Annotated in this window: 199 protein-coding genes and 6 pseudogenes (1 of these 205 cut by a window edge); 100 read left to right on the plus strand and 105 right to left on the minus strand. The window is 62.9% G+C overall.

Going from position 1 to position 230,686, the window contains the following annotated elements; translation table 11 throughout:
* Positions 1-1,336 (minus strand): VCBS domain-containing protein (locus tag A3A9_RS38815; RefSeq protein ID WP_033838565.1); only part of this gene is annotated, 1,336 nt, incomplete at its 3' end.
* 322 nt (positions 1,337-1,658) lie between these two features.
* On the opposite strand from A3A9_RS38815, the gene A3A9_RS0114890 reads away from it, so the two are divergent.
* On the plus strand, positions 1,659-2,597 hold the full coding sequence (locus A3A9_RS0114890) for a transglutaminase-like cysteine peptidase (protein ID WP_027059491.1): 939 nt from the start codon (positions 1,659-1,661) through the stop codon (positions 2,595-2,597).
* Positions 2,598-2,652: 55 nt separating this feature from the next.
* On the opposite strand, the gene A3A9_RS0114895 is transcribed toward A3A9_RS0114890, so the two are convergent.
* The 4 genes from A3A9_RS0114895 to A3A9_RS0114910 are packed head-to-tail and all read right to left on the minus strand — an operon-like array spanning position 2,653 to position 8,233.
* Entirely contained in the window at positions 2,653-3,294 is a 642-nt protein-coding gene (locus tag A3A9_RS0114895) for a ribbon-helix-helix domain-containing protein (RefSeq protein WP_027059492.1), read from the minus strand.
* A complete protein-coding gene (locus A3A9_RS0114900; RefSeq protein WP_027059493.1) occupies positions 3,284-4,573 on the minus strand; it encodes an HlyD family type I secretion periplasmic adaptor subunit in 1,290 nt (429 codons plus the stop codon). Before A3A9_RS0114900 ends, A3A9_RS0114895 begins: the two co-directional genes overlap by 11 nt.
* A 41-nt stretch (positions 4,574-4,614) precedes the next feature.
* Positions 4,615-6,747, minus strand: a complete 2,133-nt coding sequence (locus A3A9_RS0114905; protein WP_027059494.1) for a type I secretion system permease/ATPase — start codon at positions 6,745-6,747, stop codon at positions 4,615-4,617.
* Positions 6,748-6,784: 37 nt separating this feature from the next.
* Positions 6,785-8,233 carry a TolC family outer membrane protein gene (locus tag A3A9_RS0114910; RefSeq protein ID WP_027059495.1) on the minus strand — a complete coding sequence of 483 codons (1,449 nt, stop codon included), beginning with the start codon at positions 8,231-8,233 and terminating at the stop codon, positions 6,785-6,787.
* A gap of 1,087 nt (positions 8,234-9,320) precedes the next feature.
* On the opposite strand from A3A9_RS0114910, the gene A3A9_RS0114920 reads away from it, so the two are divergent.
* The 4 genes from A3A9_RS0114920 (at position 9,321) to A3A9_RS0114935 (ending at position 14,696) form a co-directional block, all read left to right on the plus strand.
* Entirely contained in the window at positions 9,321-11,870 is a 2,550-nt protein-coding gene (locus A3A9_RS0114920; RefSeq protein WP_027059496.1) for a caspase family protein, read from the plus strand.
* Positions 11,871-11,959: 89 nt separating this feature from the next.
* The gene (locus A3A9_RS0114925) at positions 11,960-12,175 is read left to right on the plus strand and encodes a hypothetical protein (protein WP_051370919.1); all 216 of its coding nucleotides are present in this window, start codon (positions 11,960-11,962) and stop codon (positions 12,173-12,175) included.
* A 174-nt stretch (positions 12,176-12,349) separates the two neighbouring features.
* The gene (locus A3A9_RS0114930) at positions 12,350-13,444 is read left to right on the plus strand and encodes an OmpA family protein (RefSeq protein WP_027059498.1); all 1,095 of its coding nucleotides are present in this window, start codon (positions 12,350-12,352) and stop codon (positions 13,442-13,444) included.
* 7 nt (positions 13,445-13,451) lie between these two features.
* Positions 13,452-14,696 (plus strand): caspase family protein, encoded by a 1,245-nt coding sequence (locus A3A9_RS0114935; protein WP_027059499.1) that lies wholly within the window; start codon positions 13,452-13,454, stop codon positions 14,694-14,696.
* A 48-nt stretch (positions 14,697-14,744) separates the two neighbouring features.
* Here the strand turns inward: A3A9_RS0114935 and A3A9_RS0114940 are convergent, their stop codons facing one another.
* Positions 14,745-15,320: a DUF6931 family protein gene (locus A3A9_RS0114940; protein ID WP_202596376.1), complete on the minus strand. Its 576-nt coding sequence runs from the start codon at positions 15,318-15,320 to the stop codon at positions 14,745-14,747.
* Positions 15,321-15,509: 189 nt separating this feature from the next.
* Between A3A9_RS0114940 and A3A9_RS0114945 the strand changes: the two genes are divergently transcribed.
* Positions 15,510-16,046, plus strand: a complete 537-nt coding sequence (locus A3A9_RS0114945) for an OmpA family protein (protein WP_027059501.1) — start codon at positions 15,510-15,512, stop codon at positions 16,044-16,046.
* A gap of 75 nt (positions 16,047-16,121) precedes the next feature.
* Here the strand turns inward: A3A9_RS0114945 and A3A9_RS0114950 are convergent, their stop codons facing one another.
* The 8 genes from A3A9_RS0114950 to tagH (A3A9_RS0114990) all read right to left on the minus strand — a co-directional run bounded on the left by A3A9_RS0114950 (position 16,122) and on the right by tagH (A3A9_RS0114990) (position 30,755).
* Positions 16,122-17,723 carry a caspase family protein gene (locus tag A3A9_RS0114950; protein ID WP_027059502.1) on the minus strand — a complete coding sequence of 534 codons (1,602 nt, stop codon included), beginning with the start codon at positions 17,721-17,723 and terminating at the stop codon, positions 16,122-16,124.
* Between the two features lie 164 nt (positions 17,724-17,887).
* A complete protein-coding gene (locus tag A3A9_RS0114955) occupies positions 17,888-20,317 on the minus strand; it encodes a M23 family metallopeptidase (RefSeq protein WP_027059503.1) in 2,430 nt (809 codons plus the stop codon).
* Positions 20,314-20,724, minus strand: coding sequence for a DUF1036 domain-containing protein (locus A3A9_RS0114960; RefSeq protein ID WP_033838567.1), 411 nt, complete (start codon positions 20,722-20,724; stop codon positions 20,314-20,316). Before A3A9_RS0114960 ends, A3A9_RS0114955 begins: the two co-directional genes overlap by 4 nt.
* Before the next feature lie 108 nt (positions 20,725-20,832).
* Positions 20,833-23,376: a serine/threonine-protein kinase gene (locus A3A9_RS0114965; protein WP_027059505.1), complete on the minus strand. Its 2,544-nt coding sequence runs from the start codon at positions 23,374-23,376 to the stop codon at positions 20,833-20,835.
* Positions 23,376-24,155, minus strand: coding sequence for a PP2C family protein-serine/threonine phosphatase (locus A3A9_RS0114970; protein WP_027059506.1), 780 nt, complete (start codon positions 24,153-24,155; stop codon positions 23,376-23,378). Before A3A9_RS0114970 ends, A3A9_RS0114965 begins: the two co-directional genes overlap by 1 nt.
* Before the next feature lie 159 nt (positions 24,156-24,314).
* A complete protein-coding gene (tssM, locus tag A3A9_RS0114980) occupies positions 24,315-27,869 on the minus strand; it encodes a type VI secretion system membrane subunit TssM (RefSeq protein WP_027059507.1) in 3,555 nt (1,184 codons plus the stop codon).
* Positions 27,870-27,891: 22 nt separating this feature from the next.
* Positions 27,892-29,403: a type VI secretion system protein TssL, long form gene (gene tssL, locus A3A9_RS0114985; protein WP_027059508.1), complete on the minus strand. Its 1,512-nt coding sequence runs from the start codon at positions 29,401-29,403 to the stop codon at positions 27,892-27,894.
* A 299-nt stretch (positions 29,404-29,702) separates the two neighbouring features.
* Positions 29,703-30,755 (minus strand): type VI secretion system-associated FHA domain protein TagH, encoded by a 1,053-nt coding sequence (tagH, locus tag A3A9_RS0114990; protein ID WP_027059509.1) that lies wholly within the window; start codon positions 30,753-30,755, stop codon positions 29,703-29,705.
* A 249-nt stretch (positions 30,756-31,004) separates the two neighbouring features.
* On the opposite strand from tagH (A3A9_RS0114990), the gene tssI reads away from it, so the two are divergent.
* From tssI to A3A9_RS0115005, 3 genes are read left to right on the plus strand one after another with little or no spacing between them, the layout of a single operon-like run.
* Complete coding sequence (gene tssI, locus A3A9_RS0114995) at positions 31,005-33,329, plus strand: type VI secretion system tip protein VgrG (RefSeq protein ID WP_027059510.1); 2,325 nt, start codon at positions 31,005-31,007, stop codon at positions 33,327-33,329.
* 10 nt (positions 33,330-33,339) lie between these two features.
* On the plus strand, positions 33,340-33,762 hold the full coding sequence (locus tag A3A9_RS0115000; RefSeq protein ID WP_027059511.1) for a DUF6484 domain-containing protein: 423 nt from the start codon (positions 33,340-33,342) through the stop codon (positions 33,760-33,762).
* On the plus strand, positions 33,762-34,106 hold the full coding sequence (locus A3A9_RS0115005) for a hypothetical protein (protein ID WP_033838568.1): 345 nt from the start codon (positions 33,762-33,764) through the stop codon (positions 34,104-34,106). The genes A3A9_RS0115000 and A3A9_RS0115005 overlap by 1 nt, the downstream gene beginning before the upstream one ends.
* A 14-nt stretch (positions 34,107-34,120) precedes the next feature.
* Here A3A9_RS0115005 and A3A9_RS0115010 read toward each other — a convergent pair whose 3' ends face one another.
* From A3A9_RS0115010 to tssA, 17 genes are read right to left on the minus strand one after another with little or no spacing between them, the layout of a single operon-like run.
* Positions 34,121-35,044: a hypothetical protein gene (locus A3A9_RS0115010; protein WP_027059513.1), complete on the minus strand. Its 924-nt coding sequence runs from the start codon at positions 35,042-35,044 to the stop codon at positions 34,121-34,123.
* Positions 35,044-35,991 (minus strand): DUF4150 domain-containing protein, encoded by a 948-nt coding sequence (locus tag A3A9_RS0115015; RefSeq protein WP_027059514.1) that lies wholly within the window; start codon positions 35,989-35,991, stop codon positions 35,044-35,046. The genes A3A9_RS0115010 and A3A9_RS0115015 overlap by 1 nt, the downstream gene beginning before the upstream one ends.
* A complete protein-coding gene (locus A3A9_RS0115020) occupies positions 35,991-37,013 on the minus strand; it encodes a 3-oxoacyl-ACP synthase (RefSeq protein WP_027059515.1) in 1,023 nt (340 codons plus the stop codon). The genes A3A9_RS0115015 and A3A9_RS0115020 overlap by 1 nt, the downstream gene beginning before the upstream one ends.
* Positions 37,010-38,113, minus strand: coding sequence for a DUF2169 family type VI secretion system accessory protein (locus tag A3A9_RS0115025; RefSeq protein ID WP_027059516.1), 1,104 nt, complete (start codon positions 38,111-38,113; stop codon positions 37,010-37,012). Before A3A9_RS0115025 ends, A3A9_RS0115020 begins: the two co-directional genes overlap by 4 nt.
* The gene (gene tagF / locus A3A9_RS0115030; RefSeq protein ID WP_033838569.1) at positions 38,113-38,640 is read right to left on the minus strand and encodes a type VI secretion system-associated protein TagF; all 528 of its coding nucleotides are present in this window, start codon (positions 38,638-38,640) and stop codon (positions 38,113-38,115) included. Before tagF ends, A3A9_RS0115025 begins: the two co-directional genes overlap by 1 nt.
* A complete protein-coding gene (tssM, locus tag A3A9_RS0115035) occupies positions 38,637-42,173 on the minus strand; it encodes a type VI secretion system membrane subunit TssM (RefSeq protein ID WP_027059518.1) in 3,537 nt (1,178 codons plus the stop codon). The genes tagF and tssM (A3A9_RS0115035) overlap by 4 nt, the downstream gene beginning before the upstream one ends.
* A 1-nt stretch (position 42,174) precedes the next feature.
* Entirely contained in the window at positions 42,175-43,497 is a 1,323-nt protein-coding gene (gene icmH / locus A3A9_RS0115040) for a type IVB secretion system protein IcmH/DotU (RefSeq protein WP_027059519.1), read from the minus strand.
* Between the two features lie 4 nt (positions 43,498-43,501).
* A complete protein-coding gene (tssK, locus tag A3A9_RS0115045; RefSeq protein ID WP_027059520.1) occupies positions 43,502-44,836 on the minus strand; it encodes a type VI secretion system baseplate subunit TssK in 1,335 nt (444 codons plus the stop codon).
* A gap of 39 nt (positions 44,837-44,875) precedes the next feature.
* On the minus strand, positions 44,876-45,328 hold the full coding sequence (gene tssJ / locus A3A9_RS0115050; RefSeq protein WP_027059521.1) for a type VI secretion system lipoprotein TssJ: 453 nt from the start codon (positions 45,326-45,328) through the stop codon (positions 44,876-44,878).
* 3 nt (positions 45,329-45,331) lie between these two features.
* Positions 45,332-46,798 carry a type VI secretion system-associated FHA domain protein TagH gene (tagH, locus tag A3A9_RS0115055; protein WP_027059522.1) on the minus strand — a complete coding sequence of 489 codons (1,467 nt, stop codon included), beginning with the start codon at positions 46,796-46,798 and terminating at the stop codon, positions 45,332-45,334.
* Complete coding sequence (gene tssG, locus A3A9_RS0115060; RefSeq protein WP_027059523.1) at positions 46,795-47,880, minus strand: type VI secretion system baseplate subunit TssG; 1,086 nt, start codon at positions 47,878-47,880, stop codon at positions 46,795-46,797. The genes tagH (A3A9_RS0115055) and tssG overlap by 4 nt, the downstream gene beginning before the upstream one ends.
* Entirely contained in the window at positions 47,844-49,718 is a 1,875-nt protein-coding gene (tssF, locus tag A3A9_RS0115065; RefSeq protein WP_027059524.1) for a type VI secretion system baseplate subunit TssF, read from the minus strand. The genes tssG and tssF overlap by 37 nt, the downstream gene beginning before the upstream one ends.
* Before the next feature lies 1 nt (position 49,719).
* Complete coding sequence (gene tssE, locus A3A9_RS0115070; protein ID WP_027059525.1) at positions 49,720-50,475, minus strand: type VI secretion system baseplate subunit TssE; 756 nt, start codon at positions 50,473-50,475, stop codon at positions 49,720-49,722.
* A complete protein-coding gene (locus tag A3A9_RS0115075) occupies positions 50,462-50,923 on the minus strand; it encodes an Hcp family type VI secretion system effector (RefSeq protein WP_032926026.1) in 462 nt (153 codons plus the stop codon). The genes tssE and A3A9_RS0115075 overlap by 14 nt, the downstream gene beginning before the upstream one ends.
* A 46-nt stretch (positions 50,924-50,969) precedes the next feature.
* Positions 50,970-52,475, minus strand: coding sequence for a type VI secretion system contractile sheath large subunit (gene tssC / locus A3A9_RS0115080; protein ID WP_027059526.1), 1,506 nt, complete (start codon positions 52,473-52,475; stop codon positions 50,970-50,972).
* A gap of 3 nt (positions 52,476-52,478) precedes the next feature.
* Positions 52,479-53,018, minus strand: coding sequence for a type VI secretion system contractile sheath small subunit (tssB, locus tag A3A9_RS0115085; RefSeq protein ID WP_027059527.1), 540 nt, complete (start codon positions 53,016-53,018; stop codon positions 52,479-52,481).
* Positions 53,019-53,024: 6 nt separating this feature from the next.
* The gene (gene tssA / locus A3A9_RS0115090; RefSeq protein ID WP_027059528.1) at positions 53,025-54,197 is read right to left on the minus strand and encodes a type VI secretion system protein TssA; all 1,173 of its coding nucleotides are present in this window, start codon (positions 54,195-54,197) and stop codon (positions 53,025-53,027) included.
* Between the two features lie 337 nt (positions 54,198-54,534).
* Here tssA and tssH point away from each other — a divergent pair, with 337 nt between their 5' ends.
* On the plus strand, positions 54,535-57,339 hold the full coding sequence (gene tssH / locus A3A9_RS0115095) for a type VI secretion system ATPase TssH (protein WP_027059529.1): 2,805 nt from the start codon (positions 54,535-54,537) through the stop codon (positions 57,337-57,339).
* Between the two features lie 429 nt (positions 57,340-57,768).
* Here tssH and A3A9_RS0115100 read toward each other — a convergent pair whose 3' ends face one another.
* Positions 57,769-58,569 carry an IclR family transcriptional regulator gene (locus A3A9_RS0115100; protein ID WP_027059530.1) on the minus strand — a complete coding sequence of 267 codons (801 nt, stop codon included), beginning with the start codon at positions 58,567-58,569 and terminating at the stop codon, positions 57,769-57,771.
* 241 nt (positions 58,570-58,810) lie between these two features.
* On the opposite strand from A3A9_RS0115100, the gene A3A9_RS0115105 reads away from it, so the two are divergent.
* From A3A9_RS0115105 to A3A9_RS0115120, 4 genes are read left to right on the plus strand one after another with little or no spacing between them, the layout of a single operon-like run.
* Complete coding sequence (locus A3A9_RS0115105) at positions 58,811-59,863, plus strand: ABC transporter substrate-binding protein (RefSeq protein WP_027059531.1); 1,053 nt, start codon at positions 58,811-58,813, stop codon at positions 59,861-59,863.
* 27 nt (positions 59,864-59,890) lie between these two features.
* On the plus strand, positions 59,891-61,390 hold the full coding sequence (locus A3A9_RS0115110; RefSeq protein WP_202596377.1) for a sugar ABC transporter ATP-binding protein: 1,500 nt from the start codon (positions 59,891-59,893) through the stop codon (positions 61,388-61,390).
* A complete protein-coding gene (locus A3A9_RS0115115) occupies positions 61,387-62,352 on the plus strand; it encodes an ABC transporter permease (RefSeq protein WP_027059533.1) in 966 nt (321 codons plus the stop codon). The genes A3A9_RS0115110 and A3A9_RS0115115 overlap by 4 nt, the downstream gene beginning before the upstream one ends.
* Complete coding sequence (locus A3A9_RS0115120; RefSeq protein WP_152536106.1) at positions 62,349-63,320, plus strand: ABC transporter permease; 972 nt, start codon at positions 62,349-62,351, stop codon at positions 63,318-63,320. Before A3A9_RS0115115 ends, A3A9_RS0115120 begins: the two co-directional genes overlap by 4 nt.
* Here A3A9_RS0115120 and A3A9_RS0115125 read toward each other — a convergent pair.
* Positions 63,294-64,235 carry an amidohydrolase family protein gene (locus tag A3A9_RS0115125; protein ID WP_027059535.1) on the minus strand — a complete coding sequence of 314 codons (942 nt, stop codon included), beginning with the start codon at positions 64,233-64,235 and terminating at the stop codon, positions 63,294-63,296. The genes A3A9_RS0115120 and A3A9_RS0115125 overlap by 27 nt on opposite strands.
* Positions 64,236-64,306: 71 nt before the next feature.
* Between A3A9_RS0115125 and A3A9_RS0115130 the strand changes: the two genes are divergently transcribed.
* From A3A9_RS0115130 to A3A9_RS0115190, 13 genes are all read left to right on the plus strand, one after another.
* A complete protein-coding gene (locus A3A9_RS0115130; protein ID WP_033838570.1) occupies positions 64,307-65,632 on the plus strand; it encodes an alanine racemase in 1,326 nt (441 codons plus the stop codon).
* A 39-nt stretch (positions 65,633-65,671) separates the two neighbouring features.
* Positions 65,672-66,016: a RidA family protein gene (locus A3A9_RS0115135; RefSeq protein WP_027059537.1), complete on the plus strand. Its 345-nt coding sequence runs from the start codon at positions 65,672-65,674 to the stop codon at positions 66,014-66,016.
* Positions 66,017-66,018: 2 nt separating this feature from the next.
* A complete protein-coding gene (locus A3A9_RS0115140) occupies positions 66,019-67,029 on the plus strand; it encodes a succinylglutamate desuccinylase/aspartoacylase family protein (protein WP_027059538.1) in 1,011 nt (336 codons plus the stop codon).
* 32 nt (positions 67,030-67,061) lie between these two features.
* Positions 67,062-68,243, plus strand: a complete 1,182-nt coding sequence (locus tag A3A9_RS0115145; protein ID WP_027059539.1) for a hypothetical protein — start codon at positions 67,062-67,064, stop codon at positions 68,241-68,243.
* On the plus strand, positions 68,224-69,387 hold the full coding sequence (locus A3A9_RS0115150; RefSeq protein WP_245279041.1) for a helix-turn-helix domain-containing protein: 1,164 nt from the start codon (positions 68,224-68,226) through the stop codon (positions 69,385-69,387). Before A3A9_RS0115145 ends, A3A9_RS0115150 begins: the two co-directional genes overlap by 20 nt.
* Positions 69,388-69,491: 104 nt before the next feature.
* Positions 69,492-71,519 carry a hydantoinase/oxoprolinase family protein gene (locus tag A3A9_RS0115155; protein ID WP_027059541.1) on the plus strand — a complete coding sequence of 676 codons (2,028 nt, stop codon included), beginning with the start codon at positions 69,492-69,494 and terminating at the stop codon, positions 71,517-71,519.
* Positions 71,520-71,522: 3 nt separating this feature from the next.
* Positions 71,523-73,490: a hydantoinase B/oxoprolinase family protein gene (locus A3A9_RS0115160; protein ID WP_027059542.1), complete on the plus strand. Its 1,968-nt coding sequence runs from the start codon at positions 71,523-71,525 to the stop codon at positions 73,488-73,490.
* A 163-nt stretch (positions 73,491-73,653) separates the two neighbouring features.
* Complete coding sequence (locus tag A3A9_RS0115165) at positions 73,654-74,505, plus strand: FAD binding domain-containing protein (protein ID WP_027059543.1); 852 nt, start codon at positions 73,654-73,656, stop codon at positions 74,503-74,505.
* The gene (locus A3A9_RS0115170) at positions 74,502-74,999 is read left to right on the plus strand and encodes a (2Fe-2S)-binding protein (RefSeq protein ID WP_027059544.1); all 498 of its coding nucleotides are present in this window, start codon (positions 74,502-74,504) and stop codon (positions 74,997-74,999) included. Before A3A9_RS0115165 ends, A3A9_RS0115170 begins: the two co-directional genes overlap by 4 nt.
* Complete coding sequence (locus A3A9_RS0115175) at positions 74,992-77,340, plus strand: xanthine dehydrogenase family protein molybdopterin-binding subunit (protein WP_027059545.1); 2,349 nt, start codon at positions 74,992-74,994, stop codon at positions 77,338-77,340. Before A3A9_RS0115170 ends, A3A9_RS0115175 begins: the two co-directional genes overlap by 8 nt.
* A gap of 12 nt (positions 77,341-77,352) precedes the next feature.
* Positions 77,353-78,084: a LamB/YcsF family protein gene (locus A3A9_RS0115180; protein WP_027059546.1), complete on the plus strand. Its 732-nt coding sequence runs from the start codon at positions 77,353-77,355 to the stop codon at positions 78,082-78,084.
* Between the two features lie 95 nt (positions 78,085-78,179).
* Complete coding sequence (locus A3A9_RS0115185; RefSeq protein ID WP_027059547.1) at positions 78,180-79,562, plus strand: aspartate aminotransferase family protein; 1,383 nt, start codon at positions 78,180-78,182, stop codon at positions 79,560-79,562.
* Entirely contained in the window at positions 79,559-79,975 is a 417-nt protein-coding gene (locus tag A3A9_RS0115190) for a nuclear transport factor 2 family protein (RefSeq protein ID WP_082222094.1), read from the plus strand. Before A3A9_RS0115185 ends, A3A9_RS0115190 begins: the two co-directional genes overlap by 4 nt.
* A gap of 99 nt (positions 79,976-80,074) precedes the next feature.
* On the opposite strand, the gene A3A9_RS0115195 is transcribed toward A3A9_RS0115190, so the two are convergent.
* The 10 genes from A3A9_RS0115195 to A3A9_RS0115240 form a co-directional block, all read right to left on the minus strand.
* Positions 80,075-81,271 carry an ABC transporter substrate-binding protein gene (locus tag A3A9_RS0115195; protein ID WP_027059549.1) on the minus strand — a complete coding sequence of 399 codons (1,197 nt, stop codon included), beginning with the start codon at positions 81,269-81,271 and terminating at the stop codon, positions 80,075-80,077.
* 42 nt (positions 81,272-81,313) lie between these two features.
* Positions 81,314-82,402 (minus strand): branched-chain amino acid ABC transporter permease, encoded by a 1,089-nt coding sequence (locus tag A3A9_RS0115200; RefSeq protein WP_027059550.1) that lies wholly within the window; start codon positions 82,400-82,402, stop codon positions 81,314-81,316.
* A 3-nt stretch (positions 82,403-82,405) separates the two neighbouring features.
* Positions 82,406-83,311, minus strand: a complete 906-nt coding sequence (locus tag A3A9_RS0115205; protein WP_027059551.1) for a branched-chain amino acid ABC transporter permease — start codon at positions 83,309-83,311, stop codon at positions 82,406-82,408.
* Between the two features lies 1 nt (position 83,312).
* Positions 83,313-84,047: an ABC transporter ATP-binding protein gene (locus tag A3A9_RS0115210; protein WP_027059552.1), complete on the minus strand. Its 735-nt coding sequence runs from the start codon at positions 84,045-84,047 to the stop codon at positions 83,313-83,315.
* Positions 84,044-84,796 carry an ABC transporter ATP-binding protein gene (locus A3A9_RS0115215; protein WP_027059553.1) on the minus strand — a complete coding sequence of 251 codons (753 nt, stop codon included), beginning with the start codon at positions 84,794-84,796 and terminating at the stop codon, positions 84,044-84,046. Before A3A9_RS0115215 ends, A3A9_RS0115210 begins: the two co-directional genes overlap by 4 nt.
* A gap of 249 nt (positions 84,797-85,045) precedes the next feature.
* Positions 85,046-86,017, minus strand: coding sequence for a biotin-dependent carboxyltransferase family protein (locus tag A3A9_RS0115220; RefSeq protein ID WP_027059554.1), 972 nt, complete (start codon positions 86,015-86,017; stop codon positions 85,046-85,048).
* Complete coding sequence (locus tag A3A9_RS0115225) at positions 86,007-86,882, minus strand: 5-oxoprolinase subunit B family protein (protein WP_027059555.1); 876 nt, start codon at positions 86,880-86,882, stop codon at positions 86,007-86,009. The genes A3A9_RS0115220 and A3A9_RS0115225 overlap by 11 nt, the downstream gene beginning before the upstream one ends.
* Before the next feature lie 10 nt (positions 86,883-86,892).
* Positions 86,893-88,257, minus strand: a complete 1,365-nt coding sequence (locus tag A3A9_RS0115230) for an acetyl-CoA carboxylase biotin carboxylase subunit (protein WP_033838571.1) — start codon at positions 88,255-88,257, stop codon at positions 86,893-86,895.
* A complete protein-coding gene (locus A3A9_RS0115235) occupies positions 88,257-88,490 on the minus strand; it encodes an acetyl-CoA carboxylase (RefSeq protein WP_027059557.1) in 234 nt (77 codons plus the stop codon). The genes A3A9_RS0115230 and A3A9_RS0115235 overlap by 1 nt, the downstream gene beginning before the upstream one ends.
* Positions 88,491-88,557: 67 nt before the next feature.
* Positions 88,558-89,280 (minus strand): LamB/YcsF family protein, encoded by a 723-nt coding sequence (locus A3A9_RS0115240; RefSeq protein WP_027059558.1) that lies wholly within the window; start codon positions 89,278-89,280, stop codon positions 88,558-88,560.
* Positions 89,281-89,415: 135 nt separating this feature from the next.
* Between A3A9_RS0115240 and A3A9_RS0115245 the strand changes: the two genes are divergently transcribed.
* Entirely contained in the window at positions 89,416-90,321 is a 906-nt protein-coding gene (locus tag A3A9_RS0115245) for a LysR family transcriptional regulator (protein WP_027059559.1), read from the plus strand.
* Positions 90,322-90,360: 39 nt separating this feature from the next.
* Here the strand turns inward: A3A9_RS0115245 and A3A9_RS0115250 are convergent, their stop codons facing one another.
* Positions 90,361-91,107: an SDR family NAD(P)-dependent oxidoreductase gene (locus A3A9_RS0115250; protein WP_027059560.1), complete on the minus strand. Its 747-nt coding sequence runs from the start codon at positions 91,105-91,107 to the stop codon at positions 90,361-90,363.
* Between the two features lie 5 nt (positions 91,108-91,112).
* Positions 91,113-91,888, minus strand: a pseudogene (locus A3A9_RS42585) (SDR family NAD(P)-dependent oxidoreductase).
* A gap of 137 nt (positions 91,889-92,025) precedes the next feature.
* On the opposite strand from A3A9_RS42585, the gene A3A9_RS0115265 reads away from it, so the two are divergent.
* On the plus strand, positions 92,026-93,051 hold the full coding sequence (locus A3A9_RS0115265; protein WP_275451170.1) for an acyltransferase family protein: 1,026 nt from the start codon (positions 92,026-92,028) through the stop codon (positions 93,049-93,051).
* A gap of 52 nt (positions 93,052-93,103) precedes the next feature.
* Here the strand turns inward: A3A9_RS0115265 and A3A9_RS46300 are convergent, their stop codons facing one another.
* Positions 93,104-93,226 (minus strand): hypothetical protein, encoded by a 123-nt coding sequence (locus A3A9_RS46300; protein WP_275451171.1) that lies wholly within the window; start codon positions 93,224-93,226, stop codon positions 93,104-93,106.
* Positions 93,227-93,584: 358 nt separating this feature from the next.
* Between A3A9_RS46300 and A3A9_RS42595 the strand changes: the two genes are divergently transcribed.
* Entirely contained in the window at positions 93,585-93,737 is a 153-nt protein-coding gene (locus A3A9_RS42595) for a hypothetical protein (RefSeq protein WP_430515884.1), read from the plus strand.
* Between the two features lie 84 nt (positions 93,738-93,821).
* Here the strand turns inward: A3A9_RS42595 and A3A9_RS0115280 are convergent, their stop codons facing one another.
* Together A3A9_RS0115280 and oiaX are read right to left on the minus strand one after the other, a co-directional pair.
* Positions 93,822-95,156, minus strand: a complete 1,335-nt coding sequence (locus A3A9_RS0115280) for a four-carbon acid sugar kinase family protein (protein ID WP_027059564.1) — start codon at positions 95,154-95,156, stop codon at positions 93,822-93,824.
* Between the two features lie 8 nt (positions 95,157-95,164).
* Complete coding sequence (gene oiaX / locus A3A9_RS0115285) at positions 95,165-96,415, minus strand: 3-oxo-isoapionate-4-phosphate decarboxylase OiaX (RefSeq protein WP_027059565.1); 1,251 nt, start codon at positions 96,413-96,415, stop codon at positions 95,165-95,167.
* Between the two features lie 186 nt (positions 96,416-96,601).
* Between oiaX and A3A9_RS0115290 the strand changes: the two genes are divergently transcribed.
* On the plus strand, positions 96,602-97,315 hold the full coding sequence (locus A3A9_RS0115290) for a transcriptional regulator NanR (protein WP_027059566.1): 714 nt from the start codon (positions 96,602-96,604) through the stop codon (positions 97,313-97,315).
* A gap of 4 nt (positions 97,316-97,319) precedes the next feature.
* On the opposite strand, the gene apnL is transcribed toward A3A9_RS0115290, so the two are convergent.
* The 11 genes and pseudogenes from apnL to A3A9_RS0115345 form a co-directional block, all read right to left on the minus strand.
* Entirely contained in the window at positions 97,320-99,158 is a 1,839-nt protein-coding gene (apnL, locus tag A3A9_RS0115295; protein ID WP_027059567.1) for a D-apionate lactonase, read from the minus strand.
* Positions 99,155-100,189 (minus strand): Gfo/Idh/MocA family protein, encoded by a 1,035-nt coding sequence (locus tag A3A9_RS0115300; protein WP_027059568.1) that lies wholly within the window; start codon positions 100,187-100,189, stop codon positions 99,155-99,157. The genes apnL and A3A9_RS0115300 overlap by 4 nt, the downstream gene beginning before the upstream one ends.
* Positions 100,190-100,191: 2 nt before the next feature.
* On the minus strand, positions 100,192-101,256 hold the full coding sequence (locus A3A9_RS0115305; RefSeq protein ID WP_027059569.1) for an ABC transporter permease: 1,065 nt from the start codon (positions 101,254-101,256) through the stop codon (positions 100,192-100,194).
* On the minus strand, positions 101,253-102,815 hold the full coding sequence (locus tag A3A9_RS38825) for a sugar ABC transporter ATP-binding protein (protein ID WP_051370921.1): 1,563 nt from the start codon (positions 102,813-102,815) through the stop codon (positions 101,253-101,255). The genes A3A9_RS0115305 and A3A9_RS38825 overlap by 4 nt, the downstream gene beginning before the upstream one ends.
* A complete protein-coding gene (locus A3A9_RS0115315) occupies positions 102,812-103,456 on the minus strand; it encodes a DUF2291 family protein (RefSeq protein WP_051370923.1) in 645 nt (214 codons plus the stop codon). The genes A3A9_RS38825 and A3A9_RS0115315 overlap by 4 nt, the downstream gene beginning before the upstream one ends.
* A gap of 77 nt (positions 103,457-103,533) precedes the next feature.
* Positions 103,534-104,475: a D-ribose ABC transporter substrate-binding protein gene (locus A3A9_RS0115320; protein WP_027059571.1), complete on the minus strand. Its 942-nt coding sequence runs from the start codon at positions 104,473-104,475 to the stop codon at positions 103,534-103,536.
* Positions 104,476-104,777: 302 nt separating this feature from the next.
* Positions 104,778-105,605: a phosphogluconate dehydrogenase C-terminal domain-containing protein gene (locus A3A9_RS0115325; protein WP_027059572.1), complete on the minus strand. Its 828-nt coding sequence runs from the start codon at positions 105,603-105,605 to the stop codon at positions 104,778-104,780.
* Positions 105,606-105,668: 63 nt separating this feature from the next.
* Entirely contained in the window at positions 105,669-106,745 is a 1,077-nt protein-coding gene (locus A3A9_RS38830) for an ABC transporter permease (RefSeq protein WP_245279042.1), read from the minus strand.
* Entirely contained in the window at positions 106,742-109,210 is a 2,469-nt protein-coding gene (locus A3A9_RS0115335) for an ATP-binding cassette domain-containing protein (RefSeq protein WP_027059573.1), read from the minus strand. The genes A3A9_RS38830 and A3A9_RS0115335 overlap by 4 nt, the downstream gene beginning before the upstream one ends.
* Positions 109,211-109,278: 68 nt before the next feature.
* Positions 109,279-110,302: pseudogene (locus A3A9_RS41200) on the minus strand (ABC transporter substrate-binding protein).
* Between the two features lie 261 nt (positions 110,303-110,563).
* Positions 110,564-111,889: an NAD(P)/FAD-dependent oxidoreductase gene (locus tag A3A9_RS0115345; RefSeq protein ID WP_027059574.1), complete on the minus strand. Its 1,326-nt coding sequence runs from the start codon at positions 111,887-111,889 to the stop codon at positions 110,564-110,566.
* Positions 111,890-112,112: 223 nt separating this feature from the next.
* On the opposite strand from A3A9_RS0115345, the gene A3A9_RS0115350 reads away from it, so the two are divergent.
* Complete coding sequence (locus tag A3A9_RS0115350) at positions 112,113-112,589, plus strand: Lrp/AsnC family transcriptional regulator (RefSeq protein WP_027059575.1); 477 nt, start codon at positions 112,113-112,115, stop codon at positions 112,587-112,589.
* Between the two features lie 15 nt (positions 112,590-112,604).
* Here the strand turns inward: A3A9_RS0115350 and A3A9_RS0115355 are convergent, their stop codons facing one another.
* The 7 genes from A3A9_RS0115355 to A3A9_RS0115385 form a co-directional block, all read right to left on the minus strand.
* Positions 112,605-114,260, minus strand: coding sequence for an ABC transporter ATP-binding protein (locus A3A9_RS0115355; protein ID WP_027059576.1), 1,656 nt, complete (start codon positions 114,258-114,260; stop codon positions 112,605-112,607).
* Positions 114,257-115,102 carry an ABC transporter permease gene (locus A3A9_RS0115360; protein WP_051370925.1) on the minus strand — a complete coding sequence of 282 codons (846 nt, stop codon included), beginning with the start codon at positions 115,100-115,102 and terminating at the stop codon, positions 114,257-114,259. The genes A3A9_RS0115355 and A3A9_RS0115360 overlap by 4 nt, the downstream gene beginning before the upstream one ends.
* A 2-nt stretch (positions 115,103-115,104) precedes the next feature.
* Positions 115,105-116,055, minus strand: coding sequence for an ABC transporter permease (locus tag A3A9_RS0115365; RefSeq protein WP_027059577.1), 951 nt, complete (start codon positions 116,053-116,055; stop codon positions 115,105-115,107).
* Positions 116,056-116,142: 87 nt separating this feature from the next.
* The gene (locus A3A9_RS0115370; protein ID WP_027059578.1) at positions 116,143-117,753 is read right to left on the minus strand and encodes an ABC transporter substrate-binding protein; all 1,611 of its coding nucleotides are present in this window, start codon (positions 117,751-117,753) and stop codon (positions 116,143-116,145) included.
* Positions 117,754-117,817: 64 nt separating this feature from the next.
* Positions 117,818-118,510 (minus strand): HAD-IA family hydrolase, encoded by a 693-nt coding sequence (locus tag A3A9_RS0115375; RefSeq protein WP_430515887.1) that lies wholly within the window; start codon positions 118,508-118,510, stop codon positions 117,818-117,820.
* A 269-nt stretch (positions 118,511-118,779) separates the two neighbouring features.
* On the minus strand, positions 118,780-120,153 hold the full coding sequence (locus A3A9_RS0115380) for an aspartate aminotransferase family protein (protein WP_027059580.1): 1,374 nt from the start codon (positions 120,151-120,153) through the stop codon (positions 118,780-118,782).
* A 13-nt stretch (positions 120,154-120,166) separates the two neighbouring features.
* Entirely contained in the window at positions 120,167-121,006 is an 840-nt protein-coding gene (locus tag A3A9_RS0115385; RefSeq protein WP_027059581.1) for a GNAT family N-acetyltransferase, read from the minus strand.
* A gap of 321 nt (positions 121,007-121,327) precedes the next feature.
* On the opposite strand from A3A9_RS0115385, the gene A3A9_RS0115395 reads away from it, so the two are divergent.
* Entirely contained in the window at positions 121,328-121,996 is a 669-nt protein-coding gene (locus A3A9_RS0115395; RefSeq protein WP_027059582.1) for a haloacid dehalogenase type II, read from the plus strand.
* Between the two features lie 16 nt (positions 121,997-122,012).
* The gene (locus A3A9_RS0115400; RefSeq protein WP_027059583.1) at positions 122,013-123,287 is read left to right on the plus strand and encodes an NAD(P)/FAD-dependent oxidoreductase; all 1,275 of its coding nucleotides are present in this window, start codon (positions 122,013-122,015) and stop codon (positions 123,285-123,287) included.
* Positions 123,288-123,345: 58 nt separating this feature from the next.
* Here the strand turns inward: A3A9_RS0115400 and A3A9_RS0115405 are convergent, their stop codons facing one another.
* The 7 genes from A3A9_RS0115405 to A3A9_RS45200 form a co-directional block, all read right to left on the minus strand.
* On the minus strand, positions 123,346-124,806 hold the full coding sequence (locus A3A9_RS0115405) for an NAD-dependent succinate-semialdehyde dehydrogenase (protein WP_027059584.1): 1,461 nt from the start codon (positions 124,804-124,806) through the stop codon (positions 123,346-123,348).
* 17 nt (positions 124,807-124,823) lie between these two features.
* Positions 124,824-125,867, minus strand: coding sequence for a tartrate dehydrogenase (locus tag A3A9_RS0115410; protein ID WP_027059585.1), 1,044 nt, complete (start codon positions 125,865-125,867; stop codon positions 124,824-124,826).
* 10 nt (positions 125,868-125,877) lie between these two features.
* Positions 125,878-127,341 (minus strand): aldehyde dehydrogenase family protein, encoded by a 1,464-nt coding sequence (locus A3A9_RS0115415; RefSeq protein WP_027059586.1) that lies wholly within the window; start codon positions 127,339-127,341, stop codon positions 125,878-125,880.
* 147 nt (positions 127,342-127,488) lie between these two features.
* Positions 127,489-127,842, minus strand: a complete 354-nt coding sequence (locus A3A9_RS0115420; protein ID WP_027059587.1) for a cupin domain-containing protein — start codon at positions 127,840-127,842, stop codon at positions 127,489-127,491.
* A 23-nt stretch (positions 127,843-127,865) separates the two neighbouring features.
* Positions 127,866-128,789, minus strand: a complete 924-nt coding sequence (locus A3A9_RS0115425; RefSeq protein WP_027059588.1) for a 2-hydroxyacid dehydrogenase — start codon at positions 128,787-128,789, stop codon at positions 127,866-127,868.
* Positions 128,790-128,801: 12 nt separating this feature from the next.
* On the minus strand, positions 128,802-129,926 hold the full coding sequence (gene argE, locus A3A9_RS0115430; RefSeq protein WP_027059589.1) for an acetylornithine deacetylase: 1,125 nt from the start codon (positions 129,924-129,926) through the stop codon (positions 128,802-128,804).
* 8 nt (positions 129,927-129,934) lie between these two features.
* Positions 129,935-130,228, minus strand: a complete 294-nt coding sequence (locus tag A3A9_RS45200; RefSeq protein ID WP_202596378.1) for a hypothetical protein — start codon at positions 130,226-130,228, stop codon at positions 129,935-129,937.
* On the opposite strand from A3A9_RS45200, the gene A3A9_RS0115435 reads away from it, so the two are divergent.
* The gene (locus tag A3A9_RS0115435; protein WP_202596379.1) at positions 130,212-131,069 is read left to right on the plus strand and encodes a GNAT family N-acetyltransferase; all 858 of its coding nucleotides are present in this window, start codon (positions 130,212-130,214) and stop codon (positions 131,067-131,069) included. The genes A3A9_RS45200 and A3A9_RS0115435 overlap by 17 nt on opposite strands.
* Positions 131,070-131,451: 382 nt before the next feature.
* On the opposite strand, the gene A3A9_RS0115445 is transcribed toward A3A9_RS0115435, so the two are convergent.
* The 6 genes from A3A9_RS0115445 to A3A9_RS0115470 form a co-directional block, all read right to left on the minus strand.
* Positions 131,452-132,192: an SDR family oxidoreductase gene (locus A3A9_RS0115445; protein WP_027059591.1), complete on the minus strand. Its 741-nt coding sequence runs from the start codon at positions 132,190-132,192 to the stop codon at positions 131,452-131,454.
* Between the two features lie 92 nt (positions 132,193-132,284).
* A complete protein-coding gene (locus A3A9_RS38840; protein WP_033838572.1) occupies positions 132,285-133,292 on the minus strand; it encodes an amidohydrolase family protein in 1,008 nt (335 codons plus the stop codon).
* Positions 133,293-133,394: 102 nt separating this feature from the next.
* Positions 133,395-134,084 (minus strand): type 1 glutamine amidotransferase domain-containing protein, encoded by a 690-nt coding sequence (locus A3A9_RS0115455; protein ID WP_027059592.1) that lies wholly within the window; start codon positions 134,082-134,084, stop codon positions 133,395-133,397.
* An 11-nt stretch (positions 134,085-134,095) separates the two neighbouring features.
* Positions 134,096-135,145, minus strand: a complete 1,050-nt coding sequence (locus A3A9_RS0115460) for an NAD(P)-dependent alcohol dehydrogenase (RefSeq protein WP_027059593.1) — start codon at positions 135,143-135,145, stop codon at positions 134,096-134,098.
* A gap of 104 nt (positions 135,146-135,249) precedes the next feature.
* Positions 135,250-135,540 (minus strand): hypothetical protein, encoded by a 291-nt coding sequence (locus tag A3A9_RS0115465; RefSeq protein ID WP_027059594.1) that lies wholly within the window; start codon positions 135,538-135,540, stop codon positions 135,250-135,252.
* Positions 135,541-135,571: 31 nt separating this feature from the next.
* Positions 135,572-136,141: a flavodoxin family protein gene (locus A3A9_RS0115470; RefSeq protein ID WP_027059595.1), complete on the minus strand. Its 570-nt coding sequence runs from the start codon at positions 136,139-136,141 to the stop codon at positions 135,572-135,574.
* 207 nt (positions 136,142-136,348) lie between these two features.
* Here A3A9_RS0115470 and A3A9_RS42600 point away from each other — a divergent pair, with 207 nt between their 5' ends.
* Positions 136,349-137,254, plus strand: a complete 906-nt coding sequence (locus A3A9_RS42600; protein WP_027059596.1) for a LysR family transcriptional regulator — start codon at positions 136,349-136,351, stop codon at positions 137,252-137,254.
* On the opposite strand, the gene A3A9_RS38845 is transcribed toward A3A9_RS42600, so the two are convergent.
* Entirely contained in the window at positions 137,179-138,429 is a 1,251-nt protein-coding gene (locus A3A9_RS38845) for a serine hydrolase domain-containing protein (protein WP_063827776.1), read from the minus strand. The genes A3A9_RS42600 and A3A9_RS38845 overlap by 76 nt on opposite strands.
* 34 nt (positions 138,430-138,463) lie before the next feature.
* Here A3A9_RS38845 and A3A9_RS0115485 point away from each other — a divergent pair, with 34 nt between their 5' ends.
* Positions 138,464-139,414: a LysR substrate-binding domain-containing protein gene (locus tag A3A9_RS0115485; protein ID WP_082222098.1), complete on the plus strand. Its 951-nt coding sequence runs from the start codon at positions 138,464-138,466 to the stop codon at positions 139,412-139,414.
* Between the two features lie 100 nt (positions 139,415-139,514).
* Positions 139,515-139,988 carry a putative quinol monooxygenase gene (locus tag A3A9_RS41780; RefSeq protein WP_051370930.1) on the plus strand — a complete coding sequence of 158 codons (474 nt, stop codon included), beginning with the start codon at positions 139,515-139,517 and terminating at the stop codon, positions 139,986-139,988.
* 75 nt (positions 139,989-140,063) lie between these two features.
* On the opposite strand, the pseudogene A3A9_RS46485 reads toward A3A9_RS41780, so the two are convergent.
* Positions 140,064-140,162, minus strand: a pseudogene (locus A3A9_RS46485) (hypothetical protein); the annotation flags it as partial.
* On the opposite strand from A3A9_RS46485, the gene A3A9_RS45735 reads away from it, so the two are divergent.
* The 10 genes from A3A9_RS45735 (at position 140,115) to A3A9_RS0115540 (ending at position 150,342) form a co-directional block, all read left to right on the plus strand.
* Positions 140,115-140,363 (plus strand): hypothetical protein, encoded by a 249-nt coding sequence (locus A3A9_RS45735; protein WP_027059598.1) that lies wholly within the window; start codon positions 140,115-140,117, stop codon positions 140,361-140,363. The pseudogene A3A9_RS46485 and the gene A3A9_RS45735 sit on opposite strands and share 48 nt — an antisense overlap.
* A 406-nt stretch (positions 140,364-140,769) precedes the next feature.
* On the plus strand, positions 140,770-141,759 hold the full coding sequence (locus A3A9_RS0115500; protein ID WP_027059599.1) for an ABC transporter substrate-binding protein: 990 nt from the start codon (positions 140,770-140,772) through the stop codon (positions 141,757-141,759).
* Between the two features lie 134 nt (positions 141,760-141,893).
* Positions 141,894-142,706 (plus strand): ABC transporter permease, encoded by an 813-nt coding sequence (locus A3A9_RS0115505; RefSeq protein WP_245279043.1) that lies wholly within the window; start codon positions 141,894-141,896, stop codon positions 142,704-142,706.
* A 13-nt stretch (positions 142,707-142,719) separates the two neighbouring features.
* Positions 142,720-143,523 carry an ABC transporter ATP-binding protein gene (locus A3A9_RS0115510; protein WP_027059601.1) on the plus strand — a complete coding sequence of 268 codons (804 nt, stop codon included), beginning with the start codon at positions 142,720-142,722 and terminating at the stop codon, positions 143,521-143,523.
* Positions 143,524-143,567: 44 nt separating this feature from the next.
* Complete coding sequence (locus A3A9_RS0115515; protein WP_027059602.1) at positions 143,568-145,193, plus strand: GMC family oxidoreductase; 1,626 nt, start codon at positions 143,568-143,570, stop codon at positions 145,191-145,193.
* Between the two features lie 114 nt (positions 145,194-145,307).
* Positions 145,308-146,582 (plus strand): flavin-containing monooxygenase, encoded by a 1,275-nt coding sequence (locus A3A9_RS0115520; protein WP_027059603.1) that lies wholly within the window; start codon positions 145,308-145,310, stop codon positions 146,580-146,582.
* 49 nt (positions 146,583-146,631) lie between these two features.
* Positions 146,632-147,060: a RidA family protein gene (locus A3A9_RS0115525; protein WP_027059604.1), complete on the plus strand. Its 429-nt coding sequence runs from the start codon at positions 146,632-146,634 to the stop codon at positions 147,058-147,060.
* A gap of 5 nt (positions 147,061-147,065) precedes the next feature.
* Positions 147,066-147,740 carry a DUF1028 domain-containing protein gene (locus A3A9_RS0115530; RefSeq protein WP_027059605.1) on the plus strand — a complete coding sequence of 225 codons (675 nt, stop codon included), beginning with the start codon at positions 147,066-147,068 and terminating at the stop codon, positions 147,738-147,740.
* Positions 147,741-147,764: 24 nt separating this feature from the next.
* Positions 147,765-149,255, plus strand: a complete 1,491-nt coding sequence (locus A3A9_RS0115535) for an aldehyde dehydrogenase (RefSeq protein WP_027059606.1) — start codon at positions 147,765-147,767, stop codon at positions 149,253-149,255.
* A gap of 151 nt (positions 149,256-149,406) precedes the next feature.
* The gene (locus tag A3A9_RS0115540) at positions 149,407-150,342 is read left to right on the plus strand and encodes a LysR family transcriptional regulator (RefSeq protein ID WP_027033890.1); all 936 of its coding nucleotides are present in this window, start codon (positions 149,407-149,409) and stop codon (positions 150,340-150,342) included.
* On the opposite strand, the gene argE (A3A9_RS0115545) is transcribed toward A3A9_RS0115540, so the two are convergent.
* On the minus strand, positions 150,339-151,514 hold the full coding sequence (argE, locus tag A3A9_RS0115545) for an acetylornithine deacetylase (protein ID WP_027059607.1): 1,176 nt from the start codon (positions 151,512-151,514) through the stop codon (positions 150,339-150,341). The two genes, A3A9_RS0115540 and argE (A3A9_RS0115545), sit on opposite strands and share 4 nt — an antisense overlap.
* A gap of 275 nt (positions 151,515-151,789) precedes the next feature.
* Between argE (A3A9_RS0115545) and A3A9_RS0115550 the strand changes: the two genes are divergently transcribed.
* Complete coding sequence (locus tag A3A9_RS0115550; protein WP_027059608.1) at positions 151,790-153,859, plus strand: NAD(P)-binding protein; 2,070 nt, start codon at positions 151,790-151,792, stop codon at positions 153,857-153,859.
* 84 nt (positions 153,860-153,943) lie between these two features.
* On the opposite strand, the gene guaD is transcribed toward A3A9_RS0115550, so the two are convergent.
* The 4 genes from guaD to A3A9_RS0115570 are packed head-to-tail and all read right to left on the minus strand — an operon-like array spanning position 153,944 to position 158,731.
* Positions 153,944-155,347 (minus strand): guanine deaminase, encoded by a 1,404-nt coding sequence (gene guaD, locus A3A9_RS38855; RefSeq protein WP_051370932.1) that lies wholly within the window; start codon positions 155,345-155,347, stop codon positions 153,944-153,946.
* A 41-nt stretch (positions 155,348-155,388) separates the two neighbouring features.
* Positions 155,389-156,036 carry a glutathione S-transferase family protein gene (locus A3A9_RS0115560; protein ID WP_027059609.1) on the minus strand — a complete coding sequence of 216 codons (648 nt, stop codon included), beginning with the start codon at positions 156,034-156,036 and terminating at the stop codon, positions 155,389-155,391.
* A gap of 9 nt (positions 156,037-156,045) precedes the next feature.
* Positions 156,046-157,803 carry a Rieske 2Fe-2S domain-containing protein gene (locus A3A9_RS0115565; protein WP_430515885.1) on the minus strand — a complete coding sequence of 586 codons (1,758 nt, stop codon included), beginning with the start codon at positions 157,801-157,803 and terminating at the stop codon, positions 156,046-156,048.
* 22 nt (positions 157,804-157,825) lie between these two features.
* Positions 157,826-158,731, minus strand: coding sequence for an aromatic ring-hydroxylating oxygenase subunit alpha (locus A3A9_RS0115570; RefSeq protein ID WP_027059611.1), 906 nt, complete (start codon positions 158,729-158,731; stop codon positions 157,826-157,828).
* A 246-nt stretch (positions 158,732-158,977) separates the two neighbouring features.
* On the opposite strand from A3A9_RS0115570, the gene A3A9_RS38860 reads away from it, so the two are divergent.
* The 14 genes from A3A9_RS38860 (at position 158,978) to A3A9_RS0115640 (ending at position 174,185) form a co-directional block, all read left to right on the plus strand.
* Entirely contained in the window at positions 158,978-159,763 is a 786-nt protein-coding gene (locus tag A3A9_RS38860) for a GntR family transcriptional regulator (protein WP_082222100.1), read from the plus strand.
* A 48-nt stretch (positions 159,764-159,811) separates the two neighbouring features.
* A complete protein-coding gene (locus A3A9_RS0115580) occupies positions 159,812-160,903 on the plus strand; it encodes a BMP family ABC transporter substrate-binding protein (protein ID WP_027059612.1) in 1,092 nt (363 codons plus the stop codon).
* Positions 160,904-161,008: 105 nt separating this feature from the next.
* Positions 161,009-162,550 (plus strand): ABC transporter ATP-binding protein, encoded by a 1,542-nt coding sequence (locus A3A9_RS38865; protein WP_033838576.1) that lies wholly within the window; start codon positions 161,009-161,011, stop codon positions 162,548-162,550.
* Entirely contained in the window at positions 162,534-163,601 is a 1,068-nt protein-coding gene (locus A3A9_RS0115590) for an ABC transporter permease (RefSeq protein ID WP_027059613.1), read from the plus strand. Before A3A9_RS38865 ends, A3A9_RS0115590 begins: the two co-directional genes overlap by 17 nt.
* Positions 163,601-164,521, plus strand: a complete 921-nt coding sequence (locus tag A3A9_RS0115595; RefSeq protein WP_027059614.1) for an ABC transporter permease — start codon at positions 163,601-163,603, stop codon at positions 164,519-164,521. Before A3A9_RS0115590 ends, A3A9_RS0115595 begins: the two co-directional genes overlap by 1 nt.
* A gap of 347 nt (positions 164,522-164,868) precedes the next feature.
* Positions 164,869-166,290, plus strand: a complete 1,422-nt coding sequence (locus A3A9_RS0115600; protein ID WP_027059615.1) for an LLM class flavin-dependent oxidoreductase — start codon at positions 164,869-164,871, stop codon at positions 166,288-166,290.
* Entirely contained in the window at positions 166,290-167,057 is a 768-nt protein-coding gene (locus A3A9_RS0115605; RefSeq protein ID WP_027059616.1) for an ABC transporter ATP-binding protein, read from the plus strand. The genes A3A9_RS0115600 and A3A9_RS0115605 overlap by 1 nt, the downstream gene beginning before the upstream one ends.
* Positions 167,058-167,064: 7 nt before the next feature.
* A complete protein-coding gene (locus A3A9_RS0115610) occupies positions 167,065-167,946 on the plus strand; it encodes a branched-chain amino acid ABC transporter permease (RefSeq protein ID WP_027059617.1) in 882 nt (293 codons plus the stop codon).
* Between the two features lie 11 nt (positions 167,947-167,957).
* On the plus strand, positions 167,958-169,007 hold the full coding sequence (locus A3A9_RS38870; RefSeq protein ID WP_033838599.1) for an ABC transporter permease subunit: 1,050 nt from the start codon (positions 167,958-167,960) through the stop codon (positions 169,005-169,007).
* 95 nt (positions 169,008-169,102) lie between these two features.
* Positions 169,103-170,443 carry an ABC transporter substrate-binding protein gene (locus A3A9_RS0115620; protein ID WP_027059618.1) on the plus strand — a complete coding sequence of 447 codons (1,341 nt, stop codon included), beginning with the start codon at positions 169,103-169,105 and terminating at the stop codon, positions 170,441-170,443.
* A 27-nt stretch (positions 170,444-170,470) separates the two neighbouring features.
* A complete protein-coding gene (locus tag A3A9_RS0115625; RefSeq protein ID WP_027059619.1) occupies positions 170,471-171,241 on the plus strand; it encodes an ABC transporter ATP-binding protein in 771 nt (256 codons plus the stop codon).
* A gap of 48 nt (positions 171,242-171,289) precedes the next feature.
* Positions 171,290-172,519, plus strand: coding sequence for an acyl-CoA dehydrogenase family protein (locus A3A9_RS0115630; RefSeq protein ID WP_027059620.1), 1,230 nt, complete (start codon positions 171,290-171,292; stop codon positions 172,517-172,519).
* A 322-nt stretch (positions 172,520-172,841) separates the two neighbouring features.
* Positions 172,842-173,345 (plus strand): hypothetical protein, encoded by a 504-nt coding sequence (locus tag A3A9_RS45740; protein ID WP_245279044.1) that lies wholly within the window; start codon positions 172,842-172,844, stop codon positions 173,343-173,345.
* A 63-nt stretch (positions 173,346-173,408) separates the two neighbouring features.
* Complete coding sequence (locus A3A9_RS0115640) at positions 173,409-174,185, plus strand: SDR family NAD(P)-dependent oxidoreductase (RefSeq protein ID WP_027059622.1); 777 nt, start codon at positions 173,409-173,411, stop codon at positions 174,183-174,185.
* A gap of 16 nt (positions 174,186-174,201) precedes the next feature.
* Here A3A9_RS0115640 and A3A9_RS0115645 read toward each other — a convergent pair.
* Positions 174,202-174,438 (minus strand): annotated as a pseudogene (locus A3A9_RS0115645) (aldo/keto reductase); the annotation flags it as partial.
* A gap of 1 nt (position 174,439) precedes the next feature.
* Between A3A9_RS0115645 and glnQ the strand changes: the two are divergent.
* Positions 174,440-174,602 (plus strand): annotated as a pseudogene (glnQ, locus tag A3A9_RS46305) (glutamine ABC transporter ATP-binding protein GlnQ); the annotation flags it as partial.
* Positions 174,603-174,718: 116 nt separating this feature from the next.
* Here the strand turns inward: glnQ and A3A9_RS38875 are convergent.
* Positions 174,719-175,504 (minus strand): GntR family transcriptional regulator, encoded by a 786-nt coding sequence (locus A3A9_RS38875; protein WP_051370934.1) that lies wholly within the window; start codon positions 175,502-175,504, stop codon positions 174,719-174,721.
* A gap of 1 nt (position 175,505) precedes the next feature.
* The gene (locus tag A3A9_RS0115660; protein ID WP_027059625.1) at positions 175,506-176,543 is read right to left on the minus strand and encodes a Gfo/Idh/MocA family protein; all 1,038 of its coding nucleotides are present in this window, start codon (positions 176,541-176,543) and stop codon (positions 175,506-175,508) included.
* Between the two features lie 176 nt (positions 176,544-176,719).
* Between A3A9_RS0115660 and A3A9_RS0115665 the strand changes: the two genes are divergently transcribed.
* From A3A9_RS0115665 to A3A9_RS0115715, 10 genes are all read left to right on the plus strand, one after another.
* Positions 176,720-177,988: an ABC transporter substrate-binding protein gene (locus A3A9_RS0115665; RefSeq protein ID WP_033838577.1), complete on the plus strand. Its 1,269-nt coding sequence runs from the start codon at positions 176,720-176,722 to the stop codon at positions 177,986-177,988.
* A gap of 100 nt (positions 177,989-178,088) precedes the next feature.
* Entirely contained in the window at positions 178,089-178,976 is an 888-nt protein-coding gene (locus tag A3A9_RS0115670) for a carbohydrate ABC transporter permease (protein ID WP_051370935.1), read from the plus strand.
* An 8-nt stretch (positions 178,977-178,984) separates the two neighbouring features.
* Positions 178,985-179,860 carry a carbohydrate ABC transporter permease gene (locus A3A9_RS0115675; RefSeq protein ID WP_051370937.1) on the plus strand — a complete coding sequence of 292 codons (876 nt, stop codon included), beginning with the start codon at positions 178,985-178,987 and terminating at the stop codon, positions 179,858-179,860.
* A 58-nt stretch (positions 179,861-179,918) separates the two neighbouring features.
* A complete protein-coding gene (locus A3A9_RS0115680) occupies positions 179,919-180,962 on the plus strand; it encodes an SIS domain-containing protein (protein WP_027059629.1) in 1,044 nt (347 codons plus the stop codon).
* Positions 180,962-181,891: an ROK family protein gene (locus tag A3A9_RS0115685; protein ID WP_027059630.1), complete on the plus strand. Its 930-nt coding sequence runs from the start codon at positions 180,962-180,964 to the stop codon at positions 181,889-181,891. The genes A3A9_RS0115680 and A3A9_RS0115685 overlap by 1 nt, the downstream gene beginning before the upstream one ends.
* A 4-nt stretch (positions 181,892-181,895) precedes the next feature.
* Positions 181,896-182,987: an ABC transporter ATP-binding protein gene (locus A3A9_RS0115690; protein ID WP_027059631.1), complete on the plus strand. Its 1,092-nt coding sequence runs from the start codon at positions 181,896-181,898 to the stop codon at positions 182,985-182,987.
* Between the two features lie 150 nt (positions 182,988-183,137).
* Entirely contained in the window at positions 183,138-184,136 is a 999-nt protein-coding gene (locus tag A3A9_RS0115700) for an ABC transporter ATP-binding protein (protein WP_027059632.1), read from the plus strand.
* Between the two features lies 1 nt (position 184,137).
* Positions 184,138-185,007 (plus strand): ABC transporter permease, encoded by an 870-nt coding sequence (locus A3A9_RS0115705; protein WP_027059633.1) that lies wholly within the window; start codon positions 184,138-184,140, stop codon positions 185,005-185,007.
* Complete coding sequence (locus A3A9_RS0115710; protein ID WP_027059634.1) at positions 185,004-185,807, plus strand: ABC transporter permease; 804 nt, start codon at positions 185,004-185,006, stop codon at positions 185,805-185,807. The genes A3A9_RS0115705 and A3A9_RS0115710 overlap by 4 nt, the downstream gene beginning before the upstream one ends.
* Before the next feature lie 86 nt (positions 185,808-185,893).
* A complete protein-coding gene (locus tag A3A9_RS0115715; protein ID WP_063827780.1) occupies positions 185,894-186,940 on the plus strand; it encodes an extracellular solute-binding protein in 1,047 nt (348 codons plus the stop codon).
* A 71-nt stretch (positions 186,941-187,011) separates the two neighbouring features.
* Here the strand turns inward: A3A9_RS0115715 and A3A9_RS38880 are convergent, their stop codons facing one another.
* The gene (locus A3A9_RS38880) at positions 187,012-187,713 is read right to left on the minus strand and encodes a GntR family transcriptional regulator (RefSeq protein ID WP_033838578.1); all 702 of its coding nucleotides are present in this window, start codon (positions 187,711-187,713) and stop codon (positions 187,012-187,014) included.
* A gap of 145 nt (positions 187,714-187,858) precedes the next feature.
* Here A3A9_RS38880 and A3A9_RS38885 point away from each other — a divergent pair, with 145 nt between their 5' ends.
* From A3A9_RS38885 to A3A9_RS0115735, 3 genes are read left to right on the plus strand one after another with little or no spacing between them, the layout of a single operon-like run.
* The gene (locus A3A9_RS38885; RefSeq protein WP_033838579.1) at positions 187,859-188,743 is read left to right on the plus strand and encodes a fumarylacetoacetate hydrolase family protein; all 885 of its coding nucleotides are present in this window, start codon (positions 187,859-187,861) and stop codon (positions 188,741-188,743) included.
* 28 nt (positions 188,744-188,771) lie between these two features.
* Positions 188,772-190,046 carry a metal-dependent hydrolase family protein gene (locus A3A9_RS0115730; RefSeq protein WP_027059636.1) on the plus strand — a complete coding sequence of 425 codons (1,275 nt, stop codon included), beginning with the start codon at positions 188,772-188,774 and terminating at the stop codon, positions 190,044-190,046.
* 17 nt (positions 190,047-190,063) lie between these two features.
* The gene (locus A3A9_RS0115735; protein WP_027059637.1) at positions 190,064-190,588 is read left to right on the plus strand and encodes a 4-vinyl reductase; all 525 of its coding nucleotides are present in this window, start codon (positions 190,064-190,066) and stop codon (positions 190,586-190,588) included.
* A gap of 12 nt (positions 190,589-190,600) precedes the next feature.
* Here A3A9_RS0115735 and A3A9_RS0115740 read toward each other — a convergent pair whose 3' ends face one another.
* Positions 190,601-190,849: a hypothetical protein gene (locus A3A9_RS0115740; RefSeq protein WP_245279045.1), complete on the minus strand. Its 249-nt coding sequence runs from the start codon at positions 190,847-190,849 to the stop codon at positions 190,601-190,603.
* A 214-nt stretch (positions 190,850-191,063) separates the two neighbouring features.
* Between A3A9_RS0115740 and A3A9_RS0115745 the strand changes: the two genes are divergently transcribed.
* Both A3A9_RS0115745 and fghA read left to right on the plus strand, forming a co-directional pair.
* Entirely contained in the window at positions 191,064-192,590 is a 1,527-nt protein-coding gene (locus A3A9_RS0115745; protein WP_027059639.1) for an FAD-dependent oxidoreductase, read from the plus strand.
* A 139-nt stretch (positions 192,591-192,729) separates the two neighbouring features.
* Positions 192,730-193,584 (plus strand): S-formylglutathione hydrolase, encoded by an 855-nt coding sequence (gene fghA / locus A3A9_RS0115750; RefSeq protein WP_027059640.1) that lies wholly within the window; start codon positions 192,730-192,732, stop codon positions 193,582-193,584.
* 85 nt (positions 193,585-193,669) lie between these two features.
* On the opposite strand, the gene A3A9_RS0115755 is transcribed toward fghA, so the two are convergent.
* The 6 genes from A3A9_RS0115755 to A3A9_RS0115780 all read right to left on the minus strand — a co-directional run bounded on the left by A3A9_RS0115755 (position 193,670) and on the right by A3A9_RS0115780 (position 200,342).
* Positions 193,670-194,602, minus strand: coding sequence for a nucleoside hydrolase (locus A3A9_RS0115755; RefSeq protein ID WP_082222103.1), 933 nt, complete (start codon positions 194,600-194,602; stop codon positions 193,670-193,672).
* An 11-nt stretch (positions 194,603-194,613) separates the two neighbouring features.
* Positions 194,614-195,627, minus strand: a complete 1,014-nt coding sequence (locus A3A9_RS0115760; RefSeq protein WP_027059642.1) for a nucleoside hydrolase — start codon at positions 195,625-195,627, stop codon at positions 194,614-194,616.
* 11 nt (positions 195,628-195,638) lie between these two features.
* Positions 195,639-196,625: an ABC transporter permease gene (locus tag A3A9_RS0115765; protein WP_027059643.1), complete on the minus strand. Its 987-nt coding sequence runs from the start codon at positions 196,623-196,625 to the stop codon at positions 195,639-195,641.
* Complete coding sequence (locus A3A9_RS0115770) at positions 196,613-197,653, minus strand: ABC transporter permease (RefSeq protein ID WP_082222104.1); 1,041 nt, start codon at positions 197,651-197,653, stop codon at positions 196,613-196,615. Before A3A9_RS0115770 ends, A3A9_RS0115765 begins: the two co-directional genes overlap by 13 nt.
* Positions 197,653-199,218 carry an ABC transporter ATP-binding protein gene (locus A3A9_RS0115775; RefSeq protein WP_027059645.1) on the minus strand — a complete coding sequence of 522 codons (1,566 nt, stop codon included), beginning with the start codon at positions 199,216-199,218 and terminating at the stop codon, positions 197,653-197,655. The genes A3A9_RS0115770 and A3A9_RS0115775 overlap by 1 nt, the downstream gene beginning before the upstream one ends.
* A 119-nt stretch (positions 199,219-199,337) precedes the next feature.
* Complete coding sequence (locus A3A9_RS0115780) at positions 199,338-200,342, minus strand: BMP family lipoprotein (protein WP_027059646.1); 1,005 nt, start codon at positions 200,340-200,342, stop codon at positions 199,338-199,340.
* Between the two features lie 255 nt (positions 200,343-200,597).
* Here A3A9_RS0115780 and A3A9_RS0115785 point away from each other — a divergent pair, with 255 nt between their 5' ends.
* Together A3A9_RS0115785 and A3A9_RS0115790 are read left to right on the plus strand one after the other, a co-directional pair.
* A complete protein-coding gene (locus A3A9_RS0115785; RefSeq protein ID WP_027059647.1) occupies positions 200,598-201,182 on the plus strand; it encodes an amino acid synthesis family protein in 585 nt (194 codons plus the stop codon).
* Positions 201,179-201,763 (plus strand): amino acid synthesis family protein, encoded by a 585-nt coding sequence (locus A3A9_RS0115790; protein WP_027059648.1) that lies wholly within the window; start codon positions 201,179-201,181, stop codon positions 201,761-201,763. Before A3A9_RS0115785 ends, A3A9_RS0115790 begins: the two co-directional genes overlap by 4 nt.
* A gap of 3 nt (positions 201,764-201,766) precedes the next feature.
* Here the strand turns inward: A3A9_RS0115790 and A3A9_RS0115795 are convergent, their stop codons facing one another.
* Genes A3A9_RS0115795 through A3A9_RS0115805 form a run of 3 tightly spaced genes read right to left on the minus strand, consistent with a single transcriptional unit; the run spans position 201,767 to position 204,241 of the window.
* Positions 201,767-202,960: an amidohydrolase family protein gene (locus A3A9_RS0115795; RefSeq protein ID WP_027059649.1), complete on the minus strand. Its 1,194-nt coding sequence runs from the start codon at positions 202,958-202,960 to the stop codon at positions 201,767-201,769.
* A gap of 41 nt (positions 202,961-203,001) precedes the next feature.
* Positions 203,002-203,550 carry a MarR family winged helix-turn-helix transcriptional regulator gene (locus A3A9_RS0115800; protein ID WP_027059650.1) on the minus strand — a complete coding sequence of 183 codons (549 nt, stop codon included), beginning with the start codon at positions 203,548-203,550 and terminating at the stop codon, positions 203,002-203,004.
* Between the two features lie 46 nt (positions 203,551-203,596).
* Positions 203,597-204,241 carry a cysteine hydrolase family protein gene (locus A3A9_RS0115805; RefSeq protein WP_027059651.1) on the minus strand — a complete coding sequence of 215 codons (645 nt, stop codon included), beginning with the start codon at positions 204,239-204,241 and terminating at the stop codon, positions 203,597-203,599.
* 235 nt (positions 204,242-204,476) lie between these two features.
* Here A3A9_RS0115805 and A3A9_RS0115815 point away from each other — a divergent pair, with 235 nt between their 5' ends.
* Positions 204,477-205,331 (plus strand): NAD-dependent epimerase/dehydratase family protein, encoded by an 855-nt coding sequence (locus tag A3A9_RS0115815; protein ID WP_027059652.1) that lies wholly within the window; start codon positions 204,477-204,479, stop codon positions 205,329-205,331.
* Positions 205,328-206,134 (plus strand): SDR family NAD(P)-dependent oxidoreductase, encoded by an 807-nt coding sequence (locus A3A9_RS0115820; protein ID WP_027059653.1) that lies wholly within the window; start codon positions 205,328-205,330, stop codon positions 206,132-206,134. The genes A3A9_RS0115815 and A3A9_RS0115820 overlap by 4 nt, the downstream gene beginning before the upstream one ends.
* Positions 206,135-206,171: 37 nt before the next feature.
* On the opposite strand, the gene A3A9_RS0115825 is transcribed toward A3A9_RS0115820, so the two are convergent.
* Positions 206,172-207,449, minus strand: a complete 1,278-nt coding sequence (locus A3A9_RS0115825; RefSeq protein WP_027059654.1) for an NAD(P)/FAD-dependent oxidoreductase — start codon at positions 207,447-207,449, stop codon at positions 206,172-206,174.
* A gap of 296 nt (positions 207,450-207,745) precedes the next feature.
* Here A3A9_RS0115825 and A3A9_RS0115830 point away from each other — a divergent pair, with 296 nt between their 5' ends.
* From A3A9_RS0115830 to A3A9_RS0115860, 7 genes are all read left to right on the plus strand, one after another.
* Positions 207,746-208,519: an SDR family NAD(P)-dependent oxidoreductase gene (locus A3A9_RS0115830; protein ID WP_027059655.1), complete on the plus strand. Its 774-nt coding sequence runs from the start codon at positions 207,746-207,748 to the stop codon at positions 208,517-208,519.
* Positions 208,520-208,601: 82 nt separating this feature from the next.
* Positions 208,602-209,924: a histidinol dehydrogenase gene (gene hisD, locus A3A9_RS0115835; RefSeq protein WP_027059656.1), complete on the plus strand. Its 1,323-nt coding sequence runs from the start codon at positions 208,602-208,604 to the stop codon at positions 209,922-209,924.
* 15 nt (positions 209,925-209,939) lie between these two features.
* Complete coding sequence (locus tag A3A9_RS0115840; protein ID WP_027059657.1) at positions 209,940-210,965, plus strand: zinc-dependent alcohol dehydrogenase; 1,026 nt, start codon at positions 209,940-209,942, stop codon at positions 210,963-210,965.
* Between the two features lie 32 nt (positions 210,966-210,997).
* On the plus strand, positions 210,998-211,729 hold the full coding sequence (gene hutC / locus A3A9_RS0115845) for a histidine utilization repressor (RefSeq protein WP_027059658.1): 732 nt from the start codon (positions 210,998-211,000) through the stop codon (positions 211,727-211,729).
* A 260-nt stretch (positions 211,730-211,989) separates the two neighbouring features.
* Positions 211,990-212,997 (plus strand): ABC transporter substrate-binding protein, encoded by a 1,008-nt coding sequence (locus tag A3A9_RS0115850; RefSeq protein WP_027059659.1) that lies wholly within the window; start codon positions 211,990-211,992, stop codon positions 212,995-212,997.
* A 103-nt stretch (positions 212,998-213,100) separates the two neighbouring features.
* Entirely contained in the window at positions 213,101-213,868 is a 768-nt protein-coding gene (locus tag A3A9_RS0115855) for an ABC transporter permease (RefSeq protein ID WP_051370943.1), read from the plus strand.
* A gap of 10 nt (positions 213,869-213,878) precedes the next feature.
* Positions 213,879-214,661 carry an ABC transporter ATP-binding protein gene (locus A3A9_RS0115860; RefSeq protein WP_027059661.1) on the plus strand — a complete coding sequence of 261 codons (783 nt, stop codon included), beginning with the start codon at positions 213,879-213,881 and terminating at the stop codon, positions 214,659-214,661.
* A 75-nt stretch (positions 214,662-214,736) separates the two neighbouring features.
* Here A3A9_RS0115860 and A3A9_RS43980 read toward each other — a convergent pair whose 3' ends face one another.
* The gene (locus tag A3A9_RS43980) at positions 214,737-215,075 is read right to left on the minus strand and encodes a hypothetical protein (RefSeq protein WP_152536108.1); all 339 of its coding nucleotides are present in this window, start codon (positions 215,073-215,075) and stop codon (positions 214,737-214,739) included.
* 112 nt (positions 215,076-215,187) lie between these two features.
* Complete coding sequence (locus A3A9_RS0115870) at positions 215,188-215,523, minus strand: hypothetical protein (RefSeq protein ID WP_027059662.1); 336 nt, start codon at positions 215,521-215,523, stop codon at positions 215,188-215,190.
* Between the two features lie 329 nt (positions 215,524-215,852).
* On the opposite strand from A3A9_RS0115870, the gene A3A9_RS0115875 reads away from it, so the two are divergent.
* Complete coding sequence (locus A3A9_RS0115875; protein ID WP_027059663.1) at positions 215,853-217,298, plus strand: DHA2 family efflux MFS transporter permease subunit; 1,446 nt, start codon at positions 215,853-215,855, stop codon at positions 217,296-217,298.
* 54 nt (positions 217,299-217,352) lie between these two features.
* Here the strand turns inward: A3A9_RS0115875 and A3A9_RS0115880 are convergent, their stop codons facing one another.
* Together A3A9_RS0115880 and A3A9_RS0115885 are read right to left on the minus strand one after the other, a co-directional pair.
* Positions 217,353-219,245, minus strand: coding sequence for an ABC transporter ATP-binding protein (locus A3A9_RS0115880; RefSeq protein ID WP_082222110.1), 1,893 nt, complete (start codon positions 219,243-219,245; stop codon positions 217,353-217,355).
* Positions 219,245-221,128 (minus strand): ABC transporter ATP-binding protein, encoded by a 1,884-nt coding sequence (locus A3A9_RS0115885; protein WP_430515886.1) that lies wholly within the window; start codon positions 221,126-221,128, stop codon positions 219,245-219,247. Before A3A9_RS0115885 ends, A3A9_RS0115880 begins: the two co-directional genes overlap by 1 nt.
* Before the next feature lie 693 nt (positions 221,129-221,821).
* Here A3A9_RS0115885 and A3A9_RS45750 point away from each other — a divergent pair.
* The 9 genes and pseudogenes from A3A9_RS45750 to A3A9_RS0115930 all read left to right on the plus strand — a co-directional run.
* Positions 221,822-222,304: pseudogene (locus tag A3A9_RS45750) on the plus strand (NAD(P)-dependent oxidoreductase); the annotation flags it as partial.
* An 803-nt stretch (positions 222,305-223,107) separates the two neighbouring features.
* Positions 223,108-223,704 carry an HD domain-containing protein gene (locus tag A3A9_RS41205; RefSeq protein ID WP_051370946.1) on the plus strand — a complete coding sequence of 199 codons (597 nt, stop codon included), beginning with the start codon at positions 223,108-223,110 and terminating at the stop codon, positions 223,702-223,704.
* A gap of 203 nt (positions 223,705-223,907) precedes the next feature.
* Positions 223,908-225,029: an acyltransferase family protein gene (locus A3A9_RS0115900; RefSeq protein ID WP_027059666.1), complete on the plus strand. Its 1,122-nt coding sequence runs from the start codon at positions 223,908-223,910 to the stop codon at positions 225,027-225,029.
* Between the two features lie 184 nt (positions 225,030-225,213).
* Positions 225,214-225,894 (plus strand): GntR family transcriptional regulator, encoded by a 681-nt coding sequence (locus A3A9_RS0115905; RefSeq protein ID WP_033838582.1) that lies wholly within the window; start codon positions 225,214-225,216, stop codon positions 225,892-225,894.
* A gap of 290 nt (positions 225,895-226,184) precedes the next feature.
* Positions 226,185-226,463: a hypothetical protein gene (locus A3A9_RS43985; RefSeq protein WP_152536109.1), complete on the plus strand. Its 279-nt coding sequence runs from the start codon at positions 226,185-226,187 to the stop codon at positions 226,461-226,463.
* The gene (locus tag A3A9_RS0115915) at positions 226,447-227,007 is read left to right on the plus strand and encodes a hypothetical protein (RefSeq protein WP_027059668.1); all 561 of its coding nucleotides are present in this window, start codon (positions 226,447-226,449) and stop codon (positions 227,005-227,007) included. The genes A3A9_RS43985 and A3A9_RS0115915 overlap by 17 nt, the downstream gene beginning before the upstream one ends.
* 1 nt (position 227,008) lies before the next feature.
* Positions 227,009-227,590 carry a hypothetical protein gene (locus A3A9_RS0115920; RefSeq protein WP_027059669.1) on the plus strand — a complete coding sequence of 194 codons (582 nt, stop codon included), beginning with the start codon at positions 227,009-227,011 and terminating at the stop codon, positions 227,588-227,590.
* A gap of 125 nt (positions 227,591-227,715) precedes the next feature.
* A complete protein-coding gene (locus A3A9_RS0115925; protein WP_033838583.1) occupies positions 227,716-228,510 on the plus strand; it encodes a DeoR/GlpR family DNA-binding transcription regulator in 795 nt (264 codons plus the stop codon).
* Positions 228,511-228,586: 76 nt separating this feature from the next.
* A protein-coding gene (locus tag A3A9_RS0115930) for a GcvT family protein (RefSeq protein ID WP_027059671.1) crosses the window boundary here: on the plus strand, positions 228,587-230,686 show its 5' portion. The gene runs 378 nt beyond the window's last position; the window shows 2,100 of its 2,478 coding nt (coding positions 1-2,100); the start codon lies at positions 228,587-228,589; its stop codon lies off the right edge, out of view.

The raw sequence follows: 230,686 nt of genomic DNA on the forward strand, positions 1-230,686 counted from the left end.
TGATGGTGTAGGTGAAGACATCGTCATGGCCGCCCTGCGAGCCGGCGTCACGGCTATAGGAGTAGGAGCCGTCGGCGTTGAGGGTGAGCTTGCCGTAAAGACCCTGGATCTGGGTGCCGAGCGTCGCGGCATTGTCGACATCGGTGTTGGTGTTGCCGGCGCCAACGCCGACCACGACAGCGCCATCGGCGCCTTTGACGTCGATGCCGGCGGGATTGCTGTCCGATCCGGCGCCGGTAATGACGTTGCCGGCGATCGGCGCGAACGAACCTGCCGCGACAGCATCGGTGTCGGCGACCGCCGTCGGCGCATCGTCGATGATATTTATGACCAGGGTGCCGGGCGGTGAGCTGTCACCATCGGCATCGGTGACGACGACCGACAGGGAGGTGCTGGACGGGTCGGTCAGCGTGTTGTCGAGAAGCGTATAGGTGTAGTGAATCGTGCCGGTGCCCGTCGCCGGATCGAACGTGTAGCTGGCTGTCAACGTGCCTGTGGCGTCTGTAAAAGTCTGGTCCGTGGTGGTCAGCGTGTGTCCACCGAGCGAGACCTCCGACACGCCATCCGGCGAGGTGAAGCCGACGCTGCCGGATGTGGTTTCGGAGTTGGCGGCTGCGTTTGAGCCCTCCGGTTCGCCGCCGCGCGCGGGCAGGCCCGCCTCGTTGACCGTGGCGCCAGCTATGAAATCGATCGAGGGGACGGAGTTCTTTTCCTCCACGCCGATGAAGAGCTCGCGCCGATCGAGCAGCCCGAACTGCAGATCGGTCGGCGGCAGCAAGGCCGAAAGATTGAAGCCGTCACCGATCCCGCCAGGGGGGACCTCGAAATTGCCGCCGGCACTGCCCGGGGCCGAAGCCGATCCCGCCGAAATCGAACCGTCTGGGCCGAAGGCGACGTCGACATGGCTTGCCTCGAGCGCCGCCAGCAGCGCAACGCGCGGCACCTCGACGTCGCCGATGATGAAGGTCGGCACGTTGAGGGCGCCGTCCTTGATGACGATGACGGTGCCGTCGGCTTGTTCGAGCAACAGGTTGTGGCCGTCGACCTTGATGTTGTCGATAGAAATGCTGGCGGGCAGTCTGACGATGTTGCTGGCGTCGGCAACGTATTCATGCGGAGCGGTGGGCGCGTTCGCTGCCGCAGCATTTGCCGCCGGAGCTGCCGGCTGAACGGGCGCGCCGCTGCCGACATCGACCGGTACCGGCTCGGCGGGCGCCGGCTGGGCAGCCGCCGCGACCTGGATGCCCGCATGCGTCGGTGGGCTGTTGTGTTCATAAGAGACGGAATGCTCGTCCCAAGAACTCGATACGGTGTCCAACTCGTTACTGGTCGTCATTGCCAAACCCCTCCGGCATTTCCCGGAAAGAGACAGGGACCACCTTTTCTTTGCAACTATCCCGTAAGCATTTTCATATATTCTAATATGCCTGGTTCGGCATTTTTTACATGTGGTAAACCCCGAATATATAACCCTATATACATAGAGCCGAGGCCGGGTCGTCTGGGGGCAACCCGACGTGCCTGGTTGGTAAACAGAAGTATAAGTTTGAATAAAAGTTTACGAAAAAGATATGCTGTCCGTTGCGTGAAATTTATCCACCTTCCTTTCCAGTAATTTGAGACAAGATTGCTAGCGTCCACAGTCAAAGGTGGGCGTTATGAAAAAACAAAAATTTGCCCTGGGGACAACCGGGCTCAGACTGCTCCTGCTGGCAATCGGTATCACCGGCCTGCCGCAACCGTCATCGGCGAGCGCCTTTGCGCGCGGCTTCGAGCCTGTCGAGATGTCACCGGCGAAGGTCGAAATACCTTTCGCGCTCGGCGGTGTTTCGCTGCTGCGGCCCGAGCCCCGGCAGCCTGCCTCCGCTTACGCAATGGGCATGGCTTTCGACATTTACAGCATTGCCGCTATCGATCAGGAAGGCGGCCCTTCGCCGGCGCAAGGCAATGCCGGGATCGACCCAATCCAGACGGCGGCGATCATCCCCGGCGTGTTCGGCTCGGTCGCTCTGTCGATGAACAATTTTCCCGTCTCGGCGCGATGGGCGCCCGTCTACAGGGCAATTGTCGACTGCACCGCGGGCAGTGCCTGCGATCGCAAGAACAGCACCTTTGCCGCGATCGTCGATGTAGCCAAGGACAAGCGTTTCATCGACAAGCTGTCCTTCGTCAACGCGAGCATAAACCGTGCCATCGCCTACAAGAAGGACAGCGTCGTCTACGGCAAGCTCGACTACTGGGCCAAGCCTTCGGAAATTCTCGAGCACCGGGCGGGCGACTGCGAGGATTTCGCCATTCTCAAGATGGCGGCGCTGCTGCGTGCCGGCATTCCGGCGCAGAGCATGTCGCTTGTCGTCCTGCAGGATCGCAAGCGCGGTTTCTTCCACGCCGTATTGTCGGTCAGCACCGGTAGCGGCGTGTTCATTCTTGACAGCCTGAGCAATATCGTTTCGCGCGACTCCGATCTGCCTGACTACGTGCCGCTCTATTCATTCAGCACCGACCGTGCCTGGATTCACGGCGCCAAGGCCGGTGCTGCGCAAGTCGCCGATATCAAGGGCGGTCTTGCGACGGTCGCGCCGGGGGAAGGCCTGTAAGCGCGGTTTGGCAAGCGAGGCGCCTGATCGAGATTCCTAGAGTGGTTCGCCGTTTTCAGCCGCCGAAGACGAACGCCATCAAGAGTTCCGGCTCGACCACGGGCGCGCGCACGGCGCTCAATTGACCGCGATAGCGGCGGTCGCCGGCGCCGATGACGAACCCGGTTGCGACAGGTGTTTCGCCATTGGCATCGAGCCGCGCGAAGATATCGGCCACATTGAGGTCGAGCGCCAGCTTGAGATCGGGGCGCGTGTCATCGTTCGTTGCAACCGGCAACTGACGCCGGACCAGTTGCTGGAATGGCGCGTTGAAGGTCAGGATCTTCTTCGACGATGCCAGCGCGAAAGCCGGCGAAGGGCAGGCGAGAAGGATGGCATTGATCGTTTTGATCGACGCTAGCTTTCGTAGGGTCGAATTGTCGTCGGCCAAGCCGCGCATGCAGGCCACCCGGATTGCCGATGTCAGGTTCCCGGTATGAGCATGGCTCTCGGCGATCTCTTCGATCAATGAACCGATCGTGCATTTGCGGTTCTCGGCCATCTGTTTCAGTACTGTCCAAAAAGCCCGCTCCAGGCGGATGCCGCGCCGTAGGCCGCCACGCGCCACGACCCGGAACTCCTGCCCGAAATCCTCGGCAGCCAACGGCGGCAACAACCGCTCACGGGTGGCGGGAGGGGAGATTGCGCTATCGCTCACTCATCGCCTCCTCACGCGCCTTGTTGATCGGCTTCAGAAGGTAAGTAAGGATGGTCTTGCGTCCGGTTTTGATGTCGACCGAACAGATCATGCCGGGGATGATCGAATAGGTCTTGCCATCCCGCGTCAGCGTCGACCGCTCGGTGGCGACGCGCACCTGATAATAGGGCTCGCCCGTCTTCTGGTCGACGAGGCTGTCGGCGGTGATGTTGGAGACCTTGCCTGCGATGCCGCCGAAGATCGAGAAGTCATATGCGGTTATCTTGATCAGCGCGTCCTGACCTGGCCGGATGAAGGCGACATCGCGCGGCGAGACCCGCGCTTCGACCAGCAGTTTCTCGGAGGTCGGCACGATGCCGGCCACCACGGCACCCGGCTGCACGAAGGCGCCGAGCGTGTTGACGTCGAGCGTGTTGACGATGCCGTCGACGGGCGAGCGGATGTCGGTTCGCGCCACCTTGTCGGTGGCGCCGCGAATAGTCTCGTCGACGACCGAAAGATCGGCCAGCGCCTGGGTCAGATCGCCCAGCGCCTCTTGCTTCAGCTGCAGGCCGAGCTCGTCGACCTGAAGTTGCGCCTCGGTGATGGCCGACTTGCATTTCTTGATGGTCTCGCCGGCGAGGTTTAATTGCCCATGCAATTCAGTCTGCTCGCGTTCGACGCGGATCTGCTCGGTCCTTGCCATCAGACCTTTCTTGACCATGGCTTCGACCAATGCCGTTTCCTGGTCGCTGACCGCAAGGTTCTTGGTCAGGCGGTCCAGGTTGGCGTTGGCTTCGTCCAGTTCCTTCTCGCGCTGGTCGAGACGCGACTTCAGAACCGACAGCTTCACGTCAAAATTGCCACGGCGCGCCAGGAGTAGGTTCTGCTCATTGTCGCAGATTTCCGGCGCGACCTTCTGGATGTCGGAGGGGCAGGGAAATGCACCCTCGATATTGCCGCTCTGTTCGAATTTCAGTCGTGCGATACGTGCCTGCAAGGCGCGCGCCTTGGCCTGCTGCTCGCCAAGGCTGGACGTGTTCATCGTGTTGTCGAGGCGGATTATCAGATCGTTCTTCTTCACGATCTGTCCGATTTGCACGGCAATTTCCTGGACCACGCCTGGTTCGCTGGCCTGGATGACCTGCGTTTTCGACGCCGGTATGACCTTGCCGTCGCCGCGCGCGATCTCGTCGACCTCGGCAAAAGACGCCCACGCCACGGAGCTCGCAAAAAGCGCGCCGATGATGAATATGGAGGCCGACGCAAAAAGCGGCGGCCGGTCTTCCCTGGCAAGCATTTCCCAAGCCCCAACGCTTTGAATTCAATAAGTCTGCTTCGTCAGGCGCTTGTTTTCTGCAGCGCCTGTATCACTTGGTCCTTCGGTCCATCGGCGACGATCTTGCCTTGATCCACAACAATCAGACGGTCAGCGAGCTCCAACATGCTGAAGCGGTGCGTCGAAATGATCAGCGTCGTGTTGTGGTCGAAGGCTATTTTCAACTGCTTGATGAGCTGGCGTTCGGAAGCCAGATCCATGGAACCCGACGGCTCGTCGAGGAAAACGATCTTCGGCTTGGTAAGCAATAGACGGGCAATGGCCACGGCCTGTCTCTGGCCACCTGAGAGATTGGTACCGCGCTCGCCGACATTCATGTCGTAGCCACGCGGGTGGCGGGAGACGAAATCGTCGACGCCGGCGGCCTTGGCCGCTTCGACGATCTCCGCATCGCTCGCCTCTGGGCACGCCATCAGGAGATTTTCCTTGATGGTGCCGGAGAACAAATCGTTGGCCTGCGCGACGATACCGACAGCGGCGCGAACTTCCGAGGGATGGTATTGGCGGATGTCGATCCCGTCCAAAAGCAACTCGCCGGAAGTCGGCACGAAAAGGCGGCCGATAAGCCTGCCCATCGTCGTCTTTCCCGAGCCGATGCGGCCGATGATGCCGATGCGTTCACCCGGCTTCACGGAAAAACTCATCGCGGTCAGGACTTCGGTGTCGGTGCCCGGATAGACGAAACCGACATTCCTGAACACCATGGCGCCGTTTCGGATCGGGCGGTTGACGAAGCCGACCGTATCCGGCCGATCCTCCGGCTGCGCCATGATCGAGTTCACCATGCGCAGCGAAAGCATGGCCTGGCGATATCTGGACAGGGTCATCGCGATCTGGCCAAGCGGAGCGACGGCTCGGCTTGCCAGCATGACCGAGCCGATGATCGCTCCGGTGGAAACATGGCCTTCCGCGAACGCATAGGCGCCGGCCACGATCAGCGCGACGGTGACCATCTGCTGGATGGCGGAGGTTATGTTGCCGGCGGCTGCTGAAAGCTGCTTGATTTTCTCGGACGTGTTGGCTGCGTTTTTCGAATGCTCGCCCCATTTGCGCAGCAGATACGCCTCGGCCCGCAGCGACTTGATGGTCTCCAGCGTCGAGATGGTCTCGACCAGCAGGGCCTGGCGCTGCGAGGCCTCGTTCATGGAGGCCGCGACCCGCTTGCCGATGCGTCGTTGCGTGATCAATCCGACGATCACCGACGCGACAAAGGCCAGTGCCGGTATGATCACCAGCCAATCGCCTATCGCATAGATAACAAGCAGAAAGACGAAGACGAATGCCGTGTCGATCAACACGCTGATGGTGTTCGAGGTGAAGAATTCGCGCACGAACTCATACTGCGACACCCGGTTTGCGTATTCGCCGGTTGAGCCAGGCCGTGCCGACAGCGATGAGTTCAGCACTTTCTCGAACAGCATGTAAGAGATGCGCAGGTCTGCCTTGCGCCCGGCATAGTCGATGAGGGAGGCCCTGGCCGTCTTCAACAACAGATCGAAAATGATGACGGCGGAGATGCCGATCGACAGCACCCAGAGCGTCGATATTGCCTTGTTCGGCAAAATCCGGTCGTAAACGTTCATGGTGAAGATCGGCGAGGCGATCGCCAGCAGATTGATGAATAGCGCGGAAAGCACGACCTTCGAATAGGTGCGCCAGAACGGCCCCATCGTTCCCGTCAGCCAGTGCCGGCGTTCGATCCTGGCGGCTGAGCCGACATTCATCCCCTCGGTTGTATTGGCATAGGTTATAGAAAACGAAACGCCGCCACTGATATAGCTTCCGGCAAGCTCGGATTTGCTGACGGTCGTGCGCCCGTCTTCCTGGGGCGCGGTCGTGAACGCGCCGTCCTCGGTCTCGGCCAGCAATGCGACGGGAAGTCGGCTGACGCGGAACAGGATGGCGGGGAGATCGATGCGCCCGCGAACGAAGTCTCGATGGCTGAACTCGGTGATTTCAAGGCCGATGCGCTCGGCAAGGCGCCGGATGGCGTCGATATCGATGCGGGTGTCCGAAAGCGGCACGCCGGCAAACAGCACCGTTTCCGCGCTTGGCCGGCCGAGATATCCGGCCACGGCCGCGAAACAGCCCTTGAAGGCTTCCTTGGGGGAGAGAATGTTGGGTTGCTGGTTCACGATCCGCCCGCGGGCACTCTCGCTTCGCCCCGACCGCTCACTTCTTCCTTACCGGTGCAAGGATATCGAAAGGCAGGTCGTTCTTCTGCTCCGACGGCGTCCGTGCATAGGTTTCGGTGTCAGCCGTTTCAGGCGTGCCGAACTCGGACTGCGCGTAAGCGCTAGCCTGTTTCGGCGGCTGAATGTCCATTGTCTTCAGCAACTGCCCGGTTGCGGCGAGCAGCCGATATTCGGCGAAAAGCGACGCGTAGGCCGCCGTATCCGCCAGTGTCGCGGTGTTGAAGCGGGTGTTCTGCGCGTCGAGCACGTCGAGTAGCGAACGCTGCCCGACCTTGAATTGCTCGCGATAGGACGCCACCAGCTTTTCGTTGGTGGCGGCCTGCTGCCTCAGCGTCTTTGCCTGGTCGGCCTGCCGGAAGCGGCGATCCCACGATGTGCGCACCGCTTCCTCGATTTCGCGCAGGACCTGGTGCATAGCCAGCCGCTGCTCGCTGGTGCGGCGGATCTGCTCCTGCTCGTTGGCCTTGTCGATGCCGCCGCGATAAAGGTTCCAGCGCAGCACCACCCGCGCCTGAAGATCGCTGGTGTCGCCTGCACTGCCATCGATGTCGGACCCTGCCCGGGCAACACCCTCGGCAATGATGGAGGGGCCGTATTTTGCCCGTGCTGCATCCACAAGGGAGGCCGCGGCGTCGATGTCGCTATTGGCCATGTGTACGCGTGGATTGTTCTGTCGCGCCAGCCCAATCGCTTCGTCGAGCGACCTTGGCAATGCAGCGGAAACATCGCCCGGTTTGGCGGCGTTGGTCAGCGGCTTTCCGACGGTCTTGAAGAACCGAATCTTCGCGGCCTCCATCTCTTCGGCGGCTTCCTGGAAGCGCGCCTTGGCGGCAAACAGCCGCTCCTCCGCCTGTTGCCGGTCGGCCTCGTTCAGCGCGCCGCCGGCAATGCCTTGCCGGATGTCGCCGAGAATAGCCTGATGGAAGGCAAGGTTCTTCTTTGCTTCGGCAACAATCGAAGCCTGCAGCATGGCTTCGAGGTAATCCTGGACGACCGAGAGGCCGATGAATTCGGACCGCTCCAGAACCCGGAATGAGGCGCCATCGACCCGCGAGGCCTGGCGGTCGAGTTCCGCGCGCCTTGAACCGCTATCATAGAGCGTCTGCGAAACCGTGAGATCGGTTTCGGCCGGATAGAGCGTATCGTTCTCGATGCCTAGCGCGCGCCTGTCAGGATTGTCGAGGCGGCGAGCCCCTGCCGATGCTTCGAGGTCCACACTGGGCAGGTAGAGGCCCTTCGCCTGGCGCAACTCGAACTCGATGGCTTCACGGTTCTCGATCGCCTGGCCGATTTCAGGATTGGACTCCACCGCGACCGCCATGGCCTCTCGTAGAGTGAGACCATGCGCGTTGCCATAGCTTAACATCGTGGCAGTCATCATCAGGCCAACGCGCTTAGCCATGGCCGACATCGCTGTCTTATTCATTACCCCACACCCCACACACCCAACGCCATGAAGGCGCCACATCCCCGATGGGAGTGTCCACGAATTTACGGAATATGTGAGCACTTATTGATTTAGTGATCCCTAAAACCGCCTAATAAGTTTGCAGGATGTGGCAAAAATAGCACAAAAAATGCCCTTTTGCCGCAAACGAGGGCGATCCAACATCAAGATGACAGCCCAATTTGTCCCCAACCCGCCTGTATCGAGGGCTCAACCACTCGATCAAGGGCGTGAGAAGTCCCGATATGACGACAATTTCTGCGGTCGCATTATTGGTTCTTCCTATCCGTATTCGCCATCAAGTCGATCTGGGCGATGGAATCCGACAGCTTGTAGACGTCGCTGACGGCGGTCGGATGTTGCATTTACTCGACATAGCGCAAGATGCGGCGGGAACTTGCACATGTGCCCGGCCATTGGCCTGCCACGAGGGAGGTTTTGCTCTAATCGACATCGCGACCGTTGCGAGATCGTTGCCTTTGTCGAAGCAGCGGGATTGCTACCGGAGCCGGCGCCCGTCCACACCATGGTCAGGAGCGCTGCCATGCGGCCGGTTCTGTTCAAAGCAAGGCCGCGCCTGGTGGCCGTGGCCAAACCAGGCTTTTGGCTGGGTGGAGCGCGATGAGAGAAAGTGACGGTACTTTTTGAGCCAATTTCGGCAGATAGGTGAACGCTGTAAAACGCACGGAATCGTCCGATTGATCCCGATAGTTGGTGAAACCTCGAAATATTTTGCGCTGCAATTTTCCCTTTAAAATTGCCGCTCGTCTTGTCTTTGGCCATCGCATGACGAGGCCTTCCGACTTCACTGCACCCCGTCGCTGGGTTTAAGCTTGGCCAATGCGTCGGATCCGGACGGCAATGCCGGTGCGGTTAGTCACTCATTGCGGATGGTTCTGCTCTGAGGTACTTTGCACATTCGGATGAGGAAGGTGCCTACTGCCGCGACGGTTTTTCAGTCTTTTTCCTGTTGCTGTTTCGGCGGATTGTGAGTTCTTCAACAGACCTTGATACCGCAATCTGGGGAGCTTGTGGTCGTTAGGTCGCGGCGGTTGAGGCGGTTGCCATGCTCCGACTTTGCGGATTCATCGCGGTTTTCCTAGTGGCCGCCTTCACGACCTTCGATGCGTCGGCCGATCGAAGGGTCGCGCTGGTGATCGGTAATTCCGAGTACCGGGAAATCCCCGCCCTCAAGAATCCCGACAAGGATGCCGACGATGTATCCAAGACGTTTCGGCTGGCCGGCTTCGAAGTGTTCGTTGCCAAGGACCTCACAAAGCAGCAATTCGAGGAGCAGTTCCGCAACTACCTTGCGGCGGCGGACGGCGCCGATCTGTCGGTCGTCTACTATTCCGGTCATGGCTTTCAGATTGGTGGCGAGAATTTCCTGATCCCCGTCGATGCCTCGCTGAAGAATGCGGCCGACATAGAGGTCCAGGCGGTCAAGCTGGATGATGTCCTGCAGCAATTGCGCGCGAAATCGAAGATCCAGGTGATCATCCTCGACGCCTGTCGCAACAATCCGTTTCCGCGCAAGGATTATTGGCTGAGGGACCAGCTGATCACGGCCGGCAACACCGGTCTTGCACAGGTCAAAAGCTCGCTGAATACGCTGATCGCCTTTGCCACCGAGCCAGGGGCGGTCGCCTATGATGGAGGGGGAGACCTCAGCCCGTTTTCGTCCGCATTTTCGCGTCGGGCGCTGGCGCCGAACCAAGAGATACGCACGGTCATGGCCGCGGTGCGCCGGGATGTGGTCGAGGCCACCGACGGCAAGCAGGTTCCCTGGGAAAACTCCTCGCTCATCGACGAAGTTGTCCTGATGCGCCGTGCCAGCCGGCCTTCGCTGCCGCCGGTTCTTGAGAAAGTCGTGCCGTCGGGTGTCGGGCCGGTTGCTCTGGATCTGCCGGAACCGGTCGATGTCGATGGCGGATCGATCACCGTCAGCATCGAAAGGCCTCCCGCGCTCGGACGCCTGCTGCTGGACGGCAAGGCCGTAGCGGTCGGCGAAGAGATTCAGGGCGTGGACCTGCCGCGCTTGAAGATGGATGTGCCCAAGGGCGCCGGTGCGCCCGAAGAGGTGGACATGCTGGCCTACGCCACGCATGACAATTGGGGCGGCGAAGCTCAGGGCATCATGGTGTTCCGTGTGAAGAATGGCCAGGGCGCCGAGGGCGAACAGATTGTGGCTTCGCTTGAGACCGAGCAGAAACAGCAGGTGCTGGAACGCGGCATCCATATCACCGGCGCCGCCGAGGCGATCGAAAACCGCGAGATCAGCGTCCCGGTTGGCGTCGGCCCGGTTCCGCTGAAGCTGGACTTCCCGACAAACGATCCCGCGGTCAGCCTGAAACTCGCGAGCTATCCGGCAACAGGAACCCTGTCCCTGCCTGATCGTGCCCTGTCGCCGGAGTCGAGCCTGATGGCGGACGAGGTCGACCAACTGCGCTACGAACCCCAGATCGGTGCCGCCCAGCCGGTCGAGGTCGGCTTCGAGATCCGCGCCGACAGCAGTTCGTCCAAGCCCGCCACCATGAAGCTGTCGCCACGCGTCGATCCCTGCGACCAGGCCGCAGGCGAGCCTCTCGACCTGCAAGGCGTCGTCCCCGGCCTGCTGCCGAATGAAATCGGCACCGAGGCCGTGAAGGCCTGCGAGGCGGCGGTGACGGCCTATCCCGACGTCGCCCGTTTCCGCTACGAACTCGGGCGCGCGCTGCTCGCGGCCGGCAAGGTCGAGGACGCGAAGAAAGCCGTTCAGGCGGCAGCCGACAAAGGCCACGTCCGCGCCATGTTCGAGCTTGGCTACTTCAACGCGACAGGTACGGGAATGCCCATAGACCGCAAGCAGGCCAATCGCTTCTACGCGGCGGCATCCGACAAGGGCGATCCTTACGGAATGACTTCGTGGGGACGTGCCCTGTTCAATGGGTATGGCGTCGAGCGCGACACCGGCAAGGGGCTGGACCTGCTGCTCAAGGCGGCCGCCATGGGCCATACCTACGCGATGAATGACCTTGCCGCGATCTTCACGGAGGGCCGCAATGGCGTGCCCGCCGATCCAGCCCGCGCCGTGGCCTTTCTGAAAGCAGGCGTGGAGCGGCAGGACATGTATTCGATGAACCTGCTCGGCCGCAACTACCTGACCGGGGTCGGCGTCGAGAAGGATCCTGGGCAGGCACAAGGGCTGTTCCAGAAGGCCATGGATCTCGGCCAGCCCTATGCTCCGGGCAGCCTCGCCCGCATGTACCGGGACGGTGTCGGCGTAGGGCAGAACCTCGACGAAGCGCAGAGACTGTTCGAACTCGCCACGGCACGCGGCGATCAGTCCGGCGCATATGATCGCGCGGCTCTCGAAATGCAGAAGGGCGACAAGGCCGACCAGGCGATAGCGGTGAGTTATCTGGCCTTCGCGGTCGCACTTGACCTTCGCAACGAATTACCGGGCGCTCAAGCGACGCTGACAAAATTCGGAGTGAAGGCGAAAACCGCGGCGCTCAAGCAATTGCGTGGCGAACTCAAGTCGAAGATCCCGGCGAACGGCTCGCTGGACGACCAACTGGTCAAGACGGCCAGAGCAGTCTGGGAGCAAGCCAATCCGCGTCGGGACTTGTTTTGATCAATGAGGAGGCAATTGTGGGCAGGGCAGTGAAGCAGAGATTGATTGCGACAGTTGTAGCCGGTACTCTGGCAGCGCTGACGGGCTGCATGTCCGTCGCGCCCAAGCCAGAACCGGCGCTGATGACGACGAAGCACAGGCCGAAGCTGATTCGCACCACGTCCACGCCACAGATCAGCCAGCAGAAGAAGGTCATCGCCAAGAAGGTGGTCAAGCCGGTTGAGGAAACGGCACCTGTCGCCGTTCCAGCTTTGGGCGGTGGTGGTACCGGTGGCGCTGGCGGTGGTGGCGGCGGCTGGGGATGAGCGTTTGACAGCAGGTCAGGGTCCTCCCCGTCATCTGGCAGACCAATCCCGCGTCCTCGGCCTTGACTAGAGGACCAACTCCAACTGCTCGCCAAAAGACTGCAAGTGGCCTATGCTTCAATCGCGTTCGCGCGGTGTCGGTATTGATACGGTTGTCCTGGGCAGGGGCGTTCCATGTACGAAGTCGTGGCATTCTGGTGGAAGACTATGTCGAAAAGCCCTGCTGCAAGGGCTCTTGGCCCGATCGTCGCGGCATTGTTGCTGCTCGGACCGCAAGCTGCGAGCGCCGCGCCGAGCTGGACGCTCGATCCTGCTGCTTCGGTGATCACCTACCAGTCGGTCAAGAAGAACACGATCGTCGAGACCAACAAGATCAGGAACATCACCGGCACGCTTAGCGCGGCGGGCGATGCCAAGGTCACGTTCGACCTCAATTCGGTCGATACCGGCGTCGACCTGCGCAATGTCCGCATGCGCTTCCTGTTCTTCGAGACATTCAAATTCCCGACCGCCGAACTGACGGCGAAGGTGGATCCCGCCGCGTTCGCCGACCTCGCGACCAAGCGCAGGGTGAAGGCAACTCTGCCGTTCCGTCTCAATCTGCACGGCGTCGACAAGGATCTCGAGGCCAGCATTGTCGTCACCATGATCAGCGACACCATGGTGTCGGTTGCGTCAGAGGCTCCGGTCGCTGTCCATGTCGAGGATTTCGGGCTGCTGCCGAACGTCGACAAGCTGCAGCAGGCAGCCAATGTCACCAACATCGTGCCCACCGCGTCGGTGTCGTTCGACTTCGTCTTCACCGCCGACGGCAGCAAGCCGGCTGCCACCCAGACCGCCGCGGCGAGTTCGACCGATGTAGGTCCGGTTGCCACCGATGCCGCCAAGGCGAATTTCAGCGACGAGGAGTGCATGAACCGGTTCGCCGTGCTCTCGCGCACCGGCGCCATCTACTTTCGGCCCGCCAGCGCGCGGCTCGACGCCAAGAGCCGGCCGCTGCTTGAAGAGGTCGAAGGTGTCGTTGGCAAATGCCCGAGCCTCAAGGTCGAGGTTTCCGGATACACCGATTCCGATGGCTCGCCGGAGGCGAACAAGCAATTGTCGGAGCGGAGGGCTCAGGCGGTTGCCGACGCCATTGTTGCCGCGGGCATCCCTCGCACGCAGATCACGGCGACCGGCTATGGAGAAGAGCGGCCGGTTGCCGCCAACGATACGCCCAAGAACAAGGCGCTCAACCGGCGGATCGAGTTTTCCGCCACCAAGCTCTGAGGTTGCGTTGAGGTCCGATCTGATCGCCCGCTGCGGTGGCCTCTTTCGCGCCGCCGGTCTCGCGGTGCTCGCCTTGCTTTTGACTTTGACGGCCGCCAGCGCCGAGCGCCGCGTCGCGCTGGTCCTCGGCAACGCCCAGTACCAGCACGCGGCGCTTCTGGCCAATCCGGTGCGCGACGCCCAGGCCATGGCCGAACGCTTGAAGAAGCTCGACTTCGAGGTGGTTTCCGGCTTCGATCAGACCAAGCCGCAGACGCAGGCAACGATCGCCCAGTTCGCTAAACAGGTGCGCGGAGCCGATATCGCGCTGTTCTTCTACGCCGGCCACGGCTTGCAGGTTTCGGGCAAGAACTACCTGCTTCCGGTCGACGCCGCGCTGGAGGACGAGACTTCCCTCGACTTCGAGGCCGTGTCGGTTGATTTTGTTTTGCGCCAGATGTCACGCGAGACCAGCATCAGGCTGGTGTTCCTCGACGCTTGCCGCGACAATCCCCTCGCCGAAGTGCTGGCCAAGACTGCGGGCGTCCACGGTGCGATGAGCGGCCTGGCCGAGATTCCGATCGAGAACGGTGGCGCCGGCACGCTCGTCGCTTTCGCCGCCAGTCCCAATCAGCTCGCCTATGATGGGTCGGGCGAACATTCGCCGTTCACCTCGGCACTGCTTCAGCACATCGGCGAATCCAACATCTCCATCACCGAGGCGATGAACCGGGTGACCGGTGACGTCTTCAAGGCAACCGCCGGCAAGCAGCGCCCCTGGCTCAACGTTTCGCTGACCACGGAGGTCGTCCTGCATAAGGTCGATCTCGATGCGCCATTGATCGTGGGTGAGGCGAGCACACCTCAGGCTGAAGGCGGCTCCGATGCGCGCAACACCGGCGCGGCAAGTGCGTCAGGTCAAAGCGACGACCAGCTTGCGCTCGACGTGCTGCGCCAGAAGATCCCCAAACTGGCGTCGGATGCCCCGATCCTTTTCAACCATCCGATCGACTTCGGCGATGCGGCGATCGACGGCAAGAGCATCGCCGAACTGATCAAGGGTAAGCCCCTGTTCAGTCCGGTGGAGGGGTTGGACAAGTCGGTCTGGGAGGGCAAGCACTGCGACGGCTGCCATGAATGGAACGAGGTCCGGCTGTGCGATCAGGCGAAGAATTTCGCCGCCAACGACGTCTCTGTTTTGCGGCTGCAACATCCACTGGGAACACGCTTCAAGGTGGCGCTTGCCAAATGGGCGCAGGGTGGCTGCAAGTAGGCAGGAAGGCAGTCGTATCCATCCGATTTCTGTCGGGATGGCGCTGTTCTAATATGCATCCACCGATTGGCGCGCCTCGATTTCGGCCATCTGGATGCCCATTTCGACAAATGCCGAAAGAACGGTAAACCGGTCGGCGAGCGCGACACGGGCCAGCCCGGCCAGAATCCCGGCGTTGACTGCATGGGCAGCAGGAAATGATTGCAAGGCCGGTGCCATCGTCGCGGCCATGGCCGAACCGTTGTCCCGCCATCCGGCAGCCAGCGCAATCCAGCCGACCGGCGTTGTTGGCGGTGTCGCTGCCGCTGTGCCGACGGCTGCCCGATGCCGAGGATTGTCCGGTTCACCCACCCAGTCGCGAATATGCGCAAGCAATTCCTGATCGGTCCCATCGAACAGCTCGGTCAGATGGCTCAGGCATTCATGCGCCCACCAGACCGCGGCGCGCTCGGCAAGCAGGTAGGCACAGAAAGTAATCGCTTCTTCGGGAACGCGCCCGGCCAGCAGCTCGCGGCAAAACGCGATCGAGCCTTGTTCGGTTGGAAGGGTTTTCATGTCCCGGGCAATAGTGGGACAAGCCGTGAAAAGATCTCGTGCCGTCTTGAATCGGAGCCCATTGGCCATGACCGCCACGCTTTCATCGAAAAGCCTTGGCCACTCAAGCCTCAGGCGCGGCGCGGGTCAAGTCTCAACCGGCGATGCGGCAAAAACCATCGGCACTATCGCACGCCAGCGTTTATCGACATACAATTGCCGTGGAATTTGATATCATCGCGATCCTCGAAACCGGATGCTCAAACAGGAGTAACCGCTATGCAGTGGGGCAGTTCAGCCTTTGTGTTGGCGGTCGTGTTTTTCTCGACCCACGCTTCCGCCGATCCTGTTCAGAAATCAGAAGACATCGTTAAGTTCTTTGCCGGCGCGGCCGATCTCGGCAAGTCGCGGGGAATTTGCGTCGGCACCGAGGAGGAATGCAAGAGCAAGACCAAGGCAAAAGACGCGCCGGGAGGAAAGTCCAGTCTCGATATGCTGATCAATTTCGGCCTGGATTCGGCCGCACTCGACACCACTGCGCGCTCTGAACTCGACGAGTTCGCCAAGGCGCTGAAGGACAGCCGGCTGAGCACGTTCAGCTTCGTCGTCGAAGGTTACACCGACGCCACTGGCACGGTGCATTACAACGAAGGCCTGTCTCAACGACGAGCGAAATCGGTGGCAGCCTTCCTGACGGCTAGCGGCGTCGAGGCTTCTCGTATCAACGCGATTGGGATGGGTGAAAAGAATCCGCGCAGCCCCAACCCGTACGATCCGGTCAACCGCCGCGTGGAAATGCGGATAAAGACGCAGTAGCGTGCTAAAGCAATTCCAGGAAAAGTGAGAACGGTTTTCCGTCCGGAATTGCGTCAAAACAAAGAGGTAGAGCGGTCAGTGTTTGAGCACGCTGCCCACGGCCACACCAGCGCCGAAGATCAGTGCCCTGGCGAGGAAATTGTCCCGCGGCGGAGCAGGTTCATCCCGCCGCACCATGATCTCGCGGTCGCGCCACTTCTGAGCGACCTGCCGTTGTTTGCGGGGTCCTTGTGTCACCGGCTTCATCGTGCGGGCCTTCTGCACGACGGGCTTCTTCGGCTGTGCCGTACGGGCTTGATCGGCGGCATTTCCGGCGCGCACGGCTGCCATCATGGGATCTGACTGGATCACCAGGAACGCCAGTTGCTCGCGCGTCAGATAGGTGGTTTGCGGCAGTCCGTTATCGGCTTGCCAGATGCCGATCGCCTCACGGGTCTGAGAGCCCAGGGTTCCGTCGATGCGCCCAAGCTCGTTGCCCAACGCTTCGAGCCGCAACTGCAGGTCGATGCGGCCCTGGCGGTCGAGGCCCATCGCACTTTCCGTCAACTCGGTGCCCGGCGTCTGCTTCATCTCGTCCGGAACGCTGACAGAGCCGGAACCGGCGTTCGCCTGGTTCGTATCGGGTGCCGAGACCTGCCGGTTTTGAGCGTTCGGGCCGTTCAATTCGTCGATGTTCAGCCGCGCCACGGTGGCGAAGCGACCGTTCGGGAACTGGTCGAGATAGGCCTGGTAGAACGGCCCGGAATTGTGCTTCGAAGCCTCATCCCAAAGACGTTGCTCGACTTCCCAGGAAGGAGAGACACTGGCGACAGGGGCAGTGGCGGACGTCGCGGATGCGTCGGCTACCGGATTTACGGCCGGCGGCGCCGCAGCGGCGACGGGTTTACCCAGGAAAACCTCGCGTCCCAGCGATGCGTTATGCCACGGCCGCTGGCGGCCTTGCGTGGTTTCGGTCACTTCGCCGCGCACGCGCGTCAGCGCGCTCTGGATTTCGACGCCGGGTTCGGTCAGATGCTTGGCGAGCGCGGTGGAGTAAGGACTGTCGGCCCCGTCGCCGTCGAAAGCGATGGCGCCCGGATCCGTTGCATAGGCAATCAGCAGGCCGCCCGTACCGACGCCGTCCGATCTCGCTTCGATCGGCGCCAGGCCGGTACCCAGCGAGGTGGAGCGGCTTTTCGGCAGCGAGGCAGCCAGCGTTCTTGCCAGCGGATTGTCGCGGCAGGCATCGAGGATGATGACGCCAATCGCCGGGTCGGGCGGCAGCGCGGCCATGAAATCGTCGATCTGAACGGTGCGGGTCTTGAGATAGGCCGGCGACGTCAAATCAGCGTCGACAGGTATCAGGTAGTTCTTGCCGTCGACCTGCATGCCATGGCCGGCATAGAAAATGACCGCGAGGTCGGCGTCGTAGGCTTGCTCGGTGAACCGGCTGATGAGGCTGTGCATGCCGGCATTGTCCTGATCGACCCCTTCGATCACCTCGAAGCCGGCTTTGCGCAGCGTCGATGCGATGAGGCGGGCATCGTTGGCCGGGTTGGGCAAGGTAATCGCATGGACATAGTTGCTGTTGCCGATCACCAGCGCGACGCGCTTGGCGTCAGGCGCGGCGGCCTCCGCGCCTAAGGCGGCAAGGAAAACCAGGATAATCCCGCTCAGAAAGACTGTGATCGTTTTCATGGACCAGCCCTCTACCCACCAGGGTGCTAAATTTCGTCGGCGACTGGGTCGCCTGTGCCAAAAATGATTCCTGGACGTGTGTGGTCCTGACCGTGGCTTTGGTTCACAAAGGCCCGAGAAATAGTGACACCAATGGCCTGAGCGACTGATGCCGCACAGGCAGGTCAAAGCGCAGTCTGAATCGAGCTGATGAGGGCGGTGACGGCCTGCTTGTATTTTTCGAATTCCGGTGATGTCTGGCGGATCTCCGTAGTCGTCTGCGGGGGGGCATCGGTGGCCACACGGCTCAGCTTCTGGCCCATCTTCCTTTCGGCCCAGTCCACCACATAGCTGGCTGTCTTGCCCGTGAGAAACGGGTTGGCCTGGATGACGGCCGACCCCAGCACGGCGCTCAGTTGCGCCGAACCCGGCGCCGACAGCACCTGATGCGCGCCTTCCATTCCCAGGAAATGACAGAGGTAGAGCCGGCCGGCCGTGATCTGGTGACCGCGCGCCCGAAGATACGCTTCGCCCTCGCGCGCCAGGTTGCGAACCATCTCGCGCGAGATCGTGGCGTCGTAGCGCAGGGCGAGCAGGTCGGCGGTCGACAGCGAGCGCGCGAGGTCCGGGCGGTAGGTGTTCATCATCCGAATCCAGGTCTTCGTTATGAACTGGCCGGCGCCGGTCGCCGAGGAATTAGGGTTCTTGGCGCGGGCGCTGCCGCCACTCTCGACATGAACGATCCGCTCGGTCAGCGTTTCGACGGCGACATCGCCGGAATTGCCAGAATTGCCGGAATTGCCGGAATTGCCAGTGTCGTAGGTGGCGACCGTGGTGACGGTGCCCAGCGGGTCGATCGCCTCGCCATTCTGATAGAGTTCGAAATGCAGATGCGGGCCGGTCGACAGCCCGGTAGTGCCGATATAGCCAATGACGTCGCCGGCCCTCACCTTGGTGCCGACTCCGCTCGCAATGGCGAATTTTTGCATATGCGCGTAGCGCGTCTCGCGCCCGTTCTCATGCGAGATCTTCACCAGATTGCCATAGCTGCCGCCATCGCCCTGGAAGCTGATCTCGCCGTTGAAGGCCGCCATGATCGGCGTGCCGACAGGGGCTGCCCAATCGACGCCCTTGTGGATACGAACGACGCCGAGGATCGGGTGCTTGCGCGGGCCGAAGGTCGAGGTCATGACCCCGTTCACCGGCGTGACCATGCCGTTGGCGACAGTCAGCGAACGCACCTCGTCATTGCCGGTCACGCAGGCGAACTGGCCGTCGCTCTGCTGGAAGACGAAACAGTCGATGGTCTTCTCACCCCCCTGGACGCCGACATAAAGCACCCGCCCGGACGTCTCTTCCTTGCCCCGCGGCGTCTGCGAGTAGATCAGCACCAGGCGCTGGTCCTCGCTGGCGAAGGCGTCGAGGTCCTGTCCTCGCGACAGGTACATGATCGCCTCGCCGATGACGCCGGTTGGAACCTTGTTGCGCGCAGCCGTCGAATAGATCGCGTCGAGCAGGCGGTATTGCCGCTTGGGCCCGCCTTGATCGGCACCGGAATAGTTGAACAGGTCTTCGCGCACCCAGGGGTCGACGCCCGACACGAAGGCGCCCGCGGCGTTACGCGTCAGCGTGCCGACAAAGACATTCTTGGCGTAGATCGAGACCTGCATGAGCGACATCGTCGTCTTTTCTCGGTTCGGCCGGAATCCGCGCATGGCGACGACATAACCCGCTTCCAGGCCGTCCCGGTTGAAGAGCGCCTTCAGGGCTTCGCCGGCCAGCTTGGCATCGTCGGCGGAGAAATGCGCGTCGAGCGCAACGCTGTCCAGGCTGCGATCGTTGAGGATCTTCACGAACGTATCTTCGGTCGCCTCGAAGCGCTGGTACTCGCTGGTCACGGTTGCGACGGTCGTGTTGTTCTCGATCTGGGTCTTCTTGAAGGCGGGCAGCGCTGCCTCGCCCTGATCGATGGTCTCTCCCCAGCCGGCCTCCGGGTCGTCGGCATCCGGCTTGGGCGCCGAACCGGCCGGGGCCTCGCTCGCATCGGGTGCCGCCAGCTCGTTATCCAGGTCGCCCTGCTGGTCGTCCCGTGCCACCGGCGGGGCAGGCGGAGCGGCCTGCTCGGTGGGTGCGGCAGCTGGCGATGTCGGAGCGGTCCGCCGCTGTGCCTGGAAGAACGCGAAGTCCTCTTGCGTCGACGGGATCGTCGTCATGAATTTTTCGCTGGCACTCAGCATCACGTCGGAGAGGATCTCGATCTGCGGCGAGGCGCCGGAACTGTCGAGCTCGGCCGGGCGCGCTACCGCATGGCCCTTGCTTGCCGCGTCGGCATCGGGCGCTAGCGTGATCCACATCGGATCTCCCGCCAGGTCGATGATGGCAGGCACGTAGACGGATGCATCGGCCGGTACGTCGTCGGCGCCTTCGACCGCGTGCAGCTCCTCGTCCTCGTCGCCGAACGACCAATAGTCGGCGGTGAGGTAGAAACCGGCGGCGATCGAAATCAGGACAATTACGGCGAGGCCGGCAATGAGCCGGCGCCAAAGCGTGCGCCTGCGCAGCGCGGCGCGCGCCTGCTTTTTCTCTCTGAAGCTGGTGTCGATACTGTGCGTCACGGATTGCTTCCGGTCAGGAAGAAGGTCCACCGCACCTGTTCAAGCGTATCGACCTCGAGAAATTGCGCCGCGATATGGCCGCGCTGCCAACACTCGTCGATGCCGCGGATCGAAAACCGCCGCCGCTCGATGCACATCTCGGTCGATCCGGTCAGGATCGCATGCCCAAAGACATCAGTCGCATAGATGTAGATGTAGCGGTTCGTCAGTTCCTCGCGGATGACGTTGACGCATTGATTGGCGCCGATGGTCCACCAGCCGTCGGTCTGGTCCGCATTGTCGACCTTCTGGCCGACCGCCAGATTGACGACGTCGAGTGTCTGGTTGCAGACGGTGAATTCGGCGTGCGCTTCGCCGGACACCAGCACGGCCAGCAGTGCCGCTCCCGCCATGACCGCGAACTTCATGCGGCCCGTCAGGGTAGGCAGCGCTCGAGCCGGATCACGCTGCTCTATGGGCAGGTCGGCAGACGAGTGGGACAAACACGCGCGGCGGAGTTCCATCGGGCGCCCATGCTATCCGCCGAGCCGGAAATACTTGGCAGTGGCTGAAAATTGCGATCCGTCGGTCTCGATCTCTTCGAGAATTTTAGGCAGCAGCACCGAGGCCGGCGTCGGCGCGGAGAAGGCCGCCGCCTGGATATCCTTCGGGCCGGTGATCACCATTATGATCTGCGGCACGGCTTTCCCGGCGGACTTGTCAGCGGCGCCGAGCCCAATCGGGATGCTGAAGGTAGCCTTGTCGGATTGTGCGACGATGCGGTCGTCGAGATTGAACACCATGCCCTTGTGATCGATCAGCAGGACACTGGAAATGAGCCCGCCGCGCGTCACCAGCGTGCCGCTGATCGGCGTACCATCAGTCACCGATGTCCGGTCGAGAACAAGCTGCGGCTTGTCGGCCGTGGTCTGCCCGAGAAAGCGCAGAAAGTTGGTGACTTCGCATTGGCTCGGCTCGATGAGGCGGACGCTGATATCCGGCTCGACATGGAATTTTGCCTGGAAATCGCCGAGCATCCGTTCGAATGGCTGTACTGCCGTGCCAAATCCTTCGATCGCGGCGGCTTTGTCGGTCGACGACGTCATGGTCGCATAGAAACAGTCGCCGCCGCCGAAGTCGCGAACCCAGGAGACCCGTTGCGCACCGTCATCGACGACCGGGGGGATCGCCGGTTTGGGCACGTTCAGCGCGACGACTGGTTGGTCCGGCTGGCTGGCCGGCGGTGGCGAGGCGTTTTGGCCCTCGGCGTTCGCGGTATCCGCCTGGCTCGCAGTGGGCGCCGGCGGCTGGCTGATCTGCGGCTCGGGCTTTGGGGTCTCCACAACCTTTGGCAGGACCGGCGGCGGCGTTGCGACCTTCTCGGCTGGCGGGGCTGGAACGGCCGGTGGGGTTGGAGCTGCTTCAGGCGCCGGAGCCGACGTTTGATTGTTGCTGGCCATCGTATCCGGCTGGGGTGCCGGCGACGTCTTTGCGGACGGCCGCTGGGTATCCGCTATGGGCGGCTTCGGGGGTTCTTCAGTTTGCGCCGAGGCAGTGGGTTTCGCCGGCTCCGGCGCTTGCACTGGCTTGGCATCTGCCTGGCCTCCAGCCGGCGGCGCGCTCGCCTCTGTTTGTGGTTGCGCTTCCATTGCCGGCGGCTTCGCGGGTTCCTCGGCCTGCGCGGGGGGTTCGGCGGGCTTGGTCGGCTGCGGCTTTTGAGCCGCCGCGGCATCTGGCTGTTTTTCAGCCGGCGGGACGCTGGCCTCCGGCTGCGCGGATGGAACCGGCTTTGCCGGCTCGGGGGCGCTCGCGACTTTGTCCGTCGGCGCCGGCTTCGATGGTTCGGGCGCGGAAAGCGATGTCTTGCCGGCAGTCGGCGTCACAGGTGTCATGAAGCCGCTCAGGTAAAGGCCGGCGACCGAGACAACAGCCAGCGTCGCAAGAGCAGCGATCGCGATGGTTCGGGTCTTCGCGGGTTTCGCGGGGACATTGCTCGCGGCCGTACGCGGCGGGCTGGCGGCCGGCGAAGGCAACGATTTGGACAAATGCGCTGGCCGGACATGCGGAACGAAGCCCTGCTCGCCCGGACCCGTTGCCGCCGGCGCGTTGTACCCCGCGACATTGGATGGCTGGGGCTTTGGATCAGGAGCAAGGGTTTGCTCGGCTGGTGGCAAAGCCGGCCGTTCACGGGGTGTCCTGGATGGGGGCGGCGTTGTCGCTTCGTCTTCGCCGCGCGTCATCCTGGCGATGTCACCCATGCTGACCGGCCGGTCTTGCGGATCCGGTTGCAGCATGGCTTCGACAATGCCGCGAAAATCGTCGTCGATGTCAGAGAGATCAGGCACGGTTCGGCGCTTTTCGATGATCTCGTACTGCGATCCGCTCATGTCGATCGGCTTGCCGCGCAGGGCGGCGGCCAGCACCAGCCCAAGGCTGTAGATGTCGGACTGTTCGCTGACGTCGCCGCTGTACAGCCCGAGCTGTTCGGGTGAAACGTAGTTGTATTTTCCCGCGAACTTTCCGCCGATCAGCGTCTCGCCGCCCACGGTCGCCGATCGAGCGATGCCGAAATCGATGATCTTTGCGCGATCGACCCGGCCCCCCGGCAGGATGATGTTATCGGGCGACAGGTCGCGATGGATTGCTCCGGCCTGATGCACGGCGGCCAGGCCGGATGCGAGGCGATGGCAGAGCTTGCGCACCTCTTCCGTCGGCATCGGCCCCCTTCGCATGATGTCGAACAGCGACTCGCCGTCGACGAATTCCATGGCGAGGTAGGGACGGCCGATACCGGGATCGATGGTGAAGACGTGGTATCGCACGACCGCGTCATGCGACAAATGGTTGAGGATCGAGGCCTCCTTGCGGAACAAGGACAGGATCGTCTGGTCACGGGCAAACTCGGGCAGCACGATCTTGATCGCGACGTGGTCGCCGGTCTGGATGTTGTGGCCGCGATAGACCTCGCCCATGCCGCCGAATGCGATCCGCTCGTCAAGTTCGTAGATGCCGCTGAGCTGCGTGCCTACCGCGGTGTTGGCCACCTGCGGCGAAATTCGCGTCTTGTCGTCGGCGCTCATCAGCCTCGGCCCTCCGCTCTGGACAGATCAGGGTGGAGCGATTGTCCATTGCGCCCGGTTCCGATCTTCACCAGTACAATGGTGACATTGTCCGTTCCGCCCCGCGTCAGCACCGTTTGCAAAAGATTTTCGCAGGCCGCCTGAGGCGTTGCCGACACCACCGCAGCCTCGATCTCCGCATCGGTGACATGTGCCGTCAGCCCATCGGTGGCGAGCACGAAAATGTCGCCCGGCATCAGTTCGCCCTGCTGGAAATCGATGACGAAGTCGTCGCTGACGCCGACCGCATGCGTAATCACATTGCGGCGTGGCCAGGTCAGCGCCTCGGCCGCGCTGATCATGCCTCGATCCAGCAGCTCCTGCACTTCGGTGTGGTCCTTCGAAATCTGCGAGATCGCGGCGTTGCGGATCAGATAGACCCGGCTGTCGCCCGCCCACAGGCAGGCAAACCGTCCGTCCATCGCCAACAGGGCCGCGACCGTGGAGCCGATCGTGATGCCGCGCGATTCCGATATGCTGCGGATTTCGGCATTGGCCCGGCTCAGCCTGTCCTCGAAACGCGCCCGCAGATCCGGAGCTGAGCTTGCGATGCCGATCGTGGCCAGGTGGTCGACAATGCTGGCCGAGGCGACCTCTCCGGCATCATGTCCGCCCATTCCGTCGGCCACCACCCAAAGCCCGGTTCGTGGCTCGAGCAGATAGTTGTCTTCGTTGACCTCGCGGACACAGCCCTTGTGGCTCACGCCGAAACTGTCAAAGGGAAGGGCGACATCGCTCACCTTGCCACCAAACGCGTCTCACGCGTCCTCTGCGGCGCACTCCCGGGCGCCTGCTCACGCCAGTCTGCCACAGGCTCGGACATTAAAGTATCGAAATTAAGGTCTGGGCGCCTGTGGCTCATGCAGGGTGTCAACGCGTTGAAAAGCGCGAAGCTCATCTCAAAACGCCTTCGGACAGCTGAAATCGGAAAGTGCCTGAAGCAGGAACGGGCTGGGGCCGGAGCCGGTCTGGATCGTATAGGTGACGTCGCGCCCGCCGATCACGAAGCGCGCTTCGACATTGCTGTCGGTGCCGGTGATGGTCGCCTTGTCCATGAGCCGCTTCAACGCCCACGGCCCTTCGAACTTGATGCTGGAGTCGCGGCCCGGCATCTCCGGCGTCAGGCTCAGGCTGGCGGATCCCGAAGCCGCGCCGCTCGGCCAGGTCAAGGTGCTCGACGCGTTGCCCGCCTGGTTGCTCTGGACGGTCTGGCCATCGACATCGAGCACCGCGGCATCGGCATCGCCATGCAGTGAGAACGGCGTGAAGGTGATGCTGATCGAAGGCATCGAACCGCCCTGCGGAAAGAAGGCACTGCGGATTTCGGCCGCCCGCTGGAAGCTTTTCAGCGTCGACTTCGACAGGTCGCGCCCGAAGCGCGCATCCTGTTTCCAGCTCCAGTCCTGGCCGCTCATGTCGATCAGCGATGCGAGGTTTTGCGCGAAGAACCGGTCCAGCACCCCGCCTGGAGCGAACAGTTTCGCGAAATCCGCCATCGCCATGTCCTCGGCGCCATTGCCGGCGAAAGGATAACGGCCGTTGACCGCCGCCTCGCAAGGAGCCGTGACCGCCTGGTCGAGCATCTGGTTCAAATTCGCCACCGAGGTCTCCGTGACGTTGCCTTCAAATTCGTCCGCCGTCGCATTGACCATTCTGGCGAGCGGCTTGGGCAGGCGCGAGGAATTGGCGCGAAGGGTGGCTATCTGCAGCTGCAGATTGGCGTTGACGCGTTCCGTCTGTGACGGCACGTCGGTCGCCAGTTTCAGGCTCTGATAGATGTCGCGGAAATTCTGCGTCAAGGCATCGATCGGTCGGCGTCCGGCAGGACCGCTCACCAGGGCCTGGAACGACCTGAACTGCGCTTCGATGTTGGCCCCGGGGCTCTGGTTTTGCGCTGCTGCGGATCCTGCGCCGGCACGGCTTTGTGATTTTCCCGTGGCGATCTGTATGCCGATGCGCGCCAGCCCCTTGGCCATCTTTGCTGCGTCCGGAGACTGGCCTTGAACCGTGCCGGCCTCAACCCCGATGCCTGAGTCCTTGGCGTCCCGCGTCAGGGCTGTTTCGTCGGCGATCGCCGTAAACAGCTGTTCGATCGGCGAGGTTGGCGAGGCGACGGCGGAAAGCGCGATATAGTGTGGCTTGTCCTTCAGCATCGCTTTGAATTTCAACCCATCGAGAACGCTGTTCCAAGCTGTTGCGAACTCCTTGCCATAGCGATCGAGGAGCTCGGGGCCGAGCTTCAGCAGTTCTTGATCGATGCCGCCTTGTTCGCCGCCGCCGCCAAGCACCCACTGGTCGTCGACGAGCATCTGCGCAATGCGCGAGAGCTGTCCGAGATTAAAACGGTTGAAGCCGGCATAGGTATAGAGGCCGGGAACACGAAGGCCTGACAGGTCGCCGCCATCGACACGCTCGAATACCAGCTGCGCTTCCGGGCCGCCTCTGACGGAAACGGAAAAATCCTCCAGCGCTGCCGAATACACCGCCGACTTGATCAAGGCAGTGGCGCGGTCGGCAAGGCTCATACGCCCGAGCGAGCGTTGAGCGGCCTCGACGAGCGGCTGGTTGAGTTGGAAAACCGGATCATAGGCGTCGTCCAGGGCAAGCATGGCGCGCAAGTGCTTTTCGAGCTGCTCGCGTCCTGCGCGGTTGTTTTCGCCTGGATAGCGGTTCTGCTCCCAATCCTGCTTCATCCAGGAAACGATCAATGCGTCGTCGACCTTCGGCGCCTTGCCGCCAAGCATCAGATAGATTTTCAACGGCTCGTAGAGCGCGGCGGGATCGGCCATCTTGGCCTGGATCGTCCGTTCGGCTTGGATCAGCAGGCGCGATCGGAACATGCGTTCCAACGCTTGCCGGTAAGCCGTCCTGGACGCCGAAAGCAGTCTCTCCCGCTGGCTGAGGCCGAACGTCTCCTCGATCGGTGTCGGCATGTCGCCGGTTTCGAACCCGGCCGGCAGATCGCGCAACTGGTCGAGCGGACCGATGACGTTTTCGAGGTCGACATCGGTGACCTCGGTGCTTTTGAGCAGCGCGTCCGCCGTCGTGCGATACTGGCCCATGGCCTGCTTGGTGGAGGCGATCAGCGACCTGTTGGCGATGAAGCTTAGGGCCAGGATGCCGAGGGCCACCGCGGCGATCAACGCGATAGCGCCAAGCCCGGCAAATCTGGCGATTGCCGCCCGCCTTGCCGCCGATTTGTCGTACGAGACCCATCCGGATTCGGCAAAAATGACGCCTGTCAGCAGATCATGCAAAAAGAAGCTCTTGCCGCTTCCGGAAAGATGGGCGCTGGAACTGTTGCCGAAGCTGCGGCCGATCGCGCCCAGCACTTGATCGATCGGCGTCCCCTCCTGCGTGCCTGACGAAAAATAGAGCCCCCGCAGGCTGGCATTCACCTGGCTGCGGCCTGGATCGAACAGGCCGGCGATAAAATTCGCAATTCGGCCCTTCAGCGCGCCAAACTGCGCAGGAAAGCCAAAGACGGATATGCGCGCGGCCGGATCGACCTCTTCCTGAAGTCGGTCAGGCATCTCCTCGACCAGGCGTCTTGCCAGTGCATCGAATTCGGCCGGTGCCTCGGCGGCCATGTTCTTCGTGCGATCGCTGGTCTGGAATGTCGCGCCCCAGACCTTGCGCCGGCGCGGCTCGTCGAAACCGCCGAAATAGTCCATGAACCCGACGACAAGATCGGCCTTGGTGAACAGCAGATACACCGGAAACTGGATTTTCAGCGTCTCGTGGATTTCCCGCAGGCGGCTGCGTATCTCGACGACGTGAGCATCAAGCTGCTGATCGTCGAGGCCGATGAGATCGGCAAGGCTGATCGCCAGGATGACGCCGTTTATCGGTTGCCGTGTGCGGTATTTCTTAAGCAGCGACAGGAAGGCGAGCCAGCTCTTGCTGTCGCTCTGGGCATTGGAATCCTGCGTCGTGTAGCGTCCGGCGGTGTCGATCAGCACGGCCTCGTCGGTGAACCACCAGTCGCAGGCGCGGGTGCCGCCAACACCGGCGACTGGCTGCGCATCACCCGAACCGGCCAGCGGAAAATTCAGTCCAGAATTGATCAGTGCCGTTGTCTTGCCTGCGCCGGGCGGGCCGATGATGATGTACCAGGGGACCTCATAGAGGAAATTGCGCTTGCCGCTCGACCGTTTAAGCGCGGCGATCGCCTCGTTCATGCGCGCCTCGAGCACCTGCGAGTCGTCATCCCTGTCGTCGTTGCGGGCAACGGCCGTCTCCAGCGCCTTTTGCGCCTTGCGCATCCGCCAGAAACGCAATCCGTAGAAGAGCGCTACGGCCGCCACGATCACGCCGATGATTGCCGCACGCAGCCAGACAGGCCCGAGAGGACGGCTATCGGCGAAGCGGATCAATGGTCCGGCAAACCACACTGCCGCCGAAAAACCGGCCAGCGCGATCATGCTGAAGATCCGCAGCAGCCAACGTGTCATCGGCGCTTCCAACCGGCCGTGCTCACAGTGTTTCCTCCTTGGCGATCATCACATCGACACGGCGGTTCGTGGCGCGGCCTTCCGGTGTTGCATTGTCGGCGATCGGCTCGTCCTCGCCCTTGCCGTCGACGGTCAGTCGCGAGGGATCGCTGAACTTCGGCGCCATCATCGTTTCGACGGCCTTCGCCCTGGCGACGGACAGGTCGAAGTTGGACTTGAACGGGCTCGATTTTCGCGGCTTCACATTGTCCGTATGGCCGACGATCCTGATTGGCCCGCGTTCGGGTTCCAGGGCGGCCGCGATATCAGCGGCTATGGGCTGGAACTCCGGTTTCGCATCGGCTCGGCCGGACTGGAACAGCAGGAGATTGTTGATTTCCACGACGATGAAGTCGCCCTTCGTGCCGACGGTCAACCCGCCGGCTTCGACTTCCTTGGCCAGTGCCGAGCGGATGCGGTCGATCTGCGTGGTCGCGGCTACGGGTGCGGCGACTTTCACCGGCTCAGCCAACGGCGCCACGCTGGCGCGCTCGATGGCGATCGGCGTCGATGGGTTGAGTGCCAGCAATTCACCGGCGGCGGCGTCGCCTTCATTGGTGATGAAGACCCGCAGCGCGAAGAACGCCGCAGTCAGCAGTGCTGACGCCGCTGCCGCAACGGCCCAGATTGGCAGGCGTGTCGAAGACTGCGTCATCGTCGCTGCCAGGCCCTGCCAGCGAGGCGAGATGTCCTCGTCCGCGCCAGGCTTGAAATAGCGAAGCGTTTCGTAGACGTCGAGCCGAACACGTTCGAGACTGGTGTCTTCGCGTGTCAGGCCTCGATACTGCCCCTCGAACCCCAGCGACAGGCAGACATGCATCAGCTCGAGCAGGTCGTAGTGCGCCTCCGGGCTGGCCAGGATCTTGTTCAGCGCTTCGAAGAAGCCCATGCCATTGGGCTCTACGTGGAAGAACTGCGACAGCATGCTGTGCTGCGCCCAGGCGTCTTTGCGTGGCCAGGGCAGGTTGCCGATGAGATCGTCGGCTGTTTCGCACAGGACAAATTTCGCGATCCGCGCATCCTCTTCGGCAACGCCTGATTTCTCCAGAGCCCTGTCGAATCGATCAATCGCCTCAGTGACATATTCGGCCAACGGCTCCGCCTGTCTCTCGACGGGGATAAGCCTGAGTTGGCCGAACAGCATCAGCAACGGTGCGGCCGCGGCAAGGATCGGGTTTGCCGCGGAATATCGGACACTGTCGGTGACATTGAGCAGGGTCTCCTGCCGCAGAGCCGACGTCGGCGCCGCCGCGGAAGCGTCGCTTCCTGCCGCCACCGAAGGAGTTCCCTGATAAATCACGGTCCCGGACGTCCAGCCCGGCGGCGTGTGGCGGCCGACGCCGGGATCGAACACAGTCGATTCCTTGATCTGCGCGGGTTGTCCGCCATCCGCCGCAGGCTCCTGAGGGGCCGGCGTCGCTTTTCGCTCACGCCGTGGCGTGGCGCGAATGACGGTCTTGCCCGCCGGGCCGAAAGGATCGTCCTTCGAGCTCATCGCCGATCGTCCGTCCGCGCGCGGCGCCCGCCTTCTTGCCGGACAGGCACGAAGCCGTTCGCGGTCAGGTAAAGCAAACGCAAGCCCTGCGGGCCAGGGCAGTGTCCGCAGGAAGGTCGGCTACATCTTGCTATCCCGCCGTAAGATGACATTGTCGCAGACCCCCAGGTCGATCAGCCTTACCCGCTTAGCGAATTGTCGTATGCGATCGTAATCTCAGAAACTCTCGATTGGAACCGGATGCCGCGCACCGAAGAGGTTGTCTTCGTCGGCTGCAGCGCCACGGCTCCCTGAAGCGCCTATTTCTGCTTGTCGGCCTTGGCATAGGCTTCACTGAAATAGGCCAGGAATATGTCCAGCATGCCGTTCTCGTGCGCTTCCTCCATGGTTCGCCAGGTCGCGACAAAAGCGTCCCAGGCCTGGCTCTTTTTCGACGAGAACGACGTCGGCGGAAGCTTTCTTCCGATCGCTTCGGGTGACAGGTCGTCAAGCAGCCGCGACAGCGCGGCCTGCATGGCGGCATAGGTGGCGAATTCGTGCGTCTTGAGATCGCGGAATGCATCCTCGATGCTGCGCCTGGCATCGAGATAGCCGGCCCGGCGCCGCGCGAACATGATTTCGAGGATGTCGTCGGTTCCCGGAACGAACTTCAGGGGATTGTTGTCGGCGGCACTGATCATCGTTCGCTGTGTGCTCTTGGCCAGCATCTTCGCTGCCGCGCGCGCTTTCAGCAGCAGGGCCAGTTCCTCGACCACCGCCCGCAGCACCGCGCCGATTTCGGCGGCAACTTCATGCGGGTCGCGCGATTGCAGCAGTTCCGGCGAGATGCCGGCTCCGATCGCGATTTCCCGCAGCACTTCATCTCTTGTCGAGGGCAGGGGCGGTTGCGACGAGAACGTCGACGCTGGACCCCGCTGCCCGGACCGTTGCTCCACGGGATCGAAGAACGGCTCCTCTCGGAATTCCAGCGAGCGGCCTGCCGCGGCCGGCATTTCGCGCTGCGTCGAACCGTGGCTGGGATGGCCGGTCGCGACGTGCTCCTCGTCGATCGAGACGAAGATCACATAACGGCCGATCAGCATCCGGTCGCCGTTGGCCATCCGATGCGGGCCGGTCATGCGCTGGTTCGATCCGTTGATGTAAGTTCCGTTGCGCGAGACATCGTGCAGCCAGAACGCACCTGCCTCGTAGCGGACCTCGCAATGCCGGCTCGAGATGAACTTGTCGGGGTCCGACAAGGTCCAGTCGCAAGCATCGCGTCCGATTTCGAAGCTGCGATCCCGCGCCGCGTAGCCGGTCGAGATGCCCTGAGGCAAGGCGTCGACATTGTTGATTTGCAGACTGATGTACATCCAGGATCGCCGCCGAACACTGACCGATACTCCACATTCTAGCAGTTTGCACATACAACAGGACAGCAGCGTTTCGAGGCGATGCACCGACAGGGTAAGGTTTTTCAGCCATGCGTCCTCTTTGGTCGGCGAGACAACATGTGGTAGGCTCAACATGGCCTGGTGCGGCGGGTCGAAAAAGTTCCTGGGTATATGGCGGGAACTTCAAATCCACCGCGCCGGCGGCCGCGTCCAGGAGGGGCACGACCCATGCCGAACGAACGTGCCACGGTTGTGCAGACACCGGTCGGCGCCGAGCTGACCTTCACGCATCTTGTCGGGCGCGACGAGATCAGCCGCTGCTTTGCCTATACGGTCGGGTTCGTCGGGCCCAGTTCCGAGATCGATCCGCTGAAGATGCTGGGTGGCATGGTTTCGGTCGAAGGCGAATCCGATCCGAAACGGTGGTTCAGCGGCTTGGTGTCCGAATTTCGCCTGACCCGCATCGAGGACCGGCTGGCCTACTACGAAGCGGTCGTCAGGCCGTGGCTCTGGTTCCTCGGCAACGCGACCGATTGCCGGATCTTTCAAAACATGACCGCCGTCGAGATCGTCGAAAAGATCTTCTCGAAATACGGTACGGCGAAATTCGAGAAGCGGCTGCAAGGGTCGTACCCCTCGCGCGAATACTGCGTGCAGTACGACGAGAGCGATCTGGATTTCGTGCAGCGCCTGCTCGAGCACGAAGGCATCTTCTATTTCTTCGAGCATGACGAGGGCAAGCACACGCTCGTGCTGTGCGACGCGATGAGCAAGCTGAAGCCGGCGCCGGGCTACGAGAAGATACCCTATAATTTCGAGGGACAGGGCTCGCGGCGCGACGTCGAATACATCACCGAATGGATTCCGGGCAGTTCGGTGCGGCCGGGAGCCTATGCCCACACCGACTATGATTTCCAGAAGCCTGGCGCCGATCTGATGGCGAAGTCCGCCCAGCCGTTCAGCCATAAGGAAGCCTCCGGCGAGAATTATCGCCAGCCCGGCGCGCATCTCGATGTCGGGCGCGGCGACACCCTAGCCGGTATCCGGCGCGAGGAACTCCAGGCCGTGCACCAGCGCATCACTGCGGTCGGAACTGTGCGCGGCCTCCATTCCGGCTGTACTTTCAAGCTGGAAAGCTTTCCGCGCGATGACCAGAACCAGGAGTATCTGGTGGTCAGCGCCGAATACAGGCTGTTCGATCCGGGCTACCGAACCCAGAACGAGGCCCACATAGAGAATTACAAGATCGTGCTGGGTGTCGCGCCGACTGCCTTGCCCTACCGCCCGCCGCGGATCACGACGCGGCCGATCATGCGCGGGCCGCAGACGGCGACGGTGGTCGGCCCTTCCGGCGAGGAGATATTCACCGACAAATATGCCCGGGTGAAGGTGCAGTTCCACTGGGACCGCCTCGGCAAGAAGAACGAAAACAGTTCCTGCTTCGTCCGTGTTTCGCAGACCTGGGCCGGCAGCGGCTGGGGCTTCATCCAGATACCGCGCATTGGCCAGGAAGTGATCGTTGACTTTCTCGAAGGCGACCCTGACCTGCCGATCGTCACCGGCAGGGTCTACAATGCCTCGCAGATGCCGCCCTACGGTTTGCCGGGCAACGCAACGCAATCGGGCTGGAAATCCAACTCGTCGAAAGGTGGCGGCGGTTACAACGAGCTGATGTTCGAGGACAAGGCTGGCTCCGAACTGGTCAACTTCCAGGCGCAGAAGGACCACCACCTTCTGATCAAGCACGACCGCACCAAGCTGGTGCAGCACGACCAGTCCGACCGCATCGACCACGATGCCAAGCACTCCGTCGGCCACAACCTCGACGAGGACGTCGGCAACAACAAGACGGTCAAGGTCGGCGTCGACCAGACCACGAATATCGGCTCGAACGACACCGAGACGGTGGGCAAGAACCGCTCACTGACGGTGGGGGCGAATGAGACGATAGGCATCGGTTCGAACTCGACGGAGACGATCGGCTCCAACCACTCGCAGACGGTGGGGATTGTCCAGACGGTGACTGTTGGCGCTGCCCGCATCGATACGGTTGGGGCGTCCGAGACACGAAGCGTTGGCGGCCCGCAGACAAACACCATCGGCGCGTCACGATCGGTCACGGTTGGGGCTGGGCAAAGCCATGACATCGGCACGGATGACAGTTGGTCGGTGGGCGCGAACCAGAGCGTGCAAGTGGCGGCGGATCAAAGTTTCAACGTCGGCGGAGCGCATTCCTCGCAGGTCGGCAAAGGGCGAGATGCCAAGATCGCCGAGGACGACGCGACCGATGTCGGCGGCGCGCGCTCGCTGAAGATTGCCAAGGGAAGCCTTGTCGAGATTGGCGAGGACGGCGCCATCAAGATCGGCAAGGATTTGTTGATCGAGGCCGGTGACTCCATCGTGATCAAGTGTGGCTCGGCGGCGATCTCGATGAAGAAGGACGGCACCATCAATATCGAAGGCAAGGACATTTCCGTCAAAGGCTCGGGCAAGATCAACGTGAAGGCTTCAAGCGACATCACGATGAAAGGTTCGGAGATCAAACAGAATTGAGGGCGGCTGGATGACCAAGACCCGAAAGCGGATCGAAGGGGTTATAATTGGAGTTTTTCTAGGCTTCGATGACGAAGCACCGCTCGTCGTGTTCCCCGGTAATACACGGGAGACCGCAGTAAGAGCGCGAAGCCTGGCCGAGATGAGTTCGGATATGATCGGCTCCGAGGTCGCGCTCCTGTTTGAAGACGGTGATGTTGGTCGGCCACTGATTGTGGGACGCATAGTAGAGCCAAGCCGCAAGCCGAGGGCGCAGGTCATACGCGACGGCGAACAGGTAAGGATAGTGGGTGAAGAACGAATAGAATTACGCTGCGGCAAGGCCACCATCATCATGGAAAAAGACGGCCATATCACTATCCGCGGAACATACGTTACGAGCCACGCAAGCGCCACCAACCGTATCCGTGGCGGCTCGGTGAACCTGAACTGATGGCAGCGCCGGTCCTGCGCGAGATCGTCCGGCAGCATGCCGAAATGGCGGCGTTTCTATGGACGGTCTACGACCACCACCTGCTCCATCCCGAGGAAAATCCGGAGATGGACGAAGTACGCGTTGCCCGCTTGATTGAAAGATTGGAGGCGCATCTGGATGGTCTGCGGGTCGCCGGAGATCAGGGTCGAAAAATTGCGCAGCAGTGCTATGAGGAGTTCTCGGCGGCGGGAGAACTCTTCGTGTTACGGATGCTGGCTGCACCAAACCCGATCCGGGTCGTGGATTTGGACCTTGTCAAAGTGAGGGAATACCTGGCCGTGACGCTGGCACAGGATCGATGACCCGCCGTCCCAAATCACCGGTAGTTGTTCATGTCGACTGTTCGAAGAAAGATGTTGCCGTCATAGCCCATTTCGAAACCGGTCCATTCGGTTCCGTCGAACAGAAAGAATTCGTGCCACCCGGCAACAACAAGAAATTCCTCGGTCGCGGACATTGTAAAGCCCTGTTCCGTTTCCAGCAGCGGAACCAGTTCGCGTCCCTTCTGCACGGAAACGCCGTAGCTCATGTCCGACCAATAGCGTTTGCCGCGAAACTCGCAGATGTCGTAGTAGTCGACTTCGTCAGCCTTGAGGGCAATCAGCTCGCTGTCCCTCAACTCGTAGGCTGCTCCGTTTGCTCCGCCGATGTATACCTCGCTTTGAGGCCCGGCCAGGACAGTATTGAGGTTCTCTTCGACTCCCAGATCGATACGGCTCCAGCGCCGCCCGTCGAGTTTCAGCAGAAGCCCGCGATCGCCGGCACAATAGGTCGGACTTCCGTCGCGGCCATGGATATCGTTTAATACGGCTTCTTCGAAGGTTTCCAACTGTCCCCATCGGCCATGCTCGCGCAGATAGCTTACGCCAAGGCTGCCGATCGCAAAGACACGGTCGTGAGAAGGCGCCCACAGGCGCGTCAGCACACCTTCGGACAGCTCCGTGCGGGATGCCGAGCCAGGCGGAAGGTCGTGGATGATCCCTCCGAGCTCAAGCGCGATGTGATCCTGCGGCCCGAAGCTGATATGCGAGCGGATTGAGTCTTCGATCTGAAGCCGTGCGTTGAAGCGAATGGTCCGTCCCAACTCAATTTCCAGAAGATAGGACCGGCTGAATTCTTCATCGGGGTCGCTCAGTTCGAAACTGGCGCTGAAGCGATTGCCACCATGATGGAACCCGTCCACGGCCTGGACATCGATTTCCTCCGGATCAAAGTCGGCGATGGTTTCGGGCTCGCGCATCACTTCTTCCTTATCGGTTTGGCCAGCAACTGGGCGGGGGTCGGTTTCGGGGCCTTTGCGCAATCAATGAGGTAGTCGATGAGCACGAGTTTCAGGCATTCGAGCGCGTCCTCCTTCTCCTTTTTGGTGCAGCTCTGAAGCTTTTCGTGATGGTCGCCGACTGCCTGCTGCACCTTCGTGATCGCATCGCCTAGGGTCGGACTGCGCTTCTTCTTCAGGAAATCGCGTACTTCCTTTGTTTTCTTGTTGTGCGGCGAACCGCGTTTCGACCCTGAGCCGGATTTGCGATATCCGGTCTTGGTTTTCTTGTAGGATTCCATGCAGATGCAGGGCGCGGTGTCGACGTCGTAACTTCCCCAGCCGGAGTAATTATCGCCGCCGCGGCTCTTCTGGAACATCTGATTTTCAAAGCAGTGTTCGGATTCCGTTGGGTGCGCGCAATCAGAATCCTTGTGTTGATGCACATATATCCCAACGTTATTTAAAATCGTTGCACAGTCCTTCCCATTGACAGTTATGGCGGCGGTATGCGGCCAGGTAACTGTATTACCGATCGGCGAGGCGTGGTTATTCGTGGCCAGATCCGTCATGCGTATGACAGGTTCACCATCGAATTTCACGTCGTTAGACCATGAGTTGAAATACCCTTTTCCTGTATTTTTCGATGTGATGACGCCTTTCTTCGCGGCGCAGCCGGCCTCCGTCCCGGACGTTCTCGACAGGTCGGACTTGTTCTTGATGTTGACCGTTTTGCCACCAATCTTGACGGTGCCGGTCCCTTGCTCGGTATCGCTGCCCATTCCGAAACTAGGGTAGGGGATGGGCACGCCGGGCGGCGTTGCCGGATTTTCTGGAGGTGTAAAGCAGACATCCGGGAAGGCGGCGATTGTCTGGGCGTCCACGGCTTTGCCGGAGATTTCCAGGCCGTTGGCAAACACCCCGCCCATTACGCCGCCCTCGATGCCACGATAGCCGCGCCGCAGGCGCCGGCATCGTTCGATACCTCGATCAAGACCGGATTTCCAGCAGCGTAGCCTTTGCGTGCCGCGGTGAAAGCCATGCCAAGCATGAGTGGCACCACAGCGGCCCCGACATTGCCGAGAGATTCGCCTGGCGACCAGATGTCCTGAAACTCATGCCTACCTCGCAGCAAGCGCAGGCTGGCAAGAGCGCTTTGCTTGAACCAGTACTGTTCTCCTACGAGATCAGCGATCCGATACCCGAGCCGGTTCATTTCGATGCCGGTTTCTTCGAATGCCGCGCGATAGGCGGCCGTCATGCCGTCACCGCGCAAAGGCAAATCTTCAGTGTTGTAGATCGATGCATTTTCACGCGAGAGCCCAAGCCCAAACAGCCGAAGTCCCCCCTGGCGGCCTTGGGTGCAAATAATCGCCGCCGCCGCCTCCCCGGGTATGAACCCGTTCGGATTTTGAGGCGTGAGGAGGCGATTGCACGAGAGATAGTGAGTAACTGTCTGGCTTGTCAGATAACTATCGACGCCTGCAATCATCACAAAGGGCACGTCGCCTGCCGCCAGCAGCCGGCGGGCATGTTGCAATGCGACAACGCCTGCAGGTCGTCCGTGCGCTATTATTCTGGAGTGTACATGCGGTTCGATCTCAACGATTTCGGCAATGTTCCTAAGCAAAGCAGAATTGTCGCTGACAGCTCGGCCGGGCCGATCTTCCTCGGGGAGGCATAAGATCAGTGCCGTTTGGCCGCGCGCTTCCGGTGCCCTTTCGAACGCTTCGCAAATGGCACCAGCCGCCAGATGCGCCATGCGCCTGTCGCCAATCCAATTGCGCGGCAGCACTATGGGGGCACCGGTTAGCCACTCGCCGGCGGAGCCCAGAAGCCGCGTTTGCTGGAAACCGTCGAGCCTTGCACGCATCGCCGCACAAGCTGACGGCGCGTCGAGGCCGACAGCCGTAACCATGCCTATCGAGACGATGTCGAGTTGCACACTCATGCGTCTTCGTTCTCTCGTGCGGGCGTGATGCGGCTGGCGCGAACGTATTGTTTTCCCTTGAGTCTCGCTCTCAGCATGGCCGGCGTTGGTGGACCTATCCAGCATTCCGAGAAATCGAGGATCGTCTTGTGAATGCGCTGCGAGACGCGCCAGACGATTGAGAAGCGGCGTCTCTCCGGGTCAAGCAAAACCGTATCTGGGAATATGTCGGCCTCGTAAGCCTTCTGCCTGCCTTTGAACAATGTCAGCGGCAATGCCGTCGCCGGCAGGCGAAAACTCACCCGTCCCTGAGGCGTCAGGTTCACCAGCACCACCTCCTCGCCGCCCTTTGGCGCGTCGATCTGCTGGTCGGGCGGCGCCGACTGGAAATAGCGCTCGTCGAAGTCCGGCGGCAGGAACGGAAAGATGTTCTTGGTCCAGTTGTCGTCATAGGTGCCGCCATATTCGATGCGGCCCGGCCAGCCGCGACCCATCGGCCCGAAACTCATCGGCTTGTAGTCGCCGAATGGCGAGCGGATCTCTTCGCCGACCGCCTGGGTGTTAGGCAGCCGCAGGCCGGGGATGAGGCGCTGGTTCCTGGTGCGCGACCAGCCGGTGCCGACCGGGTTGTATTTGTAGCTGGCCGGGAGTTTGTCCTCGGGATCCAGCCTGTCGACGCCACCCCAGGCGACGTCGTAGGAGATGGGCAGTTTCAGGAAGGGTTGCGGCGATGTGGCGGTAAAAACCGGGCCGATGGAGCGCCATTCGCGGTGGCCGACGACCTCCAACAGTTTTGACCAATTTCCAATCTTGATGCCGACCGGCACGCGCTCGGCTGGGCGCCCGCCCGGCGCGTAGGCGCAACCGTTGGCGATCACGTCGCAGCGCTGTTTGCGGAAGGCGAAGTCGGTCTCCCACAGCGTGGCCGAGTAGCCAGGCACGCCGGTTTGTGTGTCGGCCATCACCAGCGGCGCCTGCTCCGCCGATTTTTGCACGAGTCCGCCCGGCGTGGCGGGAAAGTCGAACGTGCCTTTGACGACCACGACAATCCACTCATGCCCGGCCTTGTCCATGCCCATGGTGAATTGGTGTGCATAGCCCGTCTGGTTCCAGATCTGCATCAGCTGGTCTCCCAACTGGCAGCGAGGATCTGCTCCAGAGTCATTTGCGGCGACTGCGGATCGATGTCGAAAATGTCCGAACGGGCCGTCCACATCACCATGCCGCTGATGACCTCTTCACCCGGCTCGACAGGCGGCGCCGGCAGTCCGGCCAGCGTGGCATCCAGCTCGTCTGGCGTCAGCTCGCCGTTCTGGGCGGCGATGGCCGCCTCTTCGATCGCGGAAAACCACGCCTCGGCATCAGCGAGCTGAATGGGAGCTTCAACAAGCTGCGCAACGACGCTCAAAGGGAACTTCCTGCCGACCCTGTCGGCGCTTTGCACGATGATGCCCGCCGATGCGCCGAAGCAAGCCGGGCCAGCCAGAAAGCGCAGCGCGGTTGTGCTTGGCCAAACTTCCAAGCCAAACAGCGGCACCAGATGCTGCGCCAGCCAGCGGTCCCAGCCGCGGACAAAGTCGCCCGACAGCCGCCGCGTCACGAAATCGCCGGTGGCCGGCATTTTGCCGTAGAAGCCGGGCAAGGTCATATCTGCGGCGGACATGAGAATTTCTTGAACATCTGCAAATTGTAGGGGTTCTCGACGCTGGCGGCCTTGAGTTCGAAATCGGCCCACATTCCCTTCGTGCCTAGCCGCAGGCTGTAGACATCGGAGAGCGACGTGCTGGCGAAACGACCGTTGCGCAGCATCCTCAGCCACGCCCAGCTGCCAGTCTCGTTGAGCATGATTTCGGGCGAACCGTCGATCGGCTGGAAGGCGAGCGAAATGACCCCGGTGCCGTCCTTGCCCGGCCAGGTCATCGGTTGCGGCCGCGTCGCATTGTTGAAATAGACGAGGGTCTGACCATCGAGATTGAGCGTGACGCGCGTGACGTTGGGAGACAGGTCCTTCGGTTCGAGCGTGAAGCTCATCACCGGTCCGGTACCCCCGGGAAAGAGATCGTCGCGGATATGCCTGGCCTGCTCGAACGCCGCCAGCGCCGAAGGATCGAGGCCAAAATCGGCACGCCATTTCCACGGCTGGCTGGTGGTGTCGACATAGTTGATCAGGTGGTCGTTGATGAAACCGTCGATCAGTCCGGCCGGTCCGAACAGGCGGGCGAAATCACGCACATTGACGTCCACCGCGCTGTCGGCGCTGAACGGATAGCGGTCGTTCAGCGCCGCCTGGCAGAAAGGCAGTATGTCCGCGCGCCAGATGGCGTTGAGCTCCGATGTGACCGCCTTTTGCGTCAAATTGCTGGTGTCACCGGCAATTCCGCTAAGCCAGACATTGATGGGGTCCGGCAGGATTTGTGCTTGCCTCGCGACCGCACCGGTCAGCTCGGCGAGGCCGCCTTGCTTCTTGATGGCATCCTGCGGATTGGGGTTGGCGGTGACCGTCTGCAGGACGTTCGACAGCGCGGTCAGCGCGACAACGGCGGCATCCAGTGCCGGCGGCTGGCCGTCGACCTCGGCAATGGTGCTCTTCAGCGGTTTGAAATGTGCGGCCACCAGATTGCCGGTCAGATCCACCTCGCTGGCTGACCCGGCGCGGGGCAGCAGCTTCGCACCGCTCGTCGCCAGCTTGCCGAGCTTGCCCAGCTTGCCGAGCAGTTTCGAGGCGCCTTTGGCCGCCGCCTTGTCGTCGGCGGGCGCGTCGTCGGAACGCGTCAGTTCTGTTTCCTGAACGACTGCGGTCAGCAGCCGCTTCAGCGCTGAATCGGCACTCGAGAGGTCCTTCAGGTTTTCGCTGGCGACATTGAGATCGGTCAATGGCGCGAGCCGCATGTCTCGCAGGAAGCTGTCCCATTGCGCGATGTAGTCGTCATAGTAGAGCTTCAGAATATCCTCGGACAGCGCCGAGACCGAGGTCTCGGAGTTTTCCGAGCAGCCGCCGGCGAAAACCGCGCGATCGAGTGCCGCCTGGGCGGCGACATCGTCGATGCGGTCGAGAATGGCGTCGTGGAAGCCAGAATAGGTGAAGGCTCCGGAAATGCCGACACGAAGTGTCTTGTCGGAACGCCGCGCAAACACCTTGCCGCCATTGGGGCCGGCGAAATTGGCCGGGATCCACTCCTTGAGCCCGGCCACCTCCGGATCGGCCAGCAACTGCTTGTAGGCACGCGCCGGCAACGAGATCGTGCACACTGTTTTCAGCGCTTCGGCGACCAGCGCCTGGTCGGGAGCGACATAGCTTTCGTCGACCGCCATGCGGCGGATGGCGGCAAGCTGATGCTCCTCGGCATCGGCGGTCGGAAAGGGTGCCGCGGCGGCGAATTCCGGCAGGCTGTTAACCCACCAGTTCTGGGCGAAATCGGTGTCCATCTGCGACAGGCCCGTCATCATGCGATAGGTCTTCAACGCGCCGAGCATGAAATCCGGATCGCGGATCTGCCGCCACATGGTCGCCTCGAGCAGGGCGACCATACGTGGCTCAAGCACGTTGCGCAGGGCGTGGTCGTACGTGTCGGTCTGGGCCCGCACCAGTTCCGCCGAGGCCGATGGGCCCAGAAGATCTTGGGCGCTGCCCGGCGGTGCTGTCCTGGCATTCGCGACCGCGTCCATCGCTTCGAGAGCGCCGTCGATGGCGGGTTGCTGCACCGATGCCGGATTTGCAGCAGCGGAGGTCAGCGGCGCTTGCAGCGCTTCGAACTGGCCTGCCTGGGCCGTGATCGCGTTGCGGTTGTCAAAATAGGACCAGGTGAACAGCCCGCCGGCCAGCAAGGCCGCCGCCGCGCATGCAGCCGCCGCACCGCGCCAGATCCAGGCGCGGCGGCGCTGCGCCAGCGGATCGAACGTGCCGAGGCCGGCTTCCCTGAAGATGACCTCGGTGAGCAGGTTCTTCAGGAAGAAGCTGCGTTTCTCGACCCTCGGTGCGGGTAGGGCCCGCCGTGGCGGCAGGCCGAACGACGACGACAGCGCCGCGGTCAGCCGGTCGATGGGCGCGCCTTCCTGCGTCGCCGAGGTCAGATAGAGACCACGCAGCCAGGCGGCCTCTTCATAGCGGCTTTCACCGAACATCGCCTCGACCAGCACCTGGATCGGCTCGGACAGGCTGGACAGCTGGGCAGGAAACCTGAAGATCTCGGCGCGAGCGGCGAGTTTGTCTTCGTCCTCCAGGCGCGGCACCAGCCGCCGCTCGAGTTCCGTCGAGAGCGTCGAAATTTCGCGTTCGATGGTCTTGGCATCGACACGCGCGTCCAGCGCGAAGGTCGTTCCCCAGACCTGCTCGCGCGCGGCGGTCGACAGGCCGCCGAAGAAAGCCTCGAAACCCTTGATCAGATCGGCCTTGGTCAGCATCAGATAGACCGGAAGGCGGATTTCGAGCCGGTCGTTGAGTTCGGCCAGCCGGCGGCGGATCTTGCGGCCATGTGCCTTGATGGCTTCGTCACCCTCCGAAAGCGCGTCGATCGACAGTGCGACGATCACGCCGTTGAGCGCGCGGCGGCCGCGATGCTTTTTCAAAAGGTCGAGGAAGCCCAGCCATTCCGCCGCGTCGACGTCGGGCTGGCTCTCCTGCTGGACATAGCGGCCGGCGGTGTCGATCAGAACCGCGTTCTCGGAAAAGAACCAGTCGCAGTTGCGCGTGCCGCCGACCCCTTGCAAATCGTCGGTGAGGTCGATCGGGAAGTTCAGTCCGGACTGCCGCAGCGCCGTGGTCTTGCCGGTGGCCGGCGGCCCAACGATCACATACCATGGCATCTCGCGCAGGAACTTGCGCCCGCCGAGCTTGCGGCGCTTCAGTTCGGCCATCACCTCGGCGAATTTGGCACCCACGGCCGCGACGTTCTCTTCGCCAGGCCCGAGGGGCTTCTCCGCAACTGGCGCGGCGATCTCGGCGACGAACATGCGATTGGCGCGGATGGCGCGGCGCTGCGCGATAATCAGCCAGATCAACCACAGGATGATCAGCCCCGCGATAATGGCAATGCGCACATTGTCGGAATCGAAAGGCGAATAGGGACCGACCCTGACGATCGGAGCGAACACCCAGATGACCAGCGAAAGCAGCGTGATGCCGATCAGCGTCCACAGCCAGCGCGATGTCAGGACCGCCCACAGGAAGCGCAGGATGAACATCTCACAGCCTCTTTTCGACGAGCACCTCGACGCGGCGGTTCAAGGCTCGCCCCTCGCGCGTGCTGTCGCTGGCCACCGGGTCGGTGGCCGCGCGGCCTTCGGAATGAACGCGGTCCTGCGGCACCCCGTTCTGCACCAGCATGTCGGCGATCGTCTGGGCGCGCGCCTCCGACAGTCGCTGGTTGGTCGACAGCGGATTGGTCTTTTGCAGGGGAACGCCGTCCGTATGGCCGATCACGGTGATGTTACCGATCAGCTCCTGATTGGCGAGGATCACCTTGGCGATCGAACCGATCAGAGGCTCGAAGCCGTCGCTCAGTTGGGGCCGCGACGACTGGAACAGTTCGGGATCGGAGGCCTGGATGATCAGCTTGGCCAACGAAACGCTTTCGGTGCCGCTGAGGGCGGATTTGAGGTCGGCCGGCGCCCCGGCCTGGAATTCCGGCAACAGCGCAAAATCCACTTTTTCAGGGGGCGGGGCATCCACCTTGGGCGAGGTCCGGCTGATGTCACCGCGTTCAGGCGGCGGCAGAGCGCGCACAAGGGCGGAAAGCTCGACTGCCTGGCCGCTCAGCCCCATCGACAACCCGATATGGATGGCTGTGGCAACAACCGCCGCGCCGAGCGCCATGACCCAGATCGGAACGATGAAGCGCTGCGGCTCGTCGGATGCGATGACGCCCTTCCAGTTTGGCGACAGCGGCGCCCCTTCGGCATCGGCATCGCGCAGGAAGCGTGCCGCGGTCAGGCGAACCGCATTGAGCGAGCGATCGCCTGACCGGCCGGGCACACGATATTTGCCGCGGAAGCCGAGCGCCATGCAATCATACTGCAGCTCCAGCAATTCGCGATCGCGGTTGGGATGGCGCTCCAGTTCGTCAAGCCGAGTGAAGAACTGCGTGCCGGCATCGACATCGCCGCGCAGCATCACCACAAGCGGCTGGCGCGGCCAGGCGCTGGCCCCGCCCCATGGCGTGTTCAGAGCCAGATCATCGAGCAACGCCGCCACGACCCAGGCTGCCTGATCGGCCCGCTCCATCGAGGACCCTGTCGACATTGCCGTGTCACGTGCCCGAACCAGTTCCTCAAGCAGCCGGGTGCGCAGCGTTTCCGGGTTCTCCGGCGCCAGTGCGCTTTCAAGCTCCGGCGCGAATTCCAGCAAGGGCGCGAATGCGTTGACGAGCGCATTCGGGTGGGTGCGCGACCGCTTTACCGCCGCGCCCGGCAACAGCGGCGCCATCGCCCGCGGCGTCGGCGCGCCGGTCAGCCGTATGCGGGTGCGTTCGCGATCCTCCGACAGTCCGAAAGGATCATCGCGGCTCATGATCTCACCTGTTCACCGAGTAGCAGTCCACCTGCGGCTCGCTTGGCAACACGCCCGAAACGCCAATGACGAAGCCGGGAGCATCGAGCAGCGACGCCCAGTGCTCGCTCTTCTGGTCCAGCTCGAGGCACAGCCGATCGCCGTCGTAAGGGATCTCGCGCGGCTGGGAATGAAGCGGTTTCAACGGAATGCCGGGCAAGCGTGATTTCCACAGGCCTTCGAACTGGTCGGCCGAACCGACAGTCGCCTGATTGACGAATATCTTGCGCAGCGCGTCTTCCGATAGCTCCGAACCGACCCGGATGACGATGCGGCTGGCCACCAGCAGCTTCGGGTTGTCGATGCGGATTTTCCAGACATTGGTCGAATGCCGCATGACCGGCAGCGCACGCGATTTCGGCTCGATGTAGCGCAGGCTGAGGATGAGCGAGCGCAGCGCGTCGGCCAGCGCCATGTATGCGGCCCCCGGAGCCATGTGGTCATAGGCGGGCAACTCGCCCAGCCGCCGCGCGCTCGATCCGTAGGTTGCCATCGAGCCGGCGAGGCCGGCAAGCTCCAGGTAAAGCTCGGCCGGATGGAAGACATCCTGCGCCAGCATGTGGGCCAGCCGCGGCCGCGCCGCATTGGCGAGATTGAGCATCAGCAGATCTTCGACACTTCGCCCCGGTCCGCCCATGACCATCTTGCCATGCGCTTCGGCGATCTGGTCGAGGCCCGTAACAACCTCCAGAAGCAATTGCCGGTACCAGGCCACCGCACCGGTAACCAATGTCGGCGGCAGGAAGGTCTCGTCCAGAGAGACGCCGCCATCGGCTCGAATCCCCTTGAGGTCCGCTATCGGCAAGGCTGTGTAGCCACCGACCGACTTGCCGGGTGCCAGAAGAAGCGCCTGCGGACGGGCGATTTCGATTTCTTCAGGGTCTGAACCGCCCTGGACGGCGTCACGCACCGAGACGATCCGCCCATGATAGCGTGCTCCCGAAGTGGCGGCGTGTGCGGGATCGAAGCCGACACCGCCGGGAGGTTCGAGCGGCAAGGCCACCAGCACCGGTCCGGCAGCCGTGTCTGGCGTCACCGGCAACGGCTGCGGCGCGTCCATCATCTCCGGAATGGCGAAAGGTGTTCCGTCCGGGAAGATGCCGCGAGCGGACAGGATGGCGACCTGGCCGGCATCGAGTAACGCCTGGTCCAGCGTCAGTTGTTGAAAGCCGAACGTATGCAACTGCCCGGCCTGCAACGCGCCGCGCACGGTCGCCTCGAAGAAACGGTCCTGCTGCTGGAAATGCTGGGTCCGCAGGAAAAGACCTTCGGACCACAGCACCCTGTTTGCATCGCTCATGCCGTTACTCTCTGCATCGAGCTTCCCTTGCCCTGGCCGCTAGGCGGAGATACCGCCCTTGCCAATCGTGACATTGATCGTGAATTTTGATCCCGACGACACCGACTTGGTCGTGCGCCAGTTCCTGCCGGTGGGCTCGCGGATCAACGCGACGAAGCCCAGCGCCGTCGCATCCGGCTCAACGGTGATCGTCTTGGACGCGGATTTTCCCGGCCCGACGGCGATCTGGTCGGATCCGATGAGATCGCCTGCCAGCGCCGAGCCGGCGTCGCCCTGCAGGGCAAAGTAGTCGGCGGAATTGAATTTACCGGTGCTGCGCAGCCGCATGACGAGAACCGTCACCGGCCGGTCGCCGCCGCCTGGTCCAGGGTTCATGCCTGCCCCACCGGTCACATTGATGGTGATTACCGAAGGTTTCGGCGGACCGCTCTGGCAAGCCGCAAGCAGTCCGGTTGCGCCCAGGGCAACGATAAATTCGCGTCGGTCGATCATGTCTCACTCCTCCTCATATGCGTCCCGAAAATCGGCGCCGATTTCGCCCAGAAAGCTTTTCTCCGCGCTCTCGGCGATTTCACGATGGCGTTTCTGGTAGAGCTCCCACAGCTTGGCGCCGCGCCCGCCCGAAAGCAGAGTGCCGATCGCGGAATTCGATTTCAGCTCCTGCTCGATCGCTGCCGGCTCAAAACGGTCGACCATCCGGCGCAGGGCGGCCTGCACGCCGCGCCAGGCGCGCACGTGGTGCTGCGCGAGATCGCGAACCGCGTCGGCGATTGCCGCTTCGCCGGCGAGAAAGCCGGGGCTGCGTTCGGCAATAAGCGTGACGATGGCGTCGTCGACCGTCGGTAGGAACTTCAGGGGATTGACTTCGGAAGCCCCTACCATGGTCTGGGCGACACGGGCATTGCCCTTTTCCTCGGCCCGCTTGCGCAGAAGCTGCATCAGGCCTTCCATCATCAGCCGGTATTCGCGGCCGAACTTCTCCATTTCCGCGATGCTGTCGCGGCCGGGGAAATCGGCTTCCTCGACGCCCATGCCGTGCAGGAATGCGGAGCGAAGCGCCATGTCGCCCGGCTGGGCCACTGCCGGCTGGCTGGCGGGCGTAGCGGCAGCACCTGTCCGCGCTGGGGCCGGGCTATCAGCCGCCTGCCCGGGCAAATCCCAGGGATTGGCGGGTCGCTGGGCGGCGCGCTCGCGCTGGCCAGTCGAACCGACGCCGTTTGCCGAACCGGTCGCGGCGGCGGGTCCGAAACCAAAATCATCGGTGAAATCGGACGGTTTTCCATGAGCGAGTTGGGCTCCACGGCCGAGGGACGGCACAGGGTCGAGGCTGAATGGATCCGTTTGGCTCGCCGCGCCGCCCGGTTCGAGGTAAGGGGCGGCGTCTTTCGCCACAGGCGTCGAAACCGGATCGAGGCTGAACGGGTCATCGAAAGCAGGCGAGCTGCGCTGGCTGGAGGCGGCACGCTCGAACGCGCCCGCAACCGGCTGCTCGAACGGATTCGGCAGATCGGCCGGACGTGGCCGTCGCGGCTCCTCCTCGACCTTGGCGGAAAAGAAGTCGTCACGGCCGATGCTCACCGGCGCCCGCGATGCCGGCGGCAAGCGTTCCGCAACCGGCTGGCTGGCGGCAGGTGCCTGGGCAGTTGGCGTCTGCAGGTCGACATAGACGACGTAGTCGCCAAGTCTCATCCGCATGCCGCTTTGAAGGCGCGTCGACTGGCCGGCACCAAGCGGGCTGTCGGAGTCGTTTATGAAAAGTCCACTGCTCGACGTGTCGGTGACGAAATAGCCGTCTCGCCCGCCCGTGATCTTGCAATGGGCGCGGGAAACGAACATGTCGGGATCGTTGATCTGCCAGCCCGCGTCCGCACTGCGGCCGATCACCAGCTCACCTTCGTCAAGCCGGGTCTGCCGTACCGCCTGGGTGCGTGGCCCTTGTTCCAGCGTCAGCAGCAGGCTCATGCCGCGACCCCCGCCATTTCCGGCCGCCATCCAACAATCGTCCGCAGCCGCAGATCGTCAGCATCGCCCCTTTCGGCGGGCCGCGCAAGCCAGGCGGTCCGGCCAAGCTGGACCGCTCCGAGACGCGGTGGCGGCACCGCTTCACGCGCCAGCACGATGCGCAGGTCGACGTCGAGCGATTCCCCGACCATGTCGCGAACGGCCTGCTTGAACAGTTTGAGGCGCGCGCCTCCCGGCAGGAACGCCTTGAACTCCTCAAAGGAGAGAGGGCCGACGCGCAGCTCGATCCTGCTTTGGCGGTTGAAAACGCGCGGGCCGATCGTCGCCCCCCGGCCGAGCCCGGCATAGGCTTTTGCGAGGCGGGTCTGCAGCCCGGCTGGTATGGCTATCCAGGCGGCGATGAACTCCTTGATTTGAACCGGCACCCTGAACGCTTCCGCCAGAAACAGCGTCAGCCGCTCCGGGCCGTCGACCTGGCTGGCAAGCGACGCGGCCTGGCGAAGCTTGACGGCGTCGAGATCAGGATTGCGGGTGCCGGGAAGTCCGATCCCGGCCATCGCTTCCAGCATGGCGCGGACGCGGCCACCGACCGCGCGCTCGACCTGGACCGCCGGATGAGCATCCGCCCAGGCCCGGTAGTAAAGGGCAATCATGCGGTGCTGGAGGATGTTGACGAAGTCCACGAAGGTCGTGTCGCTGGTCTGCTGTGCGTCGGCACCGGCGAACCAGCGCTGCGACAGGCGGTCGAGCACCCAACGCGTCAGATGCAGCGGCATCGGCCCCTCGGGTCCCAACAGACCGAGATTTGCAACCGTAACTCGGGCCGGTGCCTTGTCGGTAGCCTCGCGGAATTGCACCAGGTCCCGCGCGGAAAAGGCGAGGCGCACATGCTGGCCGAGCCTTGCCGGCTCGCGGTCGGGGCGTCCGGAATGGCCGAACAGACCGTTCCGCTGTTCGAGACGGCGCAGCAGTTCGAAAAAGTCGAACGCTTCAGACAGACCTTCGGCCCGATCCTGGCCGATCCTGTCGAGATCAGATGTCTTGTCTAGATCAGGTAGCGATTGCCGGGCGTCATCGGCCATGGCACATCCTCCTGCTTCTGCAGCAGCCGCGTGCGGGTTCGCACGAAGCCATTTATTCCAGCGTGACGGGCAAACAGCCGCGCCAGCAAGGCCGAAAGCAGCAAACTGCTTTGCCCGGCCAGCACCGACTGGTCGACATGCAACGTCACTTCGGTGCCCCGCCCGAAGCACATCGGGCCGTCGATCTGCAGCCGTTCGATCACCGACCGCGAGTCGATGCGCACGATCGAATGCACATTGCGGGCAAGGCTCGGGTCGCCCCGGTCGGCATAAAGATCGAGCAGCGCATGCAGCGGATCGACGCCGCGGCCTTCCTTGGCGAGGCTGAGAAAGTTGAGCGCGAGCTGCGCCACCAGTCGCCAGGCGAGATCGTCGGCGCGGGATTCGCCATCGGCTCCGGTGGGCAGTGCCGCGGGGATGGCCGGCTGCGGCGGACGCAACGCACCGAGCAGCCGAACGGATTCGACCGGGTCACCGGCCTCGAGCGTCAAGGTCGGATTGTCGTCGAGGATCGGCAGGTCACGGTTGGTGCAAAGCGCCACGATGTCGAGACGCTTCAACGGTCGGTTCGAGGGACTTGGGAGCGGCCGGGATACGGCCAGGAAGACATCGTCCCCGGTGTATGACGTGCGGGTCAGCCCATCGCGCCGTTCATCCTCAGTCGCCCGGCGTGGGCGTCGTTCCGTCGAATAGACCCAGCCGCTGCCGCGATTCTGCCCTAGGCTGAACAACTCCGGTATCTCGGCGTCGCTGCCTTCACTATCGGCATCCTCGACGCGCAGGACACGATAGATCTCGAAGTCGCGCGCCCGCGTGCGGTCGGCGTGCAGCACCTGCCGCGTCTTGCGCGGGTCGAGCTCGACGACGTTGCACTCACGTTCAAACAGATTGATGATCGGCGTCGAGAAAAGTTCGAAATCCGCCGGAGTCAGGTCGGCGAGTTCGGGCACTGGGCGGCCGAACAGGAAGATGATCTCGAGTCCGCCCTCGCATTTGCGCACCACCGGCTGCAGCGCCGAGACCCTCACATAGTGAAAGCGCTCCGGCATGACGAAATATTCGCGCAGCAGGCGGTACCCTTCGAATGTCGGGCGGGTACGCGGCATCAGGGCCTCGTCGTCGCTGATGCCGACCATTTCGGGTGCCGGCAAGGGCGACAGCCGGTTGGCCTTGCCTTCCGGCCTTGCACCAATCGCCACGCAGGCGCCGAAGATCGCATCGAACAGAAGCGGTGCCTTGGTGCGTCCGGCAAAGTAGAGGTCAAGCTGGTCGAGCGCCAATTCGTCGAGTTTGCCTTTTCCGGTCCGCGTCAGCGCCAGACGCAGCGCCGCCTCGCCGCCGGTTCCGCCGATCGGCCCTATGCCGACCGCCGCCAGCGCACTGCGATCCTGAAAATAGCTGACCGAAGTGATTGCTATCGGCCAAAGCGTTATGTCCTGCGCGGTGGAGAAGGTGCAGCGCGTTGACAGGCCGGGTTGCAGGCTGGAGACCAGCCGCGTGTTGCGCCTGACGACGTGGCCGGCGGGCATGGTCTGCACGTGTTGACCGGGTTTCAGCACGGCCATCGCCGTTGCGGGCGCCGGTGTGACCAGATCGGGATAGAGGACATCGAGCACGCTGCGCGAAAATCGCGAGCGCTCGGCGTCGACTTTCAGCCGGGTGCGTGCGGCGAGGAAGGCGACGCCGTCCAGCAGCCGTTCGACATAGGGATCCGGGCAGGGCACAGTATCGAGGGAGAGGTTGCGCGCCACTGCCGGATGCATATCGGCAAATTCCGCCGCAAGGCCGCGGATATGGGTCAGTTCCTCCTCGTAATATTCGACGAAAACCCGATCCATCTCAGGCGTCCCTAATTTCGGTCCGCGCCAAGCCGTTGTCGAGATTGATCGTGGTGCGCAGGCGCATGCGTTCCGGTGTCGGCGTCATGATCAGCACGGCATCGATCTCGATCTTCAGCCCTACGGTCTTATCACCAAGGGTGACGGTAACCTTCGTCGCGCTTTCCTTGAGGCGGGGCTCGAAGGTGGCGAGCACCGAGCGGATTTCGCGCGCCAGCACGTCGCGGTCAAAGTCGCGGGACGACCGGCCCGAGAAGGAAGGCACGCCGTAATTGACCACGCTTCGGCGGACCTCCGGAAAATCGGCGAGCGACGGTGGATTGTCCGCCATCTGCTCGTTTTCCAGGTCGGAAAGCAGCGGTGTCGCCTCGAAGCGCTCGGTGTTGAACAGCGCCTCGATGTCGCGCCGCACCGCTTCCCTGAGCACGCGGGCCGATACCACCACACCGCGGCTTTCGATCTCGACGCGTTGCTGGGTCTGAAAGGCCAGGCGATGCAGATGCCGTTTCTGATCGGGCGTCAGCTCCGCATCCGCGTCGATGGTCCGCGCACTGCCGGCAACAAGGGTGTCGAGACGGTCCGCGCCAAGCTCGTTCAGCAGGACATGGCGCAGCCCGTCTATCTCCGAGGTCAGGCCCGGCAGGTCGTTGACGAGGCGATCCCACAGCGACGGCTGGACGGCCTCGCTTTTCGCCCGCAGGCTGCCCGCGATCTGCTGCTTGCCCGCGCCGGGCCGCCGAACCTCACTTGCCGACATAGACATCCATTTCGGCTTCATCATTGCCGTCATAGACGAACTTGATCTTCTTGTAGGCGAAGCTGACCGCTTCCTCGATCAGGTCTGCCTCATCGTCAGCTTGCGACATGTCGTATTCCATGATCGAGGCGTCGGTCAGCGTAACGACCAGGTAATCCTTGCTTTCGCCATCGATAGTCCGCCGTGCCGAAAACACGACCTCATTGAGGGCCTTGTTCTCGAACAACGCCTTTGCCAGGTAGGGCGAGGATTTGTCGTAGTGTTTGGTGAACTTGATCATGCCCATGGAGACGCGCCCACGGCGTGAGAGCGAATTCGGATCGTAGGGTGCGACCATCTTGTAGTCGACGCCATGGACTTCGATCTCGTCCGAGTGGCCGTCGCGGGTGCTGGGGCCCTTGATATCGGGAACCTTCAGAAAGCCATCAATCTTCATGGTCGTGGGCATTTTCTCTCTCCACCGCTTTTAAAAACCAAGATGTTGTTGCTGCAAATCAAGTCTTCACGGACGGCAGTTCCGACACCAGTCGGAGCGAGGCATTGATGCCCTCCAACTGGTAGTGCGGGCGCAGATAGAAGCGGGCATTGTAGTAGCCTGGCCGCCCCTCCACGCTGTCCACCTGGACCTCGGCAGCGGCAAGCGGGCGCTTGGCGCGCGCCTTGTCGTCGGCAAAGGCCGGGTTGGCCAGCACGTAGCGGTTGATCCACTCGGTCAACCAGATCTGCATGTCGGAGCGCTCCTTGAACGAGCCGACTTTGTCGCGCGCAATCGCCTTGAGGTAGTGCGCAAAGCGCGAGACCGGGAAAAGATAGGGCAGGTTGGCGCTCAGCCGCTCGTTCGACTGTGCGTCGGGGTCGACCAGCCGGCCGGCGCGCGTTTCGTCGTCCTGCAGCGAATGGGCGCCGATGAAGGCCGCCAGATCCGTGTTCTTACGGTGCAGGATCGGCATCAGGCCGAGCTTGGCCAGTTCGGCCTCGCGCCGGTCGTCGATGGCGACCTCGGTCGGGCATTTCATCGCGATCGAGCCGTCGTCGGTGGGGAAGCTGTGCACCGGCAGGTTGAGGACCGTGCCGCCATTCTCGACGCCGCGGATCTGCGTGCCCCAGCCGAAAAGCTTGTGGCTGCGGTTGATGTTGACGCCCATCGGGAAGGCGGCGTTCATCCAGACATATTTGTTGTGGTCGCCCTGCACCTCTTCCTCGAAGGTGAAGCCCTTTACCGGAACGGTGTCCGTGCCATAGGGCAGCCTGGCCAGGACGCGAGGCATGGTCAGGCCGATATAGCGAGCGTCCTCGCTCTCGCGCAGCGACTGCCATGAGGCATAGGCCGGGTTGGAGACGATCTGCTGCAGGTCTTGCGGGTTCGGCAATTCCTGCCAGCTGTCCATGCGGAACAGGCGCGGCGAGGCGGCTGCGATGAACGGCGTGTGCGCCGAGGCGCAGATGCCGGAAATATTGCGCAGCAGGCCGACGTCGCGCGGGTGGTTGGAGAATTCATAGGCGCCGATCACACAGCCGATCGGCTCGCCACCCAGCATCGAATACTCGTCCGTATAGACCTTCTTGAAGATCGGGCTCTGGTCCCACATCTGGCCTTCATAGTCTTCGAGCGTGTCGCCCAGCTGCTCCTTGGAGATGTTCATTACCCGGATCTTCAGCTTCTGATCCGTCTCGGTGTTGTTGACGAGATACCAGAGGCCACGCCATGTGCCTTCCATCTCGCGCACCTCCGGCGCGTGCAGAATCTCGTTGACCTGTGCCGTCAGCATCTTGTCGATGCCCGCGATCAGCGACTTGATCGATTTGATCGCATTGGAAGAAATGGTCGTGGTGTCGGAACGCGACTGCGCCGCGAGTGCCAGATTGCGCACGAGTTGCTGCAGCTTCTCGCTGTCGTCCTTCTTGACTTTGAAATCCTTCTCGAGAAGCCCGCTGAATTCGTCGAGGTTTATGGCTTCGGCCTCGGCGGTGACGGCGGCGGTCTTTTGCTGTTCGGCCATGGTTTACTCCCCTGCCTTGTCGTCGTCGGTGAGCGCCTGGCTGGCGATCTTGCCAAGCAGCGGCTCGTTGTTCAGCAACTGCGCGATGCGTTTTTCGGCGTCGACGCGGCCGTCCATGAAGCCGAGCAATTCCTCGAGCTGGCGACGCATCTTGAGGATCTCGGCCAGTTGCGGCACTTGCGCGGCAACCTTGTCCGGAGCGAAATCACCCATCTTGGTGAAGGTGAGATCGAGCGCCAGTTCCTCGTCGCGCTCCTGGCCCTCGGCCTGCGGCAGCGTGTTCTTCACCCGGGCTTTGACGCGGGGTCCGAGCGCCTCCATGAACTTGGGGAAGCGGTTGGCGTCGGTCTCGACGAAGGATCGGTCCAGCACCGATTTTGACGCTTCTTTGGTTTGCGAAGCGCCGGAAAGGTCGGCCATCACGGCCATGACAAACGGCAATTCGATCGTCGTCGGGCTACCGTAGGTTTCCACGTCGTAGGCGATCTGCACCCGCGGCGCGCGATTTCGTTCGATGACCTTCGCTTTGCTTTCGGCTGGCATGTGCTGTTACCTTTCATCCTTCTGAGCCGTCTTCTTGACATCGGGAACGCCGGCAAGGAGCCGGAATTCCTTAAGCCCAGACGGGGCGAGATCTTCCATCAGTTCAACGAAATCCATGTGCACCATGCGGCGCACGCGCCGTGCCAGATGCGGTATCGGGCTCGACGGTTCGGTGCGGTCGTAGAAGGCGACGACCAGGTCGAGGCACTTCACCACGTCGTCGCGCGAGGAGATCCGGTCGGGAAGCTCCGTCCTCGAGTCCGTGTAGCTTGCCGCACTTGCCATAGTATCGGCTCCATGACCGTTTCGAGCAGGCGTTGCCGGTTCTCCCGGGTTGGGCGTCTTGGCCGTGCCATTCGCCACGGCGCCGGCTGCCGAGTTCCGTTCGAGGGTCGTCAGCAAACGCTGCAGAAACCGCTTTAATTCCGGAACGGGAGCGCCGCCGCCTTCGAGGCGGGCGTTTAGGGCGGTTTCGACCGCGTCAAGAGCTGCGACCGCTGCCCGGGTGTCGGCGACGAGCGCGACCATCTCTGCACCGGCCTGATCGATCTGTGCAGCACATCCGGCACGCACCCGGTTCAACAATTGTCCGTGGGCACTGACCAGTGCGGCCTTTTCCGCCGTGTTCAATCCCGAGGCGGCTTCCTGGAGCATGACACGGTCGTCGAGCGCGCTATGTTCCAGGTCGCGTCCGCTGATCGGTCCGATCGCGCGTGGCGTAAAGAAGATCATTTGCCGCAGATTCGCCAGCAACCCGTCCTGACCATTCTGGAGGTCGAGCAGCGCGTTGATACGGCGCAAGGCGGCATCGCGAGGCGTAGCGTTGGGCCGCAGGGCCGGATGCATGGTTTCCCAATGCTGATCGAAGGTCTGCGCAATGAGGGTCAGACCCTGCGCGAGCCCGGCCAGTCCGTCTTCATTGGCCAGCGCACGCGTGACGATGACCAGCAGGCGCAGGTCGCGGCCGTGCGCGCGCAAGTCCGCCGCCTTTGCCAGCACCGCGGACCAGTCGACCGGAATGGTGCTTTGCGACGTGGGCTTGTTATTGCCGTCGTGGACGACCTTGACCTCGGGCTCCGTCAGGCGCTCCAGCTCATGAAAAGCCGGGTCGTTGCGCAAATCCTCCCCTGACGGGTTTCCACCGTCGAGCGGGCTAAGCCAGAGCGCGGCATCAATCACTCAAACCCCCAGCGACCGACCTCAAACCGTAAGTGACGCAACGTTATCACAAGGTTGCACTTTACCACAATTAAACGACGGCTCAAAAATTAACAGAAGCTAAACGCCACCGCCTCCAGAGTGCCGGAATCCTTGGTGTGGTTGCCGAAGCTGCAGGCGAACCGCATCGCGGAGTGGCGCCCACGTCCGTGGCCGTTTACAGTCAGTGGTGCGGGACTTTCCACAAATGGAAACGAGCCGGCTAAACCGGGCGTCGCGACAGCGGTCCATCAGGCGCTTTGTCAAGTGATGGCTTATGTGGCAATTTATCGGCTGGCAGACTGCAGGAGCACGTTCGATGGAACAGCGCCGGTCATCGCAGACTTTCAAGCGCAAGGAACTGGTCGGCAAGCTCAATCCTGTCGGTGTCCGCGCCTTCAAGGCTGCTGCCGACACCGCCAAATTGCGCGGCAACCCTTACGTCGAACTCGTCCATTTCATCGAGCAACTGGTGCTTTCCGACCGTTCGGATGTGCAGATGATCATCGCTGATGCCGGCGTTGGCGCGAGCCGGATCACCGCCGATATGACCCGCGCCGTCGACAAGCTGCCTTATGGCGCCACATCGATTGAGGAGTTCTCCGACCATATCTTTCATGCCATTCAGGAGGCCTGGAACCTGGCTACGCTCGAGTTCGGCGTCGAGGAAGTCCGCAGTGCCCATATTCTGCTTGCCTGCCTGAAGACGCCGGTGCTGGAAGGCCTGCTGTCGAAGATCAGCGCCGAGTTCGACAAGATCGATGCCGACGCGGTTATCGCGCGGTTTGCCGATGTCGTGGAGGGTTCACTCGAAGCCGGCACCTCGACCACGGTCTCCGTCCCGGAGGCGCCGAAGCGGGCTCCGGGCGGGGATTCGGCGCTGGCGAAATATGCCACCGACCTGACCCAGCGCGCCCGGGACGGCAAGATCGATCCGGTCGTCGGCCGGGACCCTGAGATCCGGCAGATCGTCGACATCCTTATGCGGCGCCGGCAGAACAACCCGATCCTGACCGGCGAGGCCGGGGTCGGCAAGACGGCGGTCGTCGAGGGCTTTGCCTTGCGTATCGCCCAGGGCGATGTGCCGCCCTCCTTGCAGAATGTCAGCGTACGCATGCTCGACGTCGGATTGATGCAGGCGGGCGCCAGCGTCAAAGGCGAATTCGAAAAACGGCTGAAGGCTGTCATCGACGAGGTTCAAGCGTCCGAGACGCCGGTCATCCTGTTCATCGACGAAGCCCACACCTTGATCGGCGCCGGCGGCGCGGCAGGAACCGGCGATGCCGCTAACCTCTTGAAACCGGCACTGGCGCGGGGCGAACTCCGCACCATAGCGGCAACGACCTGGGCCGAATACAAGCAGCACATCGAGAAGGACCCGGCCCTGACCCGCCGTTTCCAGGTGGTCAAGATCGACGAGCCTTCGGAGGCGGTGGCCGTTCTCATGTTGCGCGGTGTGGCCGGCGTCCTGGAGCAGCACCACAAGGTGCAGATACTCGACGAGGCGATCGAGGCGGCGGTCGGCCTGTCGCATCGCTACATCCCGGCACGGCAACTGCCAGACAAGGCGGTGAGCCTTCTCGACACCGCCTGCGCCCGTGTCGCCATATCGCAGCACGCCACGCCGGCCGAAGTCGAGGACATCATGCGCCGCCGCCAGGCGCTGGAGGTCGAGCGCGGCATTATCGGTCGCGAGGCGGCCATCGGCATCGAGGTGACTGACCGCCAGGCGCGGGTTGAAGCCGGGCTCGCCGAAACCGAGATCACGCTGGCCGCAGCCGAGGGGCGCTGGCAGCGCGAAAAGGTGCTGGTTGCCGAAATACTCGAACTGCGCGCCAGACTGCGCGGCGAGGGTGTTCCGCTCGATGCGGTGGAGACGCCGGAAAGCAATACCGCAACAGCGGGCTCTGACACAGTTGAGGCTCCGCCGCCGAAGACCGAAGCGCCTAAGGCCGAAGTGCCCAAGACTAAAACGACGAAAGCCAAAACAGCTAAGACTGATGTAGAAGGACCGGCCGCTGCCGCTCCATCTGATCCTGCCGCCGATCTCGGCCGGCTGCGCGAACTGATGGCCGAACTGGCCGAGGCACAAGGCGAGACGCCGCTGATCCTGCCGTCGGTCGACCGCAACGCCGTGGCGGCTGTCGTCCAGGATTGGACGGGAATCCCCACCGGACGGATGCTGTCCAGCCAGACCGAAAAGGCGCTCAAGCTCGCCGCCACCTTGTCCGAGCGCGTGGTTGGGCAGGATCATGCGATGGAGATGATCGCCAAACGCGTGCAAACCAGCCGCGCCGGGCTCGGCGCGCCGGAAAAGCCGGTCGGCGTGTTCCTACTCTGCGGCCCCTCTGGCGTCGGCAAGACCGAAACCGCATTGGCACTGGCCGAGACGCTCTACGGTGGAGAACAGAACCTGATTTCGATCAACATGTCCGAATTCCAGGAGGCGCACACGGTCTCGACGCTCAAAGGCGCGCCGCCCGGCTATGTCGGCTACGGCAAGGGCGGCATCCTGACCGAAGCGGTGCGCAGAAAACCCTATTCGGTGATCCTGCTCGACGAGGTGGAGAAGGCGCATCCCGACGTGCACGAAATCTTCTTCCAGGTTTTCGACAAGGGGATGATGGATGACAGCGAGGGCCGCCGGATCGACTTCAAGAACACACTGATCCTGCTCACCTCCAATGTCGGCTCGGAGGTCATCATGGACCGCACCAAAAATGGCACGCTGCGGGCCGGGCTCGACGATCTGGACACCGCCTTGCGCAGCCCATTGCTGAAAGTCTTCCCGGCGGCCTTCCTCGGCCGGGTGGTGACCATTCCTTATTATCCGCTCTCGGATTCGATGATCGAAGCAATCACCCGTCACCAGTTCGCCAAGATCGCCCGCCGGCTGCGGGCAACCAACGATGCGGAACTGGTAATCGGCGACGGTGTCATGGATCTGGTCAAGGCCCGCTGCACCGAGATCGAATCCGGCGGGCGGATGATCGATGCCATCCTGACCAACACGCTGCTGCCGGAACTGAGCCGCGGCGTGCTGAACCGCTCGCTCGAGGGCGAAAAGATGACGAAAGTCACCGTCGGCGCCTCCAAGGAAGGGTTCACCTATTCCTTCGAGTAGGAATGTTGATGACGATTTGCTTCGGCGTCTCGTGCATGGGCAGGCTGGGCCAGCCAGCCTGACGATTTTTGAAGGTATGGAAGTCCCTGCCTGCCGCTCCATCTCGGGCCAAAGAGCGAGTTTGTGTGGCGTGATTGACATACTGACGGTACTTTTCGCAGCGCAATGGTCATGACATCGAGACGCTTCAGCCCGCAAAAAATCGAGCGATTGATCCCGATAGTTCATGAAGCCTCGAAATATTTTTTTGGAGACGATTTTCCCTTTAAAATCAATTGAGGGACTGTGCGTCGGGTTTCGGTGCCGGCCGATGGCGTTCAACACCCGGTCGATGGCTTCCATGTCGGAGTCCACCAGCATAGGTGCCCGCATTTTCGAGCTTGCCTGCCGAAAGTCGCGAGGCCATGAAAGATGCGTGACGGCTGATCGTCAGTCTCCTGCCAGCGACAATCCGCGGGCGCGCTCGCGCAGCAGCGCAAGCAGTTCGCTGCGCCGCGGCTCCGGCGTGTCGACAGGCAGCACGAAACACAAGGTCCTGTTGATGGCGCCGTGGCCGTCCTGGATGGGCGCGGCCATGCACCAGGTGAAGCGGTCGGCCAGGGCGGCGGTCTCGCTGAAGCCCTGCTGGCCTGCCGTGGCGATATCGGCGAAGAACTCGGCTTGCGCAATGATGCGGCCGTCGGGAAGCTTGTAGTCACCAGCCGGGATGAAATCTCTCAGCTGTTCCTCGTTCATGTGGCCGAGCAGCAATCGTCCTGATGCCGTCCACGGGATCGGCACCTCGACCCCGACATCGCTTGAAATTCGGAACGGGCCGGGCGAGTCCCGGCAATCCAGGACGACATATTTGTTGCCGCGCAAACCGCACAGCTGCACCGTCTCGCCGGTCTCCGCGGCTAGCCTGTCCAGGGTCTCGATGATGCGCCGGTAGTGGGCGTTGTGATGCGAATAGGCCCAGCCGAAGAGATGCATCGCTCGTCCGAAATAGACGTAACCTTCGCTGCCGACATTTTCGAGCATTTCGGCTTCAAGCAGGCTGTTGACGATTTCGTAAGTGGTCGAACGCGGCGCGCCGATCATCTTGGCCATGTCGCCGACGCGCATAGGTGCGCGGTGCCGCAGCAAAGCCTCCAGCAGCATGATGACGCGGTCGATGCCGCGTCGTCGTTCGCCATTGCGCGGCTCCGCCCCGGCTTCCTTTTCGATCACGTCAATAGCGCCGTCGCTCATGTCAGCCGCATCCGCCAAAAATCATTTCGGCCCTCGTCTCAAGACGCTTGAAAGATGTCAAGGCTCGGTCTAGCATTCAATTTGTCCGGTATACAGACACTATGTCTGAAATACCAGACAAACTAACGAGCCTGACGCAGAAAGTTCCGACGAGAACAGACGGTTTCCGAGGTTCGGCAACCGGAGGATTTCCTCGTCCTGCTTGCGCACGTCGAGGCCACAACCTCTGAAGGGAACAGTCATGATGAAATCATCGTTTTTCGCATCCGCCAGCGCCCTTTGCCTCGGTCTCGTGCTGAGCCTCGGTGCCGGTTCGCAGGCTAACGCCGCCGCCAACTGCATCAAAGGCGACCGCAAGGCGCCGTACACGATCGGCTGGGCCAACATCTATTCCGTGCCGACCTGGATGAAGCAGACGCAAGGCACGATCGAAGCCGAAGTCGAGACACTGAAGAAACAGGGCCTGGTCGACAAGCTGGTCGTGACCGACGCCCAGGGCGATGCCAACGTCCAGATCCAGCAGATCCAGTCGATGATCGACTCCAACGTCGACGCCATCATCCTGATCGCCGGTTCGTCGACCGCACCGGCACGCGTGCTGGCCGACGCCTGCGCCAAGGGCATCGCCATCATCAACTTCGACAGCCTCGTCGATACCGACAAGGTCACCGCCAAGGTCAACACGGATTCCTCCCAGTGGGGCGACCAGGCGGCCAAGTTCCTGATCGACGCCATCGGCGGCAAGGGCAAGATCCTCATCCTCAACGGCCCCGCCGGGGTTTCGGTCAGCGATGACAGGCGCAAAGGCGCCGACGCCGAACTCAAGGCCCATCCCGACGTGACGGTCCTTGCTGAAACCAACACGCCCTACAATGTCGCGCCTGCGCAGGAAGCCGTGACCAGCCTGCTCTTCGCCAACCCCGAGATCGACGGCATTCTGTCGCTCGGCGGCGCGCTATCGGCCGGCGCCGTGCTAGCCCTTGACAAGCAGGGCCGCGAACAGGTGCCGATTACCGGCGAGAACGCCCGTCAGTTCCTCGAACTTTGGAAGGAAAAGGGCCTGAAGAGCTGGGCGACCATGCAGCCGAACTGGCTCGGTGCCTTCGCCGCCTACACCGCCGTCCAGGCGCTGGAAGGCAAGGATGTGCCGGCCTTCATCAAGATCCCGCTGCCGGTGATCGACAATTCCAACATCGACGAGTACCTCGCCCGGGCCAAGGATTTCCCGGCTGACGGCTACATCTTTTCGCCCTACGATGAGGAGCTGTTCAAGAAGCTGCTGGCGCAGAAATAAGCCTGAAGGGTTGTAGCATTGACAACCATGGCTCCGATCCTCGCGGCGCGGGGGGTGTCTAAGTCTTTCTTCGGCAACCCCGTCCTGCGCGACGTTTCCATCGCTCTCCAGCCGGGCCGCGTGCATGCGCTGCTCGGCGAGAACGGCGCCGGAAAGTCCACCTTGATCAACCTGTTGTCCGGCGCCTTGCGTCCGGACGGCGGGACGATCGAGGTCGATGGGCGCGCGGTGTCGCGCATGAACCCCGCAATCGCGCGACAGGCCGGCATCGCCGTCGTCCAGCAGGAACTCAGCCTGACGGCCAGTCTCTCGATCGCCGAAAACATCGGCCTCGGCGCCTATCCCAGGCGGTTCGGCCTGGTCGACTACAACGAGCTTGCCGCACGGGCGAGGGCCGCTTGCAACCTTGTCGGCCTGCACGAGCCGCTGTCGACGCCGGTCGGGCATCTGTCGCTCGGCCGTCGGCAGATGGTGGAGATCGCCAAGGCGCTTTACCGCCGGCCGCGCGTGCTCATTCTCGACGAGCCGACGTCGTCGCTGTCGGCAACCGAAACGAAAATCCTGACCGATCTGCTGGAGCGGCTGCGGGGCGAGGGCATCGCCATTCTCTACATCTCGCACCGGCTGAATGAAGTCATGACGCTGTGCCAGCATGTCACCGTTCTGAAGGATGGCACCTGCACGGCGGACCGCAGCCTGGAAGGAACCGATGCCGCCGGGCTGGTGCGGCTGATGGTCGGCCGCGACCCCGGTGACCTTTTTCCCCGATGGCAGCCTTCGGCGTCGCCCGCCAACGCCATCTCGGTCCGAAGCTTTTCGGCCGGTCTGATGCGCGACGTCGATCTGGATATCAGGAGGGGTGAGGTGATCGGCATTGGCGGCCTGGTCGGGCAGGGGCAGGAGGATCTGCTGCTCGGCCTCTACGGCGCCATTCCGGCACGGACGGCATCGGCGACCGTCAACGGCGTCTCAGGTTTGCCGGGCGGCGTGCCGAAAGCCAACGCGCTGGGGCTGGCCTATGTGCCGGCCGACCGCAAGCGCGAAGGCCTGCACCTGATCCATCCCATCATCACCAACATGATGCTGCCCGCCTTCGCCAGGCTGCCGGCGCTGAAACTGCGCAGCCGCCGCGCCGAGCGTGAGACGGCAACGGGCCTTGCCGCTCAACTCGGTATCAAGGGGGATCTCGCCCGACCCGCACAGGCCCTGTCGGGTGGCAACCAGCAGAAGGTGGCGCTGGCGAAGTGGATGCCGCACGACCCGCTCGTGCTTCTGCTCAACGATCCGACGCGTGGCGTCGATGTCGAAACCAAGCGCGAGATCTATCATATGCTTCGCAACTTCGCCGCCGCCGGCAAGGCGGTCGTGCTGCTCAGTTCCGATACGCCCGAACTGGTGCATCTTTGCGACCGCGTCGCCGTCGTCCGTGAAGGCCGCATCGTCGCCATGCTCGAGCGCGGGGCACTCAGCGAGGAAGCCATCGTGTCCGCCGCGATGGGCGCCGAACAGCGAAAGGTCGCGGCATGAACACACCTCTTTCCGCAACGCAGGGCCGCGCGCTCTACTGGCCTATTCAGATGAGGCGCAATGTCGGCGTGCGCAGCCTGTTTGCCGTCGTCCTGGTGTTTCTCGTTGCCTATGGTCTTCTCTTTCCCGGTCTGTTCACGGCCTCCGGCTTCGCCAAGTTCACCCAGAGTTGGTTTCCGCTGGCGCTTGTCGCCATGGCGCAGGCGATCCTCATGCTGACCGGCGGCATCAGCCTGGCCATCGGCGCCACCGTCAGCCTGGGCGCGGTCATCGCAGCGACGACGATGGCCGGGCCGCTGGGCGTCGCCGGCGGCTGTGTTGCGGTGGCGCTGACCGGCCTTGGCATTGGTGCCGCAACCGGCTTCATCGTGGTGCGGCTTCGCCTGCCGGCCATCGTGGTGACGCTTGCAGGCTCGTTCATCATCGGCGGCGCGGCACTGCTCATCCTGCCGCGGCCCGGAGGCGCCGTCCCGGCGTGGTTGTCCGATCTGCTTGCCGGCAACACGCCGGCGGCATTCGTGCTCCTGGTGCTTATCGTTGCGCTATGGAAGCTTTACCTCGCTACGCCACTTGGCTTGAGCCTCTACGCTGCCGGTGAAAATCCGGTTGGCGCCTATCGCTCCGGCGTGCCGGTCGATGGCGCACGCATTGCTGCCTACGCAATCAGCGGTCTGCTTTCCACAGGTGCCGGCCTGTTCGTCGCTGCACAGACCGGTTCCGGCGACCCGGTGATCGGCGCGGCCTTTACGCTGAACTCGATTGCCGCGGCGGTGCTCGGCGGCATCGGCTTCCTCGGCGGCCAAGGCACGATGCGCGGCGCGCTTGCCGGCAGCCTGCTGCTCAGCCTGATGATCAGCGTCATGTTCTTCCTCGGCTTCACGCCGGTCGCCCAGTATGTCGCCCAGGGCCTCATCATCATCGGGGCGGTGGCCATCCCGCAATTCCGCAAGGTGCAGCAATGACAGCATGGAAAGAAAGCGCGGGCGGCGAACGCGCCTTGACGATCCTGCGCAGCCGGCCGTTCCTCACCGTTGCCATCGTCGCCGCGGTCTGGATCGTGGCGAGCTTCGTATCACGCGGCTTCGGCGCCTACGGCCATTTGCGCTACCTAGTCGAACTGGGTGCCGTCATCGGCCTGGTCGCCGCGGGCCAGACCTTCGTGGTGATCGCCGGCGGCATTGACCTTTCGGTCGCGGCTATTGTCACGGTCAGCGCCGTCAGCCTGCCGCTGCTGTCATGGCAGGCGGATCCGACCGGCATCACCGCCATCCTCGCCGTTCTCGTGCTGACGACGGCAATCGGTCTGGTCAACGGGCTGGGCGTCGCGCTGCTGCGCGTCCACCCGATGATCATGACACTGGCCATGGCGACGTTCCTGCAAGGCCTGCTGATCATTATCGCCGGCGGCAGCGCGGTGACCGCCGAGAACCCGTTGGTTCACTGGCTCGGCAATGCGCGGCCGGTCGGCATCCCGGCCGGCGTGCTGTTGTGGGTGGCTGTCTCCGTGATCGTGTTGACCATGATGCACGCCACCTCCTTCGGCGCTCGGATATTCGCCATGGGCGCCAATCCGCTTGCCGCGTCCCTGTCCGGCGTTCCGGTCGCTTCGACGACGCTCGCGGTCTATGGCATCAGCGGCTCCTGTTCGGGGCTTGCCGGCGTGCTGGTGCTGGGCATGAACGGACAGGGCTATGTCGGGATCGGCGATCCCTATTTGCTCGCCTCGATTGCCGCCGTGGTGCTCGGCGGCACCTCCATCCTCGGCGGGCTCGGCACCTATGCCGGCACCATCCCCGGCGCGATCCTGCTGGTCACCATCACCGCGCTGATCACCGTGGTCAATGCATCGCCCGGCTGGCGCAGCATCCTGTTCGGCTCGCTGATCCTGGGTCTGCTGCTTCTCTCAGGCCGGGAGCAGGCGCGCCGATGACACATCGTCCAGCCGGTAGATGCGTTTTGCATTGCCGAAGAACAGCGCCGCCTGCTCGTCCGCGGAAAAGTCCACCACAATGGCTTTAAAGCCGTCGTATATTTCATCGAACGACGCATGCAGGCCGGCGACCGGAAAATCGCTGCCGAACATGGCGCGCCCCGTGCCGAAACAGTCGATGCAATGCAGGACGACCGGCCGCAGGCTGTCGAGCGTCCAGTCATGATCGTAGGCGACCAGATCCGATATCTTGACGGCGACGTTGTCGCATTGCGACAACAGCCGCAACCCGTCGCGCCACGCCTGCATGCCGTCGACGTCGCGGTCGATCGGACTGCCGCAATGGTTGAGCACGAATTGCTGATCGGGGAAGGCGGCGGCGAGTCGCGCCGCGTCGCCGAGCTGGCGCGGGAACACCATCAGGTCGAAGGCGAGCCGGTGAGCTCCAAGCAAGGCCAGACCGGCGCGCCATGCCGGCTCGTCCATGATGCCGTCGCGGACGGCGAAGCGCCTGGCGGGATTGGGGTCCCAGCTCAATATGTCGCGCACGCCGACGACGCGTTCGAAGGCGGCATGCGCCTCGATCAGTGCTCCTGTGCCGTGGCCAGCCAGTGGCACGTGAACGACATAACGAGCGGCGATGCACCGCGATTTGTCGAGTGTTTCAAGCCACTGCGTTTCGCCGACGCAGTCGTCGCTTGCCCAGCCGGCTTCGACATGCACGGTGGCGACGACATTGTGCTTGCTGGCGTCGCGCGCGTAATCCTGCGGAAGATAGTCGCGCCGCAACGGGCCAAGCGCGCCCAGGCCGCCGCGTTGGCCGGCCGTGGCGGCGAGCCAGGGATGCCGTCCGAGGCCGAGATCCCAAAGATGATGATGGGCGTCGATGATCGGTCCGGCGTAAGGTTTTGGCACGCATCTCTCTCAGGCTGCGACCGGCATCGGCAATCGATCCCGGCTTCGTTCTGCAAAAGGGTTAGCATCGGATGATTGAAAACTCACCGGTTTCCATACTCGCGGTGCGCGAAAATTTTCTGCTCGACGACCGCATCCGCGGCGTGCCGCCCGGCACCTCCGGCCTGGACAGCAGCGCTGTCGCGGCCGAGCACTGGCACCCGGCCGATGGACGCATGGCACTGCCGGTGTTGACCCTCGACGAGGCGGCCTTCGCCGCCAACCGCGACCTGTTCCTGCGCTATGCGCGCGAACACAATGTTGCGATTGCGCCGCATGCCAAGACGCCAATGGCGCCCGACCTTGCCCGGTCGCTGGTCGAGGCCGGAGCTTGGGGCACGACGGTCGCGGACATCAGGCAGGCGACAGTGATGCTTAAAGCCGGCCTGACACGGCTGATCATCGCCAATGAAGTTGGCGGATCGGGCGGCGCCAGCCGGCTGGCTGTGCTTGCCGGTGCCTGGCCGAAAGCCGAGCTCTACGTCTTTGCCGACTCGGTCGACGCCGTGAACGCGCTGGCCGAGGCCTGGCAAGCCAACCCGGGGCTGCCGCCTTTGCGCGTGCTGGTCGAACTCGGCGCGGGCAGGGCAGGCGCCCGCACCACTGCGCAAGCCGAGGCCGTCGCCGATGCGATCATGGCTGCCGGTGGGCGGCTCAAGATCGCCGGCGTCGCGACCTATGAAGGCGCGGCGGCGCAACCCGAGCCCGGCCGCACCGGCGAAGTGATATCCGGCCTGCTGGCAATGACCGCCGACATGTTTTTGCGGCTGCGCGCCCGCGTCGGCGGTGACGCGCCGCTGATCGTCACCGCCGGCGGCTCGGTCTTCTTCGACAAAGTGGTCGCAACACTTTCATCAGTGGTTTTCAGCGACGGCAATGCGACGCTGGTGCTGCGCAGTGGCGCCATCTTCTTCCACGACCACGGCACCTATGACCGCTCGCTCGGCGCCCTCGATTCTCGCAAGGGTTTTGCCATAGGCGGCATCAGCGCTTCGGCGCGACATTCGTTTCGTCCTGCGCTGCGGCTGTGGGCCGAAGTGCTGTCGCGGCCGGAGCCCGGCCTCGTCATCTGCGGCATGGGCATGCGCGACGTGTCGTTCGACCAGGGCTTTCCAACGCTGCTCACCGTCTTTCGTGCCGGCAAGCCGTTGCCCATGCCGGCCGCGCGTGCCGAGGTGATCAAACTGAACGACCAGCACGCCTTCCTGTCGATTGCACCGAGCGACGACATCGCCGTCGGCGACGTCGTCGAATTCGGCATCTCGCATCCCTGCACCTGTCTCGACCGCTATCGCGTGATCTTCGGCGTCGACGCGACCGGCCATATCCGCCACGCTTTCCCGACCTGGTTCGGCTGACCAGATCCCCCAAAAAAGAGAACCTCGAAAGGATCCGATATGATCAAGTATTTTCAGTCCGGCTCGCGCATGTCGCAGGCGGTCGTCTATGGCGGCCTCGTCCACATCGCCGGCCAGGTGGCCAATAACCGCAAGGCCGGTATCGAGAGCCAGACCAGCGACGTGCTGGCCAAGGTCGAGGCGCTGCTGGTCGAGGCCGGCAGCAGCAAGTCGAAGCTGGTGGCGGTCAACATCTTCCTGCCGCAGATCGGTGATTTCGAGGCCATGAACAGCATCTACGACGCCTGGGTCGACCCGCAGCGCCTGCCGGCGCGCGCCTGCGTCGAGGCGCGTCTTGCCGACCCCGATCTGCGCATCGAAATCACCGCGGTCGCGGCGGTCTAGCCATGCACACCGGCCTCGCCCACACGCTCGACTTCGACCGCGACGGCAAGACGCTCGAGCATCTCAGCATTCCGTTCTCGATCGACCGCTCGCCCTATTTTCAGGTCAAGGTGCCGATCTGCCTCATCCGCAACGGCGACGGCCCGTCGCTGCTTCTGATGGCCGGCAATCACGGCGACGAGTATGAAGGCGAGCTGTCGCTGGCAAAGCTGGCCCGCCGGCTCGACCCAAAGCGGATCAGGGGACGCATCACCATCCTGCCGATGGCCAACGCACCGGCGGTGATGGCCGCCAAGCGCTGCTCGCCGCTTGACGGCGGCAATCTCAACCGCGCCTTTCCAGGTGAGCCTCTGGGCACGCCGACAAGCCGGCTTGCCAATTTCCTCGAGACGGAGCTGTTCCCTCGCCACGACGTCGTCTTCGACATCCATTCGGGCGGCACGTCGATGGAGCATCTGCCGACCGCACTGGTCGAACGCAACGCCGATCCCGAGCGCCATCGGCGTGGCGTCGAACTAATGCGCACGCTCGGCATGCCGTACGGCTTCGTCGCCGATAACGGCCAGGCTTCGCCGACCTCGATGGGTGCAGCACGCCGCGCCGGCGCCATCGGCGTCAGCGGCGAGTTCGGCGGCGGCGGCACCGCCACGGTCGACTCCATGGCGATCACCGCTCGCGCGCTTGACAGCCTGATGGTTGCATTGGGCATCGTCGAGGCGCCGGTCTTGGCGCCGAAGCACGAGCCCGCCACTCCGACGCGGCTGCTGTCGCTGTCCCGGCACAGCCAGGGTCTCTATGCCACCCGCGGCGGCTGGTTCGAGCCCGCTGTCAGGCTTGGCGACAGCGTCAGCGCGGAACAATTGGCCGGCTGGTATCACGATTTGGAACAGCTCGATCTGGCTGAGGAAGCACTGCATTTCGCCGAAAGCGGGATCGTGCTTTCGCGTCGGCTGCATACGATGTGCGAGGCGGGCGACTGCCTGATGCAAGTCGCCGAGCCGGTCAAAGGCTGAAGCCATATCAGGATCAAGACCGAGGATACTCGATGCAACAGCTTTCGATGTGGACTTACCCCTGGGATGTCAGGGATCTCGGCCTGGAGACGGTCGAACGCGATCTTGTCGAGCGCGCCGGGCTCAACATGGTCAGCCTTGCGACATCCTATCATGCCGGGCGCTTCCTGCAGCCGCGCAGCCCGCGCCGCAAGGCCTACTTTCCGGAGGACGGCACCATCTACTTCAAGCCGACAGCGGCGCGCTGGGGAAGCCTCGCCATCCAGCCCAAGGTTGCGGACGTGATCACGCAGGGCGGCGACGTGCTTGGCAACCTGATCCGCCGGCGCGACGCCGGCGGGCTCGGTGTTTCGTGCTGGACGGTTTGCCTGCACAACACCCGCCTCGGCATGCTGCATCCGCAGGCCGTCACCCGCAACGCCTTTGGCGATGCCAACTACTACAATCTCTGCCCGTCGCATCCCGATGCGCGTGCCTATGTCCGTGCGCTGGTCGCCGATATCTCGCACAGCTACCGGCCGGACCGGATCGAACTCGAAAGTCCGTCCTTCATGGGCTTCGCTCACGAATATCATCACGAGAAGGATGGCGTCGGGCTGACGCCGGAAGACGATTTTCTGTTGTCACTGTGCTTCTGTTCGTCCTGCGTCGCCCGCGCGGCAAAAGCCGGCGTCGACGGCGAGGCGGCGCGCAAGCTCACCAAGCAATGGATCGTCGAGACCTGCGAGCGTGCGGTGCCGCAACGCCGCTTTCCCGATTTTCCCGCCAGCGGCCTCGACGTCTTTGCACCGTGGCCGGAGCTCCACGCCTATCTCAAGTGGCGGTTCGAGCCGGTGACCAGCCTCGTCGCCGAGCTGCGTGAAGTGGCCGATCCCACGACGCGTGTCGTCATCATCGATCTGAAAGATGGCTGGCTCGGCGGCTGCGATCTCGAAGCACTGGGCAAGGTCTGCGACGGGGCGATCCTGTGTGCCTACGATATGCAGGCCGGAGATGTCTCAAGTCTGATGGCGGCCGGCCGCGCTGCGCTCGGCGCGGAGAAATTCCTCGGTGCCGGCTACCGGTTGTTCTATCCGGAAATGGCCGGCCCCGACATCCTTGCGGCCAAGGCGGAGCCGGGGCTGGCGCCCGGCGTCAATGGCATCAATTTCTACAATTACGGTCTCATTCCCGCTGCGCGGCTCGACTGGATAGGTGCTGCCCTGCGGCCTTGAGCCCGGCGCCAATGCTCCTCGGCCAATCGCGAGGGCATGGGAAAGCGAGCCAACCGCCAACGACCACATAAGTTTATTCGTTTTTGACCAATACGCGCTGGCGGATTCCTGTAATCTTCAGAAAAACACCGGGCTAACCGGGGCCAACCAGAAAGGTCGGGGAATGAAATACGTCGTCGATTCGATCGGCGGTCCCGCCGGCGGTGATGCCTGGCAAGCCGCTGTTACCGAAGCCTATTTTCCGCTCGACACCGAGTATCGGAACCGTCGCGAATTTTCAGGCACGCTGGAAACCTTCTCTCTCGGGCTGGTCAGCGTGTCCAAAATGCGCTGCGATGCCGTGAGTTATCGCCGCCATCGCCGGCATTTCCTCAACGAGCGTGACGCCAGCCTGCTCATCACCATCCCGGAGATGTCGGAGGTGAATTTCTCGCAAGGGTCGAGGACCGTCAATTGCGCTCCGGGGGGCTTCCTCGTCGAGAGGGGAGATGCGCCTTACGAATTCTGGCACGGCAAGCCAAACGCGCTGTGGGTCCTGAAGGTGCCGTCATCAAGCGTTCGGGCACGGATCGGATCCGCCGAACGGCTCAGTGCGCTCAGTTTCGATGCAACCCAAGGCATCGCCGCGCTCTTCCTCGACACGGTGCGAACCACGATCGGCCATCTCGATGAGATCACGGAAGTAGCTCGTGAGATGATGGGCAGGCACATCCTGGAAATGCTGTGCCTGTCGATCGTGAGTGACGATCGCGTGCTGGACAGCAGCATCTCGTCGATCCGGGCCGGCCATTTGCATCGCGCCGAGCAGTATATTCGCGACAATTTAAAGAGTTCCGGCCTCGGCCCGCAGGCTGTGGCTGATGCCTGCGGCATCTCCCTGCGTTATCTGCAGGTTCTGTTTCAAGACAGCAACCAGTCGATCAACGGCTTCATCCGCGACGCCCGGCTTGAACTTTGCGCAGAGGAGCTGATGTCGGTGACCAATAGCAGCAGCGTTGCCGAGATCGCTTACCGCTGGGGTTTTGCCGACCAGTCTCAATTCTGCAAGCACTACCGAACGCGGTTCGGCTGCGCACCGACGGATACCCGTCGCGAAGCAGCGAACCGGGCAGGCCGCACCTCGACCTCGCGAGAGCGGCACTAGACCCGACGAAATCCGGGCCAATTCTATCTTTTGTTACGACGTCGCCCCGGCACGGGGCGGCGAGGGCCGGGCCTTGCCCGCAAAGACCCCGCGAAGGAACTGTCATGAGCCGAATAAGAGTTGCCGTCGATGTCGGAGGGACCTTCACCGACATCTGCATCATGGACGAAGACACCGGCGCGATCCGTATCGAAAAGACCGCCTCCACGCCTGACGATCCCATGCAGGCCATCATGAATGGCGTCGAGCAGGGCCGCATCGATCTTTCGCAGGTGACCATGTTCTCTCATGGCACGACGGTCGCCACCAATGCGCTGATCACCCGCCGCCTGCCGCGCACCGCAATGGTCTGCACTGAGGGTTTCCGGGACGTTGTCGAGATCCGCCGCGCCAACAAGGAAGATCTCTGGGACACCTACAAGGACGTCGCCAAGCCCTATATCCCGCGCCGCGACCGGCTGACCGTTCGGGAACGGGTCAGTGCCGAGGGCGCGATCCTGGAGGCGCTGGACGAAGAGGCCGCGCGCCGCGTCGCGGAAATTCTCAAGAAACGGCAGGTCAAGTCCATCGCCGTCTGCTTCATGAACTCCTATGTCAACGGCGCCAATGAGCGCCGCATGCGTGAGATCCTGAAGGAGGCAATGCCGGATCTGCCGGTCTCGATCTCTTCGGAGGTGATGCCGGAAATCTTCGAGCACGAACGGTTTTCGACCACCATGGCCAACGCCGTCTGTGCCCCGGTCGTCGTCGACTACGTGTCGCGTCTCGGAGAAAAGCTTGCCGCCGCCGGATACAAGCGAGATCTCCTGCTGCTGCACAGCGGTGGCGGGGTCATGACACCCGCGAGCGTCAAGGATTTTTCAGCCCGGCTCGCAGGATCGGGCATCGCTGCCGGCGCGATCGCAAGCCGTTTCATCGGAAACCTCTGTGGCTTCCCGAACTCGATCGGCTTCGACATGGGCGGCACCAGCACCGACGTCTCGCTCGCATGGAACGGGGAGTCGCGCATCACAAAGGACTGGTACATCGAATTCGGATATCCGATCCGCTTCCCCTCCATCGAGGTGCTGACGATCGGTGCGGGCGGCGGGTCGTTGGCATGGCAGGACGAGGGCGGTAGCTTGCGCAACGGACCGCAGTCCGCCGGCGCCTTTCCAGGCCCGGCCTGCTACAAGAACGGCAACCGCACCGCCACCAACACCGATGCCAATGTCGTGCTCGGCCGTCTCGGCACCAGCCTTGCAGGCGGCAAGATCACGCTCGACCCCGCTCTGGCCGCTCAGGCCGTGCAGGAGACGGTGGCGGCACCCTTCGGCATGGAACTCCACCAAGCGGCCGAGGCGATCATCGCCGTTGCCAACGCCAATATGGGCAATGCCGTCCGGCTTCTCTCCATCAGCCGAGGCTATGACCCGCGCGACTTTGCACTCGTCGCATTCGGCGGCGCAGGCGCCTTGCACGGAGCGGCCGTGGCCAAGGAGCTTTCGATTCCAACCGTGATCGTGCCGCCCAATCCCGGCGTCACCTCCGCGCTCGGTTGCCTACTCGTCGACGTGCAGCACGATTTCTCCGAGAGCTTCATGGCCGATGCCTCGACGGTTTCGCCGGCCGAAATGCAGACGGCCTTTGTTAAGATGGAAGAACAGGCCGTTGAACGCCTGGCGCATGAGGGTGTGGCGCAGGAAGACATGGCGCTGCAGCGTACGGTCGAGATGATGTATCAGGGCCAGTGGCGCTCGCTCGCGGTGTCGGCGCCGGCGCGGATCGAGAGCATCTGCTCACTGATCGAGGCGTTCCACAACGAGCACGAACGCGAGTTCAACTACCGCCGCGAAGAGGCGCCGGTGTCGATCTTCCGCATCGCGGTCAAGGCGATCGGCATCGTCCCGAAAGCCGAGATACCGCGGCACGAAGTCTCGCCGCATGAGCCACAGCCGGCCGGCCGCCGCGGCGTTTGGTTCGACGGCGTATCTCATGATGCAGCCGTGTATGAGCGTGACCAACTCAGCGCCGGCGCTGCCTTCACGGGGCCTGCCATTGTCGAACAGTTCGATTCCACCACCGTGGTTCCGCCAGGAATGAGCGCGACCGTCGATGGCTTCCTGAACATTCTCATCGTGACGAAAGGCTGAGACATGACAAAGCTGATTGAAACGAGCCCTGGCCTCGATCCGGTAACGTTCGAGGTGCTGAAGAACTCCTTCATCACCACCGTCGACCAGATGGCCGAACAGATGCTTCGTACCTGCTATTCCTTCGTCATCTACAACCGGGACTTTTCGAACGCCCTGCATGACGCCGACGGCAACTCCGTGGCCCAGGGCAACTACGATATCGCGGTCCATGTCGGCACACTGCACAACACGTGCAAGGAGGTGATCCGGGTCTTCGAAGGCGATATGGCTCCCGGCGACGTCTACGCGATCAACGATCCCTATGCCGGCGGTACTCATTTCAGCGATGTTCGGCTCGTCCGGCCGATCTTCGACGAAGACAAACTGATCGGCTTCTCCCAGTCGAACGGCCACTGGTCGGATCTCGGCGGCTCCGTGCCGGGTTCCTTCGACGTCACCGCCCGCGACATGTTCCGCGAAGGCCTGCGGATCACGCCGCTGCGCCTTTTCCAGCGCGGCCGCTTCTGCTCCGACGTCGCCAACATGATCGCGGCCAACACGCGCGACCCGGCATCGATCATTGGCGACATCCATTCCCAGGCGCAGGCGACACAGGCGGCCGAGCGCGAATTGTTGCGGCTGGTCAAGAAGTACGGGCGCGGCCAGGTCATGCGCGGTATGGAGGAGGTGCAGGACTACGTCGAACGTGCCGTGCGAAAGCGCCTCGCGGAGCTGCCCGACGGCACTTGGGAGACGGTCGACTACATCGATCGCGATCTCGGAGCCGGCGAGGGCATGATCCCGATCCGCATCAAAATGACGATCAAGGGCGACACGATCCACTACGATTTTACGGGAAGCCATTCGACCATCGCCTCGATGTACAATTCCGCCCCGGGCGCGACCTTCTCGGCCGTGGTCGCCGGTATGAAGACGTTCTTCCCGGACCTCCCACTCAACAGCGGGTTTTACCGGATGATCGAGGTTACCGCGCCGAAGAACAGCGTCGTCAGCGCGGAATGGCCGGTGGCCGTGACCGGGTTCCTGATGCCGTTCGAAAAGATCATGAATGCGATCTTCGAGATGTGGTCGAAGATCATGCCCGAACGCGCCATCGCCTGTGCCTTCAACCTCGAATATCTGTTGGCCGGGGGACGGGACGCGCGCAAACCCGAAAAGCCGATCTTCATGTTCTACGAATGGCTGCCCGGCGGCTGGGGCGGGCGCAACGGCAAGGATGGCGCCGATGTCACCACTGCCTGCTTCGGAACGGGGCTGATGTCGCAACCGAACGAAGGCAATGAGCGGGTGAACCCTACGCGGACGATCGAGTTCCAGATCAAGCAGGACTCAGCCGGTCCCGGCAAATGGCGGGGCGGGGTCGGCGTGCAGAAGACCTCGTTGTTGCTTGAGGCCGAAAATGCCGTCATGTCCTATATTTGCGACCGCGAGCGCGCTGTCGTCTGGGGTGTCGAGGGAGGCCTGCCGTCGATGCCCCACGGCTTGACCATGAAACGCGCCGGAGAGGGGACCGAGATTTGGCTCGGCTCCGTATTCTCCGATTACCCTGTCCACACAGGCGACCAGTTCGCTCGTCCGACGGCCGGCGGCGGCGGTTTCGGCGATCCACTGCAGCGCGAGCCCCGCAAGGTGATGGAGGACGTGATCGATGACTACGTTTCCCTGGAGCGCGCCAAGACCGACTACGGCGTGGTGATCCGAGAAATCGACCGCGACCTGTGCCAGTACGAAATCGACGAGACGGCAACCGAAGCCTGCCGTGCCGACATCCGGGCGAAGCGGAAGGATCGGGCACGCATGGATCCTGAGGAGGTCGCGCGCAAATACCGTTCCGGCGAGATCGATACGCTCGATGCGGTTCGCCACTATGCCGTGATCCTCGACTGGGAGACTGGCGAACTCCTTCCCAAAACCACCGCCCAGTTCCGTGAGAGCTTTGAGAAACGGACGGTCGCTCACTGGGCCTGAGCGTTAAAGAGCGCGCCGCAAACCTCGCGGGCGCTCGCAGGCCGCCAGAGTTATCTGTTTTTTCGATACCATATTCAAAGAATTACTATTTCACAGGAGCCTAGGGCTGGGGCAACAATACTGCAAAGCCGCGAAAGACGGCTGCTTCCGAGGGGTATGACAGATGGCACCAGGCGTGGAACGATCGTTCACCGCAGCCAGCACGCTTGAAGAGGCATTGGCTGCACGCCGCCAAGGTGCGGCGGTGCTTGCCGGCGGCACCTGGATGATGCGTGATCCACGGCGCGGGGGACAACTTCCCGTGGCGGTGGTCGCACTCCACCGGATACCGGCCTTGTCCAAGGTCGAAATCAACGCGGACCATGTCGTGATCGGCGCAGCTGTTACCCACGCGGTCCTTGTCCGCGTGTTGCACGGGGTAGCGGGCTTCGAAGGTCTGGTTGCCGCGGCGCAGGGCGCGGCCAATCCCGGTATCCGAAGTGTCGCCACCGTGGGCGGCAACCTTTGTGCCCTCGACTTTGCCGCCGCCGATCTCGCCCCCGCGTTTCTCGTCTGTGAGGCGACTGTGGAGCTGCAGACGTTCGAGGGCCCAAAACTCCTCGGCATTTCGGATTTCCTCGAAGGCAGGCATAGGCTGCTGACGGAAGCGATTGTGACGAGAATTCATCTGCGCCGCGACCTGATCGCAAGTGCTCACATCCGCCTGCCGCTTCGCAAAGCCGGCGACTATCCGGTCGCCATCGTCTCGCTCGCCGTGGACAAGGACAAACGCTGTCGCATTGCGGTCGGCTCGGTGGAGCCGGTAGCGCGGCGCTGGACGGCACTCGAACAGGCCATGGCGGCAGGCCCGGCCTCCGCGCTCGATCCGGAACGCGCTGCCGAGCTTGCATTGGAGCACAATGATTTTCAGGGCCGCGACGGCAAGGAAGCGGAGGGTTGGTACCGGCGCCAGGTTCTTTCGCCGCTGGTCAGGCGCGGTGTTGCTGCACTTCTCAAGACCGAGGGCCTGGCATGACTGTGACATTCCAGCTGAATGGCGAGGACTGCCGCTTTCATGGCGATCCGATGACGCCGCTTGTCGACATCTTGCGGCAAGAACGATTCCTGACGGGGACCAAAGCCGTGTGCCGCGAAGGCTTTTGCGGCGCGTGCACGGTGCATGTCGACGACGAAGCGATGCCGTCCTGCCTGAAGCCGGTTGGACTCGTCCAGGGATGCGCGGTGACGACCATCGAGGGATTGAGTTCTGGAAATCAGGCGCTGCACCCGCTCCAGGCCGCTTTCGAGGCGGACGATGCCGTGCAATGCGGCATGTGTTTTCCGGGAATGGTCATGAGCCTTTCGGCGTTCGTGCGTGACAATCCGCATGCGAGCCGTGCCGAAATCAAGGCCGCAATGGTCGGCAACATCTGCCGCTGCACGGGATATGAGCGGATCGTCGACGCCGTGGCCGTCTGCCTCGACCAGGCGCGGAAGGCCGGCCAGTTGGTGGAAGGTATCAATGTCTGAGCTCTCCGCCACGGTGATGAATCTTCCCCGCCGCGATGCGCAGGACAAGCTGCGCGGGCGGACGAAATACACCAATGACCGGATTCGCCCCGACATGTTGCATGCCGTGCTGCTACGGTCGACCGTTCCTGCGGGGCGTATCCGCAAGCTCGACGTTTCGGCGGCACTTCGCTGTCCTGGCGTGCGCGCAGTGGCGACCGGCGCCGATGCGCCAGGGCTCTACGGCATCGGCATTGCCGACCATCCGCTGCTGGCCATCGACACGATCCGCTATCACGGCGAGCCAATCGCCGTCATCGCTGCCGAGACGGAAAAGCAGGCGCGGGCCGCACTTGCCGCCATCATGCTCGAGGTCGAGCCGCTGGCACCGGTGCTCACCATGGCCGAAGCACTCCAGCCCGCCGCCCGTCTCGTCCACGAGGGCTGGCGCGGCTATGAGGTGATCACCGAAGGCGGTGCACGTGGCGGCAACATCGCATGGGAGGCAAAATCCAGCCGTGGCGACGTCGACGCTGCCTTCGCCCGTCCCGACATACGCATTGTCGAGAGCAGCTTCACCGTCGGCCGGCAGAGCCATGTGCCCTTCGAACCGCGGGTTGCCATCGGCTCCTGGGAGGATGGCCGTGCTCACATCCAGACCTCGACGCAGGTGCCCTGGACCGTGCGCAACGTCACCGGAAGGGTCATGCAGCTTGCGCCCGGGCGTGTGCGGGTCACTGTGCCGCCTGTCGGCGGCGGGTTCGGCCTGAAATTCGATGCGTCCATCGAGCCGATCACGGCACTTCTGGCGCGGATGACCGGGCGCACCGTGGTCTTGGAAAACACCCGGCAAGAAGAGATGGCAACCTGCCTCTGCCGCGAGAATGCGGAAATCCGCATTCGGTCCGCTGTCACCGCCGAAGGATACATCGCCGGGCGCGAGGCCGTCGTGCTGATGGACTGCGGTGCGTATGGCGGCGAACAGGTTTTTCTGACGACGATGACGGCGCATACGCTGGGCGGCAATTACAAGGTCGGCGCCACGCGGCTCGTCAGCCGCGCCGTATACACCAACACACCACCCAACGGCGCTTTCCGGGCTTGCAACGGCGTCTACAACACCTTCGCATTGGAGCGACATACCGACGAAATCTGCGATGCGCTAGGCTTCGACCCGATGGAGTTCCGGAAGAAAAATGTGCTAGGCGATGGCGATCTCGGTGCCACTGGCCAGGTTTTCGAAGCCGATGTGCTGGGTCCGATGCTCGATCGCATGGACGCGTTGCGTGTCAGAACCGGGACATCTGAGGCCAAGGCCGACGGCAGGCTCTATGGAATTGCAACCACGGTCGGCACATGGTTCGTTTTCGTCGGGCCCTCGGCGGCGACGGTGAATTTGAACGCCGACGGCAGCGCAACGCTGGTCACGTCGGGGGTGGAGATTGGTTCCGGCACGATGGTGCAATCCCTGCCGCAGATCGTGGCCGGGCAGCTCGGCCTTGCTCCCGAGCAGGTGATCGTGCGCGAAGCCGATACGGATGCCGCCGGTCTCGATGTCGGCGTTGGCGGCGGACGGACCACCGTGTCCATCGGCGCGGCGAGTGTGGCCGCCTGCGCGGACGTGCGCGAGAAGCTGCTGCGGACCGCCGGCGAGATGCTGCAGACCCGACCGGAAGACTTGGTGCTGCGGGAGGGTCGTGTCGAGATCACGGGACGTCCCGGTTCCGGCATGTCGATCCCCGCCGTCGTCGCCCATGCACAGGCCACCACCGGCCCGATCACCGGAAGCGGAGCCTTTACCGCCAAGAACACGCCGGCAATGTCCGGCTGCGCCATGGGGCATTTCATCGATGCGCTCGACATTCCGGTCTTCGTCGTTCACGAGGCCGAGGTGGCGGTTGATCCGGACACCGGTCATGTCGAGGTGCTGGCCTATCGCGTGGTGCAGGATGTCGGCCGTGCGCTCAACCCGCGCGCCATCCTGGGCCAGATACAGGGCGGCGTGGTGCAGGGGCTGGGCTACGCCTTGCATGAGGAGGTGACGCTCACCGCCGACGGACGCATCGCACAGGACGATTTCGAGACCTATCGCCTGCCGCTGGCGCAGGACGTGGTTCCGGTCGCCGCCGACCTCTACGAGGGCGCACCATCGATGGGTCCGCTCGGCACCAAGGGCGCGGGCGAGGTGCCCATCCTTGCCGTGGGCGCCGCGATCGGCTGCGCGGTGGCGCGCGCCATCGGCAAGCCGGTGCGGCAACTGCCACTGACGCCGCCACGCGTGCTTGGCCTGCTGCACGAGCGCGAACCACCGCCGGAATTCCCGCACATCGCTCCCGGCTGGGCGTCAAACACTCTGTGCTGAGGCAAGCAAACCATGGTCACCCTGAACTGCGACATGGGGGAGAGTTACGGCAACTGGCGCTTCGGCGACGATGCCGGCATCATGCCTCATATCGATTGCGCCAACATCGCCTGCGGCTTCCATGCCTCCGATCCATGGACGATGCTGAAGACCGTGCGGCTCGCGCTCTCGCATGGCAAGCAGGTTGGCGCGCATCCCTCACTTCCCGATCGCGAGGGGTTCGGCCGGCGCGAAATGAAACTTCAGCCGGAGGAACTGACAGCCGCCTTCCTCTACCAAATCGGTGCTCTGACAGGGATGCTGGCCGCCGAGGGCGGACGGCTCGGCCACGTCAAGCCGCACGGCATCATCTACGGCATGGCCGCGCACGACATGGACACTGCCCGGGCAATCGCGGCGGCGGTCAAGCCGTTCGGCGTCCCGCTGTTCGGCATGGCGGAAACCTGTCACGAGACGGCAGCGGCTGAACTCGGCGTCGCCTTCGTGGGCGAGTTCTTTCCCGATCTGACCTACGCTCCCGGCGGCAGCCTGATCATCCCCCGCGTACAGTCGGCCATCGACCTGACGCTTGCCGAGCACCGTATGGTGGGAGCGCTTACCCGGCGCGAACTCGTCACGGTAGACGGCACGGTCCGCCCGGTCGACTTCGACACCGTCTGCATCCACTCCGATCCGCCGAATGCACGCGACGTCGCCGCGCTGATGCGGCGGATCATCGACACGCATTCGAAAAGCCTCCCATGATGCATTTTTCTGTATCGTGAAGGCTCTGCTCATGGGATCGAGGACTATCTCGAACTCAGAACCCGAACCATTTCCACAAGCCGCTGAGGACTTCCATGGACGCGCTTTCCAACTCTCTCGCCGCCGCCGACATCGCCACCACCATGCACCCCTACACCAACCTGCGTCAGCACGAACAAACCGGACCACTGATCATCAGCCGCGGCGACGGCATCCGTGTGTATGACGAACGCGGCAAGGAATATATCGAAGGGCTCGCCGGGCTGTGGTCGGTGGGCGTCGGCTTTTCGGAGAAGCGGCTGGCGGACGCTGCCTATCAGCAAATGTTGAAGCTGCCCTACTACCACACCTTCTCCTCCAAGGCGCATGAGCCGTCCATCCGGCTCGCGGAGAAACTCGTGGAGATGACGCCGGAAAACCTGACGCGTGTGTTCTTCACGTCGTCGGGCTCGGAAGCCAACGACACCATCGTCAAGATGATGTGGTTCATGAACAACGCGCTCGGCCGGCCCAGGAAGAAGAAATTCCTGGCACGGACCAAGGGCTATCACGGCATTACCGTCGCCTCCGGCAGCCTGACGGGCCTGCCGATCAACCATCGCGATTTCGACCTGCCGGCGATTCCGGTTCGCCATCTGACCTGCCCACACTTCTATCGTTTCGGCATGGAAGGCGAAGACGAAGCCGCCTTCACGGCGCGCCTGCTCGCCGAACTGGAAGCGGTGATTGCGGAAGAAGGGGCTGATACGATCGCGGCCTTCATAGGAGAGCCGCTTATGGCGGCTGGCGGCGTTCTGCCGCCGCCGGTAGGATACTGGGAAGGCGTGGAGAAAATCTGCCGGGCAAATGATATCATTCTGATAGCAGATGAGGTGATCTGCGGTTTTGGCCGTCTCGGAACGCCCTTCGGCGCTCAGAAATATGGCTTCACACCTGATATCATGACGGTCTCCAAGCAAATCACGTCGTCTTACATGCCGCTTGCCGCCGTCATTTTCTCCGATGCGATCTATCAGGCGATTGCTGACAACACCGCCACGATCGGCAATTTCGGCCACGGTTTCACGGCGTCGGGTCATCCGGTCGCGACAGCCGTTGCGCTGGAGAATCTCGCCATCATCGAGGAACGCGATTTGATGGGCAATGCGGCCCGGATGGAAGCGGCCTTCCAGGCGGGCATTCGCTCGTTTGCCGGTCATCCCTTTGTCGGGGAGGCCCGTGGCACCGGCTTGATCGGAGCGGTCGAGCTGGTTGCTGACAAGGCGACCAAGCGGCCTTTTGCAAAAGTAGGCCGCGCGGGCGCGATAGCGTCGGCCATCGGTCACGAAGAAGGTCTCATCTTCCGCAGCATCGGCGATCAGCTGGCGCTTTGCCCGCCGATGATCGTGACGGGAGAGGACATCGCGGAAATCATGACCCGCATGTCGAGATCGCTGGACCGGCTGACCGGCGCCGTCGCGAAGGAGGGGCTGGAATGATCGGCGGACATGCGGACCAGACCGGCATGACCGGAGGCGATCTTCCGGCACAGCGTTCAGCACTTCTTGGCCGGTTTATGGCAGCGTGGAACGCCCACGACCTCGACGGCCTGATGGCCTGCATGGCCGAGGATTGCGCCTTCCATGGCTCGGCTGGACCCGAGCCGAGCGGTCGCCGTCACATTGGACGGGAAGCCGTGCGCACTGCCTATGCCGCTATCTTTTCAACCTTTCCGGACGCTGCCTGGTCAAATGGCAGTCATGTGGTCAGCGGAGATACCGGACTGTCTTCCTGGCGCTTCACGGGAACGACGGCGGCGGGAGACAAGATAGAGGTCGACGGCTGCGACATCTTCGTTTTTTCAGGTGCGCGGATTGCGCTCAAGGATTCCTATCGCAAGGCCCGCACGTAAAAGGTCATGGACTGATAAATTGACCCGGCCCGCATCATGCGGGCCGGGTTCTCGCGTTGCGGGATGGGAAGAACGGCCGGACCGAGCCGGCCGCCACCACTACTTCAAGAGCGCGTCAAGAGGGATCGGTTCGGAGATCGTCCAGCTGTCGACGATCGCCGGTTTGCCTTTCTCGGTGTCGGCGATCAGGTATTTGGTCTGGTTCTGGTGGTGCAACTCGGAGGTGAAGGTGCGGGGACCAAAGAGGGTCGGTTCGTTCTTCATTTTTTCGAGTTCCGCGACAACGGCATCGGCATCGATGCTCTTGGCGCGTTCAACGGCCTTTGCCCAGACGTCGATCATGACATAACCTGGATAGACATACATGGAAGACGGGTCGGCGCCGGTCTTGGCCTTGTAGGCCGCGTTGAACTTGTTGACTTCCGGATTCGGGTCGTCGCCGTAGATGGAACCCTGAACCGGAACGTAGAAATTGGAAAGGTCAGGCACAGCCGAAAGCCAGTAGCTGCCGTCCACGCCGGAGCCGTTGAGAATCATCGAATTGATGCCTGCGGCGCGGATCTGTTTTATCGCCGAAACAGAGCCCGGCATCATGGTACAAAGCATGATCGCATCGGGCTCTTTTGGCAGGGCCTTGATACGGCTGATCTGAGCAGCGATTGAGGGGTCGTCGTTCTTGAAGGTATCTTGACCCACGAGTTTGGCGCCCTTGGTCTCCAGCTTGGGCATCATCCAGTCGAAGCCGTCGCAGATGCCCTTGTTATATTCCGTCCAGGTGTCGAGCAGGCGATAGAAGGTCTTGGCCTCCTTCTTGTTGTACGCCCATTCGGCCATCGTCGCTCCCTGCACGGCCGCCAGCACCGACGCGGAGAAGCTGTGCGGGCCTACGCCCTGGATGCCCGCCTTGACCGATTCAGCGCAGAGGAAGAAGGAAACCTTGCCAGCCGCCTCGGCGGCGAGTGCCGCCGGCGAGCCGAAGTCGTAGTCGCAGGAGACGACGACGAGGTCTGCGCCCTGGTCGAGAACGGAAAGACCGGCCTTGGCGCCTTCGGCACGGTCGGACTTGGTGTCGGCTTTCACGACTTCAATCTTCTTCCCCAGAAGACCGCCGGCGGCGTTTATTTCGTCGATGCGGATCAGCGCGGCATCGGTGGCAGGCTTGTCGTAAGCCTCCATGAAGCCCGATTCCGCCGTGGCGAAACCGACCACGATCTTGCTGTCGTCCGCCAAGGCTGGAAAGGCAGCCGTTGCGGTGAAGAGCATCGTTGCTGTCGCTATTTTTAGTTTGTTTATCATAGACTTCTCCTTTCAAGGTTACGGCGGCTTACAATCCGCCGGTCAGTCACCGCGGTTGCGGGTTAAAGAGATCTCGCGATTGCCGAAAACGCCTGCCGGACGAAGCGCCAGAATGATGATCATGATGATACCCAGTGCGATCTCCTGAAGGCCTTTCGGTATGGCGAAGGCGACGTCGCCAATTGAAACCCCGGCTTCCAGCCAGCGCAGGGTCTGGATGAGGGCCGAGAGGAACACGACACCGATCACGGCGCCCGAAAGGCTGCCCATGCCGCCAACGACAAGCATGGCGATGGTGATGAAGGTGAGGCCGAGATAGAAAGTGTCCGGCGTTACAACCCCGATGGAATGGGCCATCAAGGCGCCGCCGAGACCCATTATGGCACCGGAGATCACGAAGGCGACAAGCCGCTCCCTTGGAATATCGACGCCGGAGGCCGCCGCTGCCGTCGGCTCGTCGCGGGCGGCACGCAGTGCTAGGCCCGAACGCGATATTGCGTGTGCCCAGGCAATGAAGATCGAGATGATGGCGGCGATCAGGTAGGGCCAGATCGAGCGGATGATCGGGATCCCGACGACCGACGATGTCCCGCCGGTGACAGTTTCCCAGTTGGAGTAGATCGTGTTGATCATCGCCAGCATGGCGAAGGTCGCGATGGAGGCGGCGATGCCCGACAGCCGCATCAGGATCCGCCCGAAGATCAGCGCAGCCAACCCTGCAAAGATCGCGGCGATGATAGCCGCCTCCCAATAGGGCATTTGGGTTTTTATCAGCCAGCTGGGAAGACCGGTAAAGGCCATCTTCTTCATCATGGGATTGATCGTCAGCCACGCCGCCACATAGGCGCCGAGGCAGGTGAAGCCGATATGGCCGAAGCTCAGCACGCCGGAATTGCCGATAAATACATAAAGGCCGACGACGAGGATAACCCGGAGGAAGACGTCGATGATCACCTGATTGAATGGTCTCGATCCGGTCATCATCGTCAGCAGTGCAATGGCGATCATCAACAGCGCCAGCAGGATCGGCGTGATGATGGTACGGCGCGCCAGCACGAAGGGGCGGGGGGTTTTGGCGACGATGGCGCCGGTGGTCAGGTGCGGCTCGATGGTCGGGGACGCTGCGGACATGGATCAGACCCTTTCCTTTGTGCCACGGGCCGAAATCAGGCCTTGCGGACGGAAGAGGAGGACGAGGATGACCGCTCCATAGACAAAGGCATCGCGGAAGGGCCGGGCGTCGATGGGCAGCATGACCTGCATGATCACCGACGCGGCACCGAGCAGGAACCCCGCCAGCACGGCGCCAGCCAGACTGCCAAGGCCGCCGATAACCGTTGCGATGAACGCCATCAGCATGATTGCCGCACCCATCTGGATATCGGCGGTGCCGGTCTGGGCCACGAAGATCAAGGCAATGGCACCGGCCAGCGCGCCGGACAGCGCGAAAGCCCCCATGATGACCCGGTTAGCGCGGACGCCGAGCATGCGCGCCATGGAGAAATTCTCCGCCGCCGCCCGCATTTCCAGTCCGAACCGGGTCCGGCGAAGAAAGACGGTCAGGCCCAACAGGATCAACATCGTCGCGACGATGGTGATGAGCTGGAGAAGCGGCAGCCGGGCGCCGAAAATTTCGACGGGTTGGGAGAGTTCGGGAAGGAGATTGATCGACTTCGGCCGGCTTGAGAAAAGCATCAGCAGAAAATAGCGAATGACGAAACCGAGCGCGAAGGAAGCAATCATCATCGTCGCCGGATTTGCCTTGCGGAACCGCCTGAAGACGACGATTTCACACAGCACCGACAGCCCGGCCCCGCAGAGCAGCACGAAGGGTATCAGCAGGTACCACGGCAATTGGCCAGCAAAGACGATGGCCATGGCATCCGTCGACGGCCACAGCAGCGCGAAGACGCAGAAGGCGATGACGTCGCCATGCGCGAAGTTCACAAGCCGCATGACGCCGAAGATGAGGGCAATGCCGAGCGCCCCGAGCGCGTAGAGCGAACCAAGCGAGAGTGCGTCAAACAGGATCTGGAGCATCTCAATGGTCCTCGTAGCCGAAATAGGCAGCCTGGATCGCTTCGCCGTTGCCGAGTGTCCGGGCGTCGCCATCGAGCACGATCTGCCCGCCGCGCATCAGGATCATCCGCCCTCCCACCATCATCGCCCGGGCCGAACTCTGCTCCACGATCAGGAGCGTGAGCTGGCGCTGCGCACGCAGCGCCATCAGCCGCTCGTAGACCTGGTCGTTGATGTTGGGGGCGAGGCCCAGCGAAGGCTCGTCGATGGCTATAAGCCGCGGATTGGTCATCAGCGCGCGTCCGATGACGAGCATTTGCTGCTGCCCGCCGGACAGCAATCCCGCCTGCCCGTGTCGCCTCTCTTTCAGCATCGGGAAGGTTGCGTAGACGGCTTCGAGTTCGTCGGCCGTTCGGCTGCGCCAGCCGCGGTCGCGGGCGTGCATGCCAGCGCCGACCAGAAGGTTCTCTTCGGTCGTCAGCGAGCCGAAGACATCGCGCCCCTCCGGCACCATGGAGAAGCCGAGCCGGGCGATGTTCTCCGGCGCCTGGCCGGTGATCTCATGGCCCGCAAGGTCGATCCGGCCGCCCGCCACCGGTGTCACGCCGGCGATCGCGCGCAGCAGCGAAGACTTCCCGGCTCCGTTCGGGCCGGTGATGAACAGGATTTCTCCTTCGTCCATGGAGAAGGAGACGTCGCGGACCGCGGTCAGACGGCTATAGCGGATGGTGACATCGGACAGGGCAAGCAGGCTCATTCCATCACCTCCAGCACAGGCAGGTCGGTGTTGGCGGCCGTGCCCATATAGGCGTGGCGCACCTTCTCGCTGTCGCGGATCGCGGCGGGTGGGCCTTCTTCGATGATAGCTCCGGAATCGAGCACGACGATATGCTCGCAAAGGCCGAGCACCAGTCCGACATTGTGCTCGATGAGCAGGACACCGCAGCCGAGATCGCCGGCGATGTGTCTTATCAGGGCCGAAAGCTCCCGCGCTTCCGGCGTGCTCATGCCAGCCGCGGGCTCGTCGAGCAGAATGTAAGCTGGCCGTCCCATCAGGGCACGGCCAATGGCGACACGGCGCTCATCCGTATAAGGCAAGGTTCCGGCGATGCGGGAGCCCAACGCGCCGATGCCTATCCAGTCGAGCATCGCTTCCGCTTCGGCGATGGCGGCGCGTCGGCTCATTCCCAGGCCAACGCCGGTTACCTCCAGATTGTCCAGCACAGGCAGGTCGCGGAAGAGCCGCCCACCCTGGAAGGTGCGGGCGATGCCGCGCCGCCGGACCTGATGCGGCTTCAGACCCGTGAGGGCTGCCCCGTCGAGCTTGATGGTGCCTTCCGTCGGAGCCTGGAAGCCCGTCAGCACGTTGACCAGCGTGGTCTTGCCGGCACCGTTGGGGCCGATGAGGCCAACGATGCGGCCTGGCGTAATCTGGAGGTCTACCGATGACAGGGCCTTTAGCCCCGCAAACGACACCGAGACGTTCTCCGCGCTCAGATGACTCATGTCCCTTTCCTTCTTTTGACCGATGGAAAGGCGCGAAGCATCCGGCCTTGCGGCCAGTCACGTTGCTAATGTCTTCCCCTGTCGGTTCCGGCGGTCTCTAACGGACTGCTCGGATGCCAAATTCACGCCGTTGCCCGGCGTCGTCTTGTCGTTTCGCGCACCGGATTTTGTCTTCCGCCACGCGCGGTCGGTTTTGGCCGACCGATCTCCTCGCCTCCGGCTCCTCCGCCGGCATTCTCCCGGCCGACGTCAGCCGGCCAGGTAGTCTTCAGCGCGCGCCAGCGCGGCGCGCTGTTCAGCTCGCGCGGCAAGCGCGCCTTCCAGCGTCACCGAAACGAAGCGCGCCGGAGTGTGCGGCTGGAGCTGGGCGATCAGGTCCATGTCGGCCGATATCACCACGCCCAGCATCATGTAGCCGCCGCCCGAAACCGCGTCCCGGTGAAGAACGATCGGCTCCGTGCCACTCGGCACCTGGACGGATCCGTAGGGATAGCAGGCGTCGACGATGTTCGAGGGGTCGGAACCCGCGCCGAAAGGCTGCTCGCGCTCAACGAACTCCAGCGGCGTTCCACCACGGAAGCGATAGCCGATGCGGTCGGCTTCGGGCGCGACCTTCCAGGTTTCCTCGAAGAACCGATTGCCGGCGGCTTCAGTAATCCGATGCCAGTACAGGCCAGGAAGCATTCTGAGTTCCGCCGGATTGTTCCGCGCGCGGTGCAGATTTGCAGGCAAAGAAAGACCGGCTTTACCCGAGCCTTCACCGAGTGGAAGCTCATCGCCCGCCTTCAGCGTGCGGCCCTGATGGCCGCCGAGCGCGCCCAGAATGTAAGTCGAGCGCGAGCCGAGAACCACGGGGACGTCGATGCCGCCGGAGATGGCCAGATAAGCGCGCGCACCGCCCTTGAGGAAACCAAAGGAAAGCCGGTCTCCGGCCTTCACCGGAAAGCTCTCCCAGGTCGGCCGTTCCTCGCCATTGAGTTTGGGTGGAAGCTCTCCACCCGTGACGGCGATGACCGCGGATTGGGTGAATTCGAGTTCGGGGCCCATGAAGGTGGCTTCGAGCACCGCGGCACCTGGATCGTTGCCGACAAGCAGGTTTGCGATGCGTGTGGCAAAGCGGTCCATGCCGCCGCCTTCGGGGATGCCGACATGATAGTGGCCTGGCCGGCCAAGGTCCTGCACGGAAGTGGAGAGGCCGGGAGAGATTACCTTAACGGCCATTGATAAGCTCCATCAGCTTTGCATTGGTGCCGTAAATGTCGCCGTTGAAGTCCTTCAGGCTGAAGGTGCACTCGCGAACCGTCGGTTCCCACCGATTGGCTTTGATTTCCTCCAGCGTGGCGTCGTAGTCATCGCGGCCAATGGCCTTGAACTTCACGATGTCGCCCGGTTTGAACAGGCACATATCATCGGAGAGGTAGCGCACCTTCATGGTCGGGTCGTAGATCGGTGCCGGGGTTATGCCATACATCTGGTAGCCGCCAGCGCCGCGCACCGAATAGATCGCAGCAAAGCAGCCACCGTGGCCAATGGTGAGCTTGGGAGTGTCGGTGCGCGGACGCAGATATTTCGGCGCCTGAATTTGTTTCTTGCGCTCGACCATCTGGTACAGGAAGGGCAATCCGGCGACGAAGCCGACCATGGACACGAACCATGGCTGGCCGGAATAGGCCGCGACAAACTCTTCCACCGTGGCGTAGCCGTTGATGCGTGCCGAATATTCAAGATCGGTGGAGGACGGGTCTTGGTGGCGCTCGCGGAAGCGCAAGCAGGTTTCACGCGTCCATGGATCCTGGAAGTAAACCGGCAGCTCGATGATCCGGGTCTTCAGAACCGGGTCTGCCTTCGAGGCCGCCTCTTCCATCGACTTCAGTTCGCTGAGCAAATCCTGCGGCTTGACGATGTCGGGGTTGAAGCGAATCTGGAAGCTGGCGTTGGCCGGACAAATCTCGGTGACGCCCCGGATGCCTGCCGCACGCACCGCGTTGGTCATCGAAAGGCCGGTAAAGAAGGAAGTGAGCGACATCTCCTCCGACACTTCGCCGAAGATATGTTCGTCACCGCCGAAGTTGAATCGTATCGACATCGGTCCTCCTTTAGTTCGCCAAGGTTGCGGCGTTTTCGATGAGCCAGCCTTCCAGCCAGCGTGTATGCACGTCTCCTGCCCGCACCGCGGGATCGGCGGCGAGCGCAAGAAACAGCGGCTTGGTTGTCTTGAGCCCGCCGATCCTCAACTCGTTGAGCGCGCGGATCAGGCGCATGATCGCCGCCTCGCGCGTCTCCGCATGCACGATCAGCTTGGCAAGCAGCGAGTCATAAAAGGGCGGCACCTGATAGCCTTGGTAGAGCATGGAATCGAAACGTACGCCCGGCCCGCCGGGAATGCGAAGCTCGGCCACCTGCCCGGGGAATGGAGCGAACTCCTTCGCCGGATCTTCGGCATTGAGCCGGACTTCGATCGCATGCCCCTTGACGGAGACATCGCCCTGCCGAATCCGCAGCTTCTCGCCGCCGGCTATGCGAAGCATCTCCGCAACGAGATCGATGCCGGTGATCGCCTCGGTGACAGGGTGCTCGACCTGAATGCGGGTGTTCATCTCGATGAAGTAAAAGCGGTCGGCGTCATCGTCATAGAGATACTCGACCGTGCCGGCACCGGAGTATTTGACCGCCTTGGCCAAAGCGACCGCCGAAGCGCAGAGCTCCTCGCGCAGCCCGTCGGAAAGTGCGCGCGACGGCGCCTCCTCCCAAACCTTCTGGCGTCGCCGCTGCAGTGAGCATTCCCGCTCGTAGCAGTGGATGGCATCGCTTCCGTCCGCCAGCACCTGCACCTCGATATGGCGGGCCTTGCCGATCACCTTTTCCATGTACAGACCACCGTCGCCAAAGGCGGCGAGGGCTTCCGCTTCGGCCTGCGGAAAGGCCTGTACGAATTCGACGAGCGAGTTGGCAATGCGGATGCCCCGCCCGCCGCCGCCCGCCGCGGCCTTGATCATCACTGGAAAACCGGTTTCGGCCAGCACCGTGCGGCCAGCCTCGAGGCCATCGACCCGGCCAGCCGAGCCTGGCACCACGGGGACACCCGCGGCGGCGGCGGCCGATCGCGCCGAAACCTTGTCTCCCATCATCCGGATCGCATCTCCCGAAGGGCCGACGAAGACCAATCCAGCGCCTGTGACCGCGTCGGAAAACGCGGCATTCTCGGCAAGGAAACCATAGCCAGGATGAACGCTGTCGCAGCCGGTGTCGCGTGCAGCCTTCAGAAGCGCTTCGATGTTGAGGTAGGACTTCTTTGCCGCGGGTGGGCCGATATTGACCGTCTCGTCCGCAAGCTGGACGTGGAGCGACCCGGCGTCCGCGGCCGAGTACACCGCCACGGTGGCGATGCCCAGATCTTGCGCGGCCCGGATGATCCTGACCGCTATCTCGCCCCGGTTGGCAACCAGAAGCTTTTTCAGCATCAGTCGAGATCCGCAAGAGGTGCGCCGGCCATGATGGGTTCCTCATTGTCGGCGAGGAAGCGGATGTTGGTACCGGCCGTCTCGGCCCTCACTTCGTGGAACGACTTCATCACTTCGATGAGACCGATTACGTCGCCGGCGGCGACCGCGTCGCCATCCGCCTTGTAGGGCGGCTGATCAGGCGAAACGCTCCGGTAGAAAGTGCCGGGAAGAGGCGAAAGAATCTGGGCCATAAAGAGCTCCGGAAAACTGCAGACAGGCTAATCTGGAACCGCCTGCGAGGGCGGGTTTCGATAGGCTTCAGTGCCAAGGGGCGATTGCATTGCGCACGGCCCTGGCTATTTCGATAGCGTTCGGCGTATCGGAATGCACGCAGATGGTTTCGCAGCGTACGGGGAAGAAACTGCCATCCTCTGCCGTTCCTTCGCGCTTGCTGATGGCGCGCACGCAACGCTCGGCCATCTCGGTGGGGTCCTTGGCGTCATGAACGCGTGTCAGGATCAGCTTGCCGGAGGCATCGTAGTCGAGATCGGCATAGAACTCGGCGACGAATGGGATACCGCGCTCCTGGTAGATCTTCTCGTGCAGGGTGCCCGTCATGCCGAACAGGGGTACGCCGAAAACCTCTGCCGCGTCGCACACGCCATGGGCGACTGCCTCCTGCTGCATGGCCATGAAGTAAAGGCTGCCATGCGGCTTGATATGGTGGAGTTCCACACCCTCGGCCTTGAGGAAGCCGGCAAGCGCTCCCACCTGGTAAATGATGGTGTTCCTGACTTCGTCGCGGGTCATGCGCATCTCGCGTCGGCCGAAACCCTGAATGTCCGGCAGGCCTGGATGTGCGCCGATCCTTACGCCACTCGCCTTGGCACTACGGACGGCGGCGTGCATGTGATCGGGATCGGAAGCGTGAAAACCACAGGCGACATTGGCAACGTCGATGATCGGCATCATGCCCGCATCATCGCCAACCTTATAAAGACCAAAGCTTTCGCCCATGTCGCAGTTTAGCGTCACCGCCATCGCATTGTTACCCCTCGAAGATGCCGTCTTTGCGGCGTTGCAGCATTTTTTGCGCATGCGGGGGCATTTGTGAAATAGTAGTTTATTGATTGTGATATCAAAAAAACAGATAATGGTTCTGGGCCGGAGTGCGCCATGACCATCACCTTGAAACAGCTCGATTATTTCATCGCGACCGCCGAGAGCGGACAGGTCAGCCATGCCGCAGTGGAACTCAACATCTCACAATCGGCGGTCACCGCGGCGATAAAGACGCTGGAGGCTGACCTGGGCGTACGGCTTTTGGAGCGTAACCATTCTGGCGTCAGGTTGACGATGGAGGGCGCTCGGTTTCTTGACCATGCGCGGGTTATCACCGGTGCTGTCGCGGCCGCTGTCCGAAGCCCGTTGCGCGACAGGAAAGGCCTGGCGGGCAAGCTCCGGCTCGGCATGACCTACACGGTCGTCGGCTACTACATGTCGCGCCACTACGCGCGGTTCCGAAAGACCTATCCCCAGATCGAGGTCGAGGTGCTGGAGCTGCCCCGAGACGCTCTCGAAAGCGGCTTGATGAGCGGAGAGATCGACATGGCTGTGATGCTGGTATCCAACCTGGCGCACACCGAGGAATTGGCACAGGAGGTCTTGATGCGTTCGAACCGCCGGCTCTGGCTTTCGGCGGATCATCATCTGCTCGCACGGCAGGAAATCAGCCTCGCCGATGTGGCGGCGGAAGATTATGTCATGCTGACGGTGGACGAGGCGCGCACGACGGCCGCCCGTTACTGGGATGCCGCGGGGCTTTCGCTCCGCACAGTCCTTACCACCAGTTCGGTCGAGGCCGTGCGCTCGCTCGTGGCTGCCGGTATGGGAGTCACTGTCCTGTCCGACATGGTTTACCGACCATGGTCCTTGGAGGGGCAGCGCATCGAAGTGCGCAGGCTTGTCGAGCCGATCCCCAGTATGGATGTCGGCCTGGCCTGGTCGCGTGACAGACCGATCGGCCCAGCGGCCGCCGCCTTCCGGGCCTTCATGTCCGTGACCATGGGCGGCGGTGGCTAGCCTAGCCCCATAGCTCCGCTGATTTGCCTGATTTGGAAATCAATAGGTGGCGCGACCGCCTGACAGATCGAAGACCGATGCGGTGGTAAAACTGTTCTCCTTGGAGACCAGCCAGGCGACCATGTTCGCCGCCTCGTCGACTTCCAGGAACCGCGCACGCGGGATCTTGGACAGCATGTAGTCGATATGCTCCTGCTTCATCTGGTCGAAAATCGGCGTGCGCGCAGCCGCCGGCGTGATGCAGTTGACCGCTATGTCGTAGCCCGCAAGCTCCTTGCCCAGCGACTTGGTCAGCCCGATCACGCCCGCCTTGGACGCCGAATAGGCCGAAGCGTTGGGATTGCCTTCCTTGCCGGCGATCGATGCGATGTTGACGATGCGGCCGTAATTGCGCGCCTTCATCGCCGGCACGACGGCGCGGTTGACGTGAAAGGTTCCATTGAGATTGATGTCGATGACGCGCCGCCAGGCGTCGAGCGGGTACTCATCGAGTGTATGGTTGGGTCCGGCTATCCCTGCCGAATTGACCAGGATCGAGACGGCTCCTGTCTCCTTTTCGGTGCGGGCGTGCGCGGCAAGCACTGCCTCGGCATCGGTGATGTCGACCACGACCGCACTGGCTGCCTCGCCGAGCTGGGCAACCGCTGCGTCCAGGCCTGCTTGGTTCATGTCCCACAGGCTCACCTTTGCGCCCGATGCGATCATCCGCCTGGCAAAGGCCAGGCCCAGTCCCTGCGCTCCGCCGGTCACGACGGCGGCCTGTCCTTCAAGATCTATTCTGTTCATTCCGTTCAATCCTTGGCGTTGTTCGATAGATCCGCGGCCATGCGCTCTTGCAGTCCCGGCTGCCGCACATCGACATAGTCGCCGGCAAGGTCGTCGGCCAAACCGGTTGCAAGCCAGGCAATCATCTGCGCCGCGCGCTCCGGCGGGTCGAGGTTTTCGCGGGGAATGTCGGAGACCGCATTGATCCTGGCGTCGCGGATGGCGGCTTGCATGCTGGTGTCGACGAGCCCGGGCGCAAGGGCGAATCCCAAGATGCCGCTGGCTTCGCCTTCGAGTGCGATCGACTTTGTCAGCATCAGCAAGGCCGCCTTGGAGGCGCAATAGGCGGCCCAGCCGGACATGGCGTGATTTGCCGCGCCGCTGACGATGTTGACGATACGGCCGCCGCTGAAATGCGGCCATAGCGCTGTCGTCAAGGCGGCCGGGCCGCTGACATTGATGGTCAGCGCGGCATCGAAAGCCTTGGCGTCGAGCGCGGCCAGGCGCGCCATCGGCGCAATCGTCGCGGCATTGTTGACGAGAATATCGATGCGCCCATGCAGTTTGAGGGCTTGGCGACGCGATGCGGGATCGCATCCAGATCCGCGACGTCGAGCATGAAATCGCAAGCCTTGCCGCCGGCTATTGTGACTGCATCGACAACCGCGCCGCAATCTCGGGCATGGCGCCCGGCGGCAATGACGGTGGCGCCAAGCTTCGCCAGTGCGACCACGGTCGCGGCACCGAGCCCGGTCCGCGCGCCGGTGACCAGTGCGACTTTCCCCTCCAGCAGACGCGTCATTTCGACGGTCCTCGCAAGCCGGGGTTATTGTGGGACAGAGCGAGCGGCGGCACGATATTGACTTGTTGCGTGTACTGAGCGTTGGCACCCTTATAATTTATCACACGAGCCTGCTGTACGGAACAACGACCTAGCTGTTGAACTCCCAAGAGAATAGCCGGCGGATCGATCTAATTGCCGTTGGATCTCATCCGTGGCGGATGAGCCTGCTTTTCTTCATATCGGGTCTGGTAACGTCGTCACTTCTTGAACGGAAATCCGTTGGCGAAATCCGGAGGTCGCGGACACGGCAACTGCTGCTGCCTTTGCTCGTGGGTGTGGTCCTGATCGTACCTCCGCAAATATATTTATCCCAGTTCAACCCTCTCCCGGAATTGTCGTATTGGGAGTTCTGGAAGGCCTATGTGATCTCGGGCATCCGCCTGGAACACATGTGGTTTTTGGCCTATCTTTGGGTATACGTCTTCGTGTGGTCCGTCACGTGGCCACGGCTTCAGCGCTATTGGCCGGGGATATCATCCGCATTTGCGTCGTCCCTCAGAGGCGCAAACCTGTTCGTGGCTCCGATCATATTCCTTTCAATCCTCAGACTCTGGCTCTACCCAATCGTTGGGGAGACCTCGGTCATCACGAACGACCCCTATGCACACGTCCTTTATTTCTCAATGTTCATGGCAGGCTCTCTTCTGACGAATGAACCGAGGTTCTGGCGCGAGGTCGACCGGCAAAGATGGGTGAGCTGCGCTCTTGCATTCATCTCGTTCCTCGCCCGGGCGACAGTCGTCGTTGCCATTCCAAGGGAGCAGTGGTCAGACGCGCTTGTCGTCACGATGCGTGTCGTCAGATCGGTATTTCAGTGGTGTGCGATCATCGCTTTGTTGGCGTTTGCGGGGCGGATCACCACGCAGCCCAACCGGGTCATTGCACATCTGAATAAATATATAATGACGTACTACATTGCCAATCAGACTATAATAGTCGTCTTGGCTTATTGCGTTTCGATGTTTGAACTTCTGGATGCAAGCTCATTTGTGCCGATTGCATTCGCTACGGCTCTACTTTGCGTAGTAATTGCCGAGACCAAGAGAATATCTTCCATCTATATCTCGCCTTTAATTCCAAGATTGACGATGCTTCGAAGGCGCGCGCCGGCATCGTCATGAGCAGGCTTGTCCTCCCAGAGGCAATCGCCAGGCAGGTTCTAGCGTAACCAACTCAGTCCGTCGCCGGCGCACCTTGCCAGAAGCGCCCCGTTTTCTTTTGCCGCGCATGGCTGATGCCCGCATGGTTGCGGTGGACCTTGGCAAGCGTGCGTCGCGGGCCGTCGGCGTCGGCCACACTGAACGCCTGTTTCCTCTTCTCCTCAACCGCTGGCTTGGCGTTCTCGGTTGGATGTTCTCTACATTGATCATGTAAGGCTCGGTGTGCACCGGGTGGCACTACGCGCTGGACGGCTATGTCTCGATAATGGTGGTGTCGGTCATCTGGCGGGGAACCGAGCGGCTGGTGCGCGAAAAACTTCTGCCACCGTAGCATCCCAATGCGAACATGTTGAAGACTCAGCGTCTGTCCATGACTGCGAGATCGTGTTGCCGCGCTGGCATCTGTTCACTGGCACGTCCACCAGTAGCGCCACCGGGAAGGCGTCGGAAGCCGGCATTATCTGCTGGCTTTGACGACCATACTTGAAGGGGGCATGCCGCGCACGGAGCTGAAAAAGCTGAAAGGCCTGACCCTGGCGCCGGGCATGCCCGTCGAGGCGTTCTTCTCCACCGGCAGCCGCACCATGCTTTCCTACCTGGTGAAACCTCTGGCCGATCAGATACAGCGAGCCTTCCGGGAGGAGTGAGGCTCCTCCCGATTGGCCCCGATAGTTGGTGTAACCTCAGAATATTTTTTCGACAATTTTCACTTTAAAATCAAAAGTGTAACGTCAACCGCCACGACCGTCGCGAATGGCTGAGAAATAGCTGTCGGTTCCGACCTGCCCACCCTTCAGCGCGACCTCCAGCCGGTCGATGGCATTGATACGCGAATGGGCGACGCACAGTGGCGAACCCGGCGAGGCGGGCAACGGCATCCTAACCGTCAGCGCATCGACGCCCATCTGTCCCAGCGCGTGGCTCGACGTGTCGCCGCCGGCGATGATGACACGCTTCAAGTCGTGCTGTTCGGTCAGTTGCCGAAGCAACGTGCCAAGGCCGCGGCCGAGCTTGTGGCGGGCGCCTTCCTGGCGGTCGATCTCGGTGCCGCGATCCGCCGTCGGCCCGAGCGCAGTGTAGAGGATGACGCTGCGCCCGGCCTGCAAGCTGCCGCGGGCCGCCGCCGCCGCGTGCGCGATCGCTTGTTCGGAATTCTCCGAGACCAGTTCTACGGGATCAACGTTGATGCCGTCGAAGCCGTCGGTCAGCGCATGGCGGATCTGCCGTTCCGTGGTCGGCGAGCAGCTGCCCGACACCACCGCGATCCGATCGGCTGCGCCCGGCGACGTAAAGCGAGGCTCGGCGTCCACGGTGGCAGCCTCCGCCCATTCGGCGAGCAATGCATATTCGATGCCGGAGGAGCCGGCGACGAAGGAACCGCTTGGCTTGCGCGTCTGCCATATCTCCTTGCCTGCGAGCGCCTGGGTCTCCCGGCTGTCGACGTCGACAAGCACGATGGCCGCGCCATTCCTGACAAGGTGATCGAACGCTTGCGACCGCGACGCGGACAGCAGCGTCGCCAGATCTAGCAATCCGGAGGCCAGCTCGGTCTGCCGTGACAGATGGATCAGAAGGTCCGCTTCGTCCATCGGCGTGGTCGGGTGGCGGCTCATCACCGGATGGCGGTCGATGCGGTAGTATCGGTCGCGATAGGCCGCGAACAGATGGCCGAACGCCGTGTAGCGTTTGAGCTGGGGTGCGCCGACCAGCAGCGGCACGCAGCCCTGTGCAAAGACGGCGCGTCCGATCTCGATCGCCCGGCCGATGTTGCCGATCGTCGGACTGGAATCGAAGGTCGAGCAGATCTTGTAGTGGCAGATGTCAGCGTTCAGCGTCTTCAGCCAGCCGAAGGCATCCTTGAGATGCGTGTCCATCCACTGCGGCGTCTCGCTGCGGCTGGTGCCTGCCAGCCCAACAGCGCGGCAGTGCGAGAATTGCGCCAGCTGCGCCGCGTCCGGCTGGCGCATGAACAGCACCGTCGGCACGCCGCCAAGCTCGAGCGCCTCCATGACGTCGGTCGAGCCGGTGAGGTCGTCGCCATAATAGCTGAGGAGCAGGTTCTGCATCGCCCCGCTCACGCCGCCTTGCCGTCGCCGAACTTTTCGATCGAGCGCGCCAGCTCGGCGTGGCTGCGGGCATAGTCCGCCAGCGGAATGCCCTCGACCGCGGCCTGCCACGCCTGCTGGACGGCGCGCACACCGGCACCCGGGCCGTCCGGATGGCTGACGATGCCGCCGCCGCAGAGATAGAGAAGATCGACCGTCCGCCCGGTGCGCTCATAGGTTTCGGGCGCCTGTCCGCCCCACTGGCCGGAACCGGCGACCGGCAGTGCGCAATCGTCGGGAGAAAACAGCGGTGTCGTCACTGCCTCGAAGGAGCGGATGAAGGACGCGTCCGGCTCCCAGTATTTCGAGGCGATGCCGTTGATCTGGAACTGGTCGACGCCCAGCAATCGCCAGAACTGCTGCCACACCTTGAAATCCATGCCGAGGCCGGGATGACGCGTGAGGATGTCCCAGCCATTGCGGTGGGCGTGCAGCACAAGGCCGGAGCGCTTCCTGAGGTATGTCATGCCGCCGAAGCCGATGGAGTTGATGTTGACCACGGCGCAATTGCCACCGGCTTCGAGGACCAGGTCGTGGTTGCGCATCATCTCGTCCGGGTCGGCATGCGAGATGCCGAAGGCATACATCACCTTCTTGCCGGTCTTCTGCTCGTGGTCGAGGATCAGCGGCATGATCGCGTTCACCCGTTCCGCCAGCGGCGAGTAGGCCGGGCTCATCAGTTTTTCATCGTCCTTGATGAAATCGACGCCAGCCTCGATCAGTTCGCCCACCATCGCGGCCGTCTCGGGTGGCCGCAAGCCCAGTGCAGGCTTGACGATAGTGCCGATAATGGGGCGGCCCTCGACGCCGGTCAGCTTGCGGCTGCCGGCGACGCCGAATTGCGGGCCTGGATGGGCGCCCTTGAATTCTTGCGGCAGCTTCATGTCGACGACGCGGATGCCCGACAGGCCCTTGATCGAATAGGTGCCGCCGATGGCGATAGTCATCAGCGCCGAAAGGTCGGTGCCGATCGCATCGAACGGGAATGCAATGTCGACATCGGCGCGCTTGAAAGGCCCGCTGCCAGCCTCGGGAATGGACGGCTGCTCAGCATCGGGCAGATGCCGGATCGCCAGCACTCGCGCCGCCACGCGTGCCTTCAGCTCTTCGGTCTCACCAGGCAGGGCAACGAAGGTGCCGGTCGACTGGTCGCTGGCGATCTTGGTCGCCAGCGCCTCGATGCTATCGGGTGTTTCGATGCGATAGGTGAAGGTGATCATGGGAAGCCGGCCGGTCGAAAAGGGTCCGAAAAAAGTTTCGTCGCGTCTAAAATCTGGTATAATGAGTACATAAGTATTGCAAGCAAATATCCCGACCTCGTGCGACGCGGCGAGCAAGGCGCAGGCATTCCGGGAATCGCGCCGGCAATGCTAAAGAGGAACCGGGCCAGGGAGTGATTCGTCACGATGAACCGTTCGGAGCCGATCGTCCGGCGCAAACTTTCCGACGAAGTCTTTGCAAGGCTGAAGCGGCTGATCACCAGCGGCGAGCTGCAGCCGGGCGACGAAATGCCGTCGGAGCGCGAATTGATGGAGCGCTTCGAGGTTGGCCGGCCGGCCATTCGCGAGGCGATGCAGGCGCTGAGCAATATGGGGCTTGTCGCCATTTCGCATGGCGAGCGGGCCAAGGTGCTGCAGCTCACCGCCAAGTCGATCATCAAACAGGTCGATGGCGCGGCCAAGATCATCCTGTCGTCGTCGAAGGACACGCTCGAGCACCTCAAGACCGCGCGCATCTTCTTCGAGCGCGGCATGGTCAGGGAAGCCGCCGAAAAGGCCACCGTCGAGGATGTGCAGCGGCTCAAGGCAACCGTCGCCGAGCAGCGTGCCGCGCGCGGCGATTCCGACGCCTTCATTTCTGCCGACATGAACTTCCACACCCAGATCGCCGCGATATCGGGCAACCCGATCTATGTCGCTGTCAGCGAGGCCATGCTCGGCTGGCTGAAGGAATATCACACCGAGATGCTGATCTGGACCGGCAAGGAAAAGTACACGCTGACCGAGCACGAAGAGATCGTCGACCGCATCGAGCAGAGGGACCCCGACGGTGCCGAGAAGTCGATGATCAAGCACCTTGAACGCTCGCGCGCACTCTATGTGATGAACTCCGAGAAGTAGGCTCTTAACCGATCCGGATAATGGCGTAGGGCGACATCACGAGATGACCCTGGCCAAGTGCCGAAGCGTCGACCGGGACATCGTCCGCCGTCAGGTTCGCCAGCAATGCGATGGTCTCGCCGAAGGCGGAGCGGCCGGCCAGCGCCGCAATCCGCGTTTCGTCGCTTGTTCTCGCGGACACATGGGCCAGACCAGCCAGTTCGCAAAGTCCCTTGATAGCCCTGAAGATCGGCCGCGGTGATCCCTCCTCGACGGGTTCGCCACCTGCCGCCAGCAGACCGAACGGCCCGCTGAAGCCGGACAGCGTCAGCATCTCCAGCCCGGCCGGTGCGACGCGGGCGGCATAGCCGATGGTCCAGGCGGCGGCGAACAGGCCGTTGTGGCGCGGGTCGCGATTGGCCATGGCGATGCGCTGTCCCTGCGGATTGTCCTTGGTCGCGCCGCCATAGGGGTTCTGCCGCATGGCAATGGTCGAAGGCCCCATCCGGTAAGGCTTGTCGCCGAAGATCGCCCGCGCCGACCGGGTGATGAACGGCAACGCCTCCAGCGACTGCATGACGCTGAGATCGTCGGCTGCGTGCACGATCGGGCAGGTGCAATGGGTGACGAAGTCGAGCAGCCCGGCCGGAACGCGCTTGCGGTTGAGCTCGGTGAAATAGCTGAACATGCCGCCACCGAGACGGAGAGCCGGAAAGGCGTGTCGAGCCGCGGCATAGACATCCTCCAGCGGCGGGCAGGGCGGCCAGGCACTGCCCGGCGGCGTCGACTGGCGGTCGACCGAAGGCGACACCGCGATGGCGTCGAGCCGTAGGCCCGCCCGGCGCACCAGGCCGGCGACCTCTGTGAGTTCGGCATCAAGATCGCCGCTACAGGCGACAACGCATTCGAGCGTTGTTCGGGCGCGATAGGCGTCGGCGAGCCGGGCAAAAGAGTGCAAGGCGTCAAGCCCGTGACCGCGCGTCGGATCGTAGTGGAACAGCAGTTGTTGTGGACCGAGCGCCAACAAGGTGGCGAGGTTCGCCAGCACCGTCTCGACATCGCCGGGATAGATGATCACGCCGACATCCGGCAGCGCCGGACCGGGCTCGCCGAGCGTCACGCGGACCGCGCCGGGCGCCTCGGCCGCAGCCGGCGTCTTGCCGTCGCTGGCAATGCGCAGGCTGATCGTCTGGCGGTTGGTCTCGCCGGCCGGCAAGACATAGGGCCATGGCAGCGCCAGCGGCCGCACATAGGTCTTGTAGGAGGCGTCGGACCAGTTGCGCTGGTCCTCCATCTCGAAAACGTCGCCTTCCATGCGGCAGTCGGCGCTGACGCCGGGCCGCACCTCATGCGTGATGGCGCGCAAATCCTTGAAAGGCTGCCAGGGGTCGATCAGGTCTGGCAGTTTCGTGTCCACCACGCTGCCGTCCGTGTGCTCGACCGTCACTGGGCTGCCGGCGAGGCCGGCGATCGGATGCAGGATGCAGAAGCCGCAGCGGTTGGTCTCGAAATCGCTTTCGGGCAGCGCGCTGACGTCGAACACCAACTGTCCGTCCGCCGAACCCTTGATGGTCGCGAAAAAGGCGAGCCGACTTCCGCCCGGTCCGGCGCAGCTCGCCGTGTAGCTGACAGAGAAAGCATCGGCGCTTTGGTCGATGGTCAAATCCGCCAGCACGGGCTCGTAAGTGCCCCAGTCGCGGTCACGCACGATATAGGCGATGGCACGCAGCACCTCGGTGCCGCCATGGCGGATGGTGCGCAGATTACCGTTGACGAAATCGGCGCTGAGTGGCCCGGCGCTGAGCCGGACCGGCTCGGCTTCCACCGCGCGTATGCCGCAGAGGAGGAAGCGATCCACGGTCACTTCAACAGGCCGTCGATCTGCACCGGTTCCTGGCTCGCGGCACCCGCATAGGCCGCCTCGACCAGCGCGAATGTCTTGAGGTTGTCGGCGCCCGAGGTTGCCGGCTCCTTGCCTGATGCAAGGCAGTCGACCCAGTGCCGCTGGATCGCCAGCACGCTTTCCTGGATGTTGTGCCACGGCCGCGATGCCCAGGGCAGAAGCGGCGGTGAGATGTCGGTGGCCGTTGTGCCGCTCTTGCCGGTGACGGTGAGCTGGTATCCTCGCGCCAGCCGGATCGTGCCGTCGCTGCCGTCGATCTCGATCAGCGTTTCGGGAAACGGCTCGACGGCAAGCCTGGTCGCATAGCTGCAATCGACCACGGAGGTGGCGCCGCTCCTGTGATCCATCAGCATGGTGGCGACATCCTCGCCGGCGATGGTCGGATTGATGCGAGCGGTGCGGGCGGTGAGGGTCGAGACGTCACCCAGCAGGAAACGCGCGATGTCGAGGATATGGATGCCGAGATCCTCGATGATGAAACGCTTGCCCGTCGCCAGGTAGGGCTGGCCGGAAAACACGTCATAGGCGGAGCGGAAGGAGATGCGCCCGAAGAAGGGAGTGCCGATCTCGCCGCTGTCGAGCACGGCGCGCACCGCCTGGATCGGCGACTGCCAGCGGAAATTCTCATGCACCATCAGTGGCACGCCGGCCTCGGCGCAGGCCGCGACCATCGCCTTGGCGTCGGCCAGCGTTGGCGCGAACGGCTTCTGGCAAATCACCGGGACACGGTGAGTGGCCGCCATCTCGACCAGTGGCCGATGGCTGCCGACGGTGGTGGCGATGTCGACGAAGTCGAGCGTCTCGGCCGCGAACAGCGCCGCTGCATCGGTGTAGCGCCTCGCGATGCCGAACTGGTCGCCAACGATCCGCAACCGTTCCGGATCGCGGTCGCAGATGGCGATGATCGAGGCGCCGTCGATGTCGCGCCAGGCATGCATCTGGTTGACGGCGAAGAAGCCGCAGCCGATCAGCGCTCCGCTCAAGCTCGCCATGATCAACCAGCCTTCGCCATCTGCATCAGGGTAACGCGCTGCTGAAGCCGGCGCTGCGCCTGGTCGACGACGACGGCGACGATGATGACCAGCCCCTTGATCACCATCTGCCAGAAGGAGCTGACGCCCATCATCACCAGCCCGTCCGACAGGATGCCGATGACGAAGGCGCCGACGATGGTGCCGCCGATCGTGCCGCGGCCGCCAGACATCGAGGTGCCGCCAAGCACGGCTGCGGCGATTGCATTCAACTCGAAGCTTTCGCCGGTCGCCGGATGCGAGGCCATCAGCTCCGACGAGATGATCAGGCCGACGATCGCCGCGCAGAAGCCGGAGAACATGTAGACGAACATCTTGACCATGTTGACGCGCACGCCCGAGATGCGTGCCGCGCGCTCATTGCCGCCAACGGCGAAGATGTGGCGGCCGAGCGGCGTGTATCTGGCGAGATAGGTGGCACCCAGTGCCACCACGATCAGCATCCAGATCGACACCGGCAAGCCGGCGAGCCGGCCGGCGCCGAGGAAGCCGAAGCCGGTGGTGCCGAGTTCCGGCTTGCCGATAAGGTTGGGGAAGGTGCGGCCGTCGGACGACAGCAGCGCCATGCCGCGCGCTACATAGAGCACACCGAGCGTGGCGATAAAGGGGGCGACATTGAGCCTGGTGATCAGCAATCCGTTGACGGCGCCGATCAAAATACCGACCAGAAGCGTGATCAATGCGATCTCCACCACGTTGAAGTAGATGGTGTAGCCGATCTGCAGATCGATGCCGTTGAGCACGAGATAGCCGGCCACCATGCCGCACAGGCCGACGATCGAGCCGACCGAAAGGTCGATGCCGCCGGTGATGATGACGAAGGTCATGCCCATGGCGAGGAAGGCGTTGAGCGCCACGTGCTTGGCCATCAGGATCAGATTGGCGGCCGACAGGAAGTTCGGCGCCGCGATGGAGAAGAACACCAGCACGGCGATCAGCGCGATGAAAGTCCTGAGCTTCATCAGCGTCAGCAGCGCGGAGCCGCTGGAGGCCGAAGAGAGAGCCGCCCTGGCCGGAATGTCAGTCATCGGTTTTGCTTTCCATGTGCGGGGGCAAGATGGGCAGGGCCGTGGCCGAGTGCCGATGCGGCGACGATCGCAGCTTCGGACGCCTCGGCGCGGTCGAACATGCCGGTCAGTTTGCCATTGCTCATCACCGCGATCCGGTCGGACAGCGCCATTACCTCGTCGAGGTCGGAGGTGGCGAAGAGGATGCCCAGCCCATCGCGCGACAGCTTGCGCATGGTGCGGAAGACGTCGGCCTTGGCACCGACATCGATGCCGCGGCTCGGCTCGTCCATCAACAGCACCTTCGGCCCGGTGAGCAGCGCCTTGCCGATCACCACCTTCTGCTGGTTGCCGCCGGAAAGCGACGAGACTTCCTGCGCCGGGTCGGCGACCTTGATCGCGAGCTCCCGCACCATCTGCGCCACGGCTTTCCGCTCGGCACTGCCTCGGATGTGGAACAGGGTGACGAAGCGCGACAGGCTGGCCAATGTCAAATTGCTGGCGACGGAGAGGATCGACACCAGACCCTCGCGCTGGCGGTCCTCCGGGATCAGCGCCAGCCCGCGCCGGATGCGCCGCGTCGTGTCGCGTTCCCTGATATGGATTCCTTCGATGAAGATCTTGCCACTGGCATGACCGTGGCGGCCCATGATGCAGTCGAACAGCTCGCTGCGCCCCGCGCCCATCAGGCCGTAGATGCCCAAAATCTCGCCTGCGCGCAGCGACAGCGAGACGTGGTCGACCGCCAGCCCGCCAGTGGCGCGCGGCAGGCAGATGTCCTCGGCGCGGAATATCTCTTCGCCCGGCACATGGCCGTCGGCCTTGGCGAAATCCTTGGCGTCCGAGCCGATCATCTGCCGCACGATCCATTGCGTGTCGACGTTTTTCACGTCCTCCTGGCCGGTGATGCGGCCATCGCGCAGCACGGTGATGTAGTCGCCGATGCGGATGAGTTCCTCGAGCCGGTGCGAGATATAAACGATCGCTACGCCACGCGCCTTAAGGTCGGCGATCACCTTGAACAGGATCTCGACTTCGGCGGCACTCAGCGCCGAGGTCGGCTCGTCCATGATCAGGATGCGCGCATCGAGCGAGACAGCCTTGGCGATCTCGACCAGCTGCTGTTGGCCGATGCGAAGATCCTCGATCAGCATGTCCGGCCGGATACCGGCTTCGAGCCGATCGATGAATTCACTGGCCCGCCGTTCCTGCTCCTTGCGGTCGATCTTGCGAAACCGGTTGGTGATCTCGCGCGTGGCAAAAATGTTCTCGGCAACCGTCATGTTGCCGAACAGGTTCAATTCCTGGAACACCATGCCGATGCCGCGGTTCACCGCGTCACCCGAGGACGAGAACGAAACCTCCTTGCCGTCGAGCAGGATGCGACCGGCCGTCGGCTGCTCGACGCCGGCGATGATCTTCATCAGCGTCGATTTGCCGGCGCCGTTTTCGCCGACCAGCACATTGACCGCGCCCTTGCGCACCTCGAAATTGGCCTGCTTGACCGCGACGGTGCCGGCATAGACTTTCGAGACGTCTTCCAGCTTCAGGATGATTTCGTGACCGGCCGACATGTTCATGGCTTCGGCCCGATCTCGGCCTCCGCCGGGGTCACCAGCGGCAGGTTCTGCCCGCCTTCGATCGTGTAGGCGCCGAGCACCTTGGCGGTGCGGCCCTCCAGCGCCTCGCGCGGCAGCTTCGACAGCACGGTCTTGTCGGCATAGGCATTGAACGCCTTGCCGAACTGGGCGAAGTCGATCTGGTTGGTGAAATCGTTGAACTGGACGAAGTCGAGGCTGTCGCGCAGAGCGGTTCCGCGTATCGCCGGCCCGATCTGCACCCGCGCATCCGCCTTGCCGTCACCATCGACGTCGATATCCATCGTTGCCGCGCGCGACTGCGTGTTGGCGGCGACGATCTTGCCCTCGACGCGGACCGCGAAGGTCCACGGCGAATTCGCCTGTTTCTTGGGGTTGCCGTATTTCGCGCCGGCTGCCGCCTGATCGGTCTTCGCCAGCGCATGGACCTCGGCGAACGGCCCGGCCTTCTGTTGCAGATACGGTGTGACCTTCGCCACCCAGATATCCTCGACCATCTTGTCCGGGTTGAAGCCGGACGCATTGGCGCCGTCTTGCGCGGAGGGCGTCGGCAGAATCTTGCAGGCGCTGAGGCTAAGGCCGACGAGCGCGACAAGGGTCAGCCAGGTCAACTTCTTCGGCATCGCGGTCAAGCATCCCAGGGAAATGGAGACGAGGGACGAACCGGAAGTTCGCCCCTCGCGGATTGCATTGCGCCGGCTCAGTTCTTCAGCGCGAAGGTTTCCAGCTTGGCGGCATTGGCGCCATTGACGAGCACGCAGTCCATCAGCTGCTTTTCCTTCTCCGGCGACTTCTTGTTCTTGATGAAGTCGTTGGCCTGTTCGACCGCCATCTGCGCCTGGGCATAGGCCGGCTGCAGCACCGTGGCCTTGATGCCGCCGGAGGTGATGGAGTCGCGCACGTCGTTGGAGCCGTCGAAGCCGACGACAATGACATCCTTGCGGTTCGCGGCGGCGAGCGCCGCATAGGCACCCATCGCCATTGTGTCGTTGCCGGAGATGACGCCCTTGATGTCGGGATTGGCCTGCAGGATCGATTCCATCTTGGAATAGGCCTCGGTCTGGCTCCAGTTGGCCGACTGCTGCGCGACCATCTTCAGGTCCGGATAGTCGCCGATGACGTCATGATAGCCCTTGGAGCGGATGCCGGCATTGGTGTCGGATTCCTTGCCGACCAGCTCGACGAAATTGCCCTTTTCGCCCATTAGCTTGACGAACTCCTGCGCACCGAGCTGGGCGCCCTGGTAGTTGTTGGAGACGATCTGTGCCATGGCGACGCCGGTGGCGTTGATCTCGCGGTCGATCAGGAATGAGGGGATGCCGGCGTCCTTGGCCTTCTGCACGGCGGCGACGGTGGCGTCGGCGCCGGCATTGTCGAGGATGATCGCCTTGGCGCCGCGGCCGATAGCGGTGTCGATCAGTTCGGACTGCTTGTTGGCGTCGTCATCATGCACCAGCACCAGCGCTTCGTAGCCGAGCTCCTTGGCCTTTGCCTCGGCGCCGACGGCTTCCGCCTTGAAGAACGGATTGTCGTGCGAGGGGGTGATGATCGCGATCAGGTCGGCCGCGAAGGCCGGCGCCGCCGTGCCAAGTGCCAGTACGCCGGCGAAAGCCGCAAGCGTCATTCTGCGAGTGAGTTTCATGAAGTCCTCCCGTTGAAAAACATCGCCTCGACCAACCGAGGCCTTGTCTGCATTTGAATTCATCAGGCAGTGCGGGCAGCAGACGATCGGTCAGGCAAAGCCGTTTGCCGACTTTCCAACCGAACCGATTTTCGCTCCCCGTTCCTCGCCATCCTCCGCTCGTCCCGGCTTCAATCCGAGCGCGGGAGTAGCTTAGCCAACTGGTATGATGAGTCAATCACTAATTAAGGTGATCTGTATCTGACGGGTTGATGTTTCTTCCTTCTCCCCTTGTGGGAGAAGGGAAAATCGAGCCCGCCCTCTCAAGTGATGCGCTGGATGCTGGCGGCGATTTCTTCCGGCTCGAAGACGCGCTTCCAGTCGTCGCGCATCAGCACCGGCTTGCCGAATTCGATGGCCTTGTTGCAGGCGTCGGAGAACACTCCCTTGGTCTCGCCGAAGATGACGGCGCCGAGCACGTTCATGTGGCCGAGCAGGAAATCGAGCGCCGCCTGCCGGTCGACGCCGCGCGCCACGACCTCGTCGAGGGCTTCCTTCATGACGACGAGCAGCGAAGCACACACCGTCTCCGACAGGCCGGGCTCGAGCAGCGCCATGTGTTCGACCGTGACGCGGTGCGAGCGCATCACCGGCGCCCAGATGATCTGGGCGATCTTCTCGCCCTTGGCGTAGTCTTCCTCAGATCCTTGCATCAGGGCACTGACGAAATGCTGCTTGGCTTTGACGCCGCCGAAAAAGTCCTTCTTGGCGGCCATGTCGGTCTCGTCGTTGAAGATCGGGGGATGGCAGGGATGGGTGACGAAATAGGTGAGATCGGGACGATCAGGCAGATGCCCGGCGAACGGGGCCGCCGCATCGAGCACGATCACCATCGTGCCAGCGGCAAGCTTGCTTTCAATGCTGGCGGCGACTTTGCCGATATGCGTGTCCGGCACCGCCAGGATCACGACGTCGGCCCCTTCAAGCGCCTCATCGACGCCGACCGCATCGAAGCCCAGACCGGTCTTCAGCCGCTCCTTGCCCGCCTCGCTGATCTCGACATGGCGGATCGTGTAGTCCGATCCGCGAAAATTGGTCGACAGGCGGTAGCCCATTTTCCCGCCCGCACCGAACAGCGCAATCGTTGTCATCTGACCTTGCTCCCTAATCCATAGGCGATCGTCTCGTGATCGTCATCTTATATACTGGTATGATCACTCTACCAGAATTTGGCAAGAGAAATCATTGGTTACGTGTTCGTCACTTCGGCAGGGGCGTGGCGGCGCCTGGCTCTGTCTTCGCCGCTGCGGCGTCCGTGGGATCGACCGATGTGCGGCGCGCCAACGCCTGTCGCCCGCCAGCGCCAGGACGAAGATGACGACGATGCCCTGGACGATATCCTGGACACCGGGCGGCAGCCCGACGATCTGCATGGTGGTGACGATCAGGATGAGCAGGATGCTGGCGAACAGGGTGCCAAGCGCGGTCGCTGAGCCGCCGAAGATTAGGGTGCCGCCGAGCACCACGGCGGCGATCGACTGCAGCAGATAGGGCTGGCCCATTTCGAGGAAGGCGCCGCCGATATAGGCGCCGAGCAGCAGGCCGTCGAGCGAGGCCAGCACCGAAGAGATGATGAAGGCCGCCGCGATCACCCGGCCGTTGTTGATGGCGGCGAGCCGGGCAGCAGTGCGGTTCTGGCCGACCGCCGACAGAAGCTGCCCGAACACTGTGTAGCGCAGCACGAAGGATGCCACCGCCACGCCGAGGATAGCCATGATGGCCATGATCGGAACACCCGAAATGCGGCCGGTTGCCAGGTCCTTGAGCGCCGGACTGACGGCAAAGCCCGGGATTGCCCGGTTCGATAGCAGCGTCGCGGTCGCCAGCACATAGCCGGTGGCGAGCGTTGCGATGATCGCCGGAATGCCGAGGCCGACGACGAGCAGCGAATTGAGCAGCCCGACCGCAAGGCCGAGCAGGACGGCAGCCGCGACGCCAATGGCAAGGTTGGCATCCTGGCCCTTGATGGTCAGCAGTGCGACGAAGGCGCTGAGCGTGATCACCGAAGCGACGGAGAGGTCGATGTTGCCGCGCCCGGTGGTGACGACGAACATCTGGCCGATGCCGACGACGGTCAGGAACGAGGCCGACAGGATGATGCCCGACAGGCTGGAGAGGCTGAACCGGTTGGTGACCACGGAAAGCACAAGCCAGAGCAGGAGCACGCCGATCGCGGCCCAGATCCAGCGGTTTTTCTGGGTCCACAAGGTGAAGGCGGACAGCGCGTTCATTGTTCGCTCCCGCGGTCAGCCGTCAGGCCGCGCAACGTCAAGAGCGCGATCAGGATCAGCCCTTGCGTCGCGGCGTTGAAGTCGCTGCTGACATTGAGCGTGCCGAGCAGCGCGCCGATCAGCGACAGCGTCACCGCGCCGGCGATGGCGCCGACCGGGGAGACGATGCCGCCCAGAAGCGAGCAGCCGCCCATCACCACGGCGGCGACGCTGAGCAGCGTGAACGAGTTGCCGGAATTGATGTCGCTTGCCGTGTTGATCGCCGTCAGCGACAGGCCGGCAGCCGCCGCGAACAGCCCGGCGATGAGATAGCGCACCAGCGCATAGCGTGTCGGCGACCAGCCCGAACGGATCATCGCGGTGGGATTGTTGCCGAAGCCGCGCAGCACCACGCCGAGCGGCAGCCGATCGATCACCAACACCACCAAGGCGACCGCGGCGATGAGGATGATGGACGTTGGCAGGAAGTCGAGCGACCAGCCGAACAGCGCCGTCAGCCATTCAGGACTGGTGCCGCCCGGCGTCGGCTGCAGCGCATAGCCCAGCCCCACCCAGATGAAGGAGGCGCCGAGCGTGACGACGATGGCCGGGATCTTTCGTGCCTGGATCAACCCGCCGAGACCGGCATAGGCGGCGACCGCAGCCAAAAGCGCCAGCGCGCCAAGCCATGGCTGGTCGTAGAGCAGCGTGGCGCTGAGCACGCTGACCAGGCCGGCGAAGGCGCCGACGCCGAGGTCGATTTCGCTGCCGCCGACGATGAACATCTGCGCCGCCGTCACCAGCACCAGCGACAGCGCCGGCATCAGCAGCAGGTCGAGCCCGAAGATCGAGGCGACCGCCGGATTGGCCGAGATCATCACCGCCAGCACGGCGGCAAGGCCGATGAAGGGAGCGGCGTTCACCAGTCGGGCAAGCCCCGCCACGCGGGCCTTGCCGCGCGCGGCGGCGGCGCGCTTGTCCGCTTGCTGGACGAAGGATGCTCCGACGATCGCCGCTTCGGTGATCGCCGCGCCGGTCAGCTCCTTGACGATCCGCCCGCCGGCGAAGACCAGCACGCGGTCGCAGGCCAGCAGCTCAGCGTCCTCGGTCGTATGCCAGACAAGCGTCCGCCCGCTGCGCGCGATGTCGTTGCAGAGCCGGTAGAAATCCTGCTTGGTGGCGATGTCGACGCCGCGCGTCGGATCGTCGAGCAGGATGATCGGCGTATCGGCGACGAGCGCGCGGGCAACCAGCGCCTTCTGCTGGTTGCCGCCGCTAAACTCCAGAATGTTGGACCCGAAGCGGTGTTCATCGAGCCGCAGCCGTCCGGCGGCGTCCGCTGCGGCCGCGCGGTTGACCCGGTCCGAGACCAGGCCCAGCGCCGGGCGGCGCGCAAGGCTGCCGATGGAGATGTTGCCCAGCACGCTCCACAGCGGGAACACGCCTTCCTTTTGGCGGTCGCCGGCAATGAAGCCGGCGTCACCGGTTCGGGTCACGCCGGCATCCTTTCCCGGCTTGAAGATGGCATGAAGCAGGTCCTTCTGGCCGCTGCCCTCGAGTCCCGCCAGTCCGACGATTTCACCGCGCGCGATCTCGATGTCGCGGCCCAATTCGGATGTTAGCGCTCCGGACAGCCGCACCAGCGCTCCGGCCGCGCCAACAGCGGCAGCGCCATGTTGGTGGACCGGATTGGTGTCGCCACCCATGATCTGCACCAGCTTGCCGATCGATGTGTCCGCCACGTCGCCGCGCCAGGCGCTGCGTCCGTTGCGCAGCACGACAACCTGCGATGCAATGTCGACGATTTCCTGCAGCTTGTGGCTGATGAAGATGAAGGCGAGGCCTGCCTTGGCCCGCTCGCGGATGAAAGCTCGCAACTGCCTGGAGCGATCGAGATCGAGCGAGGAGGTCGGCTCATCGAGAACGATGAGCCTGACGCCAGGCGTCGCGGCGGCGCGCGCGATCTCGACCATCTGCCGCTCGGCGATGGAGAGCTGGCTGACTTGCGCATCCACATCGATGCCGTTGCCGGGAAAGACCGCGTCCAGCGCCGAGCGCGCGCGGCCTCTGTAAAGCCTCCGCCAGCCCGGCCGGCTTGCCGCGTCCTGCGGCGTCTCCAGAAAGAAGTTCTCGGCGACGGACAGGTTGGCGCACAGCGACAGTTCCTGATGCACCATGCGGATGCCGCGCCGTTGCGCTTCCGCGGTGTTGTAGTCGGTGAAGTCAAGCGCCTGACCGGCGAAAGAGATCGAGCCCAGCGTCGGCCACATGGTGCCGCACAGAATGCGCATCAGCGTCGACTTGCCGGCGCCGTTGCCGCCGACGAGGCCGATGATCTCGCCGGCCGAAATGGCGAGGTCGATCTCGGCATTCGCCAGCGTCGGCCCGAAACTCTTGGTGATCTGTGTAAGCGAGACAATTTCCTGCCGAGCGGCGGGCGCCATGGCGGCTGTACCCTTCTGATCGGCAACGGCAAGGTGGGACATTCGTCCTCCGTTTCTTCACGGCCAAGGATCGGGCGCCATTCGGCGTCCGATCCATTGTGCTGGTCGCGTTACTTGCTCAACAGGTTCTGCTTGACCCAATCGAGCGAATAGCTGGGGCTGATGATCTGGCCGCCCGGCAGCTTGGCGTATTCCTTGAGGTTGCTGGCATCGACGGTTGCCACAGGCATGATCATCATCTTGGGTGCCTTGGCGCCCTTGAGCAGGGACAGGCCGAGCCAGAAAGCAGCGCCGCCAATGCCGGGCGTCGTGTTCATCGAGACCGTCTGGTAACCGTTCTTGGCGTTCTCGTCGGCCCACCATTTGACGAAATCGGTGCCGCCGCCGCCTTCGATGATCGGCATCTTGCCGGCACTAGTCGCCGCCGTATTGGACAAAGGCCTGGGCGATGCCGACATCGTCGCTGCCGCCCTGGCCGAGCACCGCATCGACATGCGGCAGCGAGGGCAGGACATTGGCAATGGCTGCCTGCGCCACCGAGGCGGTCGCCTGGCCATAGACGGTGGCGACAACCTTGATATCGGGATATTTCGCCAGCACCGACTGCTGGGCGTTGAACATGTCGTTGTCCGGGGCCGAGCCCTTGACGCCGCGCACCTGGATGACATTGCCCTTGCCGCCGAGCATCTTGAACACGGCCTCGGCCTGGGTCGCCTTGTAGCCCTTGAAATCGAAATTGAGCTGGTAGTTGCAAGGCGCCGACGCGACTGAATCGAAGGAGACGACGATAATGCCGGCCTTGCAGGCTTTTTCGATGATGCCGTTGACCGCGGTCTCCGAGGCGGCATCGACGGCGAGCACATCAACCTTCTTGAGGATCAGTTCGGCGATCTGGCTGTTCTGCTGTGCCACCGAGCCGTCGCCGTTCATGACGATGTAATCGGCGATCTGACCAGCCGCCTTTGCTTCCTTGGCCGAGGCTTCGAAGGCCTCGACCATCTGGTGCCGCCAGGTGTTGCCGTAATAGGCGTTGGTCAGTGCGATCACCGGTGCATCCGATGACGCCGCTGCCGGCAGCACAAACACACTCCCCAGCGCGGCGCTGGCAAGCGCCGCCACGATTGCAAACTTCATGATACTTCCTCCCAAAAATACCGGCCAACACGGTCGGCTTGCATGCCATTCCGGCGCCTCATTCGAGAGACACCATACCATCTACATGTTATACCAGCATACCAAATAGGCAAGCCGGTACCGGAACTCGCTTGATGCATTGACGAGAGCGAAACGCGGCCGATCGTCTCATCTTCCTTGCCCTTGGCCAGTCGGGCCGGTTCTCCGACAAGGGTGGTGGCGTTCCGGAGAGCATGTCTGGCTGTCGGAACGGATCGCGTCTTAGAAGTCGGCGACCTTCCCCCAGGCTGAAGCGTCGAAGCGCCTGGGATCATAGGATTGCGGATCGACGATCGGTTGCGATCCGGTCATCAGATCGGCGACGAGGTGCCCGGCGCCGGGCCCGATGCCGAAGCCATGCCCCGAGAAGCCGGCAGCCAGGAAGAAACCCGGAACGGTATTGATCTCGCCGATGGCAGGCACACCGTCCGGCGTGCTGTCGATGTAGCCGGCCCAGGTCGCGCTGATCCTGGTCTGGCGCAGTGCCGGCAGCAGCTCGAGCGCCCGGGCGTGGGTCAGGCGGATGGTTGCCTGGTCCGGGACCGGATCGAGGATGCGCATCCGTTCCATCGGTGTCGGCTGGTCGAGCCGCCAGTGTCGGAGCGTTTCGTGGCCCGAGCGCATGCCCTGCAGGCCGCCGGGCGCGAGGCTGCGCCACCGCTTCAGGAACATGGGCAGGAACTGCGAGGAGAAGCGCAACTGCTGCTGCGTCACGTCCACACGGCCGCGTCCACTTATGGCGAGCGTGTAACCGCCGCCGCCGCGACGCGTGGCCGAGATCCCTTTCGTGTGCAGCGCATCCGGCAGACCTTCCGCGCCTGGCGAGACGGACAGAATGGAGGAGCGGATCGACGCCTGCGGAAAACGGAAACCGAACTGCCGGCAAAAGGAGGAGGCCCAGGCGCCGCCGGCCAGCACCGCCACCTTGGTTCGGATCGTTCCGCTTTCGGTGACCACGCCGCTCAGGCGCCCGCCTTCGGTCTCGATACCGCGCGCGGCGCAATTCTGGTGGACGGAGCCACCGAGCTTGAGGATGGCGCGGGCGACCGCGGGCGCGGCCCGCGACGGATCGGCGGTGCCGTCGGTCGGTGAGAAGACGCCGCCCTTCCAGGTCCGGCCCGTGGCGCGGCCCCGCTCGCCGGCCTCGGCGCTGTCGAGCATATGCGTGGTGACGCCGGCCGTTTTGGCGAAGTCACGCCAGCGCACCCAGCCGGCCAGTTCCGCCTCGTCATTGCTGAGATAGAGCAGGCCGCAGCGGCGAAAGCCGGTGTCTTCGCCAGTCTCTGCCGCAAAGCTGCCCCACAGGTCGATGCTTCTTGTTGCCATCGGCAACTCGCGGGCGTCGCGGTTCTGCTGGCGGCACCATCCCCAGTTCCGCGAGGACTGCTCGGCGCCGATGCGGCCCTTTTCGACAAGCGCGACCTTCAGGCCACGCCGTGCCAGGTAATAGGCCGCGAAGATGCCGACGATGCCGCCGCCGATCACCACCGCGTCCGCGGATTTCGGCAGTTCGCCGGATGTCTCGATTTGCTGCAGTGGTGCGCGCATGGTGTCTCTGCCTTGAAGCGCCAATCTAACGCGTTGCGCAGGCAGCCGCTGCCGCAGTTGCCACCGAAGCAGAATTTTATTCCGTACGTCCGGGTAAAATCGGGAGCCGCTGCGTTCCAAAGCGCTGTCCGCTTGGATGGACAGGCCAACGGGCTGTGGTAGTGTCGATGGCTATTGGTACGGCAGCATTTTGTGCTGCGGCATACGTTCTGCGGAGATGGCCATGAAACTGGATCGGATCGATATCAAAATTCTTTACGAATTGCAGAAGAACGGCCGCATTACCAACGTGGAACTGGCTGAGCTGGTGCATCTGTCGCCGAGCCCGTGCCTGATGCGGGTCAAGAGACTGCAATCGGAGGGCTACATTGAGGGTTATTCCGCGCAGATCAATATCGGCAAGCTTGGCCAGACGCTGACCGTGTTCACCGAAATCACCTTGAAGAACCACCGCCAGGTGGACTTCGCCCGGTTTCTCGCCATCGTGGAGAAGATCGACCAGGTCATCGAATGCCATCTGGTCTCGGGTGGCTACGACTATCTGATGAAATTCGTGACCGCCGGCATAGCCGAGTACCAGACCATCATGGAGCGGCTGACCGACATGGATATCGGCATCGACAAGTATTTCAGCTTCGTCGTGCTGAAGTCCCCCATCGTCAAGGCGCACATGCCGCTGCCCAGCCTGTTTCCGAGGTGAGGCTCTGCCGCATGGTCAGCGATGGCCGTACTGGCTGACGAGCTCGGGGTCCCGGACGAGGCCATCGAGCCACGTCGGGTCAAGCTTCGGCACGGAGGAGAACAGAAGCTTGGAATAGGGGTGGGTGGGCGCCTGCAGCTTGTCGGGTGTGATCTGCTCCACCCGCTGCCCATTGTACATGACCATGATCTCGTCGCAGATCGCTTCGACGACGGAGAGGTCGTGGCTGATGAAAATGTAGGAAAGGCCCAACTCGCGCTGCAGCTCCTTGAGCAGTTCGATCACGGCCGCCGCCACCACCGTGTCGAGCGCCGAGGTGATTTCATCGCAGATGATGAGCTTGGGGTCGGCCGCTAGGGCGCGCGCGAAGTTCACCCGCTGCTTCTGGCCGCCGGAGAGCTCCGACGGATGGCGGTAACGCAGGCCCCTCGGCAGGCGCACCACGTCGAGCAGCTCGTCGACGCGCTTCGAGCGCGCCTGCCTGTCGAGCCGGTGATAGAAGGCCAGTGGCCGAGAGATGATGTCCTCTATCGGCTTGGCTGGATTGAGCGCGGTGTCGGCATATTGGAACACGATCTGCATCTCGCGCAGCTGGTCCCGGCTGCGTTTGCCTGCGGCGCGCTCCAGTTCCTTGCCGTCGAAGATGATGTCGCCGGCCGCCGCCGGATGGATGCCGGCGATGACGCGCGCCAGCGTCGATTTTCCGCAGCCGGATTCGCCGATGATGCCGAGATTGCGCCCCTTCTCGACGATCAGGCTGACGGAATCGACCGCGCGGATAAGCGGCAGTCCGTCGGCCCGCACCGAGCCATAGCCGGCCGTCACATTGTCGATGCGCAGTAACGGCTTCGCGCCGGCATCCGCGTCCGCTTGGGCTTGCCGCGGCTTGGGTTCGAAGGCAGCCAGCAGTTCGCGCGTGTAGGGATGTTGGGCAGCCGAAAGGATTGCCGCCGTGGTGCCGGTCTCCTGCACTTCGCCGCCCTTCAGCACCACGATGCGATCGGCGATCTGGGCAACGACCGCGAGATCGTGGGAAACATAGACACCCGCTATCCCACCAGCCCGCATCACCGACTTGAAGGCCTTCAGCACGTCGATCTGCGTCGTCACGTCGAGCGCCGTCGTCGGTTCGTCGAAGATCATCAGCTTGGGATCGCCGATCAGCGCCATGGCCGCCGCCAGCCGCTGCAATTGCCCGCCCGAAACCTGGTGCGGATAACGCGCGCCGATCCCTTCCGGATCTGGCAACGACAAGGCCCTGAACAGCTCGACAGCGCGCTGGCGGGCCTGCTCGGGTGGCATCAGGCCGTGGATCCGCGTGACCTCGATGACCTGCTCCATGATCGTCGACGAGGGGTTGAAGGAGGCGGCGGCACTTTGCGGAACATAGGCAATGTCGGTGCCGCGCAATTTGGCGCGTTGCTTTTCGGAAAGTGCCGCCATGTTCTTGCCGTTGACATTGATCTCGCCGCCAGTGATCCGGCAGCCAGGCCGCGCATAGCCCATCAGCGAGAGCGCGATCGTGGTCTTGCCGGAGCCGCTCTCACCGATCAGGGCGACGATCTCGCCATCGGCGATGTCGAGGCTGACGCCCTTGATGATTTCGACGACACGACCGGCGTCGGTCGTCGCCTCGATCCTCAGGTTCCTGACCTCGACGAGATTGGTCATGCGTCCCTGTCCCTGATCTTGCGCGGCAGGTTGTCGATCAGCAGGTTGACGCTGATGGTGAGGCTGGCGATCGCCAGCGACGGAATGATGACGGCGGGCGCCGCGAAGGGCAGGCCGCCGATGTTCTCACGCACCAGCGCGCCCCAGTCGGCGAGTGGCGGCTGCAGGCCGAGCCCCAGGAAGGACAGGCCGGAGAGCAAAAGCACGATGAAGACGAAGCGCAGGCCGAAGTCGGCCAGCACCGGGCGCATGATGTTGGGCAGGATCTCGGACCCGATGAGATAGGCTGTGCTTTCGCCGCGGACGCGGGCGACGGTTATGAAGTCCATGGTGTTGATGTTGACAGCAAGCGCCCGCGCGAAGCGGTAGGCGCCCGGGATATAGATGACGGCGAGCGTCAGGATCAACGCCGGGATCGATGAGCCGACCGCGGCGACGACCACAAGGCCGAACAGCTTGCTGGGGATGGAGTTCATCGCGTCGAGGAAGCGGCTGAGGCAGCTGTCGAGCCAGCCGCCGGTGACGGCCGCGAACATCCCCAGCATGACGCCGGAGAAGCAGGCGATGCAGACTGCCGCAAGCGATATGCCGACGGTGTAGCGTGCGCCCATCAGAACCCGCGAAAGCATATCGCGCCCCAGATAGTCCGAGCCGAGCCACAGCCCCTGGCGCATCGGGCCGAAATAGTCGTCGTCGACGATGTCGCCGATCGAATGGGGAATGATGGTGGGCGCGAAGATGGCGATCAGCGTCCACGCCAGGATGACCAGCGAGGCCACGACGCCCACGAGATTATAGTTGTGACCCAGGAAGGATCGTCGGGAGGCTCCGGCACGCGCCATCGTTATCTGAGCCTCGGGTTGGAAATGACGGCGATGATGTCGGCGGTCGTGATGAGGACGAGATAGCCGAGGCAGAAGATCATTGCGCAGCTCTGGATGAGCGGCAGGTCGCGGGTCGCGACCGCATCGACCATCAGCTTGGCGATGCCCGGATAGTTGAAGATCGTCTCCACGATGATGACGCCGCCGACCAGATAGGACAGCGACAGCGCAACCGCGTTGACGATCGGCCCGAGCGCATTGGGAAGTGCGTGCTTGAGCACCATGCGGCTGCGTGAGGCGCCTTTGAGAAGCGCCATCTCGACATAAGGCGTGGAAAGCGTTTCGATCACCGCAGCGCGCGTCATGCGGATCATCTGGGCGGAGATGACGAAGGTGAGCGTGATCACCGGCATTGCATAAATGCGCACGAGGTCGGTCAGCGAATGCGCCTCGTTGACCGAGGACAGCGCCGGCAGCCATTTGAGATAGACGGCGAAAAGCAGGACCGCCAGCGTCGCGACCATGAATTCCGGGACGGAGATGATGCCGATCGAAAGAATGGTGACGGTGCGGTCATAGAAGGAACCGCGCAACATGGCTGCGGTGATGCCCAGCGTCAGTGCCAGCGGCACCGAGAGCAGTGTGGTGATGCCGGCCAGCTTCAGGGTGTTGACGAAGCGGCCGCCGATCAGTGCCGCGACCGGCATGTCATTGGCATAGGAGGTGCCGAGGTCGCCGTGGAGCAGGCCGAGAAGCCAGCGCAGGAAGCGCAGGATTGCCGGATCGTTGAGATGCATGGCATCGCGCAAGCCGGCGACGGCTTCCGGGGTCGCTGCCTGGCCGAGCAGGATCGACGCGGTGTCGCCGGGCAGCATGCTGGTGGCGAAAAACACGGCAAACAGCACGATCAGAAGCGTGACGACCGCAATCCCCAGCCGCTTCAGCACGAGATTGAGAACCCCAGACGTCATGGAAGCGCTCCCTGCGGTTGCATTCAGCCAAGCCATGTTGCGCAATAGGTGCCAGGGACCGGCTATCCGGTCCCTGGCAGGTGCCCCTCAGGCTTCGAGCCAGAGATATTCCGCCATTGCGTAGCCCATCATGCCACCAAGCGGGTTCGCCTCCAAACCCTTCACCTTGCTGGAGAGGGCATCCACGTTGGAAATGTAGGCCGGGATGATGGTGCCGGCCTCCTCGGAGACCATGGTCTGCATCTGGCCGTAGATTTCCTTGCGCTTTGCCTGGTCGAGCGAGCCGCGCGCCTCGATCATCAGCTTGTCGAACTTCTCCGACTTGTACTGGCTTTCGTTCCAGGGCGCGTTGGAGGCGTAGAGGAGCGAGAACAGGATGTCCGGCGTCGGGCGTGGATTGATGTTGCCGAAATGGATCGGCGCCTTGAGCCAGTAATTGTCCCAGTAGCCGTCGGACGGGACGCGCTGGACATCGAGCTTCATGCCGATATCGGCACCGGCGGCCTGGATGATCACCGCCATGTCGATCGACGAGGTCGCGGCATCGGAGGCGACCACGGGGATGGACTGACCGAGCAGGCCCGACTTCTGGAAGTGGAACTTGGCCTTGTCCGGGTCGAAGGCCTTCGGCTTGAGGTCGGCATTGTGGAAGATGTTCGCCGGCGAGACGGGCTGGTCGTTGCCGATTTCGCCAAGACCGCGCAACGCCGATTTGACGATCTGCTCGCGGTTGACGAGATACTTCATGCCGGCCACGAAGTCGGCCTTGTTGCCCGGATCCATGTCGAGCCGGATGTTGAGGTCGGTGTAGTTGCCCGAGGTGGTCTTCGACAATTCGAAGCCCTGCTGGCCGCCAATGAGCTTCATCGCACGTGGATTGATCGCGGCGGCGAAATTGATGTCACCGGAAAGCAGCGCGTTGACGCGGGCGCTGTCGTCGCTGATGGCGATGAATTCGAACGAGTCCAGGTAGGGTTGGCCCGATTTCCAGTAGTTCTTGTTCTTGGTGACGACCGACCGCACGCCCGGTTCGAACGTCTGCAGCACGAAAGCGCCGGTGCCGTTGCCCTTGGAGAAGTCGGTGGTGCCGTCCGCCACGATCATGAAGTGATGCAGCGCCAGGATGGTCGGAAGGTCGGCATTCGGATCGGCGAGCGTGATTTCGACGGTCGATTTGTCGACCGCCTTGAAGCCGGTCATCTGGGCGGCGATCTTGGCGACCTTGGAGCCGACCGCCGGATCGAGATGGCGCTTCATCGAGAAGACGACGTCGTCGGCGGTGAGGTCCTTGCCGTCGTGGAAGGTGACGCCCTTGCGCAGCTTCACGGTCCAGGTCTTGGCGTCCTTGCTGTCGAAGCTTTCGGCCAGTTCCATCTGCGTGACGCCATCCTTGTCGAGGAAAGTCAGGCGGTTGTAGAGCGAGCAGCAGCGGACATAGTCGGTCGACAGCGACGCCTTTGCCGGGTCGAGCGTGTCGGCGGTCGAGGACGACCAGCCCGCCGCCTTGAAGGTTCCGCCGGAAACCGGCGTGGCGGCCACGGCCTGCGTGGCACGGCCGAGCACCACGCTGCCCGCGGCAATCGCGGCGCCGCCGGCCAACAGCATCTTGAGAAGTTCGCGGCGGCTCGCGCCCCGCCGAATGGCATTCTCGACCATGGCATCGTCTGCGCTGGTCCAGTTCGTGATCTTGTCGGTCATATCATTCCCCTTTCTGTTTGTTTTTCCGGGATGCTCGTCTTGTTGCGGCTTTCCGGGCTTGGGCTCAGGTTCGTTCCTTCAGGCTTTCCCGCACTGCCGCCGCCAACGCGGCCATTGAGGTGAAGTGGTAGTCCGGCACGGTGAAGCGCTCCGGCTCGATCGTGCCGCCATAGCCCTGCTGGGCGTGCCGGCGCTCGATCCAGCAGTTGGTCATGCCAAGCGCCCGGGATATGCCGATGTCGTGGTACTGGCTTTGCGCGACGTGCAGGATGTCGTCCTTGCTATCGCCTCGGGAAGCCACGAAATCGAATACCTTCTGGAAATAAGCCGGGTCCGGTTTCTCCGTGCCGGTGTCGTCGGCGGTGAAAGTGGCGAAGAAGGGCGATCCGAGTTGCTTCTCGAAATGATCAAGCGCCCAGCGCCGAGCATTGGTCATGGCAACCAGCTTGTGGGATTTCGCAAGTTCGGCCAATGCTGCCGCGCTGTCGGGGAAGCCTTGCCAGACGCTGGCGGAATCCCTCAGGCGGACGCCGTATTTCTCTTCGGCCGGCAGGCCGAGCCGCGGCGCGATGACCATGTAGACACGTACGAGATCGTCGGGGAACAGGCCCGCATTGGGCATGTAGCGGGCTTGCCGATACAGGGCCAGCGCTCCTTCGCCATCGATGGGCACGCCAGCGTCGGCGGCAATTCCGGCCAGGCAGGTCGTGATGCCGCCTTCGAAGTCGATCAGCGTGCCGACGACGTCGAAGCTCATATATTTGAATTCGCTGAAACCCCTGGCCAAAATTTAGCTCTCCTCTGCGCAGGGCCGAATTACATCGTGCTGAACAGAACAAAATTCCGTGCTGTCCGGGGCGCTGGCCTTTTTCTAAAACCCGGAAACTTGGGCTTTCTGGCCTTGTCTTAAATGCAGTCTGGCACTTCCCCCGCGCTGGATTCGCCGAAAAGGCGTGAGGGCGCGGCACAAAATTGCGAAATCGTCTGTCCCGGCGCTATTTCGAAACGCGTGGTACTTGCCGCCCGTCATGCCAGGGCCTTGCGGACATCGGGATCGTCCAGCGTCTGGTCGAGCGTCCGCCGCGTGCGCTCGACGATCGCATCGATTTCGGCGTCGGTGCAGCAGAGCGGCGGCGCATAGCCGAGGACCCCATGAGCAAAGGCACGGATGATCAGGCCGTTGTCCCATGCCCTGTCGAAGACGCGCCGCGCCGGCATGGCCGATGCCGGAAGCGGTGTCTTCTTCTGCTTGTCGACCACCAGTTCGATCGCGGCAAGCATGCCGCGGCCGCGCACGTCGCCAACCAGCGGATGGTCGCTCAGGCCCTCCAAGCCCGCCATCAGGCGGGCGCCGGCCTTGATGCCATTCTCCAATAGGCCGTCTTCGTAGAGCTTCAGCACTTCGAGCGCGACGGCGGCGCTGACGGGGTGGGCGGAATAGGTGTAGCCATGGCCGACCGCCGAAGCGCCCGCGCCATCGGCGATGACGTCGTAGACATGATCGGCCATGAACACGGCGCCCATGGGAACATAGCCCGAGGTCAGCCCCTTCGCGGTCGTCATGAAATCGGGAACGATGTCCTCATCGGTACAGGCGAACAAGGGTCCCGTGCGGCCGAAGCCGGTGATCACCTCGTCGGCGACGAACAGGATGCCGTACTCCCGGCAGAGCTCGCGCATCGCCTTGATCCAGCCTTTCGGCGGAACAATGACGCCGCCCGAGCCCTGGATCGGCTCGGCATAGAAGGCAGCGACCCGCTCCGGGCCGATCTCCTCGATCTTGGCCTTCAGCGCGGCGAGCGATGCGGCAATGATCGCGCTGCCGTCTTCGCCGACCAGGTTGCGATAGGGATAGGGAGAGGGGATCTTGTGCTGCCATTCAAAGGGAATGCCGAAGCCGGCGTGAAAGGCGGGCAGGGCGGTCAGGCCCGCGCCGACCACCGACGAGCCGTGATAGCCCTGTTCGATGGAAATGAACTGGTCGCGTCGCGGCTCGCCCCTGGCATTCCAGTAGTAGCGGACGAAACGGATCGTGCTGTCGACTGCGTCCGACCCGCCAAGCGTGAAAAAGACGTGATTGAGGTCGCCTGGCGCGCGCTCGGCCAGTTCCGAGGCGAGCCGGATGGCCGGCTCGGAGCCAAGGTCGAAATAGGCAGTGGCGTAGGGAAGCTCGCGCATCTGCCGGGCCGCGGCCTCCACGATGCTGTCGTGGCCGTAGCCGGCGTTGACGCACCACAGCCCCGCGAAACCGTCGAGAAGCTGCCGGCCGGACGCATCGGTCACGGTCGCCCCCTTCGCCGATTTCAAGACGCGCACGCCTTGCGCCTCATGACCACGGTATGAAGAGACCGGGTGGATGAGATGGGCGCGGTCGAGTTCGATCAGGGAATTGGCGAGCATTGTTGTTCTCCGACTAGCCGAGCGCCTGGTTGGCGAGGGCGTAAACTCTGGGCCTGGCCTGTTCCATGCTCGTCTTGGGTGGACGGTCCATGGCCACGCCGCCGCCAGCATGGGCGAGGCCGATTTCTTCGAGCCAGCCGGCCATGCCGGTCCCGCTGCCGGTATCCACGCGCAGGAAGGCGCCGGCGCGCGGTGCCGCGAAGAAGCCGATCAGGGCTTTCGCCTCTTCGGCACTTCCCGCGATCACGGGACCAATCACCTCGCCGCGTCCGAATGGGCGGATCGCGGCATAGGCCTCGATGGCGCCGTTGCGGCGGATGACCGCGAATTGGCCGCGCTCCGCCAGCGCATCGATCAGAGTTTCTCGGTCGGCGCCGTAGGCGTCGCGGTCCAGTGCCTTGATTTCCGGGAGATCGGCGGTGCCTGCGGCTTGCACGCCGTCGGGCGCACCAAGCTTGGCAACGCTGCCCTGATGCTGCCGGATCGTACCGGACGGCACGAAGCCGAGCTTTTCATAGAGAGGCATGCCGTCCGCCGTCGCGACGAGCCGCAACGGACGGTCGCCGGCAAGGGCGAAGGCCTGATCCATCAGCCGGCGTCCGAGCCCCTTGCCCCGCACAGTCCTGTCGACGATCACCATGTTGATCATGGCGCAGTCCGCACCGTAAGGCGTTACCAGGATTGTTCCGGTGACGCGGCCCTGGTCGTCGAGCGCGACCGCGCCGTTCGAGAGCTGCAGCGCCATCTGCCAGTCCTGCGAACGATGCGGCCAATTCTCCTGGCGAGAAAGCGCCACGGCGCCGTCGATATGGTCAGACCCGAAGGTCTGGAGTTCGATCTCGCCCTGCTGCATGAGGCATCCCTTCCGTCTGGTGCCCAAGTCTCGGCCATCGGCGCGCCGCAGATCGTCTGAAGGCCTTGGCTCGGGCAGTATCTTTCGCCGTAACGCGAGGGGTGCGCCGCATCTTGTGCTGACACCGTCCGCGACGGATGTACTTCACGCCGCGCGCCGCGCCGCTATCGACAGGCAAGATGCTACAGCGTGCCAAACCGGATGGCGGATACGGAACTTTCTGCTTTAGGAAGGGCGATTTCGGTCAGGTGGGTCGCTGCCTTCCGTCCTATGATGAAATACATCCCAGCACGGATGTGCTTCCACCGGAGATCGACGGACATGGCTTCTTTCAGGCCCAAATACATCACCTTCGACTGCCACGGCACGTTGATCCATTTCCAGATGGCGGAAGCGGCGCGCGACCTCTACGGCAGCCGGCTCGACGAGCCGCGCATGCAGGAGTTCATCAAGAACTTCGCGGCCTATCGGCTCGACGAGATCATGGGCGACTGGAAGCCCTATGCCGATGTCGTTCATAACGCGCTCGAGCGCGCCTGCAAGCGCAACGGCGTTGCCTTCAGCGCCGAAGATGCTGGGATGGTCTACGAGCGCGTCCCGACCTGGGGGCCTCACGCCGACGTTCCGGCCGGCCTGGCGAAGGTCGCCAAGGAAATTCCGCTGGTCATCCTGTCCAACGCCATGAACGCGCAGATCATGTCCAATGTCGAGAAACTCGGCGCGCCGTTCCATGCCGTCTACACGGCCGAGCAGGCGCAGGCTTACAAGCCACGTTTCAAGGTCTTCGAATACATGTTCGACAGGTTGGGTTGCGGCCCGGAGGACGTTCTTCACTGCTCGTCCTCTTTCCGCTACGACCTGATGTCGGCACATGATCTCGGCATCAAGAACAAGGTCTGGGTCAATCGCGGCCACGAACCGGCCAACCCGTATTACGGCTATGTCGAGATATCGGACATTTCGGGTCTTGCAGGCGTGGTCGGTCTCTGAAACAGGCGGATTGCCAATGAAGTTCGTCTCCTACTGGCACGACACGGCCCCTGTCTTTTCCGGCGGGGCGCAGGGCCCGCTCGAGGGGCACTACGATGCCGCCGTCATCGGCGGTGGCTTCACGGGTCTCGCCGCCGCGCGCCAGCTGGCAAAGGCCGGTGCCAAGGTGGCCGTGCTGGAGGCGGAGCGTGTGGGCTGGGGCGCATCCGGCCGCAATGGCGGGCACCTGAACAACGGCCTCGCCCACGGCTACCTCTCCGCCAAGACGGAGCTCGGCAAGGAGCGAGCAATCGCGCTCTACCGGGCGCTCGACGACTCCGTCGACACCATCGAGGCGCTGGTCGCCGAGGAAGGCATCGACTGCAACTTCCGCCGCGCCGGCAAGCTGAAGCTCGCCTCCAAGCCGCAGCATTTCGAAGCGATCGCCCGCAACTTCGAAGCCCTGCATGCCGAGGTGGATCGGGATACGGCGCTGCTGTCGGCGGCGGATCTCAAGTCCGAGATCGGTTCACCCTTCCACGGCGCGATGCTGTCGAAGAAGAGCGCGATGATGCATATGGGCCGCTATGTGGCGGGTCTCGCCACTTCAGCCGCTCGCCACGGCGCCGTGATCCACGAGAACGCTGCGGTGACCGACCGCAAGCAGCCCGGCAAGCGGCATGAGCTCACCACTTCCCGAGGCCAGATCAGCGCCGACAATGTGCTGGTGGCGACCGGCGCCTACACCACGCCCAATTTCGGCTACTTCCGCCGCCGGATCATCTCCGTTGGCAGCTTCATCATCGCCACGCGGCCGTTGAGCGACGCCGAGATCGCCGCCACCATGCCCGGCAACCGGACATGCGTGACCTCGATGAACATCGGCAATTACTTCCGGCTTTCGCCCGACAGGCGCCTGATCTTCGGCGGCCGCGCACGCTTCGCGGCGACATCGGACCAGCGCTCCGACGCCAGGAGCGGACAGATATTGCGGGCAAGCCTCGCGGCGATCTTCCCGCAACTCGCCAATGTCGAGATCGACTATTGCTGGGGCGGGCTGGTCGACATGACCAAGGACCGGTTCCCGCGAGCCGGCTACCATGACGGGGTCTGGTACGCGATGGGCTATTCCGGCCACGGCGCCCAGCTTTCCACCCATCTCGGCATGATCCTGGCCGACGCCATGCTCGGCCGCGAGGATCGCAATCCGATGAAGGGGCTCGAGTGGCCGTCCATTCCCGGTTATTCCGGCAAACCCTGGTTCCTGCCGATGGTCGGCCTCTACTACAAGGCGCTCGACCGGGTGAGATAGGGCAGTAGGCAGTAGGCAGTAGGCAGTAGGGCGGTGTCTCCCAATTCCCTACTGCTTATTACCTACTGCCTATTCCCATGTGGAACGTTTTCATCTCGAGATATTCCTCGATGCCGGCTTGCGCGCCCTCTCGCCCGAGGCCGGACAGCTTGACGCCGCCGAAGGGGGCGACCTCGATCGAGACCGAGCCGGTGTTGAGACCCACCATGCCGAACTCCAGCGCCTCGCCGACGCGCCAGGCGCGTTTCAGGTTTTCGGTGTAGAAGTAGGAAGCAAGCCCGTAGGGCGTGGCATTGGCCAACGCGATCGCTTCCTCTTCCGTCTCGAACCGGAAAAGCGGCGCGACCGGGCCGAACGTTTCCTCGCCGGCGAGCTGCATCTCTTTGGTGGCGCCGGTCAGCACCAGCGGCGCCACATATTGAGGGCCGTTGGGCAATGCAGGCTTCTCGGTGATGATCGCCGCACCTTTGGCGAGTGCGTCCTCGACATGGCGGTTGATCTTCTCGACCGCCGCCATGTTGATCATCGGTCCGATGGCGACGCCGGGCTGAGTGCCCGGCCCCACCGTCATGGCGTTGACGCGCGCGGAGAGCTTCGCGGCGAAGGTTTCATAGACACCGGCCTGGACGAGGATGCGGTTGGCGCAGACGCAGGTCTGGCCGCCGTTGCGGAACTTGGAGACCAGCGCGCCCTCGATGGCGAGGTCGAGATCGGCGTCGTCGAAGACGATGAAGGGTGCATTGCCGCCGAGTTCGAGGCTGAGCCGCTTCACGCTGTCGGCCGCCCCGCGCATCAGCAGCGAGCCGACGCGCGTCGAGCCAGTGAAGGAGATCTTGCGAACGGTCTCGTTCGCCATGATCTCGTTGCCGATCTCCGTGGGCATGCCGGTGACGATGTTGATGACGCCGGCGGGGATGCCGGCGCGATCGGCAAGCACGCCGAGCGCCAGCGCCGAATAGGGCGTGAATTCGGATGGTTTGATCACCACCGTGCAGCCGGCGGCCAATGCCGGCGCGACCTTGCGGGTGATCATCGCATTGGGAAAGTTCCACGGCGTGATGATGCCGCAAACGCCTACCGGCTCCTTCAGCACGATGATCCGTCGGTCTGATGTGGGCGAGGGGATGGTGTGGCCGTTGATGCGGCGTGCCTCCTCCGCGAACCATTTGACGAAGGAAGCACCGTAGCGGATTTCGCCCTTGGCCTCGTCCAGCGGCTTGCCCTGTTCCGTCGTCAGGATCAGCGCCAGATCGTCCAGATGTGCCAGCATCAGGCCATGCCAGGCTTCCAGGAGGCAAGCGCGCTCGGCGTTGGTCTTCTTCTTCCAGTCGGCATAGGCGGAAGCCGCGGCCTCTATGGCGGCGCGGGTCTCCGGGCCGGTCATGTCAGGGACCGTGCCGATCGCCGCCTGGGTTGCCGGATCGATGACATCGACCGTCCTGCCGGAGCCGGCCGCGACCCATTCGCCGCCAATCAGGCCAGCTTCGCGGAAGAGACTTTCGTTTTTCAGGTTTTTCATCGGATACGACCTTGCAATCAGGTGAGTGCCGCGACGATGGCGGCCGTGATGGCTTTCGTGCTGTCCTTGCCGGGAGTTGTTCCGATGCCGCGCACGGTTGTCGCTTCGACCGCTTGCATGACCCGGCCGGCGGCGGCCGTTTCGCCGAGATGTTCGAGCATCATCGCGCCGGACCAGATGGCGGCGATCGGGTTGGCGATGCCGAGATGGGCGATGTCGGGCGCCGAGCCGTGCACTGGCTCGAACATGGAGGGTGCCGAGCGGCCGGGATTGATGTTGGCGGAGGCGGCGTAGCCGAGCCCGCCCTGGATCGCCGCGCCGATGTCGGTGAGGATGTCGCCGAACAGGTTGGAGGCGACGACCACGTCGAGGCTCTCGGGCGCCATGATCATGCGCGCGGCGAGCGCATCGACGTGATAGCTGGTGACTTCGACGTCAGGATAATCCGCGGCCAGCTTTCGCGTGATCTCGTCCCAGAACACCATCGAGTATTTCTGGGCGTTGGATTTGGTGACGGAGGCGAGCTTCCCCCGACGCGACCGCGCCTGCTCGAAGCCGAAGCGCAGTATGCGCTCGACGCCGGCGCGGGTGAAGATCGAGGTCTCCACGGCGACCTCGTCCAGCGTGCCTTGATGCACGCGTCCGCCGGCGCCCGAATATTCGCCCTCGGTGTTCTCGCGGATGCACAATATGTCGAAGCTCTCGGCCCGCAGCGGCCCCGTGACGCCCGGCAGCAGACGGTGCGGCCGGATGTTGGCGTATTGCACGAACGCCTTGCGGATCGGCAGCAGGAGACCATGGAGCGAGACGGAATCCGGCACCTCCGCCGGCCAGCCGACCGCGCCGAGAAGGATGGCGTCGAAGCCGCGCAAGGTCTCGATACCATCCTGCGGCATCATGCGGCCGGTATCCTTGTAGAATTTACAGGACCAGGGGAACTCCGCGACCGTCAGGGCAAAGCCGGCGTGTCCGGCCGCCGTTTCCAGCACAGTCCAGGCGGCGGCGGTGACATCGCGGCCGATGCCGTCACCGGGGATCAGGGCGATCGAGTAGGATTTCATCGGCATCTCTTCACAGGCTGATCAGGACGCTCTTGGTCCTGCGGTTGGCGAGATAAGCCTCGCGGCCGAGGTCCTTGCCGATGCCGGAGCGCTTGTAGCCGCCGGTCGGCAGGATATGGTCGCGCGAGCGGCTGTAGCGATTGACCCAGACGGTGCCCGCTTCGAGCTTGCGCGCGAAGCGGATGGTGCGGGACAGGTCTGATGTGAACAGGCCGGAAGCCAGCCCGTAGGTCGGATGGGACGACAGCGCCAGCGCCTCTTCCTCGGTCTCGAAGGTCTGAACGGTCAGGACCGGGCCGAAGATTTCCTCGATGATTGCAGGATTGGCCTGATCGACATTGGCGATCAGCGTCGGCTCGTAGAAATAGCCGGGGCTGTCCATGAAATTGCCACCGGCCAGGCATTCGCCGCCGGCCTCGACCGCGGCTCGCACGATGCTGTCGATGCGCGCCCGCTGCCGTTCCGAGATGATGGGCGAATACTGCGTCGCCTCGTCCCAGGTCGGGCCGGGCAAAACCGCCTTCATCTTCTCCAGGATGGCGGCCGTCAGCCTATCGGCTACGCTCTTCTCGACGATCAGGCGCGTGCCGGCCACGCAGGCCTGGCCAGCATTGAAGGTGACGCTGCCGGCGATGGCCGTCGCCGCCTTGTCCAGATCGGCATCGGCAAAGACGATCTGCGGGCTCTTGCCGCCGAGTTCAAGCGTCATCGGCTTGACGCCGGTGCGGGCGACGTTCTCCATGATCGCCGAGCCGGCGCGGGTCGATCCGGTGAAGCTGACCTTGGCGATATCGAGATGGCCGGTCAGCGCCGTGCCAGTCGTCGGACCGTCGCCCAGCACCACGTTTATGAGGCCTGCCGGCAGACCCGCTTTAACGGCGAGTTGCGCCATATAGACTGCCGAGAAAGGCGTCATTTCCGACGGCTTCAGCACGACCGCATTGCCCGCAGCCAGTGCCGGACCAAGCTTCCATCCAGCCATCGAGATGGGAAAATTCCAGGGCGTGATCGCGCCGACCACGCCATAGGGCTCGCTCATGATCATGCCGAGAGTGGCGTCGTCGGTCGGTACGAGCTCGCTGCCTTCCTTGTCGGCGAATTCGGCAAAGAAGCGGATCTGCTCGGCGGTTATCGCGATGTCGCCGGCAATGAGCTGGCCGACAGGCCGGGTGGAGGACAGTGCCTCGATCCTGGCCAACGTTTCGGCTTCCGCTTCGATCAGGTCGGCCCAGGCCTGGAGCGCCTTCGTCCGTTCGCGTGGCCGAACGCCACCCCAGTTGCTGGACTTCAGCGCGGCCTTGGCGCTCTCCACGGTACGGCAGACCATATCGACGCCGGCCACCGGGCAGGCGGCATATGCTCTGCCATCCGATGGTCGATGCATCTCGATCGCACCCTCGGCAGCGATCAGCTCGCCGCCAATGAAATGGCCGACGGGAAGGGATACGGCATCCGGGTCGAAGCTCAGGCCCATGGCACCCACTCTGGACTATTCTGCTGGAGCCTAGCGCGGGCAGCAGCGCAGCATGCACCGTTCGGCGATCGGTCGCGGATGATTGTTGTGTACCGGCGATGACAGACGGCAAAATCTGTTGCGGAGACCGGCGCCTCCGCGCTCCTGTTACCCTACGGTTACGTAGATCTTGCGCACCGTTTCGATGGTCTTCCAAACGCCGGTGAAGCCTGGCTTCATCACGAAGCTGTCGCCGGCGCGGTAGGTCACCGCCTCGCCGCCGTCGGGCGTGATTTCGATCACGCCCGAGAGGATGTGGCAGAACTCGAAAGTCTCGCCCTTGATCGAGCGCGTTTCGCCGGGCGTCGCCTCCCAGACGCCGGTATGCACGAGGTCGTCCTTGGCGACATCCTGCGCCCAGGTCTTGAAGGCGGGGTTGCCGGCAATCAGCCGTTCGGGCAGCGCCGCGGATTCGCGCGGCGGAAAGCCAGGGTTGGTATCGACGGTCTTGAGCAGGGACAAGGGATGGCCTTTCATGTTGGACTTCAATAGCCGCGCGAGCGGTCGACGAGCCCGATCGGGTCGAGCCCGGCGCGGTGGCGTCGGATGTTTTCGATGACGGTCCGCGCAGCAGTCGCGGGTTGGGTGACGCTGGCGACATGCGGGGTCAAAATGACCTTTTGATGCGACCAGAACGGATGGTCTGCGGGCAGCGGTTCGGGATCTGTGACGTCGATCATCGCCGCTGAAAGGTGGCCGCTATCGAGCGCGGCGACAAGGGCTTCTTGATCGAGCTGCGGCCCCCGGCCGGTATGGACGAGCGCCGCGCCCTTGGGCAGCTTGGCAAACAGATCGGCATCGAGGAAACCGCGCGTCTCCTCGGTCAGCGGCAGCAGGCAGATCAAAATGTCGCTGGCCGCGAGCATCTCCTCCAGCCCACGCTCGCCATGATGACAGGTCACCCCCTCGATCCGCCGCGGCGAGCGGCTCCATCCAGCAAGTGGAAAGCTGAAGGGCTTCAGCCGGTCGAGGACGGCTTGCCCAAGATGCCCGAGGCCGAGCACGCCGAGCCGGCGCGACCCAGCCTGCAACTGGGGGATGTCGCGCCATTCGCCGGCGCGCTGCTGCGCCAGATATCCCGGCAGGTTGCGATGCAGGGCGAGCACGGCAAGCGTCACATACTCCTGCATCATGCGCACGATGCCTTCCTCGACCGTACGCACGATCTTCACCTGTTCCGGCGCGGTGTCGAGGCGGAACTGGTCCACGCCGGCGCCAATGGAAAACAGGATCTCCAGGTTGCTGTAGCGGGCGAGGTCTTCTGGCTCTGTCCAGGTAATGAGATAGCGCACGGCGTCGGGATCGACCGTTGCGGCATCCATCGTGAAAGGGACATCAGGCAGTTCCTTGGCGAAGGCATCGGCGAAGATCGCCCCGCGCCGCGCATCGGAATTGAACAGGAATGTCATTCCGGTTCCCCTTCAAGCCGCGCAGTGGGCGCCCAGCGCCTCGATCAATCGCTGGCAGGCGGCGAGTTCGCTGGTGAGAATGTACTCATCCGACTTGTGGGCGCGGTCGATGTCGCCGGGCCCACAGATGATCGCATCGAGCCCGGCGGCCTGATAAAGCCCGGCCTCCGTACCGTAGCTGACGGCGGCAAGCGGCACCTCGCCGGTCAAGGCGTGAAGCAGTCCCGCAAGTGGCGCATCTGGTGGCAGCGACATCGCCGGATAGGCGCTCATCGGTGTCCACTCGATGCGAAAGCCATCGGACGCAAGGGCCTCTGCCCGCGCCTTTACCGGCGCGAGCAGGCTGGCCGGGTCGACGCCGGGTACGGCGCGTGCCTCCAGGTCCAGCGTGCAGGTGCCGGGGATGATGTTGACCTGATGTCCGCCCGCCACGACGCCCGCTTGCAGCGAGGAGTAGGGCGGCTCGAAGGCAGGGTCGAACGGACCGTGCGTCAGCCGTTCGGCCTCTGTCACAGCCGCGCTCAGCGCACCGGCCATGGCGTGGATGGCGTTGAGGCCGAGATCGGGCCGCGAGGAATGGCCGGAGCGCCCGTTGATGATCACGCGGGCGGCCGCCTTGCCCTTGTGGCCGCGCACGGCGCGCAGGCCGCTCGGCTCGCCGACGATGACGCCGAGCGGCTTCGCGCAAAGCTCGGGAAGGCGGGCGATCAGATGCGGCACGCCGCGGCACCCCACCTCCTCGTCGTAGGAGAAGGCGAGGTGGATTGGCCTGGCAAGGCGCAGTCCCGCCAGCGCAGGCACGGCCGCGAGCGCCGCGGCAAGAAACCCCTTCATGTCCGTGGTGCCGCGTCCGTAGAGCCGCTCGCCCTCCCGGCGCAGCGCAAAAGGGCTCGAACTCCATTGCGGCTCACTGGCGGGGACGACGTCCATGTGGCCTGACAGGATGTAGCCCGGGACATTGGCGGGGCCGATCGTCGCGAAAAGATTGGAACGATCGCCTTCCGGCCCGGGAAGCACGGTGACCTGCGTGCTGTGTTCAGCGAGATAGGTCTCGATCCAGCCGGCGATGTCACCGTTCGGCTTGCCGGCGACCGATGGAAAGGCGACGAGACGGTCGAGGATGTCGAAGACGTCCATTCCAGCCCTCAAAGCGTTTCGGGTTCGCCGGAATCGGTGCCGTCGACCATATGCTGCCAGATTTCCAAAGAGGATGCGTGTGTTCTTTCGCGATTGCGTGCCGAAAGCTGAAATGTTTCAGTTGAATCTTGCGTTGCTGCGCGGCTTTCGAGCAAATCGTATCGGTCTGCTCGTTTAGCGTTGGCGGGCAGAGGGTGGCCATCAATGCGTGGCCCTCTGGTGCGGAAATCTTGCAGGGGCACAGAATTGAAGCCGTCAGGAAGTTTGAAAATCGATACCTTATCAATGCGGATCGGCGACATCGAAGGCGTCGAACTGGACCGCTTGCACGCACTCTCGCTCTCCGTGGGATGGCCGCATCGCGCCGAAGACTGGCAATTCCTGCGCCAATCGGGACAGGGCCTCGTGGCGCTCGATGAGATCGGCCGGGTTCTCGGTTCGGCCATGTGGTTCGCGCATGGCGCCGACTTCGCGACCGTGGGCATGGTTATCACCTCGCCGCGGTTGCAGACGCTGGGGGCGGGGCAATGGCTGATGAAGCGGGTCTTCGACAAGCTGGTCGGACATGACTTGCGCCTCAATGCAACCCGTGCGGCAAGGCGGCTCTATCTCTCGCTCGACTTCCAGCCGGAGAAGACCGTTTACCAATGCCAAGGCATCGCCCGCATTCAGACGAAGGATAGGCCGGCAAATGTTCGAGGCGATGTCCGGGCTTTGGACACAAATGATATTCCCGCCGTGATTGCGCTCGATGCGGCAGGGTTTGGCGTGAGGCGGGATGCGCTCATCGAAAAGCTTTTCGCGCACTCGGCCGGCTATGGTCTTTTCAAGGGTGGCACGCTGAACGCGTTCGCGCTCTGTCGGCCGTTCGGGCGGGGCCATGTCGTGGGGCCGGTCGTGGCGGAAAGTGACGCAGAGGCGGTAGCGGTTGTCCAGCCACACGTGATGCACCATTCAGGGTCTTTCCTGCGGATCGACACCCACATGGACCATGGCGAGTTCGCTGCCTTTCTGTCGCACAGCGGAATGCCTGTTTTCGACACGGTGCTCACCATGTCGATGGGCAAACGCCTCACCGATTTTGCCGCCAGCGCCGCAGTTGCACTGATGACCTATGCACTCGCCAGTCAAACTCTCGGATAGTGCATTCCAGGACGCGGGCCGTCGCGGCTGTCCACACTTTCGACAAGTTTGATTTTCAGGCGGCACTGGATATCGCGAAGGCGACGGTCCTGGGCGCGCAGCGCTAAGCCGCCAACCTGGCGACACCTAGGTCCAATACATCAATTCCGTTTGCGGAAAACAAGAAAAACCCAGCTAGATCAATAACCTAACTGGGTCAAAAACAATCAAGTGGGAGCAAGGGAAGCGGCGATAGGATCGGTTGTCGGGCCTCCTTTTTTCAGCGCACGTCCAGGCCCACCATTCGTTCCGCTGTCCGGCCCGCAGACATGTCTAATAGAACCTTTGAGGCGCGCGACGCACGAGGGGATTGTCAAGCACCGCGCGGCAATCCCATGGTGGCTCAGGAGCTGCTGTTCATCCGCTCGAACAAAGCTTCGCCCAAGCGGCGCGTTTGGGCGGAGATACCGACAAGCACCTCGTCCTTGTCCGTTTCGAGTTGCGCAAGCGCTTCGGTGGCGAATTCGTCCGGGCTGACCATCATGCGGTTGGCTGTCCCCGCACTGCGCGTATTGCCACCGAGACCGGTATCGACAATCGGTGGCGCCATCTCCACCACGCGGATTGTCGTCGATTTCAACTGATGGCGCAGGCTCAGCGTAAAGGAGTGGATGGCGGCCTTGGTGGCGCAATAAACGGGGACGTCCGCCATCGGCGAGAAGGCCAGTCCCGAGCTGACGTTGATGATGCATGCGTGCTCGTGCTGCCTGAGGGTCGACAGCAGCTCGGCGATCAGATGGATCGGCGCCGTGAGGTTGATCGCCACTTCCTGATCGAGAGTGTCGATCTCCGGATCATGGTTGAAGTCGCGCCGATGCTGAACGCCTGCATTGTTGATGACGATATTGAGGGTCGGATGGTTCGCTTTCAGCCAATCGACCATCGACCGGCGACTTTTGGTATCGGCGACATCGCAGATACGGGTGATTAGCACGGGCACTTCTTCTTGCGCCTTATCAAGAAGGGCTTCGTTCCTGCCGCAGATGATGACCTGGTTGCCTTTTTCTGAAAGGCGTCGTGCAAGCGCAAAACCGATGCCGGTCGCGCCGCCTGTGATGAGGATTGTGTTTTCTGTGAGCTTCAAGATCGTGCGTCCTTCTGATGAATCGAAAGGTGCGCCGACCAAGCCTTAGGCTTTTCGATGTGCACACCTCTATGACCGGCAAACCGGTCAGGCTACGCGCCAGACAGGATCGCGCCAGGTTCCGCGCCGGGATTTTTAGTCAAACGCTCCCAGTTTTCATGGGCAAGCTTCGCCTTGTCGGCGCTGTCGAGCGTCAGGTCTTCCACGAATCTCCGTGCGTCGCCTCCTGGGCGATACTGGTAGGGATAGTCCGTAGAAAACAGAATGCGGTCGGGGCCGACGGCGGTGATCGCCTGCTGCAGATAGGCCGAACTGAACATGCCGCTGGCGGTCAGATAGAGATTGCTGCGGACATAGTCGACAAAGGGCCGCTGCAACCCCGACACCCGATCGAGCATTGCAAGCCGCTCAAGATAGAAGATCACCATTTCGCCCCAGTGGCCAAGAACCATCTGAAGGTTGGGATGGCGGTCGAATACCCCGGCCATGACGACGCGGACGAACTGGATGCCGGCCTCGTAGTGCCATCCAAGACCAAAGGTCGACAGGGCAAGGTCAATCGGTGCGCTGAACCCCGCATAATAGACGTCGCGAACGCTAGTCTGCGGAATCTGAGGATGGATCAGCAGCGGGACGCCCAGCCTCGCCGCACATGCGAATGTCGGTTCGAAGATCGCATGGTCCAGATTTTTCTCACCGACGCGGCCGTAGAGAATGGCGCCCTTGCAGCCGAGCTCCATGACACAGCGCTCGAGTTCCTGCGCGGCTGTGTCAGGGCTCGCCGATGGAAGCACTGCCAGTGCCTGGAAGCGTGATGGCTTCGAGGCCACGGTTTCAGCCAAGAGATCGTTGACCCGGCGGGCCAGATCGACGGCGTGATCCCCAAGGTTATTGAGGCCGGGCGTCGTCAGGGAGAGGACCTGCACGTCGACACCGGTTTCGTCCATCAGCGCCAGGCGCTGCTCGCCAAGATCAGCGAGGCGACTGCCGAGGATCCCGGGATTGAGGCCGAGTGTTCCGTCATCGGCGCCGGGAATGGTGTTCCACGCATGTTGCACCTCCTCGGGGAGTACATGCTCTTCGATCGCGATGATCTTCATTTCTGCTCCTTCTAACACTTGCGGCCATTCTCGCTGGCTTGACAGCGGGCCGCCCTGCCGAGCCAGAGCCGCCTTGCGGCCAAATGGCCCGGATAGTGGTGCTCAGGACTTTGCGGTGAGCTGATCGACGACGGCTTGGCCGACGCCGTGCGCGGACGCCGGGTTCTGGCCGGTGATCAGGCGGCCGTCGACCACAACCTTCTCCGTCCAGTTCGGCGCCGGCTGGTGCAGCGCACCCCGCTGCTTGAGAGTGGTCGCGAGCAGATAAGGCACGACTTTCGTGTACTTGACTTCCGCCTCCTCCTCGTCGGTAAAGGCGGCGACCTTCTTGCCAGCGACGAGATAGCTGCCGTCCGAGAGCGTTGCGTTCACCAGGGCTGCCGGGCCATGGCAGACCGCGGACACGATGCCGCCTGCTTCGTAGATCGCGCGGATGACGCGCTGGACAGCCACGTCGTCGGCAAAGTCCCACATCGTGCCGTGGCCGCCGGCGAAGAAAACCGCTGAATAGCCTGACGGGTCGAGCTCGCCGAGGATCAGCGAGTGGGCGAGCGCGTCACGGAATTCCCGGTCGTGCCAGAAGCGGTCGTTGACCGGGTCCTTGAGGTCGAAGAAGTCGATCGGCGGATGTCCGCCGCGGATCGAGGCGATCTCGGCCGGGATGCCGGCCTCGCGGAACACCGCAAGCGGATGCGTGAGCTCAACCATGGCGAAGCCTGTCGGCTCGCCGCTGTCGCCGCGGATCGGATGGCTGGTAACGACGCAAAGAATAGGCTTGATGTTGTCTGGCATTGTTCTGGTCCTCATGATTTGAGTGAGGCCATGTCGATAACGAAGCGATACTTCACGTCGCTCTTCAACATGCGCTCATAGGCTTCATTGATTTGTTGGACCGGAATGATCTCGACATCCGAGACGATGCCGTGCTCACCGCAGAAATCGAGCATCTGCTGGGTCTCGGCGATGCCGCCGATGAACGATCCCGAGATTGCCCTGCGGCCGCGCACAACGCCGCCGGCGTTCACAGGCGTGCCAAGTGGTCCCATATAGCCAATCAGGACAAGCACGCCTTCCAGCGCAAGCGTCGGCATGTACGGGTTGACGTCGTGGTCGTAGGGGACTGTGTCGATGATCACGTCGAAGCGGCCGGCGACGGTCGCCATCTGCACTTGATCGCTCGACAGCACCACATGATTGGCGCCGAGTCGGAAGGCGTCTTCATCCTTGCCGGTCGACCGGGTGAACAGGGTGACGTCGGCGCCGAGCGCCTTGGCGAGCTTCAGCGCCATGTGGCCGAGGCCGCCAAGACCGATCACGGCAACCTTGCTGCCTTCATGGACATTCCAGCGGTGGAGCGGCGACCAGGTGGTGATGCCGGCGCATAGGAGCGGCGCGGCCCCGGCCGGATCGAGTCCATCGGGCAGAGCGAGAACAAACTTCTCCGACACCACGATCATGTCGGAATAGCCGCCATAGGTCGGGCTGCCATCGTGCCTGTCGATGCTGGCATAGGTAAAGGTCGCGCCTTCGGCGCAGTCCTGCTCCCATCCCTTGAGGCAGGGTTGGCAATGCTGGCATGAGTCGACCATGCAGCCGACGCCGACCATGTCACCCGCCTTGAAGCGGCTGACTTTCTCGCCGACCTGTCGAACTCTTCCGATGATCTCGTGGCCGGGAACAATGGGATAGGTCGTGAAGCCAAAGTGATTGCGGGCCATGTGCAAGTCCGTATGGCAGACCCCGCAATAGAGGATGTCGATCACGACATCGTCGGGCCGCGCCACGCGCCGCTCGAAGGCAAAAGGCTCAAGAGCCCCGGTGGCCGATGGTGCGGAATAGCCCAGCACATTCATTGTCCGTATTCCTTATCGATCCAGGTGCTGTTGAAGCGGTTGACGAAACCTGCTGTGCCCGCCGAACGCGGCGGGCACGAAGTGCTCCGTGATTTCGCGAAGTCTCAGGATGCGAACAGCGTTTCCCAATTGAGGAAAGGGCCAAGCGGGATAACATCCCAGTCAATGAGCCCGGCCTTGGCCAGCGGGAACTCGCGCAGAGCCTCCTTGGCGGCTTCGATCGAGTCGCATTCGGCGATGATGGCCACGCCCGGACGGTCCTGGCGGAAATAGATGTCGCGCACGATACCGCTCTTGTAGGCCTGCCAGGTGTGGCGGACTTCATCCGCCATATGCGGTTGATACCGCTCCATGGTGGCGCCGGGCTGGGGGACGTCGAGGCAAAGCAGTTTCATGTTAGGGCTCCTGGGTTGAGAAAAAAGCGGATCAAGCGGGCTGAAGCCGGCGCACGGTCTGGGCAACACGCCGCCCCATATAGGCAGCCGTCTCCAGATCGCTGTTGCCGGGAGCAACATCCGGCGCCTCATCCGTATTCGACTGAGTCATGACGCCCAGCCAGCTTCCGAGACGGTTGAGGTCTTTGGTGCTGCCACTGCTGCTGCTGTTGCCGGGCATCATGTCGAGGCCGACCCAGATCATTCCGTGCTGCGCGGCGAACAATGCCATCGATATGAGCGAGTTCAGTTTGTCGCCATGCTGCGCGCCGGAGTTGGTAAAACCGGCGGCGATCTTGTTGCGCCACTTTTGCCCGGTCCACGCAAGCTTGGTCGAATCCTCGAAGAACTGCTTGAGCTTGGCGCTGATAAGGCCGTTGTACGTCGGTGATCCGAAGACAATGGCATCGCTCTGCTCGAGCGTTTTCCAGTCCAGCGGCCCGTTCGCCACCGGAAAGAGTTTCGCCTCAGCCGTTTCGACTTCTCGTACCCCTGCGGCGAGAGCCTCGGCGACGCGCGCTGTATGGCCGAAACCACTGTCGTAGACGATTGAAATCAACAATTTGATCTCCTTAACTTAGCAAGCGCGCACTGCAGAAGGACGCTGTGGCGCCAATGCGGTGGGTGACCACCCGACCGCGACCGGCCAAAATCGTTGGCATTTTTTTGTTCTTAGCGTAGAATGAGCGTTAGCGGTGGCGACGGTTCTTCCCGTTTTTGGTTCCCACCATTCTACAATGTTCGAACCCTTCCTGGGGCCAGTCGCTATATGCGTAATCGATTTGACGGCGTGCCGGTATTCGTTGAGGTGGTCGAAGCTGGTGGGTTTGCCAAGGCTGCCGAACGGCTTGCACTCACTCGTTCTGCCGTGGGAAAATCCATCGCACGGCTGGAAGAACGGCTCGGTGTTCGCCTTTTTCACCGGACGACCCGCACGCAAAATCTGACGGAGGACGGCCAGCAATATTACGAGCGGTGCCTGCGTGCGATGGAGGAACTGCTGGCTGGTGAGTCCCTTCTCGAATCGGGAAGACGCGACGTCGCGGGAAGGCTGCGCGTTTCCATGCCGGTGCTGTTTGGCCGCTATTGCGTAGCGCCTGTTCTTCTCGCTTTCGCCCGCGAGCACCCTCAGCTCGAACTCGATCTGAGCTTTAGCGACAGGCAGGTCGATCTGATCGCCGATGGGGTGGATCTCGCGGTTCGCAATGGTGTTTTGGGCAACGGCGCTGGATTGCAAGCACGGCGCATCACCAGCCAACGCAAAGTGCTTTGTGCCGCTCCCGCCTATCTGGCCGCCAAGGGTGCTCCCGATGAAATTGCGGATCTGGCAGCCCATGACACGTTGCTCTATTGGCGCGCCGATCATGGACAAGCCTGGCAACTCCCAGACGCCCGCGGCAAGCTCATCGACGTCTCGGTTGCGTCGCGGCTTCGGTTCGATGACCTCGAGGCCATCGCCAACGCCGCCGTCGACGGTATGGGTCTGGCCTGGGTTCCCCACTGGCTCATCCGCGATGAGTTGCTTGCCGGCTCTCTCGTTGCATTGTGGGCCAATCGTCCAAGCGCCTCGATGGAGTGCTACGCTGTCTGGCCGGCCACTCAATATTTGCCGCTGCGGTCACGACTGGCAATCGATGCTCTGGTCTCCGAGTTGCCGAAACGTGTGGCTGGCTGATGCCGTAGGTCGGTCAGGAGCGGCATCGCGGTCGCCGCCGCGATGCTCTGCGCGAACCTGCCCGACATTCCCTCGTAGGCGGTGTTCGTCATCGAGATGACGCTTCTCTTCCTGGCGAAATCGATACCCCACCAATTGCCATAGGTTCCGCCCCAGGAAACCGATCCTTTGCTCCAGTTGCTACCGGTGGATGCGGGGTCGATCAGGGCGGCGCCTAGCCAGGAAAACCCCCACCCCGGACCCATCGCCTGAGCCTCCGCGCCGACTCTGGGCATCCTCGCCGCTTCTCGCATATCCTCGCTGAGGAAAGCGCCGGTGCGGTAAGCCTCAAGCAAGGTCAGCACGTCGCGCGCGCGGCCAGCCATGCCCGCTCCGCCCGAGGGCCAGGCGGTCGCATCCCGAATGCGCTCCGGATCGAAGCGAACGCCGGGGCCTTCAACGTAGCGCTGCGGCACCTCGACACCGATGGTCATCCGCACGGGCGCCGGTGAGCCATCGTGGTAGGGGACGGCAATGTCCTCTTGCGGCCAATGAAACGCTGCACCCAATTGTAGCGGCTCAGTGACCAGGGCGCCGATAGCGCCGTCAAGGGTCGTGCCGGTGACTGCCTCAATCACGCCGCCCAGAACGTCCGTCGCAATGGAGTAGCGCCAGCCCTCGCCTGGAATGCGATCCAACGGCACGCTAGCGATACGGGCTAGATTTGCTTCAAGTGAGCCCCGGCTCTCATCAAGACCGTCCGACACCCCGGCACGGGCATAGGGTCCATCGCCGGGTTGCTGGTTGCGGTAGTCCAATCCGGCCGTATGCGCCATCAACTGACCGATTCTGATGTCAGCGATCGAGCCATCGGCGAGACGAGGCGTGAATCCCGGCAGATATTTTGTCACCCTGTCTTCGGGCGACAAACGTCCGGCCTCTATCAACTTCAACGCGGCCATGGTTGTGAAGGCTTTCGTCACGGAAGCGAAGCGGAAGGGCGTCTCGATCTGCATCTGCCTGCCTGTCTCACGGTCAGCGTGGCCCGCTGCCCGCTCGTAAACGATCTCGCCATCTTGGGCGACGAGCACGACGCTACCAGCGATGCGGCCCTCTGCTAGCGCGTCCTCGAGCGCAACATCGATCGCGTTTGTCAGGCTGTCCGGCCGTGCCTTCAGGGCCAAATCTTCGGTCATATTTTTAACTCCAAGTTTGAAAGATGCTCCCTAGATGCTCCCGCTTGATCGTGAAGTTGAGTTAGGGCATGCTTCAAGAGCCTTGAAGCAGGGCTTAACGATGGGGCTCGATCTTTTCTCGCTGCTGCCGATCTTCCGGATGGTTGCCACGACCAACGGCTTCACCGCAGCCTCCGGCCCGTTAGGGATAACGCCGTCTGCTGTGTCGCAGAAGATTCGCCAGATCGAGTCCCTGGTCGGAGTCCGGCTTTTCGAGCGCACAAGCCGTAGTGTCCGGCTGACCGAGGCGGGCCGCCTCCTGCTTGAAAACACGGACCGAGCGTTCAGTGACATCGCGGACGCGCTCGATCGGGTTCGGACGGTTGGGAAGCGGCCGGCAGGAAATTTGCGGATCAACCTGTCGCGGCTGGCGGCTCAGGTCTGCATCTTGCCGCGACTGGCCGCCTTCGTGCGGCACTACCCGGACATTACGGTTGAACTCGCCACCGACGATCGATTGTCCGATATCGTAGCTGGTGGCTTCGACGCCGGCATCCGTTTTCAAGATACGCTGGAGATGGATATGATCGCTCGATCCATCGGTCCACCCCTTCGCCGCTCAGTGCTTGCTTCGCGCACCTACCTGGAAGCCGCCGGCACCCCTGAGCATCCTAATGATCTGGCAAGCCACGAGGTTATCCGTTACAGGTTTCCAGGGCGCCAGCGACTGGAGCCGTTGACCTTCAACGTCAACGATCAAGTTTTTCGCCTCGATCCGCCGCCGCGACTGGTGTTCGACGACAATCACCATTTCGACTTTGCCGTACGCTCGGGCCTAGGTCTCGCCCAACTCTACAGAGAGACGGAAATACCCGCCATCGAGGCAGGTGAACTGGTTGAGCTTTTGACAGGATTCGAGCCGGATACTGTCCAGTTCAAGCTGTACTATCCCACACGCAATCAGCCGCAAAAACTTCGAGCATTCATCGAATGGTTTTGCGGTTAAGTCCATTCATTGCACAAGCCGCCGATGCGGTCACGACTGGCAATCGATGCTCTGGTCTCCGAGTTGCCGAAGCGCGTTGAGGCCTAGGGCCGTAAGCCTTATGATCGCGATGATCACGCGCAGAGGCGTGCCCGACTTTGCGACGCTGGCGGTCGGCGCCGCCACACAAGGAAGGAATGGAATGACAAAGGGCACACGAGGCGCCCCACCCCTGTCCCGTGGGGAAATGCAAAATCTCTATGTGCAGATAGCGGAGCTCGAAATCGATCCCGTCCAGTTAGAGGACTATAAAGCTGCGGTCGAGGAGCAGATTGCGACGGCTGTCAGCGAGGAGGCGGGAGTCCTTGTGTTGTATGCCGTGGCTGAAAGAGAAAATCCCTCCCACGTGAGAGTTTTCGAGATCTATCGAGATACAGATGCGTACCGGTCGCATTTGGAATCCGCCCATTTCAAGAAGTACAAGGCCGCGACGGCGAAGATGGTCAAGTCGCTCAAGCTCATCCAAGCAACTCCTGTCGTGCTTGGTGCAAAAGATTTGAACGGCCACGACATGGAGCGGCGGCTGGCGGACTAGCTGGTCGATTGCGCCAGCCAGCGCGGCAACGCAGACGATGGCCTTGGTCATCGATGCCAGCCGGAACATGTCGTCCTCCCGGATCGTCCTCCCAGCCTCGCGATCGGCACGACCGGCAGCGCGCTGATGCACGATCTCGCCATTTTGGGCGGCGACAATTTCGACACCAACGATACGCCGATCCTGGACCGCGTCATCGATGACGCGGTCCAGTGCATCCGTACGGCTCCATCGCGACGAGGCGGCTGGCAGCCTACCAGGAGCACCGAAGGCCGGCCCCGCTACAGCGGTCGCAAAACCGCCAATCGACGCTGCGGCGAGAATCTCTCGGCGGGAAAATTGTGCGGCGCCTTGCGTCGTTGTGCGCTGGCTTGAGGGTTTCACGACGGTTCCTTAATTCGGTCAGTAGCAGTAGGTCGCCGTTAATTTGCGGTTGCCCCCTCAAGGTGACAATCGGGCCAGGGAGACATTCAGTTCTTACTGTCAGTCAGAAATTGCCGCGCTTGCGCTTTCCGTCCGTCTTGCCTTCGCGCGGTCCATTGGGGATTGTCGACTCCTTCTCGCGCCAACGTTTGCGGATGGCGCGGATGCAGCGCCGGTCTGGTTAGGTCCAGCCTAAGCCGAACTACTGAAAATCATAATTTGTGCAGCGCACCCAGCGTGCTTTGCTCCATCGTCGGCTGAGAAAAGAAAAAACAACAGGCGACAGGCTTCGGCGATGCGTCGGAGCGGAATTTGGTTGAGCGCGGACAACGCCGACCTCAAAAAACAGGGGAACGTGATGACGACAATAATCTCAAAGTTTCGCCGGGCCGCGCTTGTGGCCGGGATTGCGCTCAGTGCCATATCGGTGAGCCTCCACGCCGAAGCTGGCAGCTTGAAACTGGGCATGACGACCTGGGTCGGATACGGGCCTCTCTTCCTTGCCCGTGACATGGGCTACTTCAAGGAAGGTGGGCTCGATGTCTCGCTCGAAATCATCGAGGAAGCCTCGCTGTACATGGCAGCTGTTGCCGCCGGCGAGCTCGACGGCAGCGCCTCGACCATCGACGAGATCATGAAGTATCGTTCGAAGGATGTCTGCTTCAAGTCGGTCTATGCGCTGGATGACAGCCATGGCGGCGATGGCGTTCTCGCGCCCAGTGGGATCAAGAGCGTCGCCGAGCTCAAGGGCATGGACGTTGCGCTGAACGAAGGCTCAGTGTCGCAGTTCTGGTTCAATATCCTGCTCAAGCAGGCCGGTCTCACCCAGGCCGATGTGAAGATCACCAACATGACGGCGGACGATGCCGCCGCCGCCTTCATGGCCGATCGCATTCCTGTTGCCGTCACCTGGGAACCGCATCTGACGCTGGCCAAGAAGGAAAACAAGGGACAGGTGCTGATCGACTCCTCGAAGACGCCCGGCTTGATCGTCGACGTGGTGGCGCTCAACTGCGACTACATCACGAAGAACCCCAAGGATGTCGAGGCGCTGGTGAAGGGCCTCTACAAGGCCAATGAGTTCATCAAGGAGAATCCTGAGAAGGCGTATGAGGTGATGGCCAAGGGCGTCGGCGGTTGGCTGAAGGAACCGAAGGATTTCGCCTCCTCGGCTGCGGGCGTGAACTTCTATGGCAAGCAGCGCAACGCCGAATTCTTCGCCGGTGGCGAGACTGGTGAAGCCGGCAAGCTGATCAAGCTGGGCGGCGATATCTGGGGCGGCTTCGGCAAGCTCAAGATGGACATCAAGTACGACGACCTCATCGATACGTCCTTCCTCGGGAAGTAACTTGACCTTGCAAAGTTGAATTGGCTGAACCGGAGGCGGACCTTCGCGCCTCCGGTCCAAGCGGCCCAAAAGGGTATCCCGTGACATTAGCACCGAACACGAGCTCTCGGGTCAGTAATGGCGTAACCGCGAGAGTGGAAGAAGGTCAGGCCGGTCGATCCGTCCTGAAAGTCATCGCCACACCGTTTAGGGCTGTGCCGCGCTCTCTCTCCATCACGCTGGGCTTCATGGTCTGGATCGCCGTCATCGGCGGCTGGTTCGCGTTGACCTATTCCGGAGCGGTCAAGGAAATGTTCCTGCCTCGCCCCGAATCCGTGTTGACCACCACCATCAGGATGGCCGCCGACGGGTCGCTGTGGGAGCATGTTTTCGCCAGCGTCCAGGTGGTGTTGATCGGCTTCGTCATTTCGAGCATCGTTGCGGTGCCGCTTGGATTGACGATGGGCACCTACCGCATCGTCCAGGCGGTGCTCGAACCGTTGGTCAATTTCATCCGCTATCTGCCGGTAACCTCCTTCGTGCCGCTTTTCATCCTGTGGATCGGCATCGGCATCGAGCAGCGCGTTGCCGTCATCGTCTTCGGCGTCTTCTTCCAGCAGCTCGTCATGATCGCCGACAGCGCCCGCGGCGTCCAACGCGACCTGGTCAACGCAGCCTATACGCTTGGTACGAAACGAGGCGACACGGTCTTCCACATCGTCTTCCCGGCCACGCTTCCGAACGTGCTGGATGTGCTGCGCGTCACCATGGGTTGGGCCTGGACCTATCTCGTCGTGGCCGAACTCGTCGCCGCCCGCAGCGGACTTGGCTATATCTCGCTCAAGGCCATGCGTGGCTTCCAGGTCGACGTGATCTTCATGGCCATCGCCATGATCGGCATCCTTGGTCTTTGCACCGACCAATTGTTCCGGGGCATCCGCCGCCTCGTCGCTCCCTGGGCCAATTGAGGAATTCGCTGACATGGACGTCCTGACACTCACGACGAAACCGAAGAGCTCCGACATCGCCATCGACAATGTGGTCCTGCGCTACGGCAAGGGCGACAACGCCGTGCTGGCGCTGGATGGCATCTCGTTCCATGTCGTGCCCAATGAGTTCTGCGTGATCGTCGGCCCATCCGGCTGCGGCAAGTCGAGCCTGCTCTATCTCGTTGCGGGGCTCGAGGAGCGCACCGGCGGCATGATCTCTGTCGGCGGCAAGCCGGTCACCGAGCCAGGTCCGGATCGCGGCATGGTGTTTCAGGCCTATACGCTGTTTCCCTGGCTGACCGTGGCGCAGAACGTCGAATACGGCCCGAAGCGGAAGGGCATGACGGCGGCCGAGCGCAAGGCCATCGTCGAGCATTTCCTCCATGAGGTCGGCCTAGCGAAATTCGCCAACCACTATCCCTCGCAGCTGTCGGGCGGCATGAAGCAGCGCGTGGCGATTGCGCGTGCGCTCGCCAACGATCCGCAGGTGCTGCTGATGGACGAACCCTTCGGGGCGCTCGACAGCCAGACCCGCCACTCGATGCAGAAGCTTCTCTTGAGGATCTGGGACCATTCCAAGAAAACCGTCCTGTTCGTCACCCACGACATAGACGAGGCGATCCTGCTGGCGGACCGGGTGCTGGTCATGTCCGGCCGGCCCGGCCAGATCAAGAAGGAAATCCGCGTCGGCCTTCCGCGTCCTCGCAGCATGGATCTGGTCATGGAGCCGAACTTCATCGCCATGAAGCGGGAAATCCTCGAGCTGTTGAAGAACGACGAAGACGACGAGCACTAGGCGATAGCAGCGGTCTTCGGGGTGGGGCACGAAACAGGCATGGCATGAGCATCGAGACCACGGAATTCGACTATATCGTCGTCGGCGCGGGCTCGGCCGGTTGTGTCCTGGCCAACAGGTTGAGCGCGGCTCCTGGCAACCGCGTCTGCCTCATCGAGGCCGGCGGCAGCGACGACCGTACCCGGGTGCGCGTGCCCGCCGGCATTCTCTCGCTCTACGGCAATCCGACTTTCGACTACGGCTACAAGGGCGTGCCGCAGCCACTGCTCAACAACCGCCGCATACCGGTCAACCGGGGCAAGGTTCTCGGCGGGTCGAGTTCGATCAACTCGATGGTCTATATTCGCGGTGCCGCGCAGGACTACGATGAGTGGGCGGCACTTGGCTGCGTGGGTTGGTCCTATGCCGACGTGCTGCCGGTCTTCAAGACGCTGGAACGGAACCTCCTGTCGCAGAACCCGGCCTATCACGGCTTCGAGGGTGAACTGCTGGTCGACAATCCGCGCGATCCGAACGTCGTGTCCAGACTGTGGGTAGAGGCGGGCCGAGGCATAGGCCTGCCCGAAAACCGCGACTTCAATGCCGATGGCCAACTCGGTCTCGGCATCTACAACGTCACCCAGGACAAGGGCGAGCGCTTCTCGGCCTATTCAGCCTTCGTCCGGCCGGTTCTCGGCCGCCCGAACCTCCAGATTCTGTCCGGCGTCGAGGTGCTTGATCTGGCGGTCGAAAGCGGGCGCGTCACCGGTGTCAATGTGATCAGGGACGGGGCAACCCAAAGGTTGACATGCCGCGCCGAAGTGGTGCTCAGCGCGGGCGCGATCGGATCGCCGCGCATCCTGCTTGCTTCCGGCGTTGGCCCGGCCGAGGAGCTGAAGGCGGCGGGAATAGAACCGGTCATGAACGTGCCGGGCGTCGGCAAGAATCTGCGCGACCATGTCGACGGTATGATCACGGTGCGATCGAAGAGCACCAGGACGCTCGGCCTGTCGCTCGCCAATCTGCCGGCGATGCTGGCGGCACCGTTTCAATATTTCGTCCGCCGCAAGGGCATGCTGACGACCAACTATGTCGAGGCCGGCGGCTTCGCCAGGACGAAGTATGCCGGGAGCGTACCGGACATTCAGTTCCACTTCGTGCCGGGCTATCGCAGCCATCGCGGCCGGCTCGTCGAATATGGCCACGGCTATGCCGTGCACACCTGCGTGCTGCGGCCCGGCAGCGTCGGTGAAATCACGCTCGAGCGCGACGGCACCCGCCGCAACGTGCACATCGATCACCGCTTCTTCAGTGACGAGCAGGATGCCCTGACCCTTGTCGAGGGCATCAAGGTTGCGCGTTCCATTCTGGCCTCGCCAGTCTTTGCCGATATTCGCGGACCGGAAATCCTGCCCGGACCCGATGTCGTCACCGACGACGAGATCCTTGCCTATCTGCGTGCCGAGGCGCTCACCGTTTATCACCCGGTCGGCACGGCCAAGATGGGCAAGGACACCATGGCGGTGGTCGATCCTGCCAGCCTCAAGGTGCACGGCTTCGACAATCTGCGTGTCGCGGATGCCTCCATCATGCCGACATTGATCGGCGGCAACACCAATGCGCCATCCATGATGATCGGCGAAAAGGCGGCCACAGCGATGTTGTCGCAGCCGCATTTAGGCACAAGCTAACCATTGCCACATGAAATCGTAATTTTCGCTGCTCGGTCCCTCCGGTAGACCAGCAATCTGATCTCCGTCGCATCCGCGGAAATCTCGGGGAGAGAGCCAGAAAGGACCGCTGCAATGTCAGTTGAAAAAGTAGACACGCTTGTTGTCGGCGCTGGCCAGGCGGGGCTGGCCATGAGCGAGCATCTGAGCAAGTGCGGCGTGCCTCATCTCATCGTTGAGCGGCAGCGTATCGCCGAGCGCTGGCGCTCAGAAAGATGGGACTCGCTGGTTGCCAATGGTCCGGCCTGGCATGACCGGTTTCCGGGCATGGCGTTTCCGGATGCTGGCCCGGATTCCTTTATCGGCAAGGAAAAGGTCGCCGATTATTTTGTCGCCTACGCGGAGATGATCGCCGCCCCCATTCGCTGCGGCGTCGAGGTCAGGAAGGTGCAAAGGCTGGTCGGCCGGCCGGGTTTTCAGGTCGAGACCTCGGATGGCGTGATCGAGGCCAGAAGCGTGGTTGCGGCAACCGGAGCGTTCCAGCACCCCGTCATTCCCTCAGTCGTTCCCAACGATGCCGGACCGATGCAGATTCATTCCAGCGCCTATCGCAATCCCGCCCAGTTGCCCCAAGGCGCGGTGCTGGTGGTTGGCTCGGGGTCTTCCGGCGTACAGATCGCTGACGAACTCCAGCGCGCGGGGCGGCGTGTTTACCTCTCGGTCGGCCCGCACGATCGGCCGCCGCGGGCCTATCGCGAGCGCGACTTCTGCTGGTGGCTGGGCGTTCTCGGCAAGTGGGACGCGCAGGCGCCGGCGCCTGGCACGGAACATGTCACCATCGCGGTGAGTGGTGCGCGTGGCGGCCAGACGATCGATTTCCGGCGTCTTGCCGCACAAGGGATAACGCTGGTTGGCCGGACGGAGTCCTGCAAGGATGGCGTCATGGGCTTTGCCCACGATCTCACCCGAAATATCGCCCGCGGCGATGCAAACTACATGTCCGTTCTGGACGAGGCAGACGCCTATGTTGCCCGCAACGGCCTCGACCTTCCCGAAGAGCCCGACGCCCGCAAGATCGGACCGGACCCGCAATGCATGACAAATCCCATCCTCCAGTTGGATCTGGCAAAGGCCGGAATAGGTTCGATCATCTGGGCAACGGGATTTACCGTTGATTACAGCTGGCTCTGCGTTGATGTTTTCGACGAAAAGGGCAAGCCGAGGCATCAGCGCGGCGTTTCGACCGAGCCCGGAATCTATTTCCTCGGCCTGCCTTGGCAGTCACGCAGGGGGTCGAGCTTCATCTGGGGCGTCTGGCACGACGCCCAGCATGTAGCGGACCACATTTCCACGCAGCGCAAGTATCTGGCTTACCATGCGTCCGCAAGACGCGAGACCCAGGCGGCATAGTCAGCTGCAACGGACGCCCAGACCTCGAGCCGATCCGACGGAGATCACGATGGCCCATACAAGAATTCGCAAGTTCAACACCAAGGACACCTATCCGGAGCAGAAACTCGACAACGATCTGTGTCAGGCGGTCGTTACGCGGGGCGGCAGAACCGTCTATCTGCGTGGCCAATGCCCGCAGGACCTCGACACCGCCAAGAACATCGGCAGCCATGACCCGGCCGAGCAGACGCACAAGGTGATGCAGAACATCCGCCAGCTGATCGAGGAATGCGGCGGCACCATGGAACATCTGGTCAAGGTGGTGGTCTACATAACCGACGTGCGCCATCGCGAGGCGGTCTACCGCACCATGGGCGAGTACATCAAAGGCGTGCATCCCGTCTCGACCGGCCTCGTCGTGCAGGCCCTGGCGCGGCCCGACTGGCTGGTCGAGATCGACGGCACCGCCGTTATCCCTGATGATGACAAGGACTGACGGCCATGACCTTTTCCATTGTCGCGCGGTGCAGCCGCACCGGCATGTTCGGCGTCGCGGTGTCCTCCTCGTCTCCGGCGGTGGCGGCGCGCTGCGCCTATGCACAGGCAGGCGTCGGTGCCGTTGCCAGCCAGAACGTCACCGATCCGACACTTGGGCTGCGAGGCCTCGAATTGCTGGCGCGTGGCGCTTCGGCCGCCGAGGCAATCGCCATACTGCAGCGCACCGGCGCCTATCCTGAATACCGGCAGGTGCTGGCCGTCGATGCCGCTGGCACGACCGCGATCCATTCCGGACCCAGGGCGCTTGGCATCTGGGCGGAAGCGCGCGCGGAAAACGTCGCTTGCGGCGGCAACATGCTGGCCCATGACGGGGTGCCGCAGGCCATGGTCGAGGCCTTTCAGGCGTCGGAAGGGCATCTGGGCGACCGCCTCATCGCAACCATGCGCGCCGCGCTGAAAGCGGGCGGCGAAGCCGGCCCGGTACATTCGGCTGGCATGAAGCTGGTGCGCGAGGTCGCCTGGCCGGTCGCCGATCTGCGCTGCGACTGGACCGACGACTTCCCGATCGAGCGACTGGCGAGCCTGTGGGACATCTACAAGCCGCAGCTCGATGCCTATGTGACCCGGGCGATAAACCCATCCGATGCGCCGAGCTACGGCGTGCCGGGCGATGAATAGCCAAGCCGCAGCCAAGGATCTGCTATGAGCGAGCTCAGCCACAAGGACTGGATCGGCAGGGCGTCGGCTATCCGTTTTCGCGACAAGGCGTTCATCGACGGCAAGCCGGTTGCGGCGCGGTCCGGCCGGACCTTCGCCTGCGTCAACCCGGCAACCGGCGAGACGCTGGCCGACGTGGTGTCCTGTGGCGAAGAAGACATCGATCTGGCGGTTGCTGCCGCACGGCGCAGCTTCAACGACGGCGTCTGGTCACGGTCCAGTCCGGGGCACCGCAAGGAGGTGCTGCTGCGGCTGGCACAGTTGCTGCGCGAAAACCTGCATGAACTGGCGCTGCTTGAATCGCTCGACATGGGCAAGCTGGTCAGGGATGCGGTCTCGGTCGACGTCCCCGGCTCGGCGGCAATCTTCCAATGGTATGGCGAAGCCATCGACAAGATCTACGGCGAAGTGGCGCCGACCGGCGAAGGCGATCTGGTGTTGGTGCGGCGCGAGCCGCTTGGCGTGGTCGGCGCGGTGGTGCCGTGGAATTTCCCGCTCGACATGGCGACCTGGAAATGCGCGCCCGCACTTGCGGCGGGCAATTCGGTGGTGCTGAAACCCGCCGAGCAGTCGCCGTTGTCGGCCCTGCTTCTGGCCGAACTGGCCATAGAAGCAGGCCTGCCTGCTGGCGTGCTCAATGTGGTGCCGGGGCTCGGCGAAACCGCCGGCCAGGCGCTTGGCCGCCATATGGACGTGGATTGCCTTGCCTTCACCGGCTCGACCGCCGTCGGCAAGATGTTCCTGCAGTATTCCGGTCAGTCGAACATGAAGCAGGTCTGGCTGGAAACCGGCGGCAAGAGCCCCAACCTTGTCTTTGCCGATTGCAGGGATCTCGATGCGGCGGCCGACATGGCGGCCTTCGGCATCTTCTTCAACCAGGGCGAAATCTGTTCCGCCAATTCACGCCTGCTCGTGCAACGCGGCATCAAGGATGCTCTGGTCGAGAAATTGGTTCAGCGTGCGGCGGCCACCCAACCCGGCGATCCGCTCGATCCGGCTTCGAAAATGGGGGCGATGGTCGATGCCCGCCACGCGACCAATGTCATGCGGTTTGTCGAGGCCGGCAAGAAAACCGCGCGCCTGGTTGCCGGCGGCGATCTTGTCACCGTCAACGGCCGCGGCAGCTTTATCCAGCCCACCATCTTCGACGATGTCGCGCCCGCCGATCCGATTGCCCGCGACGAGATTTTTGGGCCGGTGCTGTCGGTCATCGCCTTCGATGACGAGGCGGAGGCGATCCGCATTGCCAATGACAGCCCATACGGGCTGGCCGCGTCGCTGTGGACCGACAGCCTGTCGCGTGCCCACCGCATCGCCGGCCGGCTTCATGCCGGTACGGTTTCCGTCAACACGGTCGACGCGCTGAGCCCGATGACGCCGTTCGGCGGCTTCAAGCAATCCGGCTTCGGCCGCGACCTGTCGCTGCATGCGCTCGACAAATACACCGCGCTGAAAACGACATGGATCAAATACTGATGGGCGCCTAAAGCGCATCGCGATTGAACGGATTCAAGCGATGCGCTTTAGGCCTTTGCTCTATGCATGTCGTTTGCGCAAAACCGGGGCCACTTTTGCGCGACATGCATTAGGCTTGATCGCAGCCCCCAAACCGGCAACATAGCCAGCCATGCCGCTACGCTTTACGCTCAGACAGCTGGAATATTTCGTCGCCGTCGGCGAAGCAGGCTCCATTGCCAAGGCGGCCGAACAGGTCAATGTGTCGCCGCCGTCGATCTCGGCCTCCATCGCCCAGCTGGAAACCGAGTTCGGCGTCCAGCTTTTTGTCCGCAAGCATTCGCACGGCCTCTCGCTGACGGCCGGCGGCCGCGTCTTCCTGAAGGAAGCCGCCCGGCTGCTCAACGACGCCGATGCCTTGCACGATGTCGCCGGCGACTTTGCCGAGAAGGTGCGTGGCCCACTGGCGGTGGGATGCCTGCTGACGTTCGCGCAGATTGTGCTGCCGGCTCTGCGCATGCGGTTCGAGCGCGCCTATCCCGATGTGCGTGTGCGCCAGTTCGAGCGCAATCAAGGCCAATTGCTCGAGATGCTGCAGCGTGGCGAAATCGACCTTGCCCTGACCTACGATCTCGAACTGTCGCAGGACATGACCTTCGAGCCGCTGATGCTGGTGCCGGCCTATGTAATGCTGCCGGCGGGGCATCGCTTTGCGGGCAAGGCGTCGATCACGACGGAGGAACTCGCCGACGAGCCGATGGTGTTGCTCGACCTGCCGTACAGCCGCGAATATTTCCTGTCGGCGTTCCACCAGCGTGGTATCAGGCCCAACATCGCCGAGCGCACCGGCGACATCGCGGTGATGCGCTCGATGGTGGCCAATGGCTTCGGCTACGGCATCGCCAATATGCGGCCGCTCAACACGCTGGCGCCGGATGGCAAGCCGCTTGTCTTTGTGCCGCTGGACGGCGACCTGCGGCCGCTGACCATGGGCGTCGCCTTGCCCAACTCCGACCATCGCACACAAACCGTCCAGGCGTTCATCGACCATTGCCGGCATTTCGTTGTCGAGCAAGGCGTGTTCGGCGCCGAACGGGCAGTCGGCTAAAGCGCGCCGTTTTCAGCGAATCTCTGATCGGCAAGCCGCTGCAGCAATGTTTCCAGCATGTCGTCGCAGCGGCGCATTTGCTCGACGCTGACGAATTCGTCGGGCCTGTGCCCCTGCGCCATCGACCCCGGTCCGCAAACCACCGTCGGCGTGCCGAGATCGCGGCTGAACAAGCCGCCTTCGGTGCCGAAGGCAACCTTCATGGTGTCGTTGGCGCCGGTCAGCGATTTGACGAAAGCCACGGCTTGCGAACTGGCTGGCGTGTCCAGGCCGGGATAGGTGTTGGTGATGTCGATGTCGATCGCCGCCTCGGGCGCGATGGCAGAGGCTTCAGCAGCAATGCGCGCAGCCTCAGCGCGTAGGCGGTCGAGAATCTCGTTCGGGTTGTCGGCCGCGACGTTGCGGATTTCGAAGTCGACCTGGCAGAGGTTCGGCACGATGTTCAGCGCTACGCCGGCATTGATCTTGCCGACATGGACGGTGGTGTAGGCAATGTCGTAATCGCCGTCGCGCGCGCCATCGCGCGCCAGCCGGTCCTGCTCGTGGCGCAAGGCGGCAACGAAGTCGCACCCGAGATGGATGGCGTTCAGCGCCAACGGGGCGAGCGCCGAATGGCCTTCGCGTCCCCTGCAAAGCGCGCGTGCGGCAAGCTTGCCCTTGTGCCCCGTCGCCACCTGCATGCCGGTCGGCTCGCCGACGATACACAGCAACGGCCGTTGCGGGGCTGCCTGCAGCATGTCGATCAGGCTGCGCACGCCAATGCAGCCGATCTCCTCATCATAGGAGAGTGCCAGGTGCAGCGGCGTCCGCAGCGTCCTTTTCGACGCCCTGAGACACGCCGCCAGCGCACAGGCAACGAAGCCCTTCATGTCGGCCGCGCCGCGTCCGTAGAGCTTGCCGTCGCGCTCGGTCATCCCGAAGGGTGGTAGCGTCCAGTTCTGCCCGTCGATGGGGACGACGTCGGTGTGGCCGGACAGCATGATGCCGGAAGCATCGCCCGGTCCGATGGTGGCAAGGAGGTTGGCCTTGTGGCCATCCTCGCTTCGAATGATCTGGCTGGCAACGCCATGCGCGTCCAGCATCTCCGCCACATACAAGATGAGGTCGAGATTGGAGTCGCGGCTCACAGTCGGAAAGGCGATCAGCTTTTCAAGGATACGGATGCTGTCCATGCGTCTCATGTCTCTTTGGCCGTGCGCATTATCTAGCATCGCGTGGCATTGGCCATGAAGTCGCATTTGGCTCAGCCGGGAATAACCGGATTCTAATCCGGCCGGGTCGATTAGGCGCGCCCTAATCGGCACAGAAGAAATCTGTAGTTTTCCAGCGCGTGCCGCAACTTATGAGTAGGTTCACGGCATCAACCGCTGGGCTGGCCGGCTTGCGCGGGGGCTCGAAACCATGATCGGGCATTTTGCAAGGCGACGCTGACAGGAAGGCAAATCCCATGCGCGATCCACGCTACGACATTCTGTTCGAGCCTGTGAAGATCGGTCCCGTGACCGCCAAGAACCGCTTTTATCAGGTCCCGCATTGCAATGGCGGCGGCTACCGCGATCCGTCCGCCGCGGCCGAGATGCGCCGCATCAAGTCGGAGGGCGGCTGGGGCGTCATCTTCACCGAGCAGACCGAGATGCACCACACGTCGGAGATCACGCCCTTCATCGAGCTCAGGCTGTGGGACGACGCCGATATTCCGGCACTGGCCAGGATGGCCGAGGCCATGCACCAGCATGGCGCACTAGCCGGCATCCAGCTCGCCTATTCCGGCATCAATGGCCCGAACCTCTACACCAAGGAAGTGCCACGCGGCCCGTCGGCCTTGCCGATCCGCACCTTCACCAACGATCCCGTTCAGGCGCGTGCCATGGACAAGCAGGATATACGTGACCTCAGGCGCTGGCACCGCAATGCCTTCAAACGCGCGAAACTGGCGGGTTTCGATCTGGTCTGTCTCTACGGCGCGCATGGCTTCGGCATCATTCAGCACTTCCTGTCCACCGCCACCAATCAGCGCAGCGACGAATATGGCGGCTCGCTGGAAAACCGCTCGCGGCTGATGCGTGAGCTGATCGAAGAGGGGCGCGACGCCATTGGCGACACTTGCGGCCTGACGCTGCGGTTGTCGCTGGACGAGATGATCGGCGAGCTTGGCTTCGCCAACTCCGAAGTGCGCGACATGATCGAGATGCATGCCGACCTGCCCGACCTCTGGGACCTGGCGCATGGCGCCTGGGAGGATTGCTCCGGGCCGTCGCGGTTCAAGGAGGAGGGGGCGCAGGAGAGCCTGGTATCCGGTATCAAGAAGCTGACCTCGAAGCCGGTCGTCGGTGTCGGGCGCTTCACCTCGCCGGATGTGATGGTCAGGATGATCAAGTCCGGCACGCTTGATTTCATCGGCTGCGCCCGTCCATCGATCGCCGATCCCTTTCTGCCGAAGAAGGTGGAGGAGGGGCGAATCGCAGACATTCGCGAATGCATCGGTTGCAACATCTGCATCACTGGCGACATGACCATGTCGATCTCGCGCTGCACGCAGAACCCGACATTCATGGAAGAGTGGCGCAAGGGCTGGCATCCCGAACGGATGCAAGCCAAGGGCGACAGCGACAGCGTGCTGATCGTCGGCGCCGGTCCCGCCGGGCTGGAGGCCGCGCGCGCGCTCGGCCTGCGCGGCTATCAGGTGGCCATTGCCGAGGCAGGCACCGAACTCGGCGGCCGCGTCGCGCGGGAGTGCCGCCTGCCTGGCCTTTCCGCATGGGGCCGTGTGCGCGACTATCGCCAGTACCAGCTCAGCCAGATGTCCAATGTCGACATCTATTTCGAAAGCCGACTGTCTGCCGAGGATATCCTGGCCTTCGGCTTTCAGAACGTCGCCCTCGCCACAGGCGCGACATGGCGCCGCGACGGCGTGGCGCGCGCCCATGTGGTGCCGATGCCGATCAGCCCGGCCATGCCGCTCTACACGCCGGATGATTTGATGGGTGGCAATGTGCCGACCGGCAACGTCGTGCTGTTCGACGACGACCACTACTACATGGGTGGCGTTCTGGCCGAACTGATGGCGCGGCAGGGCGCGAAGGTGACGCTCGTGACGCCATCCGCCTATGTCTCCGACTGGACCCGCAACACGCTGGAGCAGGGCGCCATCCATCGCCGGCTGGCCGGGCTCGGCGTCGAGATCGTTCTGAACAGGACCGTGACGCGCATTGTGCCCGGAGGTGTTGCCACTGCCTGTGCCTACACCGGTGCCGAACGCGATATCGCCGCCGACGCCGTGGTGCTGGTGACGTCGCGCCAACAGGATGATGGGGTCTGGACCGAATTGAAGGCGCGGCGGGACGAATGGGCCGACAGCGGCATTCGCTCGATCAAGGTCATCGGCGATGCCGAGGCGCCGGGTCCGATTGCCTGGGCGACCTATGCCGGCCATCGTTTCGCTCGTGAGTTGGACGAACTCGATATCGGCGACGCGCTGCCGTTCCGGCGAGAGGTGACGGCACTGGCCGCGCAATAGGGGATGAGATCATGACGTCCTTCGCTCTTTCCGCCGTGGATCGACGACTCTAAGTCCAGGGGACCGACAGCGTTGAACGAGCCCTCATGGGATCGATAACCAGGATAGATCGGGCACGAACGCGGTTGTGCGGGAGCGGATTTTTCCACCCACCCAGACTGCTGCGATATTGGCGCGCCCGGCGTTCAGCATGATCTTGTCAAACACATCGAGCGCACTGTCGAGTTTCGGCCAGAGTGATATGTTCGACGCGGGCACGTCCACGTCGACGACCAGCGCGTCGAATTCGAAGCCGGGCGCGAAGACGCCAACAGGTAGGCCGAGCGCCTCGCCGCCGCCGGCGGTGGCGAGCCAGAAGGCTTCCGCCGTGGTGATGCGGGAACCGGGTACGCCGCGTGCCTCACGAGCCGCCGCCGGATCGACACCGCTGTTCAGGGCGCGCGCGGCGATCATGGCAAGCCGCGCGCTGTCGAAGAGCGAAGGCGAATAACCGCCTGAAATGTCAGTGCCCAAGCCGACATGAACGCCCTTGTCGAGGGCGGCGCGCAACGGAAAGACCGCATCTGCGAAGTAAAAGTTCGAAAGCGGACAGTGCGCGAGGCCGGCCCCGGCGGCCTTGATCCTGTCGACATCTTTGGGAGAGACGAAGTTCGAATGGGCAAGGATGGTCTTGCCGGTGAGCAGCCCGAACCGCGCCAGCACCTCCGTGTCGGTCTCACCGAAACGGTTTTGGACATAGTTGTTTGCCCAGTCGCTTTCGCAGCAATGCGTCTGCACATGGCAGCCGGTCTCATGCGCGACGCGACCGAGCCCTTCTAGCAGCGCATCCGTACAGCTTGGCACGAAACGCGGCGTGATCGCCGGATGGACAAGTGTGTGCCCTTCGGGCTGCATCTCCGCCAGCCGCTGCATGAAGCGCCTGGTGTCCTCGACCGCCGCCCATGCGTCGGCATCGCGGTAGAAATCCGGGCACTGCCCCTGATCGTCCATGGCGACCTTGCCGACCAGCGCGCGCTGGCCCCGCTTGAGGCAGATTTCGGCGAGCGCAAGGTTGGCTTCGACATGAATGGTGCCGAAATAGACGGCGGTGGTTGTCCCGTTGGCGAGCAGGTTCTCGACCAGGGAGCTATAGACCTGTCGCGCAAACGCGGTGTCGGCATATTTCGCTTCGAGCGGGAACGTGTATTTCTGGAGCCACTCCTCGAGTGGCGCGTCAAGCGCCTTGCCAAGCTGCGCCCATTGCGGTGCATGGATGTGCAGATCCACCATGCCGGGCAAGAGGTATTGGCTGTCGGCGAGCGTGACCAGTGTTCCATCGTCATCCGCCGAACGGCGGATCGTCGCGTGGTCGGCGCGGTCGGGGCGTACGACATCGAAAATCCGCCCATCACCGCCGACCTTGATCAGACAGTTTTCCAAGACTTCCAGCTGACCGCGCTGCGGCGCATGGAAGGCGTTGCAGGCGACAGTGAAGCCTTCGTTTCCCATACCGTGTCCCAATTTCTGATGCCGCCGCCGATACCGTTCGCTCAGATGGCGCGGGCAGGCCCCGCAGGAAATATGCCTGACATGACGATGAAGCCCGGCACGCGCTTGACCCGGTCCCCCCAGCGGCGGATCGCCGGATAATCCTGTCGCGAGATGCCGCCTTCTTCCGAAAGCAGGACGTAGGGAAAGCAGGCAATGTCGGAGATGGTCGGATGATCGGCGGCGCAGATCCAGTCGCGGCCTACCTGTTGGCCGAACCACAGATGTTCGTCCAGAATGCGGAACAGACGGTGCGCGCCGGCGCGTGCCGCCTCGACGTCGAGATCATAAAACAGCCCGTCATGCAGACGTGCCGCCGAAGCGGTGGCGGTGATGCCATCGGCGAAAGCCAGCCATTGGCCGATCTCGCCCAGCAGCGCCGGATTGTCCCGCGGATACCAGTTTCCCGACGCATCATACCTGGCGGCGAGATAGACCAGAATCGCCTGCGCGTCTCGCAGGATCAGCCCGTCATCGTCGATTATCGGAAGCTGGCCAAGCGGGTTGAGCTTCAGGAGCGTCGCCGATTTGTGCTCGCGGCCGGGATAGAAATCCACCGGCACGATTTTGTACTCAACGCCGAGGATGCTCATCAGCAGGCGCAATTTGTAGCAGTTTCCCGACAATTCGAAATCGTAAAGCGTGATCATGCCATGGCCTTACAGGTCGAGCACGAGGCGCGCCGAACAGGCTCGCGACACACAAGTCATGATCTTTGTCCCGCTCCGTTTCTCCGCGTCGTTGAGATAGACGTCCTGATGATCCGGTTCACCTTCCAGAACCGTGGCGACGCAGGTGCCGCAGGCACCTTGTTCACATGAGGACGGCATGTCGATACCGTTGCCGCGCATCACCTCCAGGATGGTGCTGCCGGCCGGCACGCGAAGGGTGACCGCCGAACGCGCCAGTGCGATCTCGAAGCTCGAACTGTCGTCGATCGCCTTGGTGTTCTTGAAATACTCGAAATGAACGGAGGCATCGGGCCAGCCTTTTTCGGCAGCGATGCGCCGTGCCACCTCCAGCATCGGAGCGGGGCCGCAGAGATAGGCATGCATGTCTGGCCGGTAGTCGACGAGCAGTTCGGCGAGCTTCGCGGCGGTTGCCTGCGGATTGAGACCGAGATGCGACGTGAGCGCTCTGCCGAGCGTCGCCAGCCGTTCGGGAAAGGCCAGCTGCGTTTCGTCCTGCGCAAAATAGTGCAGCTCGCTCAGCAGGCTCATATGGCTGAGCGCTTGCGCCATGGCGATGAGCGGCGTGATTCCGATGCCGCCGGCAATGAACAGCGTCTTTACGGCGTCGCGCCGCAACGGAAAATTGTTGCGCGGCTCGGAGATGGCCAGCAGATCGCCTTCGCGCACCGTCTCGTGCAGGCACGACGATCCGCCCTTCGAGTCCCGCTCCCGCTTCACGCCGATCGTGTAGCTGTCTGTCTCGCCCGGTGCGTTGGTGATCGAGTACTGGCGGATCTGACCATTGGGCAGGTGTACATCGATATGGGCGCCGGGCTGGAAGGTCGGCAGCAGCCCTCGGATGGGGCGCAGTTCGAAGCCGGCAATGTCGTTGGCGGTCATCCATTTGCGCGCCACCTGAACGGTGATCGCCGCTCGACGTCCCGAGGCTGAAAGTGAGGGCATCTCCGCCAGTTCCGGCGCCACGCTTTCATAGACCGGCTCGATCGGCGGGGCGGCCGGGAGTGCCGCCGCCTCCCGCTCGACGCGGTCGCGCAATGCCGAGAGACGTTCGTTGTGATGACGCAGAATGGTGTTCCGCACCATCCCTTCGGCATTGCGGTCGAGCACACCGCGGATCACCGACCGGCTGGAATCGACTGGTTGCACGAAGAACACCGCTAGCGTCTCTTGCGACCCGGAACGGGCGCGCAGGGCAATCGAGAAACCCTCCGCTGCCTCGATTGAAACCAGGGCTTCCTTGCTGTCGATGGCGTTGTTCGGTTGGAACCGGTAGTCGGCGAGATGCGCCAAAGCCAACGCGGCCGGAGCGTTGAGCGGCATACCGCGCAGCACGAGCAGATTTGCGTCGTCTAATCCGGCGACCCGTGGCAGCGCTGCTGCCTCTTCGAGCGACGACCAGACCAGCCCGTAGCGTTCCTCTGCGGGGAAGGTGCGGTTGGTGATGGTTCGCGCAGGCGCGTCGGCGGGGTGCGCGGGAATATAGGTACAGCCGGCGGTGCGGTTGGAATAGCGCCAGCCGTGATACTGGCATTTCAATTCACGGCCGTCGCTGACACCAATCGACAGCCGTACGCCGCGATGCAGGCAACGGTTTTCCCAGACGTTGACATAGCCATCGTCGGCCCTCCATACCGCGAACTCGCGCCCGAACAACTGGCCGTGGAAGACGTGGCGGAACGGCAGATCATGCGACGCGGCGATCGGATGCCAAGGATGACTGGACACGATACCGTCTCCGGGTTCGAAATCAGGCGGCAACCGGAATGACCCCGTAGGTGATGCCCTTCTGGCTGAGCCAGCGGCGATAGGCGATGGCCGACTTGTCGGCCCGGATCGGCGTTTCCGCGCGGGGATCCAGCGGCAGCCGCTTGGGGAACTGGTTTTCCAGGATCGGCTTGTCCTGGCCGAAGATCATCAACTGGAAGCGCCGGATGAAGGTGTCGTCGTTCTGGTCGTCGAGAACGCTCAGCATCATGTGCGCCCGGACATGCTCCTGGTCCATCGGCTGCAGGAAGATGGCGATCACGTCCATGCGCTTCTCGTCGAGCGGGCTCGACTTGTAGAGCACCGAGCAGAACGGGTGCGGCACCCGGTAGACGTATTCCACATCTGCGCCGCCCTGTGCGACTGTCGAGGCCATGGGCTGGAAGAAACGACAGCGCGTGGCGAGTATCTCGTCGCCATCGACCGAAATCTCGACGTCGTACTCCTTGACCTCGGTATGCGGCTCGATGCCCAGGATACCGGTGTGGACATACGGAAAGTGGCCCATATCGAGGAAATTCTCGATGGCACGCGGTGCCGATACGTTCACTCCGATCGAGGCGGCGGCAATGTTGCGTCGGTCCGGCTCGGCATATTGCGGGATCGCGAAGATGTCGGCCGCTGGTGTGCCGAGCGAGGTCCAGAGATAGCCGTACGCGGTCTTGACGGGCAAGCCACCAGTGACGCTGGAAGCATCAACGGTGTCGCCGGCTCGAAGGTCCGGCCGCGCGCTCCAGGCAGCCGCTCGCCCGGACACGCCGACGGCAAAGCCGATCGGCTGTTCGAGCAGCATGGTGGTGCCCGCGACATCCGGCTTCGTGTCGCCAATTGCGACGATCGGATACCAAAGGTTCAGTGTCACCGGATCTATGGACGTCATCTCCCGCATGCTGTCGGCGCCTTCATCTCGACCGTCCGCATCGTCGCCATTCTTGAAATCCCAACGATTGGCACACCACGTTTGCAGAAAGCTTTTTGGATATCAATATCTTCTTTTTGTATCATCAAATTTTTAAGATCGGTTGACAATTCAAGCGGTTTCGTCCCAGTTTCGCCTATCGTATCAGACGCGCTGCTGGAACTCCGGAACCGGCGTCAGAAACGTAGAACGGCCACTCGCCACGGGCAATCGTCAATGAGCAATCGATCGCGCGCGATCGCCGATACCTTGACCAAGGCAATCCTTGAGCACCGGCTGGTTCCCGGTGCCAAGCTTGGCGAGCGCGAGCTTTCCGAGATTTTCAAGGTCAGCCGCATCGTTGTGCGCCAGGCGCTTATCCGGCTGGCCGACGACGGGATTGTCTCGATCGTTCGCAACCGCGGTGCCTTTGTCGCCAAGCCCAGCATGCAGGAGGCCTACGAGCTCTACGACGCGCTGACACTGATCGAGCAGGGCGTCGCCTCGCAATTGGCCGAGCGCATGGGTCCACGCGATTGGGCGGCCCTGCATCGGCAGATAGAGCAGACGCGACAGGCCATGGATTGCGGCAACCATGCGCTCGCCGATGCGCTCGGCCCGGATTTTCATACCCAGCTCATCCGCGCCAGCCGCAACAAAGTCGTGCAGGATATCCACGCGCAGATCGTGCGCCGCACGATGCTGCTGCGCTCGCTCTATTTCAACCATTTCGATTATTGCAGCCTGCTCGACGACCACTCGAAGCTTCTCGAACTGCTCGAAAAGAAGCGGGTCAAACAGGCCATGGACCTGATCGACGCGCACTACCGGTCGATCGTGCGCGGCTTTGTCATGGACGATTCAGTGTTTCCCGAAGCCAGCCCCGTGGAGGCGCTGGCACCGTACCTGGCCATCGCAAGAACCGGGACGGGACCGAACGGGCCGGCATCACGCAATGTGGAGGAAGATGGTGCGGCGGCCCTGACGGCGCATCACCATCTCGAAGAAAAGATCCGGCAGTGAACCAGACCGGGCGCAACGGAACCAGAACACAATCAGAGGGTAACGAACATGATCAAGACCACGAGACGGCAATTCTTAAAATATGGGGCAGTCGGAGCCGCAATCGGCGCCACCGGTTTTCCATCGATCCTGAGGGCAGCCGAGCCGCTCAAGATCGGCCAGGTGAACGCGTCGCCCGCCGCCGAAATCGGTTGGGCCAAGCAGCATGCGCTGGGCATCGACGCCATCAAGGCGGAGTTCGGCGACAAGGTCGCCGTCACCGTCATCGACAACATCTTCATGCCCCAGGACGCCGAGCGGGTGTTCCGTGAGCTTGCGTCGGCTGGCAACAAATTGATCTTCGGCACCAGCTTCTCGCTAGGCACGCCGATGCAGAAAGTGGCACCGCGCTTCCCCAAGGTCGCCTTCGAACATTGCTCCGGTATCGTCCATCTGCCCAATCTCGGCACGTTCGAGGCGAAGTACTATGAGGGCGCCTATGTGGCCGGCGCGGCCGCGGGTTACATGTCGAAGGCGGGCAAGATCGGCTTCGTTGGCGGCTTCCCGATTCCCGACATCGTCGGTCCGGCCAACGCCATCCTCCTCGGTGCGCAAAGCGTCAATCCGAAGGCCACCTGCAACGTCGTCTTCCTCAATTCCTGGTATGATCCGGGCAAGGAAAAGGAAGCCGCTCTTGCCCTCTTGTCGCAAGGCTGCGACGTGGTCTGCGGCATGACCGACACCGGCACATGCGTGCAGGTTGCGGGCGAAAAGGGGGCATGGTCGATCGGCTATGCCAGCGACCTTGCCAAATTCGCGCCGGAATTCCATCTCACCGCCTTCATGATGGACTGGACGAGCGACTATGTGCGCGCGGCCAAGGGTGTCGCCGACGGCACGTGGAAGTCGGAGGAACGATGGGATGGGCTCAAGGCCGGCGTGGTGAAGCTGGCGCCTTTCAACAAGAAAATCCCCGCCGAGGCGCAGGCCAAGCTTGTACAACTTGAGGCCGACATCGGCTCCGGCAAGGTCCACCCCTATGCCGGTGAGATCAAGGACCAGGACGGCAAGGTACGTGTGCCGGCCGGAGCGATGCTTTCCGACAAGGACATCCGCGCCACCAACTGGCTGGTCGCCGGCATGAGCGGCAAGCTCGCCTGATCGCCTGGCCATAGCCTCAAAACCGCTGCGCGCTGGACAGGCTCCGGCGCGCACCGGTAGCGTTGCGGCGCCAGCCCGACTCTTCCTGACAGTACAGGTCCAGCGATGATCCCGCGCCTCGAACTGCGCAACATCTGCAAACGCTATCCCGGTGTCGTCGCCAACGACGACGTTTCGTTGTCGATCTTGCCCGGCGAAATCCACGCTGTGCTGGGCGAGAACGGCGCCGGAAAATCGACGCTGATGAAGATCATCTACGGTGCCGTACAGGCCGACAGCGGCGAGATCCTATGCGACGGCAACCCGATCCATTCGCACAATCCAGCCGTCTCGCGCGCGCTCGGCATCGAGATGGTCTATCAGCATTTCGCGCTATTCGAATCCGTTTCCGTCGTTGAGAACATAGCGCTTTCCGTCACCACGCCGTTCAACCTGGCGGCGCTTTCGCGCAAGGTGCTTGAGCTTTCCCAGCGCTACGGCATGCCGATCGATCCGGCGCGGCTGGTGCACAATCTGTCGGTGGGCGAAAGGCAGCGCGTGGAAATCCTGCGCTGCCTCTTGCAGAACCCCAAGCTGCTGATCCTCGACGAACCGACTTCGGTGCTGACACCGCAAGCCGTGCTGCGGCTGTTCGATACGCTTCGGCAACTGGCGGCCGAAGGCTGCAGCATTCTATACATCAGCCACAAGCTGGACGAGGTCCAGACGCTTTGCGACACCGCAACCGTATTCCGCAACGGCCGGGTAACCGGCACGGCAAGGCCCAAGCAGACGACAGCAACAGAACTGGCGCGGATGATGGTGGGCTCGAAACTGCCCGAGATGCATGTCAGCCCTCCCGTCCCGGCCGAGAAACCCATGCTCGAGATTCGCGGGCTGTCCGCAGCGGCGACAGACATTTACGGCGTCGACCTCGCCGATATTTCCTTTGACGTGTTCGGTGGCGAGATCGTCGGCATCGCCGGCGTGTCGGGCAACGGGCAGGCCGAACTTGTTTCCCTGCTCAGCGGCGAGCGGCTGCATCCCCAAAGCAACGCGATCCGCATTGGCGGCATCGCCTCCGGTCATCTCGACGCAGACGGTCGCCGTCGCGCAGGCATCGCCTTCGTCCCGGAAGAGCGGCTCGGCCGCGGCGCCGTGCCGGCGCATTCGCTGATCGAGAACGGCCTGCTCACCGGTCACCGCCTCGGCTCGGTGCGCCACGGCATGGTCGACCGCAAACGCGCCGCCGACTTCTCGCGCGACATTGTCGAAAAATTCAAGGTGAAGACCAACGGCGTCCGCGCCAAGGCGCAGAGCCTGTCGGGCGGTAACCTGCAGAAATTCATCGTCGGCCGCGAAATCGCCTTGCAGCCGAAGCTGCTGCTTGTCTCACAGCCGACCTGGGGCGTCGATGTCGGCGCGGCCGCCTTCATCCGCCAGACGCTGGTTGATCTCAGTCGTGCGGGCGCTGCCGTGCTGATTGTCTCGGAGGAACTCGACGAGCTTTTCGAGATCTGCGACCGGCTGCTGGTGATTTGCAACGGCCGGCTGTCGAAGTCGCTCATTCGCACGCAGACGGACCGCGAGGAAGTGGGGCTGCTGATGACGGGACTGGATGGCAGTGTTGTTGCAAACGGTGGAGACAGCCTTGCGCTTCACGATTGAACAACGGCCCGAGCCCTCGGCCGTCATGCGCGTCGTGGCTCCCGTCGCTGCGATAGCGTTGACCCTTGTCGTCGGCGCGGGTCTGTTCGCGGCACTTGGCCACAATCCCGTCGCCATGCTCGACGCGTTCTTCATCGCGCCGCTCAATTCGCTGAACGGCCTTTCGGAATTGCTGCTGAAGGCGTCGCCGCTGATCCTCATCGCCTGTGGCCTTGCGGTTGGCTTTCGCGCAAATGTCTGGAACATCGGCGCCGAGGGCCAGCTCATCATGGGGGCGATTGCGGCGACGGGTGTCGGGCTCTTTTATCCAAACCCGGATAGCGTGCTTCTTTTGCCGCTGATGTTCTTGGCGGGCATGGCCGCCGGCATGGCCTGGGCTGCGATACCAGCCTTTCTACGGGCGCGCATGAACACCAGCGAAATTCTTGTCACGCTGATGCTGACCTATGTGGCGACACTGTTCCTATCGTGGCTGGTCCACGGCCCATGGCGCGATCCTGCCGGCTTCAACTATCCGCAAACCGCGATGCTGCCGCCGTACGCCCTTTTTGCGCCGTTTGACGATGCCTACCGTGTCAACCATTCAGTGTTCATCACCGCTGTGGCAGTGGTCGTTATGTGGATTTTCACCGACCGCAGCTTTCTAGGCTACAAGATGGCCGTGGCAGGCGCTGCACCGCTGGCCGCTCGCTATGCCGGTTTCCGTGAATCGGCCGCCATATGGATTGGACTTCTGGCAGGTGGCGCTGCCGCCGGCGTCGCGGGCATGGCTGAGGCGGCAGGACCGCTTGGACAGCTTTCGCCCAACGTCTCGCCTGGTTACGGCTTCGCCGCAATCATCGTTGCCTTTGTCGGCCGGTTGAACGCTTTCGGCATCGTGCTGGCAGGCTTGCTGATGTCGCTGCTCTTCCTCGGTGGCGAAACAGTCCAGGTGTCGCTCGGTCTGCCCTCGGCGCTGACTCGCGTGTTTCAGGGCGTCCTGTTGTTCTTCCTGCTCGCCGCCGACTTCTTCATCTTCTACCGCATTCGCCGCGTTGGGGGGCAGAACTGATGGATCTGTTCATCGCCATCTTCACGGGCACGATCGTCGCCGCCACGCCTCTGGTGCTGGCCGCGCTCGGCGAACTGGTGGTGGAAAAGTCCGGCGTGCTCAATCTCGGCATCGAAGGCATGATGCTTACCGGTGCGGCCCTTGCCTTCGGGGTTGCGCTTGCCGGCTTGCCGCTACCGCTTGCCATCGTTGCCGGCGTCGCCGGCGGCGCGGCGTCTTCGATGCTGTTCGGCGTGCTGGCGTTGACCTTCCTGACCAACCAGTACGCGGCCGGCTTGGCTCTGGCGATCTTCGGCTCCGGCCTGTCGGCAATGATCGGTAACGGCTTCGGCAACACTCCGATCGCAGCGCTCGGCACGCTTCATATTCCGGTCCTTTCGGACATTCCGCTCGTTGGACCGCTCATCTTCCGCTTCGACATACTGGTCTATTTCAGTCTGTTCATGGTCGTCTTCATCGGCTGGTTTCTCTACCGGACCAAGGCCGGCCTGGTGCTGCGCACGATCGGCGAATCGCCGCAGTCGGCGCATGCGATCGGCTATCCGGTGGTCCGCATTCGCTATCTCGCGGTGTTGTTCGGCGGCGCCATGGCGGGATTGGCAGGCGCGTATCTGTCGGTGGTCTATACGCCGCTATGGGTAGAGAACATGACCGCCGGCCGGGGTTGGATCGCGCTCGCACTGGTGGTTTTTTCCACTTGGCGCCCCTATCGTGTCCTGCTCGGGGCATGGCTGTTCGGCGGCATGACAATCCTGCAACTCCAGGGTCAGGTGCTCGGCATCGCCCTGCCGTCAGAACTGCTTTCCGCGCTGCCATATCTGGCGACGATCGTGGTGCTGGTGATCATCTCGCGCAATCGCCAGATGCTCGCCTTGAATTTCCCAGCCTCCCTGGCAAAGCCCTTCAGGCCCGCCGGCTAGAAATGTGTCACTGCGCGAATTCCGGCCCGGTCCAGTTTCTGGCCGGAAGCAGTGTCCGGGGCTAAGCCCCTGCAACCCCCCACATCCATCAGCGTTCGCTGCGCTCAACAGCGCCGCGCTCGATACGGCTGCTCGCCGATCTCGTCGCGCGCATGTTCCAGCTTTGCCATGGTGGCCCTCACACAGCGTTCGAAGCCGTGCCTCGGGGAAAAACCAAGATGCGCGCCAAGAGCGGAATAATAGTTCTCTATATAATCCATAGACATTATATTCTGCCTTCGTCGACAGCCACCCTGTCGGTAGTTTCCTCCCGCAGTCGCCCGACAGGGCTATCAAAGGAGTGACGGATGGGTCGGCATATTCGCTTCAACGCTTTCGACATGAATTGCGTTGGCCACCAATCCCCTGGCCTGTGGAAGCATCCACGCGACAAGTCCTGGAAATACAAGGATCTGGACTACTGGCAGGACCTGGCTCGGACGCTCGAGCGTGGTATTTTCGACGGCATATTCATCGCCGATGTCATCGGCTACTACGACGTCTACAAGGGCTCGAATTACCACGCGATCGAGCAAGCGGCGCAGATTCCGGTCAATGATCCCTTGCAATTGGCAGCGCCAATCGCCCTTGCCACCGAGCATCTCGGCATTGGCATTACCGCCTCGACCTCGTTCGAACATCCCTACACATTCGCCCGCCGCCTTTCGACCGCCGACCATCACACCAAGGGCCGTGTCGGCTGGAATATCGTGACCTCGTATCTGGAAAGCGGCGCCAAGAATGTCGGCCAGACCGGCCTGAAAAGCCATGACAACCGGTACGAGGTCGCGGCCGAATATGTCGAGGTGCTCTACAAGCTGTTCGAAGGCAGTTGGGAAGAGGGCGCGGTGCTGCGTGATCCGGTCCGTGGCATTTTCACCGACCCCAGCAAGGTCCACGAGATCGGCCACAAGGGCAAGTTCTTCGAAGTACCTGGCTACCATCTGTCGGAGCCGTCGCCGCAGCGCACTCCGGTTCTCTATCAGGCGGGCGCCTCGGGTCCGGGCAAGGCCTTCGCCGCTGCGCATGCCGAGTGCGTTTTCGTCGGCGCGCCGACGAAAACGCTGCTCAAGGCCTATGTTTCCGAAATCCGTCAAAAAGCCGCTGCCGCGGGCCGAGATCCGAAGAATGTTCTGATCTACAATCTCACCACGCTGATTGTCGATGAGACCGACGAGAAGGCGAAGAAGCGCTTCGAGGAATACCAAGGCTATACATCCTACGATGGCTCGCTGGTGTTCATGTCGGGTTGGACCGGCATCGATTTCGGCCAGTATGCGCCAACCGACGCGCTCAAGAAGGTCGAGACCAATGCCATCGTCTCGATGGTCGAGCACTTTGCCGGCAAGGACAAGGCCTGGACCGTGGAGGAACTGGCGAAATGGGGCGGCATCGGCGGCGTCGGGCCTGTCTTCGTCGGCTCGGCCGGCACCATCGCCGATATCCTGCAGGAATGGGTCGATGAAACCGGTGTCGATGGCTTCAACCTCGCCTATGCGGTGACGCCCGAAAGCTTCGAGGCGACCGTCGATCTGCTGGTGCCGGAATTGCAGAAGCGCGGCGTCTATCCCACCGCCTACAAGCCCGGAACATTGCGTGAAAAGCTGTTCGGCCAAGGGCCCTATCTTCCCGCGACGCATCCGGCCGACGGCTACCGTGACATCGAGGCCGTCAAGCGTCGCGAAGCCGACCGTGCCTCGGCGTCCCGCCTGAAATCCGTGAATGCGTGATGAGCGGCCTGCTTGAACTCCACGACGTGTCGCTGTCCTTCAAGGGCGTACGAGCGCTGAATGCGCTGAGCTTCAGCGTCGCCAAGGGTGAGATCTGCGCCTTGATCGGGCCGAATGGCGCCGGCAAGAGTTCGCTTCTCAACGTCATCAATGGCGTCTATCGCGCCGACGCCGGCGACATTGTCTTCGACGGGCTGCGCTTCGAGGCGATCCATCCGCAGAAGGCGGCCCATCTCGGCATCGGCCGGACCTTCCAGCACAATGCGTTGTTCCGCCGCTTGTCGGTGCGCGAAAACGTGTTGGCCGGTCTTTCTCGTCATGGCAACGCCAGCTTTTTCGAAAACATCTTCCGGCTGGGCAGGGACGGCGCCGAGCGCCACGGCTTCCTTGCCCGCGCCGAACGCACCATGTCGTTCCTCGGGCTCGATCGCCATGCGGGAAAGATCGTTTCGACACTTCCCTACGGTCTTCAGAAACGCGTCGATCTCGCCCGGGCATTGGTCGCCGGCCCCAAGCTGCTGCTGCTCGACGAACCGATGGCCGGCATGAACCAGGAAGAGAAGGAGGAGATGAGCCGCGTGATCCGCGAGGTCAATCGCGTCTTCGGCTCGACCGTGGTGCTGATCGAGCACGATGTCGGCATCGTGCTCAACCTCGCCAGCCATGTGGTGGTGCTCGATTACGGCCGCAAGCTCGCGGACGGGGCACCCGACGAGGTGCGCAAAAACCCCGACGTGATAGCCGCCTATCTCGGCACGGTTCACTGAGGAACTCATGTCCTATTTTCTTGAAACATTGGTCAGCGGTCTGTTTGCCGGAGTGATGTACTCGCTCGTCGCGATCGGTTTCGTGCTCATCTACAAGGCGTCCGGGGTCTTCAATTTCGCGCAAGGGGCGATGCTGCTGTTTGCGGCGCTGACCTTCGTCACCCTGATCGAGAAGGGCATGCCGTTTGCCCTGGCCTTCATCGTCACATCGCTTGTCATGGTGGCGATGGCGATCCTGATCGAGTGGCTGGTGCTTCGGCCCTTGCGAAACCGCGATCCGTTGACGCTGTTCATGGCCACTTCGGGATTGAGCTACGTCATCGAGGGTTTTGCCCAATTGCTGATGGGCATGGATGTTCACATGCTCGATCTCGGCATCCCCGATGTCGCGGTACAGGTCGGCGGCATCTATGTCAGCCAGTTCGACATCATTGCCTCGTTGATTGCGCTGACGCTGGTCGCCACGCTGGCCATCACTTTCAACAAGACGCGTATGGGCATCTCGCTTCGCGCGGTGGCTTCCGACACGCTTGCGGCGCAGTCGATCGGCATCCGCCTGCCTGTCATCTGGCGCATCGTCTGGAGCGTCGCCGGCATCGTGGCCCTGGTTGCCGGCCTTGTCTGGGGATCGCGCCAGGGTGTGCAATATTCGCTCTCGCTGGTGACGCTCAAGGCGCTGCCGGTGCTGATCATCGGCGGCTTCTCCTCCATCCCGGGCGCCATCGCCGGCGGCCTGCTTGTCGGCGCGACCGAGGCGTTGGCCGACATCTATATCGGCCCGCTGGTCAATGGCAGCGTCTCCACCTGGTTTGCCTACATCCTCGCTGTCGGCTTCCTGCAGATCCGCCCGGCCGGCCTGTTCGGCGATCGCGAAATCGAAAGGGTCTGATCGTGACCACGCTGCAGGAATCCGCCCCGACCAAGCCGCTCCGCCGGCCTGCCCTTGGGGTCGGCACCATCGCCATCGTCGCTGGCCTGGTTGCCGCCTTCGCGGTGCCGGCCCTTGCCGACGATTACTGGCTGAGTTCGATCATCATCCCGACGGTGATCATGGGGCTTGCCGGCATCGGGCTGAACCTGCTGATGGGCTATACCGGGCTGGTGTCGATCGGTTCGGCTGCCTTCATGTCGATCGGCGCCTTCTCGACCTACAATCTGCTGCTGCGCGCGCCGTTCTTGCCCCTGCCGGTCGTCCTGATCCTTGCCGGCCTGATCGCGGCTGCTGCCGGCGTCATCTTCGGGTTACCGTCGCTGCGCATCAAGGGCTTCTATCTCGGCGCTTCGACGCTGGGCGCCCAGTTCTTCTTTGAATGGCTGTTCACCAATTTCAGCTGGTTTTCGAATGACAGCCAGTCGCTGACCATCTCGGCGCCTCGACTGCAGATCCTCGACTACGACCTCCAGTCGGCCACCGGACGCTACTATCTGGTGATCGCGACCACGGTGCTGCTGATCGCGCTGGCCTTCGCCATTGTCAAAAGCCGTGTCGGCCGCGAATGGATGGCGATCCGCGACATGGATGTCGCTGCCTCGGTCATCGGCATCCGCGTTGCGCGCCGCAAGCTGCTGTCCTTCGGCATAAGTTCGTTTTTCCTTGGCATCGCCGGCGCCCTCTGGGCCTTCGGATATCTTGGCACCTCGGATGCGCATGCGTTCAATCTCGATAAATCGTTCCAGATACTGTTCATCGTCATCATTGGCGGCGTGGCTACCATCTTCGGCAATTTTCTCGGTGCCGCCTTCATCGTGCTGACGCCGATCCTGCTCGACCGGCTGTCACTGGTCATCGATCTTTCATTCCTCGGCGATCAGGGCGCGCTGGCAAACCTGCAGCACATCATCTTCGGCACGATCATCATCGTGCTGCTGATCAAGGAACCGGATGGATTGTCGAGCCTGGGAAGGCGCGGCGTGGAGGCCCTTCGCTCGCGAACACGCTCATCCGGTTGAACTCGAACAGGCGAAAGACCTCGGCGCCGGGTCTTTCGCCTCCTCCCAAGCATCAGTCGTCACTTTCGCCAAACCACTCAAACAAGGGTTGCACCATGTCATTGCTAACCAAGACCATGTCGCTGGCGGCCGCTGCCGCGATGGCCGTCACGCTGCTGAGCAGCGCGTCCTTCGCCGAAGACGGCACCGGCCAACAGCTCTATCCGCTGTTCACCTACCGCACCGGGCCCTATGCTCCATCGTTCATTCCGTTCGGCGCCGGCAACATCGATTATCTCCGCTACATCAATGAGGTCGAGGGCGGCGTCGACGGCGTCAAGATCCTGGTCCAGGAATGCGAGACGGCCTACACGATCGAGCGCGGCATCGAATGCTACGAACGCTACAAGAACGGCTACAACGGCGCGCTGACGGCGTCGATCTATCCGCATTCGAGCGGTCTCGACGTCGCGCTCACCGACAAGGCTCGCATCGACAAGATCCCGATCGTCAGCCCTGGCGGCGGCCAGAACATCGCCACCGACGGTCGCGTCTTTCCCTACCAGTATCCGTTGGTGTTCGACTATTGGAGCGAAGCCCAGATCATCGTCGACTACATCGCCCAGCAGGCGGGCGGCTATGACAAGCTCAAGGGGCTGAAGATCGCGACGCTCTATCACGATAGCGGCTATGGCCGCGACACGATCGAGCCGCTCGGCATCCTCTCCAAGAAATATGGCTTCGAAGACATCCAGATCCCGGTTCCGCATCCCGGCGAACAGCAGCAGACACAGTGGCAGCAGATCCGCCGTGCAAACGCCGACTGGGTCTTCCTGCGCGGCTGGGGCGTCATGACGCCGGTGGCGATCAAGACCGCGGCTCGCGTCGGCTTCCCGGCCAATCGCATCATCGGCGATATCTGGAGCGGTTCGGAAGACGATGCCCGTCCGGCGGGCGCTGCCGCCAACGGCTACCTCGCCGTCTCCGTCTTCCCGCCGGGCACCAACTACGGCATCTTGAAGACGCTGAAGGCTGACATCCTCGACAAGGGCAAGTCCGACCTGAAGGACAATTCGAAGTTCGGCACCGTTTACTACAATTACGGCGTGATCGAAGCCATCACCTTCGTCGAGGCGCTGCGCACCGGCCACAAGAAATTCGGCAACAGGCCATTGACCGCCGCCGAAGGCCAGTGGGCGCTCGAAAACCTCGACATCGATCAGAAGCGGATCGCCGAGCTTGGCGCGGAAGGGCTCATCAGCCCGCTGAAAACCTCCATCGACAACCACAAGGGCGAAACCATCGCCGCCAAGATCATCCAGTGGAACGGTCAGTCCTGGGACACAAGGACCGACTGGATCAAGGCCGATGCCTCGCTGTTTGCCGACGTCATCAAGGCAAAGGCAGCCGCCTACGCCAAGGAAAAGGGCATCGAGCCCCGCGTTGCAACGAACTGACGCCAACGGTACCGACAGGATCGACCCATGACCATTGCAACAAAAAGCTTCCTCGAGATCCAGAATATGGAAGCGCTCTATGGTCAGGCGATCCTGGCGGTGCGCGACGTATCGCTCAAGGTCGAGCAGGGCAAGATCGTTGCCCTGCTCGGCGCCAATGGCGCGGGCAAGACCACAACGCTGAAGGCGGTTTCCAATCTGCTTGGACCAGAGCGCGGCAAGGTCAGCCGTGGCAGCATCCTGTGGCAGGGCGAGCCGGTCAGCGGCCTTTCGGCTTCCAGGCTCGTCGCCAAAGGTGTCGTGCAGGTGCTGGAGGGCCGTCATTGCTTTGCGCAATTGACGGTCGAAGAAAACATCCTCTCCGGCGGCTTCGTCCGCAAGCCGAGCAGGGCGGACCTGCAGCGCGACATCGAACGGATCTACACATGGTTTCCGCGCCTCAAGGAGAAGCGCAAGGTGAAGGCCGGCCTGACCTCCGGCGGCGAACAGCAGATGGTGGCCATCGGCCGCGCGCTGATGACCAAGCCCAGCCTTGTGCTGCTGGACGAGCCGTCCATGGGTCTGGCGCCGATCATCGTTCAGGAAATCTTCGAGATCATCCGCATTCTGAACCGTGAGCAGGGCGTCAGCTTCCTGCTTGCCGAGCAGAACGCCAATCTCGCGCTTCGTTACGCCGACTACGGCTACATCCTCGAAAACGGCCGCGTTGTTCTGTCGGGAACGGCAGAGGAACTGCGAACCCGTGAAGATGTCCAGGACTTTTACCTGGGCGGTACCAATGTCGCCAAACCACACTGACCGCCTCACCCGCGCCGGGTGGGACGGCTAATTTCAGGACAATGCAAAATGACACAGATCGATACCGCCTGGGGCGCGGGCCCCAGCGCACGCTATGAGACACTGGCCGAACGGTTCCGGCCGATATTTGCTGAGATCGCCGCCGGTGCGGTCGAGCGGGAACTTGGCCGCGAACTGCCGGCAGAAGAGATTGCGAAGTTGAAGCAGGTGGGCCTGGGCGCGCTGCGCCTGTCTGAAGCCGAAGGTGGCCTTGGCGCGACGCTGCCTGAGCTCGCCAATATCCTGATCGAGCTGTCGGCGGCAGACTCCAATATCACCCAGGCGTTGCGCGGCCATTTTGGCTTTGTCGAAGACGTCGTCAACAAGACGGCAGGCGAGAGCCGCAAGCGCTGGGCGGAGCGGATTGCCCGTGGCGAGATCGCCGGCAATGCCTGGACCGAGATCGGCGCAGCCAAACAGGACGTTTTCTCGACCCGCATCTCGAACAAGGATGACAGGCTGGTGCTCAACGGCACCAAATACTACACCACCGGTTCGCTGTTCGCCGACTGGATCGATGTCGGTGCGACAGGGCTCGACGGGCAAGGCATCGTGTTGCAGGTGCGCCGCGACGATCCGGGCGTCAATGTTGTCGACGACTGGGACGGTTTTGGCCAGACGCTGACGGCCAGCGGCACCACGATCTTTACCGATGCCACGGTCGACCCCGGCGATGTCGTCGTCGACGATGACAAGTTCCGCTATGGTGCCGCCTTCTACCAGCTGGTGCATCTTGCCACCCTTGCCGGTATCGGCCGGGCGATAGCCAACGAGACTGCTGCCGCCGTCGCCGCGCGCAATCGCTCCTATACCAATGCCGCCGGCCCGCGCTCGAGCCAGGACCCGCAGGTGCTTCAGGTCGTCGGCCGTATTCGCAGCAACGCCTATGCGGCTGGCGCCATTGTCTTGCAGGTCGCGCAAGCCATCGAACGTGCTTATCAGGCACACTTTGCCGGCGATGCCGAGGCGGAGGAAAAGGCCAACGCGGTCGCCGAACTCGAGACATCGCAAGCGGTGACGGTCGTCACGAATCTGGTTCTTGAGGCGTCGACGATCATCTTCGATGCACTGGGTGCGTCCTCGACCAGGAAGCCGATCGGCCTCGATCGCCATTGGCGCAACGCTCGCACCCTGTCTTCGCACAACCCGCGCATCTACAAGGATCGCATCGTAGGCGACTACGCAGTCAACGGCACACCACCACCCTATCAGTGGCGGATCGGGCGCAGCCCGGTATAAGCCAGTGCATGTCGCCCAAAAGTGGCCTCGGGAGGACGACATGCATGACAACAAGGACCTAAAGCACGTCGCATGGATCCGTTCAGACGCGATGCGCTCCAGCACTTCAGTTGCAGCGGCAACCTCTGCCTGGAGGCGTGGTTCTCGCCTTTCATTACGAGTGTGACAAAGCATAGGCGGGGATGAGGTCGCAGAAGGACAAACGGGCTGACCGATCTGGGACGCAGCCGGGCGCGGATTAAAGCGCTATACACATAGCATCGGAATGATGTGCAATTGGCCAGGCCTGCTGCCGACCGATGGTTTTGATGTGGAGACTTCGATGCGGAAGATGATGCTGGGCTTCGCGGCAATTGCCTTGGTCGCGTGCCAGTCGGCACCTGCGGGACCGCCACCCGCCGAACCTGCGCCGGATCCCGCTACCGTTCCTCCTCAACCTGGCGTGGCTCCGGCCGCCGTTGCTCCGGGTTCGGCAATCATGGATCAATCCGTGACCATCACGCCCCCCGCATCGGGCGTTCCAAAAAAGTACGCGGCCTTTTCGGGCATGTGGGCCGGGCGATTGCAGGGTATGTATGACGCGGAAGTCGCCGTGCAGACGATTGCTGCGAACGGCAATGTGACGGTCACCGTCGCGTGGGGGAAGCTGGGCGACAACAATCCGGGAGAGGCCGCCGGCACGGGAAGGATTTCGGGGACGACGTTGAGGCTTCAGCGCCTGCCGAATGGCGCGGACATCAGTTTTACGATGCTGTCCGAGCGAACCTTGGCCGGAACCTACACGCTTGCCGGCCAGGTCTATACGGGCGACTTCATCAAGCAATGAGCAAAGAAGCCGATCACGGCGCCAGGATTGATAGGTGGCCGTATCTGTCAGGAAGGACTACCCATGGACCTCGACCTTGAAGGCAAGATCGCACTGGTGTCTGGCGGCTCGAAAGGCATAGGGCTCGCTTGCGCAAAGTTGCTCGCGGCGGAAGGCGCAAGGATCGTCATCTGCTCTCGGTCGCAATCCAACATCGATGCCGCCGTTTCGGAGCTTCCCGGAGCCGTTGGTATCGCAGTGGATCTGAGATCGGGCGATGACGCGAAAGAGGCTGTTGAGAAGGTTTTGCGGGACGTCGGTCCGATCGACATCCTTGTCAACAGCGCCGGCGCGGCAAAGCGCACGCCGGTGCAGGAGCTCAGCCCGCAAGCCTGGCGGGCCGCGATGGACGACAAATATTTCCCCTACATCAACGTCATCGATCCGGTGGTCAAGAAGATGGCTGAACGCGGCTCGGGCGTGATCGTCAACATCATCGGCAACGGCGGCAAGGTCGCCTCGCCGGTCCATCTTGCCGGAGGCGCCGCCAACGCGGCGCTGATGCTGGCGACGGTCGGTCTGGCGAACGCCTATGCCGGTCGCGGGGTGCGCATCGTTGGGCTCAATCCCGGCCTAACCCAGACAAGCCGGGTGAGTGAAGGCATGAAAGCCGTTGCGGCAAGCCAGGGGATCAGCGAGCAGGAAGCCCTGCGCCAGGCGACGGACGCCATACCCATCGGCAGATTGGCCGATCCGGTCGAGATCGCATCGGTCGTCACCTTCCTCTGTTCGGCCAACGCGAGCTACGTGACCGGTGTCGTCATCAACATGGATGGTGCGTCGGTCCAGATCGTGGTGTGAAGCGATCGAAGGCCGATCACCAGCGCTGGTGAACGTAGGGCTTGATGTCCTGGTCGTATATCGCCTTCACCTTGGCCATCAACTCAGCGGACAGCGGCGCAAGTTCCGCCGCTTCCGCATTGGAAACCGCCTGCGCCGGATTGCGGGCGCCGGGGATGACAACGCTCACCGCGTCCAACATCAGGATCCAGCGCAGCACGAATTTCTCTTTGGTGGTGTCGCCCGAAACCAGCGGCCGGACGTTCTCGACCGCCGTCGCGGATGTGCGCAGCAATGTCGGCATGGTGCTTCCAGCACTTCAACCTGTTTCCGCACATGACCGTGCTGATGAACTGCATGGCCGGGCCGATGTGGGTCAAGGGCGTTTCGGCGGCGCAAGCGCGCAAGACCGCGCTGCGGTTCCTGGAGCGCGTGCGTAATCTGTTGCTGATCGCGATCATCCGCTCGATCGAGCGCTATCTCATGCGGCACGAAGCACAGGTCCGCCAGGGCGTCTCCACGCCGCGCGTCGACGGATCAGCCGTGGTTTAGTGCTATTCGCGGTCCGTCCGTGGCGGCGGAATACGAGGGGCGGCGGTCTTGCCCGTGCGGGAGAAGGACGTGCGCAAGCGATAACGGTCGCCGGCGTAGCGGATCGTCGAGGACAGCAGCGGTCGGCCGGCCGTATCGACGATGAGCTGGCGCATCACCAGCGTGGATTTGCCGACATCAATATCGAGATGCCGCGCCAGCACAGGATCGGCGTCATGCGCCTCGATCGTGGTTTCGGCGTGCGCCAGGTCGACACCGGCATCGATCAGTAGACCGAACAGCGACGCGTTGCGAAAGTCGATGCGGCTGAGATCGGGAACAAGGCTTGCTGCAAAAAACGAGGTGTCGACGGCCACCGGAACCTGGTCGAGACTGCGGATGCGTTCCAGGTGAAACAGCGCAGCACCGGGCGCGATCGCAAGCTCCTCTGCCTCATCCAGCGAGGCCGGCGCCTGTTGGGCGCGCAACACGTCGGAGGAGGGCGTCAGGCCGAGGCGCCGGGCAGTCTCGCTGAACGATTCCAGCGTGTTGGGAAACTCCTTCGGCACCTTGGCCGAGACATACCAGCCGCGTCCGTGCGACGGCGTCAGCACGCCTTCCTCGACAAGGCTCTGCAGCGCCCGCCGCAAGGTCACCCTTGAGATCGACATGCGCGTGAACAAATCACGCTCGGCCGGCAGGCGCGCGCCCGAGGCAAGCTTGCCGCTGGCGATCTCCTGCAGGATCGCATCGGCGGCTTGCCGCCAGAGTGGCTCCGGTCCGTCCGACTGCAGTGGCGAGCCCTCCATCTCAGTCACCCCTGATCTTTTCCCATACGCCCGTTCGCATCGAACGGTAGCAGGCGTCAATTATGTGGTTGACGATGACGCCGTCCTCGAATGTTTCCAGCGGCGTCGTTCCTGCCGCGAAGTGGTCGACAAAGTGGCGCATCTGTTGCGAAAAGCCATAGGCGCGGGTTTCTTCAGGCACCGGATAGACCCAGCCGGTCTCGGCATCGGCCTTCTCGACGAGATAACCCACCGGCTTCTCGATAAAGCCCCAGACCGGACCGACCGAGGTGTCGGTGACGATACGGCCGGCCGAGCCGACCAGTTCGTGGCGAAGCTGCATGCCGCCTTTCTCGATCCATGAGGATTCGATCGTGGCGAGCTGGCCGCCAGCGAATTTCAACAGCGCGATTGCCGTGTCTTCACCGGTTGTCTTATCACCGTGGACCAGCGTTGCGCCCCACGCCATCACCTCGGTGATCTCATTGTCCTTGCCGAAGAAGTGGCGCGCGCTTTCGACGGTGTGGCAGCCCATGTCGAGCAGGGCGCCGCCGCCGGCAAGCTCGGCGTTCCAGAAATGCGGCGCGTGCGGGCCGGAGTGCGCTTCGCGCGCTCGCATGGTCAAGAGATTGCCGATGCCGCCGGCCTGGATCATCTGATGGGCCTTGGTGATGTTGGGGGAAAACACCGCGCATTCGGCATAGCCGTGCCAGATCCCGGCACTCTGGACGATGTCGAGGATTTCCTGCGCTTCCTTGCCGGTACGCGCCAGCGGCTTGGTGCAGATCACGGCCTTGCCGTGCTTCGCTGCGATCCTGACGGCTTCGAGATGGATTTCATTGGGCAGTGCGATCGCCACCAGCTTGACCGCCGGATCAGCGCACAGTGCGTCGATATCCCTGTGGGCTGTGACCTTGGGGCCCCATTTTTTGGCGAAGGCCGCGGCGCGCTCGAAACTGCGCGACGAGCAGGCGACGAGCTCGGCGTTGCGCACGTCGAGCAGCGAGTCCGCATAGGTCTCGGCAATGAAGCCCGAGCCCAGAATGCCAACACCAATCATCAAATTCCTCCCGGATTTCGGCATCGGTCTGTGCTGCTCAGTCCCGGACAGCGACTGCTTGATGGAAAAGACAACACAATACCACTTGTCACAACTTGTATCAGTAGGTATGGTCCGAGGCAACAGTGCAAAATCGTGAATCCACACGAGGCACCATCTTGAGGGAGAGCAGGACCATGCGTTCCATACGTGTATCGATCCCGCTGGCGGCGACGCTCGGCGTGATGTTTTCAGGCGGTTTCGGTGCCGCGTTTGCCGATCCGGTTACCATCACCTTGAACAGCTGGCGCACCGAGGACATCGCGGTCTGGCAGGACACCGTCCTGCCGGCCTTCGAGGCCAAGCATCCCGACATCAAGGTCGAGTTCGCGCCGATCAACACCAATGAATACAATGCCGCTGTCCAGTCGCAGATCGAAGGCGGCGCCGGTGGCGACCTTATCACCTGCCGCCCCTTTGACGTGAACCGCGAGTGGATCAAGCGCGGCTATTTCGAATCGCTGGAAGGCCTGCCGGGCCTGGCCAATTTCGACAAGACCTCGCGGGCCGCGTGGTCGGGCGCCGACGACAAGGCTTACTGCTTGCCGGTCGCCGCAGTGCTCGCCGGCTTCTACTACAACGCCGACATCTTCAAGGAGCTGGGGCTGAAAGTGCCGACCACCAGCGCCGAGTTCATCGATGTCCTGCAGGCGATCAAGAAGGACGGCCGCTACACGCCGCTGGCCTATGGCGCGGCCGAATCCTGGCAGCTCGCCTATAACGGCCTTTACTCGATCGGCCCCGCCTACTGGAAAGGCGAGGAGGGCCGGCTCGGCCTGATCGACGGCAAGAAGAAGCTGACCGATCCCGAATTCGTCGATGCCATCGCCGCCTTCGCGGCCTGGAAGCCGTTCCTGCCCGCCGGCCAGGAAAGCCTGAACTATGCCGACATGACCCAGCTGTTCACGCTCGGCAAGGCGGCGATCCTTCCCGACGGTTCGTGGGATATCAACCAGGTGACCTCGACCGGCCTCAATGTCGGCGTCTTCGGTCCGCCGGTGCCGAAGGCCGGCGACCAGCGCTACCTCCAGGAAATGCCAGACATGGGCATCGGCATCAACGCCAAGAGCACGCACAAGGAAGCGGCCAAAACTTTCCTTGACTGGATCGCCGGGCCTGAGTTCCAGGAACTCTATGTCAACGCGGCTCCTGGCTTCTTTGCCATGAGCAACAAGCCGGTGACCTACAAGAACAAGCTGGCCCAGGATTTCGCCGATTTGAAGAAGGGCGCCCAGTTGACACCGCGGCTGGCGCTGGATCGGCTGAGCGCCGGCACGCCGCCGCTCGACGACGAGACCTGGCGCCTGCTGCAGGTGATGTTCACCAAGTCCGACGTCACGCCGCAGCAGGTCGCGGCCGAACTCCAGGCCGGCCTCGCCTCCTGGTACGGACCGCAGAAGAAGTAATCCATGAACGCCTCGGGCACACCTTGCCAGTTGGCAAGGTGTGCCCGAAGCTTCCCGGCACGCAGGCATATCCATGCCGGCGTGAATATGAGGTTTTGAGTTGATATCTCCCGCCGCCGCTTATCGAAACCTGCTGCTGTTCGTGCTGCCGGCACTGGCCGTCTATCTGGTCTTTGCCGTGCTGCCGCTGGCGACCTCGATCGTCATGAGCTTCTTCCAGACCAACGGCGCCTCGGGTGATGTCTTTGTTGGCTTTGCCAACTACGAACGCCTGTTCACCCACCCGACCATCAGCGCCCGCTTCTGGAATGCGTTGCTCAACAACATGCAGTATTTCGCCATCCATCTGATCGTCGAAGTGCCGATGGGGCTGCTGCTGGCGGCGCTGCTCACGTCAGGAAAACTGGCGCGTTCGGAAGGCATCTACCGCACCTTGCTGTTCATCCCGGCCACACTGTCGGTGGTGATCGTCGGCTTCGTCTGGCGCCTGATCATCAACCCGCTCTGGGGCCTGGTCGGCTTTCCCTTGCTGGGCACGGAATCGACCGCGCTCACCACGATCTCGCTGATGTCGGTCTGGCAGTATTTCGGCATTCCGATGGTCTTCCTCTACAGCGCCCTGCTGGCGGTGCCCAACGAGCTGGTCGAGGCCGCCAACATCGACGGCGCCGGCGGCTGGACGACCTTCTGGAAGATCAAGTTTCCGCTGATCGCACCGCAGTTCGGTCTGATCGCGATCCTCACCTATATCTGGACGTTCAACGGCTTCGACCTAGTGTTCGCGCTCAATGGATCGGCGCCCGGGCCGAACTATAGCACCGACATTCTCGGCACCTATTTCTACCGCACCTTCTTCGGGTCGAGCGGCCAGCTTGCTGATCTCGATCTGGGTAGCGCGGTTGCAACGGTCATTTTCCTCACGGTGTTGCTGGTGACCGCGGCCTATTTCTGGCTGATCCAGCGCCGCCTGAAATCCTATTCGGTCTAGGAGCTGAGATGAGCGCCCCAGACCTCACCATCCCCGCCGCCCGCCGCCGCCAGGATCGCGAACCCTGGACGGTCGAGCGCATCATTGTGCATGCGCTGCTGATCGTCTTCGTGCTGCTCGCCATCGGGCCGGTGCTGATCGTCATCATCAACTCGATGAAGACGACGCCGGCGATCTTCGGCGGACCGTTCGACCTGCCGACGGCCAAGACCTTCAGTCTCGAAGGCTATAAGCGCGTCTTCACCCGCGGCAATTTCATCGTCAACTACCGCAACAGCCTGGCCGTGACGGTGACGACGATCGTGCTGACCGTGGTGCTGTCGACGCTCGCCGCCTTCGCCGTGGTCGAATATCGCGTGCGGTTTGCGTCGCTGCTCGGCGGCCTGTTCGTGCTCGGCATCATGCTGCCGATAAGGCTGGGCACCATCCCGCTCATCCAGATGATGCTGGCCTGGCGGCTGATGGACACGCTGGCAGCACTCATCCTCGTCTACACCGCCATGAGCATCCCGATCGCGGTGACGCTGATGGTCACCTATTTCCGCACCGTGCCGACCGATCTCAAGGAAGCGGCGCGCATGGATGGGGCGAGCGAGCTGTGCACCTTCTGGATCGTGCTGCCATTGGTCAGGCCGGGCCTCGCCGCTGTCGCGGCACTCACCATGCTGCCGGTCTGGAACGATCTCTGGTTCCCGCTGATCCTGGCGCCAAGCCGGCAGAACCAGACGGTGACGCTTGGCGTGCAGCAATTCGTCGGCCAGTTCATGAACGACTATCCGGCCTTGCTCGCCGCACTGACGCTCGGTGCGGTGCCGCTGGTCCTGCTGTTCACGCTGTTCTCGCGGCAATTCATCAGCGGGCTCAGCAAGGGCTACAGCAAATAGCCGGATCTCCGACAGATTTTAACAAGATCAGACAATTTCGAACTGATGGAACACTGACATGCAGATAGGCACTTACATCCGCCGGCAGCCCGCGACCCTCACCGGTCTCCCCGCCGCCATCGGCGCGGAGCTCGACGGTTTCGCCAGCCTGCGTCAGAAGCCGGAACGGATCGTGCTGCTCGGCACGGGCTCGTCGATGAATGCGCTTCTGGCCGGCGCCGAGGCGCTGGAGGAGGGCACGGGTGCCTCGGTGATCGCCAAGGAGCCGGAAGCCTTCCTGCGCTTGCCGCCCAGGGCGTCGAGCCAGCGCACGTTGGTGCTGGCCGCCTCGCAGTCCGGCATGAGCATCACCACGATCGAGGCGGTGCGCCTGTCGGTCGAGCGAGGGTTTCCCACCCTTGTCATCACCGGCGAGGCCGGCAGCCTGATCACCGAGACCGGCGCCGAAATCATCGTCATGCCGATCGGCCCGGAGACGGTTGGGCCGAAGACCATGGGCTATACCGCCACCGTCATCTCCGTGCTGGCTGTGGCTGCCAAGCTTGCTGGCAAGACGATCGATCTGTCCGGGTTGCTTGCGCAACTGGAGCAGACGGCCGAAACTGGTCTGGCTGCGGCGAAAGACCTGGTCACCCGCTTCGGCGTTCCCGATTACATCCTGGTCGCAGGCCAGGCGACGCATCTCGGCACCGCGCTCGAAGCCTCGCTCAAGATCGCCGAGATCAGCGGCGTGCCGACTGCGGCCTTCGACACCGAGGAGGCCTTGCATGGCCATGTCTATGGCACGACGAACAACAGCCTGGTGATCGCAATCGCGCAGACCGAGACCGAGGCCAAGGTCGCCGCCAATCTCGGTGAGGCGCTGGCCGAACTCGGACCGCGCACGGTGGTCCTCAACCTCTCCGGCCACGCGACCCGCTTTGACCTTGCAGTGAGCTGGCCGACAGCGCCTGATCAGCAATGCCTCGCCGGCTGCTGGGCGCCGATGCCGCTGCAATGGTACGGCTGCGAGCTGGCGATCGCGCGCGGCATCGATCCAGACAAGATGATCTACCCCAACCTCGGACGGCGACTCAACGTGCGCATCCGCAAGGAGGCGTGATGGTAACCGCTGTTGGAATCGACATTGGCGGCAGCCTAGTCAAGCTCGGCGTCGTCGACGGTTCGGGCAAGGTGCTGGCGCGCGGCGCCGTGCCTGTACACCACGACATCGAATTTTCGGATTTGGTCCATCTGGTCACCACCGCCACTGAAGAATTGAGGCGAGCGTTTCCCGACATCACGGCCATAGGCATCGGCGTGCCCGGCACGCCAAATCCCGAGACCGGCATGCTCAACGGCCGCTGCCCGGCGATCCCGGCGCTGCTCAAGGGATCGCTGTCGAAGCTGTTCGCTATTCGCTTTGGTGTGCCGGCCGTTGTCCGCAACGATGCCGTCAGCGCCACCCATGGCGAAATGCGCCATGGCGCCGGTCGTCCGTTCTCGCGCTTCGCGCTGCTGACGCTCGGCACCGGCATTGGCGGGTCCATGGTTATCGACCGCAAGGTCATTGATGGCCCCGACGGGCTGCCGCCGCAATTCGGCTGCATCTCGCTCGACCCGGCCCGCACCGACATCGCCGACCCGGTGCCGGGCATGGTCGAGAACCTGGCCAGCGCCCGCGCGCTGGTCAACCGCTATCGCCAGCTCAAGCCTGACACCGACGCGAAGGACGCCGAAACCGTCGTCGATCTCGCCAAGGGAGGCGACGCGATCGCCCTGCAGGTCGTCGACGAGGTGGCGCGCTGGCTTGGCCAGATGATCGGCATCATGTCGAACATGCTCAACATCGAGGCGGCGATCATCGGCGGTGGGCTGTCGCTGGCCGGTCCATTCTTCATCGATCGCATTGCCAACAACGTCAGGGATTTCGTGTTGCTCAAGCCCGGCCGGCCGCCGGTGATCGCGGCGGCCGAGCACGGCAACGATGCCGGGGTGATCGGCACCGCTGCACTGGCGCTCGACATGTTCGCCCCCACGGCAAAGGAATAGCGCCATGGCCGATCTAGAACTGCGCAAGGTCTCCAAGAGTTTCCAGAACCTGAAGGTCGTGCACGATATCGATCTCGAGATCGCCGAAGGCGAGTTCGTCGTCCTCGTTGGTCCCTCCGGCTGCGGCAAGTCGACGACGCTGCGCATGGTGGCGGGGCTGGACCGGCCGAGTGGCGGCGAGATCCATATTGGCGGCAGGCTGGTCAACAACGTTCAGGCCAGGGATCGCGACATCGCCATGGTCTTCCAGAGCTATGCGCTCTATCCGCAGATGACGGTGGCGCAGAACATGGCTTTCGGCCTGCGCATCCGCAAGGTGCCTGACGCCGAGGTGACGCAGCGCATCGCCCGGGTTGCCGACATCCTCGATCTCAGCGAGCTTCTTCACCGCAAACCGCACCAACTGTCGGGCGGCCAGCGCCAGCGCGTCGCCATGGGCCGCGCCATGGTGCGCCAGCCGAAGGTCTTTCTGTTCGACGAGCCGCTCTCCAACCTCGACGCCAAGCTCAGGGGAAAGATGCGCGCCGAGATTAAGAAGCTGCACCAGATGGTCGCCACCACCACGGTCTACGTAACCCATGATCAGGTCGAGGCGATGACATTGGCCGATCGCGTCGTGGTGATGAACAAGGGCCGCATCGAACAGATCGGGCCGCCCAACGACCTCTACCATGAGCCGGCGAGCCGCTTCGTCGCCGGTTTCATCGGCAGCCCCGGCATGAATTTCTTCAAGTGCAGGCTGGAAGCGCGCGGCGACAGGCTCGCGGTCGTGCTCAGCGATGGCACCGCGCTTGCTGTCCCCGCTGCCCGCACCGCGCGCTATGCCGGCCATGCCGGGCGCGACCTCGAATTCGGCCTGCGTCCCGAGCACATCACCGAGCAGCGCGAGCGGCCCGATACCGTCGACATCAAGGTCCCCGTCGAGGTGGTCGAGCCGATGGGCATGGAGACGCTGCTGCATGTGCTGGTTGCCGGCACGGAGGCAACGGCGCGGATCGACCCCGCAGCGACACCCAGGCCCGGCGAGATGGCAACGCTGTCACTTGGCATGGCCCATATGCACTTGCTCGACCTGAAAACCGGCAGGGTACTCTGAGCGCCACACATTCGCGTGTCGAAAGCGAAAACAATATATTATTTGTTGACAAATATAATTTTGGAGCGAATTTTGAGGCGCGGCACCAGACGGCCGTGATGGCCTTCGGCGCGCCAGGCCGTGTCAACGCAGTCCAGGAATTCGCCGGTCATGATCGACATCCAAAGTGTGTCAAAATCCTTCGTGACCAGGGATGCCGATCCGGTCCACGCGCTGAACGCGGTCAGCCTGGAAATCTACGACAACGAGTTCTTCACGCTGCTCGGCCCGTCGGGCTGCGGCAAGACGACTCTGCTTCGCCTGATCGCCGGCTTCGAGGCGCCAAGTTCAGGCGCCATCCGCATCGCCGGCAGCGATGTCGCCGCCCTGCCGCCGCAGAAGCGGCCGGTCAACACCGTATTCCAGAGCTACGCGCTGTTCCCGCATATGAGCGTGGCCGAGAATGTCGCGTTCGGGCTGGAAATGCAGAACGCGCCGAAAGCGCTGATCGACGAGCGCGTCCGGGAAGCGCTGGAAATGGTGCGGCTTGAAGGCTTCGCCACACGCCGTCCGGCGCAACTGTCGGGTGGCCAGCAGCAGCGCGTCGCGGTGGCGCGCGCGCTGGCGCCCAAGCCGAGCGTGCTCTTGCTCGACGAGCCGCTGTCGGCGCTGGACCTCAAACTGCGCAAGGGCATGCAGAGCGAATTGAAGCGGCTGCAGCGCGAGACCGGCATCACCTTCGTGCTGGTCACCCACGACCAGGAGGAGGCTTTGGCCATGTCCGACCGTATCGCGGTGATGCGCAGCGGCGACGTGCTGCAGGTCGGCACGCCACGCGACATCTACGACAATCCGCAGGACCGTTTCGTCGCCGACTTCATCGGCGAGTCCAACCTTTTGCCCGGTGCAGCCCTCGGTCGGGATCCGGCAAAGACGATCGTCGTTCGGCCGGAGCACATCGTGGTGTCACCGGTCTCGGACGGCGCCAAGGGCCATGCCACGGGCGCGGTCTCGGCCATCACCTTCCTCGGCTCCGACACGCTCTATGAGGTCGTGCTGGAGGAGGGGGCAAAACTGCATTCGCGCTCACGCGGCGGTTCAGCACTTGCAACCGGCGACAGGGTCGTCGTCGACTGGGCTCGGCACCTCGAACGCGAACTGGCGAACTGAGATGGGTCCGAACCGCACCTGGCTCCTGATCGCGCCGGCCATGCTGGTCATCGGCGTCTTCATGGTGCTGCCGCTGTTCCTGGCGGTCGGCTATTCCTTCATGACCGCCAATCCCTATGGTGGCGTCACCGCGCCGGCGACCTTCGATGCCTACCTGCAGTTCCTCTACCAGCGCGACTTCGACGACAGCCTGGTGTTTTCGCCGAGCTACGCGCTGATCATCTTGCGCTCTGTCTATCTGGCGATCGCCACCACCATCATCTGCCTCGTGCTCGGCCTGCCCGTTGCCTGGTACATCGTCTGCCAGACGCCAGAGCGCCGGCGCATCCTGCTGTTCGCAGTCACGCTGCCGTTCTGGATAAACACGCTGATCCGCACCTATTGCTGGATCCTGATCCTGCGTGACGAGGGGCTTGCGAACGGCGCGCTGCGCCATGCCGGCATCATCTCCGATCCGCTGCCGCTGCTCTACAATGACGGGTCGATCCTGCTCGGCCTCGTCTACACTTTCCTGCCCTTCATGGTGCTGCCGATCTATTCGACGCTGGAGCGCATCGATCCAAGGTTGATCGAGGCCGCGCACGATCTCTACGCCGGCCGCGCCGCCGTCTTCCGCCGCATCGTCTGGCCCTTGGCGCGGCCAGGTGCACTGGCCGGCGCCACGCTGGTCTTCGCGCCGGCGCTTGGCTCTTTCCTGGCGCCGGACCTGCTTGGCGGGGGCAAGAAGCTTTTGATCGGCAGCCTGATCCAGATGCAGTTCACCTCCTCGCGCAACTGGCCGTTTGGGGCGGCCCTCTCAACCGTGGTTACGGTCGTCGTGCTCACCGTCTTCGTCATCCGCTCGCGCCGGGTAGAGGAGGAGCGGCGATGAATGGTGCGAAGACTTTCGACTGGCGGCACACGCCCGGCCTGTCGGTCTACACAGCGCTGATCTTCGTGTTCTTCTACGCACCGCTGCTGATCCTGGTGATCTATGCCTTCAACTCGAGCCGGCTGGTCACCGTCTGGGCCGGCTTCAGTTTCAAATGGTTCGTCGCGGTCGCCAACAATGGCGCGATCCGCGACGCTGCCACCAACAGCATCATCATCGCCATCGTCGCCACCATCGCCTCGACGGCCATCGCCACGGCCGGCGCGATCGCGCTGGAACGCGGCCGGCTGCGCTTCGGGCGCGGTGCTGCGACCGCCCTGATCGCGATGCCGCTGGTGGTGCCGGAGATCGTCGTGGCGATCACCACGCTGATCTTCTTTTCCGGGCTCGGCATGCATCACGGGCTGATCAATCTGATGATCGCCCACACCGTCTTCTGCATCCCGTTCGCGCTGCTGCCGATCCAGGCGCGGCTGCGCGACATGGGCGGCACGCTGGAGGAGGCGGGACGCGACCTCTATGCCGATGAGTGGCGGCTGTTTCGCCGCGTCACGCTGCCCTTGCTGCTGCCGGCGATCTCGGCCGGAGCCATCATGGCCTTCGTCGTCTCGCTCGATGATTTCCTGATCTCGATGATGGTGTCGAGCGCCGGCTCGACCACGCTGCCAGTCTACATCTACGGCATGATGCGGCTTGGCGTGACGCCGGAGGTCAACGCCATCTCCACCATCCTGCTTGCCGTTTCCATCGTCTTCGTCGCCGCGGCCCTGCTCGTCGGACGGCGCAACAGATTTGCCTGACCATGATCCCGAAAAGTGGGAACCGGTTTTCGGAAAAGATCATGGTCGAACCAGAAGCCCAAAAAAGAAACCACAGGAGAACGACTATGACCAAATGGAAGGAAGGATTTTCGTCACTGGCCTTGGCCGCTGCCATCCTCGGGGCGATCACCACCACCGTACTCGCCGATGCCGGCGAACTGCACATCTACAACTGGACCGACTACACGTCGGACGAGATGATCAAGAAGTTCGAGGCCGAGACCGGGATCAAGGTCACCATCGACACCTACGATTCCAACGAGACCGCGCTCGCCAAGCTGAGCTCCGGAGCCGCCGGCTACGATGTGATGATCATCAGCAACGATTTCGTGCCGATCTTCGTCAAGCAGAAGCTGTTCCAGGAAGTCGACGCGGGCGCGATGCCGAATTTCAAGAATGTCGATCCGAAATGGCAGCACCGGCCGTGGGATCCGGACGCGAAATACACTGTGCCATGGGTGTGGGGTACCACGTCCTATTCCGTCGACACGGCCGTCTACAAAGGTCCGACCGACAGCTTGAAGCCGCTGTTCGATCCGCCGGCGGAACTCAAGGGCAAGGTCGGCATGTTCGGCTCGCCGACCGAAGTGATATCGCTGGCGCTGGTTTATCTGGGCAAGGACCAGTGCAACAGCAATCCGGCCGATTTGAAGGAACTCGACGCCTTGCTCGAGGCGCAGAAGCCGTTCGTGAAAGTCTATAATTCGGACGGCATCGTCGAACGCCAGGTCGCCGGCGAAACGGTCATGCATGAGCAATGGTCAGGCAAGGCGCTGGCCACACGCCAGCAGAAGTCGACGATCAAATACGTCTACCCCAAGGAAGGCGCTGTCGGCTGGATGGACAATGTCGCCGTGCCGACGACGGCTCCCAATCTCGACAATGCGAAAAAATTTCTCAACTTCCTGATGGACCCCGAAAACATCGCGCTGCAGCAGAAATACACCGGTTATCAGAGTGCGATCGCCGGATCGAACAAGCTGCTGGCACCGGACATCGGCGGCTCGCCGGAGTTCAACCCGCCTGCCGATCTCAAGATCACCTTCGCGCCGTCATGCGACGAGAAGGCGATCCGCGCCTATGACCGGATCTGGACCAATCTGCGCCAGTAGGCGCAACGCAAGACGCCGCCCGTTTGCACGGGCGGCGTCTTGTTTCCTGTGCGAGGAATTCCAATGAAACGCTATGCCCGCTCGATCGTCTTGCGCGCCGGTAGGTCGTCGGCTTCGGCTGCCAGCAGGATGTCGGTGGTGACAGCCAGATGCGCCGCCAGCAATTCGGCTGCCTTTTCGGCATTGCGGTCGAGCACGGCGGCGGCGAGGTCCTGATGTTCCTTGCTGATGTTGCGGGCTTTTGGCGCCAGCGAGACCGAGCGGCGGCGATAGCGCTCGCTCTGGTCGTAAAGCTGGTCGCGAAGGCGCAGCAGCCAGCGGCTGTCGCAGCCGCCGACCAGCGCCTTGTGGAAGGCAGCGTGCGCGGTCGCCCATTCGTCGCTCGAGTGCACGGGATCGTCGGGCGTGTGCTCGGGCGTGCGCGACAGACGGTGGAGTGCCGCGACCAGCTGCGATTCCCAGGCGACATCGCCGACCTCGATGGCTCGGCGGATGCACAAGGTCTCGATCTGGATGCGCGTCTTGGTGAGGTCAAGCAGGTCCTCGGCCGAGATCGGGGCGGCGCGAAAGCCGCGCTGCGGCTCGGCCACGACAAGGCCTTCGGACGTCAACCGCGACAGCGCCTCGCGGATGGCGCCAAGGCTGACCGACAGCCTGTCGCAAAGTTCCTGGACCTTGAGCCGGCTGCCGGGCGCGATCCGGCACGACAACAGGTCGGCGCGCAGATCCTCATACGCGCCCTGGGTGAGATTGATCGAGCCGTCCTTAGCCATTCGTTTGCCTGCGGGCGAATCCGTCCTTCGAGGGGCCTTGATACATTATCCCAGCCAAAAGTTGGAATGCAAAATAATATATTCTCTGTTGACAGATATATAATTTCTCAACAAAGTCCAGCCTTCACAAGCGAGGAAGTGGCCAGTGCGATTTGCAGCCTATAAGTCGTCGCGGGGACCTGGGCTGGCGATTGCCTTGCCGGCAGGTGAGTTCCGCGGCATCGACACCAGCGATGCGACGTTCCCGGGATGGCTGGACGAGCTGATTGCCGAAGGGTCGCAGGCGCTGCACGCCGCCGGCGAGAAGCTGGCCTGCGGGCGCAAGATCGATGCGAAATCCGTCGAATGGCTGCCGCCGATCTCGAGGCCCGGCAAGATCATCTGCGTCGGCCTCAACTATGTCGACCATTCGATCGAGAGCGGTTTCGTGCCGCCGACCTATCCGACGTTGTTCGCCCGCTTCTCGACGAGCCTGATCGGCCATGGCGCGGCGATCCGCCGGCCGGAAGCCTCGGTCCAGCTCGACTACGAGGGCGAGATGGTGGCGGTCATCGGCAAGACCGGCCGCCACATTGCACGGGCCCAGGCGCTCAGCCACGTCGCTGGCTACTCCATCTTCAACGACGGCTCGATCCGCGACTTCCAGACCAAGGCGCCGCAGTGGACCGTCGGCAAGAATTTCGACGGCACCGGGTCGTTCGGACCGGTCTTCGTCACTGCGGACGAGTTGCCGCCGGGCGGCAAGGGCCTGCGCATCCAGACGCGGCTGAACGGCCAGGTCGTGCAGAACGCCTCGACCGACGACATGATCTTCGATGTCGCCTCGCTGATCTCGATCATCAGCGAGGCCATCACGCTGGAGCCCGGCGACATTATCGTCACCGGCACGCCATCCGGCGTCGGCGTGGCGCGCAAGCCGCAGCTGTTCATGAAGCATGGCGATGTCTGCGAAGTCGAACTGGAAGGCGTCGGCATCCTGTCCAATGTCGTTGCCGACGACGTCGCCGCAGCGCACGCCGTCAACCAATAACCCCCGCCAACTCCGAAGGGACGAAGTCATGACAAGAGTGATGTTTCGAAATGCCATGATCTGGGACGGCACGGGCGCTGACGCCTATCCGGCCGATCTGCTGGTCGACAATGGCCGCATCGTCACCATCGCGCGCACGCCTGGACAATTGTCGGGCGACAGCGCGACGACGGTCGAATGCCGCGGTATGACGCTGATGCCGGGCCTCGTCGAAGGCCATGCCCACATCTCGTTTGGCGGCGCGATCAAGGATTCCGATCTCGGCCTGATCCCGCCCGAGGAGCATCTGCTGCTCACCATGCGCAATGCCAAGACCCTGCTCGACCATGGTTTCACCAGCGCCTACAGCGCCGCCACCTCGAAGCTCAGGCTCGACATCGTCATCCGCAACGAGATCAATGCCGGCCGCCTGCCGGGACCGCGCATCCGCGCCGGCAGCCCCGAGATCACCGTCACCGGCGGCCTCGGCGACGAGCGCCAGCAGCACATGTACCACGAGAGCTTCGGCATGATCGCCGACGGCGTCGAGGAAATCACCAAGGCTGTGCGGCTCTGCTGCCGCGAAGGCGCCGACAACATCAAGATCAACATCTCCGGCGATGATCTCAGCCCCGCCGCCCATGGCGGCCTGACCGTGATGAGCGAAGCCGAGGTGATGACGGCGGTGTCGGTGGCACGCGACTTCGGCAAGAAGATCAACTGCCATGCCCGCGCCGCCGGTTCGGTGAAGCGCGCGGTGAAGTGCGGCGTCGACGTCATCTACCACTGCGAATCCGCCGACGAGGAAGCGCTCGACGCGCTGGAATCGGCCAAGGACCGCATCTTCGTCGGCCCGGCCATCGGCATCATCTACGGCACGCTTTATGAGGGCGAGCCCTTCGGCTTCACCCATGAGATGGCGGTGAAGTTTGGCATGCAGCGCATTCTTGACGACAGCCGCAAGGTCTACACCGAACTGCGCAAGCGCGGCGTGCGCGCGCTGATCGGCGGCGACTATGGTTTCGCGCAGACGCCGCAAGGCACCAACGCGCGCGACTTGAAGCATTTCGTCGACCTGTTGGGCTATTCGCCCAGCGAAGCGCTGCAATGCGGCACGCGGCTCGGCGGTCAGGTGATGGGCCTCGGCGACGAACTCGGCATGGTCAAGGAGGGCTTCATCGCCGACCTCTTGCTGGTCAATGGCGACCCGCTGAAGGACGTCGACATGATGGTGCATGAGAAGAACCTCATCGTCATCATGAAGGATGGCGAGCTCTACAAGGACCAGTCGGCCTCGGTCGCTTCGCAGCGGCAAGCGGCCTGATCGGCAGTCTAGCCATCATGCAGCCCGTGGTTCCGATCGATGTCGACGAGACGACCGGCATCTGGCGGACCGACGGGCTGCCCATGGTCTATTTGCCCAGGCATTTCCTGGTGAACAACCATCTCGCTGTCGAGGCTGCTCTCGGCCGCGAGGCCTACCGCGCGAGCCTGCGTCGGTCGACGGCGAAGTCGGCCATCGAATGGTGCGAGGCGCAGGTGCGCGGCAAGGGCCTCGACGCGCAAGCGACGTTCCGCCACTATTTCCAGCGCCTGTCGCAGCGCGGCTGGGGCCAGTTCTCGATCGATACGCTCGATGTCGCCGCCCGGCGCGGCAGCATCAGCCTGCGCAACTCGATCTTCGCGCTGGAGGCCGGGCAGGCGAGCGACCAGCGCGCCTGCTATATGTTCGAAGGCTTTGTCACCGGCGCCTTCTCGTTCCTTCTCGGCATCGCGGATGCGACGGCAGTCGAGTGCGAAGAGACATATTGCGCCTGCGGTGGCCGCCACGACCATTGCCGGTTCGATTTTGCCGCCAGACTGTAGGTGTCGCCGGTTCTAGTTGGTCTTCAGCTTGCCAACGCGGTTCTCGGCGATCCAGCGAGCGGCGAGCACCAGCGCGCCCATGCTGAAATCCTTGCCATGCTTGGCCACCATCTCTTCCGACAGCTCGGCCAGCCGTTCGAAGAAGCCGCTTGAGTTCGGTTCGTCCTCAGCCCCCTCGAAATGAGCAGCCAACGCTTCCGCGATGGGCTGTCCTCCCGCAAAATCCTTGTGCCAGACGACAGTCAGCCTCAGAACCGACATTTGAGCCCTCGAACCGGAACATGCGGCGTGCGCCTGCAGCGTTTTTGGCGCCGACGGACCGATCGTACCGCTCTCCGGCTCGGCGGTCGATGCGCAATTTGCAAAGTCCGAAGTGTCTCGCCGTCATCAGATTTATATACTGAGTACATATTTATATTGACATTTCGCCAATGGCATGAAAGTTCTGTACTTAGTACATATTGGAATGAGGTATATGAATAATCGCATTGATGTTGTGGTGGTCGGGGCCGGTCCTGTTGGGCTGCTGACGGCCATCGAACTGACTTTGGCCGGTGTGCGCGTTCTCGTGCTGGAGCGTCTGGCCGCAGCCAGCATGGCCAGCAAGGCCATGGGCATCGGACCGCTTGGATGCGAAGCGTTGCAGCGGCGCGGGATGGCTGCTTCCATCGCCGCGGCGGAGGCACGCACCTTTGCGGCGATAAAGCAGTTCACGCAGCAGACCGGCGGCCCGGATTTGCGTGGTCGAGGGTCGAAATTCACCGGCCATTTCGCCGGACTGTCCCTCATCCGAAAGGACGCGCAGAATGAGCCGGAACGGCGTGCCCGCCCTGTGGATCAGCAGGCCGTCGAAGCCATGCTGGCCGACCGCGCGCTATCTCTGGGCATCGAGGTTCGTCGTGAGTGCGATGTGACGAACTTCGTCCAACAGGAGGACGCAGTCGACGTGGAATGGGTTTCTCCAGCGGGCGCGGGCCATAGTCGCTGCAGCTACCTCATTGGGTGCGACGGCGGGCACAGCTCCGTCCGCAAGATGGCCGGCTTTGAATTCCCCGGCACGGCGCCGACAATGACGATGTACCAGGCGGTCGCCGACATCGACCATCCCGAACGCCTGCTGCCCAGTGGCTGGCATCGCACATCGGGTGGCGTGTTCTCCTACGGACCGTTTCCCGGCCGATTGGTGATGCTGGACTTCAGCGGTCCGGCTGAAGACCGGCAGGCGACGGTCACGGGCGAGGAAATCGAAGCCGTCTTGCGCCGTGTCAGCGGAGCCGATGTCCGCGTGAAGGCGCTCGAAAGCGGCAGCCGATGGACTGACAACACACGGCTCGCCGACAGCTACCGCCGAGGCAGGGTGCTGCTTGCCGGTGACGCGGCACATGTCCATACGCCGTTCGGCGGCCAGGGCCTGGGCCTCGGGCTTGTGGACGCCGCGAATCTCGGCTGGAAGCTCGCCGCCGTCATTCGCGGCGAAATGCCTGACAGCCTGCTCGACACCTACACGACGGAGCGGCGGCCCATCGCCGAAGCCGTCCTGGCCAACACACTTGCCCAGATGGCCATCATGCGGCCCGATCCGCAAGCGGGAGCGATACGCGACATCGTCGCCAAGCTCATGCAGTTCGATGACGTCAACCGGTTCATCGGCGAGATCATGAGCGGCCTGTCCATCCGCTACGATCTCGGCTCGAAGCGCGACGATGTCGGCCGGCTGATTGGTGACAGGCCGGTCCGACGCGGCGATGCGAACGTCTCGCTTTACGATCTCATGCAGGACGGCATGGGCGTTCTTCTCGACGCCTCAGGCGATGGCAAGGCATCCGGGCTTGTTGCGGCCAGCACGCAGAGGATACGTTGCATCGCCGTCGAGGAGGGGCCTTCGATGCTGATCCGCCCGGATGCCTGCATCGCCTGGGCCGGCGAGGAGACTGATGGATTGTACGAAGCACTCCGTCGCTGGTTCAACCCGGCTCTGGATGACGGGTCGCGACCCGAATAGGGATCATTTCTGCCGCTGCCCACTCTTCGGTCGGCAAAGGAGCCTCTAACCATGGTCCAATCCATCCGGGTTGCCGTGATCCCGACCGATGCCGTAGACAGGCGGCCGTGAAGGCGTTTGCAATGGCGGAGAGAAACACATGTCGGACCAGATGAAGACCATCTCCTCCGCTAGGTCGCATGGCGGCGTGCAGGGCGTCTATTCCCACGCTTCGCAGGCCTGCGCCTGCGACATGATTTTCGCCGTCTTCGTGCCGCCGCAGTCCCGTGAAAAACCTTGTCCTGTCGTGTGGTATCTCTCCGGCCTCACCTGCACCCATGCCAATGTCATGGACAAGGGCGAGTACAGGCGCATGGCGGCCGAGCTTGGCTTGATCATTGTCTGCCCCGACACCAGCCCGCGCGGCGCCGATATACCCGACGAGAAGGACAATTGGCAGTTTGGCAGCGGCGCCGGCTTCTACGTCGACGCGACGCAAGCGCCTTACGCTGGGAATTATCGCATGTATTCCTACATCACCGAGGAATTGCCGGCGCTGATAGCGCGGGAATTTCCGGCCGACATGACGCGCCAGGGGATCTTTGGCCACTCGATGGGCGGGCATGGCGCGCTGACGATCGCGCTCAAGAATCCCGAGCGCTTCAAAAGCTGCTCGGCCTTCGCGCCGATCGTGCAGCCAAGCACCGCCGGTTGGTCGCGGCCGGCCCTCGAAAAATATCTTGGCGCGGACGAGGCATCATGGCGGGGCTACGATGCCACCTTGCTCATCCAGGATGGCCACCGCTTCCCCGAGCTTTTCGTCGATCAGGGAACGTCGGACGGATTTCTCAAGGACGGGCTGAAGCCCTGGCTTCTGGAAGCGGCCTGCGCCAAGGCCGGCATTGCGCTGACCCTGCGCATGCAGGACGGCTACGACCACTCGTATTTCTTCATTTCGACATTCATGGACGACCATCTGAGATGGCATGCCCAAAGATTGTCTGACGGCGCGTAGGTTCCTGCGATCCTGCCCGGTTCTCTGCGATCGACCGGGCCGCGGGTGCCGGCCCGCGCGCCCTTGCTGATAATCCTGCGGCTTTTTAGTCCCGCAGCAGGTCGAACATCAGCTTGAAGAAACGATCGGCGTCGACCTCGTGGGCGATGCGGGCATTGTCCTTTTCGCCGCGCTCGTTCCAGAAATCGGCAACCGTCGCGCCAAAGGCATAAGTACCGGACAGATCGACGCCGATATGGGCCGGGCGCGTGCGCACCAGTGTCGGATCGATGGCCAGCGCCAATGCCAGCGGATCGTGCATGGCGCCGCCAACGCCCATCGAGTTGCGGTGCAGCTTCTCGTAGAACAACAGCCAGTCGTTGACGAGCTTGCCGAGCGGCGTGTCGATGGTGGCGAGTTCGGCGTATTGCGGCGCTTCGATCAGCACCTGCATGGTGACGTCGAGGCCGACCATCAGGATCGGCACGCCGCTGTCCAGCACGATCTTCAGCGCTTCCGGATCGCAGAAGGCATTGAACTCCGTCGGCGTGATGATCTCGCTCTTGCGGTAGAACACGCCGCCCATCCAGATCAGATCCTTGATCTTGGGCAGCACGTCGCGATGCTTGAGGATCATCAGGCCGATATTGGTCAGCGGGCCGGTGGCGACGACCAGGATCGGCTCGGGCGAGGCGCGGAGCTTGTCGGCAAGAAAGTCTACCGCGTGCTGGTCAACCGGCTTGATCGTGGCCTGCGGCAGATAGGGCGAACCTTCCAGGCCGCTCGGGCCGTCGGCGGTGCCGAGCACCAGCGGCCGCGCCAGCGGACGGTGGCACCCTTGAGCGACAGGCACGTCGCCGGCGCCGATATATTCGAGGATGCGCAGCGCATTGGCGGTCGTCTTCTCGACCTCGGCATTGCCGCAGGTGGTGGTGACGCCGAGCAATTCGATGGCTGGTGAGCGATGCGCCATGACCAGCGCAATGGCGTCGTCGTGGCCGGGGTCGCAGTCGAACAGGATGGGAGTTGCAATGGTCATTTTATTGGTCCTCACGCCGCTTGTTCGTAGCGCGCGATGGTTTGCTTGAAGATGTTCAGGAAGCGGCGCCCGTCGAGATCGGTGCAGATGCGCGTGGTCTTCGGCCCGCCGCCGGGCAGCAACTGCCGGCCTCGATGGGCAACCGTCTGGCCGCGCGCGATGCGTCCGTCCAGCACGACATCGACGAACAGCGGCTCGGTCATCGTGGCTAGGCCGGGGTCGAAGGCCAGCGCCACGGTGATGACGTCATCCATCGGGAAGCCGACGAGATCGAAGAATTCGCGCCAGATGTCGATATAGATCGGGAAGCTGTCGGCGATCATCTCGAAGACGGGATTCTTCCGGGTGACCGCCTGCATGTCGGCGATGTCGTCGCGCGTCAGCATCGAGGCGGCGACGCGGTTGTCCTCGCAGATGTCGAGCGGCACCAGGATCTTGTCGACATCGGCGTTGAGCACGATGCGCGAAGCCTCCGGATCGGCCCAGATGTTGTATTCCGACAGCGGCGTCATGTTGCCGGGCGTCTGGAAATTGCCACCCAGCACCAGCATCCGCTTGAGCGCACCCGTCAGGCGTGGCTCCTGTAGCAGCGCCATCGCGGCATTGGTCAGCGGCCCCGTCGTCACCAGCGTGATCTCGCCGGGATTGGCTATCACCGTGTCGATGATGAAGTCGACCGCATGTCCCGGCGTCGCCGGGCGGGATGGCGTCGGCGCCGGTGGGTTGAATTTCTTCAACCGGTCGCCGAAGCGGGCGACGAGCCGCTTTTCGAAATGGACAGGCGCCTCCATGTCGGCCTTGGAATTGCCGACGATCGGCCGCCAGGCGCCGGCGTGGACCGGGATATCGTCGCGCCCGGCCAGCGTCAGCGTGTTGAGGACGACATTGGTGACCTGTTCGATCGGGCCTGCGGCGCCGGTGACGGTGGTGACGCCTTCGAGCCGGACATTCGGGTTCGCCGCGGCAAACAGCACGGCCAGAATATCGTCGCCGGCAGAATCCACGTCGAGGATTATGCGTTCCATTGAGAGTTCCTTCATTGCGGATTTCTGTCGGCGGGCGCGCTGTTCCTGTCCACCGACAGAAGTTTCTGCATCGACGCCAGCGTCTCCTTGATGATTGTCGGCCGCGCCCGGTAGGACAGCGCAAACAGCGCAGTCAGCGCGACGACGTAGGGCACAGTAAGCACCAGATAGGACGGAAAGCCGAAGGTCTGCAGGCGCAGCGAGAAGGCATCGGCAAAGCCGAACAGCAGGCAGCCGGCCAGCACCTTCAGCGGATCGCCATTGGAGAAGATCAGGATCGCCACCGCCATGAAGCCGCGGCCCGAGGACATGTTCTCGGTGAACATGGTGATGTAGCCGAGCGACAGATGCGCGCCGGCAAGCCCGGCCAGCAATCCGCACAGCAGCGAGGCGATATAGCGGACGCGGGTGATCGAGATGCCGAGCGCCTCGGCGGCTTCGGGCTTTTCGCCGACGACGCGGATATAGAGCCCAAGCCGGGTGCGGTTGTAGAACAGCACCAGCAGCGGCACCGCGACGAAGGAGACATAGACGATCGGCGTGAAGCCCGAAATCAGAGGCGCCCACGAACCGAGCAGCGCCTGGGCACCGGGTATCTGCACCTTGGGCAGACCGACGATGCCATGACCGACGATCGATCCGCGCGTGCCGAAAATCGCTTTCATCAGCGAGATCGTCATGCCGCCGGCAAGGATATTGAGCGCCAGCCCGACGACCACTTCATTGGCCCGGAACGTCACCACCAGCACGGCAAAGGCAAGTGCGAAGACAAGGGCCGCGGCGACGCCGCAGGCGACCCCTGCAAATGCCGAACCTGTCCAGATCGAGCCGATGACGGCGAAGAAAGCGCCGACAAGCATCTGGCCTTCGAGGCCGATGTTGAAGATGCCGGCCTTGGTGGTGAAAGACCCGCCAAGCGCGACCAGGAGAATGGGTGCTGTGGTGCGCAGCGTCGCGGCGATCAGCGCGACGTTGACGAGCTTGTCTAGAACTTCCATCGCCGCTCTCCCGCCTGGCTGTCGCCGCGGCGTCTGATCAGAACCTGCGCCGACACGCTGAGGATGATCAGCGCCTGGATGACTGTGATGATTTCGCGCGACGCGCTGGTGTCGACCTCCAGCAGCAACGATCCGCTGCGCAGCGCGCCAAAGAACAGCGCCGTGACGATGGTGGCAACCGGCGAGCCGTTGGCGAGCAGGGCGGCGATCAGCCCGTCGAAGCCGAAGCCCGGAGCAAAGCCCTCCATGAAGCGATGATGCACGCCAAGCGTCTCGATACCGCCGGCAAGGCCGCCGACGGCGCCCGAAAGCAGCAGCACCACAAAACCCTGCCGTTTCACGTTGACACCGCCATACTCGGCGAATTTTGGTGCCGACCCGACCATGGTCACGCCATAACCCCAGCTGGTGTAGCGGAAGATGAGCGCGACGCCGACTGCGAGCAGCAGACCGATGAACAGCCCCCAATTCAGCCGCGAGAAGGAAAAGATCTCCGGCAGATAGGCCGTCGCCAGGATCGGCGGCGTCTCCGACCAACCGCCGGGCCGCTTGAACAGGAAGATGGTCAAATAGGAGGTGAGCAGCACGGCGATGTAGTTCGACAGGATCGTCGAGACGACTTCGTTGGTGTTGTAGCGCGCGCGGAAAAAAGCGGGGATGGCGACCCAGGCCGCGCCGGCGACGACCGCCAACGCCAGCGCCGCCAGCGTGTGGATGCCGGCGGGCAGGGAAAAGGTGAAGCCGACCCAGGCAGCAGCAAATCCGCCGAGGAACAGCTGGCCCTCGATGCCGACATTGAACATGCCGCCGCGCAGACCGATGCAGGCGGCGACGCCGCAGATCAGGATCGGCGTCGTTTGCAGCAAGGTGCCGGCAATCTTCTCCTGGTCGCCAAAGGCACCGCGCAGCAGCGTCATCAGGACATGGACCGGGCTTTCGCCGACCAGGATGATGATGATCGCCCCCATCAGCAGGGCCACGCTCACGGCGATGATCTGGCCGGAAAAGGCCCGCAAACGGTCACTCATCATGCGGGCTCCAGCTGCGGCGACACGCCCGCCATCATCATGCCGATCCTGTCTTCGTCGGCATCGTCGCCGGCGACTTCGCCCATGATGCGCCCGTTGAACATCACCAGGATGCGGTCGGTGAGCGCTGCCAGTTCGTCAAGCTGTACGGAAATCAGCAGGATGGCACGGCCGGCGGCGCGCTGGCGCATGATCTCGTCATGGATGGCCTCCTGGGCGCCGATGTCGACGCCGCGCGTCGGCTGGTCGATCAGCAGGAAGTCGGCGCTGTTGGTGAATTCGCGGGCCAGCACGACCTTCTGGATGTTGCCACCGGAAAGCCGCTTGACCGTATCGCTGGCCCCGCGCGCGCGGATGTCGAAACGCTTGATCAGCGCGCCGGCATTCTGGCCGATCGCCTTCCAGTCGAGCACGCCACCGCGGCTCCACGGCGCACGATGCTGGCGGCCCATCAGCGTGTTAGCCGCGATCGTCGCGTTGCCATCGACCCCGCGCACCATGCGATCGCCCGGAACATGGGCAAGGCCGGCCTCGCGGATCGCGGCAGGCGAGAGTGCGGTGAGGTTCTGGCCTTTAAGCCAGGCCTCGCCATGGCTTGCCGGGCGCAGGCCCGCAAGCACTTCCGCCAGTTCCGTCTGCCCGTTGCCGGCGACGCCGGCAATTCCCACCACCTCACCGGCACGGACAGTGAAGCTGGCGTTGCGAAGCGCCGGCAAGCGGCGATCGTCGCGCGCCCACAAATCCTTGACCTGGAGGATCACCTCGCCTTGCAACTCGGCGCGCGGGCGGCGCGCGAAACTGACGTCGCGGCCGACCATCATGCGCACCAGCTCGTCCTTGCTGAGTTCCGATGTCGGGCGGGTCGCAACCTTCTTGCCGTTGCGCAGTACCGTGACCGTGTCGGACACCTCCATCACCTCTTCCAGATGGTGCGAGATGAAGATCACGGTCATGCCCTCGGCGACGAAACTGCGCAGCGTCTGGAACAGTTCGCGGCTCTCCTGCGGCGTCAGCACCGCCGTCGGCTCGTCGAGGATGATAGTGCGGGCGCCGCGCACCAGAACTTTCAGGATTTCGATGCGCTGCTCGATGCCGACCGAGAGCAGGCCGACGCGCTCGGTCGGATCGACATGCAACCCGAAACGCTTTGACAGTTCGTGCGTACGCGCGATCTGAGCGGCGTGGTCGATCAGCCCATGTCGACGGATTTCCATGCCGAGAAAGACGTTGTCGGCGACCGAGAGCGAAGGCACCAGCTTGAAATGCTGGTGCACCATGCCGAGCCCAGCCTTGATGGCGGCGGCCGGGTCGGTCACATCAGTCGCCTCGCCATTCAGCCGGATCGAGCCTTCGTCCGGCTGCAGCAGGCCGAACAGGATATTCATCAGCGTCGTCTTGCCGGCGCCATTCTCGCCGATAATGGCGTGGATTTCACCCCGGCGCACGGCAAGATCGATGCCGTCATTGGCAATGAAGGCGCCAAAACGCTTGGTGATGGCCGTCAACTCGACGGCCATCGCGGCAGTGTTGTGGAGGGTCGGCGACCCCGGCGCGTTCGACACCATTGCTCTCGCAGATTGGGCTCTCGCAGATTGCGAGCTTTCGAAGATTGGACACTGATCCGCCGCGGCAAGCCGCGGCGGATCAGTGTAGCGCTTTCTTGGGAGGATGCGCTGTTGCTGGCTTACTTCGCCTTGGCGATCACGATCTTGCCGTCGAGGATGCCCTTCTTGATCTCGTCCAGCTTGGTGGTCACGTCAGCCGGGATCTTGGCGGCGATGTCGTCGCAGACCTTGAACTCGACGCCGCCCGACGCCAGGTCGAAGGTGCGGGTGCCGGCGGTGACCTTTTTGCCGCCGACCTCGTCCTTGATCAGCGTGTAGACGGCGATGTCGCCGCGCTTCAGCATGCTGCCGAGCACATTTCCGGGCGCCGTGCCGCACATGTCGATATCGACGCCGATCGAATATTTGTCGGCCGCGGCACTGGCCTGCATGACGCCTTCACCGGTCGGGCCGGCAACGTTGTAGACGATGTCGGAGCCCTGGCCGTACAGCGCCTGCGCGAGTTCGCTGCCCTTGGCCGGATCGTCGAAGGTGCCGGCGAAGACGGAGTTCACCTTGACATCGGGCGCGGCGTATTTGGCGCCTTGCTCGTAGCCGCCGAGGAAGTTGCGGATCACCGGGATGTCACGGCCGCCGACGAAGCCGATTGCCTTGCCGTCGCCGATCTTGGGAAACTCGCTGCCCTTGGCCTCGATCATGCTGGCCAGCGCGCCGGCGACGAAGGAGCCCTGTTCCTCGGCGAAGTTGGCGTAGATCATGTTGGGATTGTCCAGCACGCCATCGATGAAGACGAAGCGCTGGTCAGGATATTCTTTGCTGACCTTCTGCAGCGAATCCACCAGCTCCCAGCCCATCACGAAGATGAGGTCGTACTGCTTGCCCTTGGCAAGGTTTTCGAACTGCTCCTGATAGTCCAGCGCGCGATTGCCGGTGTCGACCAGCTTGAGGTCGATGCCGAAATCGGTCTTGGCCTTGTTGAGGCCGTTGACGATCGAAACGCCAAAACCCTGGGCAAAATAACCCGAGATGGCGGCCACCGAAACCTTGGCCTGTGCGGCGGCCGATCCCAACGAAACGGCCAGCATCGTGCCGGCCAAAAACAAACTCTTGAGCGCCCTTGTCATGTTATTCCCCTTCAGCTTTTTTCAGCTTTTGAAGCCACGCCTTGACCATCCCCCACATATCGCCGGAATGCTGGCGAGTTCGTTGATGGTCATATGAGTTTAGGAGCGGCCAAACAGGCTGTCAATCGTCATCCGATGCAGTTTTCTCAGGCCCGTCATCCGCGTCCTTCACCTCTGCGCTTGACAAATATCGCGATGCATAATTGTTGATACTCTAACGAGTTTTCACAAGTGACGGGACGAAGGATACGCGCAATGCCAGCTGTGGTGGTCAGGAAATTTCTGGTCCAGGTCGAAGAGATCTTCCATGAGGGCGGCCCGCCTGCGGCACGCCCGCCCAAGCGTGGCGCGATCGTCGCCGTCATCGCCAACCCTTTTGCCGGGCGTTACGTGGAAGAGATCACTGGCTTCATGGAGGACCTGAAGCCGCTCGGCCTCGAAATGGCGCGGCGCCTGATCGATGCGATGGGCAATGGCATCGCCGCTGTCGAAGGCTATGGCAAGGGTGCCATCGTCGGTGCAGCCGGCGAGCTTGAACATGGCGCACTGTGGCACAATCCGGGCGGCTACGCGATGCGCGAACTTCTCGGCGACGCCAAGGCCATCGTGCCCTCGACCAAGAAAGTCGGCGGTCCCGGAACGCGCATCGACATTCCGATCACCCACATCAACGCCTCCTACGTGCGCAGCCATTTCGACGCGATCGAGATCGGTGTTGGCGATGCCCCGCGCGGCGAAGAGATGGCGGTCATCCTGGCGATGACGACCGGCGCGCGCGTTCATGCGCGGGTCGGCGGCCTGGCGGTGGCCGACATCAAGGGTGAGGACGGATTGCGATGAGCCCGGAGATTCGCCGCATCATCACCATCGTCGAGGAGACCCGGATCGAAGGCGGCCGCCCCGTCGACCCGCCGACGCGGCGTGCCGCGGCGATCGCGGTGATCCGCAACCCTTATGCCGGCACGTTTGTCGAGGATCTGTCAGCGTTGAGCGCCATCGGCGAAGCCCTGGGCGATATCTTGCCCAGGCGGGCGGTGGCTGCGCTTGGCATTGCCGGCGACCAGGTCGAAAGCTTCGGCAAGGCAGCCGCCGTCGGCGCCGACGGCGAGCTTGAACATGCCGCCGCCATCCTTCACCCGACGCTCGGCGCCCCGTTCCGCGACGTGCTGGGCAAGGGCGCCGCGCTCATTCCCTCATCGAAGAAACGCGGCGGCCTCGGCGTACCGCTCGACATTCCGCTCGGCCACAAGGACGCGGCACGGGTGCGCAGCCATTTCGACGGCATGGAGGTCCGTGTTCCCGATGCACCGCGTCCCGACGAGATCGTCGTAGCCATCGCCGTCACCGATTCCGGCCGGCCGCACCCGCGCGTCGGCGGGCTGACCAAGGACAGGATCATCGGGGTTGACGGTGTAAGCTGACCGTCAAGCAGCCAGAACTTCCGGCACCCGCATAGCCGGTGGGGTGTTGCGGCTGCGGCCGGTCCGCACCTCGCCGTCGATGACGACCATGCCGATGCCCGGCAAATTGCCGAGCGCGACGCTGTCGAGCAGCCCGTCACCGGCGCCGCCCATCGCCTGATCGATAAAGATCAGGTCGGCGGCGCGGCCGACCTCGATGATGCCGCGGTCAGCCAGTCCGCGCACGCGCGCCGTGTTGCCGCTGGCAAGACAGAATGCCACTTCCGGCGCGATGCCGCCCAGCGAAGCCAGCATGGTCAGCGTCCTCAAAATGCCGAGCGGCTGTACTCCCGATCCTGCCGGGCTGTCGGTGCCGAGGACGATGCGCGAAAGTTCACCGCGCTGCCTCGCCAGGTCGAGCACGAACAGGCCGGTGCGCAGATTGCCGTTATGGACGATTTCCAGCGCGCGCGAGCCGTTTTCGCAGATCTGCCGGATTTCGGCTTCGGGGAGCGCCGTCGGTCCGCCGTTGACGTGCGCAACGATATCGGCATCGACCTCCAGCACGACATCCGCACCGATGCGGCCGGAGCCGGGCAGGGACGGGCCGCCGGTATGGGTCATCGAGGTCATGCCGTATTTGCGCGCCCAAGCGATCATCTGGCGGCCGGTTGGACCATCCTTGACGCCGCCAAGTCCGACCTCGCCGACAAGCGTCACGCCGGCCTCGGCGAGGTATCGGAAGTCATCCTCGGTGAGGCCCGGCTCCAGGATGGGGGCGCCGGCCAGGATCTTCATGCCATTGGGCCGGAAGTTGGAAAAAGTCCGCTGCGCCGCGATCGCCAGCGCCTTCAATCCGACCAGGTCGCGCGGGCGGCCTGGCGTGTGGACTTCTCCCGCCGAGATGATCGTGGTGACGCCGCCATGCACGGTCGAATCCATCCAGCCAATCTGGTTTTGCCGTGGCGTCCAGTCGCCAGCCACCGGATGGGCATGGTTGTCGATAAGCCCCGGTGCGACCGCGCAGCCCATCGCATCGATGATTGTTGCTGCGTTGCCGCTGTCGACGTCATCAGCCTTGCCAATGCCTGATATGCGCCCGTCGGTCACGACAATGGTGTCGGCGTCGATGATCGGTTGGCCGAGGTCACCGCTCAGCATGAGGCCGATATTGCGGACGACGAGCGTGTTGGCAGACGACTTGGGGTCGGACGACATCGGATCTCACTTCTGCTGGTATGGAAAGGTCTGGACGCGGCCTACTTGCCGCCGTCGCCAATCGATGGATCGTCGTCATTGATGCGCTTGAGCAGGCGAAGCAACGTCGCTTGCTCGGTGGGCGATAGCGGCGACAGAAAGCGCCGGCCGACCTCGACGCTGCGTGCGAGCCGCTCGAGCGTGTATTCGGTGCCTTTTTCGGTCAGTGCGATCATCGACAGGCGCTGGTCGGTGTCGGAGGCGCTGCGCGTGATCAGCCCGTGCTTGAGCAATTTGCGCATGACGATGCTGATGGTCGACGGGTCCATCGCCGTCAGCCGGCCGAGATGGTTCTGCGAGACTTCGCCGTGTTTGAGGATCGTGGCAAGGGCCGCGAACTGGGTCGGCGACAGGTCTTCGCCAGCCATGACCTGCTGGAAACGCAGCGTCGCGCGCTGATGCGCCTTGCGGATGACGTGCGCAGGGTGAAGATCCAGCGCGTATCCGGTCTCGGCGTATTGCTCGAGCACCTGCTCGCGGCTCAGTGGTGCCGCATTGCCGCGTTGCCGCTTCGGTGTCGCGCTTTTCATGGATTTCTTTTCGGTCGTCAACCCGGACTCCTGTTGCCTGTCTCGGATGCCGCTGGCTGTAAATAGCTCAAGCCGCGACTTCAGTCGGTTGCAGCGACGTCCCATCGCGAAGGGCCGCGACGACATCAGCCGAACCGCTAACCACGCCGAAATGCGTCGCTATGTCGTAAAGCGAACTTTCCTGCTCGCGCGGTCCGGTCGCCGCGCAGCAATCGCTCGGTACCACCACTTCATAGCCCTGGAAAAAGGCGTCGTGGACGGTGGAGCGTACACAAATGTTGGTGACGACGCCGAAGATGACCAACTGGTCGACCTGCATATCCCTAAGCGTCAGGTCGAGGTCGGTTTGAAAGAAGGCCGAGTAGCGCCGCTTGATGACATGAATCTCGTCATCGCGGGCACCGAGGTCCTCGATGATCTCGGGTCCCCAGCTGCCTTCCAGGCAATGCGGCGTGCGCTTGACCCATTCGCGCTCGCGGCGCATGCCCGGCCGGTGCGCGTCGTGAACCCAGATCACCGGGACACCGCGCGCGCGCGCCGCCTCGATGACGGCCAGTTGCGGGCCGACCAGCGTCTCATATCCAGGCAGGACCATGGCCCCACCGGGCTTGCAGAATTCATTGACCATATCGATGACGATAATGGCTGCACGCTGCGGATCAAGGCGCACCGCGTCGTCGTGCCGATGTGAGGAAAAAACGTCCACGGTCATGGCGATCTCCTTTGGTCGATCGTTGATGCTCATACAAAAAACCCTGGCGGATGCCAAGTCAATCCCGTTCGACGCAAAGCTTTGACCGTCGGCCTTGCATATGCTGCTCGCACAAGCGTATGCGCTATTTGTCCAGCGCGAAATGGCCTTGACAAGGGTTGGCAACGATGTGCTCGATTTGTATGACCATCAATGATATTCAAGGCGTTGAGTTTGCCGAGCCGAGGGCCGTGATATGAGGACGATCGTCACCGGAGCCAGTGGCCTGCTTGGACGCCACGTGGCCGAGGCTCTGCTTGCGGCAGGCCACGATGTGCTGGGCATCGATACGATGACGCCGGTCGTCGGCGCATGGCAGCACGCCACCGCCGATCTGACGGATCTGGGATCGACCCTGCAGCTGGTGCGCGATTGCGATGCCGTCGTGCACGTCGCGGCCATTCCGCGGCCGACTGGGCGGGCCGGCGGCGAGGTGTTCAAGACCAATGTCGCTACCGCCTACAATGTGGTCGAGGCCGCCGCCATGGCTGGCGCCAGGCGCTTCGTTTATGCCTCGTCCTTCAGCGTCTTCGGCTATCCCTTCTTCAAGAATGCGGTCATTCCGCCCTATCTGCCGGTCGATATGAACCACCCGGTCGGTGCGCAGGATCCGTACGGCCTGTCGAAATGGCTGGGCGAGGAAATCGTTGACGCGGCGGTGCGTCGCGGCGCCTTTTCGGCGGTCAGCATCCGCATGCCGTGGATCCAGACGCCGGGCTCTTTTTTCGCGGGCGTGGGTCCACGCCGCGCCACCGCCGACAGCGCCCGAGACCTGTGGAGCTATCTCGACGCGCGCGATGCCGGGCAGGGCTTCCTGCGGGCGCTCGAATGGCAGGGCCAAGGCCATCTGCGCGTCCTGCTCAGCGCCGTCGATACCTTTATGGAAGAAGAAACCGAGCCGCTGGTACGCCGGGTCTATCCGGGCGTCGCCCTGCCACGGCCGATCGCCGGTTTTGGTTCCGTGCTCGACACAGCGCATGCGCGCGAAACGATCGGCTTCGAGCCGCGGCATTCGTGGCGTTCCTATCCAAAGCCGGGGGCCCAGGGATGAAGCGGTTCGACCAGAAAAAAATCCTTGTCACCGGCGGCGCCGGCGCCATCGGCAGTGCCGCGGTCCGGCGTTTCCTCGACGAAGGCGCGCGGGTCGCCATTGTCGACCGCAACGGCGCGGCGGCGCGTGAGTTGGCGAGCTCGCTCGGCCAGGACGCTATCGCCATCGAGGCCGACGTCACCGACGAGAAGAGTGTACGCCACGCCGTCGCGACCACCGTCGAGACATTCGGCGGGCTGGATGTGGTGTTCAACAATGCCGGCATCTCGGGCGTTGTCGCTCCGGTTCATGAATTGCCGGTCGAGGACTGGGATGCGATCATCCGTATCAATCTGCGCGGCATCTTCCTTGTGCTGCAGGCCTCGCTTCAGGCGATGATCAAGGCCGAAACCGGTGGCTCGATCGTCAATATGGGGTCCTCCATGGCCGGCTGGGACGTGCTTGCGGGCGGCGCCGGCTATGTCGCCTCGAAACATGGCGTGGTCGGGCTGACGCGGGTCGCGGCGCTCGATGCCGCGCCCTACGGCATCCGCGTCAATGCGATCTGCCCCGGCGTGATCGAGACGACGCTCGGCGTGCCGGCTTCAGGCGACGGCGATTTCAAGAGCAGCGTCCAGCATTTCGCCGACCGCATTCCGTTGCGCCGCATCGGCCAGCCGGACGACGTCGCGGCCGCGGTGGCGTTCCTCGCTTCCGATGAGGCAAGGCATGTCACCGGCGTCGACTGGCTGATCGACGGCGGCCAGACTTTGCAGAGCTGGGCCAACGCGCCGGCCGGCGACGCGTTTCCAAAGTATCGGTAGGGAGGGTTGCTGCCGTCAGACCGGGCGGCTCTTCGCGTCAGAGGCCGAAGCGGTCCTTCAGCCGTCCCGAAAGGATCGCGGCCTTCACCCCGAGCGGCCAGAAGCGGTGAAACCGGATCGGCTGGAGCGGCGATATCGGCATGGGAAAGGGCGACGTCTCGTTGCCCCGCAGGCGCTGCGCCAGGGCGGCGCCCATCGCCGAGGCCATGGCGACGCCACGGCCGTTGTAACCAAGACAGATCATCACGCCGTCTTCCGGCTCGTGAATGTGCAGGAGATGGTCCTTGGTGATCGCCACCCGGCCGTTCCAGGCATGCGTCCAGCGTGTTCCCGCAAGTGCTGGCCAGAGCCGCAGCGCATAGTCGGTGAGGTAGCGGATGGCGGAAGCATCGCCGATGGGTTTCATCGGCCCCCGGCCGCCCATGAGAAGACGGTTCTCGGCGTCGATGCGGTAGTACACGGTGATGTTGCCGGCTTCGTAGAGGACGGGCCTTTCGGGGAGGATTGCTCCCGCGACTGTCGGCGAAAGCGGTTCGGTCGCCGCGATCGCGCTGAACACCGGAACCAGCGACTGCTCCAGGCCAGGCCACAGGGCTCCGGTATAGCCGTTGGTCGCGACAAGGACCTTCTCGGCGCTGACAGAGCCGTTCGCGGTTTTGAGGACCCATCGGCCGGCCTCCCTCTTCAGCGAGAGGACATCGCTGCCGCCGAAAAGCCGCGCGCCGGCGCCCTGCGCGGCGGCCGCCAGGCCAAGTGTGTATTTCAAGGGATGCAGGTCGCCGCCGCGAGCGTCGAACATGCCTGAAATGTAGCGGTCGGTTCCGGTGCGCACCGCCATCGATTGTGCGTCCAGCATTTCGACCGGCATGCCCCGCCGCACGCATTGCGCGGCCGTGGTCCGCGCTGCGGCTTCCGGCTTTGGCCGGATCGCCGCGCGTATGGTGCCGTTCTGCCGCGCCTCGCAGGCGATCGACAGGCGCTTGATGAGACCGAAAGTGAAATCCGGCGCGCCATAGGAGAAATCGATCATCCGCGGCCCAAGCTCGGGGCCGAACATCGCCTCGATCGTGTCGGGATCGTATTTGAGGCCGGGATTGACCTGACCGCCATTCCTGCCCGACGCGCCCCAGCCTGGCTGCCGGGCTTCGAGCACGGCAACGTCGTCGCCGGCTTCCGCCAGATGCAAGGCGGTGGAAAGGCCGGTGAAACCACCGCCGACAATGGCCACCCTGGCCCGCTGCGCGCCGGCAAGGGCAGGGTAGTTGGCGGTACCGCCGGCCGTTTCGCGGCTCCGGGGCGGATTGCTTTCAAGCATGTTGGGCATTGTCGCTGCGACCGAAAGCAATGCAAATCAGAAAGGCCGGGCTGAAGCCATCGGGCGAAAGGGGATGCGCCACCTGCGGGAAACTCCATGTGGGAACGGCAGACCGTCCAATATCGTGCCGGGTGCGCGCCAGGCAATTCAGCACGGTTTTCGGGAAATCACAACAGTTGCGACAGGCTCATAAAACGACACCACCATCGCGCTCAAAGTTGTTTGTACATGCTTGTATATGTAAGTCGGTCTGATAGTCTCGGCGGAACGGAGCCGAAGCGGCCAAGGAGGATCACATGCGCAACGCTTCTCTGTTCGACCTCTCCGGCAGGAAGGCGCTGGTCACCGGCGCCAGCCGTGGCATTGGGCGCAGCATCGCCGAGGCGCTGAGCGCAGCCGGCGCCGACGTCGCGGTCACCGCGCGCAGCCTGGCCTCCCTCGATGACACGACAGCGGCCATCCGTGCGGCCGGCGGCGTGGCGCATGCCGTTGCCCTCGACGTCACCGATGTCGACCGCTGCCGGACGGCCATCACCGAGGCTGCCGGCCTGCTTGGCGGTCTCGACATCCTCGTCAACAATGCCGGGATGGAAGAGGTCCGGCCTTCGCTCGATGTCGATGAGGCGCTGTGGGACCGGATCGTCGACACCAATCTCAAGGGGGCGTTCTTCTGCGCTCAGGCCGCGGCGCGGCAGATGCGCAACGCCGGCCGGCCCGGCGCCATCATTAACCTCTGTTCGCTGACTTCAGAAGTCGGCATTCCGACCGCTGTGCCCTATGGTTCATCGAAGTCGGGGTTGCTCGGCATGACGCGGGCGCTTGCAGCGGAGTGGGCCGATCTCGGCATCAGGGTCAACGCCATCGCCCCAGGCTACTTCCGGACGGCAATGACCGATGTGTTCTACAGCAACGAGGCATGGCAGCAGTCGATGCTGGCCAAGATCCCGCAGCATCGTTTCGGCGATCTCCGCGACCTGCACGGTGTTGCCGTGTTCCTTGCCTCGGATGCGGCGGCCTACATAACCGGCCAGTCCATTCCGGTGGACGGCGGTTTCCTGGCATCGATTTGAGGCGGCTCGCCATAGGTTCGAAATCAAAGCCTTCCGCACTATGACCGGCCGGCACGTTGCGCTCCAACAAAGAGGAATACCCATGTCCGACATCAGCTTCCGCGATTTGTCATCCCTCGATGCCAGCCAGCGCGCCAACCTGCTGAAACGCGCCGAGGGTGATCTGTCGGTCTTTGTCGAAAAGGTCCGCCCGATCATCCAGGCCGTCAAGGACGAGGGCGACGCCGCGCTGATCCGCTTTGCCCGGGACCTCGACAAGGCCAACGTCGCCGAAGGCGGACTGAAGGTGTCGGAAGCCGAGTTTGATGCCGCCTTCGACAAGGTCGAGAAGGATGTCATCGAGAGCATCCAATTCGGGATCGACAACATCAGGCGTTTCCATGAGGAGCAGAAGCCGGAGACGATGTGGCTCAAGGAAATCCGGCCTGGCGCCTATGCCGGCGATCGATACACGCCGATCGCTTCCGTCGCGCTTTACGTGCCGCGCGGGAAAGGCGCCTTTCCGTCGGTGACGATGATGACGTCGGTCCCGGCTGTCATTGCCGGCGTACCGCAGATCGCCATCGTGACGCCACCGACATCGGACGGTTCGGTGGATGCGGCGACGCTGGTTGCCGCTCGCCTTGCCGGCGTGCACACCGTCTACAAATGCGGCGGCGCCCAGGCCGTTGCCGCCGTTGCGTATGGCACCGAGACGGTGAAGCCAGCGCTCAAGATCGTCGGCCCCGGCAGCCCGTGGGTAGTCGCGGCCAAGAGCGTCCTGTCCTCGATCATCAACACAGGTCTGCCGGCCGGTCCGTCGGAAGCCATCATCTTTGCCGATGACAGCGTCGATGGCGGCCTTGCCGCGCTTGACCTGTTGATCGAAGCCGAGCACGGGCCGGATTCCTCGGCCTATCTGGTGACGCACAGCCGCAAGGTTGCCGAAGCTGCACTCGCCGCACTTCCCGAACACTGGTCGCGCATGACCGAACAGCGCGTGGAGTTCTCGCGCGCGGTGCTGACCGGCAAGCGAGGCGGCATCGTGCTGACCGCGTCGCTGGAAGACAGCTACCGCTTCATCAACGATTACGCCCCCGAACATCTGGAGATCCTGTCGAAGGAGCCGTTCGCGCATCTCGGGCACATCACCGAGGCGGCCGAAATCCTCATGGGGCCGCACACGCCGGTGACGCTTGCCAACTTCGTGCTTGGGCCCAATGCGGTGCTGCCGACCAGCCGCTGGGCGCGAACCTATGGGCCGCTCTCTGTGACGGATTTCGTCAAGCGCTCGTCGGTTGGCTATGTCACCTCGGCCGCCTATCCGGAATTGGCGAAGCATGCCCGCAGGCTCGCCCGCTACGAGGGGTTCAGCTCGCATGAGAACGCGGTCTCAGAAATCCGCGACCGCTACCTCGCCGGCTGAGCGGAGACGAATGCGATGAAGGCGGCACGACTTTACGGACCCGGCGATCTGCGCGTGGACGACATTGCTGCTCCAGGCATTCCTGACGTCGGCTGGGTGAAACTCAGGGTCGATGCCGCCGGCATTTGCGGTTCGGATTTGCACAATTTCCGTACCGGCCAATGGATAAGCCGGTCGCCATCGACGGCCGGTCATGAACTGACCGGCACGGTGATCGCGCTCGGCGATGGCGTCGACACCGTGGCGGTCGGCGATAGGGTGGTCGCCGATTCTCGGTTCTGGTGTGGGGAGTGCGCGCAATGCGGTGCCGGCAGACGCCATCTCTGCGCGTCGCTGGGTTTCGTCGGCGAAGTCTGCGACGGCGGCTTCGCCGAACAGGCGGTGTTGCCCGCGCGTCTGCTGCATGTCATCGATGCGGCGATTGACGAACGTGTCGCGGCAATGGCGGAACCGCTTGCCGTGGCGCTGCACGCGGTGCGGCGTCTGCCGAAGACGGCAGGCTCCGTGCTGGTCGTCGGCTGCGGGCCGATCGGCGGTCTTGCCGCGTTGCTGTTATCTAGGACGTTCGCCGGTACCGTGCTTGTCGCCGACCGCAACCAGGCGCGCTCTGCCCGCGTGGCGCGGGTGACCGGCGCAAAAATTGTCGACCTCGACCGCGATGCCATTGCCGCCGCAACCGGCAATACACCTTTGCTGGCGGCTGTCGAGGCGACCGGCAGCATTGCGGCATTTAACCAGTTGCTCAGCATCCTCGATGACGGCAGCGCGCTGGCGATGGTCGGCATCTTCCATGGCCGTCTCGACATCGACCCCAACCTCCTGGTCGAACGCGAGATCGCGTTGCTGGGATGCCATGCCTTCGCCGACGAACTGCCCGATGCCATCGAGATGCTGGGGGAACTGAGCGAGCCGCTGCTGGCCCTGATCGATCGCGAGATCGGCCTCGACGACATTCCCGCAGCCTATGAGCGGCTGTCGGCGGGGGAGAGCGATGGCTTGAAAACAATCATCCGCATGCGGCAACCTGTTGAGCCGGCGTGATTTCCGATAAATTGCCGGAAAGGACTGTTGAAATGATCGATTTGCCCGATACGGCGAGCCCTCTCTACGAGAAGGTAAAGGACTACATCCTGACCAACATTGGATCGGGCCGGTGGGGCAAGGATCGCAAGCTGCCCTCCGAGAATGAGCTGGTGGTTTCGCTGGGTGTCTCGCGGATGACGGTCCACCGGGCCTTGCGCGAACTGACCACGGCGGGTTTCCTGATCCGGCTGCAAGGGGTCGGCACGTTCATCGCGCCGCCCCGGCCGCAATCGACGCTGATCGAGATCAACAACATCGCCGCCGAGATCGTCGAGCGCGGCAACAGCCATCGCTCCGAAGTCCTTGTGCTCGAAACCATCACGCCGACCAAGGAACTCGCGCTTTCGTTCGAGTTCCCAAAGCGCGTTTCGATCTATCACTCCGTCGTCGTCAATTTCGAGAACGATTTGCCGGTGCAACTGGAAGAGCGCTTCGTCAATCCGAGCCTGATCCCCGACTATGACAAGCAGGATTTTTCGAAGACGGCGACCTACGACTACCTCATGCAGAAGACCCCGGTGACCGAGGTCGAGCATATCATCTCCGCGATCCCGGCCGACGCCGAGACGGCACGGCATCTGAACATTGATGTTGGCAGCTGCTGCCTGTTTCTGCACCGTCGCACATGGACGGGCGCGGTTGTGGCGACGATCAGCAAGCTGACCTATGCCGGCAGCCGTTACTCGCTCGGCAGCCGCTATTCCCCCTCCAGAACCAACTGACGGCAACAGGCGAATGCGTGGCAGATGGCGGGACGCTGATGGGTCGGATCGACAGGAATTTGTGCCAGCCCAACTTGTATATGCATGTATGTATTTCAGCCTTGACATCCGCTCCCGCTGACGCTGAAATATCCCTGCACTTCACCATGAAGTGGTGGGCAAGACGCCGAGGCACCGTGCCGCAAGAGCGCAAACCCGCAGTCTCACCAGACCGGATGCCTGGGTAAAAAAGCGGTCTGATCATCAAGGGGAACACGATGATGCGTAACCTAGCAGGACAATTTCGCGCGCTCATGATGGCCGCCGCCATCGGGCTCGCCGCCGCGCCAGCGGCCCACGCCGCCGATGCGGCCATTCCGACTACGCCCGAGGCCGGATCGTTCAAGATCGGCATCGAGCCCTGGCTTGGCTATGGCCAGTGGCACGTCGCCGACGCGAAGGGCCTGTTCAAGACAAACGGCCTGTCGGACGTTCAGATCGTCAATTTCGCCGAAGACAAGGACATCAACGCTGCGCTGGCCAGCGGCCAGCTCGACGCGGCCAACATCGCGACCCACACGGCGATGGGCATGGTGGCGGCCGGCCTGCCGGTGAAGATCGTGCTGCTGCTCGACGTCTCCATGACGGCCGATGCCATCATCGCCGGCAAGGACGTCACCTCCATCAAGGACCTCAAGGGCAAACAGGTCGCCTTCGAGGAAGGCACGACAAGCGACATCCTGCTCAAATACGCGCTCGCCAAGAACGGCATGTCGATCGACGATGTGAAAGCCGTTCCGATGCCGGCGTCCGACGCCGGCGGCGCGCTGATCGCGGGCCAGGTACCGGTCGCGGTCACGTACGAACCATACCTCACCGTTGCCATGGCGCAGAACAAGGATGTCAAGCTGCTGTTCACCGCCGGCGAGGATCCCGGCCTGATCAGCGACGTGCTGGTGGTGCGTGACGAAGTGATCAAGTCGCGGCCCGGCCAGGTGCTGGCCATGATCAAGAGCTGGGACGCGGCACTCAAGGATTACAATGCCGACACGCCCGGTGGCCGTGCCATCATTGCCAAGGCCGTCGGTTCCGACGTTAAGGACCTCAACACCGCTTTCGACGGCGTGCGCTACTACTCCTTGGCCGAAAACAAGACGGCGCTTACCGGCGATTTCACCACCAAGACATTCGCCGATGTCGAGGCAGCCGCCAAGAACGCCAAGCTGCTGCAGGCCGATGTGACGCCGGAGCAGATGATCGACCCGTCCTTCGTCAAGGCAGCCGAATGACAAAGGCCGGATCGCGGTGGTGACGCAGATGTCCGGCCCCGCGCGCTCCGCACCAGGGGCGGCCACGAAACAGGCCAGGCGTCGCCGATCCTCTGGGATCGGCGTGCCCATCGCCCGCTCGCGTTTCCTGATGATCGCGGTGGCCGTCTTTGTCGGGCTTGGCCTTGCCTGGTGGGCTGCGACCGGGCTGGAATGGGTGAAGCCGATCTTCCTGCCGTCGCCTGCCAGCGTCGCGACCCAGATTGCCAAGCTCGCGACTGACGGCACCTTGTGGCTGGACCTCAGAGCCTCGGCATACCGCATTTCCATCGGCTTCCTCATCGCTTCGGCCCTGTCGATCCCGATCGGCGTGCTGATCGGCAGTTTCCGCTCCTGGGAGGCTGGTATCGAGCCGCTGGTGGATTTCATCCGCTATATGCCCGTAGTCGCTTTCGTGCCGCTCTCCATCCTGTGGGCCGGTACTGGCGATACGCAGAAATTCCTGATCATCTTCATCGGCACCTTCTTCCAGCAGGTGTTGATGATCATGGACAATGTGAAACGGGTTCCCGCCGATTTCATCGGCCTTGGTCGCACGCTCGGCCTGCCGGACCGCAAGATCCTGACGCGCATCGTCGTGCCCAGCGCCTTGCCGGGCATCTGGGATACGCTGCGCATCAGCCTTGGCTGGGCATGGACCTGGCTGGTGCTGGCCGAACTCGTCGCGGCGACGTCCGGCCTGGGCTATCGCATCACGGTGTCGCAGCGCTATTTCCAGACCAACACCATCATCGGCTACATCCTGCTCTTGGGCCTGCTCGGTCTGATCACCGATCAGGTTATGAAGGCCTTGGAAAAGGTGCTCTTTCGGCAGGATGGCCACTCGCAATGAGGGACCGCCGATGACTGTTCCCAAATTGCGCATCGCTGGTCTCGACAAGAGCTTCGGCACAGGAGAGCGGCGCACGCAAGTGCTGCGCGACATCAACCTTGACCTTGCCGACAACGAGTTCGTCTCCCTGGTCGGCACGTCGGGCTGCGGCAAGAGCACGCTACTGTCGATCGTCGCCGGACTGCAGGATTTTGACGCCGGCGATCTCAGCATCGATGGCGCGCCGATCCTGCAGCCAGGCCTCGACCGTGGCGTCGTCTTCCAATCCTACACCTTGCTTCCCTGGCTGACGGCGCGGCAGAACATCGAGTTTGCCCTCAAGGCCGCGGGATACGATCGCGCGGCCTGCCGCGAGATCGCGCTCGAGCATCTCGACCTCGTCAAGCTGTCGCAGAGTGCCGACCGCTATCCGTCCGAACTGTCGGGCGGCATGAAACAGCGCGTCGCCATTGCGCGAGCGCTTTCCTATCGTCCCAAGATGCTGCTGATGGACGAGCCCTTTGGCGCGCTCGATGCCTTGACCCGGCACCATATGCAGGAACTGCTGACCCAGATCTGGGAAGAGCACCGGCTCACCGTGCTGTTCGTCACCCATGACGTGGAGGAGGCGGTCTACCTGTCGGACCGCATCGTCGTCATGGGTATCGGCCCGGGGCGCATCATGCAGACCTTCAACGTCGACATCGAGCGCCCGCGCCGGGAAGAGGTCATGGAAACCCCGGCCTTCATGGATTTGCAGCGCGGCGTACACAAGGCGATCCGCGAGGCCTCAAGACGCCCCGAAATGGCGTAGCATCCGGGCGCTCAGATGTTGCTGATCCTGACGGAGCCATGGCACCCGAACGCGGGTGCCATGGGCGCATAGAGGTTAGAGGACTCCGAACGGTCTATAAACGGAGCGGTATGGCGCACACAGCCCGAGCGCCAGTTGAACCGGGCCGCAATAGTCATCATAGTAGCCGCCATAATAGCCGCCTCGCCAGCCGCCGCCGGCCCAATGGCGACCATGTCCATACCCGCGGTGAAAGGCGTATCTGTGCCCACCACCGAAATTGCGGCCACTGAACCGGCCGCCACGGAAATGGCTCATGGCATGGCCGCCGCTATTGTGCCTGACGAAAGCGGCGTCGGCCGTGGTGGCGAATGAACTCATGCCTGCTGCCAAGGCCAGCACGACCGAGCTTGCGAATACGAATTGCCTGTTCATGAGCGTTACTCCAACTTTGTTCTGCGACACTGCGCATGGGAGAAAAACGGCCTCCTTGCTGCACACGTCCTTCACGAAATCGGAACGGAGAGCTGCGCGCCGTGGTCAGCCATCAGGGGCCATGGGGACCGCACAGGTCGAGCGTCCACGCGATGGTCCCGCAGGAGTCACCGACGTAGCCACGGTAACTGCCATAGCCATTGTAGTAGCTGTTCATCCAGCCATTATCGCCGGTCGAATTGTCGGCGGTCCAACCGCGGTCGATCCAACTGCCACCATTTGCGTGCCCGCCGTGAGCGGCGTGCGCATGGCCACCACCACTATGAGCGGCGGTGTAGTGGATGAAATGGTGCCTGACGACAGCGGCATCGGCGAGGGTGGCAAGCGGGATCGCGCTCGTGGCCAGGGCCAGCACGACAGAACTGATGAATACGAGTTGCCTTTTCATGGGAATATCTCCTTTCCACTGCAAAGATATGGGGAGGAAAGCGGTCCCTAACCGGACACGTTCCTTCACGAAATCGGGACGGCGCTTGCTGAAACGCAGTGTTTCGGCATGATATCGCGGCGCGGCAACACGCATTGCCGATGCCTTCCCCACCCATGGCGCCGGTCAAGATTTGTTGACTCCGGCAGGGTGGAAATGACTACCGCTCATCTATTTGTCGGACCATAAGACGGGCCGTGCGGTCAGGCTCCCGCTGGCTGGCACATGCAAGGCAATCTTGCCTTTGAACCGGGATGCGCCACTTTGGCCAAAGCATAGAAGCCGCCTGCATGACGGAATTGGCCACAGCATTGGAACAGCCTCAATTTGCCACCGAGCGTGATCCGAGGCTGAAGCTGATCATCCCGATCATCGTCGCCATCGCCTTTCTGATGGAACAACTCGATTCCACCATCATCACCACCGCGATCCCTGCCATCGCGCAGAGCCTCGACACGACGCCGGTCCGGCTGAACCTTGCGATCACCACCTACATTCTGACGCTTGCCGTGTTCATTCCCGTCAGCGGCTGGTTCGCCGACAGGTTCGGCGCCCGCAGGGTGTTCGCGCTGGCGCTCTTCACCTTCACTCTTGGTTCGGCACTGTGCGGCATGGCCAACAGTTTCGGCATGCTGCTGGCCATGCGCGCCCTGCAGGGGTTGGGCGGCGCCATGATGACGCCGGTCGGGCGGCTGATCCTGCTGCGCAGCTTTCCACGCAGCGGCCTGGTCACCGCCATGACCTACATGACCTTGCCCGCCATCATGGGACCGGTCATCGGGCCGCTGCTCGGCGGCCTGTTGACCACCTACTCGTCATGGCGGTGGATATTCTATGTCAACGTGCCGTTCGGCTGCGTTGGCATTCTGGCGACGCTGCGCTTCGTCGACGATTTCCACGAGGAAGCGGTGCAGCGCTTCGACTTCGCCGGCTTCCTGATGGTGGGGTTCGGCGTGGCGCTGCTGCAACTGGGACTGGAAAGCATCGGCCGGCCGATCATTCCTGTTTCCGCCACGGTGCTGGTCCTGGTCGCTTCCGTCTTGCTGCTGCTCGCCTTCGGACGCTATGCGCGCCGCGTCGTGGCGCCGGCCGTCGACCTGACGCTGTTTCGGTTTCGCTCCTTCTGGGTCGGCACGCTGGCGGGTGGCCTATGCCGCGTCGGTCTTAATGGCGTCCTTTTCCTGCTGCCGCTGATGCTGCAGCTCGGCTTCGGCATGAGCCCGGTCACATCAGGCTCTCTGACATTCGTCGGCAGCTTCGGCGCCTTGCTCATGCGGCCGCTGCTGTCGCCGCTGCTGCGCCGCTTCGGCTTCAGCATCGTGCTGATCGGCAGCGCGGTCGTCGGTTCTGCCGCCGTGGCGGGTTTCGCCTTGATCGGGGCCGATACGCCGCATTGGATGATCGGCGTTTACGTCTTCTTGTTCGGCATCATCCGTTCTGCGCAGTTCATGACCTCCAACACGCTGTCCTATGCCGACCTGCCGGGCGAAAAACTCAGCCGCGCCACTAGCCTCGGCGGCGTCCTGCAGCAGCTCAGCGTGTCGCTCGGCGTCTCGATCGCCGCCATGCTGCTGGGCCTTATTGCAGGGGACACCCACGTCCTGACCCCGGAACGCTTCCATCAGGTATTCCTGCTGACCGCGGTCATCCCGCTGATCTCCATTCCCGGCTTCCTTTATCTGCGCGCCGAGGACGGCATGCAGGTCAGCGGTCACGTCAGGGGAATTCGCAAGTAGGTCCTCTCAGGCGGGGCAGGCGATCCGTTCGGTTCGAACCCTGCCGGTACCCCCTCACGTGGCTTTGCCGACCGCCGCGTCCATTGCCATCTCTTCCTGCGAAATGTCGTCGAAAGAGGCGTAGTTCATGTTGTAGAGGCGGGCGTAGAGGCCTTTCCTCTGCATCAGCTGTTCGTGGTTGCCGCTTTCGACGATCTCGCCATTCTGCAAGACGATGATGCGGTCGGCGCCGCGGATGGTGGCCAGCCGGTGGGCGATGACCAGACCGGTACGGCCCTCCAGCAGTTTGATCAGCGCCTTCTGGATCAGCATCTCGGTGTAGGAATCGATGCTGGCGGTGGCTTCGTCGAGCACCAGGATCTTGGCATCGGCCACCAGCGCACGAGCAAAACTGATCAACTGGCGCTGGCCGAGCGAAAGGTTGCCGCCGCGTTGTTCGAGTTCGGTGTCGTAGCCGCCGGGCAACTGCTCGATGAAGTCGTGTGCGCCAACGGCCTGTGCCGCGCGCACCACCTCTTCCCGACTGGCTGATGTCTTGTGATAGCGGATGTTCTCCAGCACCGTGCCGGAGAACAGGAACGGCTCCTGCAGCACCATGGCCACCTGGTCGCCGAGTGAATCCTGGGTCAGGTCACGTACATCATGCCCGCCGACCAGGACCTCACCCGACCAGACATCATAGAAGCGGTGCACCAGCGCCATGGAACTCGACTTGCCCGACCCGGTAGGGCCGACAAGGGCAACCGTCTCGCCTGGATTGACGCGGAAGGAGATGTTCTTCAGCACCGGCTGGTTCGGCCGGTAGCCGAAGGTGACGTTCCTGAATTCGACCGAACCATCCATGTCGCGCGACAGCGTCAGGGCATTTTCCTTGTCGCTGACATCCACCGGCACGTCGAGCACCTCGGAGATACGCTGGCCCGAAGCCATGGCGCGCTGCATGACGCTGTACTGCATGGTGAGCGAGCGGATCGGATCGAAGAAACGCTGGATGTAGAACAGGAAGGCCACCATGACGCCGATGTCGAGGCTGTGTGACAGCACCATCGAGCCGCCGACGACAATGACTGTCGCCATGGCGATGCCGGTCAGCGTATCGACGATCGGCACCATCACCTGCGCGTATCTGGCCGACCTTAGATGGGCATTGAGATTGGCCAGCACCTTTTCGTCATAGAGCTCAAAATTGACGTGCTGGCGCTCCAGGCTCTGCACGGTGCGCACGCCATGGATGCCTTCGGCCAGCGCGCCGTTGGCGATCGAATTGGTCTCGTGCGCCGCCATGAAGGCAACCTTGGCGCGCGGCAGCCAGATCAGGCGCACGATGAACAGCACCGGCATGGTCGACAGCGTCAAGAGCCCGAGCCGGAAGTCGAGCCACAAAAGCACGGTGACGATGCCGAACAGAAGCACGATGTCGCCCACCGACATGACGGAGGTTTCGAGGAATTCCTGCATCGAATTGACGTCGCCCTGCAGGCGCGACATCAGCCGGCCGACCTCGGTCTTGTCCATGAAGCTCAGCGACACGCGCTGCAAATGGCTGAACATGGCGCGGCGCAGGTCGGACAGCACATTCTCGGCCACCTTGCCGACGACGCTTTCCTGCACATGGCTGGCAGCGTAATTGATGAGGATGATGACGGCGAAGATGCCGGTAGCCCAGACCATCACCGAATGGTCGAGCCTGCCCGCCGCCATGCCATGGTCGATGGCGTAGCGAATGACCAGCGGGATCGCCAGCTGCGTCAGAGTGAACACCAGTACCGCCGCGACCGAGATGAAGATCCGGCCCTGATAGGGGCTGACGAAGCTCCAGATGCGCCTGACAATGCGCGGATCATAGGCCTTGCCGAAAACCTCTTCCTCGTCGCGATGCGAGCCGACGACCGCCTTGGTCGGCCGCCCGCTCTTGTCGTCCTTCTCGTCGTCGTCCTGCGTCGACATCATGCGGCTCCCTCGAGCCGGTCGTCGTCCGGCCGCAGCTGCAGGTCGTAAAGCGCGCGATAGCGTCCACCGAGCGCCAGCAATTCCTCATGCGTACCGCGCTCGACGATGCGGCCGCCCTCGACGAACAGGATCTGGTCGGCATGCATCAGCGAGCTCAGCCGGTGCGAGATGATGAGCGTGACACGATCCTTGGCGAAGCGTTTCATCGCCGCGCGGATCCGCTGCTCGGTGCCGGCGTCGATGGCCGCGGTGGAATCGTCGAAGACCAGAACCGACGGCCGCAGCATCAGGCTGCGCGCGATGGTCAGGCGCTGCCGCTGGCCGCCGGAAAGCGAGGCGCCGCGCTCGCCGACGACCGTGGTGTAGCCGGCAGGAAGCCCGATAATGTAGTTGTGCAGCTGCGCATATTCGGCGGCCTGCCCGATGCGGGTTTCGCGCGCCCAGGGATTGCCATAGGCGATGTTGTTCTCAATCGAGGTGGTGAACAGGAACGCGTCCTGCTGCACGACGCCGACCGCCTTGCGCAGCGATTCCAGCGTGACCTTGCTGATGTCCTGGCCGTCGATGGTGATCGCGCCTGAGGTGACGTCGTAGAAGCGCGGGATCAGATGCGCGATGGTCGACTTTCCGCTGCCAGGCGGGCCGACAATGCCGATCGTCTCGCCGGGCTTCGCCTCGAAGGAAATGCCGGACAGGGTCGCCCGGCCGCCCGCGCCCGCATAGCGGAAACCGACATTGTCGAACCGCAGCACGCCCTCGGTGATGACGAGATCCCTGGCATCGGGCGCGTCCTTGATGTTGAGTTCGGTGTCGAGCAGTTCGAACAGCCGCGTGCCGCAGGTCGAGGCGCGTGCGAACGAGTTGACCATCAGCCCGAGCTGGCGCACCGGCATCTGCAGGATGGTCATGAAGGTGAGGAACTGCGCCAGCGTGCCGACGCTGATCTGTCCCGCAATCACTTTCTGGCCGCCGAACCAGAGCACCAGCCCCATAGCGGCCAGGAAGGAAAAATTCATGGCGCTGGTGTTGGAGACGCGGATGTCGACGCGCTCATTGGCCAGCTCCAGCGCATCCTGCTTGGCGCGATCGAATTTTGCTAGCTCGTGCCGTTGCGCCGCAAAGGCACGCACAACGCGGATGCCGCCGAGATTCTCGTCCATCACGCGGCTCAGCACCGACAGCCGCTCCTGCAGCGTCAGCCAAGTGCTGCGCAGCGCGAGCTGCGTCACCGAAGAGCGCCAGGCGACGAACGGCACGAAGCTGAGGCTCAACAGCCCGAGCACAAGATCGGTGCTGATCAGGAGATAGGCGCCAACGCCGATCAGCACGCCAAGCAGCACCACGCGCAATATGCCGGTGGAAAAGAACATGCGCACGCCGTCGAGATCGAGCAGCCCGAGCGTGATCAGATCGCCGGTATGGACCTTGTCGTGATAGGCGAAGCTCAGGCGCTGGATTTTCTCGTAGAAAGCCAGGCGCAATTCATAACCGGTCCGGTGGCCGACCGCCTCGCCGTAATAATTCTGCGCCATGGTGAAGAGGCCGCGCAGGATGCTGATGACAAGCAGGGTGAGCGCGGTGTGCCACAGCGCCTGCTCCGCCGCGGTGCCGGCGCCCGCTGCCATCACGCCTTGCGCCTGGTCGATGGCGCGTCCCAACAGGCGTGGGATAAAAAGCTGCAGCGTCGCCGCGATGAAGGTCGACACCAGGGTGATGGCGACCTGCCAGGGGTGGCGCAGCGTCATACGCACGATGCGCAGCAAGGTGCTGAGGCCTTTGCCCCAGGAGGCTTCCGCCACATGGGCAAATGATTTGCCGCGCTTGCCCGCGCTGCTGGTTGCATCCGTCGCCAAGAAAAATATCCAGTCCAATCCGGACATTAGCCCGGACGAATGAAGCAAGACTCAGTTTTGATGGCACGATGTTACGCGTGTCGGACTTGGCCGTTCAAGGGGCCAATGGCGGTATCGCACTGTGCCTGACGCGATCGTGTCGCAACTTGCCGCCGGTTTGCCGCCGGCGGTCGATCTGACCCCTTCGCGGGCAGATAGGTTCTGATTATTCAGGGCTGGCGCAGCAGGCCTTGCCGTTCTCGGATGAAGGGAAACGACGTGACCGCAAACACCAGCACACAGGCCGCCGAGCCAATCGACCCCCAAAGCGTCTACGCCGTGCTGATCTGCGATCTGGTCGGCCTGCGCTTCGGACCCGACGGCAAGCCTGACCCAAGCGAAGTGCGCGCCCATATCGAAGCCAGGGGCGGCCGCTTTCACCTGTCCGCGCTAGGCGACAAAGCGGGTCTCGAACATGGCAGGGTGCATTTCTTCTACCAGCCGGACCTCAGCACCCGGGAAGAGTTGATCGACGCCGCCGCCGACGGGCACTACGACGCCGTCATCGCCGCCGCGACCTTCCTGCCCGCTGAGACTGTGTTTCCGCTGGCCGGTGTGCGTATCGGCGCCGGCACCGGCAATATGGGCTCGCGCTCATGGGGCGGCGGCAGCGGCGAGGGCGGCGCGGCGGTGCTGATGAACACACCCGGCATCAACAGTCGCGCCACGGCGCAGATGGTGATGAAGGCGATCCTGAACGTGCTGCCGGATATCCCGGTCGACTTGCTTCATGCGCGGGTGGCGGCCGGCGCCTTCGACACCGGCCGGGAGTTGCGCGATTTCCCGACCGAAAAGCTCGAAGGCAAGACCATCGCCATCATCGGCTACGGCAATATCGGCCGCGAGGTGGCCAAGCTTGCCTGCGCCTTCGGCATGCGCGTCGTGATCCATGCACGGCCACGGCACCGCGACTGGGTGGAAGCCGAGGGCTTTGTCTTTGCGCCAGACCTTGTCGAAGCGGCTGAAGGCGCCGATGTGCTCAGCGTCCATGTCGGCCTGGGCAAGCAGGACGCACAGACCGGCCACTACGCCAATGCCGGGCTCGTCGGCGCGGATGTCCTGTCCCGCATGAACAAGGGTGCAGTGCTGGTCAATTACGATCGTGGCGAACTTGTCGATGTTGCGGCGCTTGGCGATGCCCTGGATACAGGGCAGGTGCGCCATGCAGCCATCGATGCCGACCTGTTCAGGGACGCCTCGACGGGGCGCCTTTCCGGGCCGATGCTGCCCTATCTCGACCTTGTCGAGCGGCATGGCGCCAGGCTCGAACTTCTGCCGCATGCCGCCGCCGATACCGACCATCCGTCGCGAGTCGCCGGCGCCCAACAGGCCGTCGACCAGCTGTTCGATGTCATCTGTCGCAAATCGGTGACCAACGCAAAAGGCACCGTGCCGCCGGGCTATCTTTCCCTCGGTGCAACGACGCCCCCCGGCATCGGGCCGGTGACGGCCGATCATCTTTTGAAATTGACCGCCGGCGACTGCTCGGAACTGGCGGATGTCTGTGATCTGCAAAGCCGCTTGTGGAAGGCGCTGTCGGACGCGCCGCCCGCCGGGCGGGGGAGGGTCGTCGCGGAGCAGGGTGAGGAACTCGTCCGACTGATCGACCGCTTCTGCCTTCTGGCCGAGGAGCTGAACCTCAGAGGCCCTTACCAAGGCAAAAATGTCCGGCATGCTGGCGGCGCGGCATTTTCCCGGCCTGGTTAAGGCCGGTGACTGCGCAGCCGTGGTCGCCGTCGAGGTCGAGGGTTAGGCGGTCGCCCTCAAGGCACGGTCTGCGTCCGATCTGCAAGGCCATCAGTCAGTTCCCATCCGTCGCGCCCAAGTCCGCTTTGCCAGTGTTTTGGCAGAAATAGTCGTAACAAAACGATTTCTGCCATAGCCGATAAAGCCTATTTGTCACGCCAGATCAACAGGAGACGACATCATGGCCACCATCCTGGCGGCGCCGGTATTCCCGACAGCAGCTGGCACGCGCTATCACAGCCTTCATTCGCGATACCGAAACCGAACTGCTCTTCAACCATTCGAGCCGTGTCTATCATTTTGGCGCGCTGGCCGGCCTGCATCGCGGGCTCAAATTCGATCGCGAACTGCTCTATGCCGGCGCGATGTTCCACGACATCGGGCTGATGCCGAGCCACTCAAGCCAGCATGAACGTTTCGAGGTCGATGGTGCGCACGCCGCGCGCGACTTCCTGCGCAGCCATGGCATTCCCGAAGAGGATGCCTACACGGTCTGGACCGCGATCGCGCTGCACACCACGCCGGGCGTTCCGGTTCACATGCATCCGGTCGTGGCGCTGGTGACCGCCGGCGTCGAGATGGACGTGCTCGGGCTCACCCACGCGCAATATTCCGATGAGGAGCGCGAAACGGTGGTGCAAGCCTTCCCGCGGACGCCGGCCTTCAAGGAAGACATCATTCAGGCCTTCTATGACGGCATCAGGCACAAGCCCGACACCACATTCGGCAACGTCAAGGCCGATGTGATCGCCGACAAGGAACCGCATTTCCACCGCGGCAATTTCTGCTCGGTGATCCGCAACTCCGCCCGGAGATAGCTGCAGCATGGTCTCGATACGGATGATCGAGATCGTGCCCGGACTGCATTTTCTCGACAAACAGAAGTTTAAATTAACGAGAAGAGAACAAAATGAGGACGGTGGACGGAAATCCCTGGTCCGGGTTTCCGTGCCGACACGAGCGTGAGTGGCGACGCAGCGTGGCAACAATCATTTCAAAACGCGGGCACTCGGTCTGAATTATGAAGTCTTCGACTGGAGAACACTATCCGGCGCTGGACCATGTTCGTGGCCTTGCGGCTTTCCTGGTCTTCACTTGGCATTTTCTCCATCAGTCTCCTCAGGGTCCTGTACCCTATGATTTCGTGCCAGCCTGGCCCGTCTTCAGCCTTCTGGATGAAGGCCACACCGGCGTTTCGCTTTTCATGGCGCTCTCCGGTTACCTGTTCGCCAAGCTTCTTGATGGGAAACGGGTCCGCTATCTGCCCTTCTTTGCCAACCGGGCGCTAAGGCTGCTTCCGCTTCTGCTGGCTGTGATAGCCATCGAAGCCTGCCGTAGATATGAGGCGGGCCAGCCCCTCGGCGAATATCTGACAGACATCGACAGGGGATTGATCTTTCCCACCCTTCCGAACGGCGGCTGGTCGATAACGGTGGAAGCCCACTTCTACATCCTGCTGCCGTTCCTGCTGATGGCGTCCAGGCGGTTCCTGTTCGCGCCGTTGTTGTTCATCGCGGCGGCGATTCTGCTGCGGTCGGCGATCTATGTGCACCTCGGCGAGGTGCAGTCGGCGGCGGCCTGGACCATCATCGGTCATGCGGATCAGTTTCTGGCTGGCATTCTCGCCTTCCATCTCCGCGCCCATGCGAAGGGCCGGCACTGGCTGGCACTGGCCATTCTCATTGCGTTTTCGGGGTTCTTCTGGTGGTTCGATGCCGCAGGGGGATTTTACCAGCTCGGGCACTATCCGTCGTCGCATTGGATATGGATCATCCTGCCAACCCTCGAGGCGGCGGCCTATGCGTTTGGGATCGCCTATTACGACACCAGCTTCCCAAGGAAACGGACAGGCCTGCCGTTCAATATCCTGGAAAAGGCGGGGGCCTACAGCTATTCGATCTACCTTCTGCACCTGTTCTTCGTCATGCAGCTTGCGGCGTTCATAAACACGAACGTCATGAGCATCAGCAATTTCTACATCGCCTGCCTCTGGTCCTTGCTGTGCTTTCTGGCGACGATCCCGATCGGCTATCTCAGCTACACCTGCATCGAAGCGCCATTCCTGCGCATGCGCATGCGATACACGGAGCCAACAGCGGTTGATCCGATCCTGTTCAAGGATCGACCGGCCACGGCCGCATAGGCGGCATGCCTCCGACCGGGCAGTGCGAAGATATCCGACAGGGAACATCGGCTCGGGCATCGGGCATCCCACTGTTAACTTTAGCTGGTATGCAGCGGGACTGGGACCGAAGCTCGTACACGAGGATACTTATATCCCTATTGGTTTTCCACTACGTTCGATCCGCGTGACAGGGGAGCATCGATTGCGCGGATTTGCGGAAAGCCTGATCGAGAGGCCGCAGACGGTGGCGGAGCAGGTCGCCAAGGTCCTGCGCGAGGCCATAGCCAGTGGGACGCTGAAGGCCGGCACCGCGCTGCGGCAGGACGAACTGGCCGAGCAGTTCGGCTTCAGCCGCATGCCTATTCGTGACGCGCTTCGCCAATTGGAAGCCGAGGGCGTTGTGTCTATTCACCCAACCAAGGGTGCGCATGTTGCCCGGATGGACGGCGCCGAAATCAGCGAAATCTACGCGGTGCGCGAACTGCTCGAATGCGAAGCGCTGCGGCTGTCTGTGCCTGCCCTGTCCGACGGCAAGCTCGATGAGGCGGAACAGGTGCTCGACCAGATCGACGCGGAGCGTAACGTCGGCCGCTGGGGTGCCCTGAACAAGGTATTTCATCTGTCGCTCTACGATGCCTGCGGCAACCACCGTCTGCTCGGCCTGATCGAGGCGCATCACAATGCGGCCGATCGCTACGTCCGCATCCTCTTGTCGCACCTCGACCATCGCACCCGCTCGCAGGGCGAGCATCGCGACCTGCTGGCCGCCTGCCGCCGGCGCGACGGCAAGAAGGCCGTGAGCGTTCTGCGACAGCATCTGCGCGAAGGCCGCGACACGCTCGTCAATGCGGTAGAGCGCGGCGGCCTGACGCGAAAATCCTAGGCCTGGCTGAAGCGCGATTCTCCGATGCCGGGTTCGCCAAGCTGGACGGCGTCGCGGTTCACTCGGCAGCATGCAACTTGGCGTTTTGCTCATCCAAATGGAAGTCGCTGTTGTGGTTTCCCAGCGAGGTCATGTTCGAGGCGCAATTCGCGCAATGACGCTCGCTGTGTGTTGCATCCAAAAGCATTGCCTCGTGGGATCGGTCGACTATCATGGCTACGGCAGGTCCGGGGTGCTCTTGCGGGCGGTTAGCGCGGAAGGATCGTGATGCGAAGCGGACAATACAATCGATGTGGGTGAAAGAGCTTTCATCGGACGAGAAGCTGGCCATCGCCGCTGCCTGCGAGCGTTTCACTGCTGATGTTCTGAAGCCTCGGTTCATCCCCGACCAGCTGCATCGGCTCGACCATCCGCCAGATATCTTCGGCAAATGGCGCGGAAGCAAGTACGGTTTCTCCGCGCGCTACCGTTCGGATGACGGTGAAGAATTCAACACCCCTTTCGCAAGGTCGAGCGGACGAGGCCTTGCGTTGGGTCGAGGACCGGTTGTGGATGTTCGAGGACGATAGGCCCGATGAGCAGCTTATTGCCCTCGCTGTCGACCTGCTCTCCAAGGCCGGTCGGGATGGCGACGCCGAGGCGCATTTGTGGCGTGCCTTCGAGAAGGCGCCGAGCCTCGAACTGTATCGGCGGCTATGCAAAGCGGCGGGCCCGGCGGCACGCGACAAAGCGATCGAGAGGCTCCAATCCAGGCTGGCGCGCGAAAAGCGTTCCGCCTGGCATTTTACTGCCGATCTGCTCGTCAGCATCCTGATCGAGGAGAAGCAGTTTGAAAAGGCTTGGATCAACGTACGCGAATATGGAGCTTCGGAAGGGCTGAAGCAGAGGCTTGCGCAGGCCAGCGAAGCGACGCATCCGCGCGAGGCACTGATGGTTTACGCGGCACGCGTCGACCAGATGGCGCAGCTTGGCGGCGATGACAGCTATGCGGAGGCGGTGGCACTGATCGGCCGCATGGCCTGCCTGCGCGGCGTGTCCGAACATTCGGCTTACCTGGCGGATGTGAAAGCCCGTTTCGGCCGCAAACGCAATTTCATGAAGCTGTTGGCCTGAGATGCGGCGCGCGGCGATCGAGGAACAAGACCGATATATGCTGGAACGCCAGCGGCAGTTTCGTGCGGCGGCGGATGTCGTCGCCGATGCCTGGACGCGCTTCCAGGAAGTGGCGGCGGTGGCCGTCATCGGCTCCGTCGCGAAACCGCTTTGGAAAGAGGTGCCGCGCTTCAGCGAATTCCGGCGCGCCCGGATCGAGGTCTGGCATGAATGCAGCGACCTTGACCTGGCACTCTGGCTCGATTCGCAGGAACGACTTGGCGAACTGCGTCGCGCCGCCGCGCTTGCCCTGCGCCAGGCGTTCGAGAAAGGGAACGGGATCAGCGTTGCCGATCATCAGTTGGACGTCTTCCTGATCGAACCGCGCACCGATGCCTATCTCGGCCGGCTCTGCAAGTTCAGCCAATGTCCGAAGCAGAAACTCGACTGCCTGGTTCCTAGCTGCGGCGAGATTGCCTTCAACAGGCGCTTCGCCGAATTCACGCCGCACGCCGATCTGCTCATCCCAGCCGAAGGCGCAATGCTTTACAAGCGCGGCGTTGGCCGGTTGCGCTCCGCGCTAAATCTGCCGCAGACTAGGTAGAGTTCTTCTCGGGCAGTCGGTGCGCCTTCAAAAGCCGGGAAATCGCGTGAAGCTTTGCGAAAGTTTGCGTCTGCTCACATTAACTGCCACATATTGCAACATCAAAGCTCGACTTGAGGATCGCTATGTCTCCCGTCAGCCGCCTGCCGGCACGCGCGCTTGCCCCGCGCCGCCATGACGAGATCCTGAGACGGCTGAGCGCCCAGGGCTCCGTCAGTGTTGCCGAGCTGGCTGAATTCTTCGACGTTTCCCGCGAAACCATCCGCCGCGATTTGAAGTTGCTTTCGGATCAGGGCAGGCTCGGCATCGTGCATGGCGGTGCTGCCCGCTTCGAGCCGAGCGAACCGGCGATGAGCCTGCGCAGCCAGGAAAATGCCGGTGGCAAGGCGGCGATCGGCAAGGCGGCCGCCGGCCTGGTCAGGGATGGCATGGTGGTGTTTCTCGATTCCGGCACCACCACCTTGGCCGTCGCGCAGGCCATGGCCGGACTGCACGACCTCACCATCTGCACCGCCAGCCTGAAGATCGCGTTGCATCTGTGCCATGTCCCCGGCATGCGCGTACACATGCTGGGCGGTGAAATCGATCCGGGCGAGGAGGCGGCTTCCGGCATCGATACGCTCGAGGTCATGGCCCGCTTTCGCGTCGACATCGCCTTTCTCGGTGGCGGCGCGCTGTCTCCGGACGGCGAGGTCACGGACTTCACCCGCGCCGGCGCCGAGCAACGCGGCCGCATGATCGCACTCGCCGGCAAGGCTTATTTCGTGCTCGACAGCAGCAAGTTCGGCAAGCTGACGCCGCTCCGGATTCCGAACTTCGACCGCGCGGCCGGCGTGGTCGTCGACGCCAGTCCCGAACCGGCCCTCGTCGAGGCGCTTTCGCAAAACGGACCTGAACTCATCGTTGCAACCTTGATGTGATATTTTGTGACTTTTTGAGTTGATATTTGGCTTTTCTATGGTAGTGTTCGCCATCCCTTCAAATGGCGGAACGCTCATGGCACATGAATTTCCCACCCAGGCCCGTGTTGTCATTGTCGGCGGCGGCATCATTGGCTGCTCTGTCGCCTATCACCTGACCAAGCTCGGCTGGAGCGATGTCGTGCTGCTCGACCAGGGACAACTCAGCGGCGGCACCACCTGGCATGCCGCCGGCCTTGTCGGCCAGTTGCGCAGCCATTCCAACATGACCAGCCTGATCCGATATTCGACGCAGCTCTACAGCGAGTTGGAGGCCGAGACGGGGCTGGCAACAGGCTGGAAGAATTGCGGTTCGCTGTCGGTGGCGCGCACCGCAGACCGCATGACCGTGCTGAAGCGCTCGGCCGCGTCGGCGCGCGCGCAGGGGGTCGAGATCGACGTAATTTCGCCGAAAGAGGCAGCCGATCTGTGGCCGGTGATGGCAACCGATGACCTTGTCGGCGCCGTCTGGTTGCCGGGAGATGGCAAGGCCAATCCGACGGATTTGACGCAATCGTTGGCCAAGGGCGCGCGCAATGGCGGTGCCAAAATTTTCGAGCGGGTGAAGGTTACCGGCATCACGGTGAAGAACGGTGTCGCCTGCGGTGTCGAGACGGACCGGGGCGACATATCAGCCGAGATCGTCGTCAACTGCGCCGGCCAGTGGGCGCGCAAGGTCGGGCTGATGTGCGGCGTCTCGGTGCCGCTGCACTCGGCCGAGCACATGTACATCGTCACCGGCAGGATCGAGGGCGTCCATCCGGACCTGCCGGTCATGCGCGACCCCGATGGTTTCATCTATTTCAAGGAAGAGGTTGGCGGCCTGGTCATGGGCGGCTTCGAGCCGCATGCCAAGCCGTGGGGCATGAACGGCATCCCGGAAAATTTCGAATTCGCGCTGCTGCCAGACGATTGGGACCAGTTTGAGATCCTGATGGAAAATGCATTGATCCGCGTGCCGCAATTGGCGCAGGCCGAGGTCAAGAAGTTCTACAACGGTCCAGAGAGCTTCACGCCGGACAACAACTTCATCCTCGGCGAGGCGCCGGAGCTGAAGAATTTCTACGTCGGCGCCGGCTTCAACTCGATGGGTATCGCCAGTGCCGGCGGTGCGGGCAGGGCGCTTGCCGAATGGATCGTCAACAGCGCGCCGACCATGGATCTATGGCCGGTCGATATCAGACGCTTCGCCGCGTTCAACAACAATTCGCGCTGGCTGCATGACCGCGTGAAAGAGACGCTTGGCCTGCATTACGCTATGCCGTGGCTGAACCGCGAACTGGATACCGCACGACCTTTCCGTCGCTCACCGCTCTATGACCGGCTTGGGGCAAAAGGTGCTTGCTTCGGTTCGAAGATGGGCTGGGAGCGCGCCAACTGGTTTGCCGCTCCGGGAGAGAAGGCTGAGAACGACTACGCCTTCGGCCGCCAGAACTGGCACGAGGCGGTCAAGCGCGAGATGAAGGCAACGCGCGAAGCGGTCGCCATCTTCGACCAGACCTCCTTCGCCAAGCTCCTCGTCCAGGGCCGCGATGCCTGTGAAGTACTGAACCGCATCTGCGCCGGCAATGTCGACGTGCCGGTCGGGACGTCGGTCTACACGGGCGTGCTCAATGATCGCGGCGGTTACGAAAGCGACCTCACCATGATGCGGCTCGGTGCTGAGAAATTCCTGATCGTCACTGGTTCAGCGCAAGCGGTCCACGATGCCGACTGGATCGTGAAGAACATTCCAGCCGATGCCCATGCCATCCTGACCGACGTCACCTCGTCCTATGCGGTGCTGGCTGTGATGGGGCCGCGTTCGCGCGATCTGCTCGGCAAATTGTCGTCAGCGGATCTTTCCAATGCCGGCTTCCCCTTTGCCACCATCCGCGAGATCGATATCGGCTATGCCACCGCCTATGCCAACCGCATGACCTATGTCGGCGAGCTCGGCTGGGAACTGATTGTGCCGACCGAATTCGCCGTCGGTGTCTATGAGGCGCTGCATGAGGCGGGCCGTGAATTCGGCTTAGCTGACGCCGGCTACTACGCGCTCGACGCCTTGCGCATCGAAAAAGGCTTTCGCGCTTGGGGCAGGGAGCTGACGCCTGACATCGACTCTTGGCAGGCCGGGCTCGGCTTTGCCGTGGCC

Origin of the sequence: Mesorhizobium loti CJ3sym (genome assembly GCF_000472785.1) — a bacterium.
Taxonomy (GTDB): domain Bacteria; phylum Pseudomonadota; class Alphaproteobacteria; order Rhizobiales; family Rhizobiaceae; genus Mesorhizobium; species Mesorhizobium loti_E.

Bases quoted from the DNA above. Each gene is read 5' to 3' on its own strand.
- A3A9_RS0114890 (WP_027059491.1), top strand. From the start codon at position 1,659: ATGAAAAAACAAAAATTTGCCCTGGGGACAACCGGGCTCAGACTGCTC.
- A3A9_RS0114900 (WP_027059493.1), bottom strand. From the start codon at position 4,573: ATGCTTGCCAGGGAAGACCGGCCGCCGCTTTTTGCGTCGGCCTCCATA.
- A3A9_RS0114910 (WP_027059495.1), bottom strand. From the start codon at position 8,233: ATGAATAAGACAGCGATGTCGGCCATGGCTAAGCGCGTTGGCCTGATG.
- A3A9_RS0114920 (WP_027059496.1), top strand. From the start codon at position 9,321: ATGCTCCGACTTTGCGGATTCATCGCGGTTTTCCTAGTGGCCGCCTTC.
- A3A9_RS0114925 (WP_051370919.1), top strand. From the start codon at position 11,960: ATGTCCGTCGCGCCCAAGCCAGAACCGGCGCTGATGACGACGAAGCAC.
- A3A9_RS0114930 (WP_027059498.1), top strand. From the start codon at position 12,350: ATGTACGAAGTCGTGGCATTCTGGTGGAAGACTATGTCGAAAAGCCCT.
- A3A9_RS0114940 (WP_202596376.1), bottom strand. From the start codon at position 15,320: ATGGCCAATGGGCTCCGATTCAAGACGGCACGAGATCTTTTCACGGCT.
- A3A9_RS0114945 (WP_027059501.1), top strand. From the start codon at position 15,510: ATGCAGTGGGGCAGTTCAGCCTTTGTGTTGGCGGTCGTGTTTTTCTCG.
- A3A9_RS0114950 (WP_027059502.1), bottom strand. From the start codon at position 17,723: ATGAAAACGATCACAGTCTTTCTGAGCGGGATTATCCTGGTTTTCCTT.
- A3A9_RS0114960 (WP_033838567.1), bottom strand. From the start codon at position 20,724: ATGAAGTTCGCGGTCATGGCGGGAGCGGCACTGCTGGCCGTGCTGGTG.
- A3A9_RS0114965 (WP_027059505.1), bottom strand. From the start codon at position 23,376: ATGAGCGCCGACGACAAGACGCGAATTTCGCCGCAGGTGGCCAACACC.
- tssM (WP_027059507.1), bottom strand. From the start codon at position 27,869: ATGACACGTTGGCTGCTGCGGATCTTCAGCATGATCGCGCTGGCCGGT.
- tssL (WP_027059508.1), bottom strand. From the start codon at position 29,403: ATGAGCTCGAAGGACGATCCTTTCGGCCCGGCGGGCAAGACCGTCATT.
- tagH (WP_027059509.1), bottom strand. From the start codon at position 30,755: ATGTACATCAGTCTGCAAATCAACAATGTCGACGCCTTGCCTCAGGGC.
- tssI (WP_027059510.1), top strand. From the start codon at position 31,005: ATGCCGAACGAACGTGCCACGGTTGTGCAGACACCGGTCGGCGCCGAG.
- A3A9_RS0115000 (WP_027059511.1), top strand. From the start codon at position 33,340: ATGACCAAGACCCGAAAGCGGATCGAAGGGGTTATAATTGGAGTTTTT.
- A3A9_RS0115005 (WP_033838568.1), top strand. From the start codon at position 33,762: ATGGCAGCGCCGGTCCTGCGCGAGATCGTCCGGCAGCATGCCGAAATG.
- A3A9_RS0115010 (WP_027059513.1), bottom strand. From the start codon at position 35,044: ATGCGCGAGCCCGAAACCATCGCCGACTTTGATCCGGAGGAAATCGAT.
- A3A9_RS0115015 (WP_027059514.1), bottom strand. From the start codon at position 35,991: ATGGGCGGGGTGTTTGCCAACGGCCTGGAAATCTCCGGCAAAGCCGTG.
- A3A9_RS0115020 (WP_027059515.1), bottom strand. From the start codon at position 37,013: ATGAGTGTGCAACTCGACATCGTCTCGATAGGCATGGTTACGGCTGTC.
- A3A9_RS0115025 (WP_027059516.1), bottom strand. From the start codon at position 38,113: ATGCAGATCTGGAACCAGACGGGCTATGCACACCAATTCACCATGGGC.
- tagF (WP_033838569.1), bottom strand. From the start codon at position 38,640: ATGACCTTGCCCGGCTTCTACGGCAAAATGCCGGCCACCGGCGATTTC.
- tssM (WP_027059518.1), bottom strand. From the start codon at position 42,173: ATGTTCATCCTGCGCTTCCTGTGGGCGGTCCTGACATCGCGCTGGCTG.
- icmH (WP_027059519.1), bottom strand. From the start codon at position 43,497: ATGAGCCGCGATGATCCTTTCGGACTGTCGGAGGATCGCGAACGCACC.
- tssK (WP_027059520.1), bottom strand. From the start codon at position 44,836: ATGAGCGATGCAAACAGGGTGCTGTGGTCCGAAGGTCTTTTCCTGCGG.
- tssJ (WP_027059521.1), bottom strand. From the start codon at position 45,328: ATGATCGACCGACGCGAATTTATCGTTGCCCTGGGCGCAACCGGACTG.
- tagH (WP_027059522.1), bottom strand. From the start codon at position 46,798: ATGAGCCTGCTGCTGACGCTGGAACAAGGGCCACGCACCCAGGCGGTA.
- tssG (WP_027059523.1), bottom strand. From the start codon at position 47,880: ATGGCCGATGACGCCCGGCAATCGCTACCTGATCTAGACAAGACATCT.
- tssF (WP_027059524.1), bottom strand. From the start codon at position 49,718: ATGGATCGGGTTTTCGTCGAATATTACGAGGAGGAACTGACCCATATC.
- tssE (WP_027059525.1), bottom strand. From the start codon at position 50,475: ATGTCGGCAAGTGAGGTTCGGCGGCCCGGCGCGGGCAAGCAGCAGATC.
- A3A9_RS0115075 (WP_032926026.1), bottom strand. From the start codon at position 50,923: ATGCCCACGACCATGAAGATTGATGGCTTTCTGAAGGTTCCCGATATC.
- tssC (WP_027059526.1), bottom strand. From the start codon at position 52,475: ATGGCCGAACAGCAAAAGACCGCCGCCGTCACCGCCGAGGCCGAAGCC.
- tssB (WP_027059527.1), bottom strand. From the start codon at position 53,018: ATGCCAGCCGAAAGCAAAGCGAAGGTCATCGAACGAAATCGCGCGCCG.
- tssH (WP_027059529.1), top strand. From the start codon at position 54,535: ATGGAACAGCGCCGGTCATCGCAGACTTTCAAGCGCAAGGAACTGGTC.
- A3A9_RS0115100 (WP_027059530.1), bottom strand. From the start codon at position 58,569: ATGAGCGACGGCGCTATTGACGTGATCGAAAAGGAAGCCGGGGCGGAG.
- A3A9_RS0115105 (WP_027059531.1), top strand. From the start codon at position 58,811: ATGATGAAATCATCGTTTTTCGCATCCGCCAGCGCCCTTTGCCTCGGT.
- A3A9_RS0115110 (WP_202596377.1), top strand. From the start codon at position 59,891: ATGGCTCCGATCCTCGCGGCGCGGGGGGTGTCTAAGTCTTTCTTCGGC.
- A3A9_RS0115115 (WP_027059533.1), top strand. From the start codon at position 61,387: ATGAACACACCTCTTTCCGCAACGCAGGGCCGCGCGCTCTACTGGCCT.
- A3A9_RS0115120 (WP_152536106.1), top strand. From the start codon at position 62,349: ATGACAGCATGGAAAGAAAGCGCGGGCGGCGAACGCGCCTTGACGATC.
- A3A9_RS0115130 (WP_033838570.1), top strand. From the start codon at position 64,307: ATGATTGAAAACTCACCGGTTTCCATACTCGCGGTGCGCGAAAATTTT.
- A3A9_RS0115135 (WP_027059537.1), top strand. From the start codon at position 65,672: ATGATCAAGTATTTTCAGTCCGGCTCGCGCATGTCGCAGGCGGTCGTC.
- A3A9_RS0115140 (WP_027059538.1), top strand. From the start codon at position 66,019: ATGCACACCGGCCTCGCCCACACGCTCGACTTCGACCGCGACGGCAAG.
- A3A9_RS0115145 (WP_027059539.1), top strand. From the start codon at position 67,062: ATGCAACAGCTTTCGATGTGGACTTACCCCTGGGATGTCAGGGATCTC.
- A3A9_RS0115155 (WP_027059541.1), top strand. From the start codon at position 69,492: ATGAGCCGAATAAGAGTTGCCGTCGATGTCGGAGGGACCTTCACCGAC.
- A3A9_RS0115160 (WP_027059542.1), top strand. From the start codon at position 71,523: ATGACAAAGCTGATTGAAACGAGCCCTGGCCTCGATCCGGTAACGTTC.
- A3A9_RS0115165 (WP_027059543.1), top strand. From the start codon at position 73,654: ATGGCACCAGGCGTGGAACGATCGTTCACCGCAGCCAGCACGCTTGAA.
- A3A9_RS0115170 (WP_027059544.1), top strand. From the start codon at position 74,502: ATGACTGTGACATTCCAGCTGAATGGCGAGGACTGCCGCTTTCATGGC.
- A3A9_RS0115175 (WP_027059545.1), top strand. From the start codon at position 74,992: ATGTCTGAGCTCTCCGCCACGGTGATGAATCTTCCCCGCCGCGATGCG.
- A3A9_RS0115180 (WP_027059546.1), top strand. From the start codon at position 77,353: ATGGTCACCCTGAACTGCGACATGGGGGAGAGTTACGGCAACTGGCGC.
- A3A9_RS0115185 (WP_027059547.1), top strand. From the start codon at position 78,180: ATGGACGCGCTTTCCAACTCTCTCGCCGCCGCCGACATCGCCACCACC.
- A3A9_RS0115190 (WP_082222094.1), top strand. From the start codon at position 79,559: ATGATCGGCGGACATGCGGACCAGACCGGCATGACCGGAGGCGATCTT.
- A3A9_RS0115195 (WP_027059549.1), bottom strand. From the start codon at position 81,271: ATGATAAACAAACTAAAAATAGCGACAGCAACGATGCTCTTCACCGCA.
- A3A9_RS0115200 (WP_027059550.1), bottom strand. From the start codon at position 82,402: ATGTCCGCAGCGTCCCCGACCATCGAGCCGCACCTGACCACCGGCGCC.
- A3A9_RS0115205 (WP_027059551.1), bottom strand. From the start codon at position 83,311: ATGCTCCAGATCCTGTTTGACGCACTCTCGCTTGGTTCGCTCTACGCG.
- A3A9_RS0115210 (WP_027059552.1), bottom strand. From the start codon at position 84,047: ATGAGCCTGCTTGCCCTGTCCGATGTCACCATCCGCTATAGCCGTCTG.
- A3A9_RS0115215 (WP_027059553.1), bottom strand. From the start codon at position 84,796: ATGAGTCATCTGAGCGCGGAGAACGTCTCGGTGTCGTTTGCGGGGCTA.
- A3A9_RS0115220 (WP_027059554.1), bottom strand. From the start codon at position 86,017: ATGGCCGTTAAGGTAATCTCTCCCGGCCTCTCCACTTCCGTGCAGGAC.
- A3A9_RS0115225 (WP_027059555.1), bottom strand. From the start codon at position 86,882: ATGTCGATACGATTCAACTTCGGCGGTGACGAACATATCTTCGGCGAA.
- A3A9_RS0115230 (WP_033838571.1), bottom strand. From the start codon at position 88,257: ATGCTGAAAAAGCTTCTGGTTGCCAACCGGGGCGAGATAGCGGTCAGG.
- A3A9_RS0115235 (WP_027059557.1), bottom strand. From the start codon at position 88,490: ATGGCCCAGATTCTTTCGCCTCTTCCCGGCACTTTCTACCGGAGCGTT.
- A3A9_RS0115240 (WP_027059558.1), bottom strand. From the start codon at position 89,280: ATGGCGGTGACGCTAAACTGCGACATGGGCGAAAGCTTTGGTCTTTAT.
- A3A9_RS0115245 (WP_027059559.1), top strand. From the start codon at position 89,416: ATGACCATCACCTTGAAACAGCTCGATTATTTCATCGCGACCGCCGAG.
- A3A9_RS0115250 (WP_027059560.1), bottom strand. From the start codon at position 91,107: ATGAACAGAATAGATCTTGAAGGACAGGCCGCCGTCGTGACCGGCGGA.
- A3A9_RS42595 (WP_430515884.1), top strand. From the start codon at position 93,585: ATGCCGCGCACGGAGCTGAAAAAGCTGAAAGGCCTGACCCTGGCGCCG.
- A3A9_RS0115280 (WP_027059564.1), bottom strand. From the start codon at position 95,156: ATGCAGAACCTGCTCCTCAGCTATTATGGCGACGACCTCACCGGCTCG.
- oiaX (WP_027059565.1), bottom strand. From the start codon at position 96,415: ATGATCACCTTCACCTATCGCATCGAAACACCCGATAGCATCGAGGCG.
- A3A9_RS0115290 (WP_027059566.1), top strand. From the start codon at position 96,602: ATGAACCGTTCGGAGCCGATCGTCCGGCGCAAACTTTCCGACGAAGTC.
- A3A9_RS0115300 (WP_027059568.1), bottom strand. From the start codon at position 100,189: ATGGCGAGCTTGAGCGGAGCGCTGATCGGCTGCGGCTTCTTCGCCGTC.
- A3A9_RS0115305 (WP_027059569.1), bottom strand. From the start codon at position 101,256: ATGACTGACATTCCGGCCAGGGCGGCTCTCTCTTCGGCCTCCAGCGGC.
- A3A9_RS38825 (WP_051370921.1), bottom strand. From the start codon at position 102,815: ATGAACATGTCGGCCGGTCACGAAATCATCCTGAAGCTGGAAGACGTC.
- A3A9_RS0115315 (WP_051370923.1), bottom strand. From the start codon at position 103,456: ATGCCGAAGAAGTTGACCTGGCTGACCCTTGTCGCGCTCGTCGGCCTT.
- A3A9_RS0115320 (WP_027059571.1), bottom strand. From the start codon at position 104,475: ATGAAACTCACTCGCAGAATGACGCTTGCGGCTTTCGCCGGCGTACTG.
- A3A9_RS0115325 (WP_027059572.1), bottom strand. From the start codon at position 105,605: ATGACAACGATTGCGCTGTTCGGTGCGGGCGGGAAAATGGGCTACCGC.
- A3A9_RS38830 (WP_245279042.1), bottom strand. From the start codon at position 106,745: ATGAACGCGCTGTCCGCCTTCACCTTGTGGACCCAGAAAAACCGCTGG.
- A3A9_RS0115335 (WP_027059573.1), bottom strand. From the start codon at position 109,210: ATGTCCCACCTTGCCGTTGCCGATCAGAAGGGTACAGCCGCCATGGCG.
- A3A9_RS0115345 (WP_027059574.1), bottom strand. From the start codon at position 111,889: ATGCGCGCACCACTGCAGCAAATCGAGACATCCGGCGAACTGCCGAAA.
- A3A9_RS0115350 (WP_027059575.1), top strand. From the start codon at position 112,113: ATGAAACTGGATCGGATCGATATCAAAATTCTTTACGAATTGCAGAAG.
- A3A9_RS0115355 (WP_027059576.1), bottom strand. From the start codon at position 114,260: ATGACCAATCTCGTCGAGGTCAGGAACCTGAGGATCGAGGCGACGACC.
- A3A9_RS0115360 (WP_051370925.1), bottom strand. From the start codon at position 115,102: ATGGCGCGTGCCGGAGCCTCCCGACGATCCTTCCTGGGTCACAACTAT.
- A3A9_RS0115365 (WP_027059577.1), bottom strand. From the start codon at position 116,055: ATGACGTCTGGGGTTCTCAATCTCGTGCTGAAGCGGCTGGGGATTGCG.
- A3A9_RS0115370 (WP_027059578.1), bottom strand. From the start codon at position 117,753: ATGACCGACAAGATCACGAACTGGACCAGCGCAGACGATGCCATGGTC.
- A3A9_RS0115375 (WP_430515887.1), bottom strand. From the start codon at position 118,510: ATGAGCTTCGACGTCGTCGGCACGCTGATCGACTTCGAAGGCGGCATC.
- A3A9_RS0115380 (WP_027059580.1), bottom strand. From the start codon at position 120,153: ATGCTCGCCAATTCCCTGATCGAACTCGACCGCGCCCATCTCATCCAC.
- A3A9_RS0115385 (WP_027059581.1), bottom strand. From the start codon at position 121,006: ATGCAGCAGGGCGAGATCGAACTCCAGACCTTCGGGTCTGACCATATC.
- A3A9_RS0115395 (WP_027059582.1), top strand. From the start codon at position 121,328: ATGGCTTCTTTCAGGCCCAAATACATCACCTTCGACTGCCACGGCACG.
- A3A9_RS0115400 (WP_027059583.1), top strand. From the start codon at position 122,013: ATGAAGTTCGTCTCCTACTGGCACGACACGGCCCCTGTCTTTTCCGGC.
- A3A9_RS0115405 (WP_027059584.1), bottom strand. From the start codon at position 124,806: ATGAAAAACCTGAAAAACGAAAGTCTCTTCCGCGAAGCTGGCCTGATT.
- A3A9_RS0115410 (WP_027059585.1), bottom strand. From the start codon at position 125,867: ATGAAATCCTACTCGATCGCCCTGATCCCCGGTGACGGCATCGGCCGC.
- A3A9_RS0115415 (WP_027059586.1), bottom strand. From the start codon at position 127,341: ATGGGCCTGAGCTTCGACCCGGATGCCGTATCCCTTCCCGTCGGCCAT.
- A3A9_RS0115425 (WP_027059588.1), bottom strand. From the start codon at position 128,789: ATGACATTCCTGTTCAATTCCGATGCGCGGCGCGGGGCGATCTTCGCC.
- argE (WP_027059589.1), bottom strand. From the start codon at position 129,926: ATGGACGTCTTCGACATCCTCGACCGTCTCGTCGCCTTTCCATCGGTC.
- A3A9_RS0115435 (WP_202596379.1), top strand. From the start codon at position 130,212: ATGCGGATCGGCGACATCGAAGGCGTCGAACTGGACCGCTTGCACGCA.
- A3A9_RS45200 (WP_202596378.1), bottom strand. From the start codon at position 130,228: ATGTCGCCGATCCGCATTGATAAGGTATCGATTTTCAAACTTCCTGAC.
- A3A9_RS38840 (WP_033838572.1), bottom strand. From the start codon at position 133,292: ATGAAGATCATCGCGATCGAAGAGCATGTACTCCCCGAGGAGGTGCAA.
- A3A9_RS0115455 (WP_027059592.1), bottom strand. From the start codon at position 134,084: ATGCCAGACAACATCAAGCCTATTCTTTGCGTCGTTACCAGCCATCCG.
- A3A9_RS0115460 (WP_027059593.1), bottom strand. From the start codon at position 135,145: ATGAATGTGCTGGGCTATTCCGCACCATCGGCCACCGGGGCTCTTGAG.
- A3A9_RS0115465 (WP_027059594.1), bottom strand. From the start codon at position 135,540: ATGAAACTGCTTTGCCTCGACGTCCCCCAGCCCGGCGCCACCATGGAG.
- A3A9_RS42600 (WP_027059596.1), top strand. From the start codon at position 136,349: ATGCGTAATCGATTTGACGGCGTGCCGGTATTCGTTGAGGTGGTCGAA.
- A3A9_RS38845 (WP_063827776.1), bottom strand. From the start codon at position 138,429: ATGACCGAAGATTTGGCCCTGAAGGCACGGCCGGACAGCCTGACAAAC.
- A3A9_RS0115485 (WP_082222098.1), top strand. From the start codon at position 138,464: ATGCTCCCGCTTGATCGTGAAGTTGAGTTAGGGCATGCTTCAAGAGCC.
- A3A9_RS41780 (WP_051370930.1), top strand. From the start codon at position 139,515: ATGATCGCGATGATCACGCGCAGAGGCGTGCCCGACTTTGCGACGCTG.
- A3A9_RS45735 (WP_027059598.1), top strand. From the start codon at position 140,115: ATGCACGATCTCGCCATTTTGGGCGGCGACAATTTCGACACCAACGAT.
- A3A9_RS0115500 (WP_027059599.1), top strand. From the start codon at position 140,770: ATGACGACAATAATCTCAAAGTTTCGCCGGGCCGCGCTTGTGGCCGGG.
- A3A9_RS0115510 (WP_027059601.1), top strand. From the start codon at position 142,720: ATGGACGTCCTGACACTCACGACGAAACCGAAGAGCTCCGACATCGCC.
- A3A9_RS0115515 (WP_027059602.1), top strand. From the start codon at position 143,568: ATGAGCATCGAGACCACGGAATTCGACTATATCGTCGTCGGCGCGGGC.
- A3A9_RS0115520 (WP_027059603.1), top strand. From the start codon at position 145,308: ATGTCAGTTGAAAAAGTAGACACGCTTGTTGTCGGCGCTGGCCAGGCG.
- A3A9_RS0115525 (WP_027059604.1), top strand. From the start codon at position 146,632: ATGGCCCATACAAGAATTCGCAAGTTCAACACCAAGGACACCTATCCG.
- A3A9_RS0115530 (WP_027059605.1), top strand. From the start codon at position 147,066: ATGACCTTTTCCATTGTCGCGCGGTGCAGCCGCACCGGCATGTTCGGC.
- A3A9_RS0115535 (WP_027059606.1), top strand. From the start codon at position 147,765: ATGAGCGAGCTCAGCCACAAGGACTGGATCGGCAGGGCGTCGGCTATC.
- A3A9_RS0115540 (WP_027033890.1), top strand. From the start codon at position 149,407: ATGCCGCTACGCTTTACGCTCAGACAGCTGGAATATTTCGTCGCCGTC.
- argE (WP_027059607.1), bottom strand. From the start codon at position 151,514: ATGGACAGCATCCGTATCCTTGAAAAGCTGATCGCCTTTCCGACTGTG.
- A3A9_RS0115550 (WP_027059608.1), top strand. From the start codon at position 151,790: ATGCGCGATCCACGCTACGACATTCTGTTCGAGCCTGTGAAGATCGGT.
- guaD (WP_051370932.1), bottom strand. From the start codon at position 155,347: ATGGGAAACGAAGGCTTCACTGTCGCCTGCAACGCCTTCCATGCGCCG.
- A3A9_RS0115560 (WP_027059609.1), bottom strand. From the start codon at position 156,036: ATGATCACGCTTTACGATTTCGAATTGTCGGGAAACTGCTACAAATTG.
- A3A9_RS0115570 (WP_027059611.1), bottom strand. From the start codon at position 158,731: ATGCGGGAGATGACGTCCATAGATCCGGTGACACTGAACCTTTGGTAT.
- A3A9_RS38860 (WP_082222100.1), top strand. From the start codon at position 158,978: ATGAGCAATCGATCGCGCGCGATCGCCGATACCTTGACCAAGGCAATC.
- A3A9_RS0115580 (WP_027059612.1), top strand. From the start codon at position 159,812: ATGATCAAGACCACGAGACGGCAATTCTTAAAATATGGGGCAGTCGGA.
- A3A9_RS38865 (WP_033838576.1), top strand. From the start codon at position 161,009: ATGATCCCGCGCCTCGAACTGCGCAACATCTGCAAACGCTATCCCGGT.
- A3A9_RS0115595 (WP_027059614.1), top strand. From the start codon at position 163,601: ATGGATCTGTTCATCGCCATCTTCACGGGCACGATCGTCGCCGCCACG.
- A3A9_RS0115600 (WP_027059615.1), top strand. From the start codon at position 164,869: ATGGGTCGGCATATTCGCTTCAACGCTTTCGACATGAATTGCGTTGGC.
- A3A9_RS0115605 (WP_027059616.1), top strand. From the start codon at position 166,290: ATGAGCGGCCTGCTTGAACTCCACGACGTGTCGCTGTCCTTCAAGGGC.
- A3A9_RS0115610 (WP_027059617.1), top strand. From the start codon at position 167,065: ATGTCCTATTTTCTTGAAACATTGGTCAGCGGTCTGTTTGCCGGAGTG.
- A3A9_RS0115620 (WP_027059618.1), top strand. From the start codon at position 169,103: ATGTCATTGCTAACCAAGACCATGTCGCTGGCGGCCGCTGCCGCGATG.
- A3A9_RS0115625 (WP_027059619.1), top strand. From the start codon at position 170,471: ATGACCATTGCAACAAAAAGCTTCCTCGAGATCCAGAATATGGAAGCG.
- A3A9_RS0115630 (WP_027059620.1), top strand. From the start codon at position 171,290: ATGACACAGATCGATACCGCCTGGGGCGCGGGCCCCAGCGCACGCTAT.
- A3A9_RS45740 (WP_245279044.1), top strand. From the start codon at position 172,842: ATGCGGAAGATGATGCTGGGCTTCGCGGCAATTGCCTTGGTCGCGTGC.
- A3A9_RS0115640 (WP_027059622.1), top strand. From the start codon at position 173,409: ATGGACCTCGACCTTGAAGGCAAGATCGCACTGGTGTCTGGCGGCTCG.
- A3A9_RS38875 (WP_051370934.1), bottom strand. From the start codon at position 175,504: ATGGAGGGCTCGCCACTGCAGTCGGACGGACCGGAGCCACTCTGGCGG.
- A3A9_RS0115660 (WP_027059625.1), bottom strand. From the start codon at position 176,543: ATGATTGGTGTTGGCATTCTGGGCTCGGGCTTCATTGCCGAGACCTAT.
- A3A9_RS0115665 (WP_033838577.1), top strand. From the start codon at position 176,720: ATGCGTTCCATACGTGTATCGATCCCGCTGGCGGCGACGCTCGGCGTG.
- A3A9_RS0115675 (WP_051370937.1), top strand. From the start codon at position 178,985: ATGAGCGCCCCAGACCTCACCATCCCCGCCGCCCGCCGCCGCCAGGAT.
- A3A9_RS0115680 (WP_027059629.1), top strand. From the start codon at position 179,919: ATGCAGATAGGCACTTACATCCGCCGGCAGCCCGCGACCCTCACCGGT.
- A3A9_RS0115685 (WP_027059630.1), top strand. From the start codon at position 180,962: ATGGTAACCGCTGTTGGAATCGACATTGGCGGCAGCCTAGTCAAGCTC.
- A3A9_RS0115690 (WP_027059631.1), top strand. From the start codon at position 181,896: ATGGCCGATCTAGAACTGCGCAAGGTCTCCAAGAGTTTCCAGAACCTG.
- A3A9_RS0115700 (WP_027059632.1), top strand. From the start codon at position 183,138: ATGATCGACATCCAAAGTGTGTCAAAATCCTTCGTGACCAGGGATGCC.
- A3A9_RS0115705 (WP_027059633.1), top strand. From the start codon at position 184,138: ATGGGTCCGAACCGCACCTGGCTCCTGATCGCGCCGGCCATGCTGGTC.
- A3A9_RS0115710 (WP_027059634.1), top strand. From the start codon at position 185,004: ATGAATGGTGCGAAGACTTTCGACTGGCGGCACACGCCCGGCCTGTCG.
- A3A9_RS0115715 (WP_063827780.1), top strand. From the start codon at position 185,894: ATGACCAAATGGAAGGAAGGATTTTCGTCACTGGCCTTGGCCGCTGCC.
- A3A9_RS38880 (WP_033838578.1), bottom strand. From the start codon at position 187,713: ATGGCTAAGGACGGCTCGATCAATCTCACCCAGGGCGCGTATGAGGAT.
- A3A9_RS0115730 (WP_027059636.1), top strand. From the start codon at position 188,772: ATGACAAGAGTGATGTTTCGAAATGCCATGATCTGGGACGGCACGGGC.
- A3A9_RS0115735 (WP_027059637.1), top strand. From the start codon at position 190,064: ATGCAGCCCGTGGTTCCGATCGATGTCGACGAGACGACCGGCATCTGG.
- A3A9_RS0115740 (WP_245279045.1), bottom strand. From the start codon at position 190,849: ATGTCGGTTCTGAGGCTGACTGTCGTCTGGCACAAGGATTTTGCGGGA.
- A3A9_RS0115745 (WP_027059639.1), top strand. From the start codon at position 191,064: ATGAATAATCGCATTGATGTTGTGGTGGTCGGGGCCGGTCCTGTTGGG.
- fghA (WP_027059640.1), top strand. From the start codon at position 192,730: ATGTCGGACCAGATGAAGACCATCTCCTCCGCTAGGTCGCATGGCGGC.
- A3A9_RS0115755 (WP_082222103.1), bottom strand. From the start codon at position 194,602: ATGACCATTGCAACTCCCATCCTGTTCGACTGCGACCCCGGCCACGAC.
- A3A9_RS0115760 (WP_027059642.1), bottom strand. From the start codon at position 195,627: ATGGAACGCATAATCCTCGACGTGGATTCTGCCGGCGACGATATTCTG.
- A3A9_RS0115765 (WP_027059643.1), bottom strand. From the start codon at position 196,625: ATGGAAGTTCTAGACAAGCTCGTCAACGTCGCGCTGATCGCCGCGACG.
- A3A9_RS0115770 (WP_082222104.1), bottom strand. From the start codon at position 197,653: ATGAGTGACCGTTTGCGGGCCTTTTCCGGCCAGATCATCGCCGTGAGC.
- A3A9_RS0115775 (WP_027059645.1), bottom strand. From the start codon at position 199,218: ATGGTGTCGAACGCGCCGGGGTCGCCGACCCTCCACAACACTGCCGCG.
- A3A9_RS0115780 (WP_027059646.1), bottom strand. From the start codon at position 200,342: ATGACAAGGGCGCTCAAGAGTTTGTTTTTGGCCGGCACGATGCTGGCC.
- A3A9_RS0115785 (WP_027059647.1), top strand. From the start codon at position 200,598: ATGCCAGCTGTGGTGGTCAGGAAATTTCTGGTCCAGGTCGAAGAGATC.
- A3A9_RS0115790 (WP_027059648.1), top strand. From the start codon at position 201,179: ATGAGCCCGGAGATTCGCCGCATCATCACCATCGTCGAGGAGACCCGG.
- A3A9_RS0115795 (WP_027059649.1), bottom strand. From the start codon at position 202,960: ATGTCGTCCGACCCCAAGTCGTCTGCCAACACGCTCGTCGTCCGCAAT.
- A3A9_RS0115805 (WP_027059651.1), bottom strand. From the start codon at position 204,241: ATGACCGTGGACGTTTTTTCCTCACATCGGCACGACGACGCGGTGCGC.
- A3A9_RS0115815 (WP_027059652.1), top strand. From the start codon at position 204,477: ATGAGGACGATCGTCACCGGAGCCAGTGGCCTGCTTGGACGCCACGTG.
- A3A9_RS0115820 (WP_027059653.1), top strand. From the start codon at position 205,328: ATGAAGCGGTTCGACCAGAAAAAAATCCTTGTCACCGGCGGCGCCGGC.
- A3A9_RS0115825 (WP_027059654.1), bottom strand. From the start codon at position 207,449: ATGCTTGAAAGCAATCCGCCCCGGAGCCGCGAAACGGCCGGCGGTACC.
- A3A9_RS0115830 (WP_027059655.1), top strand. From the start codon at position 207,746: ATGCGCAACGCTTCTCTGTTCGACCTCTCCGGCAGGAAGGCGCTGGTC.
- hisD (WP_027059656.1), top strand. From the start codon at position 208,602: ATGTCCGACATCAGCTTCCGCGATTTGTCATCCCTCGATGCCAGCCAG.
- A3A9_RS0115840 (WP_027059657.1), top strand. From the start codon at position 209,940: ATGAAGGCGGCACGACTTTACGGACCCGGCGATCTGCGCGTGGACGAC.
- hutC (WP_027059658.1), top strand. From the start codon at position 210,998: ATGATCGATTTGCCCGATACGGCGAGCCCTCTCTACGAGAAGGTAAAG.
- A3A9_RS0115850 (WP_027059659.1), top strand. From the start codon at position 211,990: ATGCGTAACCTAGCAGGACAATTTCGCGCGCTCATGATGGCCGCCGCC.
- A3A9_RS0115860 (WP_027059661.1), top strand. From the start codon at position 213,879: ATGACTGTTCCCAAATTGCGCATCGCTGGTCTCGACAAGAGCTTCGGC.
- A3A9_RS43980 (WP_152536108.1), bottom strand. From the start codon at position 215,075: ATGAACAGGCAATTCGTATTCGCAAGCTCGGTCGTGCTGGCCTTGGCA.
- A3A9_RS0115870 (WP_027059662.1), bottom strand. From the start codon at position 215,523: ATGAAAAGGCAACTCGTATTCATCAGTTCTGTCGTGCTGGCCCTGGCC.
- A3A9_RS0115875 (WP_027059663.1), top strand. From the start codon at position 215,853: ATGACGGAATTGGCCACAGCATTGGAACAGCCTCAATTTGCCACCGAG.
- A3A9_RS0115880 (WP_082222110.1), bottom strand. From the start codon at position 219,245: ATGTCGACGCAGGACGACGACGAGAAGGACGACAAGAGCGGGCGGCCG.
- A3A9_RS0115885 (WP_430515886.1), bottom strand. From the start codon at position 221,128: ATGTCCGGATTGGACTGGATATTTTTCTTGGCGACGGATGCAACCAGC.
- A3A9_RS0115900 (WP_027059666.1), top strand. From the start codon at position 223,908: ATGAAGTCTTCGACTGGAGAACACTATCCGGCGCTGGACCATGTTCGT.
- A3A9_RS43985 (WP_152536109.1), top strand. From the start codon at position 226,185: ATGTGGGTGAAAGAGCTTTCATCGGACGAGAAGCTGGCCATCGCCGCT.
- A3A9_RS0115915 (WP_027059668.1), top strand. From the start codon at position 226,447: ATGTTCGAGGACGATAGGCCCGATGAGCAGCTTATTGCCCTCGCTGTC.
- A3A9_RS0115920 (WP_027059669.1), top strand. From the start codon at position 227,009: ATGCGGCGCGCGGCGATCGAGGAACAAGACCGATATATGCTGGAACGC.
- A3A9_RS0115925 (WP_033838583.1), top strand. From the start codon at position 227,716: ATGTCTCCCGTCAGCCGCCTGCCGGCACGCGCGCTTGCCCCGCGCCGC.